Annotated in this window: 215 protein-coding genes, 6 tRNA genes, 2 pseudogenes, 2 riboswitches and 1 other annotated feature (2 of these 226 running past the window's edge); of the genes and pseudogenes, 71 read left to right on the top strand and 152 right to left on the bottom strand. The window is 46.8% G+C overall.

Going from position 1 to position 230,686, the window contains the following annotated elements:
- Window positions 1-271 carry the 5' portion of an ABC transporter substrate-binding protein gene (locus AC4E8D_RS07770; RefSeq protein WP_490206031.1) on the bottom strand. Its footprint begins 770 nt before the window's first position, so the window shows 271 of its 1,041 coding nt (coding positions 1-271); it begins with the start codon at window positions 269-271; its stop codon lies beyond the left edge, outside the window.
- Window positions 272-407: 136 nt separating this feature from the next.
- Window positions 408-701 (bottom strand): hypothetical protein, encoded by a 294-nt coding sequence (locus AC4E8D_RS07765; RefSeq protein ID WP_221822534.1) that lies wholly within the window; start codon window positions 699-701, stop codon window positions 408-410.
- A 160-nt stretch (window positions 702-861) separates the two neighbouring features.
- Between AC4E8D_RS07765 and AC4E8D_RS07760 the strand changes: the two genes are divergently transcribed.
- Complete coding sequence (locus AC4E8D_RS07760) at window positions 862-1,233, top strand: hypothetical protein (protein WP_221822532.1); 372 nt, start codon at window positions 862-864, stop codon at window positions 1,231-1,233.
- A gap of 42 nt (window positions 1,234-1,275) precedes the next feature.
- Here the strand turns inward: AC4E8D_RS07760 and AC4E8D_RS07755 are convergent, their stop codons facing one another.
- The 3 genes from AC4E8D_RS07755 to AC4E8D_RS07745 are packed head-to-tail and all read right to left on the bottom strand — an operon-like array spanning window position 1,276 to window position 3,387.
- The gene (locus tag AC4E8D_RS07755) at window positions 1,276-1,860 is read right to left on the bottom strand and encodes a chloramphenicol phosphotransferase CPT family protein (RefSeq protein WP_490206030.1); all 585 of its coding nucleotides are present in this window, start codon (window positions 1,858-1,860) and stop codon (window positions 1,276-1,278) included.
- 23 nt (window positions 1,861-1,883) lie between these two features.
- Window positions 1,884-2,606: a HEAT repeat domain-containing protein gene (locus tag AC4E8D_RS07750; protein WP_210107471.1), complete on the bottom strand. Its 723-nt coding sequence runs from the start codon at window positions 2,604-2,606 to the stop codon at window positions 1,884-1,886.
- Window positions 2,607-2,661: 55 nt separating this feature from the next.
- Window positions 2,662-3,387, bottom strand: a complete 726-nt coding sequence (locus AC4E8D_RS07745) for a hypothetical protein (protein ID WP_490206029.1) — start codon at window positions 3,385-3,387, stop codon at window positions 2,662-2,664.
- A 141-nt stretch (window positions 3,388-3,528) separates the two neighbouring features.
- Between AC4E8D_RS07745 and AC4E8D_RS07740 the strand changes: the two genes are divergently transcribed.
- Window positions 3,529-4,131 (top strand): hypothetical protein, encoded by a 603-nt coding sequence (locus tag AC4E8D_RS07740; RefSeq protein WP_336766237.1) that lies wholly within the window; start codon window positions 3,529-3,531, stop codon window positions 4,129-4,131.
- Between the two features lie 69 nt (window positions 4,132-4,200).
- Here the strand turns inward: AC4E8D_RS07740 and AC4E8D_RS07735 are convergent, their stop codons facing one another.
- The 9 genes and pseudogenes from AC4E8D_RS07735 to AC4E8D_RS07695 form a co-directional block, all read right to left on the bottom strand.
- Window positions 4,201-4,680 carry a hypothetical protein gene (locus AC4E8D_RS07735; protein WP_490206028.1) on the bottom strand — a complete coding sequence of 160 codons (480 nt, stop codon included), beginning with the start codon at window positions 4,678-4,680 and terminating at the stop codon, window positions 4,201-4,203.
- Between the two features lie 115 nt (window positions 4,681-4,795).
- On the bottom strand, window positions 4,796-5,443 hold the full coding sequence (locus tag AC4E8D_RS07730) for a DUF3885 domain-containing protein (protein WP_449004234.1): 648 nt from the start codon (window positions 5,441-5,443) through the stop codon (window positions 4,796-4,798).
- Between the two features lie 137 nt (window positions 5,444-5,580).
- A complete protein-coding gene (locus AC4E8D_RS07725) occupies window positions 5,581-5,910 on the bottom strand; it encodes a DUF3024 domain-containing protein (RefSeq protein WP_260632869.1) in 330 nt (109 codons plus the stop codon).
- 543 nt (window positions 5,911-6,453) lie between these two features.
- Window positions 6,454-7,371: an NAD(P)-dependent alcohol dehydrogenase gene (locus AC4E8D_RS07720; RefSeq protein WP_490206027.1), complete on the bottom strand. Its 918-nt coding sequence runs from the start codon at window positions 7,369-7,371 to the stop codon at window positions 6,454-6,456.
- A gap of 716 nt (window positions 7,372-8,087) precedes the next feature.
- The gene (locus tag AC4E8D_RS07715; protein WP_490206026.1) at window positions 8,088-10,130 is read right to left on the bottom strand and encodes a B12-binding domain-containing radical SAM protein; all 2,043 of its coding nucleotides are present in this window, start codon (window positions 10,128-10,130) and stop codon (window positions 8,088-8,090) included.
- 634 nt (window positions 10,131-10,764) lie between these two features.
- Window positions 10,765-12,645, bottom strand: coding sequence for a DNA helicase RecQ (gene recQ, locus AC4E8D_RS07710; protein ID WP_490206025.1), 1,881 nt, complete (start codon window positions 12,643-12,645; stop codon window positions 10,765-10,767).
- Between the two features lie 346 nt (window positions 12,646-12,991).
- Window positions 12,992-13,120 (bottom strand): annotated as a pseudogene (locus AC4E8D_RS07705) (Rpn family recombination-promoting nuclease/putative transposase); the annotation flags it as partial.
- A complete protein-coding gene (locus AC4E8D_RS07700; RefSeq protein WP_490206479.1) occupies window positions 13,117-14,868 on the bottom strand; it encodes an ABC transporter ATP-binding protein in 1,752 nt (583 codons plus the stop codon). The pseudogene AC4E8D_RS07705 and the gene AC4E8D_RS07700, both read right to left, overlap by 4 nt.
- A 187-nt stretch (window positions 14,869-15,055) precedes the next feature.
- Complete coding sequence (locus AC4E8D_RS07695) at window positions 15,056-16,876, bottom strand: ABC transporter ATP-binding protein (protein ID WP_490206024.1); 1,821 nt, start codon at window positions 16,874-16,876, stop codon at window positions 15,056-15,058.
- A gap of 114 nt (window positions 16,877-16,990) precedes the next feature.
- Here AC4E8D_RS07695 and AC4E8D_RS07690 point away from each other — a divergent pair, with 114 nt between their 5' ends.
- Both AC4E8D_RS07690 and AC4E8D_RS07685 read left to right on the top strand, forming a co-directional pair.
- Window positions 16,991-17,884, top strand: coding sequence for an AraC family transcriptional regulator (locus AC4E8D_RS07690; protein ID WP_221822509.1), 894 nt, complete (start codon window positions 16,991-16,993; stop codon window positions 17,882-17,884).
- Between the two features lie 23 nt (window positions 17,885-17,907).
- On the top strand, window positions 17,908-18,432 hold the full coding sequence (locus tag AC4E8D_RS07685) for a DUF5412 family protein (RefSeq protein WP_339183058.1): 525 nt from the start codon (window positions 17,908-17,910) through the stop codon (window positions 18,430-18,432).
- Between the two features lie 352 nt (window positions 18,433-18,784).
- Here AC4E8D_RS07685 and AC4E8D_RS07680 read toward each other — a convergent pair whose 3' ends face one another.
- From AC4E8D_RS07680 to AC4E8D_RS07655, 6 genes are all read right to left on the bottom strand, one after another.
- On the bottom strand, window positions 18,785-19,009 hold the full coding sequence (locus AC4E8D_RS07680) for a hypothetical protein (RefSeq protein ID WP_490206023.1): 225 nt from the start codon (window positions 19,007-19,009) through the stop codon (window positions 18,785-18,787).
- A gap of 171 nt (window positions 19,010-19,180) precedes the next feature.
- Window positions 19,181-20,311, bottom strand: coding sequence for a glycosyltransferase (locus tag AC4E8D_RS07675; protein ID WP_339183054.1), 1,131 nt, complete (start codon window positions 20,309-20,311; stop codon window positions 19,181-19,183).
- Between the two features lie 164 nt (window positions 20,312-20,475).
- Entirely contained in the window at window positions 20,476-21,222 is a 747-nt protein-coding gene (locus AC4E8D_RS07670) for a class I SAM-dependent methyltransferase (protein WP_339183052.1), read from the bottom strand.
- Window positions 21,209-22,612, bottom strand: a complete 1,404-nt coding sequence (locus AC4E8D_RS07665; RefSeq protein WP_339183050.1) for a nucleotide sugar dehydrogenase — start codon at window positions 22,610-22,612, stop codon at window positions 21,209-21,211. The genes AC4E8D_RS07670 and AC4E8D_RS07665 overlap by 14 nt, the downstream gene beginning before the upstream one ends.
- Window positions 22,613-22,687: 75 nt before the next feature.
- Window positions 22,688-23,677: a polysaccharide biosynthesis protein gene (locus AC4E8D_RS07660; protein WP_339183048.1), complete on the bottom strand. Its 990-nt coding sequence runs from the start codon at window positions 23,675-23,677 to the stop codon at window positions 22,688-22,690.
- A gap of 18 nt (window positions 23,678-23,695) precedes the next feature.
- The gene (locus AC4E8D_RS07655) at window positions 23,696-24,385 is read right to left on the bottom strand and encodes a glycosyltransferase (protein WP_490206022.1); all 690 of its coding nucleotides are present in this window, start codon (window positions 24,383-24,385) and stop codon (window positions 23,696-23,698) included.
- Window positions 24,386-24,696: 311 nt separating this feature from the next.
- On the opposite strand from AC4E8D_RS07655, the gene AC4E8D_RS07650 reads away from it, so the two are divergent.
- On the top strand, window positions 24,697-25,407 hold the full coding sequence (locus AC4E8D_RS07650) for a GT-D fold domain-containing glycosyltransferase (RefSeq protein ID WP_221819277.1): 711 nt from the start codon (window positions 24,697-24,699) through the stop codon (window positions 25,405-25,407).
- A gap of 217 nt (window positions 25,408-25,624) precedes the next feature.
- On the opposite strand, the gene AC4E8D_RS07645 is transcribed toward AC4E8D_RS07650, so the two are convergent.
- On the bottom strand, window positions 25,625-26,032 hold the full coding sequence (locus tag AC4E8D_RS07645; protein ID WP_091015180.1) for a hypothetical protein: 408 nt from the start codon (window positions 26,030-26,032) through the stop codon (window positions 25,625-25,627).
- A 190-nt stretch (window positions 26,033-26,222) separates the two neighbouring features.
- On the opposite strand from AC4E8D_RS07645, the gene AC4E8D_RS07640 reads away from it, so the two are divergent.
- The 14 genes and pseudogenes from AC4E8D_RS07640 to AC4E8D_RS07575 all read left to right on the top strand — a co-directional run bounded on the left by AC4E8D_RS07640 (window position 26,223) and on the right by AC4E8D_RS07575 (window position 37,371).
- A complete protein-coding gene (locus tag AC4E8D_RS07640) occupies window positions 26,223-27,371 on the top strand; it encodes an RluA family pseudouridine synthase (RefSeq protein WP_490206021.1) in 1,149 nt (382 codons plus the stop codon).
- 72 nt (window positions 27,372-27,443) lie between these two features.
- Window positions 27,444-28,022 (top strand): SLOG family protein, encoded by a 579-nt coding sequence (locus AC4E8D_RS07635; protein WP_490206478.1) that lies wholly within the window; start codon window positions 27,444-27,446, stop codon window positions 28,020-28,022.
- 157 nt (window positions 28,023-28,179) lie between these two features.
- The gene (gene speD, locus AC4E8D_RS07630; protein WP_237176454.1) at window positions 28,180-28,995 is read left to right on the top strand and encodes an adenosylmethionine decarboxylase; all 816 of its coding nucleotides are present in this window, start codon (window positions 28,180-28,182) and stop codon (window positions 28,993-28,995) included.
- A gap of 184 nt (window positions 28,996-29,179) precedes the next feature.
- Entirely contained in the window at window positions 29,180-29,590 is a 411-nt protein-coding gene (gene flgB / locus AC4E8D_RS07625) for a flagellar basal body rod protein FlgB (RefSeq protein ID WP_221819275.1), read from the top strand.
- A gap of 151 nt (window positions 29,591-29,741) precedes the next feature.
- Window positions 29,742-30,230 (top strand): annotated as a pseudogene (locus AC4E8D_RS07620) (GNAT family N-acetyltransferase); the annotation flags it as partial.
- Window positions 30,231-30,389: 159 nt separating this feature from the next.
- Window positions 30,390-30,842: an NUDIX domain-containing protein gene (locus tag AC4E8D_RS07615; RefSeq protein WP_036611088.1), complete on the top strand. Its 453-nt coding sequence runs from the start codon at window positions 30,390-30,392 to the stop codon at window positions 30,840-30,842.
- A gap of 18 nt (window positions 30,843-30,860) precedes the next feature.
- Window positions 30,861-31,724, top strand: coding sequence for a helix-turn-helix domain-containing protein (locus AC4E8D_RS07610; RefSeq protein ID WP_490206020.1), 864 nt, complete (start codon window positions 30,861-30,863; stop codon window positions 31,722-31,724).
- Window positions 31,725-31,793: 69 nt separating this feature from the next.
- Window positions 31,794-32,321 carry an ankyrin repeat domain-containing protein gene (locus AC4E8D_RS07605; RefSeq protein WP_490206019.1) on the top strand — a complete coding sequence of 176 codons (528 nt, stop codon included), beginning with the start codon at window positions 31,794-31,796 and terminating at the stop codon, window positions 32,319-32,321.
- 222 nt (window positions 32,322-32,543) lie between these two features.
- On the top strand, window positions 32,544-33,056 hold the full coding sequence (locus AC4E8D_RS07600) for an RNA polymerase sigma factor (RefSeq protein ID WP_339183034.1): 513 nt from the start codon (window positions 32,544-32,546) through the stop codon (window positions 33,054-33,056).
- Window positions 33,056-34,372 carry a DUF4179 domain-containing protein gene (locus AC4E8D_RS07595; RefSeq protein ID WP_490206018.1) on the top strand — a complete coding sequence of 439 codons (1,317 nt, stop codon included), beginning with the start codon at window positions 33,056-33,058 and terminating at the stop codon, window positions 34,370-34,372. The genes AC4E8D_RS07600 and AC4E8D_RS07595 overlap by 1 nt, the downstream gene beginning before the upstream one ends.
- Before the next feature lie 111 nt (window positions 34,373-34,483).
- Window positions 34,484-35,527: a S66 family peptidase gene (locus AC4E8D_RS07590; RefSeq protein WP_221819268.1), complete on the top strand. Its 1,044-nt coding sequence runs from the start codon at window positions 34,484-34,486 to the stop codon at window positions 35,525-35,527.
- A gap of 64 nt (window positions 35,528-35,591) precedes the next feature.
- A complete protein-coding gene (locus AC4E8D_RS07585; RefSeq protein WP_047842070.1) occupies window positions 35,592-35,897 on the top strand; it encodes a hypothetical protein in 306 nt (101 codons plus the stop codon).
- Between the two features lie 235 nt (window positions 35,898-36,132).
- On the top strand, window positions 36,133-36,894 hold the full coding sequence (locus AC4E8D_RS07580; RefSeq protein ID WP_490206477.1) for a threonine/serine exporter family protein: 762 nt from the start codon (window positions 36,133-36,135) through the stop codon (window positions 36,892-36,894).
- Between the two features lie 18 nt (window positions 36,895-36,912).
- Entirely contained in the window at window positions 36,913-37,371 is a 459-nt protein-coding gene (locus AC4E8D_RS07575; RefSeq protein ID WP_339183025.1) for a threonine/serine exporter family protein, read from the top strand.
- Window positions 37,372-37,503: 132 nt separating this feature from the next.
- Here the strand turns inward: AC4E8D_RS07575 and AC4E8D_RS07570 are convergent, their stop codons facing one another.
- From AC4E8D_RS07570 to AC4E8D_RS07545, 6 genes are all read right to left on the bottom strand, one after another.
- The gene (locus AC4E8D_RS07570) at window positions 37,504-38,010 is read right to left on the bottom strand and encodes a DUF2569 family protein (RefSeq protein ID WP_490206017.1); all 507 of its coding nucleotides are present in this window, start codon (window positions 38,008-38,010) and stop codon (window positions 37,504-37,506) included.
- 137 nt (window positions 38,011-38,147) lie between these two features.
- Entirely contained in the window at window positions 38,148-39,101 is a 954-nt protein-coding gene (locus tag AC4E8D_RS07565; protein WP_490206016.1) for an aminoglycoside phosphotransferase family protein, read from the bottom strand.
- 107 nt (window positions 39,102-39,208) lie between these two features.
- Window positions 39,209-39,676 (bottom strand): DinB family protein, encoded by a 468-nt coding sequence (locus AC4E8D_RS07560; protein ID WP_339183019.1) that lies wholly within the window; start codon window positions 39,674-39,676, stop codon window positions 39,209-39,211.
- 175 nt (window positions 39,677-39,851) lie between these two features.
- A complete protein-coding gene (locus tag AC4E8D_RS07555) occupies window positions 39,852-40,793 on the bottom strand; it encodes a DUF1963 domain-containing protein (RefSeq protein WP_339183017.1) in 942 nt (313 codons plus the stop codon).
- Between the two features lie 342 nt (window positions 40,794-41,135).
- The gene (locus AC4E8D_RS07550; RefSeq protein ID WP_036610695.1) at window positions 41,136-42,425 is read right to left on the bottom strand and encodes an ammonium transporter; all 1,290 of its coding nucleotides are present in this window, start codon (window positions 42,423-42,425) and stop codon (window positions 41,136-41,138) included.
- A gap of 2 nt (window positions 42,426-42,427) precedes the next feature.
- Window positions 42,428-42,841, bottom strand: a complete 414-nt coding sequence (locus AC4E8D_RS07545) for a hypothetical protein (protein ID WP_490206015.1) — start codon at window positions 42,839-42,841, stop codon at window positions 42,428-42,430.
- Window positions 42,842-43,127: 286 nt separating this feature from the next.
- Between AC4E8D_RS07545 and AC4E8D_RS07540 the strand changes: the two genes are divergently transcribed.
- The gene (locus tag AC4E8D_RS07540; protein ID WP_339183014.1) at window positions 43,128-43,619 is read left to right on the top strand and encodes a DinB family protein; all 492 of its coding nucleotides are present in this window, start codon (window positions 43,128-43,130) and stop codon (window positions 43,617-43,619) included.
- Between the two features lie 114 nt (window positions 43,620-43,733).
- On the opposite strand, the gene AC4E8D_RS07535 is transcribed toward AC4E8D_RS07540, so the two are convergent.
- Together AC4E8D_RS07535 and AC4E8D_RS07530 are read right to left on the bottom strand one after the other, a co-directional pair.
- Window positions 43,734-44,237: a GNAT family N-acetyltransferase gene (locus tag AC4E8D_RS07535; RefSeq protein ID WP_339183011.1), complete on the bottom strand. Its 504-nt coding sequence runs from the start codon at window positions 44,235-44,237 to the stop codon at window positions 43,734-43,736.
- A gap of 107 nt (window positions 44,238-44,344) precedes the next feature.
- Window positions 44,345-45,448 carry a M23 family metallopeptidase gene (locus AC4E8D_RS07530; RefSeq protein ID WP_339183009.1) on the bottom strand — a complete coding sequence of 368 codons (1,104 nt, stop codon included), beginning with the start codon at window positions 45,446-45,448 and terminating at the stop codon, window positions 44,345-44,347.
- A 221-nt stretch (window positions 45,449-45,669) separates the two neighbouring features.
- Here AC4E8D_RS07530 and AC4E8D_RS07525 point away from each other — a divergent pair, with 221 nt between their 5' ends.
- From AC4E8D_RS07525 to thrS, 3 genes are all read left to right on the top strand, one after another.
- Entirely contained in the window at window positions 45,670-46,431 is a 762-nt protein-coding gene (locus tag AC4E8D_RS07525) for a response regulator transcription factor (protein WP_339183007.1), read from the top strand.
- A complete protein-coding gene (locus AC4E8D_RS07520; RefSeq protein WP_339183005.1) occupies window positions 46,428-48,188 on the top strand; it encodes a sensor histidine kinase in 1,761 nt (586 codons plus the stop codon). The genes AC4E8D_RS07525 and AC4E8D_RS07520 overlap by 4 nt, the downstream gene beginning before the upstream one ends.
- Before the next feature lie 472 nt (window positions 48,189-48,660).
- The gene (gene thrS / locus AC4E8D_RS07515) at window positions 48,661-50,661 is read left to right on the top strand and encodes a threonine--tRNA ligase (protein WP_339307363.1); all 2,001 of its coding nucleotides are present in this window, start codon (window positions 48,661-48,663) and stop codon (window positions 50,659-50,661) included.
- Between the two features lie 47 nt (window positions 50,662-50,708).
- On the opposite strand, the gene AC4E8D_RS07510 is transcribed toward thrS, so the two are convergent.
- Window positions 50,709-51,572: an SDR family oxidoreductase gene (locus AC4E8D_RS07510; RefSeq protein ID WP_339307361.1), complete on the bottom strand. Its 864-nt coding sequence runs from the start codon at window positions 51,570-51,572 to the stop codon at window positions 50,709-50,711.
- A gap of 104 nt (window positions 51,573-51,676) precedes the next feature.
- Here AC4E8D_RS07510 and AC4E8D_RS07505 point away from each other — a divergent pair, with 104 nt between their 5' ends.
- Complete coding sequence (locus AC4E8D_RS07505) at window positions 51,677-52,219, top strand: hypothetical protein (protein WP_490206014.1); 543 nt, start codon at window positions 51,677-51,679, stop codon at window positions 52,217-52,219.
- Window positions 52,220-52,275: 56 nt separating this feature from the next.
- Window positions 52,276-53,007 (top strand): MBL fold metallo-hydrolase, encoded by a 732-nt coding sequence (locus tag AC4E8D_RS07500; protein ID WP_490206013.1) that lies wholly within the window; start codon window positions 52,276-52,278, stop codon window positions 53,005-53,007.
- 441 nt (window positions 53,008-53,448) lie between these two features.
- Here AC4E8D_RS07500 and AC4E8D_RS07495 read toward each other — a convergent pair whose 3' ends face one another.
- The gene (locus AC4E8D_RS07495) at window positions 53,449-54,660 is read right to left on the bottom strand and encodes a PQQ-dependent sugar dehydrogenase (protein WP_490206012.1); all 1,212 of its coding nucleotides are present in this window, start codon (window positions 54,658-54,660) and stop codon (window positions 53,449-53,451) included.
- A 261-nt stretch (window positions 54,661-54,921) separates the two neighbouring features.
- On the opposite strand from AC4E8D_RS07495, the gene AC4E8D_RS07490 reads away from it, so the two are divergent.
- A complete protein-coding gene (locus AC4E8D_RS07490; protein ID WP_490206011.1) occupies window positions 54,922-56,010 on the top strand; it encodes a M24 family metallopeptidase in 1,089 nt (362 codons plus the stop codon).
- A gap of 284 nt (window positions 56,011-56,294) precedes the next feature.
- Here AC4E8D_RS07490 and AC4E8D_RS07485 read toward each other — a convergent pair whose 3' ends face one another.
- The 3 genes from AC4E8D_RS07485 to AC4E8D_RS07475 form a co-directional block, all read right to left on the bottom strand.
- Window positions 56,295-56,648 (bottom strand): hypothetical protein, encoded by a 354-nt coding sequence (locus tag AC4E8D_RS07485; protein WP_221819240.1) that lies wholly within the window; start codon window positions 56,646-56,648, stop codon window positions 56,295-56,297.
- A 62-nt stretch (window positions 56,649-56,710) separates the two neighbouring features.
- Window positions 56,711-57,394, bottom strand: coding sequence for a queuosine precursor transporter (locus tag AC4E8D_RS07480; protein WP_221819238.1), 684 nt, complete (start codon window positions 57,392-57,394; stop codon window positions 56,711-56,713).
- A 375-nt stretch (window positions 57,395-57,769) separates the two neighbouring features.
- Window positions 57,770-59,167, bottom strand: a complete 1,398-nt coding sequence (locus AC4E8D_RS07475) for an L-cystine transporter (RefSeq protein ID WP_237176479.1) — start codon at window positions 59,165-59,167, stop codon at window positions 57,770-57,772.
- 352 nt (window positions 59,168-59,519) lie between these two features.
- On the opposite strand from AC4E8D_RS07475, the gene AC4E8D_RS07470 reads away from it, so the two are divergent.
- Window positions 59,520-61,220, top strand: coding sequence for a methyl-accepting chemotaxis protein (locus tag AC4E8D_RS07470; protein WP_405131642.1), 1,701 nt, complete (start codon window positions 59,520-59,522; stop codon window positions 61,218-61,220).
- 126 nt (window positions 61,221-61,346) lie between these two features.
- Here AC4E8D_RS07470 and AC4E8D_RS07465 read toward each other — a convergent pair whose 3' ends face one another.
- The 11 genes from AC4E8D_RS07465 to cobD all read right to left on the bottom strand — a co-directional run bounded on the left by AC4E8D_RS07465 (window position 61,347) and on the right by cobD (window position 72,861).
- Window positions 61,347-62,891, bottom strand: coding sequence for a cobyric acid synthase (locus AC4E8D_RS07465; RefSeq protein WP_490206476.1), 1,545 nt, complete (start codon window positions 62,889-62,891; stop codon window positions 61,347-61,349).
- A gap of 125 nt (window positions 62,892-63,016) precedes the next feature.
- Complete coding sequence (gene cobS, locus AC4E8D_RS07460) at window positions 63,017-63,907, bottom strand: adenosylcobinamide-GDP ribazoletransferase (RefSeq protein ID WP_405131641.1); 891 nt, start codon at window positions 63,905-63,907, stop codon at window positions 63,017-63,019.
- Window positions 63,904-64,464: a bifunctional adenosylcobinamide kinase/adenosylcobinamide-phosphate guanylyltransferase gene (gene cobU / locus AC4E8D_RS07455; protein ID WP_405131640.1), complete on the bottom strand. Its 561-nt coding sequence runs from the start codon at window positions 64,462-64,464 to the stop codon at window positions 63,904-63,906. Before cobU ends, cobS begins: the two co-directional genes overlap by 4 nt.
- Complete coding sequence (gene cobT / locus AC4E8D_RS07450; protein ID WP_490206010.1) at window positions 64,461-65,582, bottom strand: nicotinate-nucleotide--dimethylbenzimidazole phosphoribosyltransferase; 1,122 nt, start codon at window positions 65,580-65,582, stop codon at window positions 64,461-64,463. Before cobT ends, cobU begins: the two co-directional genes overlap by 4 nt.
- Window positions 65,583-65,627: 45 nt before the next feature.
- Complete coding sequence (locus AC4E8D_RS07445) at window positions 65,628-66,440, bottom strand: ABC transporter ATP-binding protein (RefSeq protein WP_490206009.1); 813 nt, start codon at window positions 66,438-66,440, stop codon at window positions 65,628-65,630.
- Complete coding sequence (locus AC4E8D_RS07440; RefSeq protein WP_490206008.1) at window positions 66,437-67,483, bottom strand: FecCD family ABC transporter permease; 1,047 nt, start codon at window positions 67,481-67,483, stop codon at window positions 66,437-66,439. The genes AC4E8D_RS07445 and AC4E8D_RS07440 overlap by 4 nt, the downstream gene beginning before the upstream one ends.
- On the bottom strand, window positions 67,480-68,478 hold the full coding sequence (locus AC4E8D_RS07435; RefSeq protein ID WP_490206007.1) for an ABC transporter substrate-binding protein: 999 nt from the start codon (window positions 68,476-68,478) through the stop codon (window positions 67,480-67,482). The genes AC4E8D_RS07440 and AC4E8D_RS07435 overlap by 4 nt, the downstream gene beginning before the upstream one ends.
- A 406-nt stretch (window positions 68,479-68,884) precedes the next feature.
- A riboswitch (cobalamin riboswitch) is annotated at window positions 68,885-69,033 on the bottom strand.
- Between the two features lie 147 nt (window positions 69,034-69,180).
- Complete coding sequence (locus AC4E8D_RS07430; protein WP_490206006.1) at window positions 69,181-69,867, bottom strand: histidine phosphatase family protein; 687 nt, start codon at window positions 69,865-69,867, stop codon at window positions 69,181-69,183.
- A complete protein-coding gene (gene cbiB / locus AC4E8D_RS07425) occupies window positions 69,858-70,838 on the bottom strand; it encodes an adenosylcobinamide-phosphate synthase CbiB (protein WP_221819347.1) in 981 nt (326 codons plus the stop codon). Before cbiB ends, AC4E8D_RS07430 begins: the two co-directional genes overlap by 10 nt.
- 44 nt (window positions 70,839-70,882) lie before the next feature.
- Window positions 70,883-71,713 (bottom strand): adenosylcobinamide amidohydrolase, encoded by an 831-nt coding sequence (locus tag AC4E8D_RS07420; RefSeq protein ID WP_221819223.1) that lies wholly within the window; start codon window positions 71,711-71,713, stop codon window positions 70,883-70,885.
- Window positions 71,710-72,861, bottom strand: coding sequence for a threonine-phosphate decarboxylase CobD (gene cobD, locus AC4E8D_RS07415; RefSeq protein WP_490206005.1), 1,152 nt, complete (start codon window positions 72,859-72,861; stop codon window positions 71,710-71,712). The genes AC4E8D_RS07420 and cobD overlap by 4 nt, the downstream gene beginning before the upstream one ends.
- A gap of 189 nt (window positions 72,862-73,050) precedes the next feature.
- Here cobD and lplA point away from each other — a divergent pair, with 189 nt between their 5' ends.
- Window positions 73,051-74,055: a lipoate--protein ligase gene (gene lplA / locus AC4E8D_RS07410; protein ID WP_237176486.1), complete on the top strand. Its 1,005-nt coding sequence runs from the start codon at window positions 73,051-73,053 to the stop codon at window positions 74,053-74,055.
- Between the two features lie 287 nt (window positions 74,056-74,342).
- Window positions 74,343-75,146, top strand: coding sequence for a Cof-type HAD-IIB family hydrolase (locus AC4E8D_RS07405; protein ID WP_062833159.1), 804 nt, complete (start codon window positions 74,343-74,345; stop codon window positions 75,144-75,146).
- A gap of 326 nt (window positions 75,147-75,472) precedes the next feature.
- Here AC4E8D_RS07405 and AC4E8D_RS07400 read toward each other — a convergent pair whose 3' ends face one another.
- Complete coding sequence (locus AC4E8D_RS07400; protein WP_339307351.1) at window positions 75,473-76,999, bottom strand: NAD(P)/FAD-dependent oxidoreductase; 1,527 nt, start codon at window positions 76,997-76,999, stop codon at window positions 75,473-75,475.
- Between the two features lie 251 nt (window positions 77,000-77,250).
- Window positions 77,251-78,189, bottom strand: coding sequence for a DMT family transporter (locus tag AC4E8D_RS07395; RefSeq protein WP_221819218.1), 939 nt, complete (start codon window positions 78,187-78,189; stop codon window positions 77,251-77,253).
- A gap of 132 nt (window positions 78,190-78,321) precedes the next feature.
- Between AC4E8D_RS07395 and AC4E8D_RS07390 the strand changes: the two genes are divergently transcribed.
- Window positions 78,322-79,731: an aminotransferase-like domain-containing protein gene (locus AC4E8D_RS07390; RefSeq protein ID WP_490206004.1), complete on the top strand. Its 1,410-nt coding sequence runs from the start codon at window positions 78,322-78,324 to the stop codon at window positions 79,729-79,731.
- A 147-nt stretch (window positions 79,732-79,878) separates the two neighbouring features.
- On the opposite strand, the gene AC4E8D_RS07385 is transcribed toward AC4E8D_RS07390, so the two are convergent.
- The 7 genes from AC4E8D_RS07385 to AC4E8D_RS07355 form a co-directional block, all read right to left on the bottom strand.
- Window positions 79,879-80,505, bottom strand: coding sequence for an ABC-2 transporter permease (locus AC4E8D_RS07385; protein WP_221819217.1), 627 nt, complete (start codon window positions 80,503-80,505; stop codon window positions 79,879-79,881).
- Complete coding sequence (locus AC4E8D_RS07380; protein WP_490206003.1) at window positions 80,498-81,364, bottom strand: ABC transporter ATP-binding protein; 867 nt, start codon at window positions 81,362-81,364, stop codon at window positions 80,498-80,500. The genes AC4E8D_RS07385 and AC4E8D_RS07380 overlap by 8 nt, the downstream gene beginning before the upstream one ends.
- A 5-nt stretch (window positions 81,365-81,369) precedes the next feature.
- Window positions 81,370-81,744 (bottom strand): GntR family transcriptional regulator, encoded by a 375-nt coding sequence (locus AC4E8D_RS07375; protein ID WP_036610760.1) that lies wholly within the window; start codon window positions 81,742-81,744, stop codon window positions 81,370-81,372.
- Between the two features lie 229 nt (window positions 81,745-81,973).
- Complete coding sequence (gene clpP, locus AC4E8D_RS07370) at window positions 81,974-82,555, bottom strand: ATP-dependent Clp endopeptidase proteolytic subunit ClpP (protein WP_490206002.1); 582 nt, start codon at window positions 82,553-82,555, stop codon at window positions 81,974-81,976.
- Window positions 82,556-82,573: 18 nt separating this feature from the next.
- Window positions 82,574-83,449 (bottom strand): RNA polymerase sigma factor, encoded by an 876-nt coding sequence (locus AC4E8D_RS07365; protein ID WP_221819213.1) that lies wholly within the window; start codon window positions 83,447-83,449, stop codon window positions 82,574-82,576.
- 118 nt (window positions 83,450-83,567) lie between these two features.
- The gene (locus AC4E8D_RS07360; protein WP_221819212.1) at window positions 83,568-84,374 is read right to left on the bottom strand and encodes an MBL fold metallo-hydrolase; all 807 of its coding nucleotides are present in this window, start codon (window positions 84,372-84,374) and stop codon (window positions 83,568-83,570) included.
- Between the two features lie 282 nt (window positions 84,375-84,656).
- Window positions 84,657-85,103 carry a hypothetical protein gene (locus AC4E8D_RS07355; protein ID WP_221819211.1) on the bottom strand — a complete coding sequence of 149 codons (447 nt, stop codon included), beginning with the start codon at window positions 85,101-85,103 and terminating at the stop codon, window positions 84,657-84,659.
- Between the two features lie 243 nt (window positions 85,104-85,346).
- Between AC4E8D_RS07355 and AC4E8D_RS07350 the strand changes: the two genes are divergently transcribed.
- Together AC4E8D_RS07350 and AC4E8D_RS07345 are read left to right on the top strand one after the other, a co-directional pair.
- A complete protein-coding gene (locus tag AC4E8D_RS07350; protein ID WP_221819209.1) occupies window positions 85,347-85,871 on the top strand; it encodes a C39 family peptidase in 525 nt (174 codons plus the stop codon).
- A gap of 60 nt (window positions 85,872-85,931) precedes the next feature.
- Window positions 85,932-87,182, top strand: a complete 1,251-nt coding sequence (locus AC4E8D_RS07345) for a hypothetical protein (protein ID WP_221819208.1) — start codon at window positions 85,932-85,934, stop codon at window positions 87,180-87,182.
- A gap of 193 nt (window positions 87,183-87,375) precedes the next feature.
- On the opposite strand, the gene AC4E8D_RS07340 is transcribed toward AC4E8D_RS07345, so the two are convergent.
- From AC4E8D_RS07340 to cysT, 4 genes are read right to left on the bottom strand one after another with little or no spacing between them, the layout of a single operon-like run.
- Window positions 87,376-88,440: a sulfate ABC transporter substrate-binding protein gene (locus AC4E8D_RS07340; RefSeq protein ID WP_221819207.1), complete on the bottom strand. Its 1,065-nt coding sequence runs from the start codon at window positions 88,438-88,440 to the stop codon at window positions 87,376-87,378.
- Between the two features lie 25 nt (window positions 88,441-88,465).
- A complete protein-coding gene (locus AC4E8D_RS07335) occupies window positions 88,466-89,530 on the bottom strand; it encodes a sulfate/molybdate ABC transporter ATP-binding protein (protein ID WP_221819206.1) in 1,065 nt (354 codons plus the stop codon).
- A 1-nt stretch (window position 89,531) separates the two neighbouring features.
- Window positions 89,532-90,329, bottom strand: coding sequence for a sulfate ABC transporter permease subunit (locus AC4E8D_RS07330; protein ID WP_221819205.1), 798 nt, complete (start codon window positions 90,327-90,329; stop codon window positions 89,532-89,534).
- A complete protein-coding gene (gene cysT / locus AC4E8D_RS07325; RefSeq protein ID WP_017689978.1) occupies window positions 90,326-91,141 on the bottom strand; it encodes a sulfate ABC transporter permease subunit CysT in 816 nt (271 codons plus the stop codon). Before cysT ends, AC4E8D_RS07330 begins: the two co-directional genes overlap by 4 nt.
- A gap of 496 nt (window positions 91,142-91,637) precedes the next feature.
- Here cysT and AC4E8D_RS07320 point away from each other — a divergent pair, with 496 nt between their 5' ends.
- Window positions 91,638-92,039, top strand: a complete 402-nt coding sequence (locus AC4E8D_RS07320; protein WP_076327247.1) for a secondary thiamine-phosphate synthase enzyme YjbQ — start codon at window positions 91,638-91,640, stop codon at window positions 92,037-92,039.
- 190 nt (window positions 92,040-92,229) lie between these two features.
- On the opposite strand, the gene AC4E8D_RS07315 is transcribed toward AC4E8D_RS07320, so the two are convergent.
- The 5 genes from AC4E8D_RS07315 to tkt form a co-directional block, all read right to left on the bottom strand.
- Window positions 92,230-92,832, bottom strand: coding sequence for a TetR/AcrR family transcriptional regulator (locus AC4E8D_RS07315; RefSeq protein ID WP_221819202.1), 603 nt, complete (start codon window positions 92,830-92,832; stop codon window positions 92,230-92,232).
- A 5-nt stretch (window positions 92,833-92,837) separates the two neighbouring features.
- Window positions 92,838-93,470: a YigZ family protein gene (locus AC4E8D_RS07310; protein ID WP_221819201.1), complete on the bottom strand. Its 633-nt coding sequence runs from the start codon at window positions 93,468-93,470 to the stop codon at window positions 92,838-92,840.
- 176 nt (window positions 93,471-93,646) lie between these two features.
- Entirely contained in the window at window positions 93,647-95,002 is a 1,356-nt protein-coding gene (locus tag AC4E8D_RS07305) for a glucose-6-phosphate isomerase (RefSeq protein ID WP_221819199.1), read from the bottom strand.
- Between the two features lie 189 nt (window positions 95,003-95,191).
- The gene (ppnP, locus tag AC4E8D_RS07300; RefSeq protein ID WP_017689983.1) at window positions 95,192-95,509 is read right to left on the bottom strand and encodes a pyrimidine/purine nucleoside phosphorylase; all 318 of its coding nucleotides are present in this window, start codon (window positions 95,507-95,509) and stop codon (window positions 95,192-95,194) included.
- A 335-nt stretch (window positions 95,510-95,844) separates the two neighbouring features.
- Window positions 95,845-97,887 (bottom strand): transketolase, encoded by a 2,043-nt coding sequence (tkt, locus tag AC4E8D_RS07295; RefSeq protein WP_036610788.1) that lies wholly within the window; start codon window positions 97,885-97,887, stop codon window positions 95,845-95,847.
- A gap of 434 nt (window positions 97,888-98,321) precedes the next feature.
- Here tkt and AC4E8D_RS07290 point away from each other — a divergent pair, with 434 nt between their 5' ends.
- Complete coding sequence (locus AC4E8D_RS07290; RefSeq protein WP_221819198.1) at window positions 98,322-98,801, top strand: hypothetical protein; 480 nt, start codon at window positions 98,322-98,324, stop codon at window positions 98,799-98,801.
- Between the two features lie 74 nt (window positions 98,802-98,875).
- On the opposite strand, the gene purU is transcribed toward AC4E8D_RS07290, so the two are convergent.
- Together purU and AC4E8D_RS07280 are read right to left on the bottom strand one after the other, a co-directional pair.
- Window positions 98,876-99,769 (bottom strand): formyltetrahydrofolate deformylase, encoded by an 894-nt coding sequence (gene purU / locus AC4E8D_RS07285; protein WP_221819195.1) that lies wholly within the window; start codon window positions 99,767-99,769, stop codon window positions 98,876-98,878.
- A gap of 42 nt (window positions 99,770-99,811) precedes the next feature.
- Window positions 99,812-100,918 (bottom strand): deoxyribonuclease IV, encoded by a 1,107-nt coding sequence (locus AC4E8D_RS07280; RefSeq protein ID WP_221819193.1) that lies wholly within the window; start codon window positions 100,916-100,918, stop codon window positions 99,812-99,814.
- A gap of 170 nt (window positions 100,919-101,088) precedes the next feature.
- On the opposite strand from AC4E8D_RS07280, the gene AC4E8D_RS07275 reads away from it, so the two are divergent.
- Complete coding sequence (locus AC4E8D_RS07275; protein WP_221819344.1) at window positions 101,089-101,556, top strand: DUF2621 domain-containing protein; 468 nt, start codon at window positions 101,089-101,091, stop codon at window positions 101,554-101,556.
- Between the two features lie 160 nt (window positions 101,557-101,716).
- Window positions 101,717-102,628 carry a TIGR01777 family oxidoreductase gene (locus AC4E8D_RS07270; protein ID WP_221819191.1) on the top strand — a complete coding sequence of 304 codons (912 nt, stop codon included), beginning with the start codon at window positions 101,717-101,719 and terminating at the stop codon, window positions 102,626-102,628.
- Between the two features lie 12 nt (window positions 102,629-102,640).
- On the opposite strand, the gene AC4E8D_RS07265 is transcribed toward AC4E8D_RS07270, so the two are convergent.
- From AC4E8D_RS07265 to AC4E8D_RS07190, 16 genes are all read right to left on the bottom strand, one after another.
- Entirely contained in the window at window positions 102,641-104,413 is a 1,773-nt protein-coding gene (locus AC4E8D_RS07265; RefSeq protein ID WP_221819190.1) for a DUF6382 domain-containing protein, read from the bottom strand.
- Window positions 104,414-104,526: 113 nt separating this feature from the next.
- Complete coding sequence (locus AC4E8D_RS07260) at window positions 104,527-105,045, bottom strand: A24 family peptidase (protein WP_260632618.1); 519 nt, start codon at window positions 105,043-105,045, stop codon at window positions 104,527-104,529.
- Between the two features lie 11 nt (window positions 105,046-105,056).
- Window positions 105,057-106,088: a pilus assembly protein gene (locus tag AC4E8D_RS07255; RefSeq protein WP_221819343.1), complete on the bottom strand. Its 1,032-nt coding sequence runs from the start codon at window positions 106,086-106,088 to the stop codon at window positions 105,057-105,059.
- 29 nt (window positions 106,089-106,117) lie between these two features.
- The gene (locus tag AC4E8D_RS07250) at window positions 106,118-108,346 is read right to left on the bottom strand and encodes a hypothetical protein (RefSeq protein ID WP_490206001.1); all 2,229 of its coding nucleotides are present in this window, start codon (window positions 108,344-108,346) and stop codon (window positions 106,118-106,120) included.
- Entirely contained in the window at window positions 108,327-109,001 is a 675-nt protein-coding gene (locus tag AC4E8D_RS07245; RefSeq protein WP_221819186.1) for a TadE/TadG family type IV pilus assembly protein, read from the bottom strand. Before AC4E8D_RS07245 ends, AC4E8D_RS07250 begins: the two co-directional genes overlap by 20 nt.
- Window positions 108,985-109,173, bottom strand: coding sequence for a Flp1 family type IVb pilin (locus tag AC4E8D_RS07240; RefSeq protein WP_221819185.1), 189 nt, complete (start codon window positions 109,171-109,173; stop codon window positions 108,985-108,987). Before AC4E8D_RS07240 ends, AC4E8D_RS07245 begins: the two co-directional genes overlap by 17 nt.
- Window positions 109,174-109,184: 11 nt before the next feature.
- Window positions 109,185-110,054: a type II secretion system F family protein gene (locus AC4E8D_RS07235; RefSeq protein WP_076209457.1), complete on the bottom strand. Its 870-nt coding sequence runs from the start codon at window positions 110,052-110,054 to the stop codon at window positions 109,185-109,187.
- Window positions 110,055-110,066: 12 nt separating this feature from the next.
- Window positions 110,067-110,810 carry a type II secretion system F family protein gene (locus AC4E8D_RS07230; protein ID WP_221819341.1) on the bottom strand — a complete coding sequence of 248 codons (744 nt, stop codon included), beginning with the start codon at window positions 110,808-110,810 and terminating at the stop codon, window positions 110,067-110,069.
- Window positions 110,811-110,850: 40 nt separating this feature from the next.
- Complete coding sequence (locus AC4E8D_RS07225) at window positions 110,851-112,152, bottom strand: TadA family conjugal transfer-associated ATPase (protein WP_490206475.1); 1,302 nt, start codon at window positions 112,150-112,152, stop codon at window positions 110,851-110,853.
- Window positions 112,152-113,369, bottom strand: coding sequence for a nucleotide-binding protein (locus AC4E8D_RS07220; RefSeq protein WP_490206000.1), 1,218 nt, complete (start codon window positions 113,367-113,369; stop codon window positions 112,152-112,154). The genes AC4E8D_RS07225 and AC4E8D_RS07220 overlap by 1 nt, the downstream gene beginning before the upstream one ends.
- 161 nt (window positions 113,370-113,530) lie before the next feature.
- Window positions 113,531-113,914 (bottom strand): VOC family protein, encoded by a 384-nt coding sequence (locus tag AC4E8D_RS07215; RefSeq protein WP_047842030.1) that lies wholly within the window; start codon window positions 113,912-113,914, stop codon window positions 113,531-113,533.
- A gap of 207 nt (window positions 113,915-114,121) precedes the next feature.
- Entirely contained in the window at window positions 114,122-114,985 is an 864-nt protein-coding gene (locus AC4E8D_RS07210; RefSeq protein ID WP_076209460.1) for a DUF6612 family protein, read from the bottom strand.
- A gap of 67 nt (window positions 114,986-115,052) precedes the next feature.
- Window positions 115,053-115,475 (bottom strand): thiol-disulfide oxidoreductase DCC family protein, encoded by a 423-nt coding sequence (locus AC4E8D_RS07205; protein ID WP_339240394.1) that lies wholly within the window; start codon window positions 115,473-115,475, stop codon window positions 115,053-115,055.
- Window positions 115,476-115,663: 188 nt separating this feature from the next.
- Window positions 115,664-115,942 (bottom strand): hypothetical protein, encoded by a 279-nt coding sequence (locus AC4E8D_RS07200; RefSeq protein ID WP_017690003.1) that lies wholly within the window; start codon window positions 115,940-115,942, stop codon window positions 115,664-115,666.
- Between the two features lie 99 nt (window positions 115,943-116,041).
- Window positions 116,042-116,287, bottom strand: coding sequence for a zinc ribbon domain-containing protein (locus tag AC4E8D_RS07195; protein WP_036610816.1), 246 nt, complete (start codon window positions 116,285-116,287; stop codon window positions 116,042-116,044).
- Between the two features lie 210 nt (window positions 116,288-116,497).
- A complete protein-coding gene (locus AC4E8D_RS07190) occupies window positions 116,498-116,917 on the bottom strand; it encodes an organic hydroperoxide resistance protein (RefSeq protein ID WP_036610819.1) in 420 nt (139 codons plus the stop codon).
- Window positions 116,918-117,316: 399 nt separating this feature from the next.
- Here AC4E8D_RS07190 and AC4E8D_RS07185 point away from each other — a divergent pair, with 399 nt between their 5' ends.
- Window positions 117,317-118,612, top strand: coding sequence for an Nramp family divalent metal transporter (locus AC4E8D_RS07185; protein ID WP_036669231.1), 1,296 nt, complete (start codon window positions 117,317-117,319; stop codon window positions 118,610-118,612).
- A gap of 136 nt (window positions 118,613-118,748) precedes the next feature.
- On the opposite strand, the gene AC4E8D_RS07180 is transcribed toward AC4E8D_RS07185, so the two are convergent.
- Window positions 118,749-119,432, bottom strand: a complete 684-nt coding sequence (locus tag AC4E8D_RS07180) for an HAD family hydrolase (RefSeq protein WP_490205999.1) — start codon at window positions 119,430-119,432, stop codon at window positions 118,749-118,751.
- 333 nt (window positions 119,433-119,765) lie between these two features.
- A complete protein-coding gene (locus AC4E8D_RS07175; RefSeq protein WP_235193755.1) occupies window positions 119,766-120,164 on the bottom strand; it encodes an HAD family hydrolase in 399 nt (132 codons plus the stop codon).
- Between the two features lie 115 nt (window positions 120,165-120,279).
- A riboswitch (cyclic di-AMP (ydaO/yuaA leader) is annotated at window positions 120,280-120,454 on the bottom strand.
- A 373-nt stretch (window positions 120,455-120,827) separates the two neighbouring features.
- Between AC4E8D_RS07175 and AC4E8D_RS07170 the strand changes: the two genes are divergently transcribed.
- A complete protein-coding gene (locus tag AC4E8D_RS07170; protein WP_490205998.1) occupies window positions 120,828-121,307 on the top strand; it encodes a glutathione peroxidase in 480 nt (159 codons plus the stop codon).
- Between the two features lie 153 nt (window positions 121,308-121,460).
- Here the strand turns inward: AC4E8D_RS07170 and AC4E8D_RS07165 are convergent.
- Window positions 121,461-121,543: transfer RNA gene (locus AC4E8D_RS07165), tRNA-Leu, on the bottom strand.
- A 443-nt stretch (window positions 121,544-121,986) separates the two neighbouring features.
- Between AC4E8D_RS07165 and AC4E8D_RS07160 the strand changes: the two genes are divergently transcribed.
- The 3 genes from AC4E8D_RS07160 (at window position 121,987) to AC4E8D_RS07150 (ending at window position 123,821) form a co-directional block, all read left to right on the top strand.
- Window positions 121,987-122,688 carry an urease accessory protein UreF gene (locus AC4E8D_RS07160; protein ID WP_162158974.1) on the top strand — a complete coding sequence of 234 codons (702 nt, stop codon included), beginning with the start codon at window positions 121,987-121,989 and terminating at the stop codon, window positions 122,686-122,688.
- 266 nt (window positions 122,689-122,954) lie between these two features.
- The gene (locus tag AC4E8D_RS07155; RefSeq protein WP_490205997.1) at window positions 122,955-123,158 is read left to right on the top strand and encodes an XRE family transcriptional regulator; all 204 of its coding nucleotides are present in this window, start codon (window positions 122,955-122,957) and stop codon (window positions 123,156-123,158) included.
- 27 nt (window positions 123,159-123,185) lie between these two features.
- Window positions 123,186-123,821, top strand: a complete 636-nt coding sequence (locus AC4E8D_RS07150) for a nitrogen regulation protein NR(II) (protein WP_253506406.1) — start codon at window positions 123,186-123,188, stop codon at window positions 123,819-123,821.
- A 31-nt stretch (window positions 123,822-123,852) separates the two neighbouring features.
- Here AC4E8D_RS07150 and urtE read toward each other — a convergent pair whose 3' ends face one another.
- The 5 genes from urtE to urtA all read right to left on the bottom strand — a co-directional run bounded on the left by urtE (window position 123,853) and on the right by urtA (window position 128,748).
- Complete coding sequence (gene urtE, locus AC4E8D_RS07145; RefSeq protein WP_076209466.1) at window positions 123,853-124,548, bottom strand: urea ABC transporter ATP-binding subunit UrtE; 696 nt, start codon at window positions 124,546-124,548, stop codon at window positions 123,853-123,855.
- Window positions 124,526-125,335 carry an urea ABC transporter ATP-binding protein UrtD gene (urtD, locus tag AC4E8D_RS07140; RefSeq protein ID WP_101314094.1) on the bottom strand — a complete coding sequence of 270 codons (810 nt, stop codon included), beginning with the start codon at window positions 125,333-125,335 and terminating at the stop codon, window positions 124,526-124,528. The genes urtE and urtD overlap by 23 nt, the downstream gene beginning before the upstream one ends.
- Window positions 125,298-126,389: an urea ABC transporter permease subunit UrtC gene (gene urtC, locus AC4E8D_RS07135; RefSeq protein ID WP_490205996.1), complete on the bottom strand. Its 1,092-nt coding sequence runs from the start codon at window positions 126,387-126,389 to the stop codon at window positions 125,298-125,300. The genes urtD and urtC overlap by 38 nt, the downstream gene beginning before the upstream one ends.
- 21 nt (window positions 126,390-126,410) lie before the next feature.
- Window positions 126,411-127,316, bottom strand: coding sequence for an urea ABC transporter permease subunit UrtB (gene urtB, locus AC4E8D_RS07130; RefSeq protein WP_339307319.1), 906 nt, complete (start codon window positions 127,314-127,316; stop codon window positions 126,411-126,413).
- A gap of 181 nt (window positions 127,317-127,497) precedes the next feature.
- Window positions 127,498-128,748: an urea ABC transporter substrate-binding protein gene (gene urtA / locus AC4E8D_RS07125; protein ID WP_221819177.1), complete on the bottom strand. Its 1,251-nt coding sequence runs from the start codon at window positions 128,746-128,748 to the stop codon at window positions 127,498-127,500.
- Window positions 128,749-129,009: 261 nt separating this feature from the next.
- Here urtA and AC4E8D_RS07120 point away from each other — a divergent pair, with 261 nt between their 5' ends.
- Genes AC4E8D_RS07120 through AC4E8D_RS07095 form a run of 6 tightly spaced genes read left to right on the top strand, consistent with a single transcriptional unit; the run spans window position 129,010 to window position 133,793 of the window.
- Window positions 129,010-129,312: an urease subunit gamma gene (locus tag AC4E8D_RS07120; protein ID WP_076209470.1), complete on the top strand. Its 303-nt coding sequence runs from the start codon at window positions 129,010-129,012 to the stop codon at window positions 129,310-129,312.
- A gap of 17 nt (window positions 129,313-129,329) precedes the next feature.
- Window positions 129,330-129,719, top strand: coding sequence for an urease subunit beta (locus tag AC4E8D_RS07115; RefSeq protein WP_221819176.1), 390 nt, complete (start codon window positions 129,330-129,332; stop codon window positions 129,717-129,719).
- Window positions 129,716-131,434, top strand: a complete 1,719-nt coding sequence (ureC, locus tag AC4E8D_RS07110) for an urease subunit alpha (RefSeq protein WP_339307315.1) — start codon at window positions 129,716-129,718, stop codon at window positions 131,432-131,434. Before AC4E8D_RS07115 ends, ureC begins: the two co-directional genes overlap by 4 nt.
- 33 nt (window positions 131,435-131,467) lie before the next feature.
- Window positions 131,468-132,163, top strand: a complete 696-nt coding sequence (locus AC4E8D_RS07105) for an urease accessory protein UreF (protein WP_249911497.1) — start codon at window positions 131,468-131,470, stop codon at window positions 132,161-132,163.
- A 33-nt stretch (window positions 132,164-132,196) separates the two neighbouring features.
- The gene (gene ureG / locus AC4E8D_RS07100; RefSeq protein ID WP_017690021.1) at window positions 132,197-132,916 is read left to right on the top strand and encodes an urease accessory protein UreG; all 720 of its coding nucleotides are present in this window, start codon (window positions 132,197-132,199) and stop codon (window positions 132,914-132,916) included.
- Entirely contained in the window at window positions 132,891-133,793 is a 903-nt protein-coding gene (locus tag AC4E8D_RS07095) for an urease accessory protein UreD (protein ID WP_339307312.1), read from the top strand. The genes ureG and AC4E8D_RS07095 overlap by 26 nt, the downstream gene beginning before the upstream one ends.
- A 110-nt stretch (window positions 133,794-133,903) precedes the next feature.
- Here the strand turns inward: AC4E8D_RS07095 and AC4E8D_RS07090 are convergent, their stop codons facing one another.
- The 4 genes from AC4E8D_RS07090 to AC4E8D_RS07075 form a co-directional block, all read right to left on the bottom strand.
- A complete protein-coding gene (locus tag AC4E8D_RS07090) occupies window positions 133,904-134,329 on the bottom strand; it encodes a helix-turn-helix domain-containing protein (protein ID WP_036610863.1) in 426 nt (141 codons plus the stop codon).
- Between the two features lie 169 nt (window positions 134,330-134,498).
- Window positions 134,499-134,581 (bottom strand) — tRNA-Leu (locus tag AC4E8D_RS07085).
- Between the two features lie 17 nt (window positions 134,582-134,598).
- Window positions 134,599-134,674 (bottom strand) — tRNA-Lys (locus AC4E8D_RS07080).
- 106 nt (window positions 134,675-134,780) lie between these two features.
- Window positions 134,781-134,852: transfer RNA gene (locus AC4E8D_RS07075), tRNA-Glu, on the bottom strand.
- Window positions 134,853-135,160: 308 nt separating this feature from the next.
- On the opposite strand from AC4E8D_RS07075, the gene AC4E8D_RS07070 reads away from it, so the two are divergent.
- Window positions 135,161-135,937, top strand: a complete 777-nt coding sequence (locus AC4E8D_RS07070; protein WP_047842021.1) for a DeoR/GlpR family DNA-binding transcription regulator — start codon at window positions 135,161-135,163, stop codon at window positions 135,935-135,937.
- 3 nt (window positions 135,938-135,940) lie between these two features.
- On the top strand, window positions 135,941-136,837 hold the full coding sequence (locus tag AC4E8D_RS07065; protein ID WP_339307310.1) for a Cof-type HAD-IIB family hydrolase: 897 nt from the start codon (window positions 135,941-135,943) through the stop codon (window positions 136,835-136,837).
- A gap of 64 nt (window positions 136,838-136,901) precedes the next feature.
- On the opposite strand, the gene AC4E8D_RS07060 is transcribed toward AC4E8D_RS07065, so the two are convergent.
- Together AC4E8D_RS07060 and AC4E8D_RS07055 are read right to left on the bottom strand one after the other, a co-directional pair.
- A complete protein-coding gene (locus tag AC4E8D_RS07060) occupies window positions 136,902-137,573 on the bottom strand; it encodes an MgtC/SapB family protein (protein ID WP_091033649.1) in 672 nt (223 codons plus the stop codon).
- A gap of 93 nt (window positions 137,574-137,666) precedes the next feature.
- A complete protein-coding gene (locus AC4E8D_RS07055; protein ID WP_490205995.1) occupies window positions 137,667-138,326 on the bottom strand; it encodes a flavin reductase family protein in 660 nt (219 codons plus the stop codon).
- Between the two features lie 104 nt (window positions 138,327-138,430).
- On the opposite strand from AC4E8D_RS07055, the gene AC4E8D_RS07050 reads away from it, so the two are divergent.
- Window positions 138,431-139,129, top strand: coding sequence for an ArsR/SmtB family transcription factor (locus AC4E8D_RS07050; protein ID WP_449004258.1), 699 nt, complete (start codon window positions 138,431-138,433; stop codon window positions 139,127-139,129).
- A gap of 221 nt (window positions 139,130-139,350) precedes the next feature.
- Here AC4E8D_RS07050 and AC4E8D_RS07045 read toward each other — a convergent pair.
- From AC4E8D_RS07045 to AC4E8D_RS07035, 3 genes are all read right to left on the bottom strand, one after another.
- A tRNA-Ser gene (locus AC4E8D_RS07045) sits at window positions 139,351-139,439 on the bottom strand.
- Between the two features lie 6 nt (window positions 139,440-139,445).
- Window positions 139,446-139,521: transfer RNA gene (locus AC4E8D_RS07040), tRNA-Asn, on the bottom strand.
- 94 nt (window positions 139,522-139,615) lie between these two features.
- A complete protein-coding gene (locus AC4E8D_RS07035) occupies window positions 139,616-140,077 on the bottom strand; it encodes a SprT family protein (protein WP_490205994.1) in 462 nt (153 codons plus the stop codon).
- A 119-nt stretch (window positions 140,078-140,196) separates the two neighbouring features.
- On the opposite strand from AC4E8D_RS07035, the gene AC4E8D_RS07030 reads away from it, so the two are divergent.
- Entirely contained in the window at window positions 140,197-140,553 is a 357-nt protein-coding gene (locus AC4E8D_RS07030; RefSeq protein WP_017690032.1) for a hypothetical protein, read from the top strand.
- A 184-nt stretch (window positions 140,554-140,737) separates the two neighbouring features.
- Complete coding sequence (gene cmpA, locus AC4E8D_RS07025) at window positions 140,738-140,881, top strand: cortex morphogenetic protein CmpA (RefSeq protein ID WP_017690033.1); 144 nt, start codon at window positions 140,738-140,740, stop codon at window positions 140,879-140,881.
- 180 nt (window positions 140,882-141,061) lie between these two features.
- Here cmpA and AC4E8D_RS07020 read toward each other — a convergent pair whose 3' ends face one another.
- The 7 genes from AC4E8D_RS07020 to AC4E8D_RS06990 all read right to left on the bottom strand — a co-directional run bounded on the left by AC4E8D_RS07020 (window position 141,062) and on the right by AC4E8D_RS06990 (window position 151,927).
- Window positions 141,062-143,284 carry a Tex family protein gene (locus AC4E8D_RS07020; RefSeq protein ID WP_490205993.1) on the bottom strand — a complete coding sequence of 741 codons (2,223 nt, stop codon included), beginning with the start codon at window positions 143,282-143,284 and terminating at the stop codon, window positions 141,062-141,064.
- A gap of 493 nt (window positions 143,285-143,777) precedes the next feature.
- Window positions 143,778-145,967, bottom strand: coding sequence for an alpha-galactosidase (locus tag AC4E8D_RS07015; protein WP_490205992.1), 2,190 nt, complete (start codon window positions 145,965-145,967; stop codon window positions 143,778-143,780).
- A gap of 235 nt (window positions 145,968-146,202) precedes the next feature.
- Window positions 146,203-146,553, bottom strand: coding sequence for a type II toxin-antitoxin system PemK/MazF family toxin (locus AC4E8D_RS07010; protein ID WP_024630714.1), 351 nt, complete (start codon window positions 146,551-146,553; stop codon window positions 146,203-146,205).
- A gap of 3 nt (window positions 146,554-146,556) precedes the next feature.
- A complete protein-coding gene (locus AC4E8D_RS07005) occupies window positions 146,557-146,838 on the bottom strand; it encodes a CopG family ribbon-helix-helix protein (RefSeq protein ID WP_017690037.1) in 282 nt (93 codons plus the stop codon).
- A gap of 260 nt (window positions 146,839-147,098) precedes the next feature.
- Entirely contained in the window at window positions 147,099-148,286 is a 1,188-nt protein-coding gene (gene alr / locus AC4E8D_RS07000) for an alanine racemase (protein WP_405131614.1), read from the bottom strand.
- A 394-nt stretch (window positions 148,287-148,680) separates the two neighbouring features.
- Window positions 148,681-149,880, bottom strand: coding sequence for a DUF4367 domain-containing protein (locus AC4E8D_RS06995; RefSeq protein ID WP_339307301.1), 1,200 nt, complete (start codon window positions 149,878-149,880; stop codon window positions 148,681-148,683).
- Window positions 149,881-150,043: 163 nt separating this feature from the next.
- Complete coding sequence (locus tag AC4E8D_RS06990) at window positions 150,044-151,927, bottom strand: ABC transporter substrate-binding protein (RefSeq protein WP_490205991.1); 1,884 nt, start codon at window positions 151,925-151,927, stop codon at window positions 150,044-150,046.
- 123 nt (window positions 151,928-152,050) lie between these two features.
- On the opposite strand from AC4E8D_RS06990, the gene AC4E8D_RS06985 reads away from it, so the two are divergent.
- From AC4E8D_RS06985 to AC4E8D_RS06970, 4 genes are all read left to right on the top strand, one after another.
- The gene (locus tag AC4E8D_RS06985; protein WP_490205990.1) at window positions 152,051-153,301 is read left to right on the top strand and encodes an MFS transporter; all 1,251 of its coding nucleotides are present in this window, start codon (window positions 152,051-152,053) and stop codon (window positions 153,299-153,301) included.
- 174 nt (window positions 153,302-153,475) lie between these two features.
- Complete coding sequence (locus tag AC4E8D_RS06980; protein ID WP_017690042.1) at window positions 153,476-153,685, top strand: helix-turn-helix transcriptional regulator; 210 nt, start codon at window positions 153,476-153,478, stop codon at window positions 153,683-153,685.
- Window position 153,686: 1 nt separating this feature from the next.
- The gene (locus AC4E8D_RS06975) at window positions 153,687-154,457 is read left to right on the top strand and encodes a DUF3169 family protein (RefSeq protein WP_490205989.1); all 771 of its coding nucleotides are present in this window, start codon (window positions 153,687-153,689) and stop codon (window positions 154,455-154,457) included.
- A gap of 50 nt (window positions 154,458-154,507) precedes the next feature.
- Complete coding sequence (locus AC4E8D_RS06970; protein WP_490205988.1) at window positions 154,508-156,715, top strand: serine hydrolase domain-containing protein; 2,208 nt, start codon at window positions 154,508-154,510, stop codon at window positions 156,713-156,715.
- Between the two features lie 150 nt (window positions 156,716-156,865).
- Here the strand turns inward: AC4E8D_RS06970 and AC4E8D_RS06965 are convergent, their stop codons facing one another.
- Both AC4E8D_RS06965 and AC4E8D_RS06960 read right to left on the bottom strand, forming a co-directional pair.
- Complete coding sequence (locus AC4E8D_RS06965; RefSeq protein ID WP_490205987.1) at window positions 156,866-157,915, bottom strand: hypothetical protein; 1,050 nt, start codon at window positions 157,913-157,915, stop codon at window positions 156,866-156,868.
- A complete protein-coding gene (locus AC4E8D_RS06960) occupies window positions 157,915-159,750 on the bottom strand; it encodes an HSP90 family protein (RefSeq protein ID WP_339307289.1) in 1,836 nt (611 codons plus the stop codon). The genes AC4E8D_RS06965 and AC4E8D_RS06960 overlap by 1 nt, the downstream gene beginning before the upstream one ends.
- A 445-nt stretch (window positions 159,751-160,195) precedes the next feature.
- Between AC4E8D_RS06960 and AC4E8D_RS06955 the strand changes: the two genes are divergently transcribed.
- The 3 genes from AC4E8D_RS06955 (at window position 160,196) to AC4E8D_RS06945 (ending at window position 162,859) form a co-directional block, all read left to right on the top strand.
- On the top strand, window positions 160,196-161,101 hold the full coding sequence (locus AC4E8D_RS06955) for an ABC transporter ATP-binding protein (RefSeq protein WP_339307287.1): 906 nt from the start codon (window positions 160,196-160,198) through the stop codon (window positions 161,099-161,101).
- Window positions 161,094-161,927, top strand: coding sequence for an ABC transporter permease subunit (locus AC4E8D_RS06950; protein WP_339307285.1), 834 nt, complete (start codon window positions 161,094-161,096; stop codon window positions 161,925-161,927). The genes AC4E8D_RS06955 and AC4E8D_RS06950 overlap by 8 nt, the downstream gene beginning before the upstream one ends.
- A gap of 137 nt (window positions 161,928-162,064) precedes the next feature.
- Complete coding sequence (locus AC4E8D_RS06945; protein ID WP_260632583.1) at window positions 162,065-162,859, top strand: MurR/RpiR family transcriptional regulator; 795 nt, start codon at window positions 162,065-162,067, stop codon at window positions 162,857-162,859.
- A 3-nt stretch (window positions 162,860-162,862) separates the two neighbouring features.
- On the opposite strand, the gene AC4E8D_RS06940 is transcribed toward AC4E8D_RS06945, so the two are convergent.
- Window positions 162,863-163,849 (bottom strand): Gfo/Idh/MocA family protein, encoded by a 987-nt coding sequence (locus tag AC4E8D_RS06940; RefSeq protein WP_221819337.1) that lies wholly within the window; start codon window positions 163,847-163,849, stop codon window positions 162,863-162,865.
- Between the two features lie 269 nt (window positions 163,850-164,118).
- On the opposite strand from AC4E8D_RS06940, the gene AC4E8D_RS06935 reads away from it, so the two are divergent.
- Window positions 164,119-165,405: a DUF5050 domain-containing protein gene (locus AC4E8D_RS06935; protein ID WP_221819158.1), complete on the top strand. Its 1,287-nt coding sequence runs from the start codon at window positions 164,119-164,121 to the stop codon at window positions 165,403-165,405.
- A 185-nt stretch (window positions 165,406-165,590) separates the two neighbouring features.
- On the top strand, window positions 165,591-167,222 hold the full coding sequence (locus AC4E8D_RS06930; protein ID WP_221819157.1) for a helix-turn-helix domain-containing protein: 1,632 nt from the start codon (window positions 165,591-165,593) through the stop codon (window positions 167,220-167,222).
- Window positions 167,223-167,349: 127 nt separating this feature from the next.
- Here the strand turns inward: AC4E8D_RS06930 and AC4E8D_RS06925 are convergent, their stop codons facing one another.
- Window positions 167,350-167,925, bottom strand: a complete 576-nt coding sequence (locus AC4E8D_RS06925) for a GbsR/MarR family transcriptional regulator (protein WP_221819156.1) — start codon at window positions 167,923-167,925, stop codon at window positions 167,350-167,352.
- Window positions 167,926-168,426: 501 nt separating this feature from the next.
- Between AC4E8D_RS06925 and AC4E8D_RS06920 the strand changes: the two genes are divergently transcribed.
- Both AC4E8D_RS06920 and AC4E8D_RS06915 read left to right on the top strand, forming a co-directional pair.
- Window positions 168,427-169,656, top strand: a complete 1,230-nt coding sequence (locus tag AC4E8D_RS06920; RefSeq protein WP_105597692.1) for a quaternary amine ABC transporter ATP-binding protein — start codon at window positions 168,427-168,429, stop codon at window positions 169,654-169,656.
- Window positions 169,622-172,210, top strand: a complete 2,589-nt coding sequence (locus AC4E8D_RS06915; protein ID WP_221819155.1) for a glycine betaine ABC transporter substrate-binding protein — start codon at window positions 169,622-169,624, stop codon at window positions 172,208-172,210. The genes AC4E8D_RS06920 and AC4E8D_RS06915 overlap by 35 nt, the downstream gene beginning before the upstream one ends.
- A gap of 253 nt (window positions 172,211-172,463) precedes the next feature.
- On the opposite strand, the gene AC4E8D_RS06910 is transcribed toward AC4E8D_RS06915, so the two are convergent.
- The 14 genes from AC4E8D_RS06910 to AC4E8D_RS06845 all read right to left on the bottom strand — a co-directional run bounded on the left by AC4E8D_RS06910 (window position 172,464) and on the right by AC4E8D_RS06845 (window position 192,333).
- Complete coding sequence (locus AC4E8D_RS06910; protein ID WP_076216916.1) at window positions 172,464-172,676, bottom strand: immunity 17 family protein; 213 nt, start codon at window positions 172,674-172,676, stop codon at window positions 172,464-172,466.
- Between the two features lie 296 nt (window positions 172,677-172,972).
- Entirely contained in the window at window positions 172,973-178,129 is a 5,157-nt protein-coding gene (locus AC4E8D_RS06905) for a 5'-nucleotidase C-terminal domain-containing protein (RefSeq protein ID WP_490205986.1), read from the bottom strand.
- Window positions 178,130-178,699: 570 nt separating this feature from the next.
- Window positions 178,700-179,854 carry a copper amine oxidase N-terminal domain-containing protein gene (locus AC4E8D_RS06900; RefSeq protein WP_221819153.1) on the bottom strand — a complete coding sequence of 385 codons (1,155 nt, stop codon included), beginning with the start codon at window positions 179,852-179,854 and terminating at the stop codon, window positions 178,700-178,702.
- A gap of 186 nt (window positions 179,855-180,040) precedes the next feature.
- Window positions 180,041-181,414: an ABC transporter substrate-binding protein gene (locus tag AC4E8D_RS06895; protein ID WP_221819152.1), complete on the bottom strand. Its 1,374-nt coding sequence runs from the start codon at window positions 181,412-181,414 to the stop codon at window positions 180,041-180,043.
- A gap of 359 nt (window positions 181,415-181,773) precedes the next feature.
- A complete protein-coding gene (locus tag AC4E8D_RS06890) occupies window positions 181,774-182,595 on the bottom strand; it encodes a carbohydrate ABC transporter permease (protein WP_221819151.1) in 822 nt (273 codons plus the stop codon).
- Complete coding sequence (locus tag AC4E8D_RS06885) at window positions 182,592-183,557, bottom strand: carbohydrate ABC transporter permease (protein ID WP_221819150.1); 966 nt, start codon at window positions 183,555-183,557, stop codon at window positions 182,592-182,594. The genes AC4E8D_RS06890 and AC4E8D_RS06885 overlap by 4 nt, the downstream gene beginning before the upstream one ends.
- Before the next feature lie 343 nt (window positions 183,558-183,900).
- Entirely contained in the window at window positions 183,901-185,718 is a 1,818-nt protein-coding gene (locus AC4E8D_RS06880) for an APC family permease (protein WP_036669004.1), read from the bottom strand.
- 278 nt (window positions 185,719-185,996) lie between these two features.
- Complete coding sequence (gene rhaD, locus AC4E8D_RS06875) at window positions 185,997-186,842, bottom strand: rhamnulose-1-phosphate aldolase (RefSeq protein ID WP_221819149.1); 846 nt, start codon at window positions 186,840-186,842, stop codon at window positions 185,997-185,999.
- A 436-nt stretch (window positions 186,843-187,278) separates the two neighbouring features.
- Window positions 187,279-187,800 carry a GNAT family N-acetyltransferase gene (locus tag AC4E8D_RS06870; protein WP_221819148.1) on the bottom strand — a complete coding sequence of 174 codons (522 nt, stop codon included), beginning with the start codon at window positions 187,798-187,800 and terminating at the stop codon, window positions 187,279-187,281.
- A 946-nt stretch (window positions 187,801-188,746) separates the two neighbouring features.
- Window positions 188,747-188,950, bottom strand: a complete 204-nt coding sequence (locus AC4E8D_RS06865) for a hypothetical protein (RefSeq protein ID WP_221819147.1) — start codon at window positions 188,948-188,950, stop codon at window positions 188,747-188,749.
- A gap of 333 nt (window positions 188,951-189,283) precedes the next feature.
- Window positions 189,284-189,571 carry a hypothetical protein gene (locus tag AC4E8D_RS06860; RefSeq protein WP_101314123.1) on the bottom strand — a complete coding sequence of 96 codons (288 nt, stop codon included), beginning with the start codon at window positions 189,569-189,571 and terminating at the stop codon, window positions 189,284-189,286.
- A gap of 191 nt (window positions 189,572-189,762) precedes the next feature.
- Window positions 189,763-190,251 (bottom strand): DinB family protein, encoded by a 489-nt coding sequence (locus AC4E8D_RS06855; RefSeq protein ID WP_221819146.1) that lies wholly within the window; start codon window positions 190,249-190,251, stop codon window positions 189,763-189,765.
- A gap of 27 nt (window positions 190,252-190,278) precedes the next feature.
- A complete protein-coding gene (locus tag AC4E8D_RS06850) occupies window positions 190,279-191,214 on the bottom strand; it encodes a helix-turn-helix domain-containing protein (RefSeq protein ID WP_221819145.1) in 936 nt (311 codons plus the stop codon).
- Window positions 191,215-191,454: 240 nt separating this feature from the next.
- The gene (locus tag AC4E8D_RS06845) at window positions 191,455-192,333 is read right to left on the bottom strand and encodes an AraC family transcriptional regulator (RefSeq protein WP_405131608.1); all 879 of its coding nucleotides are present in this window, start codon (window positions 192,331-192,333) and stop codon (window positions 191,455-191,457) included.
- 81 nt (window positions 192,334-192,414) lie between these two features.
- Between AC4E8D_RS06845 and lacZ the strand changes: the two genes are divergently transcribed.
- On the top strand, window positions 192,415-195,534 hold the full coding sequence (gene lacZ, locus AC4E8D_RS06840) for a beta-galactosidase, LacZ type (RefSeq protein ID WP_339182739.1): 3,120 nt from the start codon (window positions 192,415-192,417) through the stop codon (window positions 195,532-195,534).
- Window positions 195,535-195,628: 94 nt separating this feature from the next.
- Entirely contained in the window at window positions 195,629-196,372 is a 744-nt protein-coding gene (locus AC4E8D_RS06835) for a hypothetical protein (RefSeq protein WP_490205985.1), read from the top strand.
- 118 nt (window positions 196,373-196,490) lie between these two features.
- On the opposite strand, the gene AC4E8D_RS06830 is transcribed toward AC4E8D_RS06835, so the two are convergent.
- The 10 genes from AC4E8D_RS06830 to AC4E8D_RS06785 all read right to left on the bottom strand — a co-directional run bounded on the left by AC4E8D_RS06830 (window position 196,491) and on the right by AC4E8D_RS06785 (window position 203,363).
- Entirely contained in the window at window positions 196,491-196,838 is a 348-nt protein-coding gene (locus tag AC4E8D_RS06830; protein WP_221819142.1) for a hypothetical protein, read from the bottom strand.
- Window positions 196,839-196,970: 132 nt separating this feature from the next.
- Window positions 196,971-197,213, bottom strand: a complete 243-nt coding sequence (locus tag AC4E8D_RS06825; RefSeq protein ID WP_260632582.1) for a hypothetical protein — start codon at window positions 197,211-197,213, stop codon at window positions 196,971-196,973.
- Between the two features lie 117 nt (window positions 197,214-197,330).
- On the bottom strand, window positions 197,331-197,771 hold the full coding sequence (locus AC4E8D_RS06820) for a hypothetical protein (RefSeq protein ID WP_221819140.1): 441 nt from the start codon (window positions 197,769-197,771) through the stop codon (window positions 197,331-197,333).
- A gap of 204 nt (window positions 197,772-197,975) precedes the next feature.
- Window positions 197,976-199,610 (bottom strand): chaperonin GroEL, encoded by a 1,635-nt coding sequence (gene groL / locus AC4E8D_RS06815; RefSeq protein ID WP_036611259.1) that lies wholly within the window; start codon window positions 199,608-199,610, stop codon window positions 197,976-197,978.
- Between the two features lie 73 nt (window positions 199,611-199,683).
- Window positions 199,684-199,965, bottom strand: coding sequence for a co-chaperone GroES (gene groES, locus AC4E8D_RS06810; RefSeq protein ID WP_017690077.1), 282 nt, complete (start codon window positions 199,963-199,965; stop codon window positions 199,684-199,686).
- A 399-nt stretch (window positions 199,966-200,364) separates the two neighbouring features.
- The gene (tatC, locus tag AC4E8D_RS06805) at window positions 200,365-201,147 is read right to left on the bottom strand and encodes a twin-arginine translocase subunit TatC (RefSeq protein ID WP_091033760.1); all 783 of its coding nucleotides are present in this window, start codon (window positions 201,145-201,147) and stop codon (window positions 200,365-200,367) included.
- Window positions 201,148-201,225: 78 nt separating this feature from the next.
- Window positions 201,226-201,474 carry a twin-arginine translocase TatA/TatE family subunit gene (gene tatA / locus AC4E8D_RS06800; RefSeq protein WP_036611264.1) on the bottom strand — a complete coding sequence of 83 codons (249 nt, stop codon included), beginning with the start codon at window positions 201,472-201,474 and terminating at the stop codon, window positions 201,226-201,228.
- Window positions 201,475-201,682: 208 nt separating this feature from the next.
- Entirely contained in the window at window positions 201,683-202,168 is a 486-nt protein-coding gene (locus tag AC4E8D_RS06795) for a MogA/MoaB family molybdenum cofactor biosynthesis protein (RefSeq protein ID WP_017690080.1), read from the bottom strand.
- A 37-nt stretch (window positions 202,169-202,205) separates the two neighbouring features.
- Window positions 202,206-202,709: a cyclic pyranopterin monophosphate synthase MoaC gene (moaC, locus tag AC4E8D_RS06790; protein ID WP_339307274.1), complete on the bottom strand. Its 504-nt coding sequence runs from the start codon at window positions 202,707-202,709 to the stop codon at window positions 202,206-202,208.
- 15 nt (window positions 202,710-202,724) lie between these two features.
- Window positions 202,725-203,363, bottom strand: coding sequence for a 5-formyltetrahydrofolate cyclo-ligase (locus tag AC4E8D_RS06785; protein WP_339307272.1), 639 nt, complete (start codon window positions 203,361-203,363; stop codon window positions 202,725-202,727).
- A 278-nt stretch (window positions 203,364-203,641) separates the two neighbouring features.
- Here AC4E8D_RS06785 and AC4E8D_RS06780 point away from each other — a divergent pair, with 278 nt between their 5' ends.
- Complete coding sequence (locus tag AC4E8D_RS06780) at window positions 203,642-205,600, top strand: ABC-F family ATP-binding cassette domain-containing protein (RefSeq protein WP_490206474.1); 1,959 nt, start codon at window positions 203,642-203,644, stop codon at window positions 205,598-205,600.
- 654 nt (window positions 205,601-206,254) lie between these two features.
- Here the strand turns inward: AC4E8D_RS06780 and AC4E8D_RS06775 are convergent.
- From AC4E8D_RS06775 to AC4E8D_RS06745, 7 genes are all read right to left on the bottom strand, one after another.
- Window positions 206,255-207,814 (bottom strand): 2-isopropylmalate synthase, encoded by a 1,560-nt coding sequence (locus AC4E8D_RS06775; RefSeq protein WP_036668956.1) that lies wholly within the window; start codon window positions 207,812-207,814, stop codon window positions 206,255-206,257.
- A 335-nt stretch (window positions 207,815-208,149) separates the two neighbouring features.
- Window positions 208,150-208,488: a binding site (T-box leader), on the bottom strand.
- Window positions 208,489-209,005: 517 nt separating this feature from the next.
- Complete coding sequence (gene tsaD, locus AC4E8D_RS06770) at window positions 209,006-210,061, bottom strand: tRNA (adenosine(37)-N6)-threonylcarbamoyltransferase complex transferase subunit TsaD (RefSeq protein WP_017690086.1); 1,056 nt, start codon at window positions 210,059-210,061, stop codon at window positions 209,006-209,008.
- A complete protein-coding gene (gene rimI, locus AC4E8D_RS06765) occupies window positions 210,058-210,579 on the bottom strand; it encodes a ribosomal protein S18-alanine N-acetyltransferase (RefSeq protein WP_036668955.1) in 522 nt (173 codons plus the stop codon). Before rimI ends, tsaD begins: the two co-directional genes overlap by 4 nt.
- A gap of 17 nt (window positions 210,580-210,596) precedes the next feature.
- Window positions 210,597-211,445: a tRNA (adenosine(37)-N6)-threonylcarbamoyltransferase complex dimerization subunit type 1 TsaB gene (gene tsaB, locus AC4E8D_RS06760; protein ID WP_449003792.1), complete on the bottom strand. Its 849-nt coding sequence runs from the start codon at window positions 211,443-211,445 to the stop codon at window positions 210,597-210,599.
- A 2-nt stretch (window positions 211,446-211,447) separates the two neighbouring features.
- Window positions 211,448-211,930: a tRNA (adenosine(37)-N6)-threonylcarbamoyltransferase complex ATPase subunit type 1 TsaE gene (tsaE, locus tag AC4E8D_RS06755; protein ID WP_221819134.1), complete on the bottom strand. Its 483-nt coding sequence runs from the start codon at window positions 211,928-211,930 to the stop codon at window positions 211,448-211,450.
- A gap of 266 nt (window positions 211,931-212,196) precedes the next feature.
- Complete coding sequence (locus AC4E8D_RS06750) at window positions 212,197-212,373, bottom strand: H-type small acid-soluble spore protein (protein ID WP_145321463.1); 177 nt, start codon at window positions 212,371-212,373, stop codon at window positions 212,197-212,199.
- 4 nt (window positions 212,374-212,377) lie between these two features.
- On the bottom strand, window positions 212,378-212,674 hold the full coding sequence (locus AC4E8D_RS06745; protein WP_186327780.1) for a hypothetical protein: 297 nt from the start codon (window positions 212,672-212,674) through the stop codon (window positions 212,378-212,380).
- A 369-nt stretch (window positions 212,675-213,043) separates the two neighbouring features.
- Here AC4E8D_RS06745 and ku point away from each other — a divergent pair, with 369 nt between their 5' ends.
- The 4 genes from ku (at window position 213,044) to ligD (ending at window position 217,272) form a co-directional block, all read left to right on the top strand.
- Window positions 213,044-213,958: a non-homologous end joining protein Ku gene (gene ku / locus AC4E8D_RS06740; RefSeq protein WP_017690092.1), complete on the top strand. Its 915-nt coding sequence runs from the start codon at window positions 213,044-213,046 to the stop codon at window positions 213,956-213,958.
- Window positions 213,959-214,275: 317 nt separating this feature from the next.
- On the top strand, window positions 214,276-215,145 hold the full coding sequence (locus tag AC4E8D_RS06735) for a VOC family protein (protein ID WP_221819133.1): 870 nt from the start codon (window positions 214,276-214,278) through the stop codon (window positions 215,143-215,145).
- A gap of 245 nt (window positions 215,146-215,390) precedes the next feature.
- Window positions 215,391-216,341 carry an ATP-dependent DNA ligase gene (locus AC4E8D_RS06730; RefSeq protein ID WP_221819132.1) on the top strand — a complete coding sequence of 317 codons (951 nt, stop codon included), beginning with the start codon at window positions 215,391-215,393 and terminating at the stop codon, window positions 216,339-216,341.
- A gap of 40 nt (window positions 216,342-216,381) precedes the next feature.
- Entirely contained in the window at window positions 216,382-217,272 is an 891-nt protein-coding gene (gene ligD / locus AC4E8D_RS06725; RefSeq protein ID WP_339307257.1) for a non-homologous end-joining DNA ligase, read from the top strand.
- A gap of 55 nt (window positions 217,273-217,327) precedes the next feature.
- Here the strand turns inward: ligD and AC4E8D_RS06720 are convergent, their stop codons facing one another.
- Together AC4E8D_RS06720 and cls are read right to left on the bottom strand one after the other, a co-directional pair.
- Window positions 217,328-218,239, bottom strand: a complete 912-nt coding sequence (locus AC4E8D_RS06720) for a YitT family protein (protein WP_221819130.1) — start codon at window positions 218,237-218,239, stop codon at window positions 217,328-217,330.
- Between the two features lie 350 nt (window positions 218,240-218,589).
- Window positions 218,590-220,029 (bottom strand): cardiolipin synthase, encoded by a 1,440-nt coding sequence (gene cls / locus AC4E8D_RS06715; RefSeq protein ID WP_221819129.1) that lies wholly within the window; start codon window positions 220,027-220,029, stop codon window positions 218,590-218,592.
- Window positions 220,030-220,405: 376 nt separating this feature from the next.
- On the opposite strand from cls, the gene AC4E8D_RS06710 reads away from it, so the two are divergent.
- The gene (locus AC4E8D_RS06710) at window positions 220,406-221,764 is read left to right on the top strand and encodes a hemolysin family protein (RefSeq protein WP_076209623.1); all 1,359 of its coding nucleotides are present in this window, start codon (window positions 220,406-220,408) and stop codon (window positions 221,762-221,764) included.
- A 95-nt stretch (window positions 221,765-221,859) separates the two neighbouring features.
- Here AC4E8D_RS06710 and AC4E8D_RS06705 read toward each other — a convergent pair whose 3' ends face one another.
- From AC4E8D_RS06705 to AC4E8D_RS06660, 10 genes are all read right to left on the bottom strand, one after another.
- The gene (locus AC4E8D_RS06705; protein ID WP_490205984.1) at window positions 221,860-223,473 is read right to left on the bottom strand and encodes an alpha/beta hydrolase family protein; all 1,614 of its coding nucleotides are present in this window, start codon (window positions 223,471-223,473) and stop codon (window positions 221,860-221,862) included.
- Between the two features lie 54 nt (window positions 223,474-223,527).
- Window positions 223,528-224,628: a DUF1648 domain-containing protein gene (locus AC4E8D_RS06700; RefSeq protein WP_221819127.1), complete on the bottom strand. Its 1,101-nt coding sequence runs from the start codon at window positions 224,626-224,628 to the stop codon at window positions 223,528-223,530.
- 23 nt (window positions 224,629-224,651) lie between these two features.
- On the bottom strand, window positions 224,652-225,047 hold the full coding sequence (locus tag AC4E8D_RS06695) for a GntR family transcriptional regulator (RefSeq protein WP_036611299.1): 396 nt from the start codon (window positions 225,045-225,047) through the stop codon (window positions 224,652-224,654).
- Between the two features lie 217 nt (window positions 225,048-225,264).
- Complete coding sequence (locus AC4E8D_RS06690; protein ID WP_260632581.1) at window positions 225,265-226,338, bottom strand: AI-2E family transporter; 1,074 nt, start codon at window positions 226,336-226,338, stop codon at window positions 225,265-225,267.
- Window positions 226,339-226,505: 167 nt separating this feature from the next.
- Window positions 226,506-227,297 (bottom strand): ABC transporter permease, encoded by a 792-nt coding sequence (locus AC4E8D_RS06685; protein WP_036668933.1) that lies wholly within the window; start codon window positions 227,295-227,297, stop codon window positions 226,506-226,508.
- Window positions 227,290-228,198: an ABC transporter ATP-binding protein gene (locus AC4E8D_RS06680; protein ID WP_221819126.1), complete on the bottom strand. Its 909-nt coding sequence runs from the start codon at window positions 228,196-228,198 to the stop codon at window positions 227,290-227,292. The genes AC4E8D_RS06685 and AC4E8D_RS06680 overlap by 8 nt, the downstream gene beginning before the upstream one ends.
- A 32-nt stretch (window positions 228,199-228,230) precedes the next feature.
- On the bottom strand, window positions 228,231-228,410 hold the full coding sequence (locus AC4E8D_RS06675) for a hypothetical protein (RefSeq protein WP_036611302.1): 180 nt from the start codon (window positions 228,408-228,410) through the stop codon (window positions 228,231-228,233).
- 323 nt (window positions 228,411-228,733) lie between these two features.
- Complete coding sequence (locus AC4E8D_RS06670) at window positions 228,734-229,255, bottom strand: hypothetical protein (protein WP_221819125.1); 522 nt, start codon at window positions 229,253-229,255, stop codon at window positions 228,734-228,736.
- 84 nt (window positions 229,256-229,339) lie between these two features.
- Complete coding sequence (locus AC4E8D_RS06665; RefSeq protein WP_221819124.1) at window positions 229,340-229,927, bottom strand: VanZ family protein; 588 nt, start codon at window positions 229,925-229,927, stop codon at window positions 229,340-229,342.
- 10 nt (window positions 229,928-229,937) lie between these two features.
- Window positions 229,938-230,686: the final stretch of a hypothetical protein gene (locus tag AC4E8D_RS06660; protein ID WP_221819123.1), read on the bottom strand. 1,411 nt of this gene lie beyond the right edge of the window; 749 of the gene's 2,160 nt are visible here — the last part of the coding sequence; its start codon lies off the right edge, out of view; the stop codon is at window positions 229,938-229,940.

Here is a 230,686-nt window from a genome sequence, read left to right as displayed (position 1 = left end):
GCACTGCAATTTTCTGTGGTTTTTCGTTTAGAGTGATGTCACCCTTCATGCCCTTGATCGTTACGGGAAAAGCTCCGTCCGTCTGTGTTTCCGCATTCGCAGGTGTCTCCGCTGGTGTTGCCGCAGATTGCTTACTGCTATCTGTACCTGTTGCGGCACCGCAAGCCGTCAGGACTAGAATAAGGGCCAACATCAAGCCCATGAGTAATCGTGATTTATGAGCAGCATATGCCTTACTTCCGGCAACCTGCCTATTTGTTCCTTGATTCATGATGAATCCCCCTTATGTATAATACTGATAATGATTTTCATTATCGAAACATAAAGAGAGTATATACGATCTCTGTATTGCGTTACCATGTACTTTTGCGACATTTCATCCGGACTAATGCGACATCGTAATCCGCTTATCCGCCCTTTAATGTTTCAGTGATATATGCTTGCAGTCTGTAAATGTCTGAAAGAAGCTCTTCTTCTTCTGGCGTATTTCCATACTCCCCTAGCCAGCGTGGTGTGCGGATATGCCACTCGCTAGACATGTATTGCTTTTCATCCTGGTACACTAGAATGTGCTCCAAGAAATATTCTAAAGAGCCGAAGGATTGTTTATGACTATCGTTGATAATGGATTGTGTTTGTTCGATGATCGCGTGTAACATGTGTTGGATATGATCTTCTGGATTCTTAGCGTTAATTTCCATCGGTGACCTCCACCTATCTCTACAAAAAAATGAATTAGTATATTATTTAAATGAGCCTAATATTTCTAAACGTTGAATTCTGTTCTGATTAAATATTATAAATCGATGCCCAATGAGTGTTGAGACATCGATTCCTATCATCTAATTATGGAGGTGAATAATGAGTATGCGACCAAGCATGAAGTATGGCATTATTGTTGGTGCAGTTTTTATTATCGTTGTTCCTATTATCATTGGATTTTATATGTTGAACAAAGTTGTCGATCCTGACGAGACAATGGTTACGAGAACTGAAGTTTCTCCTGAGCTTATTACTATACAAGGTGGATTTGCAGACAGTATTAGCAGATATCACGGCTACTACCTCTCACATCATAACAATTCACTTTACATTCAGATTAAAGGCAGTAAACTTCCTATCGGTGGTAGTAAAGACTTCACAATTTCATTTTCTAATACTTATGGGAATGTTGATGAAATCTACTTATTAGGTCCTGGCAACGCTAAGAAAAAGATTTGGCCGCACCCCTAACTTTCATTGGAATGGATCTCATATGATCTGACGCAAACAGCCTCAGTCTCTTCTGCTTAATTTCTTAAATGCCGAGTATTCCTGATCAGACTTCATATAACTTAATATCTTATCCGCACATGCAGCTGAGCTAAGCTCTTCCGTATTCACTTCCAGATCATATTCATCATAAGAGTAGATGTAGTCGAACTGGGAATGGGCAAGTCCAATCTCGCGATCTCCCCTGCTCTGCTCTCTTCTGGTGAGTTCCTCTTTCGAGCACTGCACACCTACAAACAAAATCGGATAATCCGATAGTAAATCATAAAAACCGTTAAACCACTTGTCATTGCTGATGACCGTATCCACGATGACATTCAAACCCATCTCCGAAAACAGCTTAATGGTTGCACAGTACAACGAATTGATGGGGTCGAACAGGATATCTGTCATCACATGGTGTTCCACTTCTCTTGTTGGTTTCATATCTGGATATGTAGTGTCGATGAATTGATCATAATTATGCAGAAATTGATCTACAGATAGATGATGAAACGGAATGTCTCCCTGATTTTTCATTTCCATCGCAATGCTTGTCTTCCCCGAACTTGACGTTCCGTTCAAAAATATAATGAGTCCTCGTTCCATATCGATCACCCTTATCATTAGATTTATTTTATCTTATTTTCTTTTCGTTGTTCTCTCATTTTGGCTAATGCTCGTTTGGCCGCTAGTTTCCCATTATGCATTCCTTTTTTGGAGACTTCTACTAATTTTTCTCTAGCCGGCGTGTAACGATGGAACCCCATAATCTGGCATGCTCTCTCTTGAACATACATATCTTCATCATCTATATATTTCATCAGAGAATCCAGATGGCTTTGCGGGGTTAATGCCATAATGCAATAAATGTACTGACAACGAACATCCTCATTTAATCGTGGATCAGACTCAATTACATCGTTCAATTCATGAATACAACTTAAGTCTTCATTCATTTGATCTCTACTAAGTTCAATATCGCTGGGATAGTCTTTCTTCAATTCATCCCAATCCTGATGAGGATTTCGTTCCAGTTCACGTATGAATGAGCCTGCACTTCTATATGCTGGAGCTATATCCGTCTCCTCATGGCTGATATAACTTATCCTGTACTGGCATGCACCTTCCACATGTAAGCCTATGTAGTTCGAATGATCATCTGTCCATAAAGGAATCATATTGTGGTACACCTCTATTCCAGCCATATCATCCAATGATTCAACGATCTCGTCGCGCTGCATTAATCGGAGAAAAAACTTGTAATCCTTCTGTTTCTGAAGATGAACTTCTAACTCCTCAACGATTGTAGCAGGTAAAGTAATACCGCGTCTGTTATATAGATCAGCAAACATATTTTGTCCCCTCCACAATTCATACCATATCAATTATACAAACAATCGTAACGTTTTAACGTTTACCAATGTATAGCTTCGTTTGTGTCCAATGAAGATTATAGCCATAGCAGTATAGCTCAAAGTATGGATATAAGCAGTTTTCCGCCTCTTGCAAACCTTGATAACGGGGCCATTGCAAGTAATAGGCTACCCAATAATCGCAAGCGATGGAATAGTAGGCTTCGCTCAATATTTCGATAGCTTCATTGTAATCTTTGCGTGAGCGAAGTAGGTCACCAAGTGCATCGTAAACGACCTCGCTATCCTCTTCATCCGTGCCTTGAATCAGTCCTTGTTCTAACTTGCTAATTTCCCCTGGTGGTAGTGCAACCACTTCCTTTACACACGCCAAAGCCCCGTATGCTTTCTTAGCTACGTCTGCTAGTTCATCATCCTCCGGCACCATGGAGAACAGACTCTTCAATCTTTGAATTAGTTCTTCCCCTAGACCACGGAGCGTTTCCTCGGAAGCATCCTCATGTCCACCATTGAAATAACCCGGCACATATTCGCCAGCGAATTCCTCTGGATTCAACATCTCATAGATCAGACGTATTCTGTCCAGAAAACACTGGCTCTCTGGAATCGGCTCAAACACACGTTCAATCCCTGCTCCCGATGGCATAAACCATTGAAAAAATCCGTAGAGATGGTCTGCCTCAACCTGTTCATCATCTTCTCGCTCAATATCTTCTCCGCCCATCGATAATAAATAGCGGCCATATTCTTGTTGATCCATTCGTACCATCTCCTCGTTTGTTCCACCGCTTTACCACTTTTAGTTTGGCACAACCAATTTACAATAATTTTCAAATATGTGTATAGTAGAAATGAAGCAAAATACTTTCAATATACTAAATCTAACAGAGAGGATGAGATCATGTCTTTTTTCAAAAAGAAGGTTGTTCTAGTCTCTTTATTCGTATTGGCTATCTCTGCTGGTGCAATCGCTTACGTAAATGGTCAATCGAAACCGGACGTGCCCATTCATAAAGTCGTCAACCTTTCAGCCAACTCTTTAATATTTCATGAAATAGATAAGCTGGATGCGTTTGCTGAACTGATCGTTATTGGTTATGCAACAGAAGATTTCAGAGATCGAGAGCATGTTATTACTGCATTTGAGGATGGGACCATGCAATCCTTTCACACCAACACAAACATCAAGATTGAAAAGATATTGAAGAAACCCGAAGATTTCCCTTCAGATCAGAACGAATTGACAATCATCGAACCCGTTAGCCTGGAAGGAGACGTCAAATATACAGCTAATGACTATGTAGAATTGCAGAAGGGTGATAAAAGTGTGCTTTTCTTGATGAAAAACTCCTTTGGTAATTATGGATTAATCAATGATAACTTAGGCAAATTCAGCCTTGAAGGGATAACTCAATATAGTGTGTCTCAATCCTCCACTGCACAAGCGTTAACAGAATATGAAACTTTCCGGGACTCCGTTATGGAGAAGTACCATTTGAATTAAGGTTTTATCATACAACACTCATCCCTTTAACAGTTGTCTTAATCACCAGTAATAGCAGTCCTCTTCTATCTATTGCACTTCTTTATCTAGGCTTACGTCAAAGGATGAAGTTATCGATTTTTGTCTATAATCATTGGGTATCACTTTAATCTCCACATTTAGATGTATAGATTCAGGAAGATTCATTTCAGTTATATTCTCATGACCAATGAAGTAATGATGCTTTTCATTCAGTTCTATTAAACCTCCACCTGTTGAGCCAGAAGTTGAAATCAAATGTCCGTCACGATAAAGCTCACAAGCAATATTATATTCCTCCAAGCTGAACCCTCTCACTTCATATCCAACCTTGATTTGATTTTCCGTGTAATCAGCATTTCGTAAACTGATCTTACTGCCATCCACCATTTGAGTCTGAATTGCAATATTTGCTTCGGGCATCTCCGGTTTCCTTAATAGATAGCCTACTTTCAGGTACCATATAACTCCTAATACAACTACAGCAAGTACAATCATAACAATGAGTAACTTCTTTTCTTTGTTATCCATAATCCTAACTCCTTACATCTGAACACCCTTGAAGTTCTTTCCAAACCTGTGTTTCAAATAATACATTATCCCTGCGCGATCAACATCAGAAAATTATCTTGGATCATCCACCCCATTATCCTAGAAATACATTGTTAATTCTGGCTCGATCATAATCTAAAATCCAACCATTAAATTCTTTATAAATATCCATTAGCTCTTCTCTTGATGCTGAAATAACATCGCAACCTCTATCATCATAGATATGAAATATCGTTTTCTTACTAATATTAATGAAATACACCCTATGATAAATCATTGGCTTAATTCCAACATCATGATTACATATAGCTCTGATTAACTGATTATATTTCAAGTCCTCAACTCTACATTTAGTCCAGTACCTATACATGTTGTTCCTTGGGTCTGGGATTTCATCCGGTTCACAATCCAAACCTGAAAGTATCTCAAGTCTCAAGGCTCTAATCGGCTCTTTCTTCTTGATATATTTCCTATACAGGTTCAACTTCTTCACTTTGTGTTTAGGCTTATCTGCAAAATAAGCTTGAGTTATTAATAGGACTTCATCTTCTTGATTATGAAGAGCCTTAAATAATTCAAGTGATCGATAATAAACTCGTTCCATGTAATGCTCCGTATTCATTCCAAACATCAGAGGATTGCCAAGTTCGAATCGTATTGCAACATCCCAATCATAGAAAAGAGGCGGTTTTTCCAATGTTAGGTTTGGAAAATGCTCTGCCAGGTATGTCTTCAGGTCCATTCTGTGGCCTCCAAATTCTCTTTAAAGATGAATGCCAGCTAAAGAATGAATCCGTCTCTTCAATGGTTTCAAGTTTGACATTCATATCTTTTAATGTTAATTATCTTACTCAACTCTCCAACTCTTTTTTCGAAAAATTAATTCCAGAACATTCCGTTATGACCTTCGTCAACGATCTTGAGTTGTGTTTCAAAATCTTCGTTCGGTTCGATATCATCGATGAAATGCCATCTGCCTTTACTGTCCTGCCAATACACTTTCCATGCCTTCTCATCCAATCTGAACTGTGCTACCGGCATCTGTACCCATTGCTCGCTTCGAAAGGCTTGCCTTTCTTCAATCAACGTCACATGATTTCCTCTGATTTTATAACTTATCTTCATCTGGCTTTTCACGTGCTCGGGTACTGCATTTTGGGTGTAATTATCCATAATCTTTTGAATGCGCTTCTTAGTAAAATCATCCATTTTCTATAGCTCTCCTGCCCTAATCGGTTTTGGTTTAATTATATCACGATGTTTTCTCAGACCTAAATGATGCTTTTAGTGATGTAAAAGGTAAAACGGAGCGCGGCTTATACAATGGCAAGCCGTGTCAGGGTGAGGTGCTGCGTACAATGGGTGCAGCACCTCATAGGGTTGCACCGCGTTTTAATAACCGCGGTGCTCATCATTCCAGCAGCATTACGGTGGACTACGCCGTGATGCATGCAATAAAAGCGCCACGACCGCATAGTCGTAGCGCTTCTCTCTGCTGCATGTCGCCAATTGGCCATGCAAGCTAACCCCAGAGCCGTTGCATTTACATGGAAGCGGCTTTACGCTCCCAGCAGCAGCATGTAATACTGCGCCTGATGCCCTTCATGCTGCATAAGATCCATCCCCATAGATCAGTGGCTTTACTCTCCTGTGGTATCGCAGGGATTGACCTTTTCCTCAGCCGATCTTCAGCACCTTTTTCCCTAAAACATGGCCTCAGCGTAAAGCTGATTCCTATATACATCCTTCATTCTATCTGACCGTTATTGCCACATTGCCTCTCTTACGCCCGGTATCCACATATCGGTGGGCCTCCACAATTTCATCCAAAGCATAGGTTCGATCAATGATCGGTTTTAGTTTGTTTTCCTCAATCAACTCTATGAGAAAGAGTAAATCGGCTTCTTCCATTTTCGGAAGTCGACTGTTGTTTAGAAAAACACCATTGGCTGTTAGGATTTTTTGGCATTTTGAGGGTTTGGCTTTTATTACGGCATCATAAACGATATCGTATTTAGTTTCTGATTGCGTAAAGTCTTCTTCGGTATAATCAATTACTTTATCCGCTCCTATAGATTCTACCAATCCAAAATTACTTTTACTGCACACCGCTGTGACTTCTGCCCCATAGTATTTCGCAAGTTGAATCGCATACGTCCCTAGGCTGCCGGATGCTCCATTGATCAATATTTTCTGACCTGGCTTGATTTTTGCTTTTTGCAAATTTTTCAAAGCTGTAAGTGCTCCCGATGGAACGACCGCAGCTTCTTCGTAGGATAAATGGTTGGGCTTTATTGCAACCATTCCTTTTTTTTCCCCGGTTCCGTTTTTCACTTTTTCAGGTAAACAAATGTATTCGGCATAACCCCCACAAAACCCTGTAAGTCCAAAGACCTTGTCTCCTTCCTTAAAGGATTGTACGTCTTTCCCTACCGACTCAATCACACCGGATATTTCCAGGCCAAGTATTAAATTTTTCCTGGGCTTGAGCATGCCGAATACAAGTCTCACCAAGAATGGATCAGCTCTTCGAATACGGGTATCACCAATATGTGCAGTGGCTGCAAAAACTTTAATTAAAACCTCATCGTCTTTCGGTTTAGGCTTTTCCATCTCTTTCATCTGTAGCACTTCTGGCGGTCCGTAATTGGTGCAAATCACAGCTTTCATATGAACCCTCCTTAGTGTTTCTCTGTCTGGCTCGATCATTGTTTATACATCAGCAGCCATACGTTGAGCCTCTTTTAACGTTCGAATTGGTTGGACCATGTTTGGGATTGATGTGACTTCAATAAATATGCTTCAGGGCCTGTTTTTAGTGCTATTCTAATATTCCGTTCATCTTCCAAATGTTGTTCACATCATCCTATCCATTGAGATCACATCCCAAATAACAGCCGCAAACTTTGATAAAACGGAGCATTTTTTCAACTGTACCATGATCTCGAACCGATAACCGTATTATTGATGCAGTAATATGTAAATCAACTTAAAGTAGGCCTTCATTTAAACTGTACCCTATAGGTGTCATCCATTTTTAAGTTCCATTGGTATCTGGCGTGACCTTGAAAACAAAAATGGAAGGCCCTTCTTCATCCCATAGAGAATTAGACGACCTTCCGATGCTTTCGAAACATATGATTTTTTAAAAGGTGGAGCGGAGCGAGGCTTGTGCAATGGCAAGCCGCGTAAGGGTGAGGTGCTGCGCCCAATGGGGCAGCACCTCACGGGAAGGCACCGCGTCCATAACCGCGGTGCTCGCCGTTGTACGCATCACGAGCGCATAGCCGTGATGCGTACAAAAAGCGCCACGACCGTTAAGCCGTGGCGCTTCTCCCGCTGCATGCCGCCAACCGGCCATGCAGCTAACCCCAAAGCCGCTGCATCTACATGGCAGCGGCTTCTTCTCCCAGCGGCAGCGTATAATACTGCGCCTGCTGCCCTTCATGCTGCTGGTACACAACGACCAGCAGCGTCCGGCCTTTCGCGGCAAGCGGGCTGGCGCCAGCTAGCACACGCTCAAGCCGGAACGGAAGCACATCCAATACGGTGTGCTTCTGCAGTTCCTTTTCGCCGAGACCAAGGTCGGCGAAAGCACGGGCACCCATGACCGTCTGTGCGGTCATGGCTGAGGTCATCGGCAACGCACGCGAAGCGTTGCCGTCTTCCCCGTCCGCCGCTCCATCCGCGGCGGACCCTGTTGCGTCGCCCGAAGTGAGCGACGCTGCAACCCCGGCTTCGCTGCCGATTACACCCGCCGCATCTGCGGCAGAGTCTTCCTCGGCAGCAGCCGAACTTGCCCCAGCGGCACTCGGACCCGTGCCGCTGCTTTCGAGCCATGCCGTGCCTGCGGCGCCGGCAACACGTGGCAGACGAACGTCTTCCGGACGTTCAGCCAACGTTTTCATATAACCCGCCCACTGGTCTTTCTGGAGCGGATCTTCCCACCAGATTTTGCGCGGTTTGTATTTGTGGCCGAGGAAATAGTCGAGCTTCATCAGGCCGAGCACGATATCCATATGCGGCGTGTTCCGCGACTCCAGGAAGCTGTGCAGACGAGTGAACAGATCCTCCAATTGGTGACCGATCTTCTGCCACCCCTGACCCTCCCAATAATCCCCGAACGCCTGGAAGAAATCAAATGGCGAGTTGAACTCCTGCTCCATCAGATACTTCAGCGTATGATCCATCCGGTGTGCGTTCCAGTATTTCTCCAGCACATCCTCCAGCCGCTTCAGGCGTACAATGTCACTGAACGGTAGCACGTCACTACCCAGGATCTCATAAGGCGCGTGATCCATGTATGTGTAGTTGTACTTCTCCGCATCCAGACGCAGACCCGTACCACGCAGCATTTTAAGGAATCCGAGCTGAAGCTCTTCTGGCCCTAGGGCAAACACATCGTTAAACGTCTTGCGGAACGTATTGTAATCTTCCTCCGGCAGTCCGGCAATGAGATCCAGATGCTGGTCGATTTTGCCGCTGGCTTTGACCTTATTCACCGTTCGGCTCAGCTTGGTAAAGTTCTGGCGGCGTTTCACCAGTTCATTCGTTGGATCGTTCGTGGACTGAACCCCGATCTCGAACCGGAATGTGCCCGGTGGCGCATTCTCTGCCAGATAATCCAGTACTTCAGGACGCATAATATCCGCCGTAATTTCAAACTGAAATACCGTCCCCTGATGATTCTCGATCAGGAATTTGAACATTTCGAGCGCATAATCCCGCTTGATGTTGAACGTCCGGTCCACGAACTTGATCAGCTTCGCACCCTTCTCAATCAGATACAGAATGTCCGACTTCGTCCGCTCAATATCGTAATACCGCACGCCAACCTCGATACTGGACAGACAGAACTGACAACTGAACGGACAGCCCCGACTGGTCTCAAAATAAACAACCCGTTTCCCCAGCTCCGGGATATCCTCATCAAAACGATGCGGTGACGGCAGATCGTTCAGATCCGCCTTTGGCCGTCCTGGCATGAGAATGACCTCTTCCCCTTTGCGATACGCCAGTCCATAGACAAAGTGGAACTTCTTGCTTCCTTCCAGCTCCATCAAAAGCTGATGCAGCGTCTCTTCCCCTTCACCCATCACGATGAAATCAACATTGGGAATCTGGTTCATCCAATATTCCGTGTCATAGGACACTTCCGGCCCGCCTAGCAGAATTTTCACGTCAGGCATAACCTTTTTCAGATTATCAATGACCTTGATCGTCTCTTCAATGTTCCAGATGTAACACGAGAACCCAATCACGTCCGCCCCACGCTGGTACAGATCAGATACAATGTTCATCACCGGGTCCTTAATCGTATACTCCGCCAGGTCAATATCAAAATCCTTCTCACTGTACGCCTTCAGACACCGCAAGGCCAAGGAGGTATGGATGTACTTTGCATTTAATGTAGAAAGAATAACCTTCATGGTTCACAACCTTTGCCTGGACACCCAGACCATATTTTTTTTGGTAAAAAGAAAGCTGCACAGCCATCCTGCCCCGGATGCTGTTCATCTAAACCTCTTTTGAACTCGCCATTCCATGTCTCATGGACATATCCAACTTTTGTCTTTCAAAGAGTGGACACTCTTTTCAAAAAGACATATACACCTCGATAAACCCAAACCACAACATACAGTATAAAAAAACGCACATCGAACCTACATATTGTATAAGATGCGGTCAGCCATTCCTAACGCCAATGTCCACCCTTTGAAAGACAATTCGCCACCATTTGTCCACTCTACAGAGACACGACAACCAACTTCAAACTCACTTCAATCTGTAAAATACCTCATTCGCATTCCATCCAAAATTCGATATCCACATATTACTGTCTTGAGCTTTGAAGCTTGAGACTCTAGCGTCGAACCTGTGCCAAACACTTTTCCCGTATCATGGATAAATCATCGACTTGCACGAAGCATATATATCAACTTTTAATCAATTAAGCTTTACGCGTCATGAACTTCAAAGACCTGAAAGCGCGAACGTAACAACAATCCTCACTTCATCCCAACCAGCCAAACGCGCTCATAATTGATCATAACTCACTCATACCTACTCATACTCGTAAAAAGCATCGTCATCCGTATCCACTTCTTCGCCCGATTGCTTCTGGAAAAACTCCAGGAACGGTAGTCCGTACTTGCGGTACTTGACCTCACCGACCCCTTTGATATCCAGCATGTCACGTTCTGTCTGTGGACATACCACACTCATCTCACGCAGGGTCGCATCATTGAAGATAATGTACGATGGTACATGCTCTTTCGCCGCCAGATCACGCCGGATTAGGCGAAGCTGTTCAAATACCGTCTCATTAACCGCAGATGGCATCGCATCGCGTCCGCGACGTCCACCATAGTTCGTACCCGAAGCCGTTGCTGCTGTCTTGCGGACAACACGCTGCATCACTTCACGCTGGCCTTTGAGCACTTCCACCGCTAGTGGTTGCAGACGTACAACTGGATACTGTCCCTCAGACAGCATCAGATACCCTTCGGATACCATCACGTTGATGATCTCCGATATCTCACGCTCTGTCCGATTACCCATCACGCCGTAGGTTGGCAGAGAGTTGAAGCCATAATCAAGCACTTTTTTGGCACGGGAGCCTTTGAGTACCGAAGCGACCAGCGATACACCATACCGTTCACGCATGCGATGAATGCAGCTGAATATTTTCTGTGCATCAATCGTCATGTCTACCAGCTCGCGGTCGTCCGTACAGGAACTGCACGTACCGCAAGGTGTATCGTCATGCACCTCACCGAAATAATCCAGCTGCGAACTGCGCAGACAACGCGTCGTGTAACAGTAATCCACCATCTGTTGCAGCTTCCGGTAATCGTTCTGTTTCCGGTCGCCGTCCATCGGATTCTGCTCAATCAGGAACTTCTGGGTGATAATGTCCTGTGCCCCGAATAACAGAATACACTGGCTTGGCTCTCCATCCCGGCCTGCACGTCCGGCTTCCTGAACGTATGCCTCCATATTTTTCGGCATGCTGTTATGAATAACGTAACGCACGTTCGACTTATCAATCCCCATCCCAAACGCATTGGTCGCCACCATCACTCGGATATCATCGTACAAAAAAGCTTCCTGGCTCTGGGACCGTTCATCGTCCGTCATGCCGGCATGGTAGCGTCCTGCGGGCAATCCCGCTTGCAACAAACGCTGATGCAGATCGTCCACGTCCTTACGAGTCGCGGCGTACACAATGCCCGGCTCGCTGGCATGCTCGCGCGCATAATTCAGGACAAAATCCTTCTTGCTCTCGCCACGCAGCACGCTAAACGCCAGATTATCCCGCCCAAGTCCGGTCACATATGTCTGCGGGTCCTGCAAACGCAGCAACCGCAGAATATCACCCATGACCTCGGGCGTCGCTGTAGCCGTAAAGGCCGCAACCACCGGCCGCTCCGGCAAACTATCCACAAACGGCGCTACCGCCAGGTAGCTTGTCCGAAAATCATGTCCCCACTGTGACACACAGTGGGCCTCATCCACGGCAACGCAAGAGATCGGCAAATAGCCCATCTCCTCGCGGAACCAATCCAGCTCCAGTCGCTCAGGCGCGACATAGAGCAACTTCAGCTCACCGCGCTGCGCCGCGCGGATGCGATCATTCACTTCTTTGCCGCTAAGTGTACTATTAATATACGCGGCAGCAATTCCGGCGGTCGTCAACGCATCGACCTGGTCCTTCATCAATGAGATCAACGGGGAGACAACAAGTGTCAGACCCGAATATAACAGAGCGGGGATCTGATAACAGATCGACTTACCGCCCCCGGTTGGCATAATACCCAACGTATCTTCACGTTCGAGCAGGCTGGCTACGATCTTTTTCTGTCCCTCACGGAAGTCGGGGTAGCCATAATATTTTTGCAGGAGACCCTGCGCTTCTTCTAATGTAGGTGTTTGCACACTCATGTAAAGACTCCTTACTTATCACCGGTGTTTTTCCACCAGCTTGGTCCGATCCGATTCTGACATCCGAAAGCGGCTCATATGCCGCATCCTTGACAACAAAATGGCGTTCTCATGACTTGTCCGTCAAGCAAACGCCGCTCCCTTTAGTTTAACGGTCCAGCTCCGAATGAGCAACCGCGTTTTACTGTAAAACGTTTGAAGCCCCTTCATCAAAATAAAACAACCGTCCTGCCCTAGTTGGACAAAACGATTGCATTCATTTCAACATACAATAAGAGCTTAATTAACAACTAGTTTGTACTGTATACGCTCCTAGCCTTTCAATGACTGTATCTCAGACTCAGTTAGCCCATTCAATCATAGAAGCTTCGTCATGCAAATATTTCTGCCGCTCTTCATACAAACGACGTGCTTCCCGATCCTGACTCAAGAACTCCAGCGTATCCATTACTTTCTTAACCCCAGATTCATTCATGTTGTATCACCACCTCTTGCATTCATACGATAATACAATCCTTTTCTCTGCATCAGTTGTTCATGCGTTCCATCTTCGGCAATTCGGCCATGTTCCATCACAAGGATGCGAGAGCACTGACGAGCAACCTCCATGCGATGTGTGACGAGCAATCCTATGCTGTCTTTCATAAAGTTCAACAAGTGATTCATCACCTTCTGTTCTGTCTGAATATCCAGTGATGACGTTGGTTCGTCCAGAATATATAGATCGGATGACCTCATAAAGAGTCTGGCAAGCGACAGTCGCTGTTGTTGGCCTCCAGATAGATTGGCTCCTTTCTCATGCAACATTGCTGCGTATTGTCCTTCCTGTGCCTCTATATATTCATGCAAACCTGCCTGCTTTGCCGCAAGCTTCACTCTGTCCAATGTAACGTCTGAACTCAGACGAATATTATCTTCAATCGTTCCTGTAAAAAAAGTAGGTGTCTGCGGCATATACGTGAGTCTGGACTGGTCATCCATCTCTATATAATCTGCAACATGTTTATCCCCCAGCAATACGCTTCCGTTTGTTGGCTCGATCAGCCCTGCACACACTTGGCACATTGTAGATTTGCCAGCACCGCTGGCGCCAACTACCGCAACCAGTTCACCAGGAACCAGATTAAGCGTAATTTGATCCAGAATGTTCCGACCACTGTCTTCATCGGTTAATGTAACCTGTTGAAGACGTAGCATAGCAATTTCTTTCTCTTTATGTGCCCCTTTTTGTGTACTCCCTTGATCTTGGTTACACATTCCCTGTGCAAGCTCCTCTTGCTTAGTATTGGATGCGTATCTCTTCTTGTTCTCCGCCAATTTCAACCATGCAGAGATACGTCCAAATGCACCCACGCTGGCTTGCATCTGACTCCACTGGCTGGACAAGCCAAGTACTGGCCACACCACCAGTTCAAACAGCAGACTACTTGCAACAACCATGCCCGGAGACAAAGTTCCCCTAGCCGCTGACAAAGCAATAAGGAACAACGCTGCCAATTGAGCCAAACCAAACACCGCCATCGCCACGTTATCCGACATACTCAGGGTCATCTGCAACTTAGCCTGAACACGATTCAGTGATTGCTGTTGTGTCCGAAAACGAGCGAGAAACCACGGTGAAGCATTATACATCTGAATCACCGGTATCCCTTCAACATACTGTTGGATCTGTTCTTGGGACTCGCCTTCCCTGGATTCGACCTCATCGGACAGATGTACAATTCGCTGATCATACAACCTCGCCGTGAACCAGATTGCCCCTGCACTTACCAAGGCAATAACCGCAACCCATGCATCTGCTCTGTACAAGTATCCCAGCGATAGAGCAATGATGAACACAACCGTAACACCCTCTGCAATAGCCTCTACAACTTCTGCACCATGCTTGGTGTCTTCCTTGATGCGAAGCATCACATCCCCGGACTTCTGTCTGCGCACCCAGGAATAAGGCATCCGGTTTAACAGTTTCAACAGATCCATGGACATATCCCGTTGCATCGATTCCTTGAGCCATACCAGCACATAACGATGCATCGCGAGTAAAACGATAAACCCTGACAGAATGGCGATAAAGATCATCGCCGTAGCGTTTAACTGCTCCTGTCCCCCATCATGAATAGCATCCACGAAGAATCCCTGTACAAAGGCAAGTCCCCAATCAAAGACCGCATCTGCTGCGATAAAAATGAGCAAGATCGCTACAGCTAATCCATAAGGCTTCATCCAGCGAAAAATAACGGGCCATACCGTTGCCAATGATACAGCTTGTTTTGGGTCATCTGGAACATCACTTTCGTTCATCTGATGATGAGCTTCATTTTCATTATTTTCATTTATCTCATAAGCTCCGCTTTTCTCATGACTGCTTTTCATTTCAACGTCATCGGTATATGCTGCATCTTCGATCTTGTTACTCATGCTGTCCCTCCACTTCCGTATCCTGCTCCGCAATATAACTTCGATATCCGTTTGGACGATCCAGCAATTCACGATGAGTCCCCGTATCTTCGACGCGTCCCTGCTGAATATAGATGACCTGATCCGCCCGTTCTATCAGCGATAATCGATGAGTAACTGCAATAACCGTTGTGCCTTTGTCAGCAGTGATTCGGGCAAAGAGATCATTCAATCGCTGCTCATGCCACGGGTCTTGGGATGACGTCGGTTCATCCAACAATAGAATATCCGGGTTCCTCAGCAGCGCTCTGGCTAGACTAATACGCTGAAGCTCACCACCCGACATCGTCCCGCCTTGCGGCTGAAGCTCTGTCCCATAGCCGAGCGATTGACGCATAATCGCGTCATGTGCATGCGTCATATGGGCCGCAACCTTTACTTGATCGGCAGATATCCCCTCTTGTCCAAAAACAATATTCTCTTCCACTGTACCTGTGAAAATAAAGGCTTGTTGCGGAACATATACCTGATTGACATGCGCTGTCTGAACTTTGTGCATATCCTTCAGTGAATTCTTCTGATTCATGACCTGGATCGAACCAGTAACAGGTGTATCTAATCCGGCTATTAATTTCAATAACGTGGTTTTCCCGCATCCACTTGGCCCTGTGATTACAGTAAGCCTTCCTTTCTTGGCCTCAAAAGAAATATCTGTTAACACTTCTTCTTGCTCCGCATACCTATAAGACACATGCTGCACGTTAATGCCAGCCAGTTTAGATTGTTTTTCAATTTCACCTGAACCCGGTTCGGATCGTACATATGTATTTGTACCGGTATTAGCAACCGTGTTCTTTCTCTCCAAATCCAGCACCTCAAAGATTCTGGATGCATGAGAAGCCGAACCAATAAAATCATTCCACAGCCCAGATAACGATTCAATCGGACGTGTTAACTGACTGCTTGCTACCAGAAAAGCTGCCAGTCCGCCTACATCCATATGTCCATTCAGGACCTGCATGCCGCCTAGATAGAGAATCAGAATCATGCCACCATACGTTGAGACCCGTCCGGCTACTTCCGAAAGTCGTTGTAACACAGATACGGACATCGTATGTCTGAACACCTGATCCATTCGATCTTTAAAATGATGGTGTACATAACCCGCCAGTCCGTAACTTCGGATCTCAACTGGGGCTTGGATGATTTCAGTCAGTATCTCATCTCTTGACGCTGCGCTGGCATTCAACTGATCATGCTGTCTTTGTAGACGTTTACCAAGTCCTACCGTTACAAGAGGATAGATCAATGTGAATGCAGTGATAGCCAACGACAGCGGCAAGTTCACCCAGCTGAAGTAAGCAAAGGCAAGAATCAGCTGAATGATATTTTTCGCGAGTTCAATGCCATGTTGGTTGATCCCCTTCTGTGCTTCCTTGGCTGAAGTCCAGACCCTAGAGGTTAGGTCACCTGTATGATAATGTGCCAGATCACGTGTCTCTGTGTTGCTAAAGGATGAGAGCAGTAGAGACTGCACAGACAATAATGTCTTTTGCTGGAATAACGTCTCGACCCTCGTCATGAATGCGGTTACAATCAATCGTAATACTACAATGCTAACGCCTATGATCAACCCTGAGTAGAGTAACGAAAACTGTCCTTCAGTCGCGCCTTTGACCAGTCTTCGAATCGATTCCAAATAACCGACCTCAATCAGTGAGACCATACAGGCAGCGAAAAGTAACAGAATGATGAACATACGGTACTTGCCCGTTAGTGTCCATAATCGAGTTAACATGCCTAACGTTGTATAAGTTCTTTTGTCAGCAAACATGGATGGTTTCTCCAATCTTGTCATTAAATTATGTACTTGGTTATGATATCATCGGTGATAAGGAAAAAATGAACATTTATTGCTGTAAGTACTATTAGAAGTAGGGAGATTGATATGCAACACGATCTGTTAGACACACTGGATAAGCTATTTGACTACATAGAAGACCATATTCAAGACAAATTAACGCTGGATCATCTGGCATCTGTGACTCATATATCCAAATTCCACCTGCATCGCATGTTCAAACATGTAAGCGGACAATTGCCTGGAGAATACATTCGTTCACGCAAATTGGCACGCAGCCTGGAGCAATTGGTGAATCTGAACTGGAAGATTATCGATATCAGCGGACATTACGCTTTTGAACATGAACAATCCTACATCCGTGCTTTCAAACAAGCCTTCGGCATTACACCCCTGCAGTATCGCAAACAGGGAGCTGGAAACCTTGAATTCACAGCCCGCATGACTTCGTCCATGATCACAACGCTTCCATATGGATATATTTTCAAACCAACGTATGTACGAAAACCGGCTATGAAACTCATTGGGCAACGGTCCCACATTCGGTATGCAGATAACGAAGAGCACTATGAAGCCAATTCAGCAGGCAACGACTTTTTTGAAAAACACTTTCATTCGATTCCTAACGTGTTGCAACCCAACGTATATATCGGATTTACCAATGAAATTAACGAGGATTACAGTACATATCAGCCGTCTGTAGAGGTCACCAGTCTGGATCATATTCCTGAAGAACTGGACGGAATTGAGGTCCCGGCCAACCAGTATGCCGTATTCAAATTCGTCTGTGATTTCCATCCAAGTCTGATCCATATTGATCATTTGGACAGTGTCTGGACATTTATCGATGAATATTGGCAGAGCCATTCGGGGTACGAGAAGAGTGATCCATACTATTTTGAAAGAATTGACGGCAGTCTGGCTCAAGACCACTACGGAGAGTTGGACATTTATATTCCTGCAAAGCAAATATCACTGTAAGCTGCAATTGGAGGATCAACCTTATGGACTCAAATACTCAAGCTAATTCAAGTTCATCCCATACAGATTCTCGCAAACCTTGGATACGTAGACACCCTATTCTCACTACATTTACATTGTTGATTCTTGTACTGTTTGCCGCTGTATTCCTGTATTTCTGGCTCCGTCCTTACTTCTCCACGTTTGACCGTTCTGAGAAAGGAGAATTAAGCTATTCCATGCCTTCACGTAATGGTGACTATACTGCCGAAATTTACGGTGTACCTTACGGTGGTGCGGCAGGCGGCGTTACAATCTGGGTCGATGTAAAGAAGACAAATGCACCTGAGGGTGCCACGGTAAAAACAATCTTTCGTGCCAAGCACCACGGAAATAACCATCTCGAATGGGAAAGTGAAAACACACTCCGGATTGAAAACTGGAATGAATATACGGATGAGACCATCACCCTCAACATCGATGACGAAATATATGATGGATGGGGCTGGGCATGCAAGAGCTTACGGCTGAAAGAACAGTATGTGCGATGCTTGGCACCTGAAAAGTAAAACAACTTAGCAGCTAATATGATGGCCTTGAACACTCGACGGCTCATCTTGATGAGTAATCCTCACTGCACCGCATTGTCAAAAGTCCCAACGCTCTGTATGCCTTGTGAAAATTTCACCAAATGCTACTTTCATTACACCATGGCAGGAGATATACGCGGCACGATAAGCATTAAAAGCCCCACTCACCGACTCTTTCGGTTGAGCGGGGCTGCTCTTGTTCTGCAAGTTATCGTTTATCAACTTATGCTTCATTGTGGTCTGCATAAGCTCAGTCACTACCAACTTCGTAGCTATCGGACTTTAAACATATGGCAGCATCATAATTTATCTATTATATCTATTCTACCTCTTAATCCTCTTCTGCTTCTGCTTCTGCTTCTGCTTCTGCTTCTGCTTCTGCTTCTGCTTCTGCTTCTGCTTCTGCTTCTGCTTCTGCTTCTGCTTCTGCTTCTGCTTCTGCTTCTGCTTCTGCTTCTGCTTCTGCTTCTGCTTCTGCTTCTGCTTCTGCTTCTGCTTCTGCTTCTGCTTCTGCTTCTGCTTCTGCTTCTGCTTCTGCTTCTGCTTCTGCTCGCAATTGTGCCTTACACTCTATTTCCAATCAACCCTTATTTTCACTGATCCATCCTATCGCATCCTACCAGCAACGGATTAGTTTCTTTGTTATTTCACTTCTATTTCAATCTATTTTCTCTATCTCTACTCCCACTGCAAACTCTTCTGTCCTCATCTGTCCCAGTTCATCTCCCTACTTATGCGGTGACACTTCACCACGTTCTTCCCGCTCCTTCATCTCTTTGCGTACCACAACTTCGAGCTTCTGCCGATTCGCAAGCAATCCGGGATCGTTGGGCAAGTACTCACGGGCTTTGGTGTTATGCAGCAATGCCTGCTCCCAGTTGCCCAGATGAGCATAACAAAGGGATAAACGGGCATGTGGCAGCCATGTACGGCAAGCCATAGGCACCGGGCGCAGACCCGGATCGCGGCTGCTCACGTCCACCGCCTGCATATACCAGTAGATCGCCGAGACGGGTTCCTGCCGTTCATGGAAACAGGCCGCAATAGCGCAGCAGAAATCGGCATGTGGCAGATCATACTGGAACGACTGCAGCAATGCTCCGAGCTTACGGCCCGGCTCACCCAGTCGTTCATAACATTCCGCCAGCCGCGCGCAGGCAATCAGGCGATCCTCGCGGTATCCGCTTGGCTGCTCCAGCAGCTTCGTGTACCCGCGTGCCGCCGCCGCATAACGCTGGCGGTCATAACATTCGCCTGCATAATAAAACAGCAGGCGGCCTTGTGCTACGCCCTCTTCGGCGATCCATTTGCGCAGAATGCGCACATTTCGCGCTGAATGATGTCCCGCTTCGCGGCGATGCGTGACGGCAATGTCTGCCGTAATGACCTCGCCCCGCGGAAAGCTAAGCTGCTCGTGCAGCCGGCCATGCCAGCGGCACCCGGCATCCCGCTTGACCAGGCGAAGGCGTCGGTCCGTCACAAGTGGACTCCCCTCCGCTCCCTCGGCCAGCGTGTAGTTCAAGATCACAGCTTCCGTCTCCCCCCCGGACGGAAGCTGCTGCTTCAACACCTCCAGCTTCGCCCGTTCCGCGGGCAGCAGCACATCATCCGCATCCATCCACAGGATATACTCCTGCGTGGCCTTGGTGAATGACTCATTCCGCGCTGCGGCAAAGTCTTCCTTCCATTCATACGTGTAGACCTGGTTGGTATACTGCGCAGCGATGTCCATCGTGCGATCCGATGAACCGGTATCCACAATGATGATCTCGTCCGCGATGCCGGCAACCGAGTCCAGACAGCGCGCCAGCATGCGTTCCTCGTTCTTCACAATCATACACAGACTGATGGTGATCACGTTTTGAGCCCCTTCCTGTCGTACGCGTATTGCAATATGTCGATCATGCAAGTTCCCCTATTTTCTAATTAACTCAAGTACATAGTTCCGGTGTACCTGCAGTAATTTTAATCTCTCAGGCACATGCCTTCTTATATCCTATCCTGTTACAATCGTATCCCATGTTACACTTCTCCACTCTCCTGACGGCGAAGCCGTTTCACCTGCTCCACCGCACTGTCCAGTGCCTTCTTGCGCTGCTTCATTACGCGGAGGTGCTGATGTTCCACCTCGGCAAAATGGACATGATCCAGTTCCATCCACTCCATCAATTGATCCAAAGTCGGCGACATATGCAGTTGTGTACTCCGCCGTTTGCGGGCCACGCAACATAGATATTTATGATGAACTTCAAGTTTCAAGACTTCAAAATACGGCATCAGGGTCATCGCCAGGCTTCCTGCATAGAAGGTCTGCTTGTGGTCATAGAACGGATGATATCCATACGGTACGGTCACAACCAGCGTCCCATCCTCTTGCAGCAGCCGATGAATCTGGACCAACAACGTCTCCGGATGAGCAAAATGTTCCAGTACTTCTCCAAGCAGCACAGTATCAAAGGTCGTCCGTACTTTCCATTGCGTAATATCCAGCATTCGAAAATCCACATTGTTCCTAACTGGCCTAGACTCTTTGGCAAGCTCAGCTTGCGCATATCGGACACTTTCTTCTTCCAAATCAATGCCAGTGACACGAAATCCTTCACGTGCCAGTAGAATGGACGTAATGCCCTGACTGCACCCGACATCCAGGATGCGTTTGCCTGTCGCCGCACGACACATCCAGTGGATACGTGTTCTCGTCGCTTCATGAGAATCCTCCGAATTGATCTCGCCGTAATAGCGTTCACTCACCCGGTCATGATTCGCCATAGGTTTCTCCCGTGTTTCCTCGCCGTACAGGCTGACCCAGCACCACAATATTTCCCCCGTGGCATCCGGCCGTTGCATTGCGTGTATCAAAAATCAGCTTTGCATGATCCGCCATCTCCTGATAATCGAATGCCGAATGATCCGTGGTGATGATCACCAGATCAGCTCCTGTCCACAATTCCGGTACAGCAGGCCGAGACTGGAGCATCGTACCGTCATCCTTCCGGAAGACAGGCACCATTGGATCGGTGAAAACCACATCTGCGCCCGCTACGCTCAGCAGCCGAAAAACGTCCAATGCTGGCGATTCGCGCAAGTCGTCAATATCTTTTTTATAAGCCATACCCGCCAGTACAACACGTGCTCCCCGCACAGATACACCATTCTGCTTCAGCAGCTCCGAGGCACGCTTCACTACTCTCTCTGGCATTTGCCGATTGGTTGCATCCGCCAGCTGGATGAATTGCAGCTCCGATCCCTGACGGTTTGCTGCCCAGGACAGATAGATCGGATCGATTGGGATACAATGTCCGCCGATACCGGGACCGGGATAGAAGGGCATATAACCAAACGGCTTGGTTGCCGCCGCATTCAGTACTTCCCAGATGTTTACACCCATCTGTTCACAGGCCGGGGTCAACTCATTCACGAGTGCAATATTGACACTACGAAATGTATTTTCGAACAATTTTGCCGTCTCCGCTACCGTTGTTGAACTAACCGGAACAACTTCGTTGAGGAATGAGCCGTAGAACTGTTTACCATAATTCAGACAAGCGGGTGTCGAACCACCAATAATCTTCGGGGTATTTTTCACACCATAATGAACACTGCCCGGATCTACCCGCTCCGGAGAATAACAGACGTAGAACTGTTCTCCAGCTCGCCAGCCGTTTGCCACTTCAATCGGTTGTTTCACGCGTTCTTCCGTTGTGCCCGGATAGGTCGTGCTTTCCAATATAACCAGGCTGCCTTCCTGCAAATACGGAGTCATGCCATCCACCGCGGCCGAGATATACGAGATATCCGGTTGATGATCGGCAGTCAGCGGAGTGGGCACACAGATCACGATGACATTCGCCTGTCTCACCGCTGCATAATCGGTGCTTGCCGTGAATAATCCAGCCTGCATAAGCGACTGCACAACATCATCTTCTATACCTATGACATACGAATTCCCGGCGTTCAGCTTAGCTACCTTGGAAGTATCGATGTCAATCCCGTGGACTTGATAACCGGCCTGTGCTATCTCTACAGCCATGGGTAAACCCACATAGCCTAGACCAATGACAACAGCTTTTAGGGAGCGGTCATTAATATGTTGTATAAGGTTACGTTGCTGTAACTCTTCATTACCTTCGTGCTGGTTGTGCTGATGATTTTCTTCCATACCTACCACCTCCAAACGCTCCGCCTCCCCTCGGTGGGCGTGTCTGAAAACTCCGAGCGAGTTTTGAGACACACCCTAATCGATATAGCCACCTGCACGCAAAAACCGGGCAATCGCTGGTTTGTTCATCATGGCACTGTCCGAGCGATACTCGGAGAAGTTCACACGTGGCAGACTGCTGTACTGATCCGTCAGGCTCTTGTCCTTGTGCTCCGGCAGGATGACATAATACTGCGCATCGTATTGGTACGTACGCGGCGCTTCAAAGGGCGAGATCAACACTTCATGCAATTTCTCGCCTGGACGTATTCCCGTCACCTTATAATCGAAGGATGGACGACCTGCCTGTTCCAACATGACGGATGCAAGTTCCGTCATCTTGCAAGCTTTCATTTTCATCACAAAAGTCTCTCCGCCCACGGCCGCCTCAGCCGCCTTAAGCAGTAAATGTATAGCTTCGGTACGCGTCAGGAAAAAACGGGTCATGCCTTTGTCCGTAATGGTCGGGCTTTTGCCTTCATCGATCTGACGCCGGAACAACGGCACAACACTGCCACTGGTTCCAAGCACATTGCCCCCGCGGATGCAGACAAACCGGGTACCTTCACTTAGCCAGTTGGCACGGATCATCATTTTTTCACCCAAAGCCTTGGTCATGCCATATACGTTAATCGGATCTACCGCCTTATCGGTGGACACATCGATGACTTTGGCAACCTGCATGCGTATCGCAGCCCGAATAATATTCTGCGTCCCGATTACATTGGTCTTGAACGCTTCATCAGGTTGGTCCTCGCAGACCGGAACGTGCTTCAGCGCAGCCAGATGGAAGAGCACATTCACACCTCTGCATGCATCTTCCACTGCCCGATAATCGCGGATATCCCCAATGATGAATCGCAGACGCGGATCATGGTTGAACTCTCGCTGCATCGCAATCTGGGCGTATTCATTACGTGACAGAAGGCGAATCTCAGCCGGGTCCTGCTCCAGCAGTACCTCAGTCAGCTTTTGACCCCAGGAGCCCGTTCCTCCAGTGATCAGAATCGTTTGTCCTTGAATCATGGATGAATCCCTCCCTGATCAGATCATGAATTCGCGTAGTACCTGTGCCATCTCATCCCGGCTTAACCGGTCTTTGGGCGGTACCTTTTTGGTTGAAGTATTGCTCGAATGTACGATGTTGACATAATTGCGCGGAGCAAGCAGTTCGTGCGGAAGTTCAATGACATTGCCATGTGTACCTCTGCCCGGAAGCTTGACCCGGTATCCTGCTGCGTATTCGGCTGTTTTATATAAGTAGACATAGAACTGTGGAGAACGGTGAAACGCTGGGGCCATCTCGTTATTCACACTGTCCCACAGATATCCGTTCTGGTTAATCAATGCCATCGTCTGCTGCTGTGGTTGAATATCGTAGAGCTGTTGAACAAAGGTTTTATGGTATAAATCATCCGAATCCAGACGGGCAATATAGAGTTGCTCCGAACCATTGGCAAACTCCAAAATGGCACGCACACTCTCGATATTGGTTCCAAAACGAATATTGGAAGGAAGCGGCTCCTGACCCGCCAAAATCTCCTGCATTAATTCCCCGGATTCCTTGGACAACTTCACCACTGTGAGGAAATCCTGATTTGTCTGCGCCTTCAGGCAATGCAATGTGAACGTGCGGAAGATGCTCATCCGACGTTCCAGCCATTCCCGCGTCAATCGCTGCGGGTCCATCCCGTAATTGTTGAAGTTAATCTCAATCACAACTTTCCTGGACATAACATTCCTCCTCATGAACGCTGCAAGTTCCGTTTGTCGGATACAGACTGTTTTCATAGTTTTGATGCTGTCTTCCTACGAAGACCATCTTCTATCTATCTGATTGCTTACAAGCCACATCTCGCTTGTGAATCCAGCACTCTATATCGTATGAAACGTTGATAGAAGCGGTACCGACAGATGTACTAACTTTCATATAAATAGATTGATATACAACCGAAGATGACGCCCTTTGGGTCGAACGTACATATCGTTACGGTATTCGCAACATAGAATAGAACAGTTCAATTTTCAAAGGAGGCAACCCATCAATGAATTCGATCTATCTTGAAATGGAAGGTGTGCTTGATCAGCTCGAAGCGGCACTTCTGGAACACCGACCGCTGTCTCTTGTACGAGTCGGTGATGGCGAGAATATCGTCATGTCTCAAGAAACCGTATGGCCTACGGAACAAGTCCTTCAGGAGCGTTGGGCCAAGAAAGCCAACTTAGGGCAAAAGGGACTTCGTCTTCCCAACCCGAAACTACGGGATGAAGTCGCCGCTTCCTTGCAACGTGCCGATATCGTCGGCATTCTTCCTCGTGGTGACAGCACCATCAATGCTCCCGATTATCTCAAAAGACCCCTGACCGACATGGTATTTGCACACTTTGGCATCTCTCCTCCACTGACTTGTCATGCCTGTGTTAATCGGGAACTGGCGCAGAACCCGCGTTTCTGGCAGATGCTTGCAGGCAAGCGTGTGTTACTCGTTACTCGTGAGATTGAGGCACTGCGTGTCATGCTCGAACGTGATCCGTATAATCTGAACATTGTGACTGCCCTGCCTTTCGACAGCTATGAGCAAATGGATGAAACGCTGCACTGGATTCAGAATAATCAACATACCTTCGATGTCGCTCTCTTCTCCTGTGGCGTCAATGCGGTTATCCTTGCGGAGCGAACAGCTGCACTCGCAGGCAAAGTTGCCATCGATTTTGGCAAAGCCAACAACATCATTCTGAAAGGCCGTGCCAACTGATCATGGACAGTTCCAAACTTTAGATTCGTGAGTTGTATTTGAAACGTGCAGATGCTTGTACGGCAAAAACCCCCGACTTCTTAAGCCGGGGGTTTCTTGCTGGCGCTAGTCGAAACCTATCACTGCATTGTCTTGCGTTTCTGGGGTATGAAGCGAACTCTGCCGTCAACGGAAGTGATCACGAAGCACTCTGCCTGTATTATTTCGCCTTTCACTACTAACCGGTGGCTGCAATACCGTATAACATCTCCGGCCCAGTTCTTACTGCTGTGGACACCCCCGAGATGAACGAAGTATACACACTTTCCAATGCTGGTGGTGCAGCTAGATCCTGAGCTGTGAACGAATGAAATTCGGCACCTCCGTTCTGTCCAATCGTACCTTCAGCACGGTAGATGATATAGAAAGGATCATATAAAAAACCCCGCACAAGCTCCACAACAAAGGTATCTCCCAGTTCTCCCGTAACACCTACTGTCCCGTTCAACGTAATAATGGGATTCACCACGCCCTGCGTCTGCAGACCAATGGTGCCGAAAGCTGTCGGGGATTCTGACAGTGACAAACCGGGCTGTCCTACGGTTGCCGAGTTCATCGAAGTTCTCATATCGAGAAACACGCCCATGAGTAACACCTCCAATGCTATGGGATACCCTATCCTATGAATCTCACTACTCTTATGATTGGATGTATAGCAGATTGCATGAACCTATTTTTATTTGTCGACTGTTAATGGTATATTGAACTGCATAACGAAAATGAACGGATCGTATGCACACAAGCGGTACAGGCTGTTCAGAAGGAGATTACTATTCATGAATAAACGCAAACGTCCAACCAGCAAGACATCGGCCTCGGCCAAGGGGAAATCTTATACAGGTTCATCTTCAGCACGTTCCGGCAAGTCCAACTTCTCATCTGCCAAAACATCAGGTGCTTCCGCATCACGTAATACGGAGGAGAATAAGAAGCCAATAACCGCTAAATCATCGGGTGCACCCAAGAAAGCTGGAGGCAACAAACCCAAAAATGCCAGCGCATCCAAACGACCAGGCAATTCCTACTATCGCAAGCAGGAACCACCACGCCAGTACAAAGTGACCGAAAAGGATGAACTGTTGAATTTCCTGTTGCAGCATTTGAAATCAGGACGGAACGCAGTGAAGTCCATTCTGGGTCGTGGACAGGTATCCGTGGATCAGAAGGTCGTAACGAAGTTTAATGAAGCGCTGACGCCAGGTCAGATTGTCTACATTCGAAAAGAAGGTGCAGTCGCTGCTCCATCCTTGACGGGTATTAACATTTTGCATGAAGACGATGATATCATTGTGATCCGCAAGGAAGCCGGACTATTGTCCATTGCCGCAGACAAGACGGATGACCTGACGGCTTATCGCCAACTGACAGAGCATGTACGCCGCACCAACCCGCTTAATCGGATCTTTGTTGTCCATCGTCTCGATCGGGATACATCGGGTGTGATGATGTTTGCCAAAAGTGAAGAGGTGCAGCAGAAGCTGCAAAACAACTGGAAAGAAAATGTGCAGGACCGCGTCTATGTTGCCCTTGTTGAAGGTTCAGTAGCCAAAGAAGAAGGCACCATCTCTTCTTGGCTGAAGGAAACCAAAACGCTGAAAATGTACTCCAGCTCTCGTCCGAATGATGGACAACACGCCATTACACATTACAAACGTCTGAAATCGAACCGTGAGTTCTCCCTGCTGGAAGTGCGTCTGGAGACAGGCCGTAAAAATCAGATTCGTGTGCATATGGAAGATCTCGGACATCCGATTGCCGGTGACAGAAAATACGGTGCACGTACAAGAGACCTTGGCCGTCTCGGACTTCATGCACGTATACTCTCGTTTATCCATCCCACAACGGATGAGTTAATGTCATTCGAAACGGATATTCCGAAGCCATTCCTGTATCCGTTCCGTGCAGAAACTCCACCTGCGAAATAACTGCACCTCTAATGTGTGCATATATAGAAAATTCACTAATCGATTGATCATGCCTGAAAGGAGGAACGGACACTGAAAAACCTGTTAATCACCGGTTACCGGGCACATGAATTGCAGATTTTTGGACAGAAACATGAAGGTATTCCATTTATCAAGAAGGCCATTGCCTCCCGCCTCACTCCCCTTGTCGAGGATGGTCTGGAATGGGTGCTGACGCCGGGACAATACGGTGTGGATCTGTGGGCCTGCGAAGTGGTGATTGATCTGAAGAAGACGTATCCACATCTGAAACTGTCGATCATCACTGCCTTTCAGAACCCGGAGGAACAATGGAAAGAAGACAAGCAGGAGTATTACCGTTCCATCCTCTCGGGTGTGGACTATTACGGTGCGATTAGCAATCAACCTTATATCGGGCCGTGGCAGTTCACTTCACGGGATGACCTGTTGCTGCGTAAAAGCGACGGTCTTCTGCTCGTCTATGACGAAGATGCTGGAGAAGGCAGTCCCCGTTTTGTGAAGGAAAAAGCCGTGAAGAAACAGCAGAACGAGGACTATACAATCATCAGTGTCACTTCAGAGGATATTCAATCTGTAGCTGAGGATGAGCGCATGAACGATGTTATAGACTTTGATGATTCTTCATTCTGAAAAAATGTAGATCATCTGAAGTCCATTCATGCATAGCTTTCATCAGAGGGGAATCGTATTTTGAATGCCGTACATATGTTTTTTTTCGAGGCAGGTTGGGTATAAGTAGTATTATAACTGCGATGATATGTCGTATGGGATAAGGGGAACTGCAACCATGACAATTACGCCAGAGCAGCGCATTCAACTGCATGGATTTAACAACCTGACCAAGTCGCTCAGCTTTAATATGTACGATATCTGTTATACCAAAACCAAAGACGAACGCGAAGCTTACATTGAATATATTGATGAACAGTATAACGCCGCCCGGCTGAGTAAAATTCTGAGCAACGTCTCTGACATCATCGGAGCCCACGTTCTTAATGTTGCCCAGCAGGATTACGTGCCTCAAGGTGCGAGTGTGACGATGCTTGTCTCGGAAGGTCCGATTGTGGAGATCCCTGAAGAATCACTCGATGAATCTCCTGGCCCTCTGCCCGATAACGTTGTCATGCAGCTGGATAAAAGCCATATCACTGTGCACACCTACCCTGAATTTCATCCTAGTGAAGGTATCAGTACCTTCCGTGCGGACATTGATGTCTCCACTTGTGGTGAGATCTCACCACTTAAGGCGCTGAATTATCTGATCCACTCATTTGATACGGACATTATGACGATGGATTACCGGGTGCGTGGTTTTACGCGGGATACAAGCGGACGCAAGCTGTTCATTGACCATGAGATCGGCTCGATTCAGAATTATATTCCGGACGAGATCAAGAGCAGCTTTGACATGATTGACGTAAACGTCTATCAGGAGAATATCTTTCACACCAAGTGTAAACTGAGGGAATTTGATCTCGACAATTATCTGTTTGGGTACACCAAGGATAAGCTCAGCAAAAAGGAACAACAGGAGATTACGGAGTGGCTGAAGCTGGAGATGGACGAGATCTATTATGGTAAAAATATTAATCGTCCCTCTTAAAAAGGTTGTTCAACGCTGATCCATAAGGGCAAAGTCTAAGACAAGATTTCATGAAGGCAGGGTTCTTCTTTTCGGGGGGGCCTCCGGCATGTGCTTGTCTTTTTCTTTGTTATGTTGACAGTGTGCAACTTTATTTCTTATTATAGAAGTAACTGTACAATCTACAGTGAAGGAGACTGAGCCCGTGATCGAAACGAATACGACAAGACGTAACGAATCACTGTTACAAGCGCTTACTGCACAACACAATGCCATCACCAATAACATTGCCAATGCAGACACACCCAACTACAAAAAGAAAACGGTAGAATTTCAGGAAGAGTTGAGACGTATCGTTGAAAATGGCAAAACAGATCAGCTCGCCATGAAGCGGACTCATAACAAACACTTCCCTGTCAGTGATCCCAATTCTTCCATCGTACAGTACCGAATTGTCGAGAACAACGAAACTACGATGAACAATAACAACAATAACGTTGACATTGACAAGGAAATGGCGGACCTTTCAGAGAACCAGCTCATGTATAACTACATGGTTGATCGGGTCAGTGGACATTACAAAAAAATGAAGAATTTATTGAATGATCTGAAATAATTAATGTACAAGCAGCCTGAAACGGCTGCTTTTTTTTATGGTTCTTTTCCACTGAGTATAGCTCGTTTGGTGCCATTTTTCGGTATCCGCTTCTGTTCGTAGTATAATGGGGAGAAACGATTGATTTCATATCGAATAAAAGAGGTGCAACATGTCTCCACGTCATTTAAATGGATTTCAAGGTTCCAAAGTCAGATTAGCGGCCCCATGCCCGGAAGATTGCATGCGTCTCTCCCGCTTCACAGACGATTATGAATACTTGCGCAACATGGATACCGATATCGCGATCCCGTTAACGCCGGATGAGACAGGGTCTTCCTCTGTCCGCCGAGACAACGGATTTGAATTTGCATTACGTACACTGGAGGGTAACCGATTCATTGGCTTCACAGCCCTGTACCGGATTGAATGGAACAATCGCTCTGCTCGTCTGGCCATTGGCATCGGCGAAGAAAATGATCGAGGTAAAGGCTACGGAAGCGACGCTCTGGCTCTGATTCTTCGATATGGATTCCACGAATTGAACCTGAACCGGATTGCGCTGGAAGTCATCGAATACAATGAAGCCGCAAGACGTGCGTACCTAAAAGCCGGATTCCGGGAAGAGGGTCGCCAGCGTTCAGCAGTTTTGCGGGATGGCATGCATTATGACCTGATCTCAATGAGTATCCTTGCTGAAGAATGGTCGGCACAGTCTGGGCTTCCCTTATCATTCCGGTCTAATCGTACTCCTGAATCTGGGGATATGGACGCGGGTGGTTTTGCACAACCTAATGGGAACGAACAAGCTGCGCTGTCAATGTCGGAATTAAGTTCTGTTCCAAAAGGTGAATCTGAAATTTCACCTCGCATCGGCGTAGGTGCGGTCATCCTGAATGAACGGGGCGAAGTGCTTCTCGCCTGGCGGAATCGTCAGCCCGAACAGCACACCTGGAGTATCCCTGGCGGGAAAGTAGATCCCTATGAATCACTCGAAACTGCCGTCATCCGTGAAATCAAGGAGGAAGTGAATCTGGATATCGCCATTGACAGTCTGCTCTGTACGGCGGAGACGATCCAGCCACAACAGAAGGAACATTGGATATCCGTGCTCTATTCCACCAAGGTGATTGGCGGCCATGCTCGTAATCTGGAAGAAGGCGGAGCCATCGGTGAGATCGGTTGGTTCCCATTGAATGATCTGCCCTCTCCACTCGCCTGCTTCGCGGTACCTGGGCTGGAGGCTGTGAAGAAGCTGTATAACCAGAATTAAGCTTGGAGGTGCTTGCAAGTGTTGGAGATTCCTCTTCCTCGACCTGTCCCCTTCATTCTGCATGAATCGAGTTCCCAATTCGATTGGAAAGGCAGCGGCTCGTTATCACTGAAAACATTCCGTAACGGAAAAACGCTCTATGAAGCGGGCCGCGGTCACTTCGCAGTTAATAATGAGAACTATCTGCTTCTGAATGAGGGTCAGGAATATAGTCTCCACATTGATTCATCTACTCCAGTTGAATCCTTCTGTATCTTCTTCCCTCCCGGTTATGTGGAAGAGATCGGACGGAATCTAATGACCAGTGATCTTCGTCTACTTGATGAGCCGTATAGTTATTCATCCTCTAACAAGATGGAGTGGGTAGAACGTACATATGCCATGGATAATCGGCTTGGCGCAGCTCTGAATGATTTGCGGAATTTGTACAGTCAAGACACACTGGATTCCTGGGCAATAGCGGAGCAGCTTCATCTGCTCGCTGTTCACATGCTGGATCTACACCGTAATGTTCAGCAAGAGATCAACGAACTGGATATGATCAGACGTTCAACCAGAGAAGAGTTGTACCGAAGAGTGTATATCGGGCATGAGTATATCTCCGCCTACTATGATCGGCCGTTAACGCTAGAACAGACTGCAACGGCTTCACAACTATCCGTGAATCATTTTCTACGCAGTTATAAAAAGTTGTTTGGTACTTCACCCCATCGTTATCTGACCGAATGCAGACTATTGGCTGCGAAGCAGCTTTTGCTTGATTCGGACAGGTCTGTCACCCATATCTGTTATGATGTGGGCTTCGAAAGCCTCGGTTCGTTCAGTTCACTATTCACTAGACGCTTCCATAGCTCTCCTTCCCAGCTGCGGGCAAAAAGGTGATTATGAAGAAGAACCTCTGAAGAGGAACATCTATAATTACATTATCTCATCAGATGGAGGTATTCCTTTATGAATCATGCAGAACAGATTAATCAACTATTTCAGGCTGCACAGTCTGGAGATGTGGCCAACCTGCAATTATTGCTAGCTTCTCACCCGGAACTCACCAATACTGAAAATCAGGATGGGTTAACTCCGCTGGGATATGCCTCTCATTATGGACAAGCAGGAGCAGTTCGTCTTCTTCTGGAGTATGGAGCCGATGTTAACGCCCTTTCTCATTCCCGGGTTTCTTTTATTCCGTCCAATACTGCACTACATGCCGCGCTTGCGGGAGAACGTTCGCCAGAAGTTATCCGCCTTTTACTCGAACATAGGGCATCCACAAGTATTCTGGACAGCGATGGACAATATGCGTTGCACTCCGCAGCATTTCATACGGATCAGATCGAACTTATTGAGATGTTACTCCAGCATGGAGCTGATCCAAACGCGCTAAACTTAGCGGGCCAAACCGCACTGGATATTTCACTTGAGCGTGGTAACACGTCTACAGCTTCATGTCTGCTAGCAGCCGTTACAGCGCATCAGCAATAATGATTAGATTTAACGTGAGCAATACCGCGAATAACCGTCAGGACTCTTTTTGGAGTACAAAGAGAAGGTCTGACGGTTATTTGTTGTCCTGTATGTTCTCATGCAAATACGTAGTTCAACTATTATAGAAATCAGGTACATACATATTTTTCTAAGAAAACAAGAACCGTTTGAAGCTTTACACGGTCTAATACTCAACATATCCATGAAAGGAGGAGCCATGTGACCCCTTCTCAGCTCACCATCGCCGCACAAAAAGGGGATGCCGAGGCTTTTGCAGCCTTAATGGAATTACATCAGAGCCAACTGTACCGTATCGCCTATGCCTACCTGCATAACGAAGGTGATGCGCTCGAAGCGATTCAGGAATCAACGTTCAGGGCCTTCCATAAACTCAAAAAATTAAAAGAGCCCTCCTACTTTGGCACTTGGCTCATCCGCATTCTGCTCAACTACTGTGCGGACGAACGCAAACGCAAAAGTCGGTTCAGTCCCGTCACCGAGATTATTGAATCCAGCAGTTGGGATCGTCCTGCGGACCCCGATCTTGCTGCCGCCGTATCCACCCTTGACCGGGATTGCAAACAGATTATTATTCTGAGTTATTTCGAAGGTTTCTCCTTAACTGAAGTTGCCGATATTCTCGACATCCCGACCGGAACTGTAAAATCCCGATTACATCGGGCACTCGGACAGCTCCGTGATCAACTTGAAACGAAAGGAGATGTATCCTGATGACGGATGAACAAAACTCATTCGACACATTGGAAGAACGTCTGAATGCTCGCAAGACGGAGTACGAAACCATACCTGTGCCCGATGCCGCCTATCAGGCTGTGCAGTCCGGAATCCGCCAGGCTGCTCGTAAACGCAAGTCCCGGTTGCGCTGGTATATGAGTTCCATCTCGGCAGCTGCCCTCATCCTGCTGTTTACGGGATGTATCCGTGTCTCTCCCGCTTTTGCGTCCTTCGTGGAGCAATTGCCTGGCATGGAAGGCATTGTTAGCATGATTCGCCAGGACAAAGGATTAATGATGGCGATTGATCAGTCCCTCTTGCAGAAGGTCGGCGTCACCGACGAGCATGATGGTACTTCCTTGACCGTTGATGGAATTATCACAGACGAGTCACGCATGGTTATTTTTTACACGATGAAAGGCATGAAAGATCCCGAGAAATTCAACTATGATATCGATTTGCTGGATGAGAACGGTAAAGATCTTCCTGTTGCATTTAGTTATTTTTCACCTAGACCTGCTTCAGAAAATGGCATTTATGAGGATAAAATCGATGTCTCATTCACAGAATCTTTACCGCCACAAGAGCTGACCATTATATTTAAGGAACGAGGTAAGAAAACGAATAATAAGTGGAAAATCACCTTCCCCGTGGACCACAGCTTAACAAAAGGCATGAAAAAAATCATTCCAGTAAACCAAACTATGACCGTGGACGGGCAGCATATTCATGTGAAACAGGCCGTTCTGTATCCCACTCGTCTTGTACTTGATATCGAATATGATCGGAACAACACCAAAAAAATCTTTGGCATTCGTGATCTGCACTTGGTAGATGAGCAAGGCCGAGCATGGAGAACCGATTCATCTTCCATCGGAGGCTCTGGAAATTCCGTCTTTTTCGAAAGCATGTACTTTTCCACTCCGAAAAAACTGACTTTGCAAGGATCTGGCCTTTCAGCAGTGGATAAGGAGGAACTGGTTATCAGTATCGATCCCTCTTCAGGTGAAATACAAGGCGGCCCATCGAGTTTGAAATTGCTGCAAAGCACGGTCCAGGGCAAAAATCTGATCCTCGAGTTTTCAATTGCAGATGCTCAAAATGCTACATCAGGGCTATCATTTACCAATATTGAGGACAGTAAAGGAAACCCCTTCGACATTAATGAAGTAAGCTGGAGCCCTTCCGTCTTTGAAGCAAGAGTTGTCATTAAAAATGGAGCCGCAGCCAAAGGAGATCTGACAATGGAAATATTCTCTTACCCTGATCAAATTCGTGCACCGTTCTCTATTGAAATTCCTGTGACTCCCTAAAGAAAATGTAACAGCCATAATTGCAAGCCACACGACGTATTCATGCACTATAATGAAAATATTAAACAACTACATTAAATTGATATGTTTACAGGAAAGGGTGTTTCCGCAATGAATAATCGTTCCATCCGTTATCCGCAACCACTCGCGCAAGGGGACATGATCGGTGTGGCAGCACCCTCCAGCGGTGTAGGCGAATCCCTGCACCATTACCTTGAGGAGAGCAAACGCAACATGGTGCGCCTTGGTTTTGGCGTGATGGAAAGCCCGTCGCTCCGCCACAATACCAAATGTGTTAGTGCCTCCAAAGAAGAACGCGCCGAAGAGATGAATGAATTTTTCCGCAATCCAACTATTCAAGCCATTATCCCTCCATGGGGCGGGGAGTTTCTCATGGATATCCTCCCTCTGCTGGATTGGGAAGCTTTGAAATCATTACCGCCCAAATGGGTCATGGGATACTCGGATATCAGTACCTTCCTGTTCGCCTATACTCTGCTCACTGGAACAGCATCAGCACATGGCACCAATTATGTGGATCTAAGATCAAACGCCCTCGATCCCGTGACTGCGCGCTGGATTGATGTGTTACAGACCAAATACGGCGGACAGATCACACAATCGTCTTCCACACATTATCAATCGGCATGGAAACCGGAATCTCCTGGATTTAACCTGGACACACCTTCGCGCTGGAAACAGCTCGGCCACTCGGAAGATGCAGATACCGCTGTGTCGTTCTCCGGTCGGCTGATCGGTGGCTGTATGGATACGATCTCCAGTCTGATTGGCACGCCATATGCACCTGTTGCATCCTATCTGGATCAGTACTGTGCAGACGAAGGAACGATCTGGTATCTGGAAAGCTGTGAGATGAATGCGGGGGATATCTACCGTCATCTGTGGCAGATGAAACAGGCTGGCTGGTTTGCAGGTGTAAAAGGTTTCATGTTCGGCCGACCTGCGGGTTATTCCGATACAGCCGATTTCAATTTCACCGATGCCCTATCCTCTGCACTTGGGGATCTGGATGTCCCTGTACTGTACGATGTGGATCTCGGCCATGTTCCGCCCCAACTCACCTTTGTGAATGGAGCATTAGGCAAAGTCGCCTACGAAAATGGACGCGGGAGCCTTGAGATGGCGTTTGTGTAATCACCTTTTATAGGCAGATGCATACCTTGAAGTAAGAACTTATTTTGAGGAAGGGTTGTGCATCATGTCTGAATCCACATCCACGCCGTCCACACGTGTCGTGTATCAAGCCAATCAACCGATGCTTCAATCCGTGCAAAGTGTGCGGAATATGCTTCATCATACAGCCCGGCAGCATGTAGGCAAGAAGGTACAAGTCCAGAATATCGATGGGCAAGTGTGGGAAGGTGTCATCATCAGTGCAGACCGGGGAATTTTGTATCTCCAGGTTACCCCGATGCATGGATATCCTGAACCGCGCGCCTTGTTTGGACCAACGATTTTGCCGCTTGTGCTGTATGAATTGTTGGTTATCACACTCTTGATGTAGGGGTATTGTACTTCCATATCCGAACCTGTTCCAAGAAGCTTCGCTCCTGAGATCTTCAAGTCTTGGGAACGAAGCTTTTTTATGGTCCCGGCCATGGTGCGGTATGATTCCTTGCGAGCGTGTGAAATATGATACAATGGTGTCGCACCACCCCATATCTCATATGAAACGGAGCTTGATCCGGTTGGAATACATACGTCATGATTCATCACCCGTATCACAAGCCGAGACGGGTATGATTGGCAGCAACCCTACTGAACAATCCCGCGTGATTGCAATCTGTCTGCTCGCAGGCAAAATCATGCTGCAAAGCGGTGGTGAAACCTACCGTGTGGAAGATACGATGAAACGTATGGCGGCTGCGCTGGGTTTACCCCATTCGCACAGTTACGTTGTTCCGACAGGCATTTTCTTCTCTGTTGATGCAACCGAACCCGCCAAGCTGATTCGTATCTCCGAGCGTACGACGGATCTGGACAAGGTGTCTGAGGTGAATGCAGTCTCCCGCCGCATTGGGCAAGGTGAGCTATCCGCTCAGGAAGCTCATGATCTGTTGGTACAGATCGAAGGCAAGCCCTCCTCCTATTCAACGGCGGTGCAGCTTACGGCCGCAGCGTTATCCAGTGGTTGTTTTACCATTATGTTTGGCGGGGGCTGGAGCGACTTTCTTCCGGCGTTAATCTGCGGGGGCATAGGTTATGCAGCCGTTATTGCCTTTCACAGGTTGGTGCGGGTCAAATTCTTTGCCGAGCTTACGGCATCCTTTGTTATTGGCTTACTCGCTTTTCTCCTGATCTACATGGGAGTAGGTCATGAACGGGACAAAATCATTATTGGTTCGGTTATGCCACTGGATCCGGGGCTGCTGATTACCAATGCTGTACGCGATCTAATGGCCGGACATCTTGTCTCCGGATTATCCAAGGGAGCCGAGGCATTTCTGACCGCCTTTGCCATAGGTACCGGCATTGCAGTTGTATTTTCACTTTTTATGTAAGACGGAGGAATGCAGGATATGCTCCATTTTATTGAACAAGCCTTGACCAGTTTTGTCGCTTCAGCCGCGTTTGGGATCATCTTCAACGCACCACGGCGCATGCTGCTCCACGGTGGATTTGTCGGCATGATCGGCTGGATCATCTATATCGTGCTTGAATATGCAGCGGATGCGGTGCCTGCTACACTTGCAGCGACCATAGCCGTAGGTGTCATCAGCCAGGTATTCTCTCGCATGTTTCGCGCACCTGTCATCATCTTTAGCGTCGCAGGCATCATTCCTCTCGTTCCTGGTGGACTGGCGTATAATGCGATGCGAAGTTTTGTGCAAAATGACTACAGTGCCGCTATGGAGATGGCCGCCAAAGCACTCATGTTATCCGGAGCTATTGCCGTAGGCCTGGTGCTCTCCGAGGTATTAAACCAGATGATACGCCGAATTCCCGCCTCAATTCGGGAACAATCATCATCGAAATGATTATTCTTTTCATATATTCAACACACGTAAAGGCCCGTTAGCATACAGGATGATCTCTTGTATAGCAACGGGCCTTACGTGTCACTATCCTATAGAGCACTATAGTGCAGTGAGACAATCGAAGAAGTCTATTTACTTCACAAACGTATTTTTCACACGTACCGACCTCAGGAAATATGGAATGAAGATACAGCACGTCAAAATGGATCGTACGATCAACTGAAAAGCCGGAGTTGCATCAAGCACATGCTGTTCTCTTGGGATTTCATTGCGCGCAATCAGAATCCACGTCACGATGCTTATGATCACATTCATCAGGTACATCACCATCATCATACGCGGAAACTGTCTCTTCCGTTTATATAAAAGAATGAGATTCACGATAACGATCATCAATAGAATGGTACTGCTTATGAAACCAAACCACAGGAGTGGACGGATCATCTCCGTGTAAATCTGAGGATCGACACCACGGTCTACTTCCCATCTGGCAGGGTCCATGATGACATTCACCTGCGATACATCCGAAATGAGAAACACCAACGCAAACCAAAGACTGATCTGGATTAAAATAAGCCATCCGCCCAATCCGGAGATACCAGGCAGCTCTCCATCCGAGTTCATGTGTCTATTGTTCATTTCATCCTCCTCATACCGAATATTAAACGTCTTCAGTAATAACCGCTTGTGCCTAAGTTCCACTTCGTTGCCTGGCCTTAAATATAATCTTCTGATCCGGGTATACCTTAGCATAATCTGTTGGCTATGCTTTTCCCTTACCTGTTCAAAGTATACCACCGAGGGATGAAACTGCGAAAATCATCATGATCTTCACGGACACGTTCGATCTTGGTCATCATCTCATGTGTCTCTTCCGGCTTCACCTGCTGAATCCACACCACAGAAGACACCAGCGCCATGGCCGTATACAGTGAATACAATCTCCAGAATAACTCATCCGGTTCATTGCCATCGAAATAACCCTGAATTTGACCTATGGAATATGGAATACTGATCTCCGAAGCAAACAAACCCAGCTTCAAAAATTCATGAATGGGATCACCTTGATCATAACGATTAAAATCAACCACTCCTGCGAGTTTATCATGCTTAACGACGAGATTGCTCGGGTGAAAGTCATCATGCTGAAATCCATCTGGACGATTTTTCATCCAACCAAGATGGTCTGCAATAAACGTTAGAATAACATGATCCTCTTTCATCACGATAGGGCACTGTTTATAGCGCTCCACGTAACGTTGATGCTTGGTGCTCTTGCGTATGTACCATGATTCGATCTGTCCCTCCATCGGCAACTGGTGAATCAGCTGTAGCTGCACTCCTGCTTCCAAACCAACCGCCCACTGCTGCTGTTCATTCAGCTGAGGCAGTCTCTCGGAAGCATCTTCGCCTTCAATGTAGCTAAGAATCATATATCCGTTCTTCTCATCCAATCTACCTGTGCCCAACGTTGCTGGACACAGTACACCTAATTGTTGCATGCTCTGCAAATATTGATATTCCCTTTGCTTCATCCATTCCTCAGCAATATCATACACCCTCACCAGCACATGGCCTTGACCAGGGATAAACATTTTGAATTTAGTATCTGCTGAATAACCCTTCATAACAGGTTCAATCCGCGTGGCCTGACCAAGTTCAGGAATCTGTTTTAACCTGTCAATTAACGTATTGTCCATCGATGCATTCCATGTATCGTGTTGTTCCACGTCCCGAATCCTCCGTTATTTCACGTATGGCGTGTAGTATCGTCGGTCTATTCCCACTTTAACCCATGATATTTCCTATAACATGCTTATATGTATTCTATCCGTTTCTATTTAAAAAGTACTGATTCGGGTTCTTTGCCCGTCAGGGTCAGCATCGTATACAATTGTCCTCTGTGATGATATACATGCCCCATAATCTCAAGTAACCACTCCAGCCGACTATAGGAAGCTCCCCAGTACGAATCCGTCACATGTAATAACTCTTCCGTGTTAAACTGCCTGTACCGTTGGTATAGATACATCTGGTTATCAATCAAAGCCTGCTTGATCTCACCGAGCGAATGCGCCTGATTCTCTGCATAGAATTGAGCCATCTCTTCCTCCGATGCACCTTCGGAAATATAAACATCCGCTCGGCAGATCACAGACAGATGGGCTAGTAATTCTCCAACAGGCCGTTTACCTTCAATTGGAGTCAAAGCCAAATCTTCTTCCGACAACTGATCACATATATCAATCAACGATGTTACGGCCACGTCAATATGTTTGAACGCAGATTGAATCAACAGACACACTTCCTTTTTATCCCATTATACAGAACATATGATCGGTTATCAACCAAGATATCCCTCCCTAATATATAAACAAGTTATACCTCAAATTTATCAATCTACGAACAAAAAAGTCCTTCCTCCTTCTTATAGACGGGATTCAGGACATTTTGTTGCCTATTTGTTTTCAAATCTTTGCTCAACTTGAGTATAACGAACAATACGTTTGCTCGAATCGTCCAGCCTCCAAGTCAGACTTGCGAATGAAAAATTGCAGTTCCCCGCAATCCCACCATTGGAAACCAATAGCATCATGCGTATCTATCTTCAACAGCAGCAGCGTATCGGATAGTTCCTGCCATGTCCGATCCTCATCACCGCCGTAATGCTTGGTCAGCTTCTTCTCACACTCCTGCTCATTATAATCGTACTCTTCTCCCAGTGCGATCTGTAACAAGGCACGATGCTCGGCATCCGGATGCTGCCCGTCAGGATATCCAAACATCCCACCCCAATTCAGCGTACTTGGATGATTCCAACTCGACTCGAATTCAAGGTAACGGTCATACAGACTCACTTCCGCTTCGGCCTCATCGTTCTCAAGCCTCGGCGGCGAGAGCTCATTCAGCCCGTTGGAGTCAATATATGCATATGTAGGAAACTCAAGATTAGGCAGCACAGTCACCGAATGTGCAACAAACGGTGCTCCATCCAGCGCGGTATCACCCTCAGGTTCTCGCCTTATCAGGTTATGAGAACTTGGCTCAAAAATCACACGATGTTCAATGGGACAAGCAGATTCATCCGTGCCAATGAAAAAGTATAACATTCCACGTTCAGGCAAAGTCCCGCGCCCATCATTCGGCGTATACGGCGACAAATCCACCAGGTTCAGTTGGGCCAGGAAAGTCATTAGAACTCCTTCTTGTGTTACGGGCCATTCCATGCGACTTGGCAAATCCGGATGTCCACCCACACGTGAGTTTCCTGTTCTGCGATATTCGTCCAGTGTGGATACATCGAGGCGAATTCCCCAGCGGCTTGAAGACAGCAGCAGATCGGCAGCAACTCCCAAACCATATTCCTCAAGTGTTTTACGGGCTTTTCTGGTCAGACGTTCACATTGTTCTGGCTTAATCATATAGATCCTCCCCTTTTGACAATACACCTATGCTGAGACATATTCAGGTTCACACCTGTATATTCTTCCGCCCGGACGTCTTTCCCTGCTTCTATATAAATTGAACTTAAGAATATTTTACACTTACCACTCCGATGACAGAACAACCTTCCGATCGCTGTTATCCCCAGAATTTTTTAGATTCACCTTTGCAAAGGTAAAAATCCGGGGATAAAGGCGAACTCTTCGATTCTTCAGGTTCTTTCTGTCCTCTACGTTCTCGTGTAAATGTGCAGTCCAATTTATATAGAAAAAAGAGACTGACATTCCTTGTCAGTCTACTTCCTTAATTCTATATTCCATTTAACGATTTGGATCAGAAGACTTCTCCTGGTAAGCACGCATATGCTCCTCACCATCCAGGAATTCATGGGCCTGATGGGCTGCCATCACACCATGATAACTGATATCCAGACCCAAATCTTCCTCTTCTTCTGTCGAACGTACAGGCACAATTTTGCCAATCAACTTTAACCCGATCCAGGTCATGGCGAATCCCCAGATGACTAAGGCTGTAAGGCCAAGTGCTTGAACACCCAGCAACCTCCAGCCGCCGCCCATAAATAATCCACCATCCGTAGCAAACAGACCTACAGCAATCGTGCCCCACATTCCGGATGCAGCATGCACCGGGAAAGCACCAACTGGATCATCAATCTGCCGACGGTCCAGCCAGTTAGTGGCTGCCATCATCAATAGACCGGATACTGCCCCAATGAATATCGCTGCTACATCACCAACAAAAGCACAGCCTGCCGTAATGCCGACGAGTCCCGCGAGTGAACCGTTAATGACCGATGGCGCATCTGAACGATTGAAGCGGAATAACGTATACAACAACGTAACCGCACCACCCGAAGCCGCAGATAACATCGTAACAATCGCAATGTGACCAATTCTTACATCCGTCGCACTGAGTGTACTACCAGCATTGAAGCCAAACCAGCCGAACCATAACAGAAATGCACCTACAGATGCCAGTGGCAGATTGCTCGGGAGTGCAATGGCACTTACGCCAAGTGGCGTGTATTTGCCTTTACGCGGGCCAATAATAATCGCAGCCGCCAGTGCCGAGAATCCGCCGAGTGCATGGATAACAGCCGAACCGGCAAAGTCCTGCATCCCCAGCTGACTAAGCCAGCCGCCGCCCCATGCCCAGTGTCCACCAATTGGATAGATAATCGCCGTCATCAATATGATATACAACAGGTAGGCACGGAAGTTGATCCGCTCGGCTACCGCTCCTGAAACGATGGAAATAACAGCAATGGTAAAGGCAGCCTGGAACAACCAGAATGTCTCCAGAGATACCGGTACGTCCAGGTGAGACAAATCCCCATTCAGGAAAAATCCCGTTACTCCCGCAAAACCGCCAACGTCCGAACCATACATCAGTCCAAAACCGATAGCATAGAACAGCAACGTTCCAATCGTAATGTCAGCAAAAACCTTCATAATAATGTTCACACTATTTTTATAACGCACAAAGCCAGCCTCGAGCAGGGCGAATCCACCCTCCATCAATAAAATCATCGCTGCACTCAGTACGACCCAGACCGTATCAATCCCGGTGCTTAACGTCTCCAAAGTCATGTTTATACATCCTCCGTTTCACTAAGCTGTCTGAGTTCACGGATTGTATCGGACGCAAGCTCAATCTCGTCCCGCTCAATGCTGTCCGGATGCTTAATTCGTTCTGCGATCTGATCCAATTCACGTATGCGTCTGCGAATCTGTTCCATCTTGCGAAAACGTTCCTTCACCTGCACCATATACTCTACCGCCTGATGATGGGATGCTGGGCGGCCCGCAAACCATTTGCGTACGGGCGACAACGATTGATAAGCAACCTCTTCCGCTCGACGCTTCTGTTCGAACTGTTCGATCTTCTGCTTGAGCGTTTGGATCTCATTTTCTTTTTTGACCTTCAGCCGTTCGATAAGGTACAATAAATCGGACGATGATATTTGCAATGCTGTATGGTGATACACCTCGTCGATTACTAACATATCATGTCAGGACTCCTTACATATCAAGTTACTTGTACCGATTATAGTTTGCCGGGGTCTGCCCGTCAATCTTTTTTTGGACTTGGGATGGATTTAAATGAACCGTTCATGGAGAACGGCTTTTTTTATTTGGCACAAATCACATCTAACAAAGGCTAATCTTGCCTAGGTTCGCATTCACTCTTTCCATTCTCAATGCTTCAAGAATAAGCATCCACATTTTGGGTAATGAACATACACAGACTACCCGCATCATAGAACCCGTATATAAGGAGAGGATTGCACGATGTTTACTCGTAATGACAATATACGCAACCAAATTTGGGAAGCCATCTCAGGACTCGAAGAAGAACAATTGAACCGAAAATCTTCACCCGAACAGTGGAGTATTATGCAAGTACTACGTCATCTGAATCTGATGGAAAATGTCATTGGAAAACAAGCCCGCCTGGCCCTCGAGAAGGAACAGACGGTGTCTGTGGACAAAAAACCATATGAATTATCGTTGGACCGCAGCCGCTCCGTAGAGGCACCACCCCATCTTCAGCCTCCAGCAGCGCCCGAAGCACTTGCAGACGTACGCAATGATCTGGACGAATCTCACCAATCGTTAAATAACTTTGCATTGGATCATGATCCTGACCTGCTGCGCAGCAAGTCCTTTCCTCATCCCGTATTTGGTGAGATGGATCTAACCCAATGGATTGACTTTACAAGTTATCATGAGGAACGTCATCTGGGACAGATCCAAGAGATCAAACAGCAGCTTGGCGTATAAACACAACCTTACTTTCACATAGCAAAGAATATAGTTGAACGACAAAAAACCTCCAATCCTATTAATTTAGGTTGAAGGTTTTCAATGTTCTTATCCTACGAATAAGAACGACACTTATATTTTTTTGCCCAAAATCGCCAGATCTCTATTCACACCATCCAGTACGGCAACTTCGGGATAATATCCCCACTGTTCAAAACCATGCTTGCGCAATAACCCCAGACTCGGTTCGTTATGCCCAAAGACAAATCCGAGAATGGTCGTAATCCCAAGTGCAGGACACGCCTCAAATACCGTTTCAAGCAAACGTCCGCCAGCCCCAATTCCGCGGCATTGCTGATCGACGTATACACTGACTTCCACCGTTCCGTTATACGCAGGGCGTCCATAGAACGAGCTGAGACTTGCCCAAGCTACCACCTGTCCTGCTTGCTTCATCACCCAAAGCGGACGATGATCGGGTGTATGTTCCTCGAACCAAGGCAAACGTTGCTCCACCGTCACCGGCTCCAAATCCGCTGTTGCCATACGGCCCTCAATGGTAGAATTATAAATTTCCACAATCCTCGGCAAGTCCTCCAGGCGCGCATATTCAATCTGCACATCTTCCAGTTTCATCACTATTCCTCCATCATTCCAGATCGTTCTATTATCATAGAGGATATTATAATGGAAAATAGAAGCCTTCGTCACCTCTAACATTCTGACAGAGAATTACTCCATCATTACTCTGGAAGTCCCTGAATTGTGTTCCCACGAGTTAACTGCTGAGTCTGGTCTGCCCAACGAATGTTAATTGAGCGAGATGTGAACAGATCCGGGCCATCCGACACCTGGAAATGCAGATGAGCTTCACTGGAGTTCCCCGAATTACCAAGCTCACCGATAGGGTCTCCCTGCTTGAGCTTATCTCCTTTTTTGACCGAGACAGTACCTTCCTTGATGTGTCCTGTGATGCTGTATTCATTGTTGCCATGGTCGATCACCACATAATTCCCCGCTGGCTCTTCGGGATTCATGACGCCGGGTATATTGTCTGGTATGTCATTTTTGGTATCGACAACTGTTCCGTCCGCAGCAGCATAGAGTGGTTGACCAAAAGCATGGTAGTTTGCGTTCACCTTGGCATCCCCGTTATAGCTAAAACCTTCTTTTGAACGAATGATATCCAGCGCATAGCGCTGTGTTTCATGCTCATAATGATAGTTCGACATCACATCGTTACCTCCCCAGAACACATACCATTCACCCTTTAAAGGGAAATGGAATTCAGTTTTGGTGAACTTTTGATCTGTATTCTTATGGGTTTCCAGCGGCTGGATCAACAGACCATCAATCTGATTGGCCTCGGTAAAATAGGCTCGAATCCCTTTTGTCCCTGTTTGATCCTTCCAGGCGAACTCGGTCAGATTGTTCATCTCAGCTGCGAACACTTGATCCAGGGAAGTTACTCCTTCCAGGAACTCGTCAGCAGACGTTTTAAGATTTTCAAGTGTGATCGCTTCCTTCATTTGAGGACTCAACTGACGGTAAATATCTTCACTGGAACCCTTCATGAGGGTATCAACAAAATTGTCGGGTGTAACCATTGCAGTTCCTGCTGAAGCAGAATCCTGTTCCTGATGAGTGTTCTCACCCTCTTTATTTGTATTGGATGCCTGTTCGGCTGACTGCTGCTCCGCCTGGTCGGAAGTAATGGAGTTGCTGTTGCCGCAAGCAGACAATATCACGCAAGCTCCAAGGGTAATCGCAAGCACCTTCCACCCCCTTTTATTCTGCAATTTCAATTGTGTATTTTGTTTTGATTTCAGATGACCTTCTCTGTTCATTCTCAACATCCCTTTCCGTTAATCGTTATACTTTCCAGTTAAGTGTACAGAATGAGTCTTATCCTTCGTCTAACCCCATCTTACATGTAGTTAAACTTGCAACGCCTTTTGAGGCTGCATAATTAAGATTCCGTTAAGATAGCTCATACACTATACAGCCTTCTTGGATGGTATGATTAGCAATACACACAACGGAAGGATCAGGAGGTCATTTTTAAACTATGGATAACGTCTCATTACTGCTTGTGGATGATGAACAGGCTATTCTGCATATGCTCAAAACCGTTCTGCTCAAAGAGCAGTTTCTCGATATTGATACCGTTACAACAGGCGAAGCTGCCATTGAGGCATGCAACAACAAGACGTATCATTGCATCGTGCTCGACATCATGCTTCCTGGCAAAAGCGGACTGGAAATCTGTCCTTTTCTACGGCAGGTCACCGATGCTCCCATCCTGTTTCTGACGGCCAAAACAACGGATTATGACAAATTAACCGGGTTCGCCGTTGGGGGCGACGATTATGTTGCCAAACCCTTTAATCCTCTGGAAGTGGTTGCTCGAATTAAATCATTACTGAAGCGTTATTTACCTTCTAAAACCGCAGCGATCTCGGATCACAACCCATCTAACGTAAATACGTCATCTCGCTGCACATCGGAAGGCGTGTACGATTTTGGACGATTCCAGGTACTGGAGTGGGCTGGTGAACTTCGGGTTGAAGGTGAGCCCGTACCCTGTCCGGCACTTGTGTTTCAACTGCTACTCTTTTTCTGCAAACATCCCAATCGAATCTTCACCAAATCAGACCTCTATGAGCGAGTCTGGGGCTCTGAAGCCATTAGTGATGATAATACCGTGATGGTTCATATTCACCGCATTCGGGAGCGCATTGAAGCCGATCCTTCCAATCCGGTGTTTCTCGTCAACGTCCGGGGTCTGGGTTACAAACTGATTCAGCCGGAACATGTGTCACGCCCATGAGTATTCGTCGCAGGTTAATGACCCGGTTTATCGGGATGCTTGCCGGTGCAGTTGTTCTTATCATCCTGCTTGGGTCTGTAGCCACTTACTGGGTCGTACAAAAGGTAAATGAAGTGAATCTGGTAGATGATTTTGCTGCCAACGGTCTGGACCAATTAATTAATACAGCAGAGATCATGCCGGATGATACCATCCGATATGACCCCGAATTGCTGAAGCAAGTAGATAAATATCAAGGCTGGCTGCAAGTTCTGGATGAACAAGGTTACGCCATAGATGCATACCACACCCCGGCCGATGTTCCTACTCACTATAAACCGGGAGAATTGATTGCATACTGGGAAAGCCAAAAGCCCTTCCCTTATCAGATCGTCATGCTAATCCGGGAGAAAAACGGGAAGGAATTCACCTTGTTATATGGTGAGAGTAACCCGGCCAAGTCCTTAATGAATAAGATTCGTTCAGACCTTGCTTTCACCAACGGGAAGCTTGATCTTAAGACCGACCAACAGGAGGCCCTCCGTGCCGCCAATGCTTATCTTCAAGTATTGGACGCGTCAGGACGCGAGCTCTCCTCCTATAACAAACCGGACATGGGCGTACCTAGCGAATACACCATTCAGGAACTTGTTCTGCAAGTTCGCTATCCGAGTCGATCAGGTATGTCTGTTGCAACGTGGTACGACGAACAAAATGAAACTACCTGGCTGATTAGCATCCCTGGTGATCCAGCGGTGAACACTGATCAGAACCCCTACAATTTTATTCTGGAACCGGCATTGGTTGTATTGATTGTATCCATCATCATTCTGCTCATCTTGCTTGCCTTCTGGTATGCCAATCGATTCGGCTCACCCATGCTGCATATGCTCCAATGGTTACAGCGTCTGGAGCGAGGGCATTACGAGGAACCCACCGGAGCTTTAGGAGTGCCTCGCAGCCAGCGTCGTAACGGAAAATGGAAACGGAAATATCACGTTTATGCTGAGGTGCTCCGCTCCATGCAGGCCTTGTCTCACACATTGAAACAAGATGAAGAACTTCGGAAACAGACCGATTCACTACGCGAGGAGTGGATTGCTGGCATAACACATGACCTGAAGACACCCCTCTCCTCCATTCAGGGATATGCTCATATGCTTGAGGCGGATAAGTATAGCTGGACCGCGGAGGAAGTCAGGGAATTCGCAGGCATAATGCTCGATAAGTCCATGTATATGGACAGGCTTGTCAACGACCTTGCCATGACCTATCGATTACGCAGCGGAGGATATCAACCTGTGGTTGAAGAGACTGACGTAAATGCGTTGCTTCGTGATCTGATCCAGCGCGCCGAACGGAATCCTGCATATGGGGAAGGTCGCATCCTATTCCAACCTTCCGAAGTGCCTGTGTATGGACTTGTCCATATTCCGTCGTTTGAACGAATTGTGGATAATCTGACTGCCAATGCCCTTCTTCATAATCCGCCCGAGTCCATCCTGGTTGTCAGTGTGCATTCTGGTAAGCAGGTAGATGAATTCAGCATTCAGTTTGCCGATAATGGAAGAGGCATGGACTCCGAGATGGTATGGAAGTTATTTGAACGATACTATCGCGGTACAGATACAGGTACATCGGACGTTGGATCAGGGCTGGGCATGGCGGTAACCAAAGGTTTGATCGAAGCCATGAATGGTCGTATTGAGGTACAGTCCACCCCTGGTGAAGGAACGATCATTCGCTTAATATGGGATGGGCCGTCCGAAACCAATTAAAATGTTCCACTTGACCTTTCCATTTTCAGTCTATATAATCGACACTCAACAACACCTGTTCCAATATATTGATATTGAATGCAACATATTTCAGAATAATTTGAATGAGTTGATCTAACATATTTGGCGATGACCAGAGACATGATTTCGTTTGCGTGCTGCCCAGAGAGAGAGGGGATTGGTGAAACCTTCTTCAGCGAACGGACCGGAATTACCCCTCTGCAGCCGTGACCTCCAACCTCAGCATTTCGGACCTCCTTCGGATGTTCGGCATGCTGCCAGTAGAGTCCACCGTCTGATCCCCGATAACGGATTCCAATGAGGGTTATGATGTTTCCTGTTCACGACGGCTGGTCGAGATCAGGGTGCACCATAACCAAATTAGGGTGGAACCACGAGCCAAGCGCACTCGTCCCTTTTCCGGGACGGGTGTTTTTTGCGCTTTCATTTTAAGAAATGGAGAGTGGTTCACATGAGCAAACAGGAAAACAGTAACTCAGCAAGCAACAAATCAGGTAACGAAATTAACAACCAAGCAAATGATCTTCAACAATCCAGCCATTCCATTGAGGTCCGTCTGCAAGGTGGCGCGGTACGTTCTTACGAAGCAGGCATCACTGTCGGTGCGGTCGCCTCATCCATCAGCACAAGCCTGGGAAAACAGGCTATTGGCGGTATTGTAGATGGTCAAAATGTCGATCTCGATTGGGTGCTCAAGCAAGATTGCGAACTTGTTATCGTTACTTTGGACAGTGCGGAAGGTCTATATCGTTATCGTCATAGCGCAGCACATGTGCTCGCACAGGCACTCAAACGCATCTACGGTGCAGAACAAGTGAAACTGGGTATCGGCCCAGTCATTGAAGATGGATTCTATTACGATGTTGATCTGGAGCATGCCTTGTCCATCAGTGATTTGGCTGCCATCGAGCGGGAAATGAACAAAATCATTCAGGAGAATCATAAGATCAGTCGCCGGGTCGTTAACCGGGAGGAAGCCCTCCGGATCTTCGGAGAGATCCAAGACCCCTATAAGCTTGAACTCATTCAGGATTTGCCAGAGGACGCCGAACTTTCAATCTATGATCAAGGAGAGTTCTTCGATCTGTGTCGCGGTCCCCATCTTCCATCCACTGGTCGGATCAAAGCGTTCAAGCTGCTGAATGTGGCTGGTGCGTACTGGCGGGGTAACTCGGATAATAAGATGCTACAACGCATCTACGGCACTGCTTTCCCGAACAAAGCCCAACTGGATGAACACTTGCACATGCTTGAAGAAGCGAAGAAACGAGATCACCGTAAACTTGGCAAAGAGCTCGAACTGTTCATGTTCTCCGAAGAAGCACCTGGCATGCCCTTTTATCTGTCCAAAGGTATGACTGTTCGCACTGAACTGGAGCAATTCTCGCGTGAGCTGCAATTACAGGAAGGTTATCAGGAGGTTCGGACTCCTCTCATGATGAACAACCGGCTGTGGGAGCAATCCGGCCATTGGGAGCATTACAAGGACAACATGTATTTCTCGGAAGTGGACGATGCGACTTTTGCACTGAAACCGATGAACTGTCCTGGGCACATGCTGATCTTCAAAAACACACTTCATTCCTATCGCGAATTACCCATTCGCATGATGGAATTTGGTCAGGTTCACCGCCATGAATTCTCAGGTGCCCTGAACGGTATGATGCGTGTGCGGACATTCTGCCAGGATGATGCCCATCTATACGTCATGCCAGAGCAGATCGAGGACGAGATTAATCAGGCGATCTCACTGATCGGACGTATGTACAACATCTTTGGGTTCGAATATAAGATTGAATTGTCCACTCGCCCGGAAGATTCCATGGGATCGGAAGAACTGTGGGATCAAGCTGAAAGAGCTTTGCAGAATGTACTAGATCGTCGAGGCGTGGAGTATCGCATTAACGAAGGAGACGGTGCCTTTTATGGACCAAAAATTGACTTTCATATCCTCGATGCGCTGAAACGCAGCTGGCAGTGCGGAACAATCCAGCTTGATTTTCAAATGCCGGAGAAGTTCGACCTCACTTACATTGGAGAAGATAGTCTGAAACACCGTCCTGTCGTGATCCATCGTGCCATCTACGGTTCCATCGATCGTTTCATCGGCATCCTGACTGAACATTACGCAGGAGCGTTCCCACTCTGGCTTGCACCTGTACAAGTGAAACTCCTACCTGTATCGGATCATTATGTAGACTATGCGCTCCAAGTACAGAACCAACTCCGGGCTGCGGGCATTCGGGTAGAAACAGATCTGCGGAGCGAGAAGCTCGGGTACAAAATCCGTGAAGCCCAGATGGAAAAAGTGCCTTATTCGCTCGTACTTGGTGAGAATGAGAAAAATGCCTCATCCGCCTCTGTCCGTGCATACGGTCAGGGAGATCAAGGCATCCAACGTATTGAAGCTGTTATTGAAATGATCCAACAAGCTGTGAAGGCAAAAGTATAAAAGATGTAACGACTCTATTCATGGGTCACTCATCAGCTTGTGCTGAATTACAACTTCTCGTCAGGCTTTAGCCCAACCTGTTCTTCGCTCCATGTCCAGAAACGCTCAGCTGAAGCATCATCAACGGCATGTTTCTTCAGCTGCTGCTCTTTCTGTTGATAGAAGTAACGCCCGGTGATGCCGACGACTTCAGGGCTTGTGGCCAGATAAACAGCCGTTCGCGCCCCTTCTTCAGGGGACAGAAAGAATGGAAGTTTACCTGCAAAAGCCATAATACGTGTGCCAAATCCGGTATTACGATCTACGCCAATACTCGTTCCCACCGCACCAGGGTGTAGACAGTTCACTGTGACAGATGTACCTGACATTTTGCGAGCAAGTGCACGAGTGAACAGCACGTTAGCCAACTTGGATTGAGCATAGCTTTTGATCGGATTATAAGCTTTGTGCAGATGTGGATCTTCGAAGTGGATTTTGCCGGCCTTGTACGCACCTGACGAAACGTTCACAATTCGCCCCTGCTTTGCGGCTTTCAGAGGTTCTATCAATAGTAAGGTCAGCAGGAAGTGCCCCAGATGGTTGATACCGATACTTTGTTCGAACCCATCTGAGGTTTCCTTCCGCTTAACCATCACTACCCCTGCATTATTAACCAGAACGTCAAGGCGATCATGACGCTCGCGGAATGTGCGGGCAAACTGGCGTATACTTTCGAGTGAACCCAGGTCACACAACATCAATTCAATCGCAGAAGAGCCGGACTGACGCACAGCTTCCTGAAGAGCCTCTTGTCCGCGCTTCTCACTGCGGCATGCCATGATTACGCGATATCCTTGTCTTGCAAGTTCAATGGTGGTTGCCAACCCCATACCTGAGTTAGCTCCTGTTACAATTGCTGTCTGATTGGACATGAGGTACTTCCCTTCTGAACCTGAGGTTCCGAAATTAGAGGCGCGACGACGGACAATATGAGATAATGATAGGATCACATCTCGGTTTCCATGGGAGGACAAGTATGCTGACCAAAGAAGATTTTAAAAAAGTTAAAAAACAAGCCAAACTTGAAATCGCACTACTCGAACAGGAATATCAGGAAATCTTGCAGAACGTTGAGTCTACGCTGTATGAAAAATACGGTATTTTGGACAAAGAAGAAACGCGTGATCTCACCCGAAAACGCAAAAACCGAAGATATGCTTCACTCGTCATCGAACTATGCGCCATTACTGAACAAATGTTACATCAACTGTACAGAGACGTATATCAGAAAAAGTTTAATTCGACCCAGCTGATGAAAACTCCTGCCTACCGTGCACGCTCCAATATGGAGATTATTCAGGCCGAACTGAGTAAAGAGTTCATTGCTCTGGAATCCGAAAAAGAACACTTCGCTGAAGCCCTTAGTCTGGTGTATCAGACGAGGAACAAACTTGTTCATGATAACTTCTCGTTTGTCTCCATCGTTAAGGATGGCAGTAATGAAGAAGAAACGTTCGAAGCGCTGCTCCATACGGTAAAAAAATATAGAAAACACTTGAAATATAATCGCCCTGAATAACAACAATCATCGCTTAAAAAGAAAAGGAGGTGTACCGGACTACGGTCCGGATAACCATGAGCCATCCAACAACTTCGATTACTGTGCTAAATCTCCAGATTCCCACACCTTCCGGGAACAGCCCCATATTCCCCGTCATGCTTCGTGATGCAGATGGCGTTACCCTGATGGATACGGGCATGATTGGACAATTTGCCGAACTTCAATCCGCATTGGAACATGAGGGCGTACAGCTCGCGGACGTCAAACGGGTGATTATTACCCATCAGGACATTGATCATATCGGTAACTTGGGCGCTCTTCTGGATGCCATTCCCGATCTTGAAATCTGGGCACATGCCGATGAGATTCCATATCTAACCGGTGAGAAACCTTTGATCAAATTCACGCCTGAACGTCGTGCTCTGCTGCCCGCGCCCGTTTTGGCACTGGCAGACCAACTGCTCTTGCAGCTGCCTGAAGTGAACATTAGTAGAACTCTGGCGGACGGAGACTTGTTACCCCTTCAAGGTGGTACACAGGTCATTCATACACCGGGACATACGCCAGGTCATATCTGCCTGTATTTCGGGGAGCAACAGTTCCTGCTCGCTGCCGATGAACTTCGTGTGGTCGATGATGAACTGGTTGGCCCTGCACCACAAGCGACACCGGACATGCCTGAAGCGATGCGAAGCCTGAAGAAACTGACCAACCTTAAGCTCAATAAGGTTCTCTGTTATCACGGTGGAGAGTACACAAATGATCCGACTCAGCGTATTGCCACACTTGCGGAGAGCGCAGAGTAGTAAAGAACGTGGAGCTGTGAGTATTTTTGGAATGACACAAGCATCCTATTAACGCTGTTTCTCTTCGTGCGGCATTGTGCGTTGTAGCTCATTCAAGATTAGGATGACACATAGATTACAATCAAGGAGCTGTCCCCAAATGTCATGAATTTGACGGAGACAGCTCCTTTAATTAATTAACCATGTGCGTCTACTACTGCACTGGAGTTGTTTGTAATGAATCTCAGACTACGAACGCCACCAAACCTCTATTCAAGGTGCGTCAGGTTCGTTAGAAAAAATTTTATTGAATGCGATTCAGATTCAGGGCACTTCAGGGCTTTGACTCAAGTTGAGTGGTAACCGTTCGTTTTAAACTTACTTCATCCTCACCCTTACGGGGATACCAATCCGGTTCGACACTGTCCTGCAACACTGATTTTATCTCCCCTGACTCCAGACTTAACTCTCTGGAGTAAGCACTATCAGCTTGTCATCTCCATCTCGTGGCGATCCTCGTCCATCCCGATTGTTCGTAAGCACATATAACTTCCCGTCCTCGCCAGCACTCACATTGCGAATTCGACCCCATTCATCTTCGAAGAGGGGTTCCACCTTCTTCACCTGTGTGCCATCTTCCGAAAGAGTAACCTTCAGCAACTGCTCTCCACGCAGATTCGCAGCAATCAGAGATCCAGCCCAAGGACCTTCTTCTACAAAAGCTACACCAGACGGCGCCCATGTATCATTCCCACTATGTGCAAGCGGAGCCTGATATGCGTCGTTGCCATCGTCGTCTCCCTCCACCTCAGGCCAGCCATAATTCTCTCCAGCTACAATCCGGTTAATCTCATCGTGATTCCGCTGCCCATGCTCGGTAGAATACAGATAACCGTTGTCCGGGTTCCATGCCAGTCCCTGTGCGTTGCGGTGTCCCATACTGTATACAGGTGAATTCGGCCATGGGTTGTCTGCCGGGATCGATCCGTCGAGACCAATCCGCAATATTTTACCGCCAAGGCTATCTTTGTTCTGTGACAGTTCCGGTTCATAACGTTCACCTGTCGTGATAAAGAGCAACTTGTCCGGGCCAATTTTGATCCGCCCACCGTTATGATTTGTTCCGCCTGGGATGTTGCCAAGCAGCTCTTGATCTATGACCGCTTTGCCATCATTCACCTTGAGGCGTAACACTCGATTCGCAATGTCATCGTCTTCCAGATAGGAGTGGTACGCATACAGATAACCGTTCTCCTCGAAGTCCGGATCAGCTGCCAGACCCAACAGACCTCCTTCACCTTCTTCATTAAACGGGGCTGAGAATTCAATCAGTGGTTCAGGGGCTAGTTTTCCATCCTCGATGACCCGAATCGCACCAGGCCGTTCCGTTACAAACATCCGACCATCAGGCACACTCACAATCTCCCACGGTGCATTCAATCCTTCAACCAGAACGGAAGTCTGATACGGAATAACCGTCTCCCCCTGCGCTCCACTCTCATTCCCACTTGCACCGGTATTGCCTCCATTCGCTGTCTGTCCCTGACCTGCTCCCTGTCCCTGAGGCGTCTGCTCTGCTCCTCCCGTTGAGGGTTCGCCTGAAGAACATGACGCGGTTAACAGTGCTACACTTAATAATGAAGCATACAGCGGAACGGTTACTCGATTATTCATGATAACATCTCCCTTCGTATATCGTTCTTTTGTATAAAATAAATAAGTCATGCTTAACGTATTGTTAATGTTTTTTTCTCTATAGTTGAGGTGTTATTATTCATCTGTAAAGCGGTTTCGCCCTGTATTACCCTTCACACCAGCCGCTTAAACCGAGAATTCAAGGTATTCCGAGGACATGAAATCACCGCAGTTTGGAATTCCATCATAATCTTTTATAATAGAAGGATAGTATGAATGGAAAGGTGGACAACTACACTTATGAATCAAAACCCTTTATCTCGTCTTGAAGCCGATCTGTCCGGGCAAGGATTGGACGCCATGCTGATCACAGATCCAAAACATATCTACTATTTAACCGGATTTGCGAGCAATCCGCATGAACGCTTCCTAGGTCTGGTTCTCGCACGTGGCGAAGAGCCCCTGTTGATTGTACCTGCGCTCGATGCTGAAGCTGCCGCTGCCGCTTCCTCGGTATCCAACATTGCCACTCACACGGATACGGATAATCCATACGCTTTGTTCGAACGTTATCAAGGGCGCTTGGGTCGAGTAGGTCTCGAAAAAGAGTACGTGACGGTCGCACGTTATGAGCAACTGACCGCCGCACTGGGTGCTGCCAGCTTTGAAGATGTTGGCCCCCTGCTTCGCACATTACGTGTGAAAAAAACACCTGATGAGGTAGCCCGCATTCGCCATGCCATTCATCTGATTGAAGAAACATTGCGTCAAGGACTCTCTCATGTTCGTACAGGCGTAACTGAGATCGAGCTTGTCGCCGAGATGGAGTATCAGATGAAAAAGCTGGGTGCCGATGGTCCTTCCTTTGATACCATGGTGCTCACGGGACCCAAAACAGGTCTGCCACACGGTACACCAGGTGAACGGAAACTGCAACATGGTGACCTGTTGATGTTTGACATGGGTGTCTATGCCGGTGGATATGCTTCGGATATCACGCGTACATTCGCTTTTGGTGACATCTCACCTGAACTCAAAACCATCTATAACACCGTGCTCGCAGCGAACGAAACTGCCATCCAAATCGTGAAACCAGGCATCACCTGCGCTGAAGTGGATCGTGCAGCACGCCAGGTCACGGAAGAAGCGGGATACGGCGAACGTTTTATGCATAGAGTAGGCCATGGACTCGGTATTGACGTACATGAGTATCCTTCTCTCCATGGAGAGAATATGGACATCCTGAATGAAGGTACCGTATTCACGATTGAACCGGGCATATATACCGCAGCAGGCGGCGTCCGCATTGAGGATGATGTAATTGTGACCGAGACGGGTGTGGAAGTTCTGACAACATATCCAAAAGAACTGCAAATCCTTACCGACTAATGTAATTGGATCTATGTCAAAAATAGCCCATATACATCAATGCTCAGCCGATATTTATGCATCATGAACTAAACTGCACCAAACTGTGCTGAACTGTATCTTCTAAATAATATACTCCTTTTGCGTACGCCTCAGGCCTGTATACAGAAAAGTACACACGCGAACACAAAAATCCCGCAAATCCATGAATATCATGGGTTGCGGGATTGTAATTAATACAAAGCATATCCTAGATTACTCCGTCTGCATTCTACGTAATCTTATTCCTGCTCACTCATTTACCATTAACCAAACTCTTGCGTGATATCCTGCCAAGACTCCAGCTGTGGCAGCTGTTGCTTCCCCCAGTAATCCAGAAACCATTGAATAATCCCGGTTGGATCTGTTGTGCTGTAGCTGTAATGCCGGAAACCGTCCTCGCCTTCCTGCAAACGAATCTCTGCCACCATTTGCCCTGGTTCCTCAAGCGCAGCAGCCTGCATATACATACTTCCCTCCAACAGCTCCGAAGGTTTAAGTACTACGTATTCATGCAATTCCAGATTGGAGATCAACTCCACCAATAACGAGGCATTAATACTATCATTCTCGTAGGTTGTGCCATTGCTTTCCAGTGTATAACGCAGTGTAGAGTACATGTTCGATTCCCCTTTGGTTGAAATCATCGTTGGCTAATGATACACGCTCATAACGATATTGTCTAAGCCTCATCCTTAAACTTAAAGCTGCGTGCAGCATACAGAAACGGCGTTCCAACCGCAGTTAATACAAATTTAATAATATACGTCGTCAGGAAGATTTCCAGCCAAACATCCCAAGGGTAGATGAACGCAAACGCGATCGCGCAGAACACCAGTGTATCCACGAATGAACTGATGATCGAACTACCGTTGGTGCGTATCCACAACTGATTGCGTCCTGGGGCTACCTTGCGTAACCAGGAGTACAATCGTACATCCAAGAACTGACTGATGAAGTATGCCGTCAGACTTCCGAGGGCCAGACGTGGCAGCAGACCAAACAATGTTTTCATCGAATCCTGTGCAAAGTCCGTTGGTGCCGGTTCAAAAAACAACACCATCTGCATCAGAACCGTAGTCATAATCAACGTGAAAAAACCGAACCATACGGCTTTGCGTGCCTCACCTGGTCCATATTTCTCATTGAGCAGATCACTGGTCAGGTACATGCTGACATACATCGTGTTGCCTAACGTCAGTACGATTCCCATGATATCTATCGTTTTGGTCACCTGAATGTTGGCTATAACCGTAGCCACACCAATCCAGGCATAGAGACCTTTTTTACCGAACAAGCGGTAACACAACAGGAAAAATCCATAAGTTACGAGAACAAAAACTGCTCCCCACCCTAAGTTAAACATAAATACATACACTGCCTTCCTAGTTTTGATTACGCGGGATGGTTACGAACCGCGGTTTGGCTCAGGGCCAAAACATGAATACTCTATCACATTTCTCGCCCCATGAACAGAACTAAATAACTCCAAGTGTGCCTGAGTGACTACGAACCCGCCTATACTCCTCCCGTGTCCCTCTCGACCATACTAGTTTTTCCTACCTCTATTCCCCTTGCACCGTGTATAGAAAAAGAAGACTGCTTCACCACTGTGCACAGCATAGTTTGATTGCCGTAAAAAAACCGCCCTCCGGATTCCTCCGAAGGACGGCTTTTCTCACTTGATTTGTAGACGGCTCTAGCTATCTTAATGTGAGTTTCTATCTAATCCATTCTGTAATTAAGCCTGAGCCGCAGAATCCAGCTCACGGCTCTGATCGTTAAACGTGTCCCGATCGTTTTCCTTCAAAATTTTGCTGGTTACAAGTCCAGAAGTCATGGACCCGTTCACGTTAAGCGCTGTACGGCCCATGTCGATCAGCGGCTCCACGGAAATGAGCAGTCCAACCAGAGCCACAGGCAGATTCATGGTGGACAATACGATCAGGGAAGCGAAGGTTGCCCCGCCGCCAACGCCAGCCACACCAAACGAACTGATCATGACTACGAGGATCAAAGTCACAATGAAGTCCCAGCTCAGCGGGTCGATGCCGACCGTCGGAGCAATCATCACCGCCAGCATGGCCGGATAGATCCCGGCGCAGCCGTTTTGCCCAATCGTAGCACCAAAGCTTGCAGACAGGTTCGCAATGCCGTCCGATACGCCGAGTTTCTTCGTCTGTGTCTCCACATTCAGCGGGATCGCTGCTGCACTTGAACGGGATGTGAAGGCAAATACCAGTGTTGGCAGCACCTTCTTCAAATACGTAATCGGGTTGAACCCGGACAGCGAGATAATGATCAGGTGAATAATAAACATCACGATGAGGGCCACGTAGGACGCAATGACGAATTTGATGAGCTTTAATATCTCTTCCGCATTGGTTGTCGCCGTTACCTTTGTAATCAGTGCTAGAATCCCGTAAGGCGTAAGCCTCAGCACCAGCGTAACAATTCGCATAACCACCGCATATACCGCATTAACCATACCGCGGAACGTCTCCGCCTGCTGAGGTTTTTTGCGATCCAGTCCAAGTACGGCTACACCGATGAACGCAGAGAAGATAACCACCGCCAGTGTGGATGTACGACGTTCTCCTGTCATATCTGCAAATGGATTCGAAGGAATGAATTCCAGCACTTGCTGCGGGATTGTCTGATCCTTCACATCAACAAGCCGTTCCTCCACCTTCTGAATCTGCGCATTCTCCCGGTCTCCTCCTTGAATCTCAATGGAAGTCAGGTTAAAGCCAAGGCTCGTTACAATGCTGACACCTGCGGCAATCGCTGTGGTGATCAACAGAATGGCAATAATGGAAACACTCATCTTGCCGAGATTTTGCTTGCCCTTCAGATTCATAATGGCTGAGATGATCGACACCATGATTAATGGGATCACGACCATTTGTAACAAACGAACATATCCTGAACCGACCAGATTGAACCAATCGACTGATTTTGTAACTACATCAGAGCCTGATGTGTACACCAATTGAAGAATAACCCCGTAAACAATCCCCAGTCCCAGACCCGCAAATACGCGTTTCGTAAAGGAGATATGCTTTTTCTGCATCCAGTAGAGGATGCCAAGTAAAACAAGCATAACCACTACATTCAATATGACTAGAAAAGTATCCATTTCTTTAAATCCTCCTCAGGCATGTGTGTAACCGGAACATATCCGGTTTTCTCTTCTATCTTTTGTACTTCCGACAAAGACATTTTACAATATAACATATAACAAACTATTCTGGTAGGTATTAATTGATATTATGTAATATGCATGTAATAGATTCATGTATTTCTGAAAAAAATACACCAAATCGTGAAAATTGTTCTATTCAACCTCCGGTTAATTTTGTAATATAGGTATATCCGCTTATTCCCAAGTTTTCTCAATGTATAATTTAGGTCTTTCTTCATTGGTAGATAGGTCTTATGAATACGGAAAAGCGACAATGTTAATGAACTTGACGTGAAAGGATGATCATATGTTTCGTAATCGCACCGTTGCCGGTAAAATCAGAGGCACCTTATTCCTCGTTCTGCTGGTTGCTTCCCTGTTGTTCAGTATCAGTTTCTACGCCGTTTCGATGAATATTATTCAAAGCTACGTGCTCCCGCAGTTTGACAAAGTCCTAAACACGTCCATTCAGGATATATACAAAAATACTTCAGCTTCCAAAATCCTACAGGTACAGAGTGGCGGAGCCGGTTCTGAAGGTGCTGCCATGACCGTGGAATCGTATCTGGCAGATAAAGCAAAAGAACATAATCTGGATGCTGCTTACGTTGTTGCTATTCAAGATGGCTCAGCCAAAGTGGTTGTGGCCAACTCTTCCTCAGGCATGAAAGCCCAGGATGAGATTAGTGTAGAACCTGCAATGAATGCAGCTATTGAGAACAAAGAAATGGTAATCAGTGAGGTCTACTCCGATTCCTTTGGTGTACATAAAGCAGCCTTTATCCCCATTGCAGGAAGTAACATGATTATGGCTGTGAGCATGGATGCCCAGTTCATTCAAGACAAGATTACCCAGATTTTCTGGTTGTGTCTGGGGATTACAGCATTAGTGTTTGTGCTCGGCTGGCTTATCTCCACTAGTATGATCAAAAGAGTTACCAAACCAATCATCAAGCTCGTCCAACATAGCAAACAAATATCCCAAGGTGATCTGACCGCTAAACTAGAGATCAAAGGTAAGGATGAAATTGCCCAGCTTGCCGCTAGCTTCCAGACGATGACGCATAACCTGAAAGAAATGATTAGCCGTGCCTTGTCCACGTCCAATGAAGTTGTATCAGGCTCCAATGACCTGCTTCAGCGGGTTGAATCGATGTCCGGTATGGTTCGAAACTCCAGCCGCTCCGCAGAAGATGCCGAAAAAGGCAGCATCAGCATTGCGTCAAGCGCATCCGAGAACGCCAGAGCTATGGAAGAAATTACGCAGGGTATCATGCATATTGCTTCTTCTTCCGCTGAAGTGTCTGACCAGATTAGTGAAGCAGCCAACGAGGCAGTTAACGGTAACCGACTGGCTCAGAATGCCATTGAGCAGATGGAGCGTGTAGGCCAGACAGCAAGCGAATCGTTGCGTTATGTGGAAACTATGAATGAACGTTCGGTAGCCATCGGCACCATTGTTGCTTCCATTTTTGAGATCACCAAACAGATTAACATGCTGTCACTCAACGCCTCCATCGAAGCAGCACGTGCCGGAGAGCATGGCCGCGGATTCGCTGTTGTTGCTGGAGAAGTTCGCAAACTTGCCGAGCAATCCAAGACAGCAACCGAAGAAATTTCGGATTATCTGGGTACCATTCGTGAAGACGCTGAACGCTCCGTTGACGCCATGAACCGTGTAACCCAGGAGATTGGTTCAGGCACAACTGTCGTTCAACAAGCAGGATCAGCCTTCCAGCAGCTGAATGAATTGATTCAGAACGTCAATCTGACGATCCAGACCGTCTCTGCTTCTACACAACAAGTATCTGCTGGTGCTGAAGAAGTGAGTGCATCCGTTGAAGAAACGGCACAGATTACGACCAAATCTCGTGAGAGCATGTTACAGATTGCTTCAACAGCAGACCTGCAGCTCAGCGAGATGGATTCCCATTCGAATACAGTTCGTCATCTGCATGAACAAGCTGTAGAGCTTCAATCCGCCATGAAAAATTTCAAAATAAACTAACAGGTTAACCATTAACCTATCATCACCTGTTTTAAACCTCATATAATCATAGGATATACAATACCCCCATGCCGCTAACATTCCGTTTCTAGAGAACGGGTTGTCAGACATGGGGGTATTGTTGTTTCACTCGGGTGCCTGAACACCCATAATCTCGTACACGCGCTTCATATCCAATGCCGAACGCAACGATTCGGCTACCCGATCGAACTCCATCTCCTTACGTTCATGCGCACTATACGTCTCCTGAAGTGGAGCCAGTCCCTTTCCTTCACGCAAGGCATTCAGCCACGAACGTCGGAATTGATCACTTTCAAACAAACCATGCAGGTAGGTTCCCCACACGCTGCCATCTACTGAGCCCCAGCCTTCTTGGAAAGGTTGACCACCTGGATGTGAGATTTCAAACAACGCGGTTACCCGTTCAGGCTCGTGGCACTCCGTAACACCCATATGAATCTCATATCCATTAACAGGTAATGAAGCATCTGTTACATCTCGCTCACCATACAGACGAAGCGGGTGATCCGGCTGCACCCGTCCGGAAGCTCTGACGGTCTGCTTTTCCTGAAGAAACGTTGTCGATAGCGGGAGCCAGCCAAGTCCTTTTGCTTCCTGGATCTGATTCGCCTCCACAGCAAACGGGTCTTTCAGATGACGTCCCAGCATCTGGTATCCGCCACATATTCCTACCAGCTGAAGATGCTCACGCTCGGTCTGACTGGCAATCGCCTGCTCCAGCCCAGACTCACGCAGATATGCCAGGTCACCTATGGTATCCTTCGTACCCGGTAGAAGAATGGCATCCGGACTGCCCAATTCCTCTGGCGAGGTCACGTAACGCACATTCACATCCGGTTCACGGGAAAGTGCATCAAAGTCTGTAAAGTTGGAAATTCGCGGATATCGGATCACCACCAGATCCAGATCGGTTTTGCCGGATTTTCCATGACGCATGGAGTCCAGCACCACTGAATCCTCTGCTTCAATCTGAATATCTCTTATGTAAGGCAATACCCCTAATACTGGAATGCCTGTCCGTTCTTCGAGCCAGTCGAGTCCTGGTTGCAACAGGGACAGATCACCGCGGAACTTGTTGATAATGAACCCTTTGACACGCGCCACCTCATGGGGTTCCAGCAGCTCCAGCGTACCTACAATGGAAGCAAACACTCCACCCCGATCAATATCGGAGATCAGAATCACCGGCGCATCGGCCCAGCCTGCCAGATTCATGTTGACGATATCCCGGTCCTTCAGATTGATCTCGGCCGGACTGCCCGCTCCTTCCATCAGCACAATATCATAGGTATCCCGTAGCCGGTTCAACGCATCCATAACCGTCTGCTTTGCTTGAGGCAGGAAATGCTGACGGTAGTCCGATGCACTCATCTGGGAAAAAGGTACACCGTGAACCACGATCTGCGAATGCATGTCCCGCACCGGCTTGATAAGGATTGGGTTCATATCGGTTGTCGCCTCAATACCGCAGGCTTCAGCTTGTGCCCCCTGGGCCCGACCAATCTCCTTGCCATCTTCCGTCACATAGGAATTCAGTGCCATATTCTGTGACTTGAACGGAGCAGGCTTGAAGCCATCCTGCTTAAAAATCCGGCACAATGCCGTTGTGATGACACTTTTGCCCACATCGGAAGCCGTTCCTTGCAGCATCAGTACCGCCGCTGGTTGTGATAGCCTATCTTCCACGCTCTCTCCCCCTGTCTCCGTGTATATCCAGATCACCTTGCTCCCAACCTCATGCGTAACGTTTTCCAAACTGCTCCATACTTCAAAAGTTACAGCCAGAACAGTCCTTGAAGCACACTCAGCACAGTCAACAAAGCCGCCTCCAGCAGCTCATTCATGGCACCATACGTATCCCCGGTTAAACCGCCGAGCCGTTCACTGATCCGGGCAGCCACGAATCGGCCGATATAATAACACGCCACAGGCAGAATAATAACTGCCACCACCGGGTATAGCCACCATGGCAGTGTTCCCAGACCACTCACCATCGCATCCGCAATCCCCATATCCGGCTTGAAAAGCCACACCGCGGCAAACGTAATTGCCCCTGCGATTAAGGTCAGGCCCACAGCTGAACTTCGTGCACGCTGGACCTCCTTCCGCTCACCCAGACCTTTGAACAATACGGCAAGTCCATCATCTTCGCGCGCATTCGGCCAGGCCGACATTGCATACACCATGAACCAGCGGCTCCAGATCATGGGCAGGATCAGCAGCGCACCGTACACCCAGTGGCCCCGGGCAATAAAATCGGCGATCAGCGCAGCCTTCATCATCAGAAGCAACACGCAGGCGATCACGCCCATTGCCCCGACACGGCTGTCCTTCATAATCTCCAGCATCCGTTCACGGGTACGATAACTGAGCAAGCCATCCGCCGTATCCATCCATCCGTCAAGATGGAGTCCTCCGGTGAGCCATACCCATAACGTCAGGGTCAGGACGGCAGCCGGTAAGGCCGGAAGCACTGCACCACTTAAGGCTCCCAAGAGCCAGACACACAGACCGATTGCAGCACCGACCAGCGGATAAAAGACTACACTTTCCCTCAGCAGCGGCGGGACAAAATCGATTTGCATTTTGACAGGGAAACGGGACAAAAATTGAAAAGCGGCTGCCGCCGCATGTTTGCGCTGAGGAGCAGGCGTGCCATCCTTCATAAGCGGTACTCCTTGCTTTTTAGTTCAATCGCAATGCCTACGGTCACCAGAAACACTTCACCGCATATCGCCGCAATGCGCTGATTCAGTATACCGGCCAAATCCCGATATTTCCTGCCAAGGGCATATTCCGGTACGATCCCGTCCCCCACTTCATTCGTAACCAGAACAAGTAACCCGGGATAGGTTCGAATCGCTTCAACCAGCGCATCCAAATGTCCCTGTAACACCTGCTTCTCGTCATGCTCATGCGCTAACAAAACATTTGTCAGCCACAGCGTCAGGCAATCCACCAGAATGGTGGGTGCAGAAGTCTCTGTATGCCCTTCACCCATACGGCTTATCAAAGCAGGCAGATGTATCGGCTCTTCCATCGTGTGCCACAGATACCCTGATGCCTCGCGCTGATGCTGATGCATGGCGATGCGCTCACGCATTTCATCATCGTACGCCTGAGCTGTCGCCACATACCAGGCCTCCGAGGAACGCTGCATGCAGAGACGCTCGGCAAAGGAGCTTTTGCCACTGCGTGCGCCGCCTGTCACCAGTACGCTCATCGGGAACTCTCTCCTTGCAGGGATGAATCAACCGACGCTGCGGAGTCCGAAGCATGGCTTGCCCCGTCTGAGACACCCGCGCTTGCAAAGGTAGCCATCTCGTTCAGAATGAGACAAGCTGCGTCAATCAGATGAAGACTAAGCACGCCGCCTGTGCCTTCACCCAGACGCATGTCCAGATCCAGCATCGCTTTCAGGTCCAGTTCACGCAGTAGCGCTCCATGTCCATTTTCGTGTGACGTATGAGAAGCGATCATATAGGCTGTGCTCAGAGGTGCAAGTTGTCTCGCCACCAGCGCTGCCGCGGTAGAGATGAACCCGTCTACAACGACCGGGCAACGATGAGCAGCGGCTGCGAGGATAACCCCCGTGAGTCCGGCAATCTCCAGTCCACCCACCTTGCACAGAACATCCAGTGCATCTTCCGGGTTCGGTGCGTTTACGCTAAGCGCCCGGCTGACTACAGCAGCCTTGCGCTGCAAGCCTGCATCATCAATGCCAGTGCCTCGCCCCACGGCGGCAGCTGGTGCAACTCCGGTTAACGCGCTCATTACCGCAGCACTTGCAGTAGTGTTGCCAATTCCCATCTCCCCGGTGACAAACAGCTGTGTTCCCTTCGCCACCTCTGCCGATACAACTTCGGCTCCTGCAAGGATAGCCCGAACTGCCTCATCCCGGGTCATTGCTGCCCCTCGGGCCATGTTGGCCGTGCCTTTACGAATTTTACGGGAAAGCAGGTCCGGATGTTCAAGATCGGCATTCACCCCGATATCCACACAGATCACATCAGCTCCGGCGTGACGGGCAAGCACATTCACCGCCGCGCCTCCAGCAAGGAAATTCAGGACCATCTGCGGGGTCACTTCAGCAGGAAAAGCACTGATGCCCTCTTCCACTACGCCGTGATCTGCGGCCATGACAATGACCGCTCTGTGATCAAAACGCGGACGTGCATTGCCCGTCATGCCTGCCAGGCGGATCACCAGCTCTTCCAATTTGCCCAAGCTTCCCGGCGGCTTCGTCAACGAATCCACATGTCCAGAGGTTTCTGCCGCCACTTCCTGATCAGGAGCAGTAATCTTACTTGTTAAATGCTCCAACACCTGTTCATTATTCATACAACCAGCACTTCCTTCATCAAAATATGGGTTGCCCCGCTTCATTTAATCGATGTCCCGCCGCAGCAGCAGTTGAGGTATGGCATGGTCGGGATGGGAGACAATCGCGGGTTTGACGCGAAATATGTCTTGGATGTTCTCATCGTTGATTAACGTATGAGGTGTCCCCTTTCCAACCGCCATTCCCTCACGTAGCGCCAGAATGTGATCGCAAAATAACGCGGCCAGATTCAGATCATGCAGCACAGCCACAATTGTAATGTTAGTCCTCTGTCGCCATGCCGATAACAATTCCATGAATTGCAATTGATATTTAATATCCAGAAACGTAGTCGGCTCGTCCAGTAGCAGTAACCTCGGCTCCTGAGCCATAACTTTGGCTAGTGCGACCCGCTGCCGTTGCCCGCCACTGAGTGCGTCCAGCGGTCTGTCCGCCAGCTCTGTCAATCCCAGGTCTTCGAGCACCCTGTCCACCACAAGTGCCCCATCACCCGTTTCCCGCCCCAGCCAGTTCTGGTACGGATATCGCCCCATCTCCACCACGTCTCGCACGGGATAGGAGATAGCTGGCAAGCCATCCTGCTGCAATACAGCGATCATGCGCGACAGGTCCTTACGGCTGTAAGAGCCGATGTCTCGACCATCAATATGGATCTGACCTTCGCTTAACTGTTCCGTTCCGGCAATAAGCTGAATCAAGGTGGACTTGCCGCTGCCGTTTGGTCCGACAACTCCCCACCAGTCACCTTCGCCAACATGCCAGTCTACACTGCGCAGTGCCTGGTGATTGCCATATGACTTCCCTGCTCCCTTAATGGAGATAAGTGAAGTCGAGTTGGAACTGTTACTGGAATTCATGGCATCATCCCCTTCTGCAACTTTTTGTTCCGGTGCAGCAGGTAAGCAAAGAACGGCGCACCAACAAAGGCGGTGACGACACCAAGCGGAATTTCAGTTGGCGCCAACAACGATCTTGCGATGGTATCGGCCCACACCATGAAGATCGCTCCACCAATGGCAGACAAAGGTACCAGCAGTCGGTAATCCGGTCCCACCAGCAGACGCAACATATGCGGGATTACCAATCCAACGAATCCGATGACACCCGATACCGAGACAGCACCTGCGGTCAGCAGTGTGCCAACTGCTAGCACTGACAGCTTGAGCTTGTCCACTCCGATCCCGATATGTGCGGCTTGACGTTCTCCCAGTGCAAGCACATTCAACGAGCGTGCGCGGCTCCAGAGAAAGACCAGTCCTAACAGAAAATACGGGAAAAGGATGGCCGTATACGACCACCCACGCAGAGCCAGACTTCCCATCGTCCAGTATATAATTTCATTAATCGTCTGTTTCGACATGGTCGACAGGAAGGAAACAACTGCGCCCAGGAAACTTTGCATGACCACACCAGCCAGAATGAGGCTGTGTGTAGGTATTTTACGCCCTTCACGAGCCAGTACCATAACAAACCACAACGTGATTGCACCCGTCAAAAACGCCACCAGTGGCAACGTCCAGATTCCGATCAGTGCATACTGCAATCCGAAGAAAATCAGAAAGGCTGCACCCACCGAAGCACCGGATGATACGCCCAGGGTGAACGGGTCTGCCAGCGGGTTCCGAAGAACCCCCTGAAATCCCGTACCGGCAATCGCCAACGATGCGCCCACGAGCACGGCAAGCAGTACACGTGGGAATCTGACTTTCCAGATAATCTGTTCGGCTGCCTTATTCCAATCCGGTGTAATCCAATCGCCTACCCATGGAATTTTGTGAATCAGGATGCCTGCAATATCCCGGATCGGCAACGCTACTGAACCAATGCCCGTGCAGATGAGCACGGTGAGCACCAGCAGCACCATGCCCGTCGTTCCGAACAGGATCAGCTTTTTACTCATTGGAACAAGTCAGGGTAGATCGCTTTGGCTACTTCTTTCAACCCTTGAGTTACACGTGGACCCGGACGGCTCAGCAGGTTGGCATCCAGGCCAATAACCGCGTCATTTTTCACAGCCGTAATTTGATCCCAGCCGCTGCGCGCCTTGATGATCTGATCCAGTGTTTTAGAGTTTTCGTCAATCACATCATTGGCGTACAAGATCACATCCGGGTTGGAGGCAATCACGTTTTCTTCATTAATTTCATACCAGCCCTCTTTGTCCGAAGCAATATTGGTACCGCCGGCTACGGTGATGAGTTCATCCATGAATTCGCCTTTACCCACAGTCCAGCCTGGGGAGAACTCAACGTATACTTTTTTCTTCTCTTCCGGTTTAACTGCCTTCACCGCTTCGGTTACATCTGTCACATCCTGTTTCATCTGTGTGATGATCTCCTGAGCTTTTTCCTGATGATCGGTAATTTTACCGAAGGTTTCGATATTATTCATCACATCGTCAATGGATTTAGGATCCGTTTTGAAAATGGTAATGCCCAGTTCGCGCAGCTTTTTCACCGCATCCTCACTCATCGAGATACCTGTGAAGACAATGTCGGCTTCAGCTGCAATGATGGACTCTTCATTAGGCTTGGTGATACCGCCCATTTTAGCTTTGGTTGTTGCCGCTTCCGGATAATCGTCATAGTCGGATACACCAACGATTTGATCGTCCAATCCAAGGGCAAACAGGGATTCCGTCTCAGCCGGAGACACAGATACAATTTTGGCTGGTGCCTTTTCAAATGTGAACGATTCACCCGTTGCATCCGTAACGGTCAGTGGATATTGTGTTTTGAGGTCCGTCTGCGCCTGGCCTTGGGACTGCTCCTGTGCCGGTTGCTGTGAAGTACCTGTGCCCTCGTTTGTTGTTGCATTGCCACATCCGGCCAAAGCCAGTGCAAGTGCCGCTGCACTTAGCAGTGACGCTACGCTTTTCCAATTCTTGAAATTCATTCTGTTATTCTCCCCTTCTCTATTTGTACTATTTTCTTGCATCGTGCTCGAACCCTTATTCCCCATGTCTTGGTGTTCCTGTACAAGTAAAACCCATCCATTTTACACAAGTCCACTCCGATTGCAGTACCATCTTCCGATCGCTGTTATCCCCAGATTTTTTTGATTCCCTTTTCGAAAGGGAAAATCCGGGGATAAAGGCGAACACTCCGTTTCTTCAGATCGGTTCTGCACTCTTCGTTAACGTGTAAAAGTTCGTTTTTTTTACATGAACAATAAAAAATCCCCAATCCATACGTCCAGGATCAGGGATGACGTCTCGCATATGGCGATCTGTACATGTTCAACCAAGGGTTGTCCATGCGCATAGAATAGCCCGAAACGCTGTCCTTTCCTCGAAGGAACACCGGTTTGTACGTCCAGGGCAGGTAACCTGACTTACAGGAATCATCCTGTTTTACAGTGGCGGGACCGTGCCGGATTTGCACCGGCTTCCCCATTTCACCCTTGTGTGTTCATGACTCATACTAATCTGCCATGAAAACAGCCTTCACACGCGGGACCCTTGGTCGCTGATATGGTAAACCATTGCCGTGTAACTTCTGCATGCTGCATACTCCTTCAGGCTTCACATCCTGCAGCGTATCTGTATCCATACTGAAGTCACACTTCTGTTGTGATTATAGGGTATATTGTACATCCTTACAACCCGATTGGCGGAAAAGTCACTCTGCTGCCAAACCACTGATTCCCCTGTTGATCAAGCTGAACCTGAATCGCCTGCCCCGGGACGACATGTGTATCCCAGAATCCAAGACCGGCAATCAGACGGGACAAAGCATACCGGATGACACCACCATGTGTGACCACAACTATGGTTGGCACTTGCCCCTCATCAACGTGCATCGAAGGACGACCCTCCAATAACATCTCTTGGAGAAAGGAATCCAACCGTCCGGTAAACTCCTGCCACGATTCCCCGCCGGGCGGAGTGACCTCCTGCGGGGTATCAATCCAGTTTCGGTACACAGGGTTATCCTTAAGCTGATCATACGTCAGCCCTTCCCACTGTCCAAAATCATTCTCGCGCAGGCGCGAGTCGAACTTCACCTTTCCGCTGGCATCAGGAAGAATCTGTTCCAGCGTCTGTCGGCAGCGAAGCAGATCACTGCAATATACCTCATTCCACGAAACACCGCTCAATTGTTCATGAAGCGGAGCCAGCTCTTCTTTGGCATTTGGCAGCAGACCGATGTCGGTATGCCCCAGATATCTTTTTTCCAAATTCCACAGCGTTGTCCCATGACGGACCCACAGAATGTTTCGTTTCAGAGGCTCAGGCTGATTCATATGTACTTCATTGCCTGTATTTCCTTCATTTATGACCATAACAGCGTCCCTCCTGCCAGCCACACGCCCAGCGTTATGAGCACGCATAGTACCACAAAAGCCCCTGCCGACCAGAACATCAGACGTGATGTTTGCACAATATCCTCGGCCTTCATCGGCCGTGTGGCTTCACCCATGTAGGCACGAAATGAAGCAACTCCGTGATACACGTTATGTCCGCCAAGCCGGATGCCCAGTGCTCCAGCCACCGCTGATTCGGGAAAACCGCTATTCGGACTTGGATGTAATCTTGCATCCCGTGCAACCATGCGTGCTGCTCCTTTGGCGTCCAGCTTCATGACCCAGGCACCCACGATTAACAGAATCGCGGTCAGCCGGGCAGGTATCCAGTTCGCCACATCATCCAGACGGGCCGAGGCCCAGCCAAGATGCAGATACTTGTCATTTTTATATCCGACCATGGAATCCAGCGTGTTGACGGCACGATAAGCCATGGCAAGCGGAGCGCCTCCAATGAGCGCATAGAATAACGGGGATACAATGGCATCCACGATATTTTCGGCCACCGTCTCTACCGTTCCCCGCACAACCTCCGGTTCATCCAGATGAGCCGTATCACGCCCAACAATCATGCTCAGTGAAGTTCTGGCCGCCGGCCAATTCTGCTGCTTCAGATGACGATACACTTCCATGCCTGCATCCTTCAGCCCTTTTGAAGCAATGGTTGTTGCAATGAGCACCACTTCAGCTGCGGCTGCAATGACAGGATGAATCAGCCCAAGCATATATACGAGTCCCCACGTGATGGCAAAAGAACTCCCCGCGATCACCATCGGGAATAACAGCCCGGCTCTCTTGAGCCCCGAATCTGTGCGCACACGCGAGCGAATGACACGCTCCAACGCCGAGATGCCTTTTCCCATGCCAATGACCGGGTGGGGAATCCAGCGTGGATCTCCGATACATCGGTCCAACAGGTACGCAAGTATAATAATCCAGGCTCCCGCCATGCCTGTCCAGAACGGCCAGGTCCATAGATGCTCCACATCAAAAGTCATTTGTGCCTGATCCTCTCTTTCCATAACAGTCCGGCCCGAAGGCTTTCCGTCACCGTGTCGTATACCAATCTGCCAATCGTTGCCCCTGCCGTAGTCGCTGTTCCGGCATAAGTGATCATCGGCTGAGGTTCCTCCACTGCCTGACGTACCGCAAACACAATGGCATCGGTTGTGGTGCCGGTGGCGGGCAACCCGTTCTCCGAATCCGGAACACCCGCATCCGCCAGCGCTGCCGCTTTGGCTTCCACCGCCGTCTGTACCGCATTCACCATCGCCCCGGTGGTCATGCGTCCATTCAACCAGAGCATGATGTTAATTGTACCCGGGACATAGGGTGGCAACGTTAGATTCTGTGCTGAAGGATCAGAGCGCTCCCGGCCGGAAGACATCGTCTTATTTCCCGCCGTATCAAATACCGTTCTCTCCGACCCCGCGCGTGCGGCATTTGATACACCCGCAGTGGTGCAGCACAGAAGACCAAATTCATCACTTGTATATTCCTGAATGGAGGTATGCTCCAGTCTTACGGCCGTCAATAATCCGGCACATTGATCCCGCGGCTCTTGCCATTGGTTCAGCGCTTGTTCGATATCACGCGGCGGATCATCACAGCGGTAATGCCTGTCCACATAGATGTTAAATATGCGATCCAGTTCAAGCATCCCGCCGCCATATACTGCACTTGACAGCGCTTGGGCAGCCCTTGGGCTCTGTGCTTTGATATGTCGTTCATGTGCAGATATGTTCAGTCCAGGCCAGGAAGTGGCCGCATATTTATTCTCACCTGTTTCTCCATTCGCAAAGTAGTTATAAAACGGGAGTGTCACTGCCGCTCCCCTCCCTGTTCCTCATCTTTCGTCTGATCAACATTCGGATATCCCTTGATTTCCAGCACGCTGCCCAGCACTTCCAGTAATGTAGCATTGGCATCTGCATCCTTGACCGCGAAACGTACATGCCCTTTGTCAAGCCCCTGATACATGGCACAGCTGCGAATCAGGATACCTCTTCTACCCAGCGCCTCCTGCATTGATGCCGCTGTCCAAGGGGCCGGCACACGTGCCAAAATAAAATTCGCCTCTCCCGGTGTCACCGCACATCCGTACGCCTTCAGTCCTGCGATGAGATGACCCCGTTCCCGCGTGATCTGTGATATGGTCTCCTGTTCGTACCGTTCTCCGCTGCGCAGACAGGCTTCACCTGCCATGAGTGCCAGACCGTTGACACTCCAGGTCACCTGTTTCTTTGTCATCGCCTGAATGTATTCGGCACGGCCCAGAGCATATCCGAGACGCAAGCCCGGAATGGCATAAAACTTTGTCATTGAGCGAATGATGATCACATTCGGATAATCATTCAGATGTGCTGCCAGGGACTGACGCCGGGCTACCGGAATAAAATCCATAAATGCCTCGTCAATGACAAGTACGGTTCCCGTTTCTTCCGCTTTACGGGCAAGCCCTTGTAATACCTCAAGTGGATATTGTACACCGTTTGGATTGTTGGGCTGGCCAAGGAAGAGCAGGTCTACCTTTTCCATGAGCTGCTCGATGTCCTCGGGTTCCGCTCGCCACGCCAGTTCTTCTCTTCCCTCCGTATACACAACCTCGGCACCGAATTGTCGTGCCAACGACCGGTACTCCGAGAATCCCGGTTCCACCGTACCCACCTTGCGAGGGGCAAGCCCCAGCAGAATGAGCGCCATGCTTTCGGCTGCGCCGTTGCCCACGGAAATCTGCTCCTGCATCACACCAAGACGCTCGCTCAGCAGTGCTTTGAATCCCCGATGCGCCGGATCGGGATACCGAATCACCGACTGCAATCCTTGCTGTATAGCCTCCAGCACCCCTCCCGGCGGACCGAGCGGATTAATGTTGGCACTGAAATCCAGAAAATCAGTAGCTTCCCTCCCAAATCGTGACGCAGCCGTCTCCACGTCCCCGCCATGTCCGAACACTTCGATATAACCGGTCATTCTTCCGTCATCCTTTCTGTATGTCCTTTTTATTATGGATGGCACGGGAGGTGTGGGTCAATCCTGTTTTCTTTGTGTCCCAACCATAATTCGTTTACAATAGAAGAGGAATTTCGGTTCCTTTTGATATACAAGGTTCACTACATAAGGGACTAGCAATCCCTCACATACATTAATGGAGGAATGACCATGCTGTTTGTAGACAACCAGGGCATTACAGATCCTTCTGTAAACCTTGCCATTGAGGAGTACATTCTGAAGCATCTGCCGATGGAGGATGACAGCTATCTGCTGTTCTACATCAACCGTCCGTCGATTATCATCGGAAAGCATCAAAATACGATTGAGGAAATTAATATCGAGTACGTTCAGGATAACGGTGTGCAGGTGGTTCGTCGTCTTTCGGGAGGCGGAGCGGTATATCACGATCTGGGCAATCTGAATTTCAGTTTTATTACAGCGGATGACGGTCAATCCTTCCACAATTTCCGCAAGTTCACCCAGCCTGTGGTCGAAGCACTGCACGAGCTTGGTGTAAATGCCGAGTTGACCGGGCGTAATGATCTGCAAGTCGGCGAAAAGAAAATTTCGGGCAACGCCCAGTTTTCCACACGTGGGCGCATGTTCAGTCATGGCACATTGATGTTTGATCTGAATCTGGAGCATGTTCAGGCTTCCCTGAACGTCAATCCCGAGAAATTCAAATCCAAGAGCACCAAGTCCGTGCGCAGCCGGGTCGCCAACATACGGGATCTGATTGACACCAACCTGACGATTGAGCAGTTCCGCGATGAGCTGTTACGTCACATTTTCAGAATGGAGCCACAGGACGTCCCGCAATACAAGCTGACTGACAAGGACTGGGACAAAATTAAGGAAATCTCCGCTGAGCGTTATAACAACTGGGACTGGAACTATGGCTTGTCTCCAGAAAGCAATGTGAAGCACACTCGCAAATTCCCTGTCGGCATCATCGATCTGCGCATGAACATCAAGGATGGACGCATCGAAGATATCAAAATCTTTGGCGACTTCTTCGGCGTAGGCGATGTGGCTGATATCGAAAATATGCTGCGTGGCAAGCGGTATGAGGAATCCGAGGTGCGTACTGCACTTGAGGGCCTGGATGTAAAACATTACTTCGGCAACCTTGAGCTGGAAGACTTTATTGGCCTTGTTTTCCTGGAAGAGTAGGTATATAAGTTCAACCCAAGAATGTTTACACCTGCCACTCCGATGACAGAATAACCTTCCGATCGCTGTTATCCCCAGATTTTTTTGATTCCCTTCTTCATAGGGAAAATCCGGTGATAGCTTATGCTTCCGATGTAGCTTTCTTTCAGAAAGCTTTCAGGCGAACGCTCCGCTTCTTCCGGTTTTTTCTGTCCTCTCCGTTCTCGTGTAAAACGTCTAGTTGAACTGATATAGTTAAGTCGGGTATAGATACAAATAGATACAGATAAAAAAGGAGAGAAATACAGATGACCTACAAATTAATCGCAATCGACATTGATGACACCTTGATCAACGATAACAAGGAAGTAACCCCTGCTACACAGACTGCACTGGAACAAGCGGTTGCCCATGGTGTAACTGTAACGCTGGCGACTGGACGTGCTTATGCTTCCGCACAAGCGCTTGCTCGTCAAACCGGACTTAACGTGCCAATCATTACGTATCAAGGCGCATTGGTGAAAAACCTGCTGGACGAAAAAGTCCTCTATGAGCGCTACGTTCCACAGGAAGCTTCCCGTAAATTGTATGATTACTGCCTGGAGAACAATCTCCACCTTCAAACATACATTGACGACAAGTTATATGCCCGTGAGGAAAACGACAAGCTGCGTGATTATGCCAAATTAAACGGCACCCAATATTACATCGAATCTGATTTCATCAAAGTCATCGAACAAAAGACACCGAAGCTGCTCATTATCGATGAGCCAGACTACTTGGATAAGGTTGCCGTTGACCTGCGTGAATTGCTCGGACCACAAGTGCATATCACAAAATCCAAACCTTACTTCCTGGAGATCATGCATAATGAAGGAACTAAAGGTCACGCCTTGACCTTCCTGGCTGACCATTTCGGTCACCAGCTCAGCGAGTGTATTGCCATCGGCGACTCCTGGAACGACCATGAGATGCTCGAAGTTGCTGGTCTTGGTGTAGCGATGGGGAATGCCATCCCTGCCCTGAAAGAGCTGGCGGATTACATTACGGCAAGTAATAACGAAGACGGCGTGAAAGAAGTTATCGAGAAGTTTGTGCTGAACGCAGAGTAAATAAGATCAACGAACAGCCCAGTCGGCGAATTTCGCCGTACAGGGCTGTTTTTTTGATTTTAAAAATATGTTCATTATCCTATTTAAACGATTATATTAGGTATATTTTTCTGTTATTTTTTATGTTTTGAGAGCAACAATGCGGTAATCAAGGATAATTGTAGCGAAATCGTAATCGCCATAGATAAGATGACACGATTTGTATCTTGGACATCGGCAAAAAACAAAACAATAAAAAATACAATGAATGAGATTACAATGCTAGCTATGAAATTTAAAATTATTCGTTTCATATTTTGCCTACTTTCGCACCACGAATTATTATCTTACTTGCTCATGGCATGCTGGAAAGACTCCAGCAGTTTTTTGATTTGCCCATCAAATTCCAGTTGAAATGACGGAATGATCTCATCTATTCTTTGCTGAAACAGCTCCGGATCTTGGACACCAAGCTCTGCTCTTAACTCCATTTCTTCTTTGGAACCATTGTCGTTCAGGATCATGTTCAGGATTTCACCTTTAAAGTATTCACTTGGAGGAAGGATTAGAGCATTCATCAGGAACTGGGTAAAAAAGAGATGTTTATTATTTTCCTGACTCGCCTTTTTCATCGCCTGCTTAGTAAACAAGTTTATATACTTCTGAGCAAAAGCAACCCCTTTCATTCGGGAAGGCCCAACATGTTCGACCCCTTTCCAACGCAGATCAGCCACAGAACTAAGCCACCAGGCCGGTTCAATGGCCTGCTGCATACGAAGCAACACTTGGCGCTCAAACTGCGGCTCAGGATGCATTCGCTGCTCATCCAAACATTTCGCTATGGTCTCGACTTCAATTGCAGCGACCGTCATGCCTTGGCCATGGATCGGATCGAAACTGCAAAATGCATCGCCAAGGACAAGTAATCCGGAGGGCCAATTCTCCATGAGTTCAAAATGTTGACGGACAGACTCGGAAATACGGTATCCCCGCGGCCCTTGAAAAGGCTCCAGCTGGTCTGCCAATGCTACGATTTCATCCGAAGCAAACAGATGTTTGATTTGCTCTTGGAACTCATCCGGATGAGTTGAAGGATATTCATCTCCCCCTGCGTTGAACAGTAACAGTCCGGCGATATCATTTTCAATGCGCCACAACATGCCTGCACGAATTCCTTGCACAGGATCGGACTCTGTTATCACCGTGCCCCATTCATTTTGAATAGAGGATGGTATCTTATAATAGCGGGTGCTGTAACCAAGCGACACCTTCAGCACTTCCGGCTCAGGCACGGAAAACCCTATCTGTTCAAGCCATCTGATCAATTTGGAAGAACGTCCCGCGGCATCAATAACCATATCTGCTGCAAGCATTTCTTCCCGGTTATCCCGACCTCTTATTTTGGTATACACGCCTGTAATCGAACGCTGATCTTCTGATGCCATTAACCCGGTAACTTCCGTACTCGTTAAGAAGCTTATATGATCTATGTTCTGGACTCGCTGACGCAGTACCCATTCCAGCAGAGCTCTGCTGCTCGATGCAATTTTGAATGAGGAAGCAGCATTCGCCTTATTAACTAATCTACCGTAGCGATTGGCAATCATAAACTTCTCTTCATGTGAAGGAATGGCACCAAGCGCGACCAATTCGTCATTGTATCCGGGAAAGTAATGTTCCAGAATGAGTCCGCCGCGCGGTAATACACGATGTGGATGAAAGGATTGAGGCACACCCTGCCGATTTGCCGGCTCAGAAGGCAATTCATCTCGCTCAATGATACATACCTCATCATAATAATCAGATAACATCCTTGCAGTGATTAACCCTGCAATACCTACCCCGATCACCACAGCTTTTTTCATTTCGGACATCCCACTTCATCCTCTCTAATCCATCATATTTTATCTACACTTGTAGCCCTATCAAAAAATTACTTATAATACCAATATACACTTGGAATCTCGTATCATGTAAGAATCATTGTGTTGATAATATATAGCTAAACTACAATAAGGAACTGATGTAGATGAAAATGATTGATAAAAAGGTGGATTTGAGAGTTACCCGAACTCATAAATTGTTAACGATGGAGCTACTCGATCTGTTATGTGAGAAAGGCCAGCTATTTTAAAACAGATTCGGAAGCCTGCACTGTCATCCTCGCACGACTTCTTTTCTTCAACCAGCTGCTCACCTTCTCATTCATCGCCAGCAGACCTGAAACGACCAGCACTACACCGATCCATGTAACCCAGCTGACATGCTCACCGTAGACAACAGCACCAAGCCCTACGGCAATGGGTGGTGAAATGTATAACCATGTTGCTGGAAACAACGGGTTGGTACGCGACATAATCCAATAGAACAGACTATGCCCCACCATGGAGCCAATGACAGTCAGATAGATCACCGACGAGACGGCAGGCACCCAGTCCAGAGTAGACATATTCCACGATTCTGTTCCGACTGAGAGCAGGGATAACAGCAGTCCCCCATACATCATCTGCACCGCATTGATCGCTATAGGACTAGCCTCCTTGAACTGATGAATAACCTTTTTGGAGTACAAGGCACCTGCTGAATAACAGACCTCCCCCACCAGTACCGCGATACAACCCCACATGAACAGGGAACCTGCACCAAACGATACACCTGGCAACACAACCAGAACCACACCGGAGAACCCGATCAGGCAGCCTGTAATCATACGGGCAGATGTTTTTTGCCGTAACAGCGCCGTCTGCATCAACATAATCATCAAAGGCCCTGTCGCTGACAGAATGGCACCCACACCCGAGCTCACATGCTGTTCAGCCCAATATAATGTGGCAAAGGTGCCGAAGGTCAGTCCCGCTCCCGTCAGCAACATCTCCTTGCGGAACAGGAGCGACCAGCTCACTTTGCCCTTCATCCTCATCCATGCAAACATCAGCGCTCCCGCGATTACAAATCGCAATCCGGCTGACAGAAAAGGCGGCATGCCTGCCTCTACTCCAATTTTAATAGCCAGAAATGTTGTACCGAAAATAAGACACATAACCGTAAATGCAATCCCCACCATGATAACCACTCCTTTATCTGTTCTCCATCATATCTCATGGTCTACAGAACAGAATGAACAAAACAGAACAGTTTTCTCCCATTAGCTGTTACAATAGAGTTCAAAAGGAGTGTGAGCCGGGTGGGCAGAACCATGATGATGACAGATAACAGCCTGAAATTATATGAGCAAGTAATCCATTATCTCATTGTACGTATAGAAGCGGGAGAGTGGGCCGAACATGAAAAACTGCCATCTGTACGAAGCCTGTCCGAGCTACTCGGCGTACATCGTCTGACCGTATTCAAAGCCTATCAGGAGTTAAAAGAACGTGGGAATGTGTATGTGAAGGATAAGTCCGGCTATTATGTCAGTCCAGCAACTCCATTCTCCGTAACGGATCAGGCGGATGATCCCGCTGTGTCTGCCTGGCTGCATTGGGATTCACTTGCACGGGTACAGTCCCTTGAAGCAGAATACCAGTTTTCCAAATCGTTAATCGATCCCTCTCTGCTGCCCAACCGGTATTGGGGAGAACTGATGCGTGATCTGCTGGATCAATATCCCCGTTTGCTCGGAACGTATTCCACAATTCAGGGAGATCTGGAATTGCGAAGTGCGCTGGCAAGCCATCTAACAAAAAAAGAACGCTTCTATCTCTCCGCAGACGAAGTGCTCATTACTTCGGGTGCCCAGCAAGCGATCGATGTCATCTCGCGGACGCTGGTCAAACCCGGAGATCGGGTGTTGATGGAACGGCCTACGTATGGACCGGCAATGGAGATTTTCCGCAAGCAGGGTGCTCGTCTGATCTTTACGGATATTCACTCGGACGGTTATGATCTGGAGCAGATTGAGCATCTGATGAAATCGGAGAAACCACGCTTATTCTACACGACGCCAACTTTTCATAATCCAACCGGCGTTAACGTTCCAGTAGAACAGCGCAAGCAGTTACCCGAACTTGCAGAACAGTATGGATGTTTTCTGCTCGAAGACGACAGCACCTATGATATCTATTTTAAGGAGAAACCTCCTGCACCCATTTTCACCTATGACACCACTGGGCACACCCTGTACATCCGCAGTTACAGCAAGTATGTTGCACCCGGGCTAAGGATTGCAGCCATCATATGCCGTCAGCGTTTCATGCCAGGACTACAGGCTGTAAAATCACTGACAGATAACGGATCGCCCCTTCTGAACCAGAAGCTTTTTCTCCGTTATTTTCAGTCAGAACGTATGCATCAGCATCTGTCCAAGCTGCGGACCGCCATCCAGCTACGGATGGAAGTGATGGAACAGTGTCTGCTGGAAACGGACTGGACGTGGACCCGGCCGGAGGGCGGACTCAACTTTTGGGTGGAGCTTCCTGAGGGTGTGGATACCGGAAGACTGCTTCACCGATGCATGGAACAATCCGTTGCATTCGTACCCGGAACCGTATTTGATTCTTCGGATAATTCAGCCAGTCGCAAGCTGCGCCTGTCCTTCTCTTATGCACATGAACAGCAGATTCGGGAAGGGATGAGCAGGCTCATTACGCTTTCGAAAGAAATGTAAGGTTTCGATTCCCTGGAACTGACGTCACTCCGAAGAATATCAAGTGCAATTGCCCTCTCACCTGCTACATCAAAAAAGTCGCCTTATGGCGACTTTACTTTTTGGTGTTCTATACTCTTTACTCTTTACCTGCAACCCACTCTGTGCTCAAAGATCTTTTCTTGCAAACAGGCGTATCGTAATAAGATAGGATACCAAAAACAAACCTATTATGCCTAACGAAACCAATGCCATTGTCGTTGTGGTAATCATACCGTTCTCGTTGGCCATACTCATGAGGTACGCAACGGGTTGCGCCAGTATAATCATACAGACCATGAATATCGCATTGATGATACCAGCACCTTTTTTGCTAAGTCCGTAGAAAAGAGGCATGTATATGGAAACCAACGCAAGCACCATGCCTATGGAAATGACAATATCCCTAAGTGAATAATTCGGCTTGTTCAGTTCAGGATAATTCAGGTTCACAAGCTCGTGAATTCCGTACGACGCAAGCACCCCGAATAGCGCATAGACTATGGCAGACAAGTACTTTGCTTTTACAATCTGTTTGCGGCTAACGGGGAGCGTGACCAGAAAATTATGATTATGGTTCTTGATATCAATCATGGTTGCCATAATAATGGAACCAAATGCAGTATAGATGCCCACAAAATACATCGACATTTCACTCTGCGGTATGAATGCGAGACTGAATACCACCAGGTATAATGCAATGATCCACAGTGAACTTTTCAGTACAATGAAGTCTTTACGAAGTAGGTTAAGCATATTTGCGTCCTCCCTTCGCCGTAAAATAAATGAGGTCTTCCAACGTAGGTCTTTGTAAAAGAGCAAGCCTGCCAAATAACTGTTCGGCCTCAGCCTTTTGATCCGACAATGCTTCAAAACCAACGGCTGTCTCGCGTATTCCGATGAAATGTTTCCGAATGTCGGAATCAAGCAGACCCATATCCCCTTTTACAATCGTATACCTTTCCAGCACATCATCTTTGGCTTCATTGAACACCAGTTTTCCTTGATGAATAAACGTAATGTAGTCTGCAATACGTTCCAGATCGGTCGTAATATGCGTCGAGAAAATAATGGACCTTGTTTCGTCCTGTATCATATCTGCAAGCAGATCGAGCAGTTCCCGCCTAAATACAGGATCAAGTCCAGATGTCGGTTCATCCATGATCAGCAGATCCGCTTCATGTGACAAAGCTACGGCAAGAGAATACTTGATCTTCATGCCTTTGGACAGATCTTGGATTTTCTTTTTGGGAGACAGTTCGAACTGATCCAAGTAGTCATTGAACGCTTTATTGTCCCATTTGGTGTAGAAAGGAGCGATCATTTGTGTCATCTCACGGATCGTTAGATGCTCATAGTAAAAACATTCATCGGATACAATGCCAAGGCGTTGTTTGATGTCAACTTCCTGATTGGGCATCTCACTGCCCAATGTCTTGAGGCTCCCCATATCGGGATGGATCAGACCCGTGATCATTTTGATCAAAGTACTCTTTCCCGCCCCATTTGGACCAATAAGTCCCGTGATATATCCTTTTTTCACATCCAGAGATACATTATCTACTTTAAATAAAGGATACGTTTTGGTTACATTACGTAATTCGATCGCGTTCATTATGCTTATTCCTCCTCAACCAACAATGTAAGATGATGGATTACATCCTGTGAACTCATGCCCAGTTCTCTGCTCTCACGAATCACTTCGAGCATCTTCTCTTCCAATTGTTTCATCCGCCGCTCTCGAATAAAGTCCTGATTGGCCCCGGATACAAAGCTCCCTTTGCCTACAACTGAATCGATCAGTTTCTCTTTCTCCAGCTCTTCATAGACACGTTTAGTTGTAATAACACTGACTTGCAGATCCTTGGCGAGCTGCCGAATGGAGGGGAGACTATCTCCAGCAACCAATTCTCCGCTCAAGATGCTCTGTCTGATCTGAGTTAAAATCTGCATATAGATCGGATCGCTCGAAGCGTTCGATATTAAAATGTTAATCTTTCCTCACCCCATTGATGTTAAATAATTTTCGGTAGGTATAGTGTATATATATAATATATACACTATACCTACCGATGGTCAATCCTTATTACACATTATTCTCATTCTGATTCGATCCATAGACGTGAATTGGCTAATCTGGACGACAAAAAAGAGGACGTCAGTTTCCTGTTCGTCCTCTTGATTAATCAAGCCCGAAAGGTCCACATGACCTTCCGGGCTACTGTTATGAGCTGGATATGACCTTATCCACCAATCCATATTCGACTGCTTCAGCAGCGGTCAAGAAATAATCTCGATCCGAGTCCTTCTCAATCCGCTCAATTGACTGTCCTGTATGGTCGGCTAACAGCTTGTTAAGGCGTTGACGATGTTGAATGATGCGGTTAGCATGAATCAGCATATCCGACGCCTGCCCCCGCGTACCGCCATGTGGCTGATGGATCATGATCTCACTGTTTGGCAATGCCATACGTTTGCCTTTTGTTCCACCCACCAGCAATATCGTGCCAAAGCTTGCCGCCATACCTGTACAGTTCGTGGAGATATCCGGCTTCACGAATTGCATCGTGTCATAGATCGAAAATCCCGCGGTCACCGACCCACCAGGGCTGTTAATGTACATCTGGATATCCTTCTCCGGGTCCTCTGCAGTCAAAAACAACAACTGGGCCACAATGGCATTTGCCATCTGATCCTCGATCTCCCCGGACACCATAATGATCCGGTCTTTGAGCAAACGTGAATAAATATCATAGCTCCGTTCTCCGCGAGCTGTCTGTTCCACTACATATGGCACTACATTCATGTATGTCGCCTCCTCGGTTTAGGCAACCATGGTGACCGTGTATCCTCCTCCATACGACATCGAATTCGTGCCAGAAGTGGAGTACCCGTACATCATTGGCTGCATGGATGGAGACGGCAAAGCCTGCTGCAAAATTGTACCCGCCACAGCCATCGGATCATCAGTCCGATTCAGGCACAGATCAATAATTCGGGCTGTATCTCCATTACGAAATGCCAGCAGATAGCTGCGCAGTTCCTCCCGATTGTCCTCCACTGCGCCTTCCTCATACTGCAATTCTGTGTCGTCCGATTGTTCCAACCTGTGCCTCACTTCAGCTATGGCAGAGCGGGCTCGACTTAACGCTGCTTTCACTGCGCCTTCTGTTGTATCCAACATTTCCGCAGTCTCTGCCGCCTTATAACCCATTAATTCACGTAATACATATATCACTCGCTGCCACGGAGGTAGCGTATTTACAAGAAGTTGTACGGCAGACTCCAATTCCTCGAATTGCCTTTCCTCCTCCATCTCGTGCAGGAGCGGCTTCAAGCTATCCAATTTATATGCTAATCTCTCCCGCTGACGTAGGATATCAAACCAGCTGTTGCGTGCAATACGAATCAGATAAGCTTCCCAGTTTATATCTTTATTCATCCCATAAGTTCCAACTACACTCGACGACAACACTTTGAGACAGGTCTCCTGAACCAGATCCTCCGTGTCTGGAACTGATTTTGTCAGAGATAAACAATACGCATACAACGAACCCATCAGATTGGGTAGTACGGTATGGATGCTTTGATTCAATTGATTTTTTCTGTCGTTGCCATTGAATTCAATATCGAATTTATCTTGTTTACCATCATCATGTGGTCTGTTGATTCTGCAATCCACGGACTTCACAAAGGCCATCTTGGGGGCCCCCCTTTGCTGGTTCCTGATTGATTTTGACTTACACTATGTAAACGAAGAACCCCTTGTAAAGGATACGCTCTTCTGAATTTATTTTTATTACGCTAGTTAAGTTGGGTTACGCATTCGTTTCCAGCTTTAATGTTCCAAGCGGCACCTTCATCCCGGTAAGGGCAATCGTAATGCCTTGATCCAGATTATAATTCTGCCGTAGATCGACGTCATGAGACATATGTGTAAAATAGGTATGACCCGGTTTCAGTTCCCGCAGCAGCTCCTGCGCCTCACGCATATCGTACACGGAACGTGTTGAAAATTCCGCAAGTTCATGCACAAAGCTTGTTCCAAGCACCAGCAGATCCAGTCCGTGCAACGGCTCTTTCTCGGTTTCTTTCAGGTCAATGGCATCCGAACAATACGCCCAGCTATACCCTTCCCGTTCGAGTCGATACGCATAGGAATAACCGTTTTTACCGTGGCATACTTTCCAGGAATGTACCTTCCAGCCGCCCAGTTCAATACCGTCATCCGTTTCTAGAAAGTCCATATGACGCCCCAACCAGGGAAACTGTCCCTGAATCGTAACAATTACTTCACGTGGTGCATATAAACGCCCCTTTACACCCAGCCAGCGACACGCATCCGCCCATTCCGGCAATCCTCCAATATGGTCAAAATGCGCATGAGTGACAAGTAGCGTATGCACCATACGCAATCCCTGATCCTCCATCTGTGATCTCCAGTCTGGTCCGCAGTCAATCATGAATCCTTCGCTAGCACCATCGCCATCACCGTCAATCAGAACAGAAGAGCGTTTCCGTTTATTCTCTCCCGTAAGCCTCGCCTCTGTACATACGTCGCAATCACAATACACACGTGGAACGCCCATCGCATCGCCAGTGCCCAGAAATGTTAGCTGATCCAATCCGCATTCCCCCTGAATTAATGATATGTAGATTGTAATCGTCAACCTCTGTTTTTGCAAAAAAAGACCATCCCGCTGCAGTTATCCACTGCAATTCGGGACAGTCTGTGGTCTGACCGTTCACCGTCAGACTTTAATTCCATGCTTCGCTCCATTCGGGAGCGTACGCTTCGTCAGCATGTAGTGCAACCTTATAAGCGGGTCATCCGCATGAAGATCAGGACTTACCTTCTAAACAGGCCACGACTGATTAATTCGAGTCACATCCACTCGGCGCTGAAACTACACCAGTGCTCGCAGCTTCAAAGTAAGCTCCCGACCCGCAGGTACATCCTTCGAATCCGTAATGACCCAGTTCGACGCAAGCCGCTTCGCCAGCACCTCTGCCTGCTCCGGTTTCAACTGTAATCCGGTAACGATTCCTTCACCCACCGTGAAATCTTTCTCTGGCTGCACTTTAAAGGCCTTTTCCAACCAGATTCCGAGTCCACCACGTGTGTTAAAGGTAATCCGGTACCCATCTTTTACTGCTGCCTCCAGATTTTCACCATGCTCATCCGCATACGAGAAAAATTCGTTATATCGGTATTCCTCTTCAGACACGGCGTCAAAAGCGGAAACATCTTTCGCTTGAATGGCTTTTAATATTTCTTCCTCAGGCATCCCCTTACCGCGGGCCTGCTCCAGTCGAATCGCTGTACTTTGGGATAATTTGATCTCTGCACTCATCCAACTCACACCTTCCTGCACTATGTAACAATCATGATTCAGTATACCCCTATTATAACCTTTTGGCAGTAAAAAACCTCCATCTCTACTTCCATTGAAATGAAGAGTTAGCTTCCGGTCTCAAGTTTACTTTCATTGTTTTGAAATAGTAACTATCATAGCTTAAAACAACAACAAGTTCTTCCAAAAAAATTAAAAGATTTACAAATTCACAAGGATAAAGCTGAAAGTAAATTCCAAATAATGGCAATTGGTGACTTAAAAACGGTAGGTGTTACCCCTTTCAAACAGGAAACAACATATTGGTGTGGACCAGCTACGTCTAAGCAAGTATTAAATTACCTAAATGGCAGTTCAGAATCACAATCATATTATGCACAAAAAATAGGAACCACAAAAGATGGAACTGACTTTACAGTTGTTGATGACGTACTAAATAATCTTCAATCAAACTATACTTATTCATACTCTACGTCACTTCCAATTGAATCATGGAAGTATGCCATCATGTATTCATCCGATAACTACCATCCAGCTGTGTTAGATTTAAAAATTACAGGAAATGAATTAGAAAATTATACGGGAACTGTAAGCGGACATATAATAAATGTCTCAGGTTATGATTTTAGAACAAATGATGCAAAAGTAAGACTCACTGATCCTTACGATCAAGGAAATAGAGGGAAAACGCATGGTAATAAGTGGTACACACTTGAAAAAGTATGGCAGGCTAATCAAAACCACTTTAGACAAGCAATAATATGGTAAAATTAGGTTAAAGGAGGGGAGCATGCTTCCCTTCTTTACTACTCTACAGGAGGCTTCAACATGAAGGAGAAGTATAAATACATTTATTTCTATCTCATCATTGTGCTTATGTTATTACTTACAGCCTGCAACCGATCAACTCCAGCAAATCAAACTACAGATCCACATTCACTTGAAAAACCTTCTAGTACATTGGAAACTGCACCTGAAACTAATTTAACAGATTTATCTCAAAAGCCAACGTTATCCGAACTGCCACAAGCTAAACCCGATGTTAAATTTAAGCTTCCTTACACTATTGATTCAATTACAATTAAAAATGATATTCTAGAGCGTAACACCATCGTTTCCAGCTATAAAAATGACAACGGCATCGTCACTTTTAGTAGAGATTTTTCTACAACTGAAGAGATGGAGATGGAAATCATTCAGTTTGATACGAAAAATAATACCTATATCTCCCAATACCGTGCTGCGAAAGGCATGATTATTAATACCCTGGTGTCCGTTGGCGATGACTTATTTTGGGTAGAAAATCCATCCAAGTCAACAGATAATACTACTCCATGGAAAATTAAACGAATGAAACGAGATGATCTTGATGCAACCGCTACCGTTTTTGCCGAAGGGATTAGCGAAGATCAGATAGCCGTTCCAGTATTAAGATCCAATCAAGATGAAATTAGCTGGATAGAGAAGAAGATTACCAATCACATCGTGAAGAACGAAGCTTACATTTATAATGTGAAGACTCGTATCAAGACCACGGTAGCCACACAATTTCTAAATGAACAATCAAAGAACAGAGAAGGTATCTTCCTTGATTTACAAAGGCCTGTAAAAGAAGGATTATTGATACAACAAACGGTTTTTGAAAATAAAGATCAGAATAATGAAAAACGGTTTGACATTGTTATGTGTCCTAAAGACCATTCCAAACCTGAGCTTATTGTTAAAGATCGTGAAGACATTTATGATTTCACAGTAAATGAGCAATGGATTGTATTGACAACGGAGAGTACTACTGAAATCTTAGATAGAAAAACAAAAAAACTGATATATTCCATTATTCACGACAGCTCGCTACTCGGTGGATACTCGCCTTTTTTATTTGAAAATCAGCTTATCTACAAACAATCCCCCTATATCATGGCTGTAGATTTAACCACAGGTAATAAACAACGGTTAACCACAAAAGAAGGAAGTTATACCCCTATTACTAATTTCGGGGATATTCTTACCTTTACTCGTATGGATTTTGGAAAGGACAGGACTCAAGCAGAATTATTTTTTGTCAACTTGAATCCTTAGAATACCAACAATACTAATTAATAATATTTCTAGAAAAAATCCTGTTATAACTTACTCTCACTGTAAATGGCCTCCCCATGGTTAGACATTATCTAACCATGGGGAGGCCATTTCAATAATATTCTAAACGATTATCACACAAAACTTTAAGCCTCTGTACTAAGTAAACAAACGTCCAAATTCATAATTCAACCTATAATCCAGCGAGCACCTGATACCACACGCCGCGTTTGGAGTACAACGTGCTGCGTACCTCGTCCCATCCACCCAGATAGTTGATATCAAATAGTCCTTCTGGCGTTGGGAAAGTCGACTCGGTCTGTGCAAATACATCCGGATCTACTGAACGAAAACCATGCTTGGCAAAAATGCGCTGTGCTTCTGGTGTACGCAGATAGGCGACAAAAGCTTCCGCCAGTTCACGATTCCCATGTTTGTCGGCATATTTATTCACCACAACTGCCGGGTTCTCAATCAGGATCGTATTTTTCGGAATGACGATGTCATAATCTACACCTTTGGCGATCCGGGCAAGCAATTCATTTTCATATGTAACAATTACATCACCCACGCCATACTCGAATGCCGCCATCGAAGAGCGCCCACTCTTGTCCAATGATTCAACGTTACGATGTACCTGTTCGAGAAAAGCCTTGGCTGCGGCAGGATCTTTCTTCCCCTCTTGCTCCTCCGACAGTTTCAATCCAGCACCGTAAATGGCATTAATATCCCATTGTGCGCCCCCGGATGTCTTTGGATTGGGGTAAAGCACCTTCACTCCCGGTTTCGTTAAATCCTGAAAATCCTGAATTCCGAGCGGGTTGCCTGCTCTTGTGCCCAGAACAACAATCGAACGGGTGATCATGCCCTCATTCGGAGTCTGTTTCCAATTGGAGCTAACCAGATCAGCCTTGACCAGCTTCTCGATATCACTCTCCATCGCGAGCAAGGCCACATCAGCCTCAAATCCACCAACGATGGCTCTTGCCTGTGTACCCGAAGCTTCGTAGGATTCCTGGAAGTTAATTGTCAGTCCGGTTTTTGCCTTCCACTCCTCCTGGAACTTGGGCAGTAATTCGCCTACAGCATCTTTCGCTACACTATAAGCACCAATCACCAGCGTATTGGATGAATCGTTACCAGCGGGCTCGCTCTGTTCGCTTGCCCCCTCCTGCTTGCTGCATCCAGCGGTCATGCAGACGAGCAGAAGCATGAGGGCAACATATAAGAGTATGGCTTTCTTCTTCCTCGTCTGCATGGGCAGCCCCTTTCTTCCACTTGATCTAAATCATCACCGGCATCGGATCTTCCTTCAGTCGGTTCTCTACCACCCAACTGTTGGAGTCATTGAACAGGTATGCACGGTGTACAAGGACTCGAATTGGTTGACCGATCTCCAATGTCGTTTTCTCCAGGGAACGATATGTGATTAACTTATGACCCTGTACGTCCACCTCTACCATCCATTCACTGCCGCGGAAATGAAGATGTTTGACTGTACCTTTTTCCGTTGCAGACAGCATGGTGAATTCGTTTTTCAAGCCGATCTCAATATACTCCGGTCGGATCAGCGCTTTGGTACCTTCACCCTCAACCGCATGTTCGAATCCTTTCAACTGGGAGGCATCCTCCACAACCGTAGACTCCCCGATAAATGTAGCGACAAAAGGGGTCTGCGGGTTTTTGTATATATCCCAAGGTGTGCCCTTTTGCTCCAGACGACCTTGGCTGATAATCATAATCTCGTCCGCCACTTCAATCGCTTCATCCTGGTCATGTGTTACAAAAATCGAAGTGATTCCTACCCGCTCGATTAGCTCACGTAACCATGAACGCAGTTCCTGACGGATCTTGGCATCAATGGCCGCGAACGGTTCGTCCAGCAATAACAGCTGTGGCTCCGGGGCGAGTGCTCTGGCAAAAGCAACACGCTGACGCTGCCCACCAGACAGCTGATGCGGATAGCGCTGTTCGAAACCTTTTAACCCGGTCAGTTCAACCAGTTCCATTACCCGATCACGGATCTGGGCTTTTGGTGTCTTCTTAACCTTGAGTCCAAAGGCGATATTCTCAAATACCGTCATATGTTTGAACAAGGCATAGTTCTGGAATACAAATCCGATGCCCCGCTCCTGTGGAGGCAGATGGTTCACTACTTTTCCGTGAAAGCGAATCTCCCCGGAACCCGGATTCTCCAGACCCGCAAGCATCCGCAGAATGGACGTTTTCCCGCCTCCGCTGGGTCCAAGCAGACCGATCAGATGGCCTTTGGCAATATCGAATGAGACATCTTTTACCGCATGAAAATCACCGAAATGTTTGTTCAGATCACGGACTTCTACATGCATATCAATGCACTTCCTTTCGCTTCTTGGCCCATTCCATCATGAGCAGCAGCCCGACGGAGAAGGTTACCAGCACCAACGCCACACCATTTGCGGCAGCCACATTAAAATTCTCAACATCCTGATACACCAGGGTTGTTGCGGTCTGCGTTTTGTTCATAATATTACCGGATACCACCAGCACTGCACCGAATTCCCCAAGCGAGCGCGCAACCGTCAAGACTAGACCATACACTACCGCCCAGCGGATCGAAGGCCATGTCACACTCCAGAACGTTCTCCAGCCGTATGCGCCAAGTGTAGATGCGGCCTCCTCTTGCTGGGAACCGAGTTCCTGCAGGACAGGCATAACCTCTCTGACCATCAGTGGAAAGGTAACAAATAACGTTGCGATCACCATACCCGGGAAGGCATAGACCACATTGAATCCAATCCCTTCAAAAAAAGCGCCCATAATGCTGTTAGGTCCCAACATCAACACAATCATCAAACCGCCAATGACAGGAGATACGGCATAAGGCAGGTCTACAATGCTGTTCAGCAGCCCTTTTATCTTTTCACTCAGCCATCCGGCACGAACCAGATACAGAGCCATCATGATGCCAAACAATGTATTTAACAGGGTGACCACCAGGACAACCAGTCCGGTCATCATCAAGGCATGTAGCGCCTCAGGACGCATTAACCCTTTCAGGAATCCACCTGCCCCGTCTTCAAATGCACCAATAAAAATGCGTCCGAGCGGGATGATCAGCAGTACAATAAATACCGCAAACGTCAGTCCGATTAAGAGTCGTCTCATCGTCTTCTCCCCCGCATCTGCACCAGATTGATCAGCCAGAGGATCAGGAAGGAGAGCGTCAGGAGCAACACGGATACAGCAGCAGCTCCCGTTGGATTATCACTTTCAATCTCCCCGTAGATAAATACGGAAGCGGTCAGTGTTCTGCCCGGAATGTTACCAGCCACCAGCACGACAGCACCAAATTCAGCCAGTCCTCTGGAGAAAGCGAGCATCCCCCCACTGATCATGCCAGGTGCCATGGAAGGCAAAATAACCTGCATGAACGTGCGAGCCTTGGATGCCCCCATCGTGTACGAGGCCTCTTCCTCGGAAGGATCGATTTCTTCCAGCAAAGGCTGCACCGCACGGATAACAAACGGAAACGTGACAAAGGTCATCGCGATAACAATGGCGGGCTGGTGAAATACAATCTCAAATCCCATGGATTCTGCCAGTTTCCCGATGGCACTGACCGGACCCAAAAGCAGCATAATCATCAAGCCGCCCACCGCTGTTGGCAGTGCAAACGGGAGATCAACCAGACTGTTGAGAAACGATCGACCTACAAAGCGATACCTTGTCAACACCCAAGCGATCATCGTGCCCAAAACCACATTAATCAGCGTGGCAATCACGGCCAGCCGAATGGTCAGCAGTACGGCTTTCCACGCGATGGGGTCCATAATGCTCTGAACAAAGTTGCTCCATCCTTCAGAGAAGGAATTGACGTACACACCGATGATTGGAAGTACAATAAGTACGATAAAATATAACAATACGGTACTGCGGAATCCCCAAGTCCATCCCTTATGACGAAGAACGGTATTCATTGCTGCGTTCCCTCCCAGCCTCCGGCTTTAGCTCCGGTCGGCAGTCTTCCTGGCTTTAATACGACATTTTTCCTAAGTTGGATGATATTACTTTAATATTATTCCCATTAGTCTACTTGGTTTTGCTTTTCTGATACTTTACCAGTTTGCAGTGCTAATCGTCAATGCTTTTATTGAATATAATTGGGCCTCATATGAGAACGATTAATAAAAATCGCACTGTACACTGCGCGGCCAGAACAACCTTCCGATCACTGTTATCCCCAGATTTCTTTGATCCCCTTTTTTAAGGGGAAATCCGGTGATAAAGGCAAAGCCTATGCTTCCGAAGCAGCTTTCTTACAGAAAGCTTTTAGCTTCCGCTTCTTCAGGTTATATTTCTGACCTCTCCGTTATTGTGCGATTCACATATCCGTCTTCATATGTGGTTTGTTTGGTATGTAGTGGTTAAGGTACAATCGAGGGTAAGAACAGAGATGATAAGGAGTGATCTAACATGTTATATACGAAGAATATATCCACTTCCACACGAGACGAAATGAAGGATATCACATGGGACGTGAAGCAGGTTGTCCAGAGTAGCGGAGTGCAGAATGGGACGGTGCTCATCTACTGTCCACATACGACGGCCGGTATTGCCATCAACGAAAATGCAGACCCGGATGTGAAACACGATGTCTTGTTGCGTCTGGACGAAGTATACCCTTGGGAGCATCCCGAGTATCGACATGCCGAAGGCAATACAGCCTCTCACCTCAAATCGATCACTACAGGGCCATCACAGACGGTGATTATTCACGAAGGCAGGCTGCTGCTTGGCCGCTGGCAAGGCATTTACTTTTGCGAATTCGATGGACCACGTGAGCGGGAGTACTTCCTCAAAATCATGGAAGGTTAGTTGGGTCCAATAGGCCTGCCACCCACTCGTTCATTTTTGATAAACACAAACAGGCGGTCCACCCTCATTCCGGGTCGGAGCCGCCTGACTTGGTTTGCTGCGCATACTAACTTTCGCGAGACAACGTTATAAAGGATTAAAGTTATGACAAATCACCGCCCTGAAGTGTAGGGGTGCAACAACAGCGCCATTATTGGTCGCCAGACTGCTGACCCAGATTGCGGCACAGCACTTTGACATGAGACAGCGCAGACGATTCAATCTCCACAAACGTTAAACGGTCCTGAATGTAATAAGAAATGAATCCGTGCATAGCCAAAAATAGCGTACGCGGTACCCTTTGAATATCCTCTTCCGTACAGTTCTCTTCATTCATATACTGCCTTATAATCGATGCAAACAATTCGAAGCAACGTCCCTGTTCGGCACGACAATAAGACAACAGTTCTTCGTCCCTGATCATAAACATAATTTCGTATTGGTATGGATTCTCCAGACCAAAGCGAATAAACTCCATCATGATATGCTCTACCTTGCTCACATCATCACGAACCGGCCTGACCATGGCTTGCAGCAGCAAATGCCCCAGATGATTAAAATCTTCAACCACGATGGCATAGAACAGCTCTGCCTTTTCCTTAAAGTGATAATACAGCGACCCATGACTATAGCCCAGATGCTGGCCGATGCTTCGCATCGAAATGGCGCGGTATCCTTTGGTAATAAAAAGGTGCCTCGCCGCCTCCAGTATCCGCTCCCTCGACAACTCCTGTTCGACTGCTCTTCTAGCCATATATTTTATTCCCCTTCAATAAAATAAAGCCGCTGTCCCTCCGTGATCCGGGATTGCCCTTGCGTCAAATCCGTGATCCAGGCTACAAAAGCCTCGGTTTCACTATCCGGCGGAAGACAAGTCAACGTAACCTTATCGGTGAATCCAGTTTCACCTGTACGGACTTCCCGGCTTCTTAACTCATTTTCCACTTTACCCAGCCACGTATAATCCAGTTCAACAAACACTTCACGATGCAGCACGTTGGTAATGGCTTCTCCGGCTTCAATGGCTGCTACAGCTCCATCCGTATAAGCACGAATTAACCCGCCAGCTCCAAGCATAATTCCCCCGAAGTATCGCGTAACCACAATTGCCACATTTTTTAATTTCTGATTTTTGATCACTTCAAGAATGGGTTTCCCTGCTGTTCCGCTGGGTTCCCCGTCATCGGATTGCTTCTGGACTTCGTCCCGCTCCCCAATCATGTATGCAGAGCAGTTATGAGTTGCATTCCAATGTTTTTTCTTGATCTCATCGATGAAAGCAACAGCTTCTGCCTCTGTCGTGACCGGCATAATATGACCGATAAATCGCGACTTCTTGATTACAATTTCCAGATTGCCCGGTCCTCGAACCGTGCGATAACGTTCAATCATCCCAAATCCAACTTTCTGATCTTTTCCTGAGTCTATTTTACAAGAAAGCAGTTCACCGCGCGAACGCGGACGAACTGCCCTGGTTATCTACATCCGGGAACCCTGCATCTTACACAAACAGTGATTCCCAGTTAGATTTACATTACCTTATTCAACTATATGAGCAGACCGATGAATTATTCGGAAAGTCTCGCTTCGAGCGCTGCTTTCTCTTCTTCAAAGCCTGGTTTGCCCAGCAATGCGAACATATTCTTCTTGTACGCTTCCACGCCTGGTTGGTCAAATGGATTGACGCCCAGCAGGTAGCCACTGATACCGCATGCTTTTTCAAAGAAGTATACCAGATATCCGAAAGAATATGGAGTCATATCTGGAATGTTCACAATCAGGTTTGGCACTTGACCATCTGTATGTGCAAGCAGTGTTCCCTGGAATGCTTTTTTGTTAACAAAGTCCATAGTTTTACCTTCAAGGAAGTTCAAACCATCCAGATCGTCCGGATCGGATTTGATTGAGATATGCTCTGCAACTTCAGTAACCTGGATAACAGTTTCGAAAATATTCCGGCTACCTTCCTGAATGAATTGACCCATAGAGTGCAAGTCTGTAGAGAAATCAACGGATGCAGGATAGATCCCTTTGTAGTCTTTACCTTCACTCTCTCCAAACAGTTGTTTCCACCACTCGGATACGAAGTGCAGGGAAGGCTCATAGTTTACAAGAATCTCAGTTCCTTTGCCTTTGCGATACAATGCGTTACGAACTGCAGCATATTGATATGCTTCATTCTCAGCTACGTTCGGGTTGCTGTATTCCTTGGATGCGTCAGCCGCACCTTGCATCATTTCCTCGATGCTGATACCAGCTGCTGCGATTGGCAGCAAACCTACAGCTGTCAGAACGGAGTAACGTCCGCCTACATCATCCGGGATAATGAAAGATTCGTATCCTTCTGCATTTGCCAGTTCTTTCAATGCACCGCGTGCTTTGTCTGTTGTAGCATAGATGCGTTTGCGAGCTTCTTCTTTACCGTATTTCTCTTCCAGTGCTGCACGGAAGATACGGAATGCAATTGCTGGCTCTGTTGTTGTACCGGATTTGGAGATGACGTTAACGGAGAAATCTTTGCCTTCAACCAGATCCAGCAAATGAGTTACATATGTGGAACTGATATTGTTTCCTGCAAAATAGATTTCAGGTGTTTTGCGTTTTTCTTTTGGCAGATTGTTATAGAAAGAGTGAGTCAGCATTTCAATCGCTGCACGTGCACCCAGGTATGATCCACCGATACCGATAACGATCAGTACTTCGGAGTCGCTTTGGATTTTGGCAGCCGCTTTTTGAATACGGGCGAACTCTTCTTTGTCATAAGCCGTCGGCAGGTCAATCCAGCCCAGATAATCGGAGCCTGTTCCTGTTCCGTTGTGAAGCTGCTCGTGAGCCAGACGAATCGGTTCTGCAAAATAATCCACTTCATGCTGATTTACAAATTGCAATGCCGTGCTATAGTCAAATGTCACTTTTTTTGCCATGATCTCAAAAACCTCCTGATTTCGGTTATATTTTTTCCGTATCCGTATTCCATTCTAAACAACTTGCCTTAAGGATACTTCAAATCCACGGGGCTGACAAGCTTGCAGCTCGAACTTTGTCGTTAGAATTCAAGAAGCAAAAAGGGTAAACCGAATCCGCGGGTTGCGGTTCTGCTTACCCTTCTTATGTTATTCCGCCGGGTACGAGCAGACGTAGTCAGTAACGCTGCGTATCTCCAGTTTAAATTTGGACTCGGCAGGCACGTGGAACGTAGCTTGGCCTTGAATCTCTTGCCACTCTTCTTCTCCGGGAAGCAATACTTTCAGATCTCCGGACAGAATCTCCATAATTTCACGGGAATCCGTACCGAACTCATAACTGCCTGGAAGCATGATGCCTAGAGTCACTTTGCTGCCATCCCCCAAAATAACCGTTCTGCTGGTTACCTGACCATCATAATAAATGTTGGCCTCTTTCACTACACTGACTTGATCGAATTGTGACATGCGTACCCGCTCCCCTGAAGTTAATGAAAACAAAAGGCAAAACAGATCAGGGCGATAACGAGTTACCGCCCATGCTCTGCGGAAATAACTTACTGCCATGGATCAGGACAGCATGAAGCTCTCCCGACCATAGCAGCGCTTATGAAGCTATAAGTGCGTGTTCAAAAAGTCAGGTTTTCAGTACCGCGAAGATGGGATGAAGCTAGAAATGGAGTAGCGGAGCGTAGGAGAAAACTACGTGAGCAACGGACATTTCGGCTGAATCCCATCTTCGACGCTGATGATGCCGTGAGGCATCCTTCGTAATCAAAAGCAGACTTTTTGAACAACCTCTATTACAGCAATGCTTTTACGCGGCTAACCACGTTGTCCACTGTAAAGCCATATTCTTGGATAACACGGTCGCCAGGCGCGGATGCACCAAATGTGCTGATTCCGAGAATGTCACCTTGATCTCCAACATATTTTTCCCAGCCCATTGGATAAGCCATTTCAATCGCAAGACGAGCTTTAACATCCGGAAGAAGAACGGACTCTTTGTAAGCTTTGTCTTGTTTCTCGAACAGATCCCAGCTTGGCATGCTGATTACGCGAACTTGGATACCTTGTTCAGCAAGTGCTGCTTGAGCTTTAACAGCCAATTGCACTTCAGAACCTGTAGCGATGATTTGTGCTACCGCTTTGCCATCTTTTGCATCAGAGACAACATAAGCACCACGTTTCACGTTCTCACGTGAACCTTCAACCGTACCTTCCAGGATCGGCAGGTTTTGACGAGTGAGTACGAGTGCAACCGGGTTGCTCTTGTTCTCAAGCGCGTAAGCCCAAGCAGCCGAAGTTTCATTACCATCAGCCGGACGAATAACCGTCAGGTTAGGAATGATACGCAGGGATGCCAGTTGCTCGATTGGTTCGTGCGTAGGACCATCTTCACCAACAGCGATACTGTCGTGAGTCAGAACATACGTTACAGGCAATCCCATCAGGGCAGCCAGACGAACAGCCGGACGCAGGTAATCGGTAAATACGAAGAACGTACCTCCGAATACTTTCACACCGCTGTGCAGTGCCATACCGTTCATTGCTCCAGCCATACCGAATTCACGGATACCGAAGTAGATGTTACGGCCGGAGTAATCTTCAGGTGTGAAGTTCTCCAGGTTGTTCAAGTGAGTCATTGTGGAGCTTTCCAAGTCAGCAGATCCACCTGTCAGTTGTGGCACGTTGTGCGCCAGACCGTTCAGAGCGTTACCGGATGCTACACGAGTGGAAAGAGCTTTGTCTGTTGCTGCATATTTAGGAAGATCACGGTCCCAACCTTCTGGAAGGTCGCCGTTAATCGCTGTTTCAAATTGAGCTGCCAGCTCAGGGAAAGCTTTTTTGTACTCGGCAAATTTCTCGTCCCAAGCTTTGTTAGCAGAGATACCACGATCTTTCACTTGTGCAAAGTGATCGCGAACTTCAGCTGGTACGTGGAAGTTTTCTTCGTAAACCCATTTGTAATACTCTTTCGTCAATTTGGCTTCGTCTGCACCCAGTGGAGATCCGTGAGTACCGCCGTGGCCGCCTTTACCTTGTTTGTTCGGGCTACCATAACCGATAACTGTTTTAACTTCGATCAGTGTAGGACGCAGTGTATCTGCTTGACCTTCCTGAATTGCTTTTTCGATTGCAGGCAGATCGTTACCATCTTCAACGCGCAGCACTTGCCAGCCATAAGCTTCAAAACGCTTCGCGATGCTTTCGGAAGAAGACAGATCCAATTTACCATCCAACGTGATGTCATTGGAGTCGAACAACATGATCAGTTTGCCCAGGTGCAAACGTCCAGCCAGGGAAGCTGATTCATGAGATACGCCTTCCATCAAGTCACCATCACCACAGATTGCGTAAGTGTAGTGGTCAACTACGTTGAATTTGTCTTTATTGTATGTTGCGCCCAGTTGAGCTTCAGCCATCGCCATACCTACAGCCATTGCAATACCTTGACCCAGTGGGCCGGTTGTTGCATCAACACCTGCAGTATGTCCAAATTCCGGGTGACCCGGAGTTTTGCTTCCCCATTGACGGAACTGTTTCAGTTCTTCCATTGGAAGATCATATCCGCTCAGGTGCAGCAAGCTGTACAGCAACATGGAGCCATGTCCTGCAGACAGGACAAAACGGTCCCGGTTAACCCAAGTTGGGTGGTCCGGGTTATGAGTCATCGTTTTTGCAAAAAGTTGGTACCCCATTGGAGCGGAGCCCATAGGCATACCCGGATGTCCGGAATTTGCCTTCTCAATTGCATCAATCGCCAAAGTACGTACGGTAGTAATCGACAGGTTGTCGATTGTAGTGTTCTCGTCCTTTTGAATCGCTTCGTTCTTGTCAGTCATGGTTTGTCCTCCTCATGTCTTTAGATAAGTCGGGTGCGCAAGCGAATCCCTCTCATCATACAAGCAAACCGAATTTCACAATAAGTGAATCCGCTTGAGTGTTTCATTTTGACTTATTCACTTTTGTATTGTATCACTTGGCGTGAAGCTTTTCCATAACCTTCTTTTAGAAGTTCGTGAAAATCGGTTGTTTGTGATGAATAATCCTTAGCTTATCAAGCAAAAATCGTACTTTACAAGGTACTAAATCCCAAAAGCAGACCTAAGGAGCCTCACAAATCCATCGCATGAAGTATAACCTTTAACCTGAAAACCATGCATTTTTTAGATATTCATCCTCAATTCACATATAATGTTTCTTAATTATGGATTCGAGATTCGGGCATTGGTTTACTTTTCAGATGTACACGCGTCAATCATAGGAGGTCTCGATCATGCCAGATCCTGCTGCTCACCCATCAACATCGGTAAAAAACTCATTACCCTGGTTATCCGGTATTTTAACGGGAATCCTCACGGGAGTTGTACTGGGATTTTTCCTCAAAATGATTCAGGCCAGCACAGGCGAACAAGTATATACCCTGCTGCTGAATATTGATTTTGTGCCTGGTCTTCCGCCAACTTTACCCGAATTCATTGAATTTGCTTTGCATCTCATCGTGTCCGTTGTCATCGGCATCTTCTATCTGTGGTGGGTAAGGCATTCAGGCCGCCCTATGATCAAAGGAATTTTACTTGGTGCAGTCTCGTCCTTGCTCTATATCCCACTCTCTCAATTGTCATCACGTGTTCCAGAGCTGTACGATCTGTCCGCCATCCTCTACTGGATTGTAGGACATCTGCTGTTTGGTATTATGCTTGGTTTGTGCGGAAAGTATATCAACACAACAAAAAAAGCGACTCCCGTTTCGTAAACGAATTGGGGTCGCTTTGTTGTTAATCTATTACGTGGTTCCGAATCAACCTTGCACAGTATTAAAGCATGAGCTTAAAATACAACGGTTTTATTTTCGTGAACGAGAACGCGGTCTTCAACATGCCATTTCACGGCACGTGCGAGCACAACACGCTCAATGGTACGTCCGATACGTTTCAGCTCGGTTACATCGTCCCCGTGGCTTACACGCTGCACGTCCTGTTCAATAATCGGGCCGCCATCCAGTTCTTCCGTAACATAGTGGGCTGTCGCACCGATAATTTTGACACCACGGTTGTACGCCTGCGCATACGGTTTACCACCCACAAAGGCTGGCAGGAACGAATGGTGGATATTAATGATTCGATTACGGTAGTGCTCAATAAACATGGGAGAGATGATCTGCATGTAACGAGCCAAAATGATCACATCCACATCGTTGCCGATGACGTCCAGTTGGCGCTGTTCCGCGTCTTTCTTCGTATCTGCTGTAACCGGAATATGATGATATGGAATGCCAAATGATTCTACATAGTCCTTCATGTCCAGATGGTTGCTGACCACAAGCGCAATATCGGCATCCAGGTCGCCTGCCTGCCATTGCCACAACAATTCAACCAGACAATGATCTTCTTTGGATACAAAGATAGCCAGTTTTTTCTTGCGGCTGACCGCAGATAACGTCCACTCCATTTGGAAACGGCTTGCCACTTCTGCAAAATCAGCTTCCAGTTTCGGCAAATTGACCAACAATTGCGGAAGATCAAACTCAATTCGCATAAAGAACATGCCGCCAGCAGGGTCCATGGTGTACTGGTCCGACTGAACAATGTTTGCACCATGCTGGTGCAGGAAATGAGAGACTGCAGCTACAATTCCTGGACCATCTGGACAAGAAATAAGCATGCGCGCACGATCGGCGCGGTTTTTAGAATCAGGGCGTACTTGTTTAGCGTGGATCTCCATCGGGTTATTCTTCCTCCTTCATTTAAGCCATGACCTGCGGGATTAACCCGCAAGCCATGCAATCAAGCGATGATTCAGTTGTTCTTCATTCAAATGCGGGAATAGTGCAGCTTCAGCCACCATGTCATAGAGGCGTTCCAGCGGTTCGCGCGGATCTGCCTTTTTGGCTTTGGCATCATTTTTGAGCAGCGTCCACACATCCAGAATATACGAACGAGACTCAATCTCTTTACCTTTGAAAAAGTGTTGCAACTGCTCTACTTCTGTCAGGAATTCCTGGCCGAATCGACCGGCAACATCCCCGCGCAGCAGCGCAATCTCCACTTCATACATTGGACGCTGTGTCTTGGCCTCTTTGCCAATCCAAGGTGTCTCCAGAATAAATGGACGTCCTTGAAGCTTCTCATGGTTGACGATGCGGTTAATCGCTTCAAACCCGATCCAGCCAGAACCAATTGGTGTATGACGGTCCTTGTGCGCACCCACAGCATTCTTACTATCATTAATATGCATTACGGCAATGCGGTCAAGTCCTACAGTACGATCGAATTGTTCCAGTACACCGTCAAAATCGTTAACGATATCGTATCCGGCATCATGAATGTGGCATGTATCCATACACACAGTCAGACGTTCGTTATACGTTACTTTCTCAATAATCTGAGCGATTTCTTCAAAACTGCGACCCATTTCTGTACCTTTGCCAGCCATGGTTTCCAGAGCGATGTTCACATCTGTCTCTTTCACGCCTTCCAACACTTCATTCAATCCTTCTGCGATCCGTCCGATCCCATAGTGGGCATCTTTATCTGTAAATGCGCCGGGATGTAATACGATGTTCTTCACACCAATAGCATGTGTCCGACGAATCTCTTCCTGAAGGAAATCTACAGCGAGTCTATACGTGTTGTCTTTGTATGAGCCAAGATTAATAATGTACGGTGCATGGACAACGATATCTTCCATTCCACCCTCTTGCATGGCAAGTTTGCCTTCTTCAATATACATGGATTCGATTGGCTTGCGACGTGTATTCTGTGGTGCACCCGTATATATCATAAACGAACTGGAACCGTACGAGGACGCTTCCTTCGTTGCACTCAATAATCCCTTGTCCGAAAAGGACACGTGGGAGCCGATTTTCAGCATTATTGATCCCCCTTAATCTGAATTATCCCTTATTCTAACGCGATTATCGAAATAAATCTAGAAATGCGCTATAATTCGGGATAGAGGCTATTTTTGACAGCTAATATGTGGAACATGGGTAGGCGGAATCCGTCTTTCCGTGAAAATCAATGAACCGAGGTGACTCCGCAATGATTTTCGACTCCTACGCGATGATACTGACCAGCAGTTCCCCCAGCAATTGGTTTATGAATACGATCGCATTCTGGACTTTTTTATTGCTTGGCAGCATGTGTATCGGTGGATTTTTTATGATGCGCAAGTTTTTGAAAGTGCTACCAAAAGCGGACGGAAAGTCCAAACTGGATTGGCAGAATTATTGGGTTGAAGCCAGCCGTCACTTATGGACAGATGAAGCCAAAGCTTTTTTGGATCAACTTGTGGAGCCTGTGCCAGGGCCATTTCGTGACATTGCCAAACATTCCATTGCTGCAGAGATCGGTAAAATTGCAGTTGAAGACGACGCCACGGAAGTATCGAGAGATCACTGCATCAAAGGTTACATTATAGCCACACCGAAAAGGGATAATAAGTTTTTGGTCAAATTTTTGGAGAAAAACAAAATCGATTATTCCCCTTATCAACATTTGATTAAATAAAATAAAAGATGAGTTAAATGGCATATAAATTTGGTTAATTAGATACAGATATGCTCCGTCAGGTAAGTTATTCCCAACAGGCATTGCTTACCGTACGGGGCTGTTTGTCGATCCAACGGTAATATATCAGCGCAGTGAAAATACAGAGAGGATGTTTGATATGAAAATTGCCATTTGTGGAGGTACCGGATTTGTGGGGGGAGCACTTGTAGATTATTGGCTGCAAGCCGGGCACCATGTGAAAGTTATTACACGAAAACTGCCTGACTTGCATAATCCAAGTAAAAATCTTACATATATATCGTGGGAACAAGTCGAAGAACAACCTCACTTGCTGGAAGGTATGGACGCTCTCGTTAACCTTGCCGGAGAAACATTGAATCAACGTTGGACAACCAAAGCGAAGCTGGAGATTGTTGAATCCAGAGTCACGACCGTAGCGCGGGTAGCCCGATTGGTGGAGTCTCTGGAACAAAAGCCGGAAGTGGTCGTTCAGGCTTCTGCCATGGCCATCTATGGAACCTCCCCTAACGAAACCTTTGACGAGAGCAGTCCACAAAAATCAATGAACTTCCCGTCCCGGGTCTCAGAACAATGGGAAATAGCTGCAGATGCCATCAAGCATGTCAGACTCGTCAAAATCAGGGTTAGCCTGGTGCTTGGCCATAAAAAAGGAGCCTTTCCATTGATGAAACTCCCTTACATGCTCGGTGTTGGCGGCAAGATCGGCAGTGGCAAGCAATGGACCAGCTGGATTCACATTATGGATATCGTAAGGCTGATTGACTTTAGCATTCAAAATAAACAAGTGTCAGGTCCGGTCAATGCTTCCTCACCGAATCCGGTTACCAATGATGAATTTGGTCGTACGGTCGGCAAGGTCTATCATCGCCCTCACTGGTTCCCCGTACCCGGATTTTTGATCAAAACCGTAGTTGGAGAGCTATCCGTTGTTCTGCTTCAGGGACAGAGAGTCATTCCGCAAAAAGCACTCGATCACGGATTCCAATTCACTTTCCCTACCTTAACCCAGGCATTGGAAGATCTGAAGCATCGCGGCTTATCTGACTGATTGAACAAGGCCTTATCCAACCGACCGATAAGTATAGACAGATTCCGCAAGTGTAAATGTGTCTCCATCCGCCAATGGATACTCCTTATACGGAGCAAGAATATTGCCCTGAAGAATGGTTCCATTGACGGAACCCAGATCCTTAATCACATAGCCCAATTTGTTCCGGCTCAATTCCACATGAGCACGGGACACGCCGGTCGCTGTGTCCACCCACTGAACCATGTCTGCTGATCTTCCGATGACAAAAGATGCGCCTTGCACATCCATCCGTTCATGTTGGTCACCGGTGCCAGATCTTCGTTCAAGATAATAAGACGCCATCACCGGGCCTTCCCCTGTAAATTTACCATTAGCCAGATTCTGCAAATTTACGGTTGCCTCCGCAACTGCATCATTTCGAATTAGCTCTGAAGTTGAAGCTACCGTTTCCACATGGCGCTGAACGAACGATGGTTCGGAGTGTTCAGGTGTCACATGCAGACTTTGATAACGGGAATGCTCGCTACTACCTTCTGAGGCGGATGCAACCGTTTGTTTTATGCGTTCCGCTGGCCTTTCAGCTGTATTCCAGCGCCAACTTTCCTGAAATGGTTCCTCTTCATCTTCCATTTGCTTGCCTTTGTTCTTACCTAAATTGAATGAAAAAGACCGCTTATTCTCTGAATCATTATGAGGGCTTCCCTTACGTTTCCACGTCCATCCTGCTACACCAAGCAAGCCAACGCTAAGTACCATGCACAGGATCATCTGCGTCTGTCCCGGTTGCTCCATGTAAATAAATCTCCATACCACTGCCATGGCAACTATACAGCCCAATATGATATAGGTTACTTTGGAAGATCCGGGCTTCTCCTCCACTTCCATATCAACACGCTCTAGCGAATCATACGGGTTACTTCCTCTCTTATCCATACCATTTGAACTCTCTAATGAAGATTGCTCAGGTGAGCGCCTGCCTGGAAAGGTTCGAGATCTCACCGGAATGTCTTCCACCTCAGATTCACTCGTTTTCTGCGACTGACGGAAATTTAGTTGCGGTCCCACAGCAGCATTTTGAATGGGAGTACCGGGTTGATATGGCCGAGAAGTACCAGTGGCTAGCCTGCTATCTCGCTCAGAAATCGACGAATGAAGATCACTTCTTGAATCATTGGGTGTTTCCGAAGTTCTGGACGAGAGAAATGCTGCGCCTCCTCCATTCTCTTTCTCGTCAGCATATAATTCCAAAAGAAGCTCTCGCAACTGTCTGATATCCCAGCGGTCATTGTCACATAACTGCAGAACACGCTGAATGCCTTCTCCCTGCAGTTCCTGTACATGTGCCATCAGCCTGATCACCAGCTCACGGAATTGCTGAGGCGTTGGATCAACTTCAACCGTATCCATGATTGGTACATATACCATCCCTAGCTCACCCTGTTCGAATGAACCGTTGATGAACAAGTACTCTTCATGGATCAATAATTTACGAGGCTCCAGCATGTATTGCCGGCATTCCGTGAAGGCATCAGCTAGTTGGAACAACAAACCATACAGAACACGCAATTTGATTTTGCTTGACTTTAACATCTGAGATAACATCTTGTACCCTGATATGTCGTACTGCAAAGTTACATTTCGATCGACTTCCCGAATATGAACAGGAAGAAGTCGCGGAATCTGATTGGAGGACAACATCCCCATCTGTACCCGGCTTAATTCCTCCATTCGTAACCCGTCCTCTTTCTCCAAAACCATGAATGCTCCGCCGTTACGAATAAAATCTCTCGTTAATCCATACATGCCAATCCTCTCTTTCCATTGTTATTTAGGTCAACTAAAGAAAGTTACACTGGGCACTTCGATGACGGAACAACCTTCCGATCACTGTTATCCCCAGATTTCTTGATTCCCTTTTATAAAGGGAAAAGTCCCGAGACAAGCACCGTGATAAATCCAGGTAACACCGCCAGCATAAACGGAAACTTCAATGTCTTCTCCTTGTTCACCAGCTTGAGCGAACCAAGCATGAAGAACCCCGCAAGACTACCTGCCATGCCTCGAATTCTCTTCGCTGAATCTTTACGGAATAGAAGTATCACTAGACCAATTGCGCCCGCGTACAAAACGGAGTAAATAATGACATGAATGCCAAAAGCAAGTCCCGTCCATGCACCAATCCCACCAAACAATTTCACATCTCCTGCTCCTACGGCGCCAATCGCATACATAAGAAACAAAATACCAAAACCTGCTGCAAATCCAGCGACTGAGAACAAGAAACCATCCCAACCTCCCCATATGATATGGGCCAATACGCCTGCAACAGTCACGGGTAAAGTCAATCGATTTGGAATTTTCATTGAACGAATATCTGTAATAAAAGCTGCAATGACGTATAAGCCACAGACAATGTAAAACCACTCCACCTCCATCATCCCCTTCCTTATTTTCTGGAGGCCACGGTAAACGTAGTCTCCGTCTTGGCACCGTCCCCTGTCTCGACAACAAAACTCCATGTTCCTTCTGTTGTCCGAGTACCAACAAACCAGTTCCATTCAATAATTCCATTCTCATCTGCGGTGGCCCAGCCGATGTGCTTCGCAGAACTTTCACCTGACTTGTAAAATATCGTTAAGTTGGCTGTCTCTCCTGGTTCTACCTCCACCTTGATCATTGCATTGTTGCCTATGTAAGCCGGGTCAGGCTTCGACAGAACCGTTGCTGAATCCGCAGTATCCCCGTCTCCTGCACTGCCATCCGATCCTTCTCCGGTATCCCCAATCCATACCCGTTCTGCCGCAGCGGCCTGAATCCGTAGCGGTTTACTGAGAAAGGGGACTTTTAGCGGCAATTCATAACTCAGTTCAAGTCGGAAATACGGATTTGTTTTGTTTTTAAGATCAGGTACCGAAATACCATTCACATGAACACGTTCCATATTCAGCAGCGTTGGCTCGATAAATGGTTGAAGCAACGGTTTTACCGTGGGATCAAGTACGGTTTCCAAGACGGATGTTTTGATCTCCTGTAGTGGTTGTTCACCACTGGCCGCCGCTGAACGTACCCAATCACTTAATGGCTCGGGTAGAGAAGAAGCATAACCTTCTGCCCATTCCGTCAGAGATAACTCTGGTATCTTCCAGCCCCCTCCTGAACCTTCTCCGCCGGCAGAATCAGAAGGTGTGAATGCAAGGGAAACGGGATATATTTTCGTTGACAATTGCTTCACCGCTTCACCCGCCGTACTCTGTAACACTGTGGAGATTAGAGTCATTTGCACTATGAAGATGAGAAACATGATAAAAAACAAGAAGACAGGTAACACTAGTGAGGCTTCCAGAACCAAGCTACCTTGTTCCTTTTCCGAAGAATATATCTGCTTTTTGAGAGACTTCAAACGCTGCAATCTGATTATTCTTGTTAAACGAATCTGCATTTGTGCGCTTTCTTTTTCATAATGTTGCTGCTTATCCATAATCCCTCCACCGAAACGATCCTGATTATTCAATAGGAATAATCCGCCTTCCGTTCAATGAAAAATCGTCCATCTTCAACTTGGTCCGCACTACCCATCACTGCACCTATGCTTCTAACCACCCCTGGTAAAAACCACAGCTTGATACTGCTGCGCATGTTACCCGAAGCATACGTCTGTTTCTCATCTGGATTCACACCCGTATTCAATCGAATTAGCGCCAGCATTCTGGACATTTTGCGTTCATTGTTACTATGCATCAATAGGAACAATCGGAGATGGTCCCTGTACGTCAGTTTGACTTTGATATACTTGGACAATTCCACACTGCCCTCTTTTGCTAGTTTCACCATATCCGCGATGGCGTTTGTAATCCCGTATAAGATTGCTGCCGATAATACCAGAAGTGGGTTCCCCAGCTTGCTGTGCTCAATTAACCCTTCTGCGGTTCGAATAGCCAGCCGCATCCCAAATATCTCCGCATATGCCGCAGCGATGTTACCCGAAGGATTATGAAACCCGTAAACGATATACTCCAGTTCCTGATTCTCCAGTTTGAAAACATCACCAGCATCTCCACCACCTTCAGTCCAGGTAAATAACTGACCAAAATCCATGGAGTTGAAATAGGCTAAAGCATATTCATTCTGAAATAATTCGTCGCCAAGACTGTCCAACAGACCGGACATCCCGCCAAACAAACTGTCCATCCCCTTCATGGCATCGCCACCAGAGTCATAGGGATCTCCAGCAATCTCTGCCTTTTTGCCTTCCTCACTACTAGCCTCATTAAAAGAAATGTTAGCGTTGTAATATTCCTCCAACTGTTTGAAAGCGTCCATGGAACCCGAACTTCCATTCTGAATCTGCGACAAGATTCGTTTGACTTCCTTCAATTTCCCTTTGGATTCTTTGTCATTTGCTTTGCGCTGGGCATCCGACCCACGACCACTCTCCAGCTGCTGCTTACTCTGTTGGATGAGGTTGGCAGGACCACTATTCACATAGGTATCCATATATCGTTCCGTAATCTGACTTGCCTGTCTGACCGCAGGTTTAATCGGAACCCCACTCATTCCCGTAACGCTGCGAAGCTGACTATTCAATTCCATGTTGTCTCTTCTGACGTTAGAGAAGTCCGCATTCTGGGAAACAACCCGTGCCTTCAACTGATCAAATAGGTTATCCGCCCTCACAAGCTCCGAGGCGTGGGAGCGTGTGCTCTTAGCTTCACTGCCTGATCCAGTAGTTGCAGGACTCGTCCCAGGCAGATTCGAGTTGCCCACGTTGTCGTAGCTGGCATTCTGCGAACGGTTCTCCCCCTCCGCGATCACACGTTTCATTTCCTCATTAATCTTGCGTGCTTCTTCGATTTTGGACTGTGCTTCCTCCAGTTTTGTTTGATGGGCCTGTAACGCGGGCTGTATGATCATGCTGATGCCTGTCACCACATTACCAACACCAGTCCGATAACGAGCCAGTTCCAATATGTATTGTTGCTCTCTCAATGGCAGTCCCTCATCTGCCTGTTTCTTGTTAAGATAATCTGTATAACGTGCTGCTGCCTCGGCAGCTGTCTCCGGTGTTTCTTCCAACATTTCTTCATAGATCGCTTGTGACGGCGGATCCATGATCAACTTTGGAAGATTCTTCAGTTTCTCCGCGGATTCCGTTTGATTGGCAATGGCTTCATCCAGTAATTCTTCACGTTTGTCATATAACTTCTGTAATTTTTTCAGCAAATCTACCGTGTGCGCGGCTTCCTTCATCTCGTCTGACATTGGTTTGAACCGATTGATCACTTCAAGGGTAAAATCAACCGGAGCCCGATACTTCATATCCTCCTGAATCTGGCGATTAAATATATCGTATCTGCCCAGTTCACGCTCCATGCTCAGCGTAGTTGTATCCCACTGGATATCCAGAATGGGAAATCCATCTTTTACAGCTGAAGGCTTCACGCTATCATTCAGTACTTTAGCCATAATTGCATCCCCACTGCTGTCGCCATACCCGAATAAACCATACTCTCGTAGTGATGGGTCATAGGCTGACATGACGGATCTCATCGCAGCATGTGTCATGCGTTCAGTCTGCACCTTGAATGCAGCTATACGAACGTAATCAATAAATATAGCGACAAACATATAAACTCCGGCCAATATTAATATTAAAAAAAGGGTTACGGCTCCCAACTCACCGTCTTTTTTTCTAAACAGCTCCGCCCTCCTCCTTTTCTCACTTTTTACTTTTGCCAAAATGCTGCACAACCTGTCCGGCTTCTGCCGCTGTACTGGTCGCCGCACCGCCTTTGCCTTTAAACTTGGCTGCGTAATAACGAACCAGATCGACCGTTCGAATGAATTCAACCGGTTCAACAACTGCGGATGATCCCCGCGTCAGTACACGGTTACCTGAATCGAACAAAAAAGAAGGAAGAGGCAAAGAAATTACTTGTTCCAGCTTGGTTGTTACTTTCCGCTGAATCAGAGAATTCTGATACTCAATCGTTCCTTTCATGGCTGAGGGCATATGTTGCACCGCTTGTGCTAATTTCTGTTCCGAGAGATTGCCGCCTTCACCAGCAGGTATAGAAACGCTGACCTGATTATCCGCTCCCGCCCAGCCAAACAGCGCTCCAAGCATACGATCGTCCGTCAGTCTCCAGTACAGATTGTCATGTTCTCCAACACCATATTCACCTGTCATCGCCTGTTTGTGGCTGTTGTCCCAGCTATAGGCTGCACGTTCGGAAGCTGCATAAGCATGTTGATTCAGGAATGTCTTTTGATACATGTACATGGTAAAGAAGAGCAATAACACAAGAATAAACAGCACAACAGGGAAGATCAGGGAGGCTTCAACGGTGAAGCTCCCTTCTTCCTTTTTGAACTTGTTATTCGAAGAATTCATTACTTTTATTACTCACATTAGTTAACAGTCTTTCTACCAATTTTTTAATTTGGTCTTTAAAAATTAAAGCAATAATGATAATAACCCCGATAATCAGAATCAGCTCCAACGTGCCGAGTCCGTCCTCTTCCTCCCAAAATACATTTACCTTGTTTTTCAATACTTCCATCATCCCAATTCCTCCTACATATTCATCATCATAAAAGCAGGTGCCCCGATCATGACCACAATCGTAAAAAAGATCAGTACCATCGGAAACACCAGTTTGGAAGAAGCCTGTTCTCCCTTCGCCCGACTGACAGCCTTGCGTTTCTCCCACAACACATGTGACAGATCCCGCAGCGCCAATACAAAGTCACCTCCCCCACGCCGGAAATTCAGTAGCACCGTTGTTGTAAAAATTGTCACTTCCTGTACACCGCAGCGGCGGCTGAACTGTTCAAATGATTGTTGAAACGAATAACCATTATTCCAATCTCCCACTGTCTTTCTAAGTTCGTTGTACAGCGGATGATCCCGTTCCCCCTGGCTTGTGACACAGTGAACGATAGCACGTTGCACGGTCTCCCCTGCGCCAACCAGCAGTACAATTCGGTTCAGCAGCTCAGGCAGTTCCATAAGAATATCCTGGTCTCTTCGCTGCACCTTCGTATTGAGGTCTTTGTAGAGCGCAAAAGGCAACGCTGCACCGAGCGCGAGCCCACCCACCATACCTCCGATGCCCATATCTCCAACGAGTGATAACAGGCAGCCCACCAGCAGCATGAGCCATGTATAAGTCAACATTTCAGCGCAATACAGCATCGTTTTCTCTCCGCTGTGCTGTATGCCGTACATTTTCTGAATGGCATGTTGCATTCGAAACATGAGCACTGGCAATCTGCGTCCAATCTCGAACTTGTCCAATATAAACAGGAAGGGACCATGCAATTTTTTCAGTCGTAATCCTTCCATATCCAGCTTGCGCAGATGCCGGTAGGTCTGCCCCCGGGTTCGATCCAGCACCAGCCATCCCGCTCCGAGCATCCCTGCGACTATAACGGGAAGCAGCATCGTTTCAGCTCCTTATACTTTGATATCCATAATGCGATTAATCCACAGATAACAGCAGGCGAGTACTACCAATGCTCCACTAGAGATGATGTACCCCATCCCGCTGTATAACGGCTCCATAAAGTCCTTGGCGGTCAGATTGAGGAATATCAGAAAAATAAATGGAGCGGCAAACATCACCTTTGATTCGAACTTTTTCTGCGATACCGCGACCATAATATCCTGCTGAATGTCCAGCTTCTCACCAATCACCGCAGAGGTACGACGCACAACCTCAACCAGATCCCCGCCAGTTCGTTTGCACGTAATGAACACATCTGCAAAGTTCGTAATATCTTCAATCTGAGCCCGATCCGAAAAATCCTGTAGTGCCTCTTCGATTGGTTGTCCATACTCCATCCGTGTCCGCAATATCGTGAACTCACGAATCAGATCGGTATCCGCTTCCGGGTTCAACATCCGCAAATCCTCTACGGATTCCTTGAATCCATTTTCCACCGATTTTCCTGCTGCCAGTGCCGAAGATAATGCATATAATGCTTGCTTAAAATGTAAACTGAGTGTCATTCTTTTTCGTTCCAACAGCACTTTAGTCCAATGTTTTGGTACCCATATGCAACCCGCAGCCAGGATCGCTCCAGCCAACCAGTGATGGTAGAACAGAATTCCGATGCCAAAAAACAGCAGACCACTAATCAGCATACAGACCATTCGTTGTCTCCGGGAAAGCGCATATACGGTGTAATCCGTCAACATCTGTCTGGCTTCACCCAACAGTAATCACCTTCCAATGACTTTAATTCACGTTGTTATCTGATGAACCTATTCCAACACTATATTGTTCTATGTATTCATCCAGCCATTTCCCGAGCCCAGCCATCTGAATTTTATCCACCTGATTCAACTTTCCAACCTGTACTAACCCGCCAATAATTTTGCCTTCACGCTCTTCTTGTTCCTGGAAACGAAACAGTGGATTCAGCATAACCTCCCCGTCCTGCATGCCAATCACTTCACTAATCTCTGTCACCCGCCGTGAGCGGTCTCGTAGCCGGGACAGATGTACAAAAATATCGATTGCTGAACTAATCTGCTGCCTTACAACCGCAATAGGAAGATCCGCACCGCTAAGCACCATCGTTTCGAGTCTGCTGATCATGTCGGAAATCGTGTTTGCGTGCCCTGTAGACAATGATCCATCGTGGCCAGTGTTCATGGCCTGTAACATATCCAGCGCTTCTGCGCCCCTGACTTCCCCAATCACAATCCGGTTTGGACGCATCCGTAAGGAAGATTTGATCAGATCCCGAATAGATATCTGTCCCTTGCCTTCGGTGTTTGCATTCCGCGTTTCCAGTGATACCAGATTCGGTACCGTAACTATCTGTAGCTCCGCCGAATCCTCAATGGTAATAATCCGTTCATCGGCAGGGATAAACTGCGATAAGGCGTTCAGAAAGGTCGTTTTTCCCGACCCGGTCCCTCCTCCAATGAAGATGTTATATTTGCTCCTTACCAACTGCTGCAATAATTCTGCCGCTTCTTCATGCAGGGCTCCCTTTTCAATCAGATCGGACATCTTCATCGGTTCACTGGGGAATTTACGAATCGTCATCGTGGGTCCTTTCAAGGCAATAGGAGGTAACACGATATTAACCCGTGAACCATCCTTTAAACGGGCATCTACGATTGGAGAAGACTCATTCACAATCCGGTTTACCCCGGATACAATCATCTGGATGATATCCTCGAGCCGTTCCCTGGACTCAAATTCAAGGGTGATCTGGCTGACTTCACCTTCCTGCTCCACAAAAATCTCCTTGTGACTATTGATCATAATCTCCGTAATATCGGGATGATCCACAAGTGGCTGCAAAATATCCAATCCACGAAAAGAATCAAACAATCGCTGCACCAGCGTATGACGCTCTCCTGAGGTCAAATCATCCAGCTTCGGGTCAGTGAGAACTTTGCGTTCTATCCCCTGCCACAGTTCATCATCTCCTGCTGAAGAGGTTAAATCGAGGCCAGCCCTGACTTCCCTGCGCATCATCTGAAACTGTTCTTCACGATCCAGTATTCGATTCGATGACTCCATCATAGTGCCCACCGATCCTGCTTCTGAATTCGTCCCGTCTGCTTCAATTCTTCTTCGCCACCCTGTACCAGCATGGCACATAATCTCTTCACTTCACGTTGGAAGATCGGAGAACTAAGCATGACTTCCTCCTGACTGAGTTGCTTCCAGGAAGGGATATAGGGCAACACTGCATCCAGATGCAGATCAGGGCGTGGGAGTCCATTGACGACATTGTCCCGATATTTGTTAACCACAAAGCGTGAACGCTCGAGCATACTTTCGTACAAATCTGGCTTCGTACGCTCAGCATGCTGTAACCATTGTCCCCATCGATGCATGGCAGATATATCATCCTCAACGAGCCAGACAAATGCATCTGCTGCATCCAGCACCCCTTCACTGCGCCCATCCCAACCGGAATCCCCATCCAGAATTAACACGTCATATTGTCCACATTCCGTTAAATAACGAAGCAGATTCGACGTATCCTCACGAGTCATTTGCAACAGTTCTTTCCGATTCGATAATGGCCAGAACACATCGGATTTCAGTGCTTCATGCCGGACCACATATCCATCTACGCCCTTCGATTGCACCTGTAACTGCTTACCGGATTCCTTTCTGCCCACCTTCAGATCGTATAACAGACGGGACAATCCCGTCTCCGCATCCGGGTGACGCTGCCCACTTCTAGTGAGTCCCTTTTCCAGAAACGGGAGCGTACTGTCCAGCGTCTCCAGATTCAGATAGAGAACAGCATATCCTGCAAGTCCCAATTGCTTCGCCATATGCAGGGCCACTGCCGTTTTGCCACTTCCACCTGAAGCGGATACTACACCGATGGAGAGAGTCTCTTGCCCCGTATGGTGAACCTTCTTACGGCGTGGCTGCCGGCAAGCATGCATCACAGCATCCAGCAAAGCAGGCAAGGGTTGATATTTCATCAGCCGCTTGGCCTCATCCACCTCTTCCATCCCTTCACTAAGCATTAGCCAAGGTACACCTGATACTTCTCCCCCGTTATTCAGCCAGTCATTCAGAAACTCCGGTTCCGCAATAACCAGATCCGGTAATTCTCGACCTTCTTGCTCTTTCATGTGATCCCTGAACGAATCTTCTTGGGAGAATGCCGTGAAACGCACATGAAGACCAGACGAATTTCCCTGTACATAATCAAGCCAGGCACTGATATAATCTTTGTCTTTTGAAACCAATACCGCCTTTAGTACAATCAATTTCTCCTTCCCTCCCTGTCAAAAAGCACAAAAAAGCACCGTCCAATAACCGCATGAATATGCGATATTTGGACGGTGCTTCCGTCACGTGCTATGAATGTATGGATAATATAGCATACAATTTCTGGGGGAGCAAGGGATTTATTCTAACCCTTTTTCCCTTAAGAGTTGTACGGTGAATCGAACTCAATAATGTTACGGTCCGGATCAAGTACAAAAATCTGTGCGAATCCAGCCACACTGTCAGGTCTCGCTTCATACTCAATTCCCTGCTGTTCCAGCCAGGCTATAGTCCCTGAATAACTGGTGACCCAGATCGCAAAGTGGCCGTCTGTAGTATCAATACCAGCCTCACGTAACGTGTGGCCCTCCGGGTGCTGAAGCAGATGAAGCTGCTGGCTGCCGATAGCGTACCATGTACCCGTGGAGCGGAAGGCTGGACGTTCAATCTCCTGCATGCCTAGTAACCCAGAATAGAATTTCTTCGCGATTTCCAGATCACGTACAGCCAGACTAACATGGTGGATGTGTGCATATTCAATCATCTTTTATCTCCCCTCTCTACTTCAATATGACTATACTATAACACCTTGAACCCTGACCATAATCTCCGCTAAACAGAAAAACACCCCTGATTCTAATCCGGTAAACCTCTCGGCTCACACAGATCTATCTCAGAGGTGCCTGTAACGGCATGCACGGATGCTCGCTTACCGCATTAAATCATCTTCAGCACATTTGGCATAACCAAATTATTTAGCGCTATCCAATGCTTCTTGTGGAATCTTAATCTCTTCCACTTGATCCTGGTTAGAAAATGTACTGTTCATCTTCATGTCCATCGTCATTTTCTGTCCATTCTGTTCCATCTCCATGACCATGGTTACGTCCGTACTTGCAGGCAGATAGGTTTCTTTGTTGATCATGTATTTCATCTTCATGCTGGTGATATTCATCTGATCAAGCATGGCTTGCATCTGGGCATCCGATCCGTTCTGCTCCATCACGGCTTTCGCCAGTTCCTTCACATTATCACCGGATACGTCAGCGTTAATCACATAATTGTCGCCTTCTTCGGTCACTTCAGTATCTTCTTCAATCTTTTTGAATTGCTCCAATTCACCTTCCGGATTCATGCTTGCCTTCATCTGCTCAATCAGTTCCTTGGTTTGAGCTTCAGGAATCGCAACCCATTGATCCCCAACTTGAGAGTAGATTTTATCGGAAGTGATATACTGTTTCACGTTCTGAGCTTCCTGTCCCGACATTTCCATTTTCATCTCTTGATAGATCATCATTGGATCTTTGATAATATCCATTTTGAGCGATGTTTTAACCTGTTGATCCTGAGACTGTTCACCAGCATCCAGTTTCAGATTCTGATCAATATTTGCTTCAGTTGTGAAGCTTTTCATTTCTTTGGTTGCTGCATTGGTTTTGGTAATCAATTCGTCCAGGGTAGGGACCTTTGTTTCCTGCTCCGCAGGTGTATTACCCTCGTTAGATGTTTCGTTGTTAGTCGCTGGCGGCGTTGCCGTATTATCTGTATCGTTACCACATGCTGCCAAGCTCACTGCTAATAATGCCCCGATAAATAATGTAGTCCACTTCTTCAAGTTGTTTTCCTCCCAAAATAGATATGATCTGTAGTCATTACCCAATTATTTCCGTTATTAATCACACTCACAAAAATCGATCTTTGATCTCCGGTGTAGGCAACATGCACGCTTCATCCTTGCCAAACCAGCGATAACGGTTGCGAGCAACCCAGTTATAGACTGCATTACGAATAAATTTAGGCACAATAATGAACACATATAACAACGGATAAGGAAACTTCAGACCTTTGGCCAATCGCAGTGCGGCGGTTGAACGTGTATAGTATTTTCCATTTTCAATCAGAACAAAGGTGTCCATGCTGTCTGTCGACAAATTGCCCTTCACCAGCAGTTCCTTGGCTACATCCGATTGGAGCGATGCAAAATGATATTTCCCTTCCGGGTCACGCTTGATAATCCATTTGGTTAAGCCCTGGCAGAAGTGACAGACGCCATCCACCAGTACGATCGGATGTCCCTGATGCACATCTGTTTGATTTGCTGTCATATTGGCTGCCTCCTATTGTTGCGGTTAGAGTAACTTACCCAATCTGGGCCTTCTTGTTCACTAATTCTAAATTTATTTCTGGATGTTGTTCAATAAGACTGAAAGCCGCTCTTTTTGAACACGCATTAATGGGAAATATAAAGAAAAAGAGCGCAGGCATTGTGCCCACGCTCGTATCTGTCCAACAATTATTCCGTAACTGCCTTTTCCATCCATTGGTCATCGATCATCTGTTGATGCAGGTCACTTGCCCACTGGTCCATACATTTGCAAATGAAATCTTTGCGACATACTGGACAAGGCGTTTTCTGCAGACGGCTGATATTGGTCATCTTCCATTCCGGGGAACGGGAGTAGAATACACGGCATTTTGTACCGTCTACCAAATTCATTTTGAATTCGTACAATCCGTCTTCCTTGTTACCATAAGCTAATTCTAAATCTGCAATACGCGGTCTATAAGACATGGATATCACCTGTTTAATTCAAATTTGGTTCATGCAATGACACTACTCAGTACTAAGTTATATTAAAGAAAATTCAGTTCAATGTCAACTCGCGCATGTCTACCCGCCAAACAGAATATCCAGAATAGTCCCGACCTGCCCCTGTTTTTTCCCTTTCAAGACATCCGGATCAAACACTTCAACATACCCGCAGGAAGCACAAGCCACGAACAGGTAGTGGTTATGCTGTATATCGAACATCTTGCTCAGGCCTGCTCCTGACATGGAAACTTCCTTAATGTTACAATCCGTGCCTCTGCATTTCGTACACACAAATCGCCGCTCAATCATCTCTTCAATACTCATCTTTGTTCCCCCTTTATGGAATGTGTAGCATGAAGTGGGAGTGCAATTATGTAAAATAGTACGCGATCTGGCATCTAGTCTCCTGCATCATGTCCTTATAAGATGATCAACACAAAACCCTGCCGATTGCCAGCAGGGCTTTGTAGTCGAACATCAGGTATCTGGGATACCCTGCTCTATATGTTCCCTTTACTTGCCGGGAGTCAAATCTTAGACTACGTTTAAAACAACATCAATGTTGCCGCGTGTTGCTTTGGAATATGGACAGAAATCATGCGCCTTGCGGGCCAGTTCCTCTGCTTGACTGTGATCTACACCAGGCATGCTAACATCCAGACGAACAGACAGCTGGAAACCGTCATCCGCAGGGTCTTTACCAATGGATACGTTACTTGTAACGACCACATCCTCCAATTTCACACCTGCTTTGCGTGCTACATTGGCAAGGGCACTTTCATAACATGCTCCATATCCAGCGGCAAAAAGCTGCTCAGGGTTAGTACCTTCACCACCGGAGCCACCAAGCTCTTTAGGCATTTTCAGATCATGCTTGAGGACGCCATCCGAAGAAGTCACGGAACCTGTACGCCCACCTTTAACTGTCGCTACTGCTGTATATAAAGCTTCCATTAAGAATCTCTCCCTTATCCATATAGTTTTTATTGCCTTCCTTTCAATTAAACTTCTGGCTCATTTTGAAACGCAATTTTGTATCTTTATCAGCTTTTACAACTTTATTATTTTCATGCATTTCAATGCCATGGCTGTATTTTCCCTAAGGTTGGGTAATATACGAAGGGACATCTACAAGCTGGAACCGAAATTTTGTGCTGATACATAAAAGTTGCACTAGACAAAAATAATTGAAGGAGTACAATGTAACAATAAACATAAAAATTTAGATATATCATGAGCGGGTTGTCCCGCAACATTATTTCCAAATCAAATCATTCAAAGTCAGGTGATTATCGTATGAGTAAAAAAAATCCGTTCCACGCTCCTTCAAAAGAATCATTGTCTACTGCGGGCATGGCCCCTTCCCTTGGAGAAGCACATAGTTCCATGAAAGTTCCGCAGAATGCTGCATGGTGGAAGAAATTCCTCGCCTTTGTAGGCCCAGGATACCTTGTTGCCGTAGGTTACATGGACCCCGGGAACTGGGCAACAGATATCGCAGGCGGCTCACAGTTCGGGTATACCTTGTTATCCGTCATCCTGTTATCGAACCTGATGGCCGTTGTCCTTCAGTCGCTGGCTGGCAAACTCGGCATCGTCACTGGACGGGATCTGGCTCAAGCCTGTCGTGAACGATTCAGCATGCCTGTTGTCATGATGTTATGGATTCTGTGTGAGCTTGCCATTGCAGCCACCGATCTGGCTGAAGTCATCGGTTCTGCCATCGCGTTAAAGCTGTTATTTAACATCCCCATGTTATACGGCGTTATCATCACCGCGGTTGATGTACTCCTGATTCTTGTACTGCAAAACAAAGGCTTCCGCGCTCTGGAAACTCTCGTCATTGTGCTGATGGCAACCATCGCCCTCTGCTTCGGGATTGATCTGTTTCTGGCGAAACCGGATATGGGCGGTGTTCTCCATGGTTTTGTACCCAATGTTGAGATTCTGCAAAACCCGGCTATGCTCTATATTGCCATTGGTATTATCGGAGCAACCGTGATGCCGCATAATCTGTACCTGCATTCTTCCATTGTCCAGACCCGTCAGATCGAACAGACCCCACAGGGCAAAAAAGAAGCCATTCGGTACTCGACCATGGATTCTACAATCGCGTTGACACTGGCCCTGTTCATCAATGCAGCCATCCTGATTGTATCTGCTGCTGTATTCCACAGTGCTGGTATGACGCAGGTTGCTGAGATCGCAGATGCTTATCATCTGCTGACACCTCTATTGGGTACTACGGTTGCAAGCATTCTGTTCGGTGTGGCGCTGTTAGCATCAGGTCAGAACTCTACCCTTACAGGTACACTTGCTGGGCAGATCGTTATGGAAGGTTTCCTGAACATTCGGATTCCGGCTTGGCTGCGCAGACTGGTCACACGTCTGATCGCCATCATCCCGGCGGTAATTGTGACAGCCATTGCAGGAGAACATGGCACAGAAGAACTGCTCATTTTGAGCCAGGTCGTGCTGTCGCTTCAATTGCCCTTTGCTGTAATTCCCCTGGTGATGTTCACGAGTGATAAAAAAAGCATGGGTGCATTCGCCAACAAATTGTGGCTCAAAATCATCTCATGGGTCATTGCCGCAATTATCGTTGTGCTGAATGTATATCTGATCATTCAGACGATTCGGTTATTCTAATCTCGTTCTTATCGACTAAATACTAAAAAGGCTGATCAACTCTGGTATGCAATACCCAAGTTGATCAGCCTTTATTGTTGCAATACAGCAAGGTGTTTCCTTTTATAGTAAAACTCAAACTCCAATAAACAACCATCTAATCCTGATTTGGTATCAGTAACGGCAGGAGTTGATCCAATGAATCAACAGTCCAATCCGCACGTTGGTCATCCGATAGTTCTGGCTGGAATCTTCCGTAACCCTGCATAATTCGAATCGTACGCATGCCCAGCTTCAGAGCAGGTATAATGTCGTTATCGATCCGATCGCCGATCATGACGGCTTCCTCTGGTTCACAACCGGCCTGTTTCAAGGCCACAGCGTATAACTCAGGGTCTGGCTTGGACACTCCTTCTTCAGCCGAACATGCCAGAACATCAACATACTTCCGCAAGCCGTAACTCTCCAGTCTCTCTTCCGTTCCAGGACTCTGATTGGCAATAATGCCAATGCGATAATGCCGTGACAACTGCTGAAGAACGTAATCCGCTGAAGGAAACGGACGTTCAAGATCTTTTTGAAACTTCAACTTGTCCTGAATCTGTTTCTGGTGTCCCTCGTCTTCAACAAATGTGCGAATCGCCACTCTCATAGGCCATTGCTCATATTTCTGGTAACAGTTCGCGAACAGTTCGCGTACCGCCTCAATCTTCACCGGATATCCCAATGCACAGGCTTCGCGGACGAACTGTCCGATAATATCATCAACCGGCTCCCATTCATCCACCAGTGTATCTCCAACATCAAAAAACAACCATTTCAATCCACCTACATCCGGCACGCCAATTCCTCCTTGTAAGCCACAGGTGATTCCTGATCCTAATCGAGTTCAAAAAGTCTGGTTTTCAGTACCGAGAAGATGGAATGAAGCTAGAAATGGAGTAGCGGAGCGTAGGGAAAACTACGTGAGCAACGGACATTTCGGCTGAATTTCATATTCGATGCTGATGATGCCACAAGGCATCCTTCGTAATCAAAAGCGGACTTTTTGAACAACCTCTAAAACCATAAAAAAGAAGACTCACCATCCTGCATGAGTCTCCTCAAACTTCCGTTTATCGATACATTCAATTATAACAGGCACCTTACACCTGAGCAATCACAAGCGATGGCATTAACCATTGAGGAGAAAGCCAACTTCCCCATTGAGCGAATATACGATCCGGTCTGCGCCCATGCCCCGATAGATGCCCTTAGGATGACTCTGCTCCGTAATAACGCACAGGGATTTCGATGTCCATGAACGGCAGATCTGTAAATAACGACAGGTCAGATTCAGGCTGTTCTCGAAAATAAACACGTTGCCTACGCTGCCCTGCGGCAAAAACCATTTTTGAGCTGCAGCCGTGTTCATGCGAATGACATGTTCTACTCCGATTCTACGGAGTCTGCGCTCTTCCCCTGCACTGTTGGTTAGAACGGCAAACGGCATTTTTTTGTACATCAGCAATTTAATAAATTTGCGTCCTGCTTCATTTGGAGCAGTCACTAAGATCATCTCAGTATCCATCATTCGTTCCTCCCTTGGCGTGAAAAGACAACAAAAAAGAAGCGTGGGGGACCAAGGCCTCCCGAACGCTTCTTAAATAATCCATGGCGAAAACACCATGAACCAGCGTACGGCTTGTTGCCTCTCCCTTTAACGCTTACGAGGTTAGCTGACGGATTCGGGCGCGAGAGTCGCCCTATTTCCGGCTGTCACCGGAAAATTCACCCCATGAATGCCACTGTCCTGGACAGCGCATTCTGTTGGTTCCCCCGTTTCCCATTCATCAATGAATGGAAACTCAGCGATTAAAACATCGTTCGTATATCTTAAGGATAAGATCGAGCGATATTATCGTTTGTTTCGTTTTTCAAGTACAATTTTAGTTTAAATTGAAATTACGTAATGAATCATACACCCGTGCCATGGCGGTGTAAAGTCCGCCCAGATCACCGAATCGGCAGATTTTTGGCAATTCCCATCCATAATAACGCTTACAACAAAGTTATACTCTATCTATCTCTCCAAGGCTATCTAATTCTCACTCTCGCGTAAATCACTTCGCAATTCATTCACGTATTCTGCACAACTTGCCTGTTTTGATTCTTTTAACACCATATTAATTTTGCAATATTTAATTGCAACCAATATAATAGAAGATATAAGAGTAAATAAATGGAGGCGATTTAGATGACAGTCTACGATTACAAAGTGAATACCCTTCGCGGTCAAGAAGTTGAAATGTCCGACTACCGTGACAAAGTGCTCCTGATTGTGAATACGGCAAGCTCATGCGGCCTTACCCCTCAATTGAAAGGTCTGCAAGAATTGCAAGACAAGTTTCAAGATGCTCCATTTGAAGTGCTTGGTTTCCCAAGCAACCAGTTTGCACAGGAAAAAGGATCTTCCGACGATATTGCCGAGTTCTGTCAGATGAATTATGGCGTGAGTTTCCCCATGTTTGAGAAAATTGATGTGAACGGCTCAAGCGCTCACCCTCTTTTCCAACACCTTAGCACAGAAGCTCCTGGCCTGCTCGGCTCCAAAGCAATCAAATGGAATTTCACCAAATTTCTTGTGGATCAGAACGGACAGGTAATCAAACGTTATGCTCCCAAAACAACACCGGACAAGATTGAAGAAGATATCAAAAACTTGCTGCAAAAATAATACATTGGCCACCCGTAGCCGGAAGGTAGAGCACCATTGCCCCGGTAATGGATGGCCTTTTTTTCTCTCAACTTTGATGTCAAACTGTTCAAAAAGAACGATTAAAAAGAAGCCTTCCATTAATGGAAAGCTTCTTTTTAATCGTTCATATGATGCGGTCGAGAGGACTCGAACCTCCACGGGCATACGCCCACTACCCCCTCAAGATAGCGTGTCTGCCATTCCACCACGACCGCATGTCGTAAATAATCGGCAACAGAATTGATTATACCGGGTCCAGAACCAAAAGTAAAGTATTTTTTACTACTACTTTTTCAGCTAGGCAATTTCATCAAAAATCGCATAATCTCGTCATCTTTACCCATGAACTGCATATCATTAGATTTGATCCCCTCTTTTTCGGTAAGAGCCGATCTTGTTGATTCATTTATATATAGTCCTTCCTTATATATAGTCTACCCTGCACTTCGCCATATAAGTAACACAATAAGTTATATAAAATAACACAATATTAAATTTCAGATTTAATTCATTAATTTTCACGGATACTATTGACAAAAAGCGGACATTTATGGGATGATAACTATCATATAATTCGGATTTTTAAACACAAAGTAAACAAAAAGGAATATAAATGTCACTTTAAGTGACATTTAACGAACACAGGAGGCGAATGATTGTGAACCGTGGGAATAAGCTGCTCGATTATGTCAAACTGCTTGATTCCTCTATTCAGGTTGGAGGGTTCACCCATTCCTTCGGCATGGATATCCATATCAGGGAGGGTACCATTCGTAATGCTGAAGATCTCGAATCATTCATGCGTTGTCAGTTGCATCCCAGCATAGTTCGTCTTGAAGGTATGGCCATCAAAGGCATCTATACCGCAGCAGATCACAAGGATACATGGCGGATAGCTCTGATCGACAAGCTCGTCCATGTTCAGCGAACCCCTGGAGATCTCAGAGAACAAGCTGCCGCGATGGGTAAACGATTGATCAGACTCGCACGCGCTCTGCACCCCTGGATTGAATTCAGCCAGCTCGAACAGATCTTTGCCAAATATGATTCGGTTGGCTGCCTCTCCACTGTTCACGCCTGGATTAACCACCACCTCGACATCCCGGTCGAGGAGGCGGTCCTTGGTTACCTGCATTCAGCCATGAATGCCTGCATAACCGAAGCCTCCAAAGTCATTCCCCTGAACAACGATACAACCAAGGATCTGATGGTCCGCCTGGCCACAGATCTGGAGAATGAATGGAAGACCGTCAGCGCCTCGGCTGCGGATGGACTGGCACAGCCAACCTCGATGTCCATGAAATCGTTTTTCCCCAGTTTCCATATGCTCGGAGCTGGACTTCATGCCTACAGGGCCTAATCCTCTTCCTCCTCATACCTGCTCCCCTTCATTCAAACAAACTAAAAAACACGCGGCAACCTCCTTGCCGACGTGTTTTTTGTCATTTTATTTGTTTTATTTACGTATTTACGCCATTTATAATCACAAAATACACTTTTTTCCGTCTTTTTTAATTGTTAGATGACGAATTTACGTATATAATGAAACATACAGCTCGCATTTCTATACATTCTACATGAAGAAAGGGCGGCTGAATACTACATTCTAACCAGGGGTGAACCCTTTTGAACAAGAAAAAACCAGTTACTCCGTTCGGATGGGCCATCAAACGACGGCTAACCGAACTTCAAGTGGACCAGAAGACTTTTTGCGAACAGCATGGCATCCCACCCTATCGTTTATCCAATCTTATTCACGGCACACGCAAAGCAACCCGATTCAGGCACCTGGTCGCTGATATTTTGGATATTCCAGATAAACTGAGATAAGATTTCTGCCAAAGGAGGGTCTCATCCATGAGACATGTTACATCCGATCTGGAGAGGCTGTCGTTCCAGTCCATACGTCACCAGCTCATCATCGTTGATGACAATTGGATTATCCAAAGTTGTAACCGTGCCTGGCAACAGGGACTCGGTCAATGCTCACCAAACCCGGATATACACAGTAGTCATAGACATTACCTGCATCTGACGGAAGCCTGGGCAAAACGAGGCAAGAACGCTAACATGGCACTTGTCGCACAGAATTTGAAAGAACGCGGAATACCCTTTAATCGAAATCATACATATGACATCTGCGTGTATACTGTATACAACGAAAAGAGGTGGTTTCGTGTAGAACTCACCCCTCTATCTTATGCAAATTCAATTCTGGATACCGATCTCGCTTTAATTGCACACATGGATATTACCGAACAGAGAAAGACAGAACACCAATTGAAGAAGGCATTGTCTGAAGTGCGCACATTGCGCGGACTGCTGCCTATTTGCGCCGTCTGCAAACAAATCAAGGACGAAGAGGAACACTGGAACTCCGTTGAGAGTTATCTGGAGAAGCATACCCACGCCGAATTCACCCATGACATCTGTCCGGAATGCATTCGGCGGTTATATCCGAAATACTCGAATATCCTGGACAAGCGCTCCTGAAACCTCTCTCCACTCGCCACACTAACTACAACTATACGGAGAGATGATGTTCAAACTGCGACATATCCAGTTCTTGCGGTGTCCCATGCAGGGTTATGGTTCCTTTATCCATGATATAGATGTAATCTGCGGCACTTCGTACAAAATCAATACTCTGCTCTACCAGCAGAACCGAGAGGTTCCCCTTTGCCTTGAGCTGCAAAATAACCTGCCGAATGTCCTCCACGATAGAAGGCTGGATGCCTTCTGTCGGCTCATCAAGTAGCAACAACCCCGGACGCGAAGCCAATGCCCGGGCGAATGCCAACTGCTGCTGCTGTCCACCACTCAGATCCCCGCCCTGCCGTCCATACATCGTCGCAAGCACTGGAAACATCGCCAGTACATCCTCGGGGAACGTTTTTACTCCCGGTGCACTTGTCTCCAGACCTAGCAATAAGTTTTCTTTCACCGTAAGCTGCGGGAAAATCTCCCGCCCCTGCGGTACATAACCGATCCCTGCCCTTGCCCGCTTGGCTGTATCCAAGGTGGATAACTCCTGATTTTGCCACTGAATACTGCCCTTGCGTGTTTTGAGCAGCCCCATTAATGTTTTCATCAACGTTGTTTTCCCTACACCGTTACGGCCCATCAGACACACCACCTGTCCAGGCTGTACATCCAGGTTCACACCACGAAGCACATTGCTTTCCCCATAGCCGGATTCAATTCGTTGCAGCGACAGCATGGTCATCCCTCCTTTTGCCCAGATACACTTCGGCCACTTTCGGGTCTGCCTGTACCTCCGCCATCGTACCTTCCTTCAGCAGTTTCCCTTCATGCATCACCGTTACCTTGGCTGCGAACTCTCGCACAAACTCCATATCATGCTCCACCACCACAACCGAGCGCTCACGCGCAATTTCTTGCAGAAGTCGCCCAGTCTTGTGTGTTTCTTCGTCCGTCATGCCTGCGGCTGGTTCGTCCAGCAACAACACCCGCGGCTCCTGTAGAAGCAGCATGCCGATCTCCAGCCACTGCTTCTCCCCATGTGATAACGCTCCTGCACGAGCATCAACGCGGTCTTGCAGACCAATCTGGAGGGTAACATGCTCCATGGCAGCACTCATTTTCCCATATCGACGAATACCGATGGCTTGCAAAGGGGAACGGCGAGTCTCCGCCGCCAGTGTCAGATTCTCCTGCACCGTCAGACCCGCAAAGATCGATGGGGCCTGGAATTTGCGTCCCACACCTTTGCGAACAATCTGGTGCTCCTTCAGTCGTGTTAATTCCGTGCCATCCGCCATCTTCACCGAGCCGGACATGGGTTTTGTTTTGCCGCATATCACATCCAGCATCGTTGTTTTTCCAGCACCATTGGGTCCGATCAGAAAATGCAGGTCATGTTCATGCAGCTTCAGATTCATGCCTTTGACAGCAACGAACCCACCAAACGCTACCGTAATATCCTCGGCTACCAACACCGCTGATTCCTCAGTAGACTTTAGGTTTTTCCCGAGTGACTTGGACATGCGCACTCTCTCCTCTCCGCTTCAACAAGCGAACGATATGACGATATACACCTACAATACCGTTTGGCATGAACAAAACGACTGTTACAAAGAGCCCACCAATGACAAACAGCCACCCTTCGGGGTAAGCCTCACTTATGCCTGTTTTGGCCGCATTCAGCACCACCGCTCCGATGACCGCCCCAATAAGCGTACCGCGACCACCCAACGCAACCCACAGGACCATCTCAACGGAAGGCACAATCCCCATCATCGATGGCGAGATAATACCCACCTGAAGAACAAACAACATGCCCGCGATGCCTGCAAGCGCACCGGAAAAAGCAAAAGCCAGCGTTTTATATCCTGCCGGATCATATCCGAGGAATCGCACCCGATTCTCCCCATCCCGCGCAGCTTCGAGCACTTGACCGAATCGACTGTTCACCATTCGACGACAGAGCATATAAGCGATCACCAGAACAGCAAGCGTTATATAGTAGAGAGCAATCGTCGTTCCAGCGGAATGAAGTGTAAAACCAAAGATCGAATTATATCCGGTGATGCCATTTGTTCCGCCCGTCCATTCCTGTTTACCAACAAAGAGTGTTACCGTAATGAGAACCAAGGCTTGAGTCAGGATGGTAAAATAAACACCGGTGATCCGGTTACGGAACGTAAACCACCCCAGGGCAAAGGCGAGCAATGCCGGAAGGGCTATCCCCAATAACAGCGCCACCGGGAAGGAGCGAAACGGCTCCCAGAACCATGGCAGACCACTGAGACCACTCCATCCCATGAAGTCAGGAAGTGTTGCTCCACTGGCCTGAAGCTTCAGATACATCGCCATCGCGTATCCACCCAGTCCAAAGAACACCCCATGCCCAAGACTCAGCACACCTCCATATCCCCAGATCAGATCAAGACCAATGGCCAGGATTGCCAGCGCCAAAAACTTGGCTAACAGACTCAAACGAAACTCCGTGGAGATCAGTGGAGCAAGACACATCATAATCAGCACAGCTGCCCAGATAATCCTCATTTTCAGACTGCCAGTCTTGAGTAAAGCGGACATGAACTAACCCCCTTTTTCACGTTAATCGAGACTCCGTGTGCGCATCGCGACCAATCCGCGTGGTTTCCATTGCAGGAAAGCAACGATACATACAAACACAAGCACCTTGCCAATGGAGGCCGAGGTATAGGTTTCGAACAGCGTGTTGAACATACCAATCCCCAATGCACCACACACGGTTCCGATCAATTTCCCTACGCCACCCAAGACAACGACCATGAACGCATCCACAATATAATACGTACCAAGTGAAGGACCTATCGGACCAATGAGCGTTAATGCACAACCTGCAATTCCGGCAATGCCCGAACCAATAGCAAAGGTCATACCATCCACCCGCCGGGTAGAAATCCCAAGACACCCCGCCATGCTCCGATTTTGCATTACAGCCCTCATTCGTCTTCCGGAAGATGTTCGATAGATATAGAGATACATACACAGCAGCACAACCGCAACCAGTGCGATAATGAAAATTCGTTTATACGGAAATACAATGCCATCCGAGATCGCCAATCCCCCATTGAGCCAAGCTGGACTGGACACTCCCACATTTGGTGCTCCGAATATGGTACGGGCCAGTTGTTGCAGCATCATGCCTACACCCCATGTCGCAAGCAGACTGTCCAGCGGCCTGCCATACAGATGCCTGATCAGAACCACTTCAAGCAACCAGCCAATCAGAGCAGCTACAATGAACGCAATTGGCAGAGCCACAACAAAGTAGGCACCAAACCACGCAGCCGGAGCATAGGACATGAACAGATTTTGTGTTACATACGTTGCATATGCACCAATCATGATCAGTTCACCGTGAGCCATATTGATAACATTCATCAGCCCAAATGTTACCGCCAGACCGAGTGCAATCAACAACAAAATCGAACTGATACTCAGACCATTGAACATCTGCAGGATAAACATATCCATCGCTATCCCCTCCTCCATACCGTGACTCTCGATATTTCACATGACTTCAATTAGCGGCAGGAACATTCCCATATTACAGTAACGCTTTACCGCGATACGGTGAGAGGATGTGTTGTCACACCCTCGTTTATGTTTCGACTGCTTTGAAGCGAGTTGCCTGTTTTATTGCGAGGTTTCTATGTTATTTAGCGCTGAGGGAAGCTCCCCATTCATACGTTTTCAGATAAGGGTCCGGCTTGACAGGCTCACCAGAATTCCACAATTCCTTGAACTGCCCATCTTCCTGCACCTCACCGATCCGTACGGTTTTGTAGATATGCTGATTCTCTCCATCCACGGTTACCTTACCTTCCGGAGCATCAAACTCCAGACCCTTGGCAGCTGCCTTCACCTTCTCCACGTCGGTTGATCCTGCTTTTTCCACCGCCGCCTTCCAGAGATAAACCGCCACATATCCCGCTTCAATCGGATCAGCTGTCACTCGATCAGCACCGTATTTTTCTTTATACTTGGCAACAAATGTTGCATTTTCAGGTGTATCCGTTGTCTGATAATAATTCCACGAAGCCAGATGTCCCTTCAATACGTCTGCGCCAATACCACGGATTTCTTCCTCCGCCACACTTACCGAGAGGGTCGTCATCTGATCCGAGGAGATTCCGGCATCCTTCAATTGTTTGAAGAAGGCCACATTGCTATCTCCGTTCAGTGTATTGTATACAATATCCGGCTTCGCAGCTTTGATTTTGCTAATGATGGTACTGTAATCGGTATGGCCTAGCGGTGTATATTCCTCGCCCACCACTTCGCCGCCTTCTGCTGTGAGTTGTGCCTTAATGACCTGATTGGCCGTTTTTGGGAATACATAATCTGAACCGAGCAGATAAAACGTCTTGCCCCTGTTCTCCAGTAACCAGGTTACAGATGGAACGATCTGTTGATTGGTTGTTGCTCCTGTATAAAAAATATTTGGCGACGATTCCAATCCCTCATATTGCACCGGGTAAAACAATAGACCTTTGTTCTGTTCAAACACCGGGAGCATAGCCTTCCGACTTGCAGAAGTCCATCCACCAAATACAGCAGCGACCTTATCCTGTTGCAGTAACTTCCCAGCCTTCTCCGCAAAAGTAGGCCAATCCGAAGCGCCATCCTCAATTACAGGCTCGATCTGTTTACCCAAAACTCCGCCCGCGGCGTTGATCTCTTCAATGGCAAGCATCTCCGCATCTTTAACAGATACTTCACTGATCGCCATCGTTCCGCTGAGAGAGTGAAGAATGCCAACTTTAATCGTATCACCGGATGCAGCCGGCTCTCCTGTACCACCTGAACCCGAAGCTTCAGGAGGCGTAGCGCCCTCCACACATCCTGTCATCACGATGACCGCACCCAGCAAAATACTCCATAACTTGACCGACCTCTTCTTCAATAGCCTACACTCCCTTTTTTTAGTCTATTGACGAACATTAAGGTCATTTGCGTCCGAAATGTTCGTTGATCCAAATTATGGAGGGTTACTCTCTTCATGTCAATATAGCTTACATAATTTTATTTCATGCCTACCTGTTTCATGCATACTGCTAATAAGCCTTGAAGCTTATTGACAAAGAAATCACCCTGTGTGAGTATATTTAACATATAACTTGATTCATGAACATATCAGACACTATAAGCGAAAGGTCGGATTGCCTTGCACTGGACTGAGCAGGAAAAGGAAAAACTCCTGATTACCGTGGCCGCTAACCTCGCCCGTGAACGAAGAGCACGCGGACTCAAGTTAAATGTTCCCGAAGCCATCGCCTTGTTGACCTCCGAACTGATGGAACGAGCACGGGATGGAATGAGTGTTGCCGAATTAATGAGATACGGAGGCACCATCCTGACACGTGAAGACTGTATGGATGGTGTTCCCGATATGATTCCTGAAGTACAGGTAGAAGCCACATTTCCTGACGGTACAAAACTGGTTACCGTACATGAACCTATACGCTGAGAAAGGCAGGAGAAACCATGATTCCTGGTGAATACCGTTTGAAGCCAGATGACGACATCATCTGTCATCCGGATCGTTCAACCCTACGACTCCTTGTCCTTAACCGCGGCGACCGCCCCGTCCAGGTCGGCTCTCACGTTCACTTCTATGAAGTGAATGCAGCACTGGACTTTGATCGCATGTCAGCTTTTGGACATCGCCTGCACATTCCGGCAGGCACCGCAGTTCGCTTCGAACCTGGTGAAGAGAAACCTGTCGAACTCACGACCTTTGGCGGCAAACGCCAAATTCACGGGTTCAACGGACTAACCGAAGGCTCTGCGGATCAAGTTCCTGATCCAGTGAAACTGGAGGCATTCCTGAAGACGTTCTCCCCTCCCATACCAGATGGAGGTGAACCTTCATGAAACGAATGAGCCGTGAACAATACGCGTCCATGTTCGGACCAACAACCGGTGATGCCGTAAGACTTGCAGATACCGAACTATGGGCAGAGATTGAACATGATTATGCCGTATACGGAGATGAGAGCAAGTTCGGAGGTGGTAAGGTTATCCGCGACGGAATGGGCCAGTCAACCACTGCTCTGCGAAGCGACGGCACTCCTGATACGGTTATCACCAACGCTATCATTATCGATCATTGGGGCATTGTAAAAGCGGATATCGGCATTCGGGATGGTCACATCTGCGCCATTGGCAAATCCGGTAACCCGGATACAATGGACGGTGTTCATCCCGCACTGGTCATCGGTGCTTCCACCGAAATCATCGCTGGTGAAGGCATGATTGTAACCGCTGGCGGCATTGATACCCATATTCATTTCATCTGCCCACAGCAGATTCAGACTGCGTTATCCTCCGGGGTCACGACCATGATCGGCGGCGGAACAGGACCTGCAACCGGAACCAAAGCCACCACCTGCACACCAGGAGCTTGGCACATCCACCGGATGCTGGAGTCCGCAGAAGCTTTTCCCATGAACATCGGTTACCTTGGCAAAGGCAACAGTTCCAGTACCGCACCTTTAATTGAACAGATTGAAGCTGGGGTAATCGGCCTGAAGCTGCATGAAGATTGGGGCACTACCCCGAGCGCTATCGACGCTTGTCTGACTGCCGCCGGGGAACATGATGTTCAAGTCGCTATCCACACCGATACACTGAACGAAACCGGATTTCTCGAAAACACCCTGGCTGCGATCAACGGCCGGACGATCCACACGTACCATACGGAAGGCGCTGGTGGCGGACACGCACCGGATATTATCCGGGCCGCTGGGGAGTCCTACGTTATCCCCTCATCAACCAACCCAACACGACCGTACACACGCAACACTGTAGAAGAGCATCTCGATATGTTGATGGTGTGTCATCACCTGGACCCTTCCATCCCGGAAGATGTAGCTTTTGCCGATTCGCGGATTCGTCCCGAAACCATCGCAGCCGAAGACATTTTGCATGATCTTGGTGTGTTCAGCATCATCAGTTCCGATTCACAGGCCATGGGCCGAGTGGGCGAAGTCATTATCCGCACCTGGCAGACAGCCGACAAAATGAAAAAACAGCGCGGCAAACTTGAGCTCAACCCGAATTCCCCCTCCGATAACGATCGGATCAAGCGATATGTCGCCAAGTACACCATCAATCCAGCTATCGCACACGGAATCGGTCATCTCGTCGGTTCGGTGGAAGTTGGAAAGCTGGCAGATCTAATCATATGGAAACCGGCCTATTTCGGTGTAAAACCCGAGATCGTCATTAAAGGTGGCATGATCACGTTTGCCCAGATGGGTGATCCCAATGCGTCCATCCCGACACCTCAGCCCGTATTTGGTAGACCGATGTTTGGAGCCTATGGTAGCGCCATTGCCAGCGGATCGATCACATTTGTCTCCCAAGCCGCAGCAGATGCGGGGATCAAAGAGTTATTGGGCCTGAAGAAACGGGTTGAACCCGTCAAGGGCTGTCGCTCGGTCAGTAAAAAAGACATGATTCATAACGACGTCACCCCCGTTATTGAAGTCGATCCCGAAACCTACGAGGTACGCGCCGACGGCGAGCTACTCACCTGTGAACCCGCAGACGAGTTGCCTATGGCACAGCGGTACTTTATGTTTTGATAGGAATACGGATTAGCTGATAAGGGGGCACTCATGATGAATAGTGGCACGAAGCTACTCCGTTATGTTCAGCTGCTGGATTCAGCCCTGCCCATCGGTGGTTTCTCCCATTCCTTCGGTCTGGAAGCTTACACGCATGATGGCACCGTGCAAAATACCGCGCAGCTTGAACAGTTTATTCGTAGCCAGCTTCACTCCAGTCTTGTACGACTAGATGGTCTTGCCATCAAAGGCGTCTATCAGGCGATAAAACAGCAAGATGCCGCTCTACTTGCCCTGTATGACAAACGTGTCCACGCCCAGCGCTCCCCTCGGGAACTCAGGGAAAGCGGCCACAAAATGGGAAAACGACTGCTCAAGCTGGCCCGTTCACTCTATCCATGGATGGACTTTTCCCTGATCGATGAGGCTATACGGGAACACGGCGCGTATTGTGGCATCACGACCATTCACGGTTATATCAACTATCAATTGGAGATTGAATTGGATGAAGCCGTTACCGGGCATCTGTATACCTCAGTGAACGCTTATGTGAACAGCGCACTTCGCCTGCTGCCCATCGGACAAACCGAAGCGCAGATGTTGATTCAGAAACTGCTTGATGATATCGAAGCGGAATGGGCGCTCATTCGGGAAAATGACCCGGAAGATATGCACAGCTTCGGAATCGCCCAGGAAATCTACGCCATGCGGCACGAGACCTTACCCGCGCGGTTGTTTATGTCTTAACTACAACTTTTATCTAACTTAGGAGGAATTGTTATGTGTGGAGGAGCTAATCATACGCATCATCCGGAGTGGGAACGTAAAGCATTTGATCGGAGTCGTCCGATGCGAATTGGAATTGGCGGACCGGTAGGTTCAGGTAAAACAGCCCTGGTGGAGAAGCTGTCCAAGGCACTGCGTACACGTTATAGCCTTGCTGTCATCACCAATGACATATACACCAAGGAAGATGCCGAAATCTTGCTGCGTCAGAATGCACTGGCACCAGAGCGCATTATCGGTGTAGAGACAGGCGGATGCCCGCACACGGCTATTCGTGAGGATGCCTCCATGAATTTCGAAGCGGTTGACGAGTTGATTGAACGTTTCCCGGATCTGCAACTGATCTTCATCGAGAGTGGCGGCGACAATCTCTCCGCTGCATTCAGTCCGGAACTGGCCGATGTGTTCATCTACATTATCGACGTTGCCCAAGGGGAGAAACTCCCTCGCAAAGGCGGTCCCGGAATCACACGTTCAGATCTGCTGTTAATCAACAAAACCGACCTCGCCCCTTACGTTGGTGCAAGCCTGGAAGTTATGAAAAATGATACCGAACGGGTACGCGAAGGCCGCCCTTATGTCATGTCTAATCTAATGAGCGGTGAAGGTGTATCCGAGATTGTCCACTGGCTTGAACATCAATATATGGATGACGATGCTTCCGCTGCACATCTGCATTCACACAGCCATGAACATGGCACTCACTCGCATTAATTCATCTTCTGTCCCCACGGAAACAGAGCTAAATGGGAATGAAAGTGCAGGTTCGCCCGTCACACGCCGCAGCGAGCTTCGGGCCACCTTTGCCTTTCAAGGCGACCGGACTGTCATGACTGATCGTTATTACAGCGCACCACTCCGGTTTAGCCGATCCTTTCGACCTCCCGGAGGCGGAACCGAATTATGTGTGTACACGTCAGACGTCTCGCCTGGAGTCCTTAACGGGGATCATTATCATTCCGAGTGGGAATTAGGTGAAGGCACCCATGTCATGCTGAGCAGCACATCTGCTACCAGACTCCATCCCACACCTTCCATTCCTTCATCCGTTAATCATCACTTTCGGTTGGGAAAAGGGGCCACGCTGGAATACTTCCCTGAATGCGTCATTCCCTTCAAGGGAAGTTCTTCTTCGCTCGCTGTAACCTTTGAGCTGGAAGAACAGGCAATCCTGGCCTATGCAGATATCTGGTCTGCCGGACGGATTCATCGGGGAGAAGCGTTCCAATTCGAGCGTTACCGCAGCTTGACGGAGATATGGCAAGGTGAGCAACTGGCTGTCTGGGATCGATTCGGACTCGAACCGGATACCGATGATCCCAGACACTCAGCGTCCCTCCTTCACTACACACATACCGCTGCGTTATGGATGATTGCCCCGGGGCTTGGTACTGCGGAGTTGGAGCAAGTCAGATCTGCTCTGCCACCAGATGGACGAATGCTCGCAGGTGCAAGTTTGCTGGCAACCGGTGGAATCGGCGTTCGACTCCTTGGCATGGCAGCTTGGGAACTTCAGGAGCAGTGTCTTCAAATCTGGAATACACTCCGCCCCCATCTGCTGAGCAAAGAAACCCTCGTCTTTCGTAAATAAGGGCGTGAAGTAAGGATGGTTAACACAAAAACCTCTGAACTGTCTCCGAGTGTGTTCGGATTAGTCCAGAGGTTTTTGTACATTCAGTCTATGGATGCTGCTCATATCACTTACGCTTCGTTTTCCTCAGAATCGTTCTCTGACTTGTTCTCAGGTTTATAGCGATAGTCGCCTGCATCCTTGCTTTCCTTGGATTTGCGGTAACGGGTGAACTCAATATATTCGCTGATAAAAGACTGTTCCACAGTCGATAATTCACTTTCTTGGCAATTCAATTGCCGCAAAACGTCAAAAAAATAATCCTCCCGTTTTTCCCGAACCATCGCTTCCTTCGATGGACGTCCAATCATGAGCCAGTCGAGGCTCACATCAAAAAACGAAGCAATCTCAATTAATTTATTCGTACTCGGAATAGACTTGCCACGTTTCCAATCACCCAGATTGCCTGTGCTAATCTTCAGCTGTTGGCAGAAAGCCTTCTTGGTCATTCCTCGTTCGGCAATCAGGTGTTCAATTCGCTCATAGATCGACTGCATACAAGAACCGCCTTCCAACCGTAATAATCAACTCATCTGCTTGAATTATACCACATTATTCCTGAATGCTCAGCCTTTATATGCCTGGAACAGGATAAGGTATATCGTATAACACAAAGATAGACTCCCATGAATGATCATAGAAGTCTATCTTATATTGTTGCTGTGATGCGGTCGAGAGGACTCGAACCTCCACGGGTATACACCCACTACCCCCTCAAGATAGCGTGTCTGCCATTCCACCACGACCGCATATTCAATTGTAAAAATGGTGAGCCATGAAGGGCTCGAACCTTCGACACCCTGATTAAAAGTCAGGTGCTCTACCAACTGAGCTAATGGCTCTTGCTGTAAACTTCACCGGATGTGCCATGCTTCATTCTTGTCTATAAGAGCAATGACTTTGAGGATTACTCATCGAAAATGTAGATCTCATGAGGTGGTGAAGATATGACCCGTAGGGGATTCGAACCCCTGTTACCTCCGTGAAAGGGAGGTGTCTTAACCCCTTGACCAACGGGCCTTAATAACAAGTTGTCTTTCTTGGCGACAAGAATGAGTATACCACAGGACAATTTGAACTTGCAATACTTTTTTTGAAATTTATTTTTCAAGCCTTTTTGTCCATTGCATACTGTTCTTCAGAGGCCCGTTAATCGCCACCTCTCCTATTCATGCCAGTGTCATCACTGTGCAGGAAAAATGTAAATCATTCATTAAAACACTTACAAAAACTTACGTTCACTTATAATATTGCAAATCACATTAAAAATACTTATAATTAAAGTATCAGTATAAGTACGGTCATCCATACACTCGGAGGTGACATGTTTGTTTCAAGAAGAACGAATGCAGCTCATTGTTGAACATCTACGCAAACACAATCGCATCTCAGCCGATGATATTGTCGCCTTGTTTGATGTATCACGGGATACTGCACGCAGGGATCTGATTAAGCTTGAGGAACAGGATGCCATTATCCGAACACGTGGCGGTGCGATTCTCCCCCCTCCTCCGCAAGAATTCAGATCCTACAAAGACCGTTTACTCGATGTATCTGAGGAAAAGAGGGCCATCGGCAAACTCGCTGCGGCCATTGTAAGGGAAGGCGAGATTATTATTCTGGACTCTTCCACGACTGTGCAGGCCTGTGCCGAGAACTTAAACGGCAAATCCTGTACCGTCATTACTAATTCGATTCATTCCGCTGATCTTCTCTCCAATCACACTGCTGTCCAGATTCGTTTGCTCGGAGGCAAAGTAGACAAGGAACAACGTTATGTCTACGGTACCTCTGTTATCGAGACCCTCTCCCACTATTATGTAGATAAAGCCTTTATCGGAATTGGCGGTATCACCATGGATGGCTTCAGTGCTTCCGAAGAGGAAGGGAAAATTAAACACCAAATGATGAAAGCTGCCAAGAAAGTTGTTGTTCTTGCAGATCAATCCAAGTTTGATAGACGTTATGGTTATCGTTTTGCCGACTGGTCATTGGTGGATGTATTGATTACGGATCAATGGCCAACCAAAGAATGGCTTGTTTTTCTAGCCGAACAACAGGTTGAGATTCTCATTCCTGAACCTACAGATGATAAGGAGTTGTAAATTATGAAATTATTTGCCACAGATTTAGATGGAACTTTGTTGAACATTGATAGCCAGATTAGCCCGGAGAATGCCGCAGCCATCCAAAAGGCCCAGCAATCCGGTATGAAAGTTACCATTGCAACAGGACGTGTCTATTCCGATGTTGTGACCATCAGCCGCGAAGGCGGAATCAAAACCCCGATTATCGGCTCCAATGGAGCGACAATTCATGATGCAGACGGTGAACGTTTATTCCATCTTCCGCTCGAGCGTGACACAGCAGCTTCCGTCATGCAGTGGCTGGAAGATCATGATGTCTATTATGAGGCTTCAACGCAACAAGGCATCTATGCCCCGCGTAGCAGTCATGAGACCTTGCTCGCCGAGATGGAACGTGTTCTTGGTTCAAACCCTGGTGAGGACATTGCACGCATGATTCGCTCCATCAAGAAACACTATGACAAAAAAGACTACCACCGCGTAGACAGCCACCTCGAAATTCCGGCAGAAGCCTACATCTATAATATTATGGCCTTCTCCATGAATCCGGACAAAGTAAAGACTGGTCGAGAATACTTCGCTTCCCGATCCGATGTCGCCATGGTTGTATCCTTTGAGCATAACTTCGAAATGCAGCACCCGGACGTATCCAAAGGTAATGCCCTCACCAAACTGGCGGCTCACCTGAACATCTCCATGGAGGATACCGTAGCGATTGGCGATAACTTCAACGATGTCTCCATGTTAAAAATGGCAGGACTCGGCATCGCCATGGGTAATGGCGAACCCGAGATCCAGGCATTAGCCAAAGCCATAACGTTGACCAATGTGGAGCACGGTGTAGCCCATGCTATCGAGTGCCTGCTTGAAGGTAAACCGGTGTCCCGTCCAGAAACGATTGTCGGAGAAGGTCAGTAATTGAACCCATACTGAATTAAGTACTGAACCTGCATGGTCGCCTGTTGATCCATGCAGGTTCTCTTCATTTTAACTCCGCAGATCGAACGTGAGGCACGTCCTGTAACAAAATAATCAGTTGCTCACCCCGGTACGAACCCGGTAGTTGCAATGTGAACTCAAGCACAGTCTCTTCCACGGAGTCTGTGCTTGTTTGCTGTTCTGTCTTAAATCCGATGACTGATATCTTCTCCTGCCCCAGCAGTGCCAAAACAGTCTTCAGGGCCTCTCCCTCATTTTGCAGATGGATGGTTAACGTCTCTGTTCGGGCGGATACCAACCAGCGTGTGGGTCTATGCAGTAACATCTGTGCCACGACAATAAGCAGTGTCACGCCTGCACCCGTCCAATACAGACCTGAACCCACAGCAAGTCCCATGCCTGCCGTAGCCCATATGCCAGCCGCTGTGGTCAATCCCCTGACCGTGTGACGCTGTGTGAAGATCATCCCGGCTCCAATGAACCCCACACCGCTAACGACTTGTGCAGCAATCCTTGACGGATCAAGAGACAGATTGGCCCAGCCAGCCTGATCCTGGAATCCGTATTTGGATACAATCATCATCAGGGCAGCACCAACGGCCACCACAAAATGAGTACGAATCCCCGCCTCTTTCATTCGGTTCTTGCGCTCATATCCGATTAGCACACCACATATTCCAGCTATGAGTACACGCATCAAATATTCCACTTCCATGCACATCACCTCTTTCATTATGTATATGCTTACATTAGTCTATCTTTACTATTACCCAATCTTTACATGACTAATAAAAAGCCTCTACTCAGGTCACTTCTCTGCCCGGAAATTTTCCCCTTGTCTCTTGCCCAATCCGAAATATTGTCTGAAATTATATATCAGCGGATGCCATTCCTCTGGATTAATCTTGTTCGGTCCAGATATTAGTCTTGTGTGCGCGTGCACCTTCAACGCTTTCACTTCAACAATCGCCATGAACGGTGTATGTTCGGGAATACGTATGTGTTGTACAGCCGCTTCAATCTGGAGCGGACATTCAACTATTTTATCTGGATCCACCTGAACCGAGCATTCGGATGTCAGTCCAGCTACAGTGAATTTATCATGGCAATATTCATAGCCCATCTTCCTTTTCTCCTCAGGAACCGGTGTGACTCCCGTATAACGTCCTAATGCCTCAACCTGTCTCCACATGGTCGCATCTGGTAAATTAATCACACACTCCGGATGTCGACTCAGATTTTCATAGGCTTTGCCCTGTGTACCTAGACCGAGAACCAGACAATCCCCCAGCGCCCAAGACGAAGATAATGGTGACAGGTTGGTTGACCCATCCTCATTTAATGTGCTTAGCAGCAATACGGGCGTACCATAATATAAAATACTGGGATTAATCGTCTCATGTTGAATCACTGCTGGACTCGCGGACAACTGCTCTGTAGCAAAGTCCTGTTTCGTTATTTTTTTCATCCTGAACCTCTCCTGTTCCCATTCCAATGATATATAAGCTCAATCTGACCGTAGGACGATACAACTGGATTGTAATACAGTAATAGTTCAGATATGATCGAAGTATGAATGTATATCCGAATATTACTGTTATTGCGTCGTTAATCGCTGATCCAAGCCGCGCTATTTTTCTGTCATCCTTACTGGATGGCCGTGCGTTGCCCGCAGGAGAGCTTGCTCATATGGCAAGTGTCACTCCCCAGACGGCAAGCAGCCATCTAGCTAAACTCGTAGAGGGAGGATTACTCGAAGTTGAACAACAAGGACGCCATCGATACTACCGTCTTGCAAACAAAGAAATTGCTAATCTGATTGAAACGATGGCCAGTATTGCTCCGCCTGTACAGATCCGCTCTCTCAAACAATCCGATCAGCTTCAACAACTGAGTCATGCACGGACCTGTTATGGTCATCTGGCCGGGAAATTGGGAATCTCACTCTGTGAAGCCTTAATACAGAAGGGGTATCTTTCAGAGCCCGAAGAGGCACACAGCAAGGATTATCAAGTTACAGAGAAAGGAATACAGTGGTTCACTACGTTTGAAATTAAACTTCAGATGAAGCCAGGATCACGCCGGGCCATCGCTCGCAAATGTCTGGATTGGAGCGAACGCCGTCATCATCTCTCAGGTATACTTGGGGAACAACTCAGACATCGATTATCGGAACTGGACTGGATTCGTCAAAAAACAGGAAGTCGCTCTGTCGAAGTAACGGAAGCAGGCAAGAAAGGTTTATACGAGGTGTTGAGCATCACACTTTAAGCAGAAGCGTATACAAGGGATAACCAAAGATCAGTACACGCAAAAAATCCCCTTCACACTGACCGTTAACCGGTCTAATGTGAAGAGGATTTTTTGTCATTCAGAACGGAGAGAGAGAGGTACTCTCACTTCGTTCGAGACTGCGAAGTATTGCTAACGAAGCTTATGCTCCGACGAACCTTTAGGGTTCTCATCCCTTTGCAGAGAAGTTTAATTCAGAACGGAGAGAGAGGGATTCGAACCCTCGCACCGCTTACGCAGTCTAACCCCTTAGCAGAGGGTCCCCTTATAGCCACTTGGGTATCTCTCCAAGAAATGGCTCCCCGAACAGGGCTCGAACCTGTGACAACTCGATTAACAGTCGAGTGCTCTACCAACTGAGCTATCAGGGAAAATTAACTTGAATAAGACTAATCTATCATGATTAATAATCCAAGTCAACATGCCTTTCATCACTTTACTTACGCGTAGTGAACAATGCACACATCAGATATTCTGAAGGCCCAGCTTTCCCGTGCAACGACCACAACGGTAACGCTTCGGATCTATTTTCCGCTTGCGCAAATATTCCGTACCACAGCTCTTGCACACCAGCTTATAACGATATGGCAGCGGCTTTCTGCCTTTACCGTCAGGAAGTGATTGGCAGTAACGCGAGCCGCCTACCTTCTGCAATAAAGCCTTGAATTCCGGGTCACGATGCTGATAGCCGCGCCCACGAATATGCAGATGATAGTGACACAGCTCATGTTTGATGATTTTCTCAACCTCATCTCGCCCATAGGCTTCGAGTTGATGCGGATTGATCTCAATCCGGTGACTTTTGAGCATATAACGCCCACCTGTTGTGGTCAGGCGACTGTTAAACAACGCTTCATGGGTGAACGGCACTCCGAAATGATCCAGTGATACCTGTTCAATCCATTGTTGCAATTCCTCATTTTCCATCGGTATCCTCTCCTTGCACCCCCTCGGAGCATTTGTTTTTCCGGTATAATACTTGAATTTTAACCGTTTCGTAGGCTACACTGTCAAGTAGAATGTATGAGGGGAGATTATTACTCGTTATGCCTACAATGCGCTATGTCATCCTGCAGCAGGAACAACAATTGCAGTTCGTGGAAATGCCGGCAGATTACGCCTATCAACTCAGTGCGCTCAACCTGCGCCTGCACAAGGAAATTGATAAACTCACTGCAGCAGATGTCCCTGTCCTGCCTTGGGCGATCGCCGAATGTGACAGCCTCGATCTCCTAAACGAAAATCTTACTATCATCGGCGGCCTTGATTATATCAATGCGCTTGAAGAATCTTTTGCAGCACTACGTGAAAGCCATTATCCTTTGATTTCTCTACTTACCGAAATCCGGGCTCTCCAGGCCCAATTGGAACAGTGGTATGAAGAAGAGATGGAAGCTCTCTAATTCACCGCAGGTATCATTTTATAATGATGAGAACGAAAAGCACATCTCCCTGAATTGGGATTTGTGCTTTTTTTTGAGTCAACGAGACATTGATTTGCCGGAGGCCTCCACTTATCCCGCACAGTCCAGGCTATTGCCACATATGCTAACGTACAGATGAATTATGCAAGAGGAGGAGATACCCTTGCCTCAATGGCTTTGCAATCAACTGATGCGTGCATTTCACAAAAAGGATAGCCGGCAAATCAAGTTGCTGAACGAATGCTGGTTCTTTTATCGTAACAAACCAGCAAATGGCACACCACGCAGCGCGGAGAACGAACTTTAAGAGGTTGTTTATAAAAGTCTGCTTTGGATTACGAAAGATGGCCTTTTGAACACACACTTTAAGAAAATGCACATATTGCCCACCGTACTTACTAGAGGAATTAGAATGGACAACGGGACTATTACTGTCGACAACAAACAGCCTTCCTGGTTAGGGAAGGCTGTTCTCCAATCCTACTATTTAAGAAGACTGTTGCGCAGAAGCAGGCTTCTTCATCGTCAGGCCGACACGGCCTTTTTTGGTATCCACATTCATAACCCAGACCGTTACATTATCCCCGACAGATACAACATCCATCGGATGTTTAACATATCCGTTGCTGAGCTGTGAGATATGGACAAGCCCATCACTCTTGATCCCAATATCAACAAAGGCACCAAAATCAATAACGTTCCGAACCGTACCTTGCAACTCCATGCCTTCCACCAGATCCTCAATTTTCAATACATCTGTACGGAAGATTGGCAACGGCATTTCTTCACGCGGGTCACGACCCGGACGCTGCAAGCTGTCCAGAATGTCACGCAATGTAGGCACACCTACGTCCAGTTTCACGGCCAATTGTTCTGGCTGTTGCTCTGACAGTAATACCGACAATTCCTTGCTGCCCAGCTTGTCCAGTGCAACCTGAAGCTCCTTGAAGAGCTGATCCACCACCTTGTAAGACTCAGGGTGAATAGGTGTACGGTCCAGCGGGTTCTCACCCTCACCAATACGCATAAATCCTACGCACTGTTCATAGGTTTTGGCACCCAGACGTGGCACCTTCTGAAGCTGACGGCGGTTCGTAAACCGGCCATTCTCTTCACGGTACTTCACGATGTTTTTGGCAATCGTAGCGTTAACTCCGGCAACATATGACAGCAACGAAGGTGATGCCGTATTTACGTCCACACCCACATGGTTAACTGCGGATTCGACAACAGCCTTCAGGCTTTCTTCCAGAACCTTCTGGGAGACGTCATGCTGATATTGACCCACGCCAATGGCTTTTGGATCAATCTTAACCAACTCCGCCAGCGGGTCTTGTACCCGGCGAGCAATGGAAGCTGCACTGCGCTCCGCAACATCCAGATCCGGGAACTCTTCCTGGGCCAGCTTGGATGCAGAATATACACTCGCGCCTGCTTCGTTAACAATCAGATACACAAGACTTTCATCACCGTTCTCCTGAATGATCTCAGCAACAAACTGCTCCGTTTCACGTGATCCGGTACCATTACCAATGACGATCAGTCCGATATCATATTGCTTGATCATCCGATGGAATACTTCCGCAGCTTCACGTTTCTTGTTGTGTGGTGGCGTTGGGTAGGTCACAGCCACTTCCAGCAGTTTGCCCGTATCATCTACTACAGCCAGTTTACAACCGGTACGATAGGCCGGATCGACACCCAGCACACGTTTGCCATGAATAGGCGGTTGAAGCAACAGGTTACGCAGATTGGCCGAGAATACCGATATGGCCTGATTTTCACCTTTTTCCGTAAGTTCTCCACGAACTTCTCGCTCAATGGAAGGCGCAATAAGCCGTTTGTATGCATCTTCAATCACATCACGCAGGATATCCTGCACGGCAGAAGCACCACGAATGATCTGTCCTTCCATATGGCGATGGGCCGGTTCTGCCTGTACGTCCAGGCCGACTTTCAGAATACTCTCACGTTCACCGCGATTAATTGCGAGAATACGGTGTGGGGGCATCTTTTTGGCTAGTTCGCGGTAATCATAATAATTCTCGTACACGGACTCCTCTTGAGCATCCTTCGCTTCTGAAGTCAGCATCCCGTGATCCAAGGTGTACCGACGAATCCAGGCACGAATGGGAGCATCGTCTGCAATATTCTCCGCCAGAATGTCTTTGGCTCCCTGAAGCGCCGATTCTGCATCTTCTACACCCAGTTCAGCATTGATATATTTCGCAGCTTCCTGGAGTGCATCTCCTTGTTTCGGTTGACCCCAGATCCATACAGCAAGGGGCTCAAGACCTTTTTCCTTGGCCACACTGGCACGTGTTTTACGCTTCTGACGGTAAGGTCGATACAGATCTTCCACTTCCTGCAGCTTCACAGCCTGCGTAATGGATTGCTTCAGTTCTCCGGTCAGCTTGCCCTGTTCCTCTATAATACGGATGACTTCCAATTTGCGATCCTCAAGATTGCGCAGATAAACAATGCGTTCTTCAATCGATCGCAGCTGGTTCTCATCCAGCTCTCCAGTCATTTCTTTACGGTAGCGGGCGATAAATGGAATCGTATTGCCTTCGTCCAGAAGCTCCGACGTGGTACGGACCTGCTTCAAGGACAGTGACAGTTCCTTGGCTACCTGTTTGATGATTCGTTCATGGCGTTCTGCCTTTATTGTTTCTTCATTGGGTTCCAGAACCGTTTCCTGTTCAGACAAAATAAATCCCTCTTTCCTTCCTGAATCGTTCGTTACTATCATTTCAGGGCAGCTTTGCTGCTGTAATTACAGTATAGTTGAACCATTTGTTTCTTCCACTCTACCCTATATTATCACAGAATCACGTCCAGATTTCCATCAATCCGCAAGCATACAAGTTCTGACAGAATGATGTCATCCTCCAGCCTTCCCCAATACGTCAAAAAAAGACCGAAAAACGTCAACACGACGCTCCTCGGTCCTTCCTTAATTTAAAACTTTAAATACAATAGCAATCTAATAAGTGAAACTGCTCATTTACACGATAACGGAGAGGACAGAAAAAACCTGAAAAAGCGAAGCTACAAGCTTTCTGCAGAAAGCTACTTCGAAAGCATACGCTATCCCCGGATTTTCCCTTGAGAAAAGGGAATCGAAAAATCTGGGGATAACAGCGATTGGAAGGTTGTTCTGTCATCGTAGTATCCGTGTAAATAAAATGTAGTTCACTTATCTAGACGCGCTCGAACCGGAACATTTCGCTCAGATAGTCTCCTGATGCACTGCCTACCGAAATACCACCATACATGAGGGCATCGCCGGTAAAGGTCTCTGATCCGCCTTTCAGACGGTAATCCGCATTAGGGTCCAATCCTTTCAGCTTCAGGCGCTGAAGTGGCGCATTAGGCTCAGAGAGCACGCGGAAGTAGAATACAACAGCTTCGCTTCCATCCGGTGCAATAAACATCCACGCTGTCTCATTGCCTTCAAACGGACTGAGCAAACGACGGAATGTTCCATATTGAACCGTTCCACGAATCTCTTTGTACAGCTCAACCTGGGCTTTCACGATGTCGTTCTCTTCCTCCGTGAATTTTGTCAGGTCCAGCTCGTACCCGAAGTTGCCCGACATCGCAACATGTCCCCGAATCTCAAGCGAAGTTATCCGGTTGACCTGATGATTCGGTACCGCTGAGATATGCGATCCCATCGAACTTACCGGGTACACAAGACTCGTACCGTATTGAATCCGCAGGCGGGATATGGCATCCGTGTTATCACTTGTCCACGTCTGTGGCATGTAATACAACATACCTGGATCGAAGCGGCCACCACCACCTGAACAGCTCTCGAACAGAATGTTCGGGAACGCCGAAGTGATTCGTTCCATAACGTCATACAGCCCCAGCATGTAACGATGCGCAGTCTCACGCTGTCTGTTTGCCGGAAGCAATGCAGAACCCACTTCCGTCATATTCCGGTTCATGTCCCATTTCACATAAGTGATTGGTGCAGAACCAAGTACGTCTGTTAACATGCGCACAATCTCATCACGTACATCCTGACGAGAGAAGTCGAGTACCAATTGTTGACGCCCTTCTGTCCGGCGACGATCAGGCACATGCAGACACCAGTCCGGGTGCGCACGATACAGCTCACTGTCTGGTGAGATCATCTCAGGCTCAAACCACAATCCAAACTGCATATCCAGACCTGTTACGCGGTTAGCCAGATCATCCAGTCCCTGTGGCAATTTGTTTTTATCTACAATCCAGTCGCCCAGCGAGGAGTTGTCACTGTCCCGATGTCCAAACCAGCCATCATCCAAGACAAACAGCTCAATACCCAGCTTCTGTCCGGCGCGAGCGATCTGCTCAATCTTGTCTGCATTGAATCCAAAGTAGGTTGCTTCCCAGTTATTGACCAGAACCGGACGTTCCGCATTACGGAACTTACCACGCGCAAGACGCTCCCGATACAATTCGTGGTAGGACTGTGACATGCCGTCCAAACCTGCAGCCGAGTACACCATAACCGTCTCAGGTGTCTGGAACGTTTCTTGCGGCTCCAGCTTCCAGCTGAACTCGAACGGATTGATTCCGAGTGACACACGGGTGGTGTGGAACTGATCCACCTCAGCCTGTGCGGTGAAGCTACCACTATAGACGAGACTGAATCCATAAACTTCACCTTGGTCTTCATCCGTGCCTGGTGTCATCAGTGCAATAAAAGGATTCTGCTGGTGACTGCTTGAACCGCGACGGCTCTCAATCCCTTGCAGGCCTGACGCAAGCGGTCTGCGAACAATATCACGTTCCCGTGTCCATGCACCTGACAACTGCAACAATTCATAATCAGCATGCGGGAAATCAACAGATGAACTGAGCGCACGCGCCACATTCACTGAGGTAGCGCTCTCATTAACGATACGCATGGAGCGTGTAATTGCATTAAATGCCGTAAAGGCTGTATAGGAAAGCTCGATTTTGATGCCTGCAACGCGGTCTTCCAACTCAATAACCAGCGTCTCTGCTTCGTCATCGGATTCAACATAGGTTGCTGGCAGTCCGGTAAGCGCTGCCTTTCCTTTGATCAATCGATGACCTGTATAGGTAAACTCCGAAACGGTTGAGCCATTCTCAAGTTCCAATTGAATTGCAGGATTACGGAAATCACTCGTGCCATACACTGGCAATTCCACTGGCAACGTATCGAATGAGATCGTACGATCCTCTGGCACCGGGTTGGGGCTAAAGGACGCTCGTTCTGTCCGCACATGCAACCAGCTCAGATCGGTGTCGCGTAATTTTTTGCCATAATACAAATGCACCAAATATCCTGAGGGCAGTACCTGGAATACGTAACTGGCCTCGCGGGTCTGTAAATGAAACTGAAGTTTCTCTTGATTGATGTAAATGCTCATATGTCTCCTCCACCTCTATATATAGGTCTTTCGGGTAAACGGTTTCTCAGGTTTCATTATAGCGAAAAGATCGCCAATGTTCTACGCTTTCATTAAGCTTTAATCAAAAGAGCGCATAACAGCCCGAAGGATGTCATACGCTCTTTTGGTTACAGTCTGAATTCAGTGTGTTCCCTTACAGGAACATCCATTGCCAACGGACGGCAGGGCAGCGTGCAAGACGCTGGTTGCTGCCTTAAAAATCGATTAAACCAAGGCTGATCTGTAAGGCTTCGTTGACCAGTTTCATGGTCTCCTCGTCCAGATGGGTAATCTTGTCAGTCAACCTCTGTTTATCAATCGTCCGTATTTGTTCGAGCAAAATAACCGAGTCCCGGTCAAAGCCGTGTGCCGCAGCATCAATTTCCACATGCGTTGGCAGCTTTGCCTTCTGGATTTGGGCGGTGATAGCCGCCACAATACAAGTTGGACTGAACCGGTTGCCGATATCATTCTGGATCACCAGAACCGGCCTGACTCCACCTTGCTCGGAACCGACAACGGGAGAAAGATCCGCAAAAAAAACGTCACCACGTTTTACGATCAATGTCTACACCCCGCTAACTAAGCGGTCCAGAGTGCTGTCCGCATCTTCCTCCGCATGAAAGGCTTCGGATGCCATGGTCAGATTAATTTTAGCCATCTCCATGTATCCGCGCTGCATCGTTTCACGGATGTAACGTTTCTTACGCTCCGTCAAATACAGCTTCATAGCCTGCCTAATCAATTCGCTGCGGTTGGAATTCTCCAGCGCTACGATGCCATCCACTTCCTGCAAAAGATAATCAGGTAAACTGATCATGATCCGCTTGGTGTTCTGCAAGTTGGCCACCTTTCTTCCACCCCCACAAACCTTTCGCCATTGTGAACCAGTATTACGTTTTTCCAGAACTTTTATACAAAGGAATATATATGCCCCGAGTATATCAAGTATGCTGTACTCCATTATAAACACGGGGAACAATATTCGTACAGACCAAACATCTCAATTCAGGAATTAAATCCTTACTGTCATACATAATTCGAGATGCTCCGACAGTTTTCCTTCTGTTCTGAAAAAAAGTTTATTGGTAATGACGTCCAGTTTACCTATCAGGATGTCAAAAGTGGATTGATTCTGGCGACTACTGCTTCCCCGCGGGTATATACCCGTGGAATGCGGTGCGCCATCATGCAGATCACTTCATATGCAATCGTACCGAGTTGGGATGCCACCTCGTCTGCGGTTATTACGCCACCAGACTGATGACCGATAAGGACAACCTCTTCGCCGACTTGAATTTCTTCCGCCTCTTCCGCGAAAGATTGTAACGACACCATACACTGATCCATGCAGATCGTACCGACGACAGGGACGCGGCGGCCGCGTACAAGCACTTGTGCTTTACCTGTCAGCATTCTGGAGAATCCGTCTGCATATCCGATCGGCAGGGTCGCTATTCGTTCATACCCTTGCGTAAAATAACGGGTTCCGTAACTGATCCCCCAATGGGGTGGCAGTGTTTTGACCAGAACCGCTTTTGTCTTCAGCGTCAATACCGGGGACAACTTCACCACCTGATGATTCACCTCAGCCGAAGGATACAGTCCGTACAGGCTTATTCCCACACGTACCATATCATAGGACAATTCCGGTGTATCAATGGCAGCGGCGCTGTTCGCCGTATGTATAATCGGGATGGAACATCCCTGATCCCTGAGCGCATGAACCACGCTTTGGAACCGTCTATACTGCTCCAGTGTATAGGTTTTGTCTTCTTCATCTGCTCTGGCAAAATGGGTAAACATGCCTTCCAGCATCACCTGATTGAGCGAAGCTACTTCCTCAATGAAAGCCAATGCCTCATCGCCAGGCAACAGACCTAATCGGCCCATGCCGCTGTCGATTTTAATATGAACCTTCAGTTTGTTAGCGAATGTGCTCGCATCCAGATGTCGAATGGCGTCAAGCACTTCCTTGCTGTACAGTGTGACGGTCACATCATGTTGCCATGCAACAGCGATCCCTTCAGGCGGCGTATAACCCAATACCAGGATTGGAATCGTAATCCCATGTTGTCGCAGTTCCAGAGCTTCGTCAAGAAAAGCCACACTTAAGTAATCCACACCCACTCGTTCCAGTTCTCTAGCCGTCTCCACCGCTCCATGTCCATAGGCATTGGCCTTCACACAGGCGAGGAATTTCATGCCCTGAGGCAATGCCTCGCGGAAAGCTTCTACGTTAGTACACAAATGATCCAAATTGATCTCCGCTTGGGTCGGCCGATATTGTCCTTGCACGTTAAGTCACCTTCTCTAATCATCTTAATCCGGCTCACGTCAGACTCCATCGTAATGCTCCAGCATGTGACTGTCAAATGAACCGAAGTTTCGCATTCAAAAACAGATGTAAGGTGCGCCGTTTGAGGAACAAATGCGAACACAGAAGAAGACCGATAAGCGAGATTGGCAGGGCAAAATTCCATTTTCCACCCCGGCAAATTCTGCTTATATCGATTATTTACCCGGTTCCCTCTGCGTAGAAGCGCATTTTGCATTATTGGGTGTATCGAGTAAGAAAAACGGCGCCAGATGAATACCTGTCTTACATCAAAGCAAAGCACCGGAGAACAGGTCTCCGATGCTTCTTAGCATTCCTTATGTTTATGCTACTATTCGTTCACTTGTTCAAAAATCATTTGCCTGACTCTTCTTGCATCGATGTTGCAATACGTACCATTTCATTATCAGGCAGGTCGGCACTGGTGATTCGATATTCTATGCCATCTGTCGTCCATGTCAGTGTCTGCAGTGCATCTCCGCTGACCATGCCCAGTGTGAATCCCAGATCCAGTACACGGGATGGGGCAAGCGACACAGCTCGATCCTGTGGTCTGGCTTCGAATATCGTGTAATTATATGTTCCTTCATAACGAAGCATAACCGAATAGTCTCCCGCTTCTTCCAGAATCTGATCGTCCTTGAGCTGGACTCCTTCCGGCGCATACGTCGGCTGAATTACGCCAAAGCTGTCTGCACCTTCCGGCTCTGCAAGCGTTGGTTCTTCGCCTTCCTGACCAGTTGCAGCACCTTCTGTACCTTGCTGCTCTGTGTCACCACCTACACCGGTCTGTCCATCAGTGACAGCTCCGTCAGGTTCAGGCGCAGTCTGAGGATTGGCAGGTTCTTTGGTGCTGTCCTCACCTGTTTGCTCCGCAGGAGCCACACCAGAATCTGTTCCTGTTTGGCCGCCTTTTTCTGTAGCAGCAGTCATGTTACGTTGCATATCAAAGGCATCTTTTTCAAATTCAGTCCCGAATTTGAAGGAGTCGAATTTCACATCAACCACAACATTGGCATTGGAGTCGGATACTTCCACCTGTTTAGGTGCATAATCACTTTTGTTCAGCCAGATTTTCTGTCTGACAAGTGCGTGTGTATTATAATTGGCAGCTACATCAAAAACATAGCTTTCCTTCTCGTCCGCAAACTGACGGGTTGTATCCCCCGTAATGCTCCGAATCAATGTTTCATAGAGATATACCTGTCCCTGATTATCTGGCCAATTGCTCTGAAAACGGAAGCTTTTGTTCTGGCTGGGCGTCAGAACAAACACACCTTCATCGTTACGCAGTACAATCTGTGTTACATCCTTTTTGGCATTCGTTAACGCAATACGATAATAGGAAGGCTTCTGATGCCATACCTCGACCTTGTACTGCTGCGGCGTATCTCCGGTATGCAGCGTCATCACGCCTGCCCCCTGGTAACTTTCCATCTCTCCTACGACTTCGTTCAGATCTTTGACCACAGCTGCCGCATCCTTCTTCCCGCAGGCGGCAAGCAAGACCGATAAGACCAATACCATGGCAAGCATCCATGATATTCGGCGCATGACATCATCCCCTTTAGCACATGTTTTCACTTCAGGATTGTGCTTGCAGCAGAACCCCTACTTGATTAGTACATGTTATGAGGGACTTGTTCGATATATGCGGACTAGTTTGACAAGCAATCGGTGAAGTCCGTTAATACGGCATTGCTACGCTCGCATAGTCCTACCACAACGGAATATACACCGGATAACTCGTATCCTCTTCAGCGGCCCCAGGGCTTCTCTTCACCCACAATCTGCGCAGATCAGGCAGACCATACCCCGCAAGACGATAATCTCGCAACGAATCATGATGGGCGTGTTCTTCCTTGAAGCTGTATGTGGGCAGAAGCAACGCCTCCTGAATCAGTCGATCTTCTAGCCGAATCAATCTATTCAACCGCTCCACAGGTTCCTGGATCATGACCACTCGTCCACATTCCTGTTCCAGTTCATGTCTCCAGTGATCATTCATCGCAATCAGGAATAACGTGTTCTGGAAGGTGTACATCGTCACGAGACTCAGCACAACATGATCATTGAAGATTTCTCCTGTATAGATCAGATCACAATCCCCGAACCCATCTTGATAGACTGCATGGATCGGATCTCCCTGCATAATGTTGATATGTAGGCCAATCTGTTTACTTCTCTCTGCAAACCAGACCATATCTGCCTCCATCTTCTCACCTTCTTCCACCCATAGACTTAAACTCTGCCCTTGATAAGAGCTATGACGCAATAATGCTGAGGCCCGCGCCAGTGAGGTCTCCATGGAAAGTTCAGGTACATGTGTGACCGAACCCTCCGGTTGTTCCGATTGCTGTTTCCATGGCTCCCCTTGATCTGAACCCACCTTTAAAGGTTGCTGTACTCGTCCTCGAATCAGACTATAAGCAGCCTGCGTGTTCGTGCTTCCGAGCGCTTGCGACAACTCTTGCGCATTCAATAGCTGTTGAACAGCCCGGCGAAAATTCACATCATGCTGCGGCCCTTCCTTTTGCATATTAAACGTCATATACATGCCACCCTGCATCTCATGCTGCACGGCACGAGGCTCCGCATCCGGAAATATATTATGCTTGATGACGGACTCCACCCTCCCAGAATGGGGAAGTTGCCATATTTCAACGCGGTCAATATAGGCTCGCCCTCGGAAGTAGGAAGGGAAGACTTCCAACACAAGCAGCTTGGAATCATGCCGCATCAACCGATAAGGTCCTGTTCCAATCGGATGAAGCGGATTCATCTCCATATCTCTCGGCAAGATCGATGCAGACATACTACTCATCAGATCCGGGAACATGAAGTTTGGCTTGTTTAACACAAAACGTACAGTCAATTCGTCCAACGTCTCTATGCGCTCAATAGATCCAAACAGAGGCCTGCACGGGTTACTATTGTCAGAGATAATGCGATCAAAGGTAAACTTCACGTCCTCTGCATCCAATATTCTGCCATGATGAAATGGTATACCTTTGTGCAGATAAAAGGTCCATTCCCTCCCCTCCGAATGACTCTCCCATGCCACAGCCAGACTCGGTTCACAGACATGGTGTTCAGCATTATAGCGAACCAAACAATCAAAAACCTCCGCAACAATAAAAACTTCTCCCCACATGGCCGTCTGCGTGGGATCCAATGTCTTAAAAGGGATATTTCGTGGAATCCGCAATGTATCCATTCGCCCTCTGTCCCCTTTATTCGAACGCAGACCGAATTGATGCTGCATTTGCTGCATCAGATGTTCTCTCATCGTAATTGGCAAGGCGGCAGCCAGTTCATAGGCGTCCTCCATCCTGTTCCCATTCAGAAGATGGTCAAATCGTTCACGCGCCACTTCAAGCAACGGGACACAAAATACCAGCATCGATTTTTTGCCTCTTCCGCGCTGCGGGTTCCACCTGACCCATCCATTCTCCTTGAATTTGTTCATAATGAGGTTCATATTGCGCATGGTACAACATAATAGATCGGCCAGTTCACCTACTGTTGTATGTTCTTCTTGTTCATCATGCACATGTGGAAAGTTTAATCGCAGTTGAATGTAATGTTCTGATATGTCCATATATGCCCTACCTTCTGCTAAAATACGAAATCCATCCGGATGCTTCTACAGTTTTTCTTCAGGTTTTCCTCCATTATACTCAGTAACATCAACATGACCAGTGGGAAGGAAGAAAAACGACTTATGAAATACGCCGATCTGCACCCTAACATCAGGATACGTATCATTACTGATTTTTTCACCGATCTGACCCAGAAGTCCATCATTCCATTCATGGCGATCTATCTGAGTATTCAGATTGGCGCAGGTTTGGCGGGGTTATTGCTGACGGTCAATATTGTAGCTTCCATGATTGTGGGATTGTGGGCAGGATATTGGTCTGACCGGATTGGACGGAAGAAGTTAATGGTGATCGCACAAAGTCTCCAGGTCATGGCTCTACTCGGCTTGGCCATCGCCAATTCGCCGTGGATGGATTCAATCATTGTCACTTGTCTCATGTTTCTGCTCAGCAGTCTCAGTTCAGGGATCACCGTGCCGATTGCTAATGCCATGATTGTTGATGTAAGCAGTGAACATGAACGCCATTATGTATATGGATTGCAATATTGGACAACAAACGTTGCTGTAACTTTTGGTGCACTGATGGGCGGGCTATTTTTCGAATCATTTCGTTTCCTATTGTTCAGTCTGGTATGCCTTGAAAGCCTAGCTACCCTGTTTATTTTGATCTTTATGATTCGTGAAACAATGGATAAACGTGTACTTGGTTATGGCGATGCTCCCATCCAGAGGAACATACTGAAAACGTACTGGGCGGTCTTTCAGGACAAACGTTTCATGATATTTTTCACGGCTACTGTACTTGCAGTCTCCCTGGAATTTCAGTTGGATAAATACATTGCTGTTCGTCTAAAAAATGAATTCACCGCCCAACTGTTCGGCTCAGATATATCAGGTCTGCATATGTTCAGCCTGATCATGGTCATCAACACCGTACTGGTCGCCTTGGTTGCCATTCCATTCTCCAGATGGATAGGTCGCTTCCAGTCCCGATCTATCATGACTGTTGGTATGCTCCTCTATACCGCAGGTTTCACCGTACTTGCTTTCAGCAACTGGGCCTGGTTACTCATCTCATCCGCTATATTGCTAACCATTGGAGAGTTGATGTACGCCCCTGTTCGTCAGGTCATGCTCGCGGGTATGATTCCAGATTCGGACCGTGCTGCCTATATGGCTGCTGACGGGTTGAGTTACAACGTTGCTGCCCTCCTCGGCAGTCTCGGGTTAACCATTGGAGCCTTTCTGCCCTCCTATGCGATGGCTGGTCTGTATATCCTGATGGGGCTTGGAGCGCTCATCTTTTTCCGAATGTTACTTCGGAAGGCAGAGGAACAGAATCAACATCTGCCGTGTGCAGATGCATCTTGATTTCACTTTTCCGGCAACTTTTCCGACAATAAAATAATTATCCAAGAGAGCCCAACTGGCTCTCTTTTTCATGTCCATTATCAACGTTCAGAAGTAAATGATCTTTAACATTTTATATATTATAGTTTACATTTAGTCATATATCATGTACATTAGGTTCATGGAGGTGAGCAAGTGGAAGAATTACACAATCACGTTCGGGAGTTACGAGCCAGAGACCGGCTATCCCAAGCAGAACTGGCCAAACTCATTGGTGCATCCCGTCAAACCATTGCCCTGATAGAGCGTGGAGATTACTCTCCGTCGGTCGTTCTGGCACTAAAAATAGCACATGTATTTCGTGAACCTGTCGAAAAAATCTTTGAACTGAAAGGTGGAGATTAAAATGAAAAATTCATCATCCTCGTCCATCAAAAAGCGGTTGCGTCTTCCCTTGTATGCTGCAGGTGGCGCTGTAGTTGGTTTTCTTGGAGCTAGCGGAGTCAGTAAACTCCCTTCTGACTTGAACTGGACGCTGTCCGTGTACTATGACTATGATCTTTTATTCGCAATACTGGCGGCTCTTGTAGTAGTTATGACGGTGTGGAACATTTTCAGTCTCTCCCGCACGCCATTTGTCCCTCCCATGGAAGATGATGCTTATGGAGATTCCGATTCACTCATCTCTTCAGCAGAGCGTTCCCTCGGAAAAGCGATGATTCTCAGCGGATTCAGCGTTATTCTTACGTTTACCTGGGCAGCACTTGCCTTATCCTTGTATGCATCCAACCGAACCATGCCGAATTCTCCAGAACTGTTCAACCTCTTGAATCTCGTTGCTTCATGTATCTCTATTATCATCGTTGTGGTCGTGCAAACTCTGACTGTGAAGCGATACAACCATTATTATCCTGAGCGTACTCTGGATCTGAACTCGCGCAACATGAAGAAGGATCATTTTGAGAAGCTGGATGAAGGCGAGAAATGGATTGTCTATCGCGCAGCCTATCGTTCTTTTCAGATGATGAATGTACTTCTTGGTGTTGGAATGGTCTCTATGGTTCTATATTCGATGCTCTTTACCTTTGCTCCATTCCCGATTGTAGTGATTTCTGTGATCTGGATTGCCAACATTGGAATCTATTATCGTGAAACCTATCGGGCGAGTAATCAGTAATACATGGGTAGGTAACTATTTTGTAAATATTTTCATAAAGGAGTGTTTGCATGCATTTATCCAAACGAAAGACCCGTTTCAGGTTCACCTCCCTAACAGGAGCTTTTATGGCTGTGGTCCTGTCTCTCAGTCTGTCGGTACCCGCAGTCCAGGCGGAGACCGCGACTCCAGTAGCTGCTGAACAAGGAAAGACGAAAGCGCTGACAACCGAATCGGCTACAGCATTTCTGGATTCATTCTTCGATTCACCTGAGGCAAAGCCCCATTATGTTGGAGCCTCCGTTGTTGTTGTGAAGGATGGAAAAGTTCTGGCGGAAAAAGGATATGGCTTCTCTGATGTGGAGAGCAAAACAGCGATCGATCCGAAAAAAACTGCTTTCCGTGTAGCCTCTGTCTCCAAAACGTTTACATCAGCAGCTGTAATGCAGCTGGTAGAGCAAGGCAAGGTTGATCTGCAAGCTGACTTTCAGACCTATGTGAAAGGGCTCGAATTCGATAATCCTTTTGACAAACCTGTAACTGTGGAGAACCTGCTCACCCACACGACCGGATTCGAGATCCGTGATCCCCAGCAGGAAGACATCCATACTGATTTTGACAAGTACATAGCGATGGAGGATTACGCACAGCAACATATGCCTCCTGTCGTTCGAGAGCCTGGTAGCGCCTACATGTACGATAATTTCTCGTTCTTGCTGCTTGGCATGATTGTTGAAAATGTAAGCGGTGAGCCCTTTGAAACCTACATGCAACAACATATCTTCAAACCGCTAGGAATGGATAACAGCAGTTTCATGCTGGACAAAAAGTTCCAAAAGCAGCTGGCTACTGGCTATGATGCGGCACACAATCCGCTTGATCTGTACACCATCGCTCCAACACCTATGCCTCAAGGCGGCATGTTGTCTACCGCAGAAGACATTGGGAAGTTCATGATCGCTTTCCTGAATGATGGCGTGAAGGACAACGAGCGGATTCTCAAGGAATCCACGGTGAAAAGCATGGAACAGTACCGTTCTTCCATTCACCCACTGTTACCAAACACCACCTATGGATTCGAAGCTGCATTTCAGCTTCCCGGTGCAGGAAGTAGTCCAAAAGTTATTACAAAAGGAGGCGACCTGAACGGATTCAGCTCTTATCTCTTCCTTATTCCCGAGCAAAATACAGGCGTTTTCCTGACGTATAATCAAAATGGAGCACTTCGTAATCTGTTCTACCCGGCATTCATTCAGAATTTCTTCCCGGAATATGCAGAGCCTGTACAGTTCAAGGAATACACGCCGCAATCGGCAGCTGAGCTGCAACGCTTCACCGGATTGTACGCGGATCTTCGACTTAGCACGATTGTAAGTTCCTTGAAAGGTGGCGGGGATAAGCCAGGACAACTAAGTATTAACGATGTATTCCTGGGTCAACGCAACCTGATTCAATTGGAGGATAATCTCTTCAAAGATGAATTGACTGGTCAATTCACAGCATTCAAAGAATATGCAGATGGCACCACATACATGAAAGAACCTTACCTCAACCCTATGGGCTATGAGAAAAAAGGTCAAAAGCCTATGGGCTTCCGGGATGTTCGTGAGAACAGTCCTTATGCTGAAGCCATCTACGCCATACAATCTCTTGGATATTATGAGAATGATGGCAACAAGTCTTTCCAACCAAAAACAGGTGTGACACGAGCTGAATTTATTGAGAACACCCTTAAACTGAGTGGATTGAAGCCCAGCAAAACTACGCCTCCTGCTGGCACCGACTGGGCAGATCATGCAGCAGCCGGATATATTCAACTCGGATATGAGTTGGGTATGATTACTGGCACGGACGAACAGCAATTTAAGCCGGATCAAGTGATTATCCGACAGGAAGCCATGGTCATGATGTGGAGAATTATGCAACTACAATATCCTAGCGAACTGTTCAATGATGTGAAACTTGCGGGGCACACAGATGCATGGGCTATACCAGCCATTCAGATGATGGCGAAGCTTGGTATCCATGGACCCGAGGTGAAGGTAATGGAGGATGGTTCTGTTGATTTCCTTGCCCGCAAACCTCTGATTCGTCAGGAAGAGGCTGCGATCATGTATGCGCTGCTTACCCAACCAACAGATCAAATCGTCGCTGAACTGATGGCTGCTCAGCAGCCGCAAGCAGAACCTGCTGAAGAAGCCGAAGCTGCAGAGGAGGCATCTGAAACTGCACCGGTTCCAGTACCAGCACCGGTCACTTCTGCGACTTCTGCACAATAAAAATAAAACATCTTCATACCGATTAGAGTTATCATGCTTATGATGCAAAAAAACAGGCTTGTTCAGAAGGGGACTATCCTTCTTAAACAAGCCTGTTTCGTTCCTTTTCCTAACTTATTATAAAAATCTGTTACTAAGTTATATCCGTCTCTATTCAATCAACGAAGATACATGGTGGTTCCCGTTGCGCTGATCAAACTTGGCTGCAGCGGTCTGAGCATGCTCCGCAAAGTAATCGGCCAGCTTGAGCAGGTCGCCCGGGTCACCTTCATACGGGAAGGACGCTGGCAGACGCAATCGGTATTCTGGAGATTCTTCCACCCAGCGGCGAAGCAACGATGCTGCTCTGGCATAGAAAAACATTTTGGCGTAAGGATCTTCATGATCGGCAGCGAACACCAGTGTTTCCTCCAGCACATCAATGCCTTTTTCCGGATTCATACGTGTGAGATAATCCATCTGCTCCGCAAAACTCTGCACAAAATCGTTCTGGCCTTTAATCATGCGATATCCCTTGGTCTGATGTTTATCTGCTTCCGCAGTCCGTCCCAACCGATATAACGGCATCAAAATTTCAGACAAAGTCAGATGCGGAATCTCTGCACAGCTCATACGCCCTTTCAGGATAGGCTGTGCCACCTCCAACACCTTCTCATCGTCTCCTTTTAACAAGAAATAACGCATAATCTCATCCTGCTCACAGGATTCGCAGTCACTCATGAAGTCACGATCCATCGTTCTGAATCGATCATAACTGCGTCCCGCTTCCTCCAGCTCCCCAAAATCCATAAAGATCCGGAACCGATAATACCAGTAAGAGCGTTCGCTGTAACCGTAGGACTTGAAACGCCGTCCGAAATCCTCCAACAGCTCCAGGATCTTCTCGCGTGATATTTCCGGGAAGTCGGGCATCTTGCCCAATATCCATTTGTACGACCACATTAACGTTTCTTCATCATATTCTTCGGGCTGTTGGTCGAACTTGCCCAGCTGCCAGGAAAAAGCGATCAGTGCTTTCATCGGATAACCGCAAAATGTTGCTGTCTCCACAATCTCCGATCTTGCTTCGTATGCCTCTTCCTCCATGCCGTTCACATCAGCAACTCTTGCTGCTTCCTCCAGCATACCGAGCTTCGCCGGACCATTGGGCAAGCCATAGGCCTCGTCCATCAGTTCTTCAAAATCCATCTCTGTCTTCATCAAGCATCCCCCTTACGGTCCGTATTTGCACGCAAACCCCAATCAATAAAACGAACAATGCCCTGATTTAACACTTCAAGCTCCTGCTTGCTCATGGCATAATGCCCCATCATCAGCGCATTGACGTATAACATTTCGATGGCAATCGGTGTCATCTGATCATCCGGTGATGTCAGTACCCGCTGAATGATTGGATTACTCACGTTCAAATACAAGGTTGAGTACCCTGCTGAACTCATGCCAGAAGACAATGAACCCAGAACAGACGAGAACAATTCCGTGCTCTCCTCGCTTGCTTTTTCAAGCGCACGAAGTGTTGAGGATTCCTGAGACAACGTGAACAACACCGGCAGATCCGATGGCTTAAACCCTTTCACCTCAGCTCGACAACGGAAGCGCTGTAAGGCAGAATCGGCCAGTCGCAACGCATCATAATACTGATTACGCTCAGCGGGTGGCACATCGGTGAAACTCATCGAAACCTGATCCGACTGTAACCGCTCCGTGTGCACGTTTTGCACGGTCATCGGCAGTGTCGCCATCAAATCGCTGTCATAGATATAACCACCGTTAATTACCAGCATCGATTGTGCGGAAGCTACATGATGAATCTGACGGTACTCATCAACAGAGGACGTGAAATACAATGTCTCTCCTTCATCGATCAGCTCACCAAGTTCACGGTGCCCCCTCGTACTCTCAAAAGGCAGCCAGCGATGAATCATCGCGTAGAATGCTTGATCCTGTACAGCCAGTGCCTTCATGGACAGAGCATGCAGGCGAATCAGCTTCTGCAGCCGTTCCGTCTGGCTCTCAGCCATATCGGCCAGTCCCTTGCGAAGTGCGTCTCCGAGTTCGGAGCGAACTTCCTCCAACTTCTCATTTTCATAAAAATGTTCCCGTGATGCCGTCGGTTGAAGCTCATCTGTCCAGATCAGACATTTCACGAAGAAAGCCCACTCTGGCAAAATGTTCTCAGCCTTCTCCGAAATCAGCATTCGCTTCAGGTAAACCCGGTGAGAACGCTTGGCATTCAGATTAACCGCGTGTGGCAGTACAAAAGCAATACCTCCGGTACGGCCTGAAGCTGTCGTCAACGGAATGAAGTCTTGGAACTGCTCACCAAGCAGACGTTCACCAAATGCCAATACCTCTGATCTGCGTGAACGTGCGAGTGCAGGGTCCATCAGCCAGATCGGTGTCTCGCTATTCACCACATGTTGCGCGCCGTCATGATACAGCGTGACCGGATACGGTAATAACGCTCCATAATAGAACAGGGCCTCTTTCACATAATCTGCTTCAAAGTAGTGAGCCGCGTCTGGTGTGCAGCGCAGATATACTTTCGTGCCCGGGGACAGCTGTGTATCCAACTGTCGAATCGTATAGGTGCCATCCGGCTTGCCCCGCCACTCCATCGAAGGGCCGCCCTTCGCGGATTGCGTCAGCATGACGATTTCATGACTCACCATGAAACAGGATAACAACCCGATCCCAAAACGTCCGATAAAGGACGTCTCTCCATCCAGCAGAGCTTGCTGCCCCCTCTTCGAGGATTGTCCAATCATGGCCAGGAATTCATGGATGTCAGCTTCAGTCAAGCCGATGCCGTTGTCCTCCACCATCATGGTCAATTGCTCACCTGTTCCCGTCAGTTCAACACGCACTTCACCCTGATACCCTGACTCCGCCTCCGTTCGTGCGGTAATCGCATCCGTCGCATTCTGCATCAGTTCTCGCAAGAACACTTTAGGACTGCTATATAGATGGTTGGATAAAATCTGGATCATCCCACTCAGATTCACTTGAAAACGATATTCATTGGATGCTGTCATGACTCACTCACCTTCCTCTACGTCCAAACACAATATGTACCCATACGATGTATTCATATGGATGTGTTAGACGAATTCATTATGTAATCGTTAGAAACAGACGTTCCCCGTGACAGGCACGCCAAAACATCACGTCAAGCCGGCCCTGGATAACCAAGACCGGCGTTATAGGCATATTTCAGGCATTCATGAGACGTATGGCCTCATCTTTCATTACCACGTTATGAATAGCAATGAAACGGATGTTCTACCCTAAAATAAGGATACATGTTACAAGGCAGAGTGAAAACAAACCTGAGACCCGATTTCAGGCAGACTTCAGGGTAAATGTGCATCCTACATTCGGGACTATTGAAGGAGGAAAATATCTTTTTTGTCGTCCATTTGAACGATATCAGCCTACCGCACGTATAATCTCCAAACTCAGATCGGACGGTGAATATGCATGATCGAAGTACGTAACATATCCAAGCAATTCAAGGTGCATCAAGCACTGCATGATGTCAGTTTCACAGTTAAACAAGGCAGTGTCACCGGGTTGATTGGACCCAACGGTTCGGGCAAAACCACACTGATCCGTATCATGAATGGGGTCTTAGGCGCTTCCGGTGGACAGGTAACCATTAACGGATTGGACGCCGCTTGTGAGGCGGAGAAAGTACTGGCCATGTGTGGCACTCTTACCGAACAAAGTGGATTATATGAAAATATGAGCGGGCGTGACAATCTGACTTTCTTCGCAGATGTTTTTGGCCTTAAGCATGCCAAGAAACGAATCGACGAGCTTGTAACTCTGTTTGAGTTGCAGGATTATCAGCATCGAAAAGTCGGCACCTATAGCACAGGCATGAAGAAACGCTTGGGCCTTGCACGAGTACTCTTGCACCGTCCTTCCATCCTGTTTCTGGATGAGCCCACCAATGGCCTTGATCCGGATGGAATTCAGATGGTGCTGCGCATTATCCGTCAGTTAAATAAGGAAGAAAAGATGACTATTCTGGTCTCATCCCATGTGCTGTCCCAGCTGTCAGCCGTCTGTGATCATTATATTTTCATGGAAAAGGGGCGTATCGTTGAGGAAGGCACGGAACAGGAGATTGTTAGCCGGTACCTGTCCACTCCGAAGCTCGAAGTAGAAGCCGACATGCCCGATGGATGGCACACGACAACCGACTTTACGCCTGAGATAATCTCCGCACATAAAGCGACGTTTCAGCTTCGATCCCGTGAGGACATTCCACTGTTGTTAAAGCAATTAACGGAGCATGGTCAAGTCTATCAGGCCCGCATCACGGGCAGTGATCTGGAAAGTATCTATTTTGCCATAAGGGAGGCACACCACCATGAATAACCGCCAAGCCATACGTGCACTGGTACGTAAAGATATCCGGTCCGTCACCGCCAGTGTTCAGCTCTGGTTGCCCATGTTGATTGTCCCACTGATTATCGGAATCATTATGCCCTCTGCCCTCCTGTGGGCGGCCTCCAGAATGGAACTTCGTTCACTGGGCAACATCAGCTTTCTGCTTGAATCATTGGATGCGTTAACCCAAAGTGGACAGATTCCTCAGCTTGCTTCCATGCCTACAGATAATCATCGTATTGTCTATTACTTGGCCATGTATATGTTCGCTCCCTTGTTTCTCATCATTCCGGTGATGGCCTCCAGCATTCTGACGGCCAATAGTTTCGCTGGTGAGAAGGAACGCAAGACGCTGGAAGGGTTGTTATTCACACCGATCAGTATGAGCACTCTTTTTAAAGGCAAAGTGCTAGCTACCCTGATCCCTTCCATTCTATTATCCTGGGTTACTTTCCTGATCTACGGAATCATTGCCAATATTCTGATGTACCCCATGTTTGGAACGTTGATGTTTCCCAATCTGAACTGGATCATACTTGTGGTGTGGGTTGTTCCCGCTTGTAGTCTTATGGTCATTTTATTGAACGTCTTGATCTCGGCCAAGGTCCGTGGGTTCCAGGAAGCGTATCAACTCGGCGGATTAATTGTCCTTCCCCTCATTGCCTTAGTCGCTGGTCAAGCCAGTGGCATGCTGCTGATTGGTCCTTGGATGTTACTCATGATTGGAGCAGTGCTTATGCTGATTAGTGTGGTTCTCCTTCGTTTCGTCACGCTATGGAATAGTCGTCAACAACTGGCGGAAAGTCAGATCTAAATGATGTGGAGTGTAGCGAGGAAATTCAACAGATTTACACTGTCGCTCCGCTATACAGATTGAGAAATAAATATACGCGGGTTATGATGTGGAGATATATGTTATGGGATGATTCTAGAGAGGAATGGAACAACTGTATGGAATCCAAACTACTTCAAAAATTAAAATATGCTTCACAATTGACGGCACAGGAGAAACATATTGTGAACCATATCCTGAACAATCCCGAAGTTGTATTTGATTCTACAGCCCATGAACTGGCTCAGCAGACCTATACAAGCTCATCCACCATTGTTCGCTTATGCAAAAAGCTGGGTACCAAGGGGTACCCAGACTTTCAGCTCAAGCTTGCTCTTGAATATCAACAGATACCTTCCCGGTTGCAGACGCAGGATCATGCAATTGCAGAACAAGGGAACGTGCTGGCTGCCATCGACTCGGTTCCTTACCTGTACCAGCAGGCGCTGGAAGATACACGCCGGATGTTAAACGCTCCTGTTTTGTTACGAATCGCGAACTGGGTCAAAGAATCCGTACGCATTGATGTCTATGGCAGTGATATGAATTATTATCTGGCTCAACAGGCTTGTGCCAAATGGAATGAACTCGGCATATCTGCGATTGCTCACAATAGTCCCAACATGCATTATTTGAACACGATGAACCCCAATAACCTGACGCTGTCTTTTGTTATATCACACACAGGTGAGAACCAATCCATGATTGAAGCTGCCAAAGTGCTGAGCAACAAACAGATGAAAGTCATCGCAGTCACGGGCAACAACCATTCAACCCTGTCCAGACATTGTGATGAAACGTTACTGGCTTACGGATACAATGAACAATTAAGGCTATCCAAAATGTCTTCGATGGTCTCGGTACTCTATCTTTTCGACATGTTATACATGGGCAGCATTAGCGATACGTATTAACGATTAACGTTGGTCCGCTGCAAATACGATCCCGGCATCCTTACGCGCACTCATAAGTACACTCATCACAGACTGGCTGTGTTCGAGCAATTCGTAACACCTTTTGTAATCCCCATTTGCATGGATGTCCCTGAACGCTTCCCACTCATAGTACAGCCAATTGGATTGGCTCTGGGCATTATACGCCGCAGCAGGCTCGTTCCCGATCTGAAGCTTGATCTCCCGGCAACCGTTTGCTCCTCCCACAACCTGAAGATAACCTTTCTCACCCTGAATGAGCACAAAGTTCATACTGTTTGTGTCTTTGGCACCTACACATTCCGCAATAAACTCCGCATATTGGAGAACCACAACACCTGACGTATCAATGCCGTTTGCATGCTGGTTCGCGGTATACGATACGGCATTCGGACTGCCAAACAGATTCATGACCAGATGCAGATTATAAATATTGATATCCATCAGCGCTCCACCAGAGAATTGTGGATTGAATACGTTCGGCGTCTCCCCTGCAAGCAGATCATTGTATTTGCGCGAGTATTGACTGTAGTTACACTGGATGAGTCTGATCGGACCAAGCTTTGGTAGTTGCCCCTGTATGACTTTAATATTGGGCAGATGAATGTTGGAGATGGCTTCAAACAGCAACAGATTCTTTTCTTTTGCAAGTGCAATCAGCGTTTCTGCTTCCTGAAGCGTGGACGTGAACGGTTTTTCGCAGACAACATGTTTGCCATGTTGAAGTGCCTGATAGGCCTGTTCGTAATGCATGCTGTTTGGTGAAGCAATATATACGAGATCTACATTTGTATCTGAAAATAGGGATTCCAGGTCCGTATAGATGGTACTGACCCCATACTTACCCGCAAGCTCCTGTGCTGTCTCTCTCTTCCGGGAGTACATCGCTGTACACGTAACATCATCCAGTTCATTAATCGCAGATAAAATGGCATCCACAATGGACCCTGTACCAATCGTTGCTATATTCATCATATCTTTTCGCTCCTGTCGTTGGATTGTCAGTTGGCCTCTGCTCTGGTTGAGTGTAATGTTATCACGATCATGTCAGGCGGAGAACGCTTTGGGAGGGGAATGGCAGCATCATGCGCAATTCGATTTCAGGTTTGGACAGGTGTGAAATTCAATTTCATCCTCTTCTTTTTTTCATGTTTGAGATCTAACATATCTTCCATAGTTTACCGATATAACATAAGGAATTAACGACATACATATAGAAGAACGAAGGGGACGATGAACGAATGAAAACAAGGCATACATACTTACAACGCACCATCTGTACATTGCTGTTATTTACACTCATTGCAGCAGTGACATTGGGAGGTGGAACCTCAGCCCAGGCAGCTTCACTTAGCCAATCCACAGTGTATTATGAATCCGACGGCGTTTTGTACAAAGTATCCGCGGATGGCAGCAATACAACAGAAGTATTAATTGATTTTCAAGGTGTGGACTTGCACGCGGCAGGCTCTTATCTCTACTACACGCAGACTGCTTCTTCCACAACACTGCTTCGGGTTCCGAATGACGGGTCCAGCGATGCGGCAGAGACATTTGCTACGGATGTACTCAGCTATTATACGGATAACGGATTCATCTATTATCTGGATGCTACAGGTACCATTTATCGCGCGAATGGCAATAGTGACGCTTCAGCTGTCACCAAGATTGCTGACAAGGCTGATACCGACTTCCCATTCCTCCTGGTAACCAAAGGGCGTGCCTACTATAATGCGTTGGTTAATGGAAATACGTGGATTGTGTCCAAAACGTCCAACGGTTCTGGCGCTGTGCAGCGGATTGCCGCAGGTGCAGTAGAAGGACGTTATTTTACAAATCAATCCAAAAACGAACTGCAACTGATGGTAAATACAGACCCCTACGAGGATTTCTATTCTACCAATGCTGTTGTCATGTATAAGGTGAACTACAACACTGGCAAAGCAACTTCGGTTAATCCCAAAGCCAAACTGGATGTGAATGCTGTATATTCCGGTGGTTGGGGAAACAATCTTTACGTGTATAACAAAGGAATCGTTCTCGACAGCAATAAGGATTACAATTATGCCAAAGGCAAAGCGTTTGCGTTAACAACTTCAGCCAAAACACTTCAGCTTCATAACAAAAGCGTTCGTGAAGTAAGTGCCTTAGGTACAGACAAAGTTGTCCTTATCGATGCAGACAAAAAGGCTTATGCCAAAACGGTCTCGGGCAACAAAGTGACCAAGTCTGCCAACCTGAACCTGACAAATGTAACTTATGTGGCGAATCAGTTGACCAATGGTACATCTACGGCTGCATACATCTCTGGCAACAACGGACTCTATTCGGTTAATACAGCTCTCAAGGTAACGAAACTTACCGGGGACGAATGGGATGCATTCCATATCAGAGATGATGTTGCGGGCCTCTTCTACATCAATGCCAAAGATCAATATCGCTTGTATCACGTGCAAACGGGTGGAACAGGGAAAAAAGTAATGAGTGACGTTTTCCTCGACAATATTCTATTGGTGACACCGTACTAACATATATGTTGATTCAGGCGTATAGCCCATACAACGGACATGTCCGTAACAAAAAGGATTACCTTGCAGCCATCATGGCTCCTGGTAGTCCTTTTTTGGTTGTCGAAAACTATTTTTCAAAAACATCTTCCATATGAGAATGATAATTGTTATCATTAAGAAAATAAGACAAAAGGATGGTCCGTATGACTGAACAGTTTCCCTTCATTGCTGAAACCTCATCTCTACCGCTCCTCTCCTCCATGTGCCGTGTGCGTCGTGGGGAGAATTTCCGTGTGCAAGGCAAGACGGTGTCACGGCCCATGCTCTGTCTTATTTTGCAAGGAGACGGTGTTCTGGTCCTGAATGATACAGTCTATACGGCGCAAGCCGGTAGCTTATTCGTACTGAAGCCAGGAACAGCCATTGAGGCCGCTGCACGCTCGAATATGACCGAATGTATATTACTAAGCATGGATACGGTTTGTTTGCAGCAAGTGCGCGGTGAATGGAAAATGACCTCTTCACCCGCCTTCCCGCTGGATTGGCAGACAGGCAGGTTGCTGGTTCGTCATGAGCAGCAGGCTGTATTACGTTTGGAACAACTGTATGAAACCTATCGCGGTCTGCAACCGGATCACTTTATCAGCATACATAGCCAGCTGCATGAACTGTTGCAATTTCTCTCAGAGAACCGGCTGGAAGCCAATCATGAGAAAGTGGACCCTGCCTTGGAACGCAGTATTATGTATATGCGACGTTACATGAGTGAAGGAATCAGCATGGATCAGCTTGCCAAGATTGCTGGACTCACCCCCAGCTCTTATTCACGCAGTTTCAAGAAGGCCAAAGGCATGTCACCGACCGATTACCTGAATCGTTTACGTATAAACGAAGCAAAAAAACAGCTGACAGAGGAATCCTGTGTCCTCAAAGACGTCGCGGTATCTGTCGGGTATGGCAATGAATATTATTTTAGCCGCAAATTCAAACAAACCTTGGGGATTGCTCCCAGCGTATATATGAAAAGAGATCAACTTCGCGTAGCTACGGCATCCATTATGGGATTCCATGAGAACTTGGCCTCGCTTGGACTGCGCCCGGTAGCTGTGCTGGAAGATCAAAGTGTGTTTGACCGAGAATCGGATGAATATGAACAAGAACGCCGATTAACCAGACAATTAGACCAACTTCGGCAGGCGAAGCCAGACTTGATCATCGGTGACTTTTACCACAAGCCTTATTACGATCGCCTGAAAAGTATTGCACCTACCATCATCTTGGAGTCCACTGATGACTGGAAAGAGAACCATATTCGCATCGCCGAACTGGTCGGACGTGAGAAACAAGCGTTACTGAATTTCAAAGAACTTGCGTTTCGCAAGCTTGAAGCAAGCCTGAACCTGCAACCCTATTTCGGACAAAACAGGTTGGCTCTGATGGAGGTTACGAATCAGTTCATTCGCTTACAAGGGACTGGCGAGCATCCATTAAATCACTTGTTGTATGCTGAATTGGGACTTCAGCCCGCTGAGCTTGTATCTCCCGAAAGCTCCAGAAATGAGTATGTTGCGGATAGTATCCCGGTGCTGGACACAGATTACCTGTTGATCCATCGTGCTTCGCTTCAGCCTGCCAATGAAAAGCTGTTCCGACGCATGAAACAAACGGCTTCATGGAATCGATCCCCTGCTGTATTGTATGGTAACGTTCACGATATTTCGAACTGGCAACGGTTATGCTGGACCCCGGCTGGCCGGTTGCAGATTCTGAACGAACTGAAACAGATTGCTCAGCAATCTGTAGTCTTTCCTCAGGCAGGTCTGATCGGACATTAGATGTGAACATAGGTTGATACGATGGGCAAGATTATCTTTTACATCGTGTTCCTTCATTATAAATCAGTAAGATATTGCACAGACCAAAGGGCCCTCTCCTATAACGGAAAGGGCCCTTTGCATGTAATTATGAATGTTCCTTAATCTCTTCCTTCGGAACCAACTTGTATATCTCTTCATCTTCCATGGTATCAATTAACCGATCCAACCATTTGTAATATGCTTCCGCTTGCAAAACTTTGTGTTTGTCTTCCATCAGGATGTGGATAAGTTCAGCATCCGCCTCTTCATCCAGATCTTCGACTAATCGATTCAGTTCATCAATTGATTTGCGTAGAACCTGAAGGTTACTCTCCACGGCTTTTCTCCACTTAATTGCAAAATAATCCGTAAACGTCTGATGCCAGTCATATTCGACTTCATATAGGTCTTTTCTGGAGCCCTTGCTCCACACTTTATTTACCATTTTCAAATCCAGCAGTGTTCGTACACCTGTACTCATACTCGTTTTGCTCATTTCCATTTCCCGTCCCATATCGTCAAGGGTCATTGGTTTGTCTGCAAAAAATAGCAATCCATATAAGTGTCCCGTTGACAGCGTAACGCCGTAAAGATCCATATTACGTCCAATAGCTTCAATGACGCGTTTACGAATCTTCAGCACGGTTGCCTGCTGTTCCTCTTGTAAATGGTCCAAGCCCATGCTTGCAACCTCCATTCTGAACATTCCACAGTCTTTGGCGAAATCATTGCAACACTTTAAAAGTCCTGCTTACATGGGAAAGCTCTCGGCCGGACATCATATATGCCAGAGGGCTTTCATTCACCCAATGTATGAAAATGGGAACTTTACCAGGCTACAATTGCCTATGACTATCTTTTAACCAAAAAATTCAGCTTCAATTCAGCTCATTTTCTATTGTAGGAAAAGCAATGTCAAATGTAAAGCTGCCTTATTAGCCAGAATAAGGAGAATGACGGAGTATTTGGACGAAAAACTTTGTACAGTTTTTACTGTACAAACATTATGTACTGTTTATTCGGTTGATATACTGGTTAAGTATTGTTAGTATTAAACTCGTTACCCAGAAAGACGGGAAGCGAAGCAACAACTACCGGATTTCGTGGCTGGGCGCATAAGTGTATGGGCTTATGGATGCTGAAAGCCGTTCGAAGTGCACAACACATCAGAAGGGGTGAAAACATGACCATACTTGAAGTGAAAAACGTAAGTAAATTGTTTGGACCCCAAACCGAGCAAGGTCTGCAATTACTGGAGCAAGGTTGGGGTAAAGAAAAGTTGGCCAAAGAAAAACAGATAACGGTTGGTGTCAACCGGGTCAACATGGACATTAAGGAAGGCGAGATTTTCGTTATTATGGGACTGTCCGGGAGTGGTAAATCCACACTGGTTCGGATGTTCAATCGTCTGATTGAACCAACATCCGGAGAAATTCTGGTCCATGGTAAGGATCTACGCAAGATGAACAAAGAACAATTGCGCGAAGTGCGCCGGAAAACGATTAGCATGGTCTTCCAGAAGTTTGCGTTATTCCCGCACCGTACCGTTCTTGATAATGTGGAGTATGGATTGGAAATACAAAAAGTAGATAAGGAAGTACGCCGGGAGAAGGCAAAAACCTCACTTGAGCTGGTTGGCCTTAAGGGCTGGGAAGACAAAATGCCAGATGAACTCAGTGGCGGGATGCAGCAACGTGTCGGCTTGGCGCGTGCACTTGCCAATGACCCGGAAGTACTACTGATGGATGAAGCTTTCAGTGCACTTGATCCATTGATTCGTCGTGATATGCAGGATGAGTTGATCGAGCTTCAGGATAAAATGAAAAAGACGATTATTTTCATTACCCATGACTTGGACGAAGCGCTGCGCATCGGCGATCGTATTGCCCTCATGAAAGACGGCGCAGTTGTGCAGATCGGTACACCGGAAGAAATCATGATTCAACCGGCCAACTCATATGTGGCCCGCTTCGTCGAAGACGTGGATCTGTCCAAGGTCCTTACAGCATCTCACGTAATGCGTCGCCCTGAAACAATCACGCTTGACCGCGGACCTCGTGTTGCCCTCGAATTAATGCGCGAAAGTGGCGTTTCCAACCTGTTTGTCATTGACCGTTCGAAGAAGCTGCTTGGTGTCATTACAGCAGAAGACGCTTCTCGTGCGATGCGTGAAAACAAAGTATTAAAAGACATTCTGATCACGGACGGGCCTACTGTGTCGCCTGAGACCCTGATTCATGAATTGTTCGAAATTGTAAGTTCAGCCCATGTGCCTCTCGCTGTTGTTGGTGAGAATGGCCGTCTGCAAGGTGTTATCGTCCGCGGTGCCCTGCTGGGTGCACTTAGCGGTGAAGTTGCAGTAAAGGAGGAACTTGTGAATGATTCCCAAAATACCACTAGCGTCGTGGATTGAATCCATAGTTGACTGGATGAGCTCCTCGCTCTCCGGATTGTTTAATGTAATTTCCACCGTTATTCAAGCGGTTGTCGGATATTTCTCCGGGCTGTTCTTGCTGCCCCATCCACTCCTGTTCATTGCCATATTGGGTGTTCTTGCGTTCCTCGTAGGACGACTCCCACTGACACTATTTACGGTTATCGGGTTCTTGCTCGTAGATAACTTGGGATACTGGTCCCAATCGATGGACACACTCGGTCTGGTTATCACTTCAGGATTGGTTTCGATCCTGCTTGGTGTACCTGTCGGAATCTGGCTCGCATACAGTAAAACTGCGGCGCGGATCATTACACCGCTGCTTGACTTCATGCAGACGATGCCTGCATTTGTCTACTTGCTGCCTGCGGTTACATTCTTTAGTCTAGGTGTCGTTCCAGGTGTTATCGCGTCTGTTATATTTGCGATTCCGCCAACGATTCGTCTGACTCACCTGGGTATCAGACAGGTATCTGGCGAATTGGTTGAAGCAGCTGATGCATTCGGCTCAACTTCCATGCAAAAGTTGTTCAAAGTACAACTTCCACTCGCTTTGCCTACCGTGATGTCCGGTATTAATCAGACCATCATGCTGTCACTGTCCATGGTTGTTATTGCATCCATGATTGGTGCACAAGGTATTGGTGCGGAAGTCTATCGTGCCGTAACACAACTGCAAATCGGTAAAGGTTTTGAAGCCGGTCTGGCCGTTGTTGTACTCGCGATTGTTCTGGACCGTTTTACACAAAATGTTTTTATGCCAGGTCGCAAAAAGAACTCAAGCATTACATCAAAGCAAAAAGCATGGATCACTGCTGCGGCAACATTCCTTGTGCTTGTAGCTGGTTTCTCACAATACTTCGTTGGTGGCACAACTTCCGCTGGTGGCAACAATTCAGCAGCCAATGCTGTAGGTCAAGAAGTGAACTATCAGATTATTGGTATCGATCCAGGGGCTGGTATCATGAAGTCCGCTGCAAAAGCGATCGAAGACTATAAATTGACTGACTGGACTCTGATTGAAGGCTCTGGTGCAGCCATGACGGCCACGCTGGACAAAGCGATCAAAAATGAAGATCCAATCATTATTACAGGTTGGACTCCACACTGGATGTTCAACAAATATGATCTAAAATATCTGGAAGACCCTGAGAAATCTTTCGGTGATGCTGAAGAAATTCATACCATCGCCCGTAAAGGTCTGAAAGAAGATCACCCTGTTGCGTTTGAATTCCTGTCCCGTTTCCAATGGACCTCGGATGAAATGGGTGAAATGATGACTGCTATCCAGGGTGGCACATCCGCAGAAGAAGCAGCTAAAGCTTATGCTGAGAAACATGCCGATCAGATTGCTGAGTGGACCAAAGGTCTGACTCCAGTGAACGGTGATGCATTCAAACTAAGCTATGTGGCTTGGGATTCCGAAATCGCAAGTACGAACTTGCTGAAATATGTGATGGAAAACGAATTGGGTTATAAAGTTAACGCTCTGCAAGTCGAAGCCGGACCAATGTGGACGGGTGTTGCCTCAGGCGACGTAGATGCCTCTCCAGCAGCTTGGCTGCCATTGACACACGCTGACTACTGGGAACGTTACAAAGACCAGGTAGACGATCTGGGGGCCAATATGACAGGTGTACGTACAGGACTCGTGGTTCCTAGTTACATGACTGAAGTCAATTCGATTGCAGATCTGGAGACAGGTGCCGCTTCTTCCACTCCATCGGCAAGTGCTAATGTGGGCGAAGAGGTTAATCACCAGATTGTTGGTATTGATCCAGGTGCAGGTCTGATGAAGGCCACTGCAAACGCCATTAAGCATTATGATTTGTCTAACTGGAATCTGATTGAAGGCTCTGGAGCCGCGATGACTGCATCGCTGGACAAAGCTTATAAAAATGAAGAACCAATCATCGTTACGGGTTGGACTCCACACTGGATGTTCAATCAGTATGATCTGAAGTATCTGGACGACCCCGACTTGATTTTCGGCGATGCAGAGGAAGTTCACACGGTTGGACGTAAGGGAATCAAAGAAGATCATCCCGTTGCCTATGAGTTCTTCTCTCGTTTTAATTGGACTGCGGATCAAATGAGTGAAATCATGGTAGACATTCAAAAGGGCGTTTCGCCTGAAGAAGCTGCCAAGACTTATGCAGAAAAACATCCGGACCAAATTGAAGAGTGGACCAAAGGGTTAACCCCTGTTAAAGGTGACAATTTGCGTCTCGGTTATGTTGCATGGGACTCTGAAATTGCGAGTACCAACCTGATGAAGTATGTGCTGGAGACAGATCTCGGTTACACCGTCAAAGCACTACAAGTTGAAGCTGGACCCATGTGGGCAGGCTTGGCAGCAGGTGATATCGATGCTTCTCCAGCCGTATGGCTCCCGCTTACACATGGAGACTACTGGAAAACATATGGAGACAAGATCGAAGATATCGCTGTCAGTATGACTGGAGTCAAGCAGGGTCTGGTTGTTCCAACGTATATGGATATCAACTCTGTAGAAGACTTAAAAGATAATTAAACCAGATTGAGATGGATAAACCTGAATTTGGTAAAAAGACCACCGAAATTTTTCGGTGGTCTTTTTGTTTTGACTATGATTTTTTCAGGCATGCTATTTGATTTGATATTCTATCCTGGCCATACTGCATACTGCTAATTTACGCTTTCACACGCTTTTTCCATTTGACTCTTCTCACATATCCTCTTACTTCGCCTTCGCTCATGAACATCGTATGTAGATGATACTTGGTGAGTTCGTTTATTTCCAATATCTATCCGATCAGTAACAGTAGTACACCAATGACAATCATGACAACACCGAGAATACCATATACCACTCTTGCGCCCTGTCTTCCAATAGTCTTCACAAAAATCCCTGCTCTGAAACTCTTCATAAACCAATCCCAATTGTTGATACCACCGAGCAAACTAAAAATTCCTGCCGCTATGGCAAATAGCGCGATTAAAACGGGTTGTTCTTGCATGTCGTCAACACTCCTTCAATATAATCCTGTCTACTATACCTTCGCTTGGTGAAAATTAACAGGCATTAATTGGGCGTATCTCAAAACTCGCTGAAGTGCATCTTTCACCGCCTTTTCGCCCCCTGCTGCGTCACTTTCACTTGACGTGCCCCGGCACGCCTGCAGAAAACTTCCTTGCTTTGAACGAAAATTCGGCAAAATCTACTTCCTTCGGAGTTTTCAGACACGTCCTAGTAAAAAAAACAGCTTGCAGATGGAATTCTGCAAGCTGTTCTAAACCGTTGGTATCTTGCGTTTTATTGCTTTTGTAACTCGCTTGCCGCCAATAACAAGGTTACCACTTCAGCACGTGTTGCTTCAGCGAGGGGATTAAACCTATTTTTGCCGGTTCCCTTTACCAGTCCTGCATCATATGCAGCAGCGATATATGGAACAGCCCATGCAGGTACTTTATCTGCATCCGCAAAACTCAGTGTCGGATTCGACTGTACCGGGAGGCCGAGTGCTCTGACGAGCATAACTGTCATCTCTACCCGCGATACTTTGCCCGATGAACGGAACGTATCATCCGTATACCCACTAATGATCCCTTGATCCACTGCCTGTGCAATAAAGGATTGTGGCCATGCAGGTATTCCAGCAGCATCCTTAAAGGTCAATGCTTTGTTGCTGGCTGGAAGTTCAAATGCTCTTCCCAACATAACAATGAATTCGGCACGTGTGGCTGGTGCATTCGGACGGAAATTACCATCCTGATATCCGTTCACAATTCCCCGGGAAATGGCCTGTCCAATGGCAGCAGCTGCCCAGTGATTTCCGATGTCCTTCAGGTCTACGACCGGAGTAGTTGGATTAGGATTTCCTCCATTACCCGGAACGGTTGGCGTAGTTGGGTTTGTAGGATTGGTTGGTGTAGTCGGTGTGGTTGGAGTTACAGTCGGAGTAGGTGTTGTAGATCCTCCACCACTGTTACCACTGCCCGGATTACTTCCATTATTCCCGCCACCATTACCAGGATTGCTTCCATTTCCGTCCCCAGGGAGTGGCGTGCCTTTTAGATCGGTACTGCGTCCTTCTGTCTTTTGATCAACTGTACCTACACGGTCCAGATGTTCATGGAAGACTTCATAATCGACCAGATTTAATTCGTAGAATCGATTATCATCTTTTGCCGTTCTCATAGCACGATAGAAGTCTCCACCGTTAGCCATGAATGAATTGGTAGCGACGATATAGTATCCGTTCGGATCAATATCCGTGTATGTTCCATCTGCATTCTTAATCTGAACTTTGACCACACGTTGACCCACTTGGGTCACGGTATTGGTCGTTGCATCAATTTTCTCGCCTGGTTTCGTGGAATCGTAGTAGAAACGCATACCCGCTACTTGCGGAAAACGTCCTTCTCCCGTTTCCACACCACTAACACCATTTTCCAGTGCGGCTGTAATTTCCTTGCCTGTCATTTTCAACGCAGACAGGTTATTACCGAATGGCATCACAGTCAGGAGATTGCCCAGCGTAATATGACCTGTCTGGAATGAAGCGCGAATGCCACCGCCGTTCTGGATCGCCACGTATCCTTTGACGTCGTTTTCCTGCACAATGGATTTCACTTTCTCCAGCATACCGTCTGTCATCAGGTTTCCTAAATTGGTTTCCTGTTTCCGCACAGCGCCACGTTCTCCATCCAGGAAGACATTTGTTTTACCTATAACCGTTTTCTTGAATTGTTCCAGCTGAGGCGCATATTCCTGCAACTTGTTTGCAGCTTCCACATCATCAGCATAGATGAATTGGTTGGCAGCATCTTTCGCATCCAGACTTAGCAATTTGCCGTTCCACTTCTTCAAAATACCTGCTTCATCAAACGTAACATCCAATTGACCAAGAGAGACATCATACTCCCCAGTTTGCACAACCAATGTCGGCTCATCCTGGCTGCCTACAACAATCGGTTCCTTCAGAATGGTGTGTGAATGACCACCTACCACAATATCGATCCCTTCTACAGCTTCAGCCAATTTCAGATCCTCTGAGTAGCCAAGGTGAGTCAAAGCAATGATTTTATTGATACCTTCATTTTGCAGCATCTGTACAGTTGCTTGTGCACTTGCCTTGTAATCCGCAAACTTCAAGTCATCTCCTGGTGAAGAAAGAGATACCGTGTCCGGTGTCGTCAGTCCGAAAATACCGACTCGCTCACCCTTCACTTCCGTAATAATCGCCGGATAGATTTCGGCTTTATCAGCCGGGTTACCGATGCTATTGTTGTACAAACCGCTCAAACTCGCATCCTTTGAATAATCAATATTAGCACTCACAAACGGGAACTCTGCTTTCTCAATAAATGCTTTCAGTACGCTTGGACCTTTATCAAACTCATGGTTACCAAAAGTCATGGCATCATATCCAATCATGTTCATGAACTCCAGATCAGCCAGACCGTTAAACAGATTGAAGTACAATGTGCCTGAGAAAACGTCCCCTGCATCCAGCACCAAAGTGTTATCATTGCGAGCTTCCTTAATTGCCGTTACTCGGCGCGGGATGTTATCCAGATGCGCATGCGTATCATTCGTGTGAAGAACGCGCAGGTTGAAGTCCCCTTCTTCCACTGGATCTCCAATACTTAATTGTGCGAGTAGTGGATCATGGTCGCTCACCCGTCCATCCGCTGTCTCAAAATCGGCATTCACATGTACCACTTCGATGGTTGCTGTCTCAGTTAGATTTTTACTCACCAGAATGTGATCCAGTGTCTGAGAGTTTCCATCATAGATGTAGGAATACCGTTGATTCTCTGGTAGTTCGTTTACCAGATTGTCCAGTTCATTACCTTCAACAATGTTCAAGGTATTTGAGAATTGGAAGTCATTGAAATCACCGAGTACAGCGACATTTACCTCAGGGTCTTTGTTCAGTAACTCTTTCACAAACCCATTTACCAATGCAGCTTGCTTCGCACGTTGAACTTCACTGCTTCGAGTTGCAGGCTGTATACTTCCAAAAGGTTTCAGGTCCCCACCTTTGGAATTGAAGTGATTGGCAATCACCACTACACGTTCACCATTGAATTCGAATTCCGCTGCGAGCGGTTTGCGAGAGCTGGCGAATGCCTCGTCCTCCGGTGCAATACGACCCGGATTATTGGAGAGACTGCCGTCAGCTTTGACTGTGATCGCTGTCGTAGCATTTCCTTTTCCGATACCATTAGCCAACGATATACGGTTCGGCTGATAAAGGAACCCTACACGAATATTGGCACCAGGTGCCCCGCCATCCTTGTTATTTTCCGGAGAAATCTCACTATATCGATATGTTGGTCCGTTGTTCGTTTTGATTGCATCAATTAGCGTCTGAAAACTCTCATTGGACGCTGTTGTGCCCGTGTCAGCATCGCCATCGTTATCCTGAACTTCCATGATGCCAATGATGTCTGGCGTGTTCAGATTATCCACGATGATTTTACCGATTTTATTGGCTCGTGTTGAATCTTTTTTGCTGAAGTTCTCCACATTAAACGTAGCAATGGTCAGTTTATCTGCCGCTTGTTCAATGGAAGTAGTCGCTTGTTTCGTTTCTCCCGGGATAACTGCTGGTAAATTCCCTTCAGGACTCACCTTGAAATTGCCGCTAGAGTATGTCATTACTCCGATTACATTCCCATCCAACTTATCGCCTGTTTTTACTGCTTTGGAAGGTTTCTTGCCGATAAATAGACGCTGCGGATTGAGATCACTCTCATTCATATCTTTCTTGTTATCGGTCAGAATAACACCACCGTTAGGTGTGCGAAGTGAATTATTCTCACCATTATCCACAACAACGGCCAGACCCGGTTGACTGGAGTAAGGACCTATAATTTCAGGCTTTTCCAGTTCAACACGCATGCCTTCCAGACTTTCATAGAAATCTATAGCATCCGTCTCGGGATTAAATTCTACAAAAGAGTCCGAGTCAATGACTGTTGGAATGATTCGTCCATTGACACCCAACTTCACAGGTACAGGTAGATCGACTTTTTCTAACACTCTTACAATGGTACTCGCCGTAATTTGCGTGGTGGTTAATTCGTTAACCGCCCCATATTCCGTAACTTTGCCGGATACCTTCACCTGGTTGCCGACGATAACTCCATGACTCGGTTTATAAACCTGAATGGCTTCGGATTTCCGATGATCACCGTCCATCTCATCCGGAAGCTCTTGCATGTAAAAACTGCTTGTACTGACGGAGGTAACTATACCTTCGATATCCTTAACATCGTATCCGTTAAAAACAGAGGTATGTCCTGCGCCCTGAATATCATGGATACGCACGTTTTCTTTATCAGGAAGTACTTGATACGTAAAGGTGTACACTGCACTGGATTGTCCATTAAGAATGGCAACGGCTTTGATTACGATGTCTTGATCAATCACTATTGGACTACTATACACGGTGGAAGAAGAAGTAGGCTCTGTATTGTCCGTTGTGTAATGTACAATTGCATCCTTGGCTGGAGAGGTTAATGTGACTTCATTGTTTCGGGGAATCCCGCCAGATGGAACACTTGCCATCACAGACAGGCTATTTTCTACAACATCTGCGGCTGTTCTAGGCAAAAGCTCTAATCCGTAATTACTGTTGAAGGTCAGAACACCTTGCACATATTCGTAGGTTTTGCCGACAGTTAGCGCGGTAGGAGAGTTTTTGGCGTAAATCGTCATCTCAGCACCATGGCTATCCGTAGCGTAAAACGTCGAACTACTGCCCCGTGTTACCTGAATATCTCTTACTTCGACAAACATTCCCTCATACTTTTCGCCAGGACCTTTGTTACTTTGGTCTGCTGGTCTGACAAAGTCTGTGGACACCATATTTTTGGGTCCGGGGAGTGTTACATTTTGCTCAGTGACCTTCATGTATCCTTCGGTAAAACCTGACTTATCCTTCTCAATCTGGACGAGTCCGCTGTAGTGAGTAATTGGACCATACACTTCAATGCGATCCCCCACGTCAACTTGATTTTTCGCTCGGACTACAATGCCAGCCTCTTCGTCTTGGATATAATAATTCGTGAATTCTCCGGAGAGTTCACTGTACGTTACGACACCTGAAACGGCTACATTTGTATTTGGCGCAAGTACTCGTGCATCAGCAATGGATATGATTAAAGTCCCTTCTGCTTCCTGCACTTCTGCATTATCCGTCTCAGCTGGTTCCTCACTTTTAGTTTCATCCATATCATCATCTTCGTTATTCGGTGACTCTAGGTCTGACGATTCTTCAGTTGGGACAGCATCCGGTATGGATGTCTCCTGATCACTTGTTTGCGGCTCTTCCGTTACTAAACTTTCCTCATCAGCATATGCGGTACGACTTAATCCACCGATTGGTGCCGCACCTGTAACGACAAGAACGAAAACCAGAAACCCTTGTGCCCAACGTTTCACTTGCTTGTTGTTCATTCGTCCTACCCCCATGTTTTCAACTTGGCAATCATTTGTTCATCCAGCATGTACATTAGTTCAAATATAAGATAACTGAATAACAGACTCGTGTAAACAATAATTCTTATCTATGAAAGAAAAAAGAACACTTATATCACATCCCCTAAGCAAATCTCTATAATAATGAATAAATAGTACTAACTTTTAACTAAAACACGTTATTAAGCCTATTAAAGTTATATAAGTGTTAGATATACGATTATTTAACGTCAATTAAATTAACATTCACAATGAATATATATACGAATTCGACATTTAGTGACAGTACTCATTTCTTTAAACCCACTAAAAACTGAGTCTTGAGACATGCATTTTCACATGATAAAACGATATGTACGGATCAATTTAGATCACCACATTAACTGAGTATAAAAGAGAACTATTAAGCGCAAAATCAGTATGAGTTAATAGAATGTTAAAAAAAACCACAAGAACATCTCCAATTACTCTCAGAGACTTTCTTGTGGGATAATATAAAATATGAAAAATGATACTAATTTCACTTTTTCGAAATGTTACAGACGGTTTTCAATACACTTCTGTGTCTGGTGTCAAAGTAATATTACTTCCATAGGGTTCAATTAATCCTTGTTGCTCCAAGTACTGGTCAACGTATCGATCTGCATTCAGTGAAGTTGACCCGATCCAGTCTGAATATGTTTTTCCAAACATTTTATATAGTATGTCACTAGTATATTCATTACTTAATTCCCCAAAAACAGTATACAACTGTTTTACCGTATTTGTGTGTTTTTTCCCCTCTAAATCGGTCCATGTTACTTTTTTATTCAGATCTACCTTCCTTATATCCTTAGTATATATTTGTACATTTGACCCATTGATTTTGAAGTACACACGGATGCTTTTTTCGTAAGGATGACCCTTGAGAATGCTCCACCCTTTCATATCTCCAGTAGCTGGCACAGCATAAAGTTTCCCTTTTGTTGGAGTTGTTCCTGTTACACTGTTTTGTTTTTGAGGTTGTTCAATATTAATAGTCATTTTACCTTTACCAATGGATACTTGCATCTGCTTAGCTTTAGAGTTATAAGTCACAGTTCCACCCAGAGCATCTGAGAGAACAGAAGCAGGAAACAAAGTTACGCCATTTTGAACAAGCAGCGGGGACTTGAGAGTTAATGGCTCTCCATTTAACGTTGCTTTTGTTCCCGTTTTCGGGAGAGTTAGTTTCGTAGAACCAACTTTAATCTCGAAGGCGTCCTGTTGAGCAATGTAACTAACACTCCCTCCCAGTGCCTTGAATACCTCTTTCATCGGAACAAGAGTCACACCATTTTTTATGTATCCTCCATCAATTGCTTCATCCAAGCTACCTGAAATAGTAACTGATCTTTCAACATTTTCGACTTTAACAGTAATTGTTGAAGAACCTACACCTATTACCTTTACCATCCCAGTGCTCAGCACTTGAAGTATATGAGGTTCACTGATCGTATAATCTGTTTTTGTAAGACCTGTATTTCTTCTGTAGTATGGATCGTTATCGCTATGTATTGAATTTTCGTCATCATACACAACAACTATATTAAGATTAATCTTACCACCGACCGAAACTGTAGTATTAGGGATGAGTTCAATATCTTTAACTTTAAGTTCCTCCGCATAAACACTTGAAACAAACAACAACATAAATGCCATCATTAGAACCGTTACTCTTTTCATTCACTTGTACTCCTTCTTATTTTTATTATGTCTATTTCTCTCCATGATTCTATTTATTGGGATACCTTTTTGGCTTCCTACTTCTATTTTCGGAATCATTAACAAAAAATGTTAGTCTTTCTTTTTAGTAAAATAAAAAAATTGAATGCAGCTTAATCACTGCATTCAACACTGATATGAATTAAATTATTTCTTCACCGTACTATTATATTGCGCAATCTTGTCTGTAATTTGTTTAGCTGCTGTATCCAATGCTTCCTGTGGTGTACCTTGTCCATTCAGGACGGTTTCAATCGCTCCTTCGACAAGTTGTCTCGCTTCCGGGAATACACCCATTAATGCCCCGGATGTTGCTGTCGAATCCGCAGAAGCGTGCAATTGATCGACTGCTGTCTGGAATTGCGGGTACTTCGCCATATTATCCTTTAATACTTGCTCATTGTAGGCTGCTGTCGTAATAGGGAAGTATCCTGTCGCAACACTCCAGTTCGCTTGTACCTCTGGTGTAGCCAAGTACTTGATGAACTCCCATGCCGCTTGCTGTTGTGCTTCGGATTTGTTGTTCATGATGTACAAGCTTGCTCCACCCACCACAACGCCGCCTTCTTTGGCATCCGCTGGACGAGGCAGGAAGCCTGTTCCCAGTTCAAACTTGCCACCTGAACCTTCTACGATTTTACGCAGGCCAGCCGTAGAATCCAGGGTCATACCGATTTGCTGAGCGGTAAATGCTGCTGTTGTATCGTCTGTGCTACGTCCCAGATTGGAGAGGGTTTTCTCGTCAATCATCTTTTTCCACCACGTTAATGTCTTCACTCCAGCTTCGGAGTTCAGCAGAGACTCTGTTGCTGCCTCAGTTCTTCCGTTTCCATTGTTTACATAATCTGCATTCTGGTTCGCAAAGAATTGTTCCATGAACCAGCCGTAGATCGCCATGGATGCACCTGGCTTACCGTCTTTCGCCAATGCTTTTGCCGCTTGCTCAAACTCTTCATACGTCTTTGGCGGGTTCTCCGGGTCCAGACCTGCAGCTTTGAACATATCCTTGTTGTAGTACAGGATCGGGTTCGATGTGTTAAACGGCATCGCGTTCAATTTGCCATCGATGGTGTAATATCTTATGATGTTTGGCTCCAGTTGGGACAGGTCAAACTGATCCTTGTCGATGAACTGTTGTACTGGCGTAATCATGCCCGAATCAATCATGAACTTGCTACCGATCTCGTAGACCTGGATAATGTCTGGACCGCTGTCTGAGCCCATGGATGCTTTGAGTTTGTTCAAGCTCTCATCGTACTTCCCTTGATAGATGGGTTTCACCTGAATGTCGGGGTGGCTAGCGTTAAAGTCGGAAGCGAGTTGGTTAATGGCTTTCTCCCCAGCGCCAGACATGGAATGCCACCACGTCAATTGTGTTGTTTCAGCTGCGGCCGCTTCTGCTGGTGCTCCACTTGCCGGACTGCTTGTTTCAGCTTTTGTTCCGCAAGCTGAAATGACCAACATGAGTGCAGCCAGCATTAATGCAAATGTACCTCTTTTTTTCAACCGAAATCTGTTCATAATCGCTCTCCTTTTATATGGCTCGCTTCAGAATAAATCTGGAGATTGACACGGCGTGGCCGTTACGGTTACGAATCGTTCTTCTGATTGCTGTTATCCCCGGATTTTTTTATATCCCCTTTTAGAGGGGAAAATCCGTGTATAAAGGCAAACGCTTTGCTTCTTCAGAATCGATTTCGTCCCCTCCACTACTACCGTGGTTTCTCTCTTAAGATCTTATTTCAAGACACGAGCCTTGTTTATTCGCTCCTGATAACCAAACCGTAGACCTTGTACGAAGATACAATGTTTAATCCAAAACCTTTAAAACTTCCACTTCCACTTCAATTTCAATTTAATAGTTGGAAACCTTACCCCTCTCACCCCTTCAGCGCGCCTGCGGCCATTCCGCGGACAAGCTGTTTCAACCCGAAGATCAATAACAGTAAGGATGGTAGAATGACCATGGCTGTTCCGGCAAATACCAGATTCCACGCTGTGGATTCCTGGAACTCCAGCATCGAGATTCCGATCTGTGCGGTTCTCATTTCCGGTGTGTTTGTCACCAGCAGCGGCCAGAGATACGAATTGTACATGCTAAGGAATGAATAGATTGCCAGTGTTCCAAGTGCCGGACGGGACAAAGGCAAGACATGCGATATGAAATAGCGAATATGACCACAACCGTCGATCCTCGCCGCCTCGAACAATTCCTTGGGTAGCTGCATGAAGAACTGTCTTAGCAGGAATGTACCAAACGCCGTTGCCAGAAACGGCACGGTAAGCCCCTGGTAACTATCCAGCCAGCCCCAGCTGCGAACTGTCAGATAGTTGGGGATCATCGTCACTTCCCATGGAATCATCATGGTTGCGACAAACATGCTGAAGATGACGTTTTTGCCTTTGAACTGCATTTTCGCAAAAGCATAGGCTGCCATACTCGCTGTAATCAATTGACCAAGCGTCGTTAGGCCAGCGACAAGGAAGGTATTGCCGATAAATCGGCCGATCGGAACGATATCAAATACTTCGCTAAAGTTGGACAAAACGATGGAATTTGGAATGATATGCGGCGGATAAGCGCTCGCATCTTCCGGCGTCATGACGGCCATGAAAAAGGTGTACATCACCGGATACAGTACAAGTGCTGCACAGATCGTCAGTAATACATACAACAGCGTTTTGGTCCATGTCGCACTCATTGGTAATGCACTTTCCTTTCTACCCATTTGAATTGGATCAGGGTCAGCAGCATAATTACCACGAACAGGATCAGGGCTTGTGCACTACCTGTACCAAAGCGGAAATTAACGAAGGCTTCCTGATAGATGGAATAGACAAAAACATTCGTACTGTCCATTGGGCCACCCCGGGTTAGAATGTTGATCTGACCGAACGATTGAAAAGCGCCAATGATCGATACGACCGTAACAAAAAATAATGTTGGTGACAGGAGCGGCATTGAGATTTTGCGAAAAGTAAGTACTGGACCTGCGCCGTCAATCTTGGCACTTTCATAGATCTCATCCGGGATGCCCGCCAAACCACTGGATAGAATAATGTAGTTGAACCCAAGATTCATCCAGATTGTCATGATGGAGATCGAGATTAACGCCCAATCCGGGCTGGTAAGCCAAGGAATTGGATCAATACCTACTTTGCCAAGCAGATAATTCAGCATGCCCAGGGTCGGATGGAATAGAAACTTCCAGATCACCGCTGACGAACCGACGGATAACACCACGGGCAGAGAAAATACAAATTGGAACACACGCATTCCCTTGAACCGGTTGTGAGTCAGTGCAGCCAAAATCAGAGCAGCCAACATACCCGTAGGCACTGTAAATAGCACAAATAGTAACGTCACTTTCATCCCTTGCATAAACAGTCCTGATTGGAACACGGCCTTGAAATTATACAGTCCTACATAAGCCGCAATCTGCCCCGTCGGATCTGTGGAATGCAGACTGAGATAAACAGACTTAAACATCGGGTAAAACAGAAACACTGCAAACAAAAGCAGCGATGGTGCCAGGAAACCATAGGCCAGCATATTCTCCCGCATTCGCTGCACACGCAGCGAGGCTGTACGACGCTCACTCGTACCGGATACGCGCCGTTTGGCGGCGGCGGGCAAGCTGATCCGGTTATCAAGCTCACTCATCGGATTTTCTTCCCCCTTGATTCACGCATTCAGTGTGTGTGAAATGTTACATCAACTTCAGCACCACGTTATCTAGTGTAAGAGTCGAATGTCACAACAAAATCTTTTCTGAATCAACGTAACGTTAATCATAGACAAGGGGCTTTACGCAAATGTGTATCCATTCGAAAGCGGTATCCAGACCGGATTTCATGACAAAAAACCGCAAGAACTCCCCTGTTTGGAGATGTCCCTGCGGTTTGATGTGTAAATGGAATATGAACGTTTGTCTATTAATAAAAGCGACTCATTTTACAATAATCTGTAAATCTTCCAACCCCGGTGAAGCGATTAACCGTTCGAGTTAACGATTAAGATGATATGGCACCGTGGTGACAATCACGTCTTTGTAATTGATCAGATAGGCCCGGATCATGAAGCTGGTCTGGTTGTGCAGTACATTTTGCCACCAGTGCTTGGTGATGAATTGTGGAATTAGAATGGTGATGTGATCGGTCTCGGCCGTTTTCCACTCTACGGTATCAATGAATTTCTTGAGCGGCCCCATAATGCTACGATACCTCGATTTGATCACGACCAGACGAACACCTGGATTCCACTCTTCCCACTTCTGCTCCATCTTGCGTATGGCCTCATCATCGAAGCCAATGTAGAGTGCGACCACGTGATCCGACATCGTCTGGGCGTAACTGATCGTATTCATGACAACCCGGGTAATGCCCGCAACAGGAATGACTATCGTATTGCCTTTCTTGGCTGGCTTATCGACCTGAATATCAATCCGCAGCTCATCTGCGATGTTGCAATAATGACGGTGAATACGCATGAACACATAAACAACGAGTGGCAAAAAGATAAAGATGACCCATGTCTGCGTGAACTTGGTGAAAATAAAGATCAGGGTAATCGATAATGTAGTCAGCATACCGACAGTATTGACCAGCAACTTCATCTGCCAGCCAGACGGCTTCACTTTGATCCAGCGAATCATCATACCGAGCTGTGACAGGGTAAATGGAATGAACACCCCTACCGCATAGAGCGGAATCAGGCTTTCCGTATTTCCTTTGAACCCAACCACCAGAAGCGCAGACATCACACTGAGAAAAATAATACCATTCGAGAAGCCAAGCCGGTCTCCTCTGACCATAAATGCATGCGGCATGTATTTATCCTTTGCCATCATGAAGGATAACAGCGGAAAAGCCGAATAAGCTGTGTTGGCTGCCAGGAACAGGATCAGTGCCGTTACACCCTGGATGATAAAATACATCGTGCCCCTGCCAAATGTTGCTTCAGCAATCTGGGAAATGACCGTTGCTTTGGGATCAGGCTTCACTCCGTACCCATAAGCCAGTAAGGTGATGCCGATGAACATGGCTCCCAATATACAACCCATGAGCAGTAACGTACCTGCGGCATTTTTCTCGGCAGGCTGCTTGAAGTTCGGGATCGCGTTACTTACCGCTTCCACGCCAGTCAAGGCCGAACAACCGGAGCTGAATGCTTTCAATAATAGAAACATACTCACATGGGATAGACTTGTTCCGAATTCAGGTGCAGCTGCTTCCATCCCCCCGGCAAGAAATTTGATTCCGCCCGAAATAATCAGAACCGCAATTGAAAAAATAAACAGATAGATCGGGATCGCCAGCACAGACGCTGACTCCGTTACTCCCCGCAAATTCATAATCGTTAGAAAAACTATCATAATGAGTGCAATCACAACACTGTAGTCATGCAGCATAGGAAAAGCCGACGTAATCGCATCCGTCCCTGCCGACGAACTTACCGCAACGGTCAAAATATAATCGACCAGCAGAGATCCTCCGGCAATCAGACTGGATGTTGTACCCAGGTTATCCTTGGCTACGATATAAGCGCCGCCCCCTGTTGGATAAGCAAATATCGTCTGGCGATATGAAAAAATTAAAATGACGAGTAATCCCAGCACGGCGATGGAAATCGGAACGGAGTACCACAGGGCGGCGAATCCGGCCGCAACGAGCACCAGCAAAATCTGTTCCGTACCGTAGGCAACGGACGATAGGGCATCCGAGGACAGGATGGCGAGTGCCTTCCATTTCCCCAATTTTTCTCCATCCAGTTCAGCCGATTTCATGGGCTTGCCTATTAAGATTCTCTTCATTTTGCCAAGCATGATCATAACTTCCTTCCGTCTCTCATCTGTGAAGCATTGTTATTATGCAAAATCGCAGAGCCATTGACAATACGTCATTTCACCCGAAATTCGCCAGCGCGTGATAATGCATTCTACGATTCAATAATCGATAACAAAGCCATTCTTGTTCAGCAATTTGAACTTTTTTGAACCAAAATGACGATTGTTCGCCAAAAAAAAGGAAATGGCCTTTGGTTCAATGAACCAAAGACCACTTCCTTGATTTATGCGTTGACTATATTGCAATAAAACATCCTTTAACTACCCAGAATGCCGGGACGAGGAGTAACACCAAACGCTTGTGCCAGTGTGGTCAGCTGCTCATCTGTAATTCTCTGCCGGATCTCGTGACCAGCAACCAGCATATACACTTGGGCTGCCTTCTCGATGGTTTCAATCAGACCAAAAGCCTCGTCAATCGTTGTGCCCGTTCCGAAGATGCCATGTTGCGGCCAGATCACCGCGTGGTATTCTTTCATTTTCTTAGCCGTTTCGCGCCCAATCTCATTCGATCCAGGGATCATCCAAGGAATAATGCCGATCCCATCCGGGAATACAACCACACACTCCGTGCACATCTGCCAGAGGGTCTTCGTGAATTTTGCCTCATCCAATTCGTGGATAAACGTCATCGCCAGCACATGAGTCGCATGATTGTGCATAACAACACGGTGGTTCGGGTCCAATTTCAGACGTTCAATATGGCTCATGAAATGCGTAGGTAATTCACTTGTTGGATTCGCCCCCGACTCCAATCCCCAGAGCACTTCCAGCTCCTGACCATCTTGCGATACACGCAGCAACCCCAGGTTGCTTTCGGGATCAGCGAGTACATTTTTGAAATATTTACCCGATGCTGTCACGATAAAATACTTGCCTGCCAGCTCTTGCACCGAAAACGCGGGTTTGATCTTGCGAATCACATGCTGGATATCGATATATTTGGCTACTTCCTCTTCCTCCAGCAGATAGCTGACATTACCACCATTGCGCTCATCCCAGCCATTTTTCCACATATGTTGAGTAATTTCAGCCATCTCACGGACAAATGGAATATGGAAACCTGCAGCCTGCGTTGTTTCATTGGTAAGGGTCACGTTCATGATCAATCTCTCCTTATATTGAAAATCAAATGGCTTGCCACGTACATAGTAAGTTCCTTATTTCACATTCATTATACCTTTGTTTATCTTTGATAGTCAATAATAAACACAGAAATATACTTTTATTTGTTTTTGTTTAGTTTTGTTTATTTGAAAATAAAACAAAAAAATACCCCACCGGCGCCCGGCGGGGTCAGTCACACATCTATTTAACACGAGAAGGGGTTTACAAGAGTTATCATACCTCTGCTACCTTAATAGAAGCTGAAAGCGAAATAAAAAAAGCATGAAACATATATCCTCTTTGGACAATAAAAAGGAGATAGACCTATGGCAGTCCTTTCTACAGGCCCGATTGAGAACAACATGGTATTCGGATCAAGACTCACCCAATCGCCTAACACGCAATCCCTGTCCTTCATTGGCCGGGGGTTTCTTATTTTCGCAGCATATACGATGGATGCATCTTCCCTGTCGGTTCATAGCGTTCATCACCTGTATACTCAAATCCCAGCTTGATCAAGATGTGACGTGACACTTCATTATCCGGATGATGCCCCGCAAACAGTGCCTTCACGTTCATTTTGTCAAAGGCATACGCAATCACCGCACGCGCTGCTTCCTGGGCATACCCTTTCCCCCAGTGATCCCGGGTTAGATGAAACCCCAATTCATAGATCTCCTCTTCAGGAGAATACGGACGCAGGCCACAGCAACCGACAAACACCTCCGACTCTTTCTCAAAAAGGGGCCAATATTGCACACCCGCTTCCTTCTGCCTTTGAATCTCCTGTGTCAATCGCGCTTCTACCTCATCCTCGCTCAGAAATCCCTTGCTGCTAATCCACTTGGCAACCTCATGATCGCCCCACAATGCAAACGCCAGCGCACGATCTCCTTCGTTCCAAGTCCCACATACCAACCGTTTGGTTTCAAATAAGATGGTCCTGTTCATCATCGACTAACCTCCTGTATGCCAACACCAGTCTGCGTGCCGCCTATACCTTAAATTAATCGAATGACCGCCAAAGTAAACAAGCCTGTATAAAGGCACTGTTAAAGTTTAAAGGTAATACGCATTTATTATTTACTCAACTTTCGCACTTAAAATAATGAGTCAACCCCCTTGTGGGCCTAAGAAGATTTAAACAGTACTGTTTCTAGTGACAAAAAAACACTTCTCTTGTTTGGTATCATGGAAGTGTGGATCAACCATAAAAAAGAAAGGTGTGTAAATGGGCTGTTTTTTGTCTACTACAAGAATGGATTTCTGGTTTACCCAGCTATATCAAGGTGATTTAAGCTGAGGAAGTTGAGTAACAATTTTATCAATATTCATTTCTTACTTTCAATTTACATCTTTTCTTAACTTCACCCCTTCTATCTTTTAATAAGGGGGTTCTAGGTTGGAACTAACGTCAATCTACAATTACTAACAGATCACAATTCATTTACTGTACCACAACCATAAGGTTGGCAAGTCTGAATTTTCGAAACAGTATTAATAAATCCAGTATAATCATGATATCTCCTGCTAATGCCTGTGGAGCGTAACTGAGATCTTCATAAATGGGTCTAACTTTTTTGATTGCATAATTCACTTCGCCGGTTTGCAGATTTTCATACTTTAATTGCTATCATCGACTTTTGTAATTTTCAACTCATCTTCTCCATTTGAATCGGTCGCAATATAGTAATTGTCATATTGAACTAATGTAGAACCATCTGTAAAAGTTACAGAATTACTGGTTGTGCTTTCAACTAATCTAAAGAGGCTTTTATCCACTTGTGACACTGGCAAAGAAGATGGTAAATCTACCTGATCCTGAGCAAAGGCTGGTCGTGAGATAGATGTAGAGAGCAGAACTCCCGCAAAAAATGTTTTAGAAATTTTTTCTTTACTTCTATTTCTTCTTTTTCCTGAAGAAATCGAACTTGATCACATAATCAAAAAGAGACGTAATTACAATAGCTCCAATTGGAATCAATAAATAAATCCAAAACGGATTATTTGGAGCTTCACCAGGGGGGGCATCAGTTAAAAAAACATAAAGAACAACACAATAAATTATGGCCACTACAATACCTGTTATGTTTCTATTTTTCATAGTTGTTTTCCACCTCTTGTTCATAGAAATTCAAAATATTATATTTCCCACCCAAATATACTATAACACACATTTGGAATAATTTACCTATTCTATCTATTACTTTATAATATCGATTGTAAAATACTAGATTCTGTGAAGCCAGATCTCCACTACATACGGCAACCTATGGCGGGTTATTTCTTTTATAATTTTAATTAGGAAGCGGCAAGTAATTTATTAACTTTTATTATCTCAAAATCCCCTTTTAAACCTATGTATATCCATTTTAAAAAAGAAGACCCCTGCCGACAAGATGTCCGACAGAGGCCATTCCATTCAAGTTCACACCAATTACAAATCTCCTACGGCGAATTGAATTGTTCCGGAAGCTGCGCCTCCAAGGTTAGCTAATAAGGCAAAAACCAGAACTCCACCTGCCGAAATGGTAAGACTGCTGTTTACAGGAACAACGTAAGTGACTACTGGTGCATTAACACGTGTGATCACGAGAGATACTGGAAAAGGTCCAAAGTTGTTCACTGTAGCGCTGGCATTGGTACCTCCAGCCAAGTTTTCATAGTAGGACTTGCCTACGCCGGCTGGAAGATTGTAAAACTGTTGTGGTAAAAGGATGGCCATTGAAATCACCTCCTTTTTGCTTTGATACGGTATTCTATGCTTGAAATCTATTAAAGCAACGGTGAATTACCAGCGTCATAATGTCCAATTTTGATAGACTTTATAGATTAATAGACGACTGTACGCAAAAAAGGCCCCACCGGACCATCCGGTAGAGCCAACTAAGCTTACTTTAAATATAACAAGTTTAATTACGCATACAGCATGAAAAAGTTCAGTTCATGGCCCTGCTGCTTGAGATAGTTATACAGCTGCGAACGGTGATGGAATACATGCGTTACCGTTTCAATCTGCCATTGAACCTGCAAGTGACCATGTTCCATATAAAAAGCTTTCGTTGAACGATTCAAAAAGTCATCTTCGCTCAATCCCGTGATATAGGCTTTGTAGGATTCGAAATTGCTCCATAACGTTGCTTCAAGCTTCTCGATATCCTCAATCCCCGACAGACTATTCTCCACCAGACCAACCTCAGCTTCACCTTTTTCCTGCATAATAGCAAGATCGGATGCGGTAATCTGGATAAAATGATGCACTAGCTCCACCAAAGAACGCATATTCTCCTGTGGACGATAAGACCACTCCTCCGAACGGATCAAGCGAATTAACGAAGCTCCCGTCCGTACGCCTGTTTCCAATTCATTTAACAAGTGATCCCGAATCTGCAATGTTCCATTCATATATGATGTCTCCCTTATCTTTTATTCTCACGACTTCAGTATAACCGAAGGTGCTACAGATCTATTGTACAAATCGGACAACATTCTGCCATACTCCCTGGCTGCTGTCAACGGAGTCTCTCCATAAAACTTGCGAAATTGCCGAATCAGATGGGCTTGGTCAAAAAATCCATGATTCTGGGCAAGCATTGCCCAGTCTGCCGTGTTCCCCTGATGAATATCACTCAGCACACGATGAAAACGAACCACCTCACTGAATCGCTTGGGGCTGATTCCGACCCATTCCGAGAACTTGCGATGCAACTGCCGTTCACTGATCACTTCACGCATCGCCAGCTCTTGGACACTCATACGTCCCCCATCTATAAAGATACGGTGCAGCACATTTTTCATCAGATCGTTCTCAGATGTACTTGCCTGCACCGACAGCGGACTCAAATACGCATTCATAACCTCTACTCGCTCTGCAAAACGATTCGTTTCGGCCATCCGTTCCTGAAGCTCATTCAGCTTCTCCGGCCAACATTCCTGAAGTGCAATTCGCTTATCCGTAAACCACTCCAGAGGCATGCCATGGAAGACATGCGCTCCACCCGGGAAGAACCGGACACCAAAGGTGTAGTCTCCAGCAGGGGAACCATCATCGGATGGCTCAGGCACAGCGAACGGCTGTGTATAATTGCCACAGTAAGCATAGGAGTGCTCTGAACAGACTGGGTCATATGTAATCAGCATGTCCGTGCAACCATCCGGCAATACCCGTGCAGGTACCGTTGTCATCGATCGCTCTGGACCTTCTCTCTTAGCAACATCCGCATATGTGTTCGGAAGAGATCCTGATTCCCAATAACAGGCCACATAAGCCATCAGACCGGCAGCAGGTATTTTCTCAACATAATAACTGTTAGGGTACGTTCCATTCATCTGAATAGGTTTAAACAACGGGTGCAAGCTGTGATCCACAATTCCATCCTCCGGTCACTAGAGTTGGTTACACATTATGTATTCATCTATCATACCACCAACCGAAGATATGAAGAAAAAAAGTGCCCTACCGGAGGACAATCCGATAGGGCCAGTCACACATCTATTTAACACGAGAAGGGGTTTACAGGACTTATCTTACCTTCCCAACCTTAATGGAAACTGAAATTAGGATGAATAACAGATCAAAATTCAAAATGAATACCAGCATTCAGACTTTCAATTCAGCCCGTGCAGTTTGCGAAAACGTTCTGGACTCATGCCTGTATGCCTTTTGAACATCGCACAGAAATAACTGGCATTCTCGTAACCCACCCGATCAGCAACTTCATATATTCGAAGCTCTCTCTCACTGAACATAAGTTGTTTGCTTCGATTGATCCGTTCCTGGTTCACGTAAAATACAGGTCTAGTATGGAGTGCCCTCTGAAAGAGCCTGCACAAATATTGGGGAGAGACCACAGCCACATCGGCCAGTTCCTTCAGGGAAAGTGAACGATCCAGATGCTCTGCGATATAACGCAGCACAGGCTTCAAACGCTCCAGTTCATCATTATAATTGGCTGATGCGATGAGTAGTGGCTTCAGATCCAGCAGAAGGGCATATAATTGTTTGGAGCATTCAACATCGTAATCTGCGTAATCCGTATCTCCTCCATTCTCTCCTCTAACCAGAAGTTGCTCCAGGCCACGCAGCAGCGTTGCTGTCCTGAGTCTGCATACGCGTGAGCCGGTTATCCCCGCATATGACAATAACTGGCTGGCCTCTCTCCCCTGAAACGAGACCCAAGCCAGCTCCCACCGATCACTGATGGGCATATATCGATGCGGGACATCAGGATACAGAAAGAAAACGTCACCCGGTCCAACGATATACTCGTCCTCTTGTATAATCAGTCTCCCCTGACCATGAATAATCTGGTGGATCTGATAATCCGGGAATCCCTCTGGACGCTCAGTTTCATATTGGTGTTCCCAGTAACCGACCGTGGTCATATAGATCGGCAGGCGAGCAGCTTCTTCTGTTTTACCAAAAAAAATCCGGGTATCCATCCAGTACACCACTTTCTCCATCGTTAGTTTCATATTGTGATACATATGGGCAATATTCTTTATTCTCTAAGTCATCATTCAATTCTATAATGACAATATTATAACATTTCAGAAGGAGTTGCTGTTATGCGAAAGAAACTGGTACACACCCCTCCGGCAAATGGATACCCGGAATGGAACAATAATCCCGAGACTTTTCAAGTAAACCGTCTACCCGCACATGCTTCTATGGTAGCGTTTCCATCTATAGCAGAAGCATTGTCCAATGATTCCAGCGCATCGCCATGGTACGAATCACTGAATGGTCAGTGGAAGTTTGCCTTTGCGGAGACACCGGAGCAACGGATTACATCCTTTTATGAGAACAACTATGATGCCAGTGAATGGGATGAGATCGCCGTTCCTTCCAACTGGCAGTTGCAAGGTTACGATTATCCCCAATATACAAATATGACGTATCCGTGGGTCGAGCGTGAGCCTGAACTGAAGCCACCATTTGCACCAACAACCTATAATCCTGTGGGTTCATATATCCGTACGTTTACTGTTCCTGCAGACTGGAAAGACCGGCCTGTCCTGCTGCACTTTGAGGGTGTTGAATCGGCCTTTTATGTATGGGTGAACGGGGAGCTGGTCGGTTATAGCGAAGACACGTTCACACCAGCAGAATTTGATATCACTCCGTATCTGACCGAAGGTGAGAACAAGCTCGCTGTAGAGGTATATCGCTGGTGTGATGCAAGCTGGCTGGAGAATCAGGATTTCTGGCGGTTAAGCGGAATCTTCCGTGGTGTATATTTGCATTCACCTTCACCAGTTCAGATCGCCGATTTCTTTGTTCGTACTGAACTGGATGACGCGTATCAGGATGCGGAGCTACTTCTGGACCTGAAGTTATTTAACCATAATGCCGCGCAGCCCCCTAGCGGATTGTCCGTTCAGGCGCAGCTCTATGATGCACAGCAGCAGACTGTACTGAAGCAACCCCTTACTGCGGCCGTTACTTTCCAGGGTGTGGATGAACTTTCATTCCAGTTGTCAGCAGAGGTTATCAATCCGCTTCTATGGAGCGCCGAGACCCCTCATCTATATACACTTGTGCTGTCCATTCAGAATGAATCGGGTGAAACACTGGAGGCTGTTCGCAGCCGGATCGGATTCCGCAAGTTTGAACTGAAGGACGGCCTGATGCAAATCAACGGTAAACGCATTGTGTTCAAAGGCGTCAATCGTCATGAATTTTCACCGGATACCGGTCGGGCTATTGGGCGGGAAGACATGATCCGTGACATCGAGCTGATGAAGTCCTATAACGTTAACGCGGTGCGTACATCCCATTATCCGAATCAGTCACTCTGGTACGAACTGTGTGATGAATACGGCCTCTATGTCATTGACGAAACGAATCTGGAAACCCACGGTACTTGGTACTATGGGCAAAAGGAAATGAATGAAAACAATATTCCCGCGAGTAAACCGGAATGGCGTAGTAATGTAATAGATCGCTGTAACTCGATGTTCCAGCGGGACAAAAACCATCCGTCTGTTATTATCTGGTCTCTGGGTAATGAATCCTTCGGCGGCGATAACTTCATCGCCATGTACGATTATCTGAAACAAGTCGATCCAACCCGTCTCGTTCATTATGAAGGCACCTTCCATTATCGCCCTTCTGATTCGGCAAGTGATATTGAATCGACAATGTATATCAGCCCACAAGATGTGGAGCAATACGCGCGCATGAAGGGTCCGAAGAAACCTTATATTATCTGCGAATACAGCCATGCCATGGGTAACTCCTGTGGAGGTCTGCATCTGTATTGGGAGTTGTTCGATAAATATGATGTGTTGCAGGGTGCTTTCATCTGGGACTGGGTCGATCAGTCCATTCGTACCACTACGGCAGATGGTGTAGAATATTATGCTTATGGCGGCGATTTCGGTGAATCCCCTCATGATGGAAATTTCTGCGGGAACGGACTGATTCTGGCCGATAAGACGGTTACACCGAAGCTGGAAGAAGTGAAGAAATGTTATCAGAACGTTCGTATGGAAACCGTTGATGTCAAAGACGGCCTGCTGCGCATCCGAAACCAGTTCCTGTTCACGGATCTGAGCGAATATTCGCTCGTATGGACAGTAACACACGATGGAAAGTCTGTAGAGAATGGCACGTTGGACATCGCGGTACCTCCTGGTGAATCGGCTGAAGTCCGCATCCCTTACACGCCATCGTCCGATCTGTTCCAGGAAGCAGTGCTGACTGTATCTCTGGTTACCAAAGTGGCAACCAAATGGGCAGGAGTAGGTCATGAGATTGCTTGGGATCAATTCGTGGTATCTCCGCGATTACGTCCAATCCAACCGGTACACCAAGGGCAAGGCAATGCGCTGCAGGTACAGGATCTGCAAGATGAATTGAAAGTGACTACAGGCCAAGCCAACTTGAGCTTCAATCCAGCCACTGGCGCGTTAACGTCCTATCAAATCAACAATCAGGAACAATTGCTCGCACCTGTTCGGCCAAATTTCTGGAGAGCCATGACAGACAATGATCTGGGGAACCGCTTGAATGAGCGTTCTGCGTTCTGGAGAGATGCTCACGCTACCAACAGATTAATTCGCTTCGAGCACCATGCAGACGAGCAAGGCATTCTCGTGACGACCGATTATACGTGGGATCAACATCCGGGATGTACGCTGTCCATCACATACCGAATTGATGTGGATGGTATATTGGAAATCAGTCAAACCCTTATTCCAGGCGTAGACTTACCTGATCTACCGGAATTCGGTATGCTGATGCAACTGAATAACAGTCTGGATACGATATCCTGGTACGGCAGAGGACCGCATGACAACTACGCAGACCGTCTGACCAGTGCACGTCTCGGTTATTACACAGGTGCGGTTCGAGATCAATTTGTTCCATATCTGAAACCACAAGAGTGTGGTAACAAAACGGATGTACGCTTTGCTGAAATTGCGTCAGTGGATGGTCAGCTTGGCCTTCATGTTGAAGCCACCATACCCTTTGAAATTAATGCGTTGCCGTGGACACCGGAGGAACTGGAAGCAAACGACCATGTGTACAAATTACCTCAAAGCACGCAGACTGTCGCTCGCATCAATTACAAACAAATGGGTGTTGGCGGAGATGACAGCTGGGGAGCACGTACCCACGCTGAATACACCTTGCCAGCCAACCGCGCGTATCACTTCACCTTTACGGTAAGACCTGTATAACACCAAGCAAGCACTGCTGGCAGTATGCCGGCAGTGCTTTTTTTGTTGGGGCAGTGGGTAGTGAGAGTTTGAAGTTTTCCATGGGAACATTATAATGAATGAGGTGCAAGAAAGATTTTTACCAGCTATTACTCTATTACGAGGTGAGAATTTGCAATATCTGTTTACCACTCTCTTCATTCTTGGCTTTATTACTTTTGTGGGATTTCTTATTCTGATGATCTTATCTATTCGCAAAGGTAATAGGTTGCCGATCAGATATATTTTTCTAACGACGGCCTGTTTTGCGATTGCTTTAATAGGTTTGTATGGGACGCTGACTTTATCTTCGAACTCTACTCAGTCTGAAATAGATCAGACCCCTTCATCCCAGATTAAACTCTCTGGCTTCCACATGACTGCCGATGAATTTAAAAACAAGTTTAATGGCGCTGTAGGCAAATACCGACTGAATGGTTTGAGTATTACCCGCTTGAATATACTGGACTCTTCCGAGCAGGGCACTGGCTCTTTCGAGTATGTATTTAATGACGAATTGCGCTTGGTTGGTGCAGTGAATGCAGATGAGAGCATACAGGAAGTCAGGTTATACAGAACTGGTGATACGCGTAAACCAACAGGTGGAATTCTTTTGACTGCTATCGCCACACTCATTCTCACAACCAATAGTGAGTACTCGTATAACGATGCACAAGATGTCATCCAGGATATCGGACTATTGGATCGCGATGTGAATCAGCCTGATTTTGATGGAAGGACGGTTCGCAACGGATTGGAATATCGCTTCAGCGTACAGGATCATGATCACTCGATTTTCAAAATAACTGTTGAGAAATGAGATACGATTGTGCAAAAAGGCCGCTCCATGAAGGAACGGCCTGACGTGTGATAAGTACTATAGGAGTGATTCAGTAATTGCCACCAAACCAATGATGAACACCTCCCGAATGCGAGAGTTACTCAAAAGTTACAATCTCGCTCTGATTGTTCCAACTCATTCTAAAGGTAATTGGGTCTTTCGTTTTCTCCGCCTCAGTAACCGTTCCCGACATACTGAATGGTACCTCTTGTTCTTCAAGCGCTTTCCCCTGTTGTTCTATATTATTGCCGGTAAGGTCAAACACAAAATCTTTTATACGCTTTTCATCACCTATATAAGTAATACTATAGCTCCCTGTTGATCTCTGTAGAGAAACATCCCAGTTATCGCTCTTTCCGTGTAACCTATCATCCGCACCACAAGCTGACAAAATAGATACAATTAATATAATACAAAGAATCAATGGCAATTTAAATAATTTCATAAAATCCCTCCAATACAATAAAATAACCAAAAATTGAAAAATCAATCTCCATAAACGGCCGATAAATCAATTGGCCAGATTATCAGATCAGATCTAAGCTAGGTTACGTGTGATAAATCATGTATGTGTTACCTATCTTGTGTATCGATCAATGTCATCGATCGCAGACTCGTGCTCTCTTCGATGATGATCTTCATGCTGCCGAACGTCGTTCTTTAACTTTGCTAAGAATCCCCAGCCCATAAAGGCAAGTATAAGTACGGTAATCAGTGCATAAGCAAAGCTATATAAATTCATAAAAAAGTTGATAAAAATTGCAGCGAGCATCAAGCCCAGAATCCATAATGTCCACTTTGTACCCTTTCTCAAAATCATTTCCTCCTCAAGTCGTTGCTGATAAGCTCTCTATGTATCACAGTACATACGAAATCATAGAAACAAGGTTTCAATCTCAGGGCTTCAAATCTGCATTTAGAGCGAATTACCGAATCTTTAATTAACATCAGTTCCAAGAGAAACATCCAATATGCCAGACATCCCTTGCGCAGAAGAGGTACTTACATAATACGAACCCGTCGACAATGCTTTGTCACTATAATATGTATGCTCTTTTCCATCTGCTGGAACACTGCCAGACGTTATCGCGGTTCCACTAGTAGATCCTTCATTGATCGTGAACGTGAAGTGTTTCGAACCCGTGTTTTTAAAACTCACTTTCACATAACTAAACCCTGTTGGAATATCAAACCAATGCGTATTTGTAGTACCTGCGAAATCCTCATTATTGATTACTGTGAGTGTCGTTAATGGAGTATCACTAACTTCATTTACTTTTACAAATTTTCGTTCGGAATCAGAAGTGAAATTATAAATTAAGATAATAACAGCAACAGACATCAAAACTGCTAATATCATTTTTCTAATATGTTTCATGATATATGCCCTCCATATCTCTTAATACTGACTTTGATTATACCAATATTCAACAACACAAAAACCACTCCTTAATAATTACTAAGAAGTGGTTTTTGTGTTATTTATAATTTGTATCAGTGACTGCTTCACAAATTCTTGTCACATCGTAACGAGAATTCACTCTGCTAGGCACATGATGCTTTAAAGGTTTTTACACCTTTATTACATCATGCCGCCCATTCCACCCATACCGCCCATGTCAGGCATTCCGCCGCCAGCACCTGCTGGTTCTGGTTTGTCAGCGATAACTGCTTCAGTAGTCAGGAACATTGCTGCTACAGAAGCAGCGTTTTGCAATGCATAACGAGTTACTTTTGCAGGGTCAACGATACCAGCTTCGATCATGTTAACCCACTCGCCAGTTGCAGCGTTGAAGCCGATTCCCGTTTGTTCTTTTTTCAGACGTTCCACGATTACGGAACCTTCTTCGCCAGCGTTAGCTGCGATTGTGCGGATTGGTGCTTCCAGAGCACGCAGGACGATGTTTACGCCTGTTTGCTCGTCACCGGACAGAGCTACAGCCGCAACCGCGCTATATACGTTCATGAGCGCTGTACCACCACCGGATACGATACCTTCTTCAACCGCTGCGCGAGTTGCGTTCAGGGCATCTTCGATGCGAAGTTTGCGTTCTTTCAATTCTGTTTCAGTAGCCGCACCAACTTTGATTACTGCTACACCGCCGGACAATTTAGCCAGACGCTCTTGCAGTTTCTCTTTGTCGAACTCGGAAGTTGTTTCTTCCAGTTGTGTACGGATTTGGCTAACACGTGCATCGATATCGGATTTGTTACCAGCACCGTCAACGATGATTGTGTTTTCTTTTGTTACACGGATTTGACGAGCTGTACCCAGTTGTTCCACAACAGCGGATTTCAGGTCCAGACCCAGTTCTTCCGTGATCAATTGGCCACCAGTGAGGGCAGCGATGTCTTGCAGCATTGCTTTACGACGGTCACCAAATCCTGGAGCTTTAACAGCTACAGCATTGAATGTACCACGCAATTTGTTCACAACCAGCATAGCCAGTGCTTCGCCTTCGATATCTTCAGCGATCAATACCAGCGGTTTGCCTTGTTGAACGATTTTCTCAAGCAATGGCAAGATGTCTTGCGTGCTGGAGATTTTTTTGTCTGTGATCAAGATGTACGGATTGTCCAAAACAGCTTCCATTTTGTCCGTATCAGTGATCATGTAAGGAGAGATGTATCCACGGTCGAATTGCATACCTTCAACCACTTCAAGCTCTGTAGCGAATCCTTTGGATTCTTCTACTGTGATTACGCCATCTTTACCTACTTTTTCCATAGCTTCAGCGATCAGTTCGCCTACTTCTTCGTCAGCTGCAGAGATTGCTGCAACTTGTGCGATGGATTGTTTGGAATCGATTGGTTTGGAGATGGATTGCAATTCAGCAACCGCAGCTTTAACTGCTTTGTCGATCCCTTTACGGATACCGATTGGGCTAGCGCCTGCAGTTACGTTTTTCAGACCTTCTGTGATCAGCGCTTGCGCCAATACAGTTGCTGTTGTAGTACCGTCACCGGCAACATCGTTGGTTTTCGTTGCTACTTCTTTAACCAGTTGTGCACCCATGTTCTCGAATGCATCTTCCAGTTCGATTTCTTTAGCAATGGTTACACCATCGTTAGTGATAAGCGGGCTTCCGAATTTTTTCTCCAGAACCACGTTACGGCCTTTAGGACCGAGTGTTACTTTTACTGCATTAGCCAATGCGTCCACACCACGAAGCATGGAGCGACGAGCGTCTTCACTGAATTTAATGTCTTTAGCCATCTTAAGAAAACCTCCCTAGTTTTTGTTGGAAAATGGTGGTGCTATATGGTTCGGTTATCCGATTAAATTTGAATTAGTCGAGAATCGCGTGAATATCGCTCTCTTTCATAATCAAATATTCTTTACCTTCGAATTTGATTTCTGTACCGGCATATTTGGAGAAAATAACGCGATCTCCTTCTTTCACTTCCAGAGCTACACGTACGCCGTCTTTCAACACTCCAGCACCAACTGCAATGATTCTACCCTCTTGCGGTTTTTCTTTGGCGGAGTCCGGGAGTACGATCCCGAAAGAAGTTGTTTGTTCTTGCTCCAGTGGTTCTACCAATACGCGTTCACCTAAAGGTCTGATCATGAAAAATAGCCTCCTTTTGAAATTATATAACGTTACATTGTAGGTTGTAGCCATATGTATTAGCACTCGACAGTGTTCAGTGCTAACAACCAACTTTATGATACTCAACTTGAAGCATGATTTCAAGTCCTTTTGACGAATTCCTGCGAGAATTTACGTTGAATTTACACAAACATAGCCAAATTACACCCGCTGTGGCTAGTTCTATGCTGCAATTCACTAATCTTATTCTACGAAATTGTTTAGTCCTTCTGCAACGTTAGCAGACAGTCCCTTTCCCATTGTATCCATTGTTGAACATAATATGCCTGCTTGTCCTGTAGTTTGGTCGGCAGTCTACAGAAATAGCCCGGATAAGAACATACCGTCTTTTCCGGGCACATTACAGCTTATCCTCATTCAGCCCGCATGTTTCTTATCCTCGGCACGAACGTAACGGGATTCGATCTCCTCATCGGCTGCAAGCTGCTTGCGGTATACGATTGCGGATAATAACACACTGATCTCATATAACAGGAGCAAGGGAATCATCACCAGCAGATCGGAAATAAAGTCTGGAGGTGTAATGACCACTGCAATGAAGATCAAGACAAAATAAGCAACTCTGCGCATCTTGCGAAGGCGAATTGGATTCAGAATCCGCAGTCCTGTCAGAAACATAATAAGTAAAGGAAGCTCAAATAACAGGGACACAGGCAGCACAATGCCAAACAGGAAGCTGAAATACTGTTTCATCCCGTAGGTCTCCACAAGCCCCATCTTCTCCGTAATTGCTGTTGTGAAGGCAAGTGCCATAGGAAATATAACATAATACGAGAAAGCCATACCTGTCAGAAATAAAAGAAATACATAGGGTACATACTTCAGCGTTGCTTTTCGTTCGCGCGGCTTTAGCCCTGGACTAACAAACTTCCAGATCTGATACACCGTAAACGGCAACGTAATAATAAGTGAAAACAAACCGGCAATCTTCATGTAGATGCCTATCCCGTCCCAGAACGAGAAGGCATGTAATACAAAACCTTTTGCCGACTCTGCCTTGGTCAGATATTGGTATACCGGGTCCGCCACAAAAAATCCTGCAATCAGGCCCAGCACAAATATACTTAATACGTAGATCAGCCGCTTCCGCAGCTCACTCAGATGTTCCGTAATCGACATTTCTTCCATTTGCTGCGTCATGCCTGCCCCCCATTATTGCCAGCTTAAAATACAAAACCCTTCCGGCAGGAAGGGATTTCTCTTTCGTTGCCGTCAAGATTATTCCGGCAGGCGTTTATCAGCAGGCTTGTCTGCAGGTGTGCTCTCAGCCGCCAGCGGTTTCGCCTTCTCCTGCTCTTTGCGATTGGACGAGTCATCCTCAGAGATAATCTCGCGAGCGCCCTCTTTGAATTCACGGAAGGTACGCCCAACTGCACGTCCCAGTTCCGGAAGTTTGTTAGGTCCAAACAACAACAATGCAATCACGGCCAGCAAAATAAAACCCGTTGGTCCAATGGAACTTAACATTGATATTCCTCCTCGTCTCAAGCTTCGAAGATGCGCATACTCGGCCAGATGTTCATAGATGTCTCTGCTGCGTTCTTAATTTAAGCCCATCATACCATAGATGTAACCACTTACATAACCCGCAAAATTCACAAATAAGAGATGTCACTAGAACAATCTAACAACGGTCATGGCTAATCGGATATCTTGCCCCAGAGTCCGTGCTCGATTATTGCTTGAACTGACCCGTAACCATCAGCAGCGCTTCTGGAAGCTGATCCATAATGGCAGCCAGATGTTCGTGCACACCCTTTGGTGTACCTGGCAGATTAACAATCAGCGTGCGTCCACGAATGCCACATACCCCACGGAACAGCATTGCAGAACGGTTTTTGCTCATTACACTGTACCGCATGGCCTCTGCCATCCCGGGAACTTCTCTCTCAATTACGCGCCGGGTCGCTTCCGGAGTAATATCACGAATGGCCAGCTCCGTGCCACCGGTAGTCAGCACCAGATCGGCGTGAAAATAATCCGTCATCTCAATCAAAGCCGCAATGATCTCATCGGGTTCATCCGGAACGATACGGTACTCCACGATTTGACCACCCAGCTCTTCTTCCACCAGCTCCCGAATGACTTGTGCACTCGTATCCTCACGTTCCCCGCGGGCTCCTTTGTCACTGGCTGTCAGGATTGCTGTTCTCCACACCATAAAGATCACCCTTCTCCTCTATGAAAATAAATATTGCCTATCGGCTGTAATCACCGTTTTTGCCACCACTCTTGGAATTCAGCATGGTTGGACCGATAATCATATCTTTTTGCATGGCCTTGCACATGTCATAGACCGTCAGTGCTGCAGCTGAGGCAGCCGTGAGCGCCTCCATCTCAACCCCCGTTTTGCCTTCGGTTTTGACAGTAACTTCAATGTGTAATTCATCCACTCCGTTATCATGAAAACGAATATCCACACCCGTCAGTGCCAGTGGATGGCACATCGGAATCCAGTCCGACGTTTTCTTGGCGCCTTGAATCCCGGCAATCTGAGCCACAGCCAGAACATCACCTTTACCGATTCGGCCCTCCCGAATCGCTTCCAGTGTATCTGGATTCATCGTCACCTTGGTTACGGCCACAGCCGTACGTACGGTAATTTCCTTACCCGAAATATCAACCATCCGGGCCCGCCCCTGTTCATTAAAATGGGTCAGTTTGCCACCGGAAGGTTGGCCGTTGTTCGCTTCTGAACTCAATCACATCACAACCCTTTATTCGATATGTAATATACCTTCGGTTGTTATCAACAGATCAATCCGCAGATCGAGCAGGTCCATCGGAATCTCATCCTGTAGCTGACCCGGTAATACCATCGCAGCCATCAACGGTTTCCTCTCCGTCATCGCACATTGTGCTGCAAGCGTCTCGGCAAAACGATCATAATAACCGCCACCATAACCAATGCGTCCACCATGAATGTCATAACCAAGTCCCGGTACCCATACGAGATCGATATCCGGCCAATCTTCAGCTGACAGAACTTCACAGGAATCCTTGGGTTCCGGTATCCCCCATATGCCTGGCTCCAGATCCTGTTCTCCGGTCACTCGCCGTAGCTCCATTCGAGGTGGATTCGCCAACACTTTTGGTGCAAACATCACATCTCCATGATTCCAGCCCTCTTGAAACAGAAAAGCTGTGGACGCTTCGCTTCCATAGGACAAATAACTGAATATAACGAGTGGTCTGTTCACAACCTTGCTCTTGTCCCGTCTAAGGCGATCCAGCTCCCGCTTCACTCCAGCGTTAATCTTAGTCATTGCCTGCTGACGCATGCCTGCATCCATCAGATCACGGCTCTGTCTCAGTCTGGATCGAAGCTGACTTTTCAGTTCCGCATGATCCTGCATATCCTTGAATAACCTCCTGTTGATAGGGAAGGTAGAAAAAAGCTCTCATTTAAAACAATTTATATGTTATGACCAGTTGTCATCTTGTTGAATGGTTAAAATGATTCATTTTCTGCAAAATCCTCATGTAATAACATGCCTTCTTTCAGTTTATCATTGATTGATCAAAAAGACTACATGCCCCATGCGTTCCCAATCGGTGCAATTGCTCTGTATTTCATGTAAACTGGGATATAGTTGTCATATCAAGAACTGGACCTATGGAGGAACTTAATTTTATGCTGCTGCAAGTATCCGGAATTATCAAACGTTTTGGTGTCGATCCTATCCTGGACGGCGTGAACTTACAAATATTAGAACGCGAGCGCATCGGCCTCGTTGGTGTAAACGGTGCAGGAAAATCCACTTTGCTCAAAATTGTAGCCGGTGAAATGTCCTATGATGGAGGACAGATTTTCAAATCCAAAGAAACAACGCTCGGTTACCTCGCTCAGAACAGCGGGCTGCAATCCGATCGCAGCATCTGGGAAGAAATGATGAACGTCTTCGCTCACCTGACACAGGCTGAAGCCGATTTGCGTCAGATGGAACGCGATATTGCCGACCCTGCCCAGATGGAAGACGAGAAAAAGTATGCGGACCTGCTGGAACGTTATGCAAAACGATCCGATTGGTTCAAGGACCATGGTGGCTATGAGATGGAAACCCGCATTCGCAGCGTACTGCACGGGATGGGATTCGGCGAATTTTCGCCAGACACCCCCATTGCTACGCTGAGCGGCGGGCAGAAGACACGCCTTGCGCTTGCTCGTATTCTGCTTCAGGCACCCGATCTGCTCATGCTGGACGAGCCTACCAACTATCTCGATATCGCCACCCTTACTTGGTTGGAAGATTATCTGAGAGGTTATTCAGGCGCACTGCTCGTGGTATCCCATGACCGGTACTTCCTTGATCGACTCGTAACGACCATCGTTGAGATCGAACGTCACCGCTCCAAAAAATATACGGGCAATTACAGCCGTTATATGGAGCTCAAAGCTGCCGAGTATGAAACTCAGATGAAGCAATATGAGAAACAACAGGGTGAAATCTCCAAGATGGAAGATTTTGTTCAGAAAAACATCGTACGTGCTTCGACGACCAAACGGGCGCAAAGCCGGCGTAAAGCCCTCGACAAAATGGAGCGGCTTGATAAACCGATGGGAGATTTGAAAAAAGCCCATTTTTCCTTCGAAACCGCCGTTATGTCCGGCAAGGAAGTGCTTCGAGTGGATCAGCTATCCGTCGCTTATGACGAGGCTTCTCCATTGTTCCGCAACGTATCCTTCGATCTGCGGCGCGGGGAAACGGTTGCTCTGATTGGACCAAACGGTATTGGTAAATCCACCATGCTGAAGTGTCTTACGGGAAGTTTACGTCCGGTGACCGGGGAGATCCAATGGGGAACAAAAGTGCAGATCGGCTATTATGATCAGGAACAGACTGGGCTCAATCCGTCCAACACGGTTCTGGAAGAACTGTGGAGTGCCTATCCCGGGATGGAAGAAGCACGCATTCGGACCGTACTGGGGAACTTTTTGTTCAGCGGTGACGATGTGCTTAAGAAGATCTCCTCCCTCAGCGGCGGTGAGAAAGCACGTGTCTCTCTCTCCAAGCTGATGCTGAAGGAAGCCAACATGCTCATTCTGGATGAGCCTACGAACCATCTCGACCTGTTTGCCAAAGAAGTGCTGGAAGCAGCATTAATGGATTATGAAGGCACCCTGCTGTTCATCTCCCATGACCGGTACTTCCTCAACAAAATGGCTGAGCGCATTGTCGAGCTTCATCCTGGCGGAACGGAACACTATCTCGGTAATTACGATGATTATGTGGAGAAGAAACAGGAGCTTGAGGACATCGCACGCGAAGCTGCTGAAGCACGTCAGGTTTCGTCCAAGAACTCGTCCAAATCCGATCTGAACACAGCCACAACCGAAAAATCCGGAGCGGCTTCATTCGAAGCGGAAAAACAGGCGAAACGTGAAGAACGTAACCGTCAACGCAAGCAGGAAGCTCTGGAACAACAGATTGCGGAGTTGGAAACAAAGATTACCGAACTTGAGGCACAGATGGCTCTGCCTGAAATCTATCAGGATTATATGAAGCTGCAAGAACTCCAGCAACAATCGGAGAAACACAAAGTAGAACTCACCAAAGCATACGAGGACTGGGAAGAACTAGCTATGGAATAATAGGACGAATTGTACAGACTCAGACCATGGCTTGATCGCGTCCATACAAGTATAGTTGTACCACCGGCTGATTCCTTATTGGGATCAGCTTTTTGTTTGTTACGGATGAGTATTGAAGGTATGCACCTTATGTTCTGTATGTTCCTTGAGATTGATCTCTAACATACGGAGGTTAGGGAAGCTGTTTTGACTTTTGTCAAATTTACTCGAATGAAGAGAAATATTTTTATCCCCTTTCCCCTTACACTTATCCACAAGAAAGCAAGATAGCAAGCACATTAATAAGCTTAATTATACAGCGGTAGAATAGCCTTTTACACACAAAAACCATATTTATCCACCAAGTTATCCACTTTATCCACAACTTTGTGGATAGTAAGGAGTCATTCTATCCCCTAAACCCTTTTCGTTTCGAAAACTATACTGGTTTGACTTTATCCTAGTTACCCACAATTTTCACTGGATATGTGGATAACTATAGTCACACCTTGACAAATGCATCCTTCCACTCCTCAATGCTCCTCCATAATAAGACAAAAGCAGACCTTTGTCGTTCAAGGCCTGCCCGTCATTGATTTACTATATGCCATGCATATTTACATCGAATTGCAATTGCTACTATTGCCGCTGTAGATACGATCTGGCAAAGATGTTTTACGCATGTGCTTCTTGTTCATGATGTTCGGAAGACTCCGCCTTCAGCCCAGCAGCATTACAAGCCGCTACATAAGCAAGACCGGCAGCCATGACGATATCATTATGTGTTGCCGTTCCCCGGAACTCACGTCCTGCACGCTCCACGGTAACTACAGCTTCTGCACTTGCACCCTCTCCCCCACTCAAGGCATGCATCTCCATATCAACAAACGCAATATCATCGGAAATGCTTTGACCAATCGCACGGATGGTTGCATCCACGGGTCCCCCGCCAACAGCGGAGTATGATTGTTCTCCAGCGCTTGTGCGAATGCGAACGGCGGCCATTCGATCCGTCATGCTGCCCGCTGTCACCTGCAATTCAACCAGTTCATAGTCCTGTGCAGGAATATTCATGGTCTGGCTAACCATCTGTAATAACTGGTCGTCACTGACCACTTTTTGCTGGTCTGCGGTTTCTTTGAACACCTCATACAATTGCTCCATCTGTTGCTCATCCGGCTCAAAACCGTATTTACGAACCCGATCCTTCAGGGCGTGACGACCGGAGTGTTTCCCCAAAATAATCATGCTGCGCGGAATACCCAGCGCTTCCGGGTCCATTATCTCATAGGTGCTCCGATTCTTCAGCAGACCATCCTGATGGATGCCAGATTCATGCTGGAATGCATTACGTCCCACCACTGGTTTGTTGTATGCAATCGGGAAGTGCATCGCACGGCTAATCTGACGTGAAGTCTCATACAGCTGATTCAGCTTAATGTTCGTCGTTGCACCAATTGCGTCTCCCCGAGTCTCCAGCGCCATAATCAGCTCTTCCAGTGCACAGTTCCCTGTCCGTTCTCCGATACCATTGATGGTTACTTCAATCTGGGTAGCTCCATTGGCAATCGCAGCCAAACTATTGGCTACGGCCAGGCCCAGATCATTGTGACAGTGAGCACTATAGCGAACCTGATCGCCGCCTCTTGCACCCTCACGCACCCGGCGGAACATCTCGCCATACTCATGTGGCAGGGCATAACCGACCGTATCCGGCAGATTAATAATGCTCGCTCCAGCTTCAATGGCGACTTCAACCATTTCAATCAAATCGTCCATCTTGGTACGGGCAGCATCCATAGCTGTGAACTCTACGATGTCCGTGAACTGGCGTGCATAAGATACCATCTCACGAGCGGTAGCCACCACTTCACTGCGCGGACGGCGCAGTTGATGCTCGATATGAATATCCGAAGAAGAGATAAACAGGTGAATTCGGCGCCGTGCTGCATCCGCTGTTGCTTGAACAGCTGCATCGATATCACCTTTGACCGCACGCGCGAATCCGCAGATTTCCACGTTCTGCAACTGTCTCGAAATCGCCTGAACCGCCGCGAACTCACCTGGACTGGAGATCGGGAATCCAGGCTCAATGACGTCGATACCCAGAGAAGCCAGTTGGTGTGCCAGTTCAATCTTTTGCTCGGGCTGCAGACTTGCTCCTGGTGCCTGTTCTCCATCACGCAGCGTTGTATCAAAAATCTCAATCATGCGTTTGTTATTAGTTGTTGTCATATCCATCAACCTCCATCAAATTTTTATAAATATTTTCGTTACGATCCACGAGCCACAGAACACCTGCTAATCGCCGTCACTGTTGTTATATATTTTGTTTGTAAACACATATGTTGTTTGTAGCTTAGTCCTTGGTGATCAGTAATACCTATTGAATGTTTCGTGCCTATACTTGTTGTTCAATGTTCATTACTCGTTCGTTGTATATCATGCTTACCTTCATGACAGAGTGTACGTCGACTTACACCCTGACCTTCTGATTCTTCAATCTCCATATGGTTCTTCCCATGCCCACCCTGCTGCCGGCAGCAAACACAAATAACCCGCCATCTCATATAAGAGACGGCGGGTTATTATCCCCTCCGCGGTACCACTCTCGCTTGATGGGCCGGGCTTGCGCCGGACTCCATCCACCTCGTCGTCTCCGAGATCCGCTGGATGTGCGTGCAAGCACGACATCACTGGAATTCGGAGAAACACCCTATAACGGGGGTTAACCGTTGCTGTGTAACACATGTTGTTGTCCATCAGGACAACTGGGCGATAGATATCGTCCCCACGCTTCCACAGCTCCGTTCCCGGGCGAGATTCGAATGATTCCAGCCACTGCGTCGCACCACCCCGCAGCTCTCTGAGCGCTTTATCGTTCTACTGCTCCCGTTCATCACATTTATAATATGACCTAACTTCATTCATCCTAATTTTGAAAATCAAAAAAAGCCTGCCACCTCATGCAATAATGCAAGAGACGACAGGCTGTTCACCTTCGCGGTACCACTCTTGTTGACTTCCTTCCTGTTCATTCAAGACAACCCCTGAATGCTTTCGCATATCCGGATCACTTGAAGCAGCCTGAAAGCCCCCTCAGTTATCGTCAGTTGATCCTTGTAATAACGGTCCTACCAACAACGGCCCATTCACGGAGGCAACCCGTAACCATGTACTTTGGGCCATGATCGGCCTTCGGATTCTCCCGGGGAGTCACCGTGTTCCATCGTTCCGCTTCCAGGTGAGTTTCAGGTTTCCTTCGACTGCGTTGCACCATACCGCAGCTCTCTATAACCGGGAATGACCTTACTATTCCTGTTCATCGCGTTTATCAGTTCAGGAATCTGAATTCCTGTTTAAATTTGTAACTAAATATACATTCTTTACATCCCTGTTGTCAACTCTTAATCTCAAACTGCTTGCCTATACGGACTGAACGGACCATTCCTCCAGGGAAAGTCCCGGATCTGCCTTCGCATCAAATTCAGCAATTTCTCCCCGCTGCCATTTCAGATACGCAGCCGCTCCAATCATGGCCGCATTATCTGTACAATATTCCATTGGCGGGATTAACAGTTCAAGCCCTTCCTTCGTGCATCGCTCCTGTAATGCCGAGCGTAACCCCCGGTTAGCTGCAACACCACCGCATAATAACAGTTGACGTGAACCATACTCACGAACTGCTCTAACGGCTTTCTCCACCAACACTTCAACAACAGCTTCCTGGAAACCACGTGCAACCGCAGACGGCTCCAAGGTTTCTCCGCGCATTTTGGCCTGGTTGAGCACATTCAGTACAGCAGACTTCAGACCACTGAGACTGAAATCGTACGAACCTGCTTCCAGCCATACCCGTGGTAATGGCACTACGTCCTCCGCTTCAGACGCCATCCGGTCCACATGCGGGCCACCAGGATAAGGACAACCCAGTGCACGTGCTACTTTGTCATACGCTTCGCCTACAGCATCATCACGTGTACGACCAATCAGCTTGAACTTGCCCTCGGATTCCATATGCACAAGTTCTGTATGTCCACCGGATACGACCAGTGCCATCGCTGGATATTGCAGTTCATGAGTAAGTCGGTTGGCATAGATATGCCCGGCAATATGATGTGTGCCAATGAGCGGTTTGCCCAGTGCCATCGCCATCGTTTTGGCCGCAACGATACCCACCAGCAGTGCTCCGACCAGCCCAGGTCCCTGTGTTACAGCAATTGCACTTAGATCACGTGGACGAATGCCGGACTGTTCGATCGCTTGTTCCAGCATCAACGTAATGACTTCAACGTGTTTCCGTGAAGCCACTTCAGGTACTACTCCACCAAATGCCTTATGCGTCTCAATCTGACTTGAGATCAGATTGGACAGCACTTCCCGTCCATCCTTCACTACTGCTACCGACGTTTCATCACAGCTTGTCTCCACCGCCAAAATGTAGGATGGTGCAGAATTTATTTTTTCATTAAGTTCGTTCATGAATCCAATACGCTTCCTTCCTCTTCGCCGCTCCGGCCTGCAGACGGCAAGTTCGCCCACATAATCATCGCATCTTCCCCATTATCGGAGTAATACCCCTTACGAAGACCCGCTGATTCAAACCCTTTTTTCTGATATAAACGCTGAGCAATGCTGTTCGAGACTCTGACCTCCAACGTCATTCGTTCCATCCCGAGATAAGCCGCTGTGCTCATTAATTCATCCAATAACTTTTCGCCAAGCTTGCGTCCACGATACGCGCCTCTGACTGCAATATTGGTAATATGGGCTTCATCCATGATTGTCCACATACCTGCATAGCCAATGGCCTTGCCTTCCAATTCCATCACCATATATTTAGCAAAATGATTGTGTGTCAATTCATTTTGAAATGCTTCTTCCGTCCAGGGCAGGGTAAAGGCCTCATGTTCAATCTCCATCACATCGGGAATATCCGCGAGTGTCATGAACCTGAACTGAAGCGTTGCTTCCTGCTTATTATTCGCCACATTGTCCATCTGCTTCCCCTCCCCCTTTAGCCTTTGCGCAGCAGATTGGCTTCCGCTTCAGACAGCTGGGTGTAGTTCGGCACCAGCGCATGCACGTCATCACGCTGACCTGCAAGCAGCGCGGCAGCGCCAAGGCGCCCAACCCAGCGGCCTTCCAGCTCATAAGGTACGAGCTGGAGCGCCGTTCCTGCGGGGCAGTGAAGCTCCGCCGCTGCCGCAGCATGAGGGCCCGTCTCGCCGACGATCCAGACGGCTGCGGGCCGCTCTTCCGGCGCCGCCTCCGCCATGCGGGCGGCGAGGGCTTCCAGCCATCCGTCCATCTTGCGGATGGCATCAGGCGCCAGACGCCGGGGGGCATCGCTCCCGGCGGAGGCAAACAGCGCGGTGCACGCTTGACCGCGCCGTGCATCCACAAGCGGAACGATCCAGTGGACAGGGGCAGCACCTGTGCTGCCCTGGTCCGCGGATGGCTTTCCGCCAGCCCCTACTGCGGCATCCTCTGCCGCAGCTTCTGCCTTGGCGGCAAGGCCGCTGTGCCAGCCGCCCCAGGCGATGGCCTGAAGGCTGGACACCCCGGCTACGGGGATGTCCCACGCCCAGGCCAGTGTCTTCGCCGCGGTCACCGCAATGCGGATGCCCGTGTACGAGCCTGGGCCAACGCCAACGGCAATGCCGTCAAGTTGCCCTGGCTGTGTGTTGCTGGCGGCCAGCAGCTGCTCCATCACCGGTACAACGTGTACCGAATGGTTGCGCTCAGCCCGTTCATTGCGTTCTTCCAGAAGCGCATGATCTTCCATCATCGCAGCTGCCATCACTGCGGTGGATGTATCCAACGCCAAAAACCGCTGACGCGGCTCTTTTTGTAAATCTTCCATCATCATTTGACTCCATTCTGTCTGAACTGTCGGCACATGGCTGCATAAGTCTCGCCGTACCCATCCAGTGTAATCGTTCGATCCTCCAGGCCCGTTGTTTCAATCTGCACATGCAAATGCTCTTGCGGCAGCAATTCGGGAATGATACTCGACCACTCCACCAGACTGACTCCGGCTCCATAGAAATATTCATCAAGTCCAAGCTCATCCGCTTCTTCCAGCGATATGCGATATACATCCATGTGATATAAAGGCAAACGCCCTTCGTACTCCTTAATTAGCGTGAATGTGGGACTGCTTACCACATCACGTACACCCAAATGCCAGGCAAATTTCTGTGAAAATGCCGTTTTACCCGCGCCCAGATCACCATCCAAAGCAATCACCATGCCGATGTTTGCCTGTCTGGCGAGTGCGGAAGCGAGTGCTTCTGTATCTGCAATGCCATGGGATTGATACACCCACTGCTCGTGCGTCTGATTCAATATTCGCCCCACCTTTGGCGGTCCAGCCGCCTGAGTTCACTTTGAACCTTATTATATCGGTCCCTTTCTTCCCCCGCAACATCCAAGGAGGCAAGCGGAAATATAACATGCATTATTAGACGTGTCACAAAACTCGCTTCCTTCGAAGTTTCAGACACCCACTAGGAAAAACCAAAAACCGGCACCTCTCGGTACCGGCTGTGTTATGCATAAATTTAAGCTTTTATTCATTCTCAAATCCCTCAATAACGATATGCCACTTGTGTCTACTCCTCCAAACGATCCACACGTACCGTATGGGTATTTCCCGGGTTACTGCCCACCTGAACGGTAGCCATGCCATTGGCTTCATCCACACTCTCGATCCAGACCGGATCTCCCTCCAATGTAACGGCAATGGTATCCTTCGAATCATAGATCGCCTTGGCGCGCTTCGCATCCATCATTTTATTCATACTCCCCTTCCGGATCTTCGTGATCTTCCCTAATCATGGTGTCTGTTGTGCTATCACCAATATAACCGTTATCTTCCGTAACCTGTCCCCCGCCTAACCCTTCATTCACCATCCGGTCAATGTCGAGCATGAACGACTCCCGATCAAGGGGCAATTCTTCCGAAGTGACCGCTTCCCAGTTTACAGCTGTAGCAGGTGTATAGAATTCTTCAGCACTTTCGGCTTCGGCAAGAGGATATGGAGAAAATGCATGCTTGTGTGCTTCTTCCTCATCACGTCTGTTCTTCAATATTGCACCTCCCGGCATATGTGCTGCGAGAATAACTACCTATCCCATGCTCGTCTTCCTGTCGGAATCCAAACATGTTTCTGTTATCATCCCCGAGTCTCGCCGAACCATACGAATTCGTTCGTCTACAAGACGATTATCCCTCGCGCCAGATGCCCATACTATTGAATATAATCCGTTTTCAAAAAGTCCGGTTTTCAGTACCGAGAAGATGGAATAAAGCTAGAAATGGAGTAGCGGAGCGTAGGCAAACTACGTGAGCAACGGACATTTCGGCTGAATTTCATATTCGATGCTGATCATGCCGCTAGGCATGATTCGTAATCAAAAGCGGAAATTTTTGAACAACCTTTTGAAAGGAGCCGATCTATGCATACCGTCTGGAAAGGTGCAATCAGTTTTGGCCTTGTGCATGTCCCTGTCAAAATGTTCTCGGCTACCGAAGACAAAGACATCTCGATGCGCTATATCCATAAAGTCTGCGGCAGCCCGCTCGCTTATGTTCGTCAATGTCCCTCATGTGAAGTGGACGTGAAGTGGGAAGAGATCACCAAAGGCTATGAATATGAAAAAGGAAAGTTTGTTCTCTTCGAGAAAGATGAATTGGAAGCGTTAAATGATTCCACCAGCAAAACCATTACCATACTGGATTTTGTCGACTTGACTGAGATTGATCCGATCTATTTTCAGAAAACATATTACCTATCGCCCGATCAGGCTGGGGGAAATGCCTACCAGTTGTTGATGAACGCGATGCGAGATACCGGCAAAATTGGGATCGCCAAAATCTCCATTCGCTCCAAAAGCAGTCTGGCTGCCATACGTGTGCTGGAAGATTGCCTCTCCATGGAGACGATTTTCTATCCGGACGAGATTCGTCCTGTCTCCCAGGTGCCCAACTTGCCTGAAGTGCAGAACGTGAATGAAAAGGAACTCACGATGGCAAAGTTGCTGATTGATCAATTGTCCACGCCTTTTGAACCCGGTAAATACACCGATGACTATCGCAGCAAACTGCTGGATCTTATTCAGCACAAAGTGGCAGGCGAAGAAATCAAGATTGCTCCAGCCAAACCTGAAGCCAACGTGATGGATTTGATGGCTGCCTTGCAGGCAAGTATCGAGGCCGTGAAGCCTATTCCGGCTGACCCTGGGACAACAACGGCCAAGCCTAAGAAACGTGCACCGCGAAAAACGCCTGCTCAAGCGGTTGCCGGAGGAGAATCCGATACACCTGCTGCACCAGCCAAAAGAAAAAAGGCGACACCCAAACCAAAAGTTTGAATGTCGCTAAGGCAAGACCGATTCCGTTATATGACTCATGTAACGAGGTCTACTCCGATCCGGCTTCACAGTCGGATTTTTTTGTTTTACAGAACGATTGAAGCAGTACTAGTCAATAAAACTCCAGTTATAATTGCAAAATGCGATTGACGAAAGCTGATTTATATTTTATATTAACTTATGAAAAGTAACTTATTTATGAATATACAGTCACCCTGTAATTCTGCTTCAACAGTATGCAATTAAATAATCCGTTTTCAACGCATATACACAATCAAACGAGAACCCATATTATCTATTCTCAGGAGGAAACCATCATGAATACAACGTATCAAATCCCTGCCACAACCCATCTGGGTGAAGTGAGTCTCCGAATTATGAACCTGGAGCGTTCAATTAAGTTCTATACCGATGTGGTTGGATTAAAATTACTTGAGCGGAGTGGCAAAGTGGCTACGTTGACAGCCGACGGAAAACAGTCCCTGCTGCGATTGGAAGAGCTCACGGATGGAATTACCCTGCCGGAACGCTCACACGCTGGCTTGTATCATTTCGCCATCTTGCTGCCGGACCGCAAGTCCCTTGGTCTTGCTCTTCGTAATCTGGCTGCATCCGGCATCGATATCGGCCAAGGTGATCACTTGGTCAGCGAAGCTTTCTATATCTCCGATCCCGATCAGAACGGAATTGAAATCTATGCGGACCGTGCACGTGATACCTGGAAACGGGATAGCGACAATAACTACGTAATGGCAAGTGATCCTGTAGATGTGGAAAGCCTGTTTGCCATATCGGAGAATGAACCTTGGCATGGCCTGCCTGCTGGCACCGTTATTGGTCATGTACATTTCCACGTCCGCAGCCTGGAAGAAGCCCGCAACTATTACACCGGCATACTCGGTTTTGATATCGTGGGCAACTTCGCCAACATGTCTGCGCTGTTTGTTTCCGCTGGGGGTTATCATCACCATCTGGGACTTAATATCTGGGCAGGAGTGAATGCACCTGCTAATCCAGATAACGCTACAGGAATTGACTACTTCACCATTGTGTACGCCTCAAAGGAACAATTGGATCAGGCACTTGAACAATTGCGTCATTCCGGTGCAGTCGTTACACAAGTGGAGGGTACCTGGTTTACGGTAGACCCACAGAACATCCGTGTACGTCTAACCGCTGCCAATTGATTTTGTTAGGACACACACGATCATTATGGATAATTTCATAACATAAGCCTGAGTACCTGATTTCTCCACATCACAGAGAGATCGGATACCCGGGCTTTTTCATTCGCTTTTTATAAGACCGTCCATATTAGTGCATCCTAACGACTACTCCGACAAGTTAAATTCAAAAAATATGGAGATCGAAAAGACGCATGATGTTTAGGGCGTTCGTTTCTCTAATGCTCCGGACAAGAAAGGAGTACCCCATGTTCAAACCGTTGATTCCATTCGAACCCATCTCCAGAGATACCTTACCCACAGGACCGCAATGGATTGCCCAGGTCAAGTGGGATGGAGTCCGCATGCTTGCCTATGAGGACGGGCATGAGCTGCGCCTGGTGAATCGCAGATTACATGATCGAACCGCACAGTATCCCGAGCTGGTAACACCACGCAATTTATGTGCAGGCTCCTCTTATATTTTGGATGGAGAAGTTATTGCGCTGGACCCAGACACCGGAAAACCTTCGTTTTATCATGTTCTTCGGCGGGATCGGATGAGCAGACCCGAAGGTATCGCCCAAGCCATACATCAGATTCCGGTCACATATATGGTATTTGATATCCTGTTCTATGAGGGGAAATGGGTGACGGATCAGCCTTTGGCAGATCGACAGCGCCTGTTGCACGAGGTCCTTAACACCGCTCCCCATGTTCAGGAGGTCACCAATACGCTTGATGCCTCTTCCCTGCTTACGGTCATGAGACAACATCAGATGGAAGGCATTGTCTGCAAGGATCTCACCAGCAGTTATGGCATACAGGGCAAGGACCAGCGCTGGCAGAAAGTCAAAATCATGCATGATGTATATGCCATGATCGGGGGAGTCACGTACCGGAGCGGTATTGTGAATGCCGTCGCGGTCGGTGTATATGATGGGCCTAATTTTGTCTATATTGGTCATGTCGGGACTGGCAAATTGAACTCCAATACGTGGCGGGAACTCACCCATCAAGTCGAGCCTTTGATCAGACAGGACAGACCGTTCCATAATGTACCCGAGCGCAGTGCAGAGACCACCTGGGTGGAACCGCGAATAGGAGTCAAAGTGCAATATATGGAGTTGACTCATCATCACACTCTACGCCATCCCAGTATTCAGACCTTCGCGGATGTAACCCGTGAGGATTGTCTGGCGAACCAGCTTCTTCAATGACTCAGTCCAAGATTGATTACACGTATAGGAGGTGTTCCATATGGCCCCCAAGATCCAGGGAACCATCATAATAGAAGGCACAGAACTGACGGTAACGAATCCGGACAAGCTGTTATGGCCGGATGCGGGTGTCACCAAAGCCATCTATCTGCAAAAGCTGGCCGCTCTGGCTCCTTATCTGCTCACGTATACGAGCAATCGACTTCTCACCACGATAAGATATCCCCACGGCGCTGGAGGGACATTTTTCTATCAAAAGAATGCCCCTGAGCCTATACCAGATTATGTGCGGACTGAAGTTCACGACGGCATCCGCTATGTGGTCATGAATGGACTTCCGGAATTGTTATGGCTTGGCAATCTGGCCGCACTTGAATTTCATCCTTCTCTGCATACTGTGGGAAGCCATCTGCCCAGTGAATGGATGATTGATCTGGACCCCTCTCAGGAACATGAACCGCGGATCATGCATGCTGCACTCATCGTTGGAGAAACCCTGACTTCCCTTGGTCTGAGGTCTATTCCCAAAACTTCGGGCGCAACAGGAGTTCAAATCATCGTTCCCATTGTGCAAGGAGTAACCTTTGATGAATTGAGAGAGATCGGTTATTTTGTGGGTAAATATGTCACTCAGAAGCACCCGGATCTGTTCACACTGGAACGACTCAAAAAGGACCGTGGAGACCGCATTTATTTTGACTATCTCCAGCATTATGGAGGCAAGACCCTTGCCGCTCCCTATACACCACGTGCCAAATCCGGGGCCACTGTCTCTACACCCCTTACCTGGGACGAGGTTAGAAGCAACGTCTCCATCCAGGATTACCATCTGATGAACATTATTGAACGCTTGAACCAAACCGGTGATTTAATCGCAGCTGTTGAACCCCAACCGGTGGAGCTCATTCTCAAACATTTGAAGAAAAAATAGCCGACTCCCTCATCACAAGGGTGTCGGCTATTATCATTCATGCGTATATCAATCGCTAATGGATACCTTTTTTCTTGAAACGTCCGCCCTTCACATCATGAATGTTACCGATAGCCACAAAGGCTTGCGGGTCCCAATCTTCAACGATGGTCTTAAGCTTCGCTTCTTCCAAACGGGTGATCACGACAAAGATGATCTTTTTCTCGTCCCCGCTGAATCCGCCCTCTCCATCCAGGAAAGTTACACCACGACCAAGACGGTCTGTCAGGGCTGAACCGATATCACGATATTTATCACTAATGATCCATACTGATTTGGACTGGTCAAGTCCCTCATTCACAATATCAATCATCTTCATCGCAATATAATATGCAATCATGGAATACAGGGCGTTCGGCCAGCCGAATACAAATCCTGCACCTGCGAAAATAAACACGTTAATGAACAATACGATCTGTCCTACAGACAACGGTGATTTCTCACTCAGCAAGATGGCGACAATCTCCGTACCATCCAGTGAACCACCTGAACGAATCACGAGTCCAACCCCCACACCCAGGATCAATCCGCCGAATACGGCTCCGAGCAATGGCTCTCCTGGTGTTAATGCAGGCACGCGGTGCAACAACGCAGTCCCGATGGACATCACCACGATCCCAAGCAGCGTGGATAACGCAAATGTTTTACCAATCTGCTTGTATCCCAGAATCAGGAATGGCAAGTTGAGCAAGGTCAGGAATACTCCGAGTGGCAGATGTGTTAGCTCTGACACCATAATCGAAATACCTGTAATTCCCCCATCAATTACGCCATTGGGCACAAGGAATATTTCAAGTGATACAGCCATTAGTGCAGCACCAATCAGAATCATCACAATACGTTGCAGCAGCTTTAATGTAAACACCGAGCTTTTGACCCCGCGGTCAGCTGGCTTGACTGTTAGTTCTTTCACCGTTACATTGGACATGGTATCCCCCCCGTTAAATCAGTGTGTGAATCCATTTTATAAATCATTTAAATACTCAGGGTGAATCTACATCTAGAAAACAGCAAACTGCTGTTCTACATGTACCCTGGCTATACAAGCACAAGCATCTAAAGGCGATATAAAATGGATTCAAAATGGTCTTCATCCCGGTTTGCACTTTCAAAAGAGAGCAAAAGGGAGCCTGTTTTCCCGCAGACTCCCCTCCTTCACCAAGACATAAATTATATATCTATTATATCATAAAAGATCAAATTTGCACAAAATACTTAGCAAAAAGAAGATAAATTCACAAAAAGTGAACTTATCCTCAGAAATCTGCCCTAAATCGCCTAAAGAAGCGGAGAAAGCATCCGAGAAAGCATTTCTGCGCCTTTTTGCCGTCGTGAACGCCTCTGAAATACCTCCCCATTGATCTGACTGCATTCCCCGAGATCACGTTCAAAGTCAGTGATCAAACGACGAATCGGAGAGCACTCGAACAGGACAGCCGTTAACTCAAAATTGCAAAAAAAACTGCGCATATCCATATTGGCCGTGCCTACCGTTGCAAGCAACTCATCCACAATCATCACTTTGGCATGTACAAAACCTTTGCGATATTGGAAGAACTCAACACCTGCTCGCAGAAGTTCCTCTACATATGAAAGGGATGCCAAATGAACAAGCTTTGAATCGGATTGATACGGAATGATAATTTTCACATCAACGCCACTGACAGCGGCTGTTTTGAGTGCCTCATACAGGGCAGGATCAGGAATAAAATAAGGTGTGGTAATGTAAATCCGGTCACAGGCTACCGAAATGGCTCCAAAACACATTTCCTGAATGGCATCCCAGTCCTGATCCGGCCCACTGGCCAGAATCTGAATTCGTTCTTCCCCGCTACAGATATGAGGTGGAAACAATTCCACAAGCTGGGGTTCGGTAATTCGCTCACCGGAAGCCAATTTCCAGTCGTTAAGGAACGTACTTTGCAGGAAATATACGGCATCTCCCTCAATCTGCACATGTGTATCCCGCCAGAAACCCACCTCCGGATATCGTCCAAGGTAATCATCGCCTACATTAATGCCACCCACGAAGCCAACCTGTCCATCCACAACAACAATTTTACGGTGATTCCGGTAGTTGACTCTTCGGTCAATCGTTGCAATCAGTGGCGGTAGAAAATAATGAAACTCCACACCTGCATCCTGCAGTTTGCGGATAAAACTCCAGCTCATCTTGTGACTGCCGAGACCGTCACAAATAAACCGAACCTTCACGCCCTCCTGTGCCTTGCGAATCATGACATCCTGAAACTTCGTACTGATCACATCATCACGGAAAATGTAAAATTCCACATGCAGATGGTGCTTTGCTTTTTCCATTTCGCTCAGCATTGCCGCAAATGCCTCTTCACCATTTGTGAGCACCGTACTGTTATTACAACCTGTAATCGGGCTCTCCGACAGATGGGATAACAGGTTAAACAATCGATGCTGGTGGCTGAAACGATCACCAGGCATATGTTCGACATCTCCAATGATGTGGGCTTGTTCCCAGATCGTTTCCTTCATTTCACGGAAGATCCGCGATCCACCTTTGCGAAGTTTTTTTCGTTTGTTATAATCCTGCGCTACGAAATAGTACACTACAAAACCGATCAAAGGCACGCAGAACAAAATAAACAGCCAAGCCACAGCTTTAGCCGGATTACGAAATTCCAGCAGTAGAATTGTGGCTGCCTGGAAAATAAATACGAGTAATATAATGACCAGCCAGAACATTTGGCTTCCTCCTCAAGTAGCAAGCTTCATGACCTTGCCCTTCTCTCACCTACACAGCTTTGACGATTATGTAATCAGCTAATCATAGATACCCATTGTACCCCCTATTCGTAACGTTTACTTAGATAAAACTTTACATAAGCAGACGGAATACTTGATTCTGGAAATTCAGATTTCTACTTTGTTCATTGTATATTTTGACTGTGTTACCTTCTACATATCAGTTTAATGATGGAGCAGATTCGCTTTGTGACGCCAATCTGCTCATTCCACCTTCCAGACTCTTCCTCATTTCTTTGTCTGGAGGTGGTCTTCTTACGTAAAATTAGATATAATAATCGTTAAAAACTTATTACCTAAAGGAGAAGAGCAGTGAATGGAAAGTGAGAGGTATGCGTTAAATTTAGTAATGGTTGCTTTTTTGATAGGACTTTCGGCGTTTTTTGTTGCAGTGGAATTCGCTCTAGTGCGGGTTCGACCGAGCCGGATCGACCAAATGATTGCAGAAGGAAACAAGCGTGCGCTGGCTGTTAAACAAGCTGTTGCCAATCTGGACGGATATTTGTCTGCCTGCCAGCTTGGAATCACGATCACATCTCTGGGACTGGGCTGGCTGGGTGAACCGACGGTAGAGAAGATTCTCCACCCTGTGTTTGAAAGCTTGCAAATTCCTGAGGCGGTTTCTTCATTCTTATCGTTTGTTATCGCGTTTGCTTCCATCACGTATCTGCATGTTGTGGTTGGTGAACTCGCTCCAAAAACGATTGCAATCCGGAAAGCCGAGACTGTTGCACTGCTGACGTCTACACCTATCATCTGGTTTAACCGAATTATGTATCCTTTTATCTGGCTGTTAAACGGCTCAGCGAACCAACTGGTGAAACTGTTCGGAATCAAACCTGCTTCCGAGCATGAAGATGCACACTCCGAAGAAGAGTTGCAGATCATTATTAATGAGAGCTTTGAAAGTGGTAAAATCAACCAAGCCGAGTTCGGTTATGTAAGCCGGATCTTTGCCTTTGATGAGATGTTAGCCAAAGAAATCATGGTACCCCGGACCGATATGGTCTGCCTTTATGTGAATAGAACAAATGAGGAAAACCTGGAGATCATTCGTGAGGAACAATATACCCGTTTTCCGGTAGTTAATGAGAGTAAAGACGATATCATCGGTATCATTAATACGAAACAATTCTTCCTGGAACTTTACGGAAACGATGAACCTGTCGATCTATCCTCCCTGATCCAGCCTGTATCGGCTGTTCACGAAACAACTCCTGTGAAGGACTTGCTCAAGAAAATGCAGAAGGATGGCGTACATATCGCCGTGCTGGTCGATGAATATGGCGGAACTTCCGGAATTGTAACCATCGAGGATGTACTTGAGCAGATTGTTGGTGAGATTCGCGACGAGTTCGACGCAGACGAAGTGGAAGATATTCAAGTCATCAATGAGAACTATGTCATTATGGATGGTAAGGTTTCCTTATCGAAGGTGAATGACATGTTTATGTCCAGCCTGGATGCAGATGAGTGGGACACCATTGGTGGATGGCTCTACAGCCATCGTCCCGAGATGAACGAACAGGAAGAATATGAGTTCGAGAATCTAATCTTTGTTTTGCTGGAAAAAGATAAAAATCGGTTCTACAAAGTGGCCGTTGTTCCCAAGGAACCACTGACCATGTCTGATTATACCGATGAAGACGAGAAAGAGTCCAATTGGTCTAAATAAAGCAAATTTGTAAAAAAGAAAAGGAGCACTTGCCTATATCGGTAAGTGCTCTTCTTATATATCTCGCCCCATCCGTCACTTCTCCAATTTATCATTTAACCAAGAATGGAACTCCCGTTTTTACTTTGATTTAATACCCACTTTGCAATATCATCGATAATGGCTTTGGAGACATTAGATGGCTCAGCGTACTCTTGACCGATTGAAAGTCCATCATAGCTGGATAAAAGATGATTTACCTTTGGATAGCTATTGTACGTTACATTGGAATGACCTTGAAGAGACGATTTCCAGGTTTGGAATTGATCCATAGACACTTGCACATCATTTTCGCCTTGTATAACAAGCATAGGTGTATTTTGTGTTTTAGCCAGTTCCGCAGGCACATAATCTCTCTGCTCAAACCACCAATAAGCAGGTTGAAGTGGAAACGCCTCAGGAAGATGATCTACAGAGTATTTTGGATCTTTAACCATCGCAGTCACATTTTTATAAAAATCGGCTTGTCCTTGAATCATCTCCGTGTCTAAACCAAGCTGCTTCATCCGCTCTACCAATTCGTCCTGCTGCTCGGTAAGCACATCCACAAAGCTACTACTTGGTGCAGCAAGTAGAATACTTCCTGCAATATCATGTTGTTTATCCTCAGCAATGATTAATGGCATTGCAAACCCGCCTTGACTATGTCCAGCTACAAAAATCGCTGTAGAATCAATATGTGCATTCTTTTTAAGGAATTCCACTGCATCATTTACCTGATCTACGCTCTCTTGTTTTAATGTGAATTTAGGCTGTGAAGCCACCTTATAGGTATGCTCATACGTGACCTTATCGTATCTTAATACAGCAACTCCTTGTGAAGCTAAACCTACCGCAAGATCGCGAAACGGCTTTGCACCACCAATGGCAGCATCTTGATTGTTAGGCCCAGATCCGTGTACCAGAATGACAACCGGGAAAGGTCCCTCTCCCTTGGGCAAAGTTAATGTCCCTGGCAAAGCCAAATCACCCTGACCAACCGTAATGGCTTGTTCTGTATAGGCAGATGGGTCGTCGTAGCTTGGTTTTTGATACACATCTGGCGTAGCGGCGGCAATATGCAAATCATCCACAAGTCCGTTATGATTCATTCTGACCGTAATATTCAAACGAATCAGCTCTGTTTTGAACGTATAGGTAACATTGCGATGCACTGTATTATTTTCTACATGCTTAGCTATGGCTTCACTTGTAATTTTGCCATTTTGTCCTTCTAAAGCTCCCCACAGCTGGCTCAACAACGTGGGTGACAACACTCCACTCACAGAGGTATGAACATACTTGGCAGCCTCCTTGCCATCGCCCTCACTAATAAGTGAAATGAATCTGTCCTCAGGTGCTGCCTTCAGCGTCTCGGAAAGAAATGCCCCATCCATATAGGTAGTTCCTTTCGTTAACTGAACAGGATTGTTTAAGGATATGGCTTGCCCATCCACCATCGCCTGTTTCTCTCCTACCTTAACTATAATCGTAAGCTCACTTTTTCGTATTGTGATTTCGCCTGTCTTTTGTTGCCAAGATACCTCTGCCCCATTCTTTTCTGCAATCTCACGAATAGGAACAAGATTTTCACTACCAGCAGATTTTTCAGCAGCTTCTGAGATGGGTGTCACCGGAAGGATGAGACCTACGAAAGTAAGAGAAAGTAATAGCTTTTTCCAATTGTTCATTGTAATAATTCCTCCTAATCATTTTATCTATCATATGCATAGATCTATGAGCATTTATTGGCTCAGAACTATACTTATAACAACAATAGCAATGATGAATAACAACAGGACCCAAGATAGTGGACGAGCGAAGTTAATCGTCCAACCTATTCCATAACGCTTTTCTATGGTTAAAGAAGGATCATTGGCATTGAAGTAAATAAACCCAAGCTTCCAATAATCATCGTCATTCACAGGCTGCTCCTTAGATCGTTCGTGATCCTTTTGTTGATTACGAATTTTCCCACCGCCTTGTCTGCCTGTGAGAGACAGCCATACAACACCTAATACGATCACCACAGGAGTGATGAGGCTAATAGCTGTTAACAAGACCAGATTAGGGACGAACATATTGATCTGAATGAAGGCAAATAAAATGGTAAGAAGTAAGCCTGTTACAAGCGTAAATAGGGACCATTTACGGCGGAATTGAATATTCTCAGCAGCAAATTGGCCAGGATTAGACGTAGTAAGCTGTTGTTTGCTTGATTTAATACTCCAGTTCACCAACATCAGAAGTGCAATGATTCCTAGCTGTACAAGATTAATAGCCAGTACCGAGAGGTAGGTTTTAGGTACACTGGAAGTGACATGGCCCTGAAGATCATATTTTATGGGAATGGCGTTAGGGAGTGCCTTATAATTCAGGATCGTAATGATTGCAATAGCTACAATAATAGCCATGTGAACGAGAAACCAATAGTTGGAATAGGTGAGTTTATTTTGGCGGAAGGTGGTATCGATTTTAACTCTTTGAGGTGCTTCTACAGTTGTAAGTGTTCCTTTGATCTTTTTCATCTTGAAATGGAATAAGATGTGTAGTGCTGCCCAGTACACAATAAATATCATTGTACTAACACCGGTAATCATTGCAGTAGAATCTTCATTAGCTGATCGGAGAAAATACAGACAGATAAGTATAATCATCCCGTTTCCGATCAGACTTACTTTAGCAAACGTACTCCTTAGCTTACGTAAGGTGGGTGTGTAGTAATTATATTGACTTACCGTAACCCCAAAGCTAATGGTTTCCCTTGTCAGATATGGTGCAAAGGATAGAAGTAAGGCTAATGGGGCAAAGATTAAAATGATAGGTAATATATTAAATAGCTGCATACATAACACACTCCCTTGATTCTTTATTCTTTGTTGTGACCCATCTTTACATCGTCATACATTTGGTCTAACACCGCAGATAGTTCCTCTTTGGTCATTCCGCGACAGATCGCTTCGGCAATAATCGGTCTTAATTCTCTTTGCTGCTTTTTCAAAAAATCATCCGTTAAACCAGGCATTCCATCAGGGTTCACTACAACTCCCTTTTGTCTATGAACCAGAATGTATCCATCTTGCTTGAGTAGGGTATAAGCCTTGTTGACGGTGTGAAGGTTAACACCGATATCTGCTGCCAAATTCCGAACCGAAGGTAACGCCTCACCTAGCTGTAACTCACCACTAGCAATGCCTTCAATAATTTGATAAACAAGTTGCGAATAGATGGGAAGTTCGGATTGCATATCCAGTTGAATAATCAAGGGTTCACCTTCTTTTTGTTATCTGTTATATATCAAGTATAACAGATATAACACGAATGAGCAATATGTATGAAAAAAAGCCGCATATCAATGGCGAGGGTAAACTTACCTGACCCTTCACCATTGATATGCGGCTTATCCTGATGAGCTTATCGATGTGATTCAATAACAAACATTAGTAGTGGCACACATGATAGCGTTGTATTTCAACTTCCATTTAAGTTTCAGTCTTATCTTCAACAATCCGATAATGGATTTTGCGAACTATAATTTTCAGAATCATATATAGAGGAATTACGATGATCATACCCAAGATATTTCCCAGGTCAGCACCCACGAGCAAAAGGATAACGGTAGTCAGTGGATGAATATCGAGCTGCTTGCCATAGACGTAAGGTGAGATCAGGTTATCCTGGATTTGCTGTGCGATTACAATGATGACCAGTGACCAGATCGCCATCGAAGGTGATTCGATAAACGCAACAATGACAACCGGAATAGCTGCCAGCAAAGCACCCACATAAGGGATGAAGTTCAGAATAATGGATACAACCGTCAGCAGCAATGCGTAAGGCAAACCTAAAATGAGAAAACCGATGTACATCAAAATCCCCAGGGCTACATTAACAATAACCCGGCCAACAATATAGTTGCTTAGTGCTTCATCGATCTCATGGACGGTTTCTTCCCCATCCTTCCGATAATGTCTTGGCAGCAATAAAGTCAGATTCGTTCCAAACTTGCTGCCTTCCTTGAGCATGTAATACAACATGATCGGAAACGTTGCCAGGATAATAACCAGATTGGATACCACGGAGAATAACCCTGAGACATAATTGGTTACCTGTGTGATCCCTTGGCTCAGAACATCGGATAATCGTGAGAATAGATTGGAATCATCAGGCAGGTATCTGGACACAAAATTGCTCTTTTCAAGTGCATTCAACTGATCGCTGAGTGAAGTAACCAACGCTGGAGCATTCTCCACGAAATTCATCAATTGTTCACGCAGGGAAGGCCATACAAGCACACTAAAACCTGCAAGGATTAGTGCAATTACGACATAAATAATCAGAACTGACAATGCACGTTTGATCTTATGCCTTTCCATATAATCGACGAGGGGGCGCAGCAGATAATAGAAGAAACCAGCAATCAGCAGCGGAATGATGATGATATGAATCAGTGAGGTCAAGGGGCTGAAAATAAAGTTCACTTTTTCCCCCAGATACACGATGAGCAGCAGCAGAATAATCGCTGTGCATATGCGGTAGAACTTGTTATTTATCAAGAAACGTGATCCCTCCATGCGCTGCTCTGCCAAATTGACTGGAGCGTTCATATGTATATCTAGTCATTTATAAGTACCCTTAAATGACAGTCATGCCACAGGCGATGCTGAATATACACTTATTTTCTTTCCAAAACAAACATTGGAGCAAAAAAAAGAAGCAGGCGTTAGCCTGCCACATCTCTTTTGCTGAATACAACCCAGGAAATCACCATGAAAATAACGTAATACACCGCCAGGACTGCAATGGAGAAACCTAGTGTCATTCCTGCACTCGGGCCACCCATTAGCGCAAAATCCGCCCCGGAGGTCATGTATTTGCTCAGATCCATGTTGTTGAATAGAACATACTTGGCCCACTCATAACGGACCGGATTGAATATGAGCGAGAAGATACTCTGTGAGAACATAATGAACAGGGATAATCCAATCGCAAGTGCACCTGAACGAAATACGGAGGACACCATAAAAGCAATCGCAAGCGTAATGAACAGATCAACGTACAAATATCCCCATAACGTCAGAGCATTCGTAGCCGGACTACTGCTTCCTCCCGGAGCATCATGCGAGAAAAGGATATAAGACGTTAGCATGGCCATCGCGATGATCAGCAATGTACTGACAATACTGAAGCCAACGACGGTCAGATATTTGGAAGCAAGAACTTTGCTTCGTGACCATGGACGGATCAGCAATAGCTTGATGGTTCCCCAGGTAAATTCGCCCGCAACCGATTCCGCTGCAATCACGACACAGAAGATCGTGTTCAGGAAAAACGTAATCTGGATGGTCGTTACAGCCGCTTCCCAGTACAAAACTTCATTGGACCCCATGCCTTCTCGCAGTAACACTGGCATTAATAGCGAGATCAGCGCCAGAATCGATAACATGATCCAGGTACGGGGACGACGGAAAATTTTCATATTCTCATTCAATATCAGATTACCGAAACTACCCAATTCCTCCACCCCCAGTGACTTGCAAGAATTGTTCTTCCAGGGTGTGAGTCACGTTACGAATACCGTATACCTGAAACCCTTCACTAACCAGCTTGGCATTGATATCCGGAATCTGCTCACGAGACACCCGCATCACCAGGACATTGCCCTGCACGATAGCACCCTGAATCAGATCCGCAGCGCGGTCAGCATCATTCAGCTCAAAAGCAACTTCGATTAATGCATCCGAACCGGCTTCAGCCCGAAGGTTTCTTACATCGATCAACTTGCCGTTCTGGATGATGGCCACTGTATCACACATCAGCTCCATCTCCGACAATAAATGACTGGATACAAAGACCGTAATACCTTCCTCTTGGGTGAGCTGACGCAAATAATCTCTCAGTTCCCGTATACCCTGCGGGTCCAAACCATTGGTCGGCTCATCCAGTACAAGCAGCTTCGGTTTATGTAATATCGCTTGCGCGACCCCCAGACGCTGGCGCATGCCCAGTGAATAGGTTTTGACCTTATCGTGAATACGGGCGGTAAGCCCCACACGTTCAATCGTTTCCGCAATACGTTCTTTCGTAACTCCCGGCGACATGCGGGCAAAGTGAACGAGATTCTGGTACCCGGTCAGAAACTTGTACATTTCCGGATTTTCTACAATAGCTCCTACCTGGGCTACCGCCTGTTCAAATTCATTCTTCACACTGTGTCCCGAGATGAAAATGTCACCTTTACTGATGGACATCAGTCCAACCATCATCCGAATCGTTGTTGTTTTCCCCGCGCCATTAGGTCCTAAAAAACCAAAAACCTGCCCCGGAGAAATATCCAGAGTCAGGTCGCTGACCAATGATCGGGAGGATATGATTTTGCTGACGCCCTGAATCCGGACGACCGGCTCCTGCTGCATTCAATCCCCTCCTTCATGGACGAGCACATCATTCATGCCCGTTTCTCATATGAACATAGTGTATCATAATCTTTAGTATATTGTCCCGCAAACTGGGATTTCCCCTGACGTTTCGCTTCAACTACACACGCTTCACAGCATCCAAGCGGCATTTCACTCCGGTAGAATCCGGTGCGAAATACGTGATTGCCTCCATTGCCCTCTTCCTTCATTTCGACAGAGCTTCTAGTGACCGACACAATCATCCCACAACTGACACAGTAAAAGCGGCCCGTTTCGATCAATGATATTCCTTCCCCTCACAAGGAGCTTAGAAGTCCTTGTTATTTGTCGTTAGACGCTGAAAATTGATACATTTTGTATCTATCTCGTAATTTACTTGACACCGGGACTAATGTCAAGGCTTCAAAGCCATAAAAATAAGCAAAATACAAAAAAAGCTCCATAAATGCGACAAAAGTCTCGCATTTATGGAGCCAGATGTTAGGTAAATGATACAATTCGGTTCAATGTATGGGTTAATATTATTTCTTGATCAGTCACTATTGTCGACCTGCGAGGTATCCTCATTTTTCTGATTTGGATAATACCAGAGTAAGGTCCACTCATCGCCATCCTCTACCAGATAACAGGTCTGCACAATATCGAATTGGCCAAAGGTACCTGAGTACTTCTGGGTGACCCGAATTCGGTAGGCTTCAGAAAATGGCTTAACGCCATCGATCACGGTTACATCGAACTCGCGCTCCGGCTTCTCCATCTCCAACTCAAACGTTTCCACGCCAAAGTGCTGCATAAATATATGTGCTCTGTTCTGTACGTAAGCACTCTTGGGAAACCGCTCTTTCATCAGGGGATGAAAAAGTTCCCATGAACTGCCGAAGTCACCCGTCTGCTCATATTTGTAGAACTCTTCGGCAACAGCAGCAGCTTCATCCGTTGTATCTGCCTGAAACAAATACGGAATGGTTCTGGCAATCAACCACAGCAATAATACAATGATCGTGATGAACCCGATCTTTTTGAGCAAAGCATTCCGGTTCCTTCTTCGCAGCATGTCCAGTCCTCCTTGTCCTACTCCATACTTATGATGGATGGCAGACAAGTAGAAGTTGAACGATACATCTAATTTCCTGGGAAATCACTCGCTGTGAATGGAAGTACGCTTTCCCTCCTTTCTGATCCTTCGGATCATGGACTGAAGCCCTGCATATATGGCAATCCCACAGCAACCGCCGAGCAAGTCCACTCCAACATCACGTATCGAGCTTGTCCTGTCCGGGCTGAACTGTTGAATATACTCATCAATGGAGGCTATAACAAACACCACAGCCAGAGCAGAAACGATACTGGTTACAAGGGATGTTCTTCTGTACCGCAGCCCGCCATAGACAAGCACGGCGAGCACAGCGTATACAAATAAATGCGCACTCTTGCGAAAGATGAACTCTGCAAAATCATACGGCCTCTGTTTCAGCGAATACTCATACTCCCCGTAAGTGAATTGCACATCAGGAAGTGTAAAACCGATGTGCAATTTTTGGGACCATTTATGAAGCCAAGGCTGAATGTCTTGCTGTTGAGAGGATTGCGTGGACATGGACCAGATGACCAGAATCCAGATCACAATCAACAGCAGAGCAATGAGAAATCCGTACGTTCTTCGTACATGCTTTTGTCTCGTGCGCCCGGAGCCCTCCTCCATCATTTTGATCTTCACCACTTTCATATCTCTCTCGTTATTCTATTGATCCAACATACATGCCTCTGCCATTTGTACCTACATATAGCTGACCATAGATTTGACGGTCTGCCACCATAATTTGCGGTTCATTGCCCAGCCCGATTCCATTACCTAAAGGACCTATATTGTTCCAGGTTGCCCCCATATCATCTGAACGGAAGAATCCATTCACGTTATTTACGGTACCATATACATAGACAGCTGGAACTAATTTACCCGGCTTCGCTTTTCCAAAGGCAAATAGTTTGGAATTCTGCACACCCGGGATCTTGGAAAAGGTATTTCCAGAGTTCGTTGATGCATATAATCCATCGGTTCCCAGACTCACCCATACATTATTCGCCACGCCAGGTGCAGCCTCGACTTTAATGAAGCTTGTATTGATATCCGTATTAATAGGAAGGCGAACCGCATTGGCCTTGGACCAGTTGGCTCCTGCATCCGTAGACCGATACAGATAACCGGCAGCATACATATAAAATTTATATCCATTGATGCGATCCGCAGCCAGTGGATGATTATAGGCAAAGACCATATTCCCCCCGATGGCCTGAAATGGGGCACCATTCATATTTTGCCATGTTGCGCCACGATTCGTGCTTCTGACCGGATTACCGGTCTGGGGGTAATAAACAATTACATTCGGATTGATGGCCGAGTAGGCGACCCTCCCCAGCTTGGAGCCAGCCGGAACATTCATTGGAGTTACGGTAACCCCGTTATTGGAAGAGACAAATAAGCGTG

It is taken from the genome of Paenibacillus sp. SRL342, from assembly GCF_984798905.1.
Note: the sequence above shows the minus strand (reverse complement) of the source record. Positions and strands in the feature narration are given on the sequence as shown.

What these genes read in the sequence shown, in the direction of transcription:
- AC4E8D_RS07765 (WP_221822534.1), bottom strand. Translation starts at nt 701, where the DNA reads ATGGAAATTAACGCTAAGAATCCAGAAGATCATATCCAACACATGTTA.
- AC4E8D_RS07760 (WP_221822532.1), top strand. Translation starts at nt 862, where the DNA reads ATGAGTATGCGACCAAGCATGAAGTATGGCATTATTGTTGGTGCAGTT.
- AC4E8D_RS07755 (WP_490206030.1), bottom strand. Translation starts at nt 1,860, where the DNA reads ATGGAACGAGGACTCATTATATTTTTGAACGGAACGTCAAGTTCGGGG.
- AC4E8D_RS07750 (WP_210107471.1), bottom strand. Translation starts at nt 2,606, where the DNA reads ATGTTTGCTGATCTATATAACAGACGCGGTATTACTTTACCTGCTACA.
- AC4E8D_RS07745 (WP_490206029.1), bottom strand. Translation starts at nt 3,387, where the DNA reads ATGGATCAACAAGAATATGGCCGCTATTTATTATCGATGGGCGGAGAA.
- AC4E8D_RS07740 (WP_336766237.1), top strand. Translation starts at nt 3,529, where the DNA reads ATGTCTTTTTTCAAAAAGAAGGTTGTTCTAGTCTCTTTATTCGTATTG.
- AC4E8D_RS07735 (WP_490206028.1), bottom strand. Translation starts at nt 4,680, where the DNA reads ATGGATAACAAAGAAAAGAAGTTACTCATTGTTATGATTGTACTTGCT.
- AC4E8D_RS07730 (WP_449004234.1), bottom strand. Translation starts at nt 5,443, where the DNA reads ATGGACCTGAAGACATACCTGGCAGAGCATTTTCCAAACCTAACATTG.
- AC4E8D_RS07725 (WP_260632869.1), bottom strand. Translation starts at nt 5,910, where the DNA reads ATGGATGATTTTACTAAGAAGCGCATTCAAAAGATTATGGATAATTAC.
- AC4E8D_RS07720 (WP_490206027.1), bottom strand. Translation starts at nt 7,371, where the DNA reads ATGAAAGCTGTGATTTGCACCAATTACGGACCGCCAGAAGTGCTACAG.
- AC4E8D_RS07715 (WP_490206026.1), bottom strand. Translation starts at nt 10,130, where the DNA reads ATGAAGGTTATTCTTTCTACATTAAATGCAAAGTACATCCATACCTCC.
- recQ (WP_490206025.1), bottom strand. Translation starts at nt 12,645, where the DNA reads ATGAGTGTGCAAACACCTACATTAGAAGAAGCGCAGGGTCTCCTGCAA.
- AC4E8D_RS07700 (WP_490206479.1), bottom strand. Translation starts at nt 14,868, where the DNA reads ATGAAGCCTTATGGATTAGCTGTAGCGATCTTGCTCATTTTTATCGCA.
- AC4E8D_RS07695 (WP_490206024.1), bottom strand. Translation starts at nt 16,876, where the DNA reads ATGTTTGCTGACAAAAGAACTTATACAACGTTAGGCATGTTAACTCGA.
- AC4E8D_RS07690 (WP_221822509.1), top strand. Translation starts at nt 16,991, where the DNA reads ATGCAACACGATCTGTTAGACACACTGGATAAGCTATTTGACTACATA.
- AC4E8D_RS07685 (WP_339183058.1), top strand. Translation starts at nt 17,908, where the DNA reads ATGGACTCAAATACTCAAGCTAATTCAAGTTCATCCCATACAGATTCT.
- AC4E8D_RS07670 (WP_339183052.1), bottom strand. Translation starts at nt 21,222, where the DNA reads ATGGCGAATCATGACCGGGTGAGTGAACGCTATTACGGCGAGATCAAT.
- AC4E8D_RS07665 (WP_339183050.1), bottom strand. Translation starts at nt 22,612, where the DNA reads ATGGAAGAAAATCATCAGCACAACCAGCACGAAGGTAATGAAGAGTTA.
- AC4E8D_RS07660 (WP_339183048.1), bottom strand. Translation starts at nt 23,677, where the DNA reads ATGATTCAAGGACAAACGATTCTGATCACTGGAGGAACGGGCTCCTGG.
- AC4E8D_RS07655 (WP_490206022.1), bottom strand. Translation starts at nt 24,385, where the DNA reads ATGTCCAGGAAAGTTGTGATTGAGATTAACTTCAACAATTACGGGATG.
- AC4E8D_RS07650 (WP_221819277.1), top strand. Translation starts at nt 24,697, where the DNA reads ATGAATTCGATCTATCTTGAAATGGAAGGTGTGCTTGATCAGCTCGAA.
- AC4E8D_RS07645 (WP_091015180.1), bottom strand. Translation starts at nt 26,032, where the DNA reads ATGGGCGTGTTTCTCGATATGAGAACTTCGATGAACTCGGCAACCGTA.
- AC4E8D_RS07640 (WP_490206021.1), top strand. Translation starts at nt 26,223, where the DNA reads ATGAATAAACGCAAACGTCCAACCAGCAAGACATCGGCCTCGGCCAAG.
- speD (WP_237176454.1), top strand. Translation starts at nt 28,180, where the DNA reads ATGACAATTACGCCAGAGCAGCGCATTCAACTGCATGGATTTAACAAC.
- AC4E8D_RS07615 (WP_036611088.1), top strand. Translation starts at nt 30,390, where the DNA reads ATGTCGGAATTAAGTTCTGTTCCAAAAGGTGAATCTGAAATTTCACCT.
- AC4E8D_RS07605 (WP_490206019.1), top strand. Translation starts at nt 31,794, where the DNA reads ATGAATCATGCAGAACAGATTAATCAACTATTTCAGGCTGCACAGTCT.
- AC4E8D_RS07595 (WP_490206018.1), top strand. Translation starts at nt 33,056, where the DNA reads ATGACGGATGAACAAAACTCATTCGACACATTGGAAGAACGTCTGAAT.
- AC4E8D_RS07590 (WP_221819268.1), top strand. Translation starts at nt 34,484, where the DNA reads ATGAATAATCGTTCCATCCGTTATCCGCAACCACTCGCGCAAGGGGAC.
- AC4E8D_RS07585 (WP_047842070.1), top strand. Translation starts at nt 35,592, where the DNA reads ATGTCTGAATCCACATCCACGCCGTCCACACGTGTCGTGTATCAAGCC.
- AC4E8D_RS07580 (WP_490206477.1), top strand. Translation starts at nt 36,133, where the DNA reads ATGATTGGCAGCAACCCTACTGAACAATCCCGCGTGATTGCAATCTGT.
- AC4E8D_RS07575 (WP_339183025.1), top strand. Translation starts at nt 36,913, where the DNA reads ATGCTCCATTTTATTGAACAAGCCTTGACCAGTTTTGTCGCTTCAGCC.
- AC4E8D_RS07570 (WP_490206017.1), bottom strand. Translation starts at nt 38,010, where the DNA reads ATGAACAATAGACACATGAACTCGGATGGAGAGCTGCCTGGTATCTCC.
- AC4E8D_RS07555 (WP_339183017.1), bottom strand. Translation starts at nt 40,793, where the DNA reads ATGATTAAGCCAGAACAATGTGAACGTCTGACCAGAAAAGCCCGTAAA.
- AC4E8D_RS07550 (WP_036610695.1), bottom strand. Translation starts at nt 42,425, where the DNA reads ATGACTTTGGAGACGTTAAGCACCGGGATTGATACGGTCTGGGTCGTA.
- AC4E8D_RS07545 (WP_490206015.1), bottom strand. Translation starts at nt 42,841, where the DNA reads ATGTTAGTAATCGACGAGGTGTATCACCATACAGCATTGCAAATATCA.
- AC4E8D_RS07540 (WP_339183014.1), top strand. Translation starts at nt 43,128, where the DNA reads ATGTTTACTCGTAATGACAATATACGCAACCAAATTTGGGAAGCCATC.
- AC4E8D_RS07535 (WP_339183011.1), bottom strand. Translation starts at nt 44,237, where the DNA reads ATGAAACTGGAAGATGTGCAGATTGAATATGCGCGCCTGGAGGACTTG.
- AC4E8D_RS07530 (WP_339183009.1), bottom strand. Translation starts at nt 45,448, where the DNA reads ATGAACAGAGAAGGTCATCTGAAATCAAAACAAAATACACAATTGAAA.
- AC4E8D_RS07525 (WP_339183007.1), top strand. Translation starts at nt 45,670, where the DNA reads ATGGATAACGTCTCATTACTGCTTGTGGATGATGAACAGGCTATTCTG.
- AC4E8D_RS07520 (WP_339183005.1), top strand. Translation starts at nt 46,428, where the DNA reads ATGAGTATTCGTCGCAGGTTAATGACCCGGTTTATCGGGATGCTTGCC.
- thrS (WP_339307363.1), top strand. Translation starts at nt 48,661, where the DNA reads ATGAGCAAACAGGAAAACAGTAACTCAGCAAGCAACAAATCAGGTAAC.
- AC4E8D_RS07510 (WP_339307361.1), bottom strand. Translation starts at nt 51,572, where the DNA reads ATGTCCAATCAGACAGCAATTGTAACAGGAGCTAACTCAGGTATGGGG.
- AC4E8D_RS07505 (WP_490206014.1), top strand. Translation starts at nt 51,677, where the DNA reads ATGCTGACCAAAGAAGATTTTAAAAAAGTTAAAAAACAAGCCAAACTT.
- AC4E8D_RS07500 (WP_490206013.1), top strand. Translation starts at nt 52,276, where the DNA reads ATGAGCCATCCAACAACTTCGATTACTGTGCTAAATCTCCAGATTCCC.
- AC4E8D_RS07495 (WP_490206012.1), bottom strand. Translation starts at nt 54,660, where the DNA reads ATGAATAATCGAGTAACCGTTCCGCTGTATGCTTCATTATTAAGTGTA.
- AC4E8D_RS07490 (WP_490206011.1), top strand. Translation starts at nt 54,922, where the DNA reads ATGAATCAAAACCCTTTATCTCGTCTTGAAGCCGATCTGTCCGGGCAA.
- AC4E8D_RS07485 (WP_221819240.1), bottom strand. Translation starts at nt 56,648, where the DNA reads ATGTACTCTACACTGCGTTATACACTGGAAAGCAATGGCACAACCTAC.
- AC4E8D_RS07480 (WP_221819238.1), bottom strand. Translation starts at nt 57,394, where the DNA reads ATGTTTAACTTAGGGTGGGGAGCAGTTTTTGTTCTCGTAACTTATGGA.
- AC4E8D_RS07475 (WP_237176479.1), bottom strand. Translation starts at nt 59,167, where the DNA reads ATGGATACTTTTCTAGTCATATTGAATGTAGTGGTTATGCTTGTTTTA.
- AC4E8D_RS07470 (WP_405131642.1), top strand. Translation starts at nt 59,520, where the DNA reads ATGTTTCGTAATCGCACCGTTGCCGGTAAAATCAGAGGCACCTTATTC.
- AC4E8D_RS07465 (WP_490206476.1), bottom strand. Translation starts at nt 62,891, where the DNA reads ATGCTGCAAGGAACGGCTTCCGATGTGGGCAAAAGTGTCATCACAACG.
- cobS (WP_405131641.1), bottom strand. Translation starts at nt 63,907, where the DNA reads ATGAAGGATGGCACGCCTGCTCCTCAGCGCAAACATGCGGCGGCAGCC.
- cobU (WP_405131640.1), bottom strand. Translation starts at nt 64,464, where the DNA reads ATGAGCGTACTGGTGACAGGCGGCGCACGCAGTGGCAAAAGCTCCTTT.
- cobT (WP_490206010.1), bottom strand. Translation starts at nt 65,582, where the DNA reads ATGAATAATGAACAGGTGTTGGAGCATTTAACAAGTAAGATTACTGCT.
- AC4E8D_RS07445 (WP_490206009.1), bottom strand. Translation starts at nt 66,440, where the DNA reads ATGAATTCCAGTAACAGTTCCAACTCGACTTCACTTATCTCCATTAAG.
- AC4E8D_RS07440 (WP_490206008.1), bottom strand. Translation starts at nt 67,483, where the DNA reads ATGAGTAAAAAGCTGATCCTGTTCGGAACGACGGGCATGGTGCTGCTG.
- AC4E8D_RS07435 (WP_490206007.1), bottom strand. Translation starts at nt 68,478, where the DNA reads ATGAATTTCAAGAATTGGAAAAGCGTAGCGTCACTGCTAAGTGCAGCG.
- AC4E8D_RS07430 (WP_490206006.1), bottom strand. Translation starts at nt 69,867, where the DNA reads ATGGTCATAAATGAAGGAAATACAGGCAATGAAGTACATATGAATCAG.
- cbiB (WP_221819347.1), bottom strand. Translation starts at nt 70,838, where the DNA reads ATGGCGGGAGCCTGGATTATTATACTTGCGTACCTGTTGGACCGATGT.
- cobD (WP_490206005.1), bottom strand. Translation starts at nt 72,861, where the DNA reads ATGACCGGTTATATCGAAGTGTTCGGACATGGCGGGGACGTGGAGACG.
- lplA (WP_237176486.1), top strand. Translation starts at nt 73,051, where the DNA reads ATGCTGTTTGTAGACAACCAGGGCATTACAGATCCTTCTGTAAACCTT.
- AC4E8D_RS07405 (WP_062833159.1), top strand. Translation starts at nt 74,343, where the DNA reads ATGACCTACAAATTAATCGCAATCGACATTGATGACACCTTGATCAAC.
- AC4E8D_RS07400 (WP_339307351.1), bottom strand. Translation starts at nt 76,999, where the DNA reads ATGTCCGAAATGAAAAAAGCTGTGGTGATCGGGGTAGGTATTGCAGGG.
- AC4E8D_RS07395 (WP_221819218.1), bottom strand. Translation starts at nt 78,189, where the DNA reads ATGGTGGGGATTGCATTTACGGTTATGTGTCTTATTTTCGGTACAACA.
- AC4E8D_RS07390 (WP_490206004.1), top strand. Translation starts at nt 78,322, where the DNA reads ATGATGATGACAGATAACAGCCTGAAATTATATGAGCAAGTAATCCAT.
- AC4E8D_RS07385 (WP_221819217.1), bottom strand. Translation starts at nt 80,505, where the DNA reads ATGCTTAACCTACTTCGTAAAGACTTCATTGTACTGAAAAGTTCACTG.
- AC4E8D_RS07380 (WP_490206003.1), bottom strand. Translation starts at nt 81,364, where the DNA reads ATGAACGCGATCGAATTACGTAATGTAACCAAAACGTATCCTTTATTT.
- clpP (WP_490206002.1), bottom strand. Translation starts at nt 82,555, where the DNA reads ATGAATGTAGTGCCATATGTAGTGGAACAGACAGCTCGCGGAGAACGG.
- AC4E8D_RS07365 (WP_221819213.1), bottom strand. Translation starts at nt 83,449, where the DNA reads ATGGCCTTTGTGAAGTCCGTGGATTGCAGAATCAACAGACCACATGAT.
- AC4E8D_RS07355 (WP_221819211.1), bottom strand. Translation starts at nt 85,103, where the DNA reads ATGAGTGCAGAGATCAAATTATCCCAAAGTACAGCGATTCGACTGGAG.
- AC4E8D_RS07350 (WP_221819209.1), top strand. Translation starts at nt 85,347, where the DNA reads ATGGCAATTGGTGACTTAAAAACGGTAGGTGTTACCCCTTTCAAACAG.
- AC4E8D_RS07345 (WP_221819208.1), top strand. Translation starts at nt 85,932, where the DNA reads ATGAAGGAGAAGTATAAATACATTTATTTCTATCTCATCATTGTGCTT.
- AC4E8D_RS07340 (WP_221819207.1), bottom strand. Translation starts at nt 88,440, where the DNA reads ATGCAGACGAGGAAGAAGAAAGCCATACTCTTATATGTTGCCCTCATG.
- AC4E8D_RS07335 (WP_221819206.1), bottom strand. Translation starts at nt 89,530, where the DNA reads ATGCATGTAGAAGTCCGTGATCTGAACAAACATTTCGGTGATTTTCAT.
- AC4E8D_RS07330 (WP_221819205.1), bottom strand. Translation starts at nt 90,329, where the DNA reads ATGAGACGACTCTTAATCGGACTGACGTTTGCGGTATTTATTGTACTG.
- cysT (WP_017689978.1), bottom strand. Translation starts at nt 91,141, where the DNA reads ATGAATACCGTTCTTCGTCATAAGGGATGGACTTGGGGATTCCGCAGT.
- AC4E8D_RS07320 (WP_076327247.1), top strand. Translation starts at nt 91,638, where the DNA reads ATGTTATATACGAAGAATATATCCACTTCCACACGAGACGAAATGAAG.
- AC4E8D_RS07315 (WP_221819202.1), bottom strand. Translation starts at nt 92,832, where the DNA reads ATGGCTAGAAGAGCAGTCGAACAGGAGTTGTCGAGGGAGCGGATACTG.
- AC4E8D_RS07310 (WP_221819201.1), bottom strand. Translation starts at nt 93,470, where the DNA reads ATGATTGAACGTTATCGCACGGTTCGAGGACCGGGCAATCTGGAAATT.
- AC4E8D_RS07305 (WP_221819199.1), bottom strand. Translation starts at nt 95,002, where the DNA reads ATGGCAAAAAAAGTGACATTTGACTATAGCACGGCATTGCAATTTGTA.
- ppnP (WP_017689983.1), bottom strand. Translation starts at nt 95,509, where the DNA reads ATGTCACAATTCGATCAAGTCAGTGTAGTGAAAGAGGCCAACATTTAT.
- tkt (WP_036610788.1), bottom strand. Translation starts at nt 97,887, where the DNA reads ATGACTGACAAGAACGAAGCGATTCAAAAGGACGAGAACACTACAATC.
- AC4E8D_RS07290 (WP_221819198.1), top strand. Translation starts at nt 98,322, where the DNA reads ATGCCAGATCCTGCTGCTCACCCATCAACATCGGTAAAAAACTCATTA.
- purU (WP_221819195.1), bottom strand. Translation starts at nt 99,769, where the DNA reads ATGGAGATCCACGCTAAACAAGTACGCCCTGATTCTAAAAACCGCGCC.
- AC4E8D_RS07280 (WP_221819193.1), bottom strand. Translation starts at nt 100,918, where the DNA reads ATGCTGAAAATCGGCTCCCACGTGTCCTTTTCGGACAAGGGATTATTG.
- AC4E8D_RS07275 (WP_221819344.1), top strand. Translation starts at nt 101,089, where the DNA reads ATGATTTTCGACTCCTACGCGATGATACTGACCAGCAGTTCCCCCAGC.
- AC4E8D_RS07270 (WP_221819191.1), top strand. Translation starts at nt 101,717, where the DNA reads ATGAAAATTGCCATTTGTGGAGGTACCGGATTTGTGGGGGGAGCACTT.
- AC4E8D_RS07265 (WP_221819190.1), bottom strand. Translation starts at nt 104,413, where the DNA reads ATGTATGGATTAACGAGAGATTTTATTCGTAACGGCGGAGCATTCATG.
- AC4E8D_RS07260 (WP_260632618.1), bottom strand. Translation starts at nt 105,045, where the DNA reads ATGGAGGTGGAGTGGTTTTACATTGTCTGTGGCTTATACGTCATTGCA.
- AC4E8D_RS07255 (WP_221819343.1), bottom strand. Translation starts at nt 106,088, where the DNA reads ATGGATAAGCAGCAACATTATGAAAAAGAAAGCGCACAAATGCAGATT.
- AC4E8D_RS07245 (WP_221819186.1), bottom strand. Translation starts at nt 109,001, where the DNA reads ATGAATTCTTCGAATAACAAGTTCAAAAAGGAAGAAGGGAGCTTCACC.
- AC4E8D_RS07240 (WP_221819185.1), bottom strand. Translation starts at nt 109,173, where the DNA reads ATGATGGAAGTATTGAAAAACAAGGTAAATGTATTTTGGGAGGAAGAG.
- AC4E8D_RS07235 (WP_076209457.1), bottom strand. Translation starts at nt 110,054, where the DNA reads ATGCTGCTTCCCGTTATAGTCGCAGGGATGCTCGGAGCGGGATGGCTG.
- AC4E8D_RS07230 (WP_221819341.1), bottom strand. Translation starts at nt 110,810, where the DNA reads ATGTTGACGGATTACACCGTATATGCGCTTTCCCGGAGACAACGAATG.
- AC4E8D_RS07225 (WP_490206475.1), bottom strand. Translation starts at nt 112,152, where the DNA reads ATGGAGTCATCGAATCGAATACTGGATCGTGAAGAACAGTTTCAGATG.
- AC4E8D_RS07215 (WP_047842030.1), bottom strand. Translation starts at nt 113,914, where the DNA reads ATGATTGAATATGCACACATCCACCATGTTAGTCTGGCTGTACGTGAT.
- AC4E8D_RS07205 (WP_339240394.1), bottom strand. Translation starts at nt 115,475, where the DNA reads ATGACAGCAAATCAAACAGATGTGCATCAGGGACATCCGATCGTACTG.
- AC4E8D_RS07200 (WP_017690003.1), bottom strand. Translation starts at nt 115,942, where the DNA reads ATGTCTTATAGACCGCGTATTGCAGATTTAGAATTAGCTTATGGTAAC.
- AC4E8D_RS07195 (WP_036610816.1), bottom strand. Translation starts at nt 116,287, where the DNA reads ATGAGTATTGAAGAGATGATTGAGCGGCGATTTGTGTGTACGAAATGC.
- AC4E8D_RS07190 (WP_036610819.1), bottom strand. Translation starts at nt 116,917, where the DNA reads ATGGAAGCTTTATATACAGCAGTAGCGACAGTTAAAGGTGGGCGTACA.
- AC4E8D_RS07185 (WP_036669231.1), top strand. Translation starts at nt 117,317, where the DNA reads ATGGCCCCTTCCCTTGGAGAAGCACATAGTTCCATGAAAGTTCCGCAG.
- AC4E8D_RS07175 (WP_235193755.1), bottom strand. Translation starts at nt 120,164, where the DNA reads ATGATGGATACTGAGATGATCTTAGTGACTGCTCCAAATGAAGCAGGA.
- AC4E8D_RS07170 (WP_490205998.1), top strand. Translation starts at nt 120,828, where the DNA reads ATGACAGTCTACGATTACAAAGTGAATACCCTTCGCGGTCAAGAAGTT.
- AC4E8D_RS07150 (WP_253506406.1), top strand. Translation starts at nt 123,186, where the DNA reads ATGAGACATGTTACATCCGATCTGGAGAGGCTGTCGTTCCAGTCCATA.
- urtE (WP_076209466.1), bottom strand. Translation starts at nt 124,548, where the DNA reads ATGCTGTCGCTGCAACGAATTGAATCCGGCTATGGGGAAAGCAATGTG.
- urtD (WP_101314094.1), bottom strand. Translation starts at nt 125,335, where the DNA reads ATGTCCAAGTCACTCGGGAAAAACCTAAAGTCTACTGAGGAATCAGCG.
- urtC (WP_490205996.1), bottom strand. Translation starts at nt 126,389, where the DNA reads ATGTCCGCTTTACTCAAGACTGGCAGTCTGAAAATGAGGATTATCTGG.
- urtB (WP_339307319.1), bottom strand. Translation starts at nt 127,316, where the DNA reads ATGGATATGTTTATCCTGCAGATGTTCAATGGTCTGAGTATCAGTTCG.
- AC4E8D_RS07115 (WP_221819176.1), top strand. Translation starts at nt 129,330, where the DNA reads ATGATTCCTGGTGAATACCGTTTGAAGCCAGATGACGACATCATCTGT.
- ureC (WP_339307315.1), top strand. Translation starts at nt 129,716, where the DNA reads ATGAAACGAATGAGCCGTGAACAATACGCGTCCATGTTCGGACCAACA.
- AC4E8D_RS07105 (WP_249911497.1), top strand. Translation starts at nt 131,468, where the DNA reads ATGATGAATAGTGGCACGAAGCTACTCCGTTATGTTCAGCTGCTGGAT.
- ureG (WP_017690021.1), top strand. Translation starts at nt 132,197, where the DNA reads ATGTGTGGAGGAGCTAATCATACGCATCATCCGGAGTGGGAACGTAAA.
- AC4E8D_RS07095 (WP_339307312.1), top strand. Translation starts at nt 132,891, where the DNA reads ATGAACATGGCACTCACTCGCATTAATTCATCTTCTGTCCCCACGGAA.
- AC4E8D_RS07090 (WP_036610863.1), bottom strand. Translation starts at nt 134,329, where the DNA reads ATGCAGTCGATCTATGAGCGAATTGAACACCTGATTGCCGAACGAGGA.
- AC4E8D_RS07065 (WP_339307310.1), top strand. Translation starts at nt 135,941, where the DNA reads ATGAAATTATTTGCCACAGATTTAGATGGAACTTTGTTGAACATTGAT.
- AC4E8D_RS07060 (WP_091033649.1), bottom strand. Translation starts at nt 137,573, where the DNA reads ATGGAAGTGGAATATTTGATGCGTGTACTCATAGCTGGAATATGTGGT.
- AC4E8D_RS07055 (WP_490205995.1), bottom strand. Translation starts at nt 138,326, where the DNA reads ATGAAAAAAATAACGAAACAGGACTTTGCTACAGAGCAGTTGTCCGCG.
- AC4E8D_RS07050 (WP_449004258.1), top strand. Translation starts at nt 138,431, where the DNA reads ATGAATGTATATCCGAATATTACTGTTATTGCGTCGTTAATCGCTGAT.
- AC4E8D_RS07035 (WP_490205994.1), bottom strand. Translation starts at nt 140,077, where the DNA reads ATGGAAAATGAGGAATTGCAACAATGGATTGAACAGGTATCACTGGAT.
- AC4E8D_RS07030 (WP_017690032.1), top strand. Translation starts at nt 140,197, where the DNA reads ATGCCTACAATGCGCTATGTCATCCTGCAGCAGGAACAACAATTGCAG.
- AC4E8D_RS07015 (WP_490205992.1), bottom strand. Translation starts at nt 145,967, where the DNA reads ATGAGCATTTACATCAATCAAGAGAAACTTCAGTTTCATTTACAGACC.
- AC4E8D_RS06995 (WP_339307301.1), bottom strand. Translation starts at nt 149,880, where the DNA reads ATGCGCCGAATATCATGGATGCTTGCCATGGTATTGGTCTTATCGGTC.
- AC4E8D_RS06990 (WP_490205991.1), bottom strand. Translation starts at nt 151,927, where the DNA reads ATGGACATATCAGAACATTACATTCAACTGCGATTAAACTTTCCACAT.
- AC4E8D_RS06985 (WP_490205990.1), top strand. Translation starts at nt 152,051, where the DNA reads ATGAAATACGCCGATCTGCACCCTAACATCAGGATACGTATCATTACT.
- AC4E8D_RS06975 (WP_490205989.1), top strand. Translation starts at nt 153,687, where the DNA reads ATGAAAAATTCATCATCCTCGTCCATCAAAAAGCGGTTGCGTCTTCCC.
- AC4E8D_RS06970 (WP_490205988.1), top strand. Translation starts at nt 154,508, where the DNA reads ATGCATTTATCCAAACGAAAGACCCGTTTCAGGTTCACCTCCCTAACA.
- AC4E8D_RS06965 (WP_490205987.1), bottom strand. Translation starts at nt 157,915, where the DNA reads ATGAAGACAGAGATGGATTTTGAAGAACTGATGGACGAGGCCTATGGC.
- AC4E8D_RS06960 (WP_339307289.1), bottom strand. Translation starts at nt 159,750, where the DNA reads ATGACAGCATCCAATGAATATCGTTTTCAAGTGAATCTGAGTGGGATG.
- AC4E8D_RS06955 (WP_339307287.1), top strand. Translation starts at nt 160,196, where the DNA reads ATGATCGAAGTACGTAACATATCCAAGCAATTCAAGGTGCATCAAGCA.
- AC4E8D_RS06950 (WP_339307285.1), top strand. Translation starts at nt 161,094, where the DNA reads ATGAATAACCGCCAAGCCATACGTGCACTGGTACGTAAAGATATCCGG.
- AC4E8D_RS06945 (WP_260632583.1), top strand. Translation starts at nt 162,065, where the DNA reads ATGGAATCCAAACTACTTCAAAAATTAAAATATGCTTCACAATTGACG.
- AC4E8D_RS06940 (WP_221819337.1), bottom strand. Translation starts at nt 163,849, where the DNA reads ATGAATATAGCAACGATTGGTACAGGGTCCATTGTGGATGCCATTTTA.
- AC4E8D_RS06935 (WP_221819158.1), top strand. Translation starts at nt 164,119, where the DNA reads ATGAAAACAAGGCATACATACTTACAACGCACCATCTGTACATTGCTG.
- AC4E8D_RS06930 (WP_221819157.1), top strand. Translation starts at nt 165,591, where the DNA reads ATGACTGAACAGTTTCCCTTCATTGCTGAAACCTCATCTCTACCGCTC.
- AC4E8D_RS06925 (WP_221819156.1), bottom strand. Translation starts at nt 167,925, where the DNA reads ATGGGCTTGGACCATTTACAAGAGGAACAGCAGGCAACCGTGCTGAAG.
- AC4E8D_RS06920 (WP_105597692.1), top strand. Translation starts at nt 168,427, where the DNA reads ATGACCATACTTGAAGTGAAAAACGTAAGTAAATTGTTTGGACCCCAA.
- AC4E8D_RS06915 (WP_221819155.1), top strand. Translation starts at nt 169,622, where the DNA reads ATGATTCCCAAAATACCACTAGCGTCGTGGATTGAATCCATAGTTGAC.
- AC4E8D_RS06910 (WP_076216916.1), bottom strand. Translation starts at nt 172,676, where the DNA reads ATGCAAGAACAACCCGTTTTAATCGCGCTATTTGCCATAGCGGCAGGA.
- AC4E8D_RS06905 (WP_490205986.1), bottom strand. Translation starts at nt 178,129, where the DNA reads ATGAACAACAAGCAAGTGAAACGTTGGGCACAAGGGTTTCTGGTTTTC.
- AC4E8D_RS06900 (WP_221819153.1), bottom strand. Translation starts at nt 179,854, where the DNA reads ATGAAAAGAGTAACGGTTCTAATGATGGCATTTATGTTGTTGTTTGTT.
- AC4E8D_RS06895 (WP_221819152.1), bottom strand. Translation starts at nt 181,414, where the DNA reads ATGAACAGATTTCGGTTGAAAAAAAGAGGTACATTTGCATTAATGCTG.
- AC4E8D_RS06890 (WP_221819151.1), bottom strand. Translation starts at nt 182,595, where the DNA reads ATGAGTGCGACATGGACCAAAACGCTGTTGTATGTATTACTGACGATC.
- AC4E8D_RS06885 (WP_221819150.1), bottom strand. Translation starts at nt 183,557, where the DNA reads ATGAGTGAGCTTGATAACCGGATCAGCTTGCCCGCCGCCGCCAAACGG.
- AC4E8D_RS06880 (WP_036669004.1), bottom strand. Translation starts at nt 185,718, where the DNA reads ATGCTTGGCAAAATGAAGAGAATCTTAATAGGCAAGCCCATGAAATCG.
- rhaD (WP_221819149.1), bottom strand. Translation starts at nt 186,842, where the DNA reads ATGAACGTGACCCTTACCAATGAAACAACGCAGGCTGCAGGTTTCCAT.
- AC4E8D_RS06870 (WP_221819148.1), bottom strand. Translation starts at nt 187,800, where the DNA reads ATGATGAACAGGACCATCTTATTTGAAACCAAACGGTTGGTATGTGGG.
- AC4E8D_RS06865 (WP_221819147.1), bottom strand. Translation starts at nt 188,950, where the DNA reads ATGAAAAATAGAAACATAACAGGTATTGTAGTGGCCATAATTTATTGT.
- AC4E8D_RS06860 (WP_101314123.1), bottom strand. Translation starts at nt 189,571, where the DNA reads ATGGCCATCCTTTTACCACAACAGTTTTACAATCTTCCAGCCGGCGTA.
- AC4E8D_RS06855 (WP_221819146.1), bottom strand. Translation starts at nt 190,251, where the DNA reads ATGAATGGAACATTGCAGATTCGGGATCACTTGTTAAATGAATTGGAA.
- AC4E8D_RS06845 (WP_405131608.1), bottom strand. Translation starts at nt 192,333, where the DNA reads ATGTATCACAATATGAAACTAACGATGGAGAAAGTGGTGTACTGGATG.
- lacZ (WP_339182739.1), top strand. Translation starts at nt 192,415, where the DNA reads ATGCGAAAGAAACTGGTACACACCCCTCCGGCAAATGGATACCCGGAA.
- AC4E8D_RS06835 (WP_490205985.1), top strand. Translation starts at nt 195,629, where the DNA reads ATGAATGAGGTGCAAGAAAGATTTTTACCAGCTATTACTCTATTACGA.
- AC4E8D_RS06830 (WP_221819142.1), bottom strand. Translation starts at nt 196,838, where the DNA reads ATGAAATTATTTAAATTGCCATTGATTCTTTGTATTATATTAATTGTA.
- AC4E8D_RS06825 (WP_260632582.1), bottom strand. Translation starts at nt 197,213, where the DNA reads ATGATTTTGAGAAAGGGTACAAAGTGGACATTATGGATTCTGGGCTTG.
- AC4E8D_RS06820 (WP_221819140.1), bottom strand. Translation starts at nt 197,771, where the DNA reads ATGAAACATATTAGAAAAATGATATTAGCAGTTTTGATGTCTGTTGCT.
- groL (WP_036611259.1), bottom strand. Translation starts at nt 199,610, where the DNA reads ATGGCTAAAGACATTAAATTCAGTGAAGACGCTCGTCGCTCCATGCTT.
- groES (WP_017690077.1), bottom strand. Translation starts at nt 199,965, where the DNA reads ATGATCAGACCTTTAGGTGAACGCGTATTGGTAGAACCACTGGAGCAA.
- tatC (WP_091033760.1), bottom strand. Translation starts at nt 201,147, where the DNA reads ATGACGCAGCAAATGGAAGAAATGTCGATTACGGAACATCTGAGTGAG.
- tatA (WP_036611264.1), bottom strand. Translation starts at nt 201,474, where the DNA reads ATGTTAAGTTCCATTGGACCAACGGGTTTTATTTTGCTGGCCGTGATT.
- AC4E8D_RS06795 (WP_017690080.1), bottom strand. Translation starts at nt 202,168, where the DNA reads ATGGTGTGGAGAACAGCAATCCTGACAGCCAGTGACAAAGGAGCCCGC.
- AC4E8D_RS06785 (WP_339307272.1), bottom strand. Translation starts at nt 203,363, where the DNA reads ATGCAGGATCATGCGGAACTGAAAAGTCAGCTTCGATCCAGACTGAGA.
- AC4E8D_RS06780 (WP_490206474.1), top strand. Translation starts at nt 203,642, where the DNA reads ATGCTGCTGCAAGTATCCGGAATTATCAAACGTTTTGGTGTCGATCCT.
- AC4E8D_RS06775 (WP_036668956.1), bottom strand. Translation starts at nt 207,814, where the DNA reads ATGACAACAACTAATAACAAACGCATGATTGAGATTTTTGATACAACG.
- tsaD (WP_017690086.1), bottom strand. Translation starts at nt 210,061, where the DNA reads ATGAACGAACTTAATGAAAAAATAAATTCTGCACCATCCTACATTTTG.
- rimI (WP_036668955.1), bottom strand. Translation starts at nt 210,579, where the DNA reads ATGGACAATGTGGCGAATAATAAGCAGGAAGCAACGCTTCAGTTCAGG.
- tsaB (WP_449003792.1), bottom strand. Translation starts at nt 211,445, where the DNA reads ATGGAAGATTTACAAAAAGAGCCGCGTCAGCGGTTTTTGGCGTTGGAT.
- AC4E8D_RS06750 (WP_145321463.1), bottom strand. Translation starts at nt 212,373, where the DNA reads ATGGATGCGAAGCGCGCCAAGGCGATCTATGATTCGAAGGATACCATT.
- ku (WP_017690092.1), top strand. Translation starts at nt 213,044, where the DNA reads ATGCATACCGTCTGGAAAGGTGCAATCAGTTTTGGCCTTGTGCATGTC.
- AC4E8D_RS06735 (WP_221819133.1), top strand. Translation starts at nt 214,276, where the DNA reads ATGAATACAACGTATCAAATCCCTGCCACAACCCATCTGGGTGAAGTG.
- AC4E8D_RS06730 (WP_221819132.1), top strand. Translation starts at nt 215,391, where the DNA reads ATGTTCAAACCGTTGATTCCATTCGAACCCATCTCCAGAGATACCTTA.
- ligD (WP_339307257.1), top strand. Translation starts at nt 216,382, where the DNA reads ATGGCCCCCAAGATCCAGGGAACCATCATAATAGAAGGCACAGAACTG.
- AC4E8D_RS06720 (WP_221819130.1), bottom strand. Translation starts at nt 218,239, where the DNA reads ATGTCCAATGTAACGGTGAAAGAACTAACAGTCAAGCCAGCTGACCGC.
- cls (WP_221819129.1), bottom strand. Translation starts at nt 220,029, where the DNA reads ATGTTCTGGCTGGTCATTATATTACTCGTATTTATTTTCCAGGCAGCC.
- AC4E8D_RS06710 (WP_076209623.1), top strand. Translation starts at nt 220,406, where the DNA reads ATGGAAAGTGAGAGGTATGCGTTAAATTTAGTAATGGTTGCTTTTTTG.
- AC4E8D_RS06705 (WP_490205984.1), bottom strand. Translation starts at nt 223,473, where the DNA reads ATGAACAATTGGAAAAAGCTATTACTTTCTCTTACTTTCGTAGGTCTC.
- AC4E8D_RS06700 (WP_221819127.1), bottom strand. Translation starts at nt 224,628, where the DNA reads ATGCAGCTATTTAATATATTACCTATCATTTTAATCTTTGCCCCATTA.
- AC4E8D_RS06680 (WP_221819126.1), bottom strand. Translation starts at nt 228,198, where the DNA reads ATGCAGCAGGAGCCGGTCGTCCGGATTCAGGGCGTCAGCAAAATCATA.
- AC4E8D_RS06675 (WP_036611302.1), bottom strand. Translation starts at nt 228,410, where the DNA reads ATGAAGGAAGAGGGCAATGGAGGCAATCACGTATTTCGCACCGGATTC.
- AC4E8D_RS06670 (WP_221819125.1), bottom strand. Translation starts at nt 229,255, where the DNA reads ATGCTGCGAAGAAGGAACCGGAATGCTTTGCTCAAAAAGATCGGGTTC.
- AC4E8D_RS06665 (WP_221819124.1), bottom strand. Translation starts at nt 229,927, where the DNA reads ATGAAAGTGGTGAAGATCAAAATGATGGAGGAGGGCTCCGGGCGCACG.